Source organism: Pseudonocardia sp. CA-142604 (assembly GCF_050948475.1).
Taxonomy (GTDB): Bacteria; Actinomycetota; Actinomycetes; order Mycobacteriales; family Pseudonocardiaceae; genus Pseudonocardia; species Pseudonocardia alaniniphila.
Genome location: NZ_CP192045.1, coordinates 8,518,218 through 8,745,991, shown reverse-complemented (window position 1 = coordinate 8,745,991; position 227,774 = coordinate 8,518,218). Strand labels below are relative to the sequence as shown.

217 protein-coding genes and 2 pseudogenes (2 of these 219 cut by a window edge) are annotated in these 227,774 nt (G+C 71.0%); 124 read left to right on the top strand and 95 right to left on the bottom strand.

Annotated features, from left to right (window positions below):
* Positions 1–145, top strand: the final stretch of a protein-coding gene (locus ACQPZQ_RS39675) for a response regulator transcription factor (RefSeq protein ID WP_241039700.1). Its footprint begins 512 nt before the window's first position; only the last 145 of its 657 coding nucleotides appear in the window; the start codon falls outside the window, past its left edge; it ends in the stop codon at positions 143–145.
* A 12-nt stretch (positions 146–157) separates the two neighbouring features.
* The gene (locus ACQPZQ_RS39670; RefSeq protein ID WP_241039699.1) at positions 158–1,444 is read left to right on the top strand and encodes an ATP-binding protein; all 1,287 of its coding nucleotides are present in this window, start codon (positions 158–160) and stop codon (positions 1,442–1,444) included.
* A 24-nt stretch (positions 1,445–1,468) separates the two neighbouring features.
* On the opposite strand, the gene ACQPZQ_RS39665 is transcribed toward ACQPZQ_RS39670, so the two are convergent.
* Positions 1,469–1,978, bottom strand: a complete 510-nt coding sequence (locus tag ACQPZQ_RS39665; protein ID WP_433299601.1) for a GtrA family protein — start codon at positions 1,976–1,978, stop codon at positions 1,469–1,471.
* Between the two features lie 96 nt (positions 1,979–2,074).
* Between ACQPZQ_RS39665 and ACQPZQ_RS39660 the strand changes: the two genes are divergently transcribed.
* Together ACQPZQ_RS39660 and purE are read left to right on the top strand one after the other, a co-directional pair.
* A complete protein-coding gene (locus tag ACQPZQ_RS39660) occupies positions 2,075–3,256 on the top strand; it encodes a 5-(carboxyamino)imidazole ribonucleotide synthase (protein ID WP_433289644.1) in 1,182 nt (393 codons plus the stop codon).
* Positions 3,249–3,752 carry a 5-(carboxyamino)imidazole ribonucleotide mutase gene (purE, locus tag ACQPZQ_RS39655; RefSeq protein ID WP_433289643.1) on the top strand — a complete coding sequence of 168 codons (504 nt, stop codon included), beginning with the start codon at positions 3,249–3,251 and terminating at the stop codon, positions 3,750–3,752. The genes ACQPZQ_RS39660 and purE overlap by 8 nt, the downstream gene beginning before the upstream one ends.
* A gap of 303 nt (positions 3,753–4,055) precedes the next feature.
* Here purE and ACQPZQ_RS39650 read toward each other — a convergent pair whose 3' ends face one another.
* Positions 4,056–4,742: a TetR family transcriptional regulator gene (locus tag ACQPZQ_RS39650; RefSeq protein ID WP_433289642.1), complete on the bottom strand. Its 687-nt coding sequence runs from the start codon at positions 4,740–4,742 to the stop codon at positions 4,056–4,058.
* Between the two features lie 59 nt (positions 4,743–4,801).
* Here ACQPZQ_RS39650 and ACQPZQ_RS39645 point away from each other — a divergent pair, with 59 nt between their 5' ends.
* Positions 4,802–5,959, top strand: coding sequence for an acyl-CoA dehydrogenase family protein (locus ACQPZQ_RS39645; RefSeq protein WP_433289641.1), 1,158 nt, complete (start codon positions 4,802–4,804; stop codon positions 5,957–5,959).
* Between the two features lie 44 nt (positions 5,960–6,003).
* Here ACQPZQ_RS39645 and ACQPZQ_RS39640 read toward each other — a convergent pair whose 3' ends face one another.
* Positions 6,004–6,174 (bottom strand): hypothetical protein, encoded by a 171-nt coding sequence (locus ACQPZQ_RS39640; RefSeq protein WP_433289640.1) that lies wholly within the window; start codon positions 6,172–6,174, stop codon positions 6,004–6,006.
* Between the two features lie 105 nt (positions 6,175–6,279).
* Between ACQPZQ_RS39640 and ACQPZQ_RS39635 the strand changes: the two genes are divergently transcribed.
* Complete coding sequence (locus ACQPZQ_RS39635; protein WP_433289639.1) at positions 6,280–7,257, top strand: helix-turn-helix domain-containing protein; 978 nt, start codon at positions 6,280–6,282, stop codon at positions 7,255–7,257.
* Positions 7,258–7,584: 327 nt separating this feature from the next.
* Positions 7,585–8,367 (top strand): DUF899 family protein, encoded by a 783-nt coding sequence (locus tag ACQPZQ_RS39630; protein WP_433289638.1) that lies wholly within the window; start codon positions 7,585–7,587, stop codon positions 8,365–8,367.
* An 83-nt stretch (positions 8,368–8,450) separates the two neighbouring features.
* On the opposite strand, the gene ACQPZQ_RS39625 is transcribed toward ACQPZQ_RS39630, so the two are convergent.
* From ACQPZQ_RS39625 to ACQPZQ_RS39605, 5 genes are all read right to left on the bottom strand, one after another.
* Complete coding sequence (locus ACQPZQ_RS39625) at positions 8,451–9,479, bottom strand: hypothetical protein (RefSeq protein ID WP_433289637.1); 1,029 nt, start codon at positions 9,477–9,479, stop codon at positions 8,451–8,453.
* Positions 9,476–10,345 (bottom strand): ATP-binding cassette domain-containing protein, encoded by an 870-nt coding sequence (locus ACQPZQ_RS39620; protein ID WP_433289636.1) that lies wholly within the window; start codon positions 10,343–10,345, stop codon positions 9,476–9,478. The genes ACQPZQ_RS39625 and ACQPZQ_RS39620 overlap by 4 nt, the downstream gene beginning before the upstream one ends.
* A complete protein-coding gene (locus ACQPZQ_RS39615) occupies positions 10,338–10,727 on the bottom strand; it encodes a GntR family transcriptional regulator (RefSeq protein ID WP_433289635.1) in 390 nt (129 codons plus the stop codon). The genes ACQPZQ_RS39620 and ACQPZQ_RS39615 overlap by 8 nt, the downstream gene beginning before the upstream one ends.
* Positions 10,728–10,899: 172 nt before the next feature.
* Positions 10,900–11,622: a TIGR03089 family protein gene (locus ACQPZQ_RS39610; protein ID WP_433289634.1), complete on the bottom strand. Its 723-nt coding sequence runs from the start codon at positions 11,620–11,622 to the stop codon at positions 10,900–10,902.
* A 14-nt stretch (positions 11,623–11,636) separates the two neighbouring features.
* Positions 11,637–13,115, bottom strand: coding sequence for an LCP family protein (locus ACQPZQ_RS39605; protein WP_433289633.1), 1,479 nt, complete (start codon positions 13,113–13,115; stop codon positions 11,637–11,639).
* 436 nt (positions 13,116–13,551) lie between these two features.
* On the opposite strand from ACQPZQ_RS39605, the gene ACQPZQ_RS39600 reads away from it, so the two are divergent.
* The 9 genes from ACQPZQ_RS39600 to ACQPZQ_RS39560 all read left to right on the top strand — a co-directional run bounded on the left by ACQPZQ_RS39600 (position 13,552) and on the right by ACQPZQ_RS39560 (position 22,089).
* A complete protein-coding gene (locus tag ACQPZQ_RS39600) occupies positions 13,552–14,379 on the top strand; it encodes a glycosyltransferase (protein ID WP_433289632.1) in 828 nt (275 codons plus the stop codon).
* A gap of 51 nt (positions 14,380–14,430) precedes the next feature.
* Positions 14,431–15,276 carry a tetratricopeptide repeat protein gene (locus tag ACQPZQ_RS39595; protein ID WP_433289631.1) on the top strand — a complete coding sequence of 282 codons (846 nt, stop codon included), beginning with the start codon at positions 14,431–14,433 and terminating at the stop codon, positions 15,274–15,276.
* An 81-nt stretch (positions 15,277–15,357) separates the two neighbouring features.
* A complete protein-coding gene (locus tag ACQPZQ_RS39590; RefSeq protein ID WP_433289630.1) occupies positions 15,358–16,239 on the top strand; it encodes a glycosyltransferase family 2 protein in 882 nt (293 codons plus the stop codon).
* A 48-nt stretch (positions 16,240–16,287) separates the two neighbouring features.
* On the top strand, positions 16,288–17,358 hold the full coding sequence (locus tag ACQPZQ_RS39585) for an NDP-sugar synthase (RefSeq protein WP_344727691.1): 1,071 nt from the start codon (positions 16,288–16,290) through the stop codon (positions 17,356–17,358).
* The gene (locus tag ACQPZQ_RS39580) at positions 17,351–18,280 is read left to right on the top strand and encodes a DNA-3-methyladenine glycosylase family protein (protein WP_433289629.1); all 930 of its coding nucleotides are present in this window, start codon (positions 17,351–17,353) and stop codon (positions 18,278–18,280) included. Before ACQPZQ_RS39585 ends, ACQPZQ_RS39580 begins: the two co-directional genes overlap by 8 nt.
* 40 nt (positions 18,281–18,320) lie before the next feature.
* Positions 18,321–19,148 (top strand): NmrA family NAD(P)-binding protein, encoded by an 828-nt coding sequence (locus ACQPZQ_RS39575; RefSeq protein ID WP_433289628.1) that lies wholly within the window; start codon positions 18,321–18,323, stop codon positions 19,146–19,148.
* A gap of 58 nt (positions 19,149–19,206) precedes the next feature.
* A complete protein-coding gene (gene cofD, locus ACQPZQ_RS39570) occupies positions 19,207–20,199 on the top strand; it encodes a 2-phospho-L-lactate transferase (RefSeq protein WP_433289627.1) in 993 nt (330 codons plus the stop codon).
* Entirely contained in the window at positions 20,183–21,544 is a 1,362-nt protein-coding gene (locus ACQPZQ_RS39565; RefSeq protein ID WP_433289626.1) for a coenzyme F420-0:L-glutamate ligase, read from the top strand. Before cofD ends, ACQPZQ_RS39565 begins: the two co-directional genes overlap by 17 nt.
* Positions 21,538–22,089, top strand: coding sequence for an NUDIX hydrolase (locus ACQPZQ_RS39560; RefSeq protein WP_433289625.1), 552 nt, complete (start codon positions 21,538–21,540; stop codon positions 22,087–22,089). The genes ACQPZQ_RS39565 and ACQPZQ_RS39560 overlap by 7 nt, the downstream gene beginning before the upstream one ends.
* A 21-nt stretch (positions 22,090–22,110) precedes the next feature.
* Here ACQPZQ_RS39560 and ACQPZQ_RS39555 read toward each other — a convergent pair whose 3' ends face one another.
* On the bottom strand, positions 22,111–22,884 hold the full coding sequence (locus tag ACQPZQ_RS39555; protein WP_241039681.1) for a site-2 protease family protein: 774 nt from the start codon (positions 22,882–22,884) through the stop codon (positions 22,111–22,113).
* Between the two features lie 173 nt (positions 22,885–23,057).
* Here ACQPZQ_RS39555 and ACQPZQ_RS39550 point away from each other — a divergent pair, with 173 nt between their 5' ends.
* Complete coding sequence (locus ACQPZQ_RS39550; RefSeq protein WP_241039680.1) at positions 23,058–23,390, top strand: WhiB family transcriptional regulator; 333 nt, start codon at positions 23,058–23,060, stop codon at positions 23,388–23,390.
* 369 nt (positions 23,391–23,759) lie between these two features.
* On the opposite strand, the gene ACQPZQ_RS39545 is transcribed toward ACQPZQ_RS39550, so the two are convergent.
* The gene (locus ACQPZQ_RS39545) at positions 23,760–24,239 is read right to left on the bottom strand and encodes a metallopeptidase family protein (protein WP_344727150.1); all 480 of its coding nucleotides are present in this window, start codon (positions 24,237–24,239) and stop codon (positions 23,760–23,762) included.
* A gap of 101 nt (positions 24,240–24,340) precedes the next feature.
* Here ACQPZQ_RS39545 and ACQPZQ_RS39540 point away from each other — a divergent pair, with 101 nt between their 5' ends.
* The 5 genes from ACQPZQ_RS39540 to manA all read left to right on the top strand — a co-directional run bounded on the left by ACQPZQ_RS39540 (position 24,341) and on the right by manA (position 28,801).
* Positions 24,341–24,688 carry a DUF3499 domain-containing protein gene (locus ACQPZQ_RS39540; protein ID WP_433299599.1) on the top strand — a complete coding sequence of 116 codons (348 nt, stop codon included), beginning with the start codon at positions 24,341–24,343 and terminating at the stop codon, positions 24,686–24,688.
* Positions 24,689–24,744: 56 nt separating this feature from the next.
* Positions 24,745–26,106, top strand: a complete 1,362-nt coding sequence (locus ACQPZQ_RS39535) for a phosphomannomutase/phosphoglucomutase (protein WP_433289624.1) — start codon at positions 24,745–24,747, stop codon at positions 26,104–26,106.
* Between the two features lie 121 nt (positions 26,107–26,227).
* Positions 26,228–26,449, top strand: a complete 222-nt coding sequence (locus ACQPZQ_RS39530; RefSeq protein WP_241039677.1) for a Trm112 family protein — start codon at positions 26,228–26,230, stop codon at positions 26,447–26,449.
* On the top strand, positions 26,446–27,579 hold the full coding sequence (locus ACQPZQ_RS39525) for an SIS domain-containing protein (RefSeq protein WP_433289622.1): 1,134 nt from the start codon (positions 26,446–26,448) through the stop codon (positions 27,577–27,579). Before ACQPZQ_RS39530 ends, ACQPZQ_RS39525 begins: the two co-directional genes overlap by 4 nt.
* A gap of 7 nt (positions 27,580–27,586) precedes the next feature.
* Complete coding sequence (gene manA / locus ACQPZQ_RS39520) at positions 27,587–28,801, top strand: mannose-6-phosphate isomerase, class I (RefSeq protein WP_433299597.1); 1,215 nt, start codon at positions 27,587–27,589, stop codon at positions 28,799–28,801.
* Here manA and ACQPZQ_RS39515 read toward each other — a convergent pair.
* The gene (locus ACQPZQ_RS39515; protein WP_433289621.1) at positions 28,798–29,955 is read right to left on the bottom strand and encodes a DUF418 domain-containing protein; all 1,158 of its coding nucleotides are present in this window, start codon (positions 29,953–29,955) and stop codon (positions 28,798–28,800) included. The genes manA and ACQPZQ_RS39515 overlap by 4 nt on opposite strands.
* Before the next feature lie 96 nt (positions 29,956–30,051).
* Between ACQPZQ_RS39515 and ACQPZQ_RS39510 the strand changes: the two genes are divergently transcribed.
* On the top strand, positions 30,052–30,645 hold the full coding sequence (locus tag ACQPZQ_RS39510; RefSeq protein WP_433289619.1) for a TetR/AcrR family transcriptional regulator: 594 nt from the start codon (positions 30,052–30,054) through the stop codon (positions 30,643–30,645).
* Between the two features lie 39 nt (positions 30,646–30,684).
* On the top strand, positions 30,685–31,605 hold the full coding sequence (locus ACQPZQ_RS39505) for a cation diffusion facilitator family transporter (protein ID WP_433289618.1): 921 nt from the start codon (positions 30,685–30,687) through the stop codon (positions 31,603–31,605).
* Here ACQPZQ_RS39505 and ACQPZQ_RS39500 read toward each other — a convergent pair.
* Positions 31,563–32,903 (bottom strand): O-antigen ligase family protein, encoded by a 1,341-nt coding sequence (locus ACQPZQ_RS39500; RefSeq protein ID WP_433289617.1) that lies wholly within the window; start codon positions 32,901–32,903, stop codon positions 31,563–31,565. The genes ACQPZQ_RS39505 and ACQPZQ_RS39500 overlap by 43 nt on opposite strands.
* Before the next feature lie 136 nt (positions 32,904–33,039).
* Here ACQPZQ_RS39500 and ACQPZQ_RS39495 point away from each other — a divergent pair, with 136 nt between their 5' ends.
* The 7 genes from ACQPZQ_RS39495 to ACQPZQ_RS39465 all read left to right on the top strand — a co-directional run bounded on the left by ACQPZQ_RS39495 (position 33,040) and on the right by ACQPZQ_RS39465 (position 39,533).
* On the top strand, positions 33,040–34,587 hold the full coding sequence (locus tag ACQPZQ_RS39495) for an amino acid permease (RefSeq protein ID WP_433289616.1): 1,548 nt from the start codon (positions 33,040–33,042) through the stop codon (positions 34,585–34,587).
* Between the two features lie 57 nt (positions 34,588–34,644).
* On the top strand, positions 34,645–36,009 hold the full coding sequence (locus ACQPZQ_RS39490; protein ID WP_433289615.1) for an MSMEG_0569 family flavin-dependent oxidoreductase: 1,365 nt from the start codon (positions 34,645–34,647) through the stop codon (positions 36,007–36,009).
* Positions 36,010–36,059: 50 nt separating this feature from the next.
* A complete protein-coding gene (locus ACQPZQ_RS39485; RefSeq protein ID WP_169399708.1) occupies positions 36,060–36,572 on the top strand; it encodes an MSMEG_0572/Sll0783 family nitrogen starvation response protein in 513 nt (170 codons plus the stop codon).
* A 141-nt stretch (positions 36,573–36,713) separates the two neighbouring features.
* Positions 36,714–37,565, top strand: coding sequence for a carbon-nitrogen hydrolase family protein (locus ACQPZQ_RS39480; RefSeq protein ID WP_433289614.1), 852 nt, complete (start codon positions 36,714–36,716; stop codon positions 37,563–37,565).
* 12 nt (positions 37,566–37,577) lie between these two features.
* A complete protein-coding gene (locus ACQPZQ_RS39475) occupies positions 37,578–38,402 on the top strand; it encodes a carbon-nitrogen hydrolase family protein (RefSeq protein ID WP_433289613.1) in 825 nt (274 codons plus the stop codon).
* A gap of 37 nt (positions 38,403–38,439) precedes the next feature.
* Positions 38,440–38,757: an ArsR/SmtB family transcription factor gene (locus ACQPZQ_RS39470; protein WP_433299595.1), complete on the top strand. Its 318-nt coding sequence runs from the start codon at positions 38,440–38,442 to the stop codon at positions 38,755–38,757.
* A complete protein-coding gene (locus tag ACQPZQ_RS39465) occupies positions 38,754–39,533 on the top strand; it encodes an SRPBCC family protein (protein ID WP_433289612.1) in 780 nt (259 codons plus the stop codon). The genes ACQPZQ_RS39470 and ACQPZQ_RS39465 overlap by 4 nt, the downstream gene beginning before the upstream one ends.
* A 457-nt stretch (positions 39,534–39,990) precedes the next feature.
* Here the strand turns inward: ACQPZQ_RS39465 and ACQPZQ_RS39460 are convergent, their stop codons facing one another.
* Positions 39,991–40,548, bottom strand: a complete 558-nt coding sequence (locus ACQPZQ_RS39460; protein WP_433289611.1) for a uridine kinase — start codon at positions 40,546–40,548, stop codon at positions 39,991–39,993.
* Between the two features lie 44 nt (positions 40,549–40,592).
* Positions 40,593–42,221, bottom strand: coding sequence for a long-chain fatty acid--CoA ligase (locus ACQPZQ_RS39455; RefSeq protein WP_433289610.1), 1,629 nt, complete (start codon positions 42,219–42,221; stop codon positions 40,593–40,595).
* Positions 42,222–42,335: 114 nt separating this feature from the next.
* Here ACQPZQ_RS39455 and ACQPZQ_RS39450 point away from each other — a divergent pair, with 114 nt between their 5' ends.
* Complete coding sequence (locus ACQPZQ_RS39450) at positions 42,336–43,628, top strand: glutamate mutase L (protein WP_433289609.1); 1,293 nt, start codon at positions 42,336–42,338, stop codon at positions 43,626–43,628.
* 90 nt (positions 43,629–43,718) lie between these two features.
* Here the strand turns inward: ACQPZQ_RS39450 and ACQPZQ_RS39445 are convergent, their stop codons facing one another.
* From ACQPZQ_RS39445 to ACQPZQ_RS39420, 6 genes are read right to left on the bottom strand one after another with little or no spacing between them, the layout of a single operon-like run.
* The gene (locus ACQPZQ_RS39445; RefSeq protein WP_433289608.1) at positions 43,719–44,222 is read right to left on the bottom strand and encodes an SRPBCC domain-containing protein; all 504 of its coding nucleotides are present in this window, start codon (positions 44,220–44,222) and stop codon (positions 43,719–43,721) included.
* Positions 44,219–44,542 (bottom strand): ArsR/SmtB family transcription factor, encoded by a 324-nt coding sequence (locus ACQPZQ_RS39440; RefSeq protein WP_344727186.1) that lies wholly within the window; start codon positions 44,540–44,542, stop codon positions 44,219–44,221. The genes ACQPZQ_RS39445 and ACQPZQ_RS39440 overlap by 4 nt, the downstream gene beginning before the upstream one ends.
* Before the next feature lie 44 nt (positions 44,543–44,586).
* Positions 44,587–45,093, bottom strand: a complete 507-nt coding sequence (locus ACQPZQ_RS39435; protein WP_433289607.1) for a hypothetical protein — start codon at positions 45,091–45,093, stop codon at positions 44,587–44,589.
* Complete coding sequence (locus tag ACQPZQ_RS39430) at positions 45,090–45,614, bottom strand: RNA polymerase sigma factor (protein WP_433289606.1); 525 nt, start codon at positions 45,612–45,614, stop codon at positions 45,090–45,092. Before ACQPZQ_RS39430 ends, ACQPZQ_RS39435 begins: the two co-directional genes overlap by 4 nt.
* Positions 45,611–46,282 (bottom strand): class F sortase, encoded by a 672-nt coding sequence (locus ACQPZQ_RS39425; RefSeq protein WP_433289605.1) that lies wholly within the window; start codon positions 46,280–46,282, stop codon positions 45,611–45,613. The genes ACQPZQ_RS39430 and ACQPZQ_RS39425 overlap by 4 nt, the downstream gene beginning before the upstream one ends.
* Positions 46,283–46,284: 2 nt before the next feature.
* Positions 46,285–46,665 carry a hypothetical protein gene (locus ACQPZQ_RS39420; protein ID WP_433289604.1) on the bottom strand — a complete coding sequence of 127 codons (381 nt, stop codon included), beginning with the start codon at positions 46,663–46,665 and terminating at the stop codon, positions 46,285–46,287.
* Positions 46,666–47,213: 548 nt separating this feature from the next.
* On the opposite strand from ACQPZQ_RS39420, the gene ahcY reads away from it, so the two are divergent.
* From ahcY to secA, 9 genes are all read left to right on the top strand, one after another.
* On the top strand, positions 47,214–48,725 hold the full coding sequence (gene ahcY, locus ACQPZQ_RS39415) for an adenosylhomocysteinase (protein WP_433289603.1): 1,512 nt from the start codon (positions 47,214–47,216) through the stop codon (positions 48,723–48,725).
* Between the two features lie 104 nt (positions 48,726–48,829).
* Positions 48,830–49,282, top strand: a complete 453-nt coding sequence (locus tag ACQPZQ_RS39410) for an NUDIX domain-containing protein (protein WP_433289602.1) — start codon at positions 48,830–48,832, stop codon at positions 49,280–49,282.
* A gap of 54 nt (positions 49,283–49,336) precedes the next feature.
* On the top strand, positions 49,337–49,978 hold the full coding sequence (locus ACQPZQ_RS39405) for a dTMP kinase (RefSeq protein ID WP_433289601.1): 642 nt from the start codon (positions 49,337–49,339) through the stop codon (positions 49,976–49,978).
* Positions 49,979–50,075: 97 nt separating this feature from the next.
* Positions 50,076–50,753 carry an MtrAB system response regulator MtrA gene (mtrA, locus tag ACQPZQ_RS39400; protein ID WP_241039655.1) on the top strand — a complete coding sequence of 226 codons (678 nt, stop codon included), beginning with the start codon at positions 50,076–50,078 and terminating at the stop codon, positions 50,751–50,753.
* Positions 50,754–50,775: 22 nt separating this feature from the next.
* The gene (gene mtrB, locus ACQPZQ_RS39395; RefSeq protein WP_433289600.1) at positions 50,776–52,524 is read left to right on the top strand and encodes an MtrAB system histidine kinase MtrB; all 1,749 of its coding nucleotides are present in this window, start codon (positions 50,776–50,778) and stop codon (positions 52,522–52,524) included.
* The gene (locus ACQPZQ_RS39390) at positions 52,521–54,257 is read left to right on the top strand and encodes an LpqB family beta-propeller domain-containing protein (protein ID WP_433289599.1); all 1,737 of its coding nucleotides are present in this window, start codon (positions 52,521–52,523) and stop codon (positions 54,255–54,257) included. The genes mtrB and ACQPZQ_RS39390 overlap by 4 nt, the downstream gene beginning before the upstream one ends.
* 97 nt (positions 54,258–54,354) lie before the next feature.
* Entirely contained in the window at positions 54,355–55,050 is a 696-nt protein-coding gene (locus tag ACQPZQ_RS39385; protein ID WP_433289598.1) for a ComF family protein, read from the top strand.
* A 233-nt stretch (positions 55,051–55,283) separates the two neighbouring features.
* Positions 55,284–55,910: a ribosome hibernation-promoting factor, HPF/YfiA family gene (gene hpf, locus ACQPZQ_RS39380; protein ID WP_241039651.1), complete on the top strand. Its 627-nt coding sequence runs from the start codon at positions 55,284–55,286 to the stop codon at positions 55,908–55,910.
* Between the two features lie 179 nt (positions 55,911–56,089).
* On the top strand, positions 56,090–59,026 hold the full coding sequence (gene secA, locus ACQPZQ_RS39375) for a preprotein translocase subunit SecA (protein ID WP_433289594.1): 2,937 nt from the start codon (positions 56,090–56,092) through the stop codon (positions 59,024–59,026).
* 16 nt (positions 59,027–59,042) lie between these two features.
* On the opposite strand, the gene ACQPZQ_RS39370 is transcribed toward secA, so the two are convergent.
* Positions 59,043–59,543, bottom strand: coding sequence for an Rv3235 family protein (locus tag ACQPZQ_RS39370; RefSeq protein WP_433289592.1), 501 nt, complete (start codon positions 59,541–59,543; stop codon positions 59,043–59,045).
* A gap of 101 nt (positions 59,544–59,644) precedes the next feature.
* Here ACQPZQ_RS39370 and ACQPZQ_RS39365 point away from each other — a divergent pair, with 101 nt between their 5' ends.
* The 3 genes from ACQPZQ_RS39365 to ACQPZQ_RS39355 all read left to right on the top strand — a co-directional run bounded on the left by ACQPZQ_RS39365 (position 59,645) and on the right by ACQPZQ_RS39355 (position 63,676).
* Positions 59,645–60,097 carry a MarR family winged helix-turn-helix transcriptional regulator gene (locus ACQPZQ_RS39365; RefSeq protein WP_433289590.1) on the top strand — a complete coding sequence of 151 codons (453 nt, stop codon included), beginning with the start codon at positions 59,645–59,647 and terminating at the stop codon, positions 60,095–60,097.
* A 63-nt stretch (positions 60,098–60,160) separates the two neighbouring features.
* Complete coding sequence (locus ACQPZQ_RS39360; RefSeq protein WP_433289588.1) at positions 60,161–61,198, top strand: ABC transporter substrate-binding protein; 1,038 nt, start codon at positions 60,161–60,163, stop codon at positions 61,196–61,198.
* Between the two features lie 2,097 nt (positions 61,199–63,295).
* A complete protein-coding gene (locus tag ACQPZQ_RS39355; protein ID WP_433289586.1) occupies positions 63,296–63,676 on the top strand; it encodes an HAD-IA family hydrolase in 381 nt (126 codons plus the stop codon).
* A gap of 10 nt (positions 63,677–63,686) precedes the next feature.
* On the opposite strand, the gene ACQPZQ_RS39350 is transcribed toward ACQPZQ_RS39355, so the two are convergent.
* From ACQPZQ_RS39350 to ACQPZQ_RS39335, 4 genes are read right to left on the bottom strand one after another with little or no spacing between them, the layout of a single operon-like run.
* Positions 63,687–63,854 (bottom strand): hypothetical protein, encoded by a 168-nt coding sequence (locus ACQPZQ_RS39350; RefSeq protein WP_433289584.1) that lies wholly within the window; start codon positions 63,852–63,854, stop codon positions 63,687–63,689.
* A 50-nt stretch (positions 63,855–63,904) separates the two neighbouring features.
* Positions 63,905–64,156 (bottom strand): antitoxin, encoded by a 252-nt coding sequence (locus tag ACQPZQ_RS39345; protein WP_433289582.1) that lies wholly within the window; start codon positions 64,154–64,156, stop codon positions 63,905–63,907.
* 42 nt (positions 64,157–64,198) lie between these two features.
* Positions 64,199–65,419, bottom strand: a complete 1,221-nt coding sequence (locus ACQPZQ_RS39340) for an alpha-hydroxy acid oxidase (protein WP_433289580.1) — start codon at positions 65,417–65,419, stop codon at positions 64,199–64,201.
* 35 nt (positions 65,420–65,454) lie between these two features.
* Entirely contained in the window at positions 65,455–66,249 is a 795-nt protein-coding gene (locus tag ACQPZQ_RS39335) for a TrmH family RNA methyltransferase (protein ID WP_433289578.1), read from the bottom strand.
* Positions 66,250–66,280: 31 nt separating this feature from the next.
* On the opposite strand from ACQPZQ_RS39335, the gene ACQPZQ_RS39330 reads away from it, so the two are divergent.
* Together ACQPZQ_RS39330 and ACQPZQ_RS39325 are read left to right on the top strand one after the other, a co-directional pair.
* Positions 66,281–67,771: a WS/DGAT/MGAT family O-acyltransferase gene (locus ACQPZQ_RS39330; protein WP_433289576.1), complete on the top strand. Its 1,491-nt coding sequence runs from the start codon at positions 66,281–66,283 to the stop codon at positions 67,769–67,771.
* A 5-nt stretch (positions 67,772–67,776) separates the two neighbouring features.
* Positions 67,777–68,283, top strand: a complete 507-nt coding sequence (locus ACQPZQ_RS39325) for a DUF6912 family protein (protein WP_241039797.1) — start codon at positions 67,777–67,779, stop codon at positions 68,281–68,283.
* Between the two features lie 93 nt (positions 68,284–68,376).
* On the opposite strand, the gene ACQPZQ_RS39320 is transcribed toward ACQPZQ_RS39325, so the two are convergent.
* Genes ACQPZQ_RS39320 through ACQPZQ_RS39305 form a run of 4 tightly spaced genes read right to left on the bottom strand, consistent with a single transcriptional unit; the run spans position 68,377 to position 72,087 of the window.
* Entirely contained in the window at positions 68,377–68,808 is a 432-nt protein-coding gene (locus ACQPZQ_RS39320) for a DUF1707 SHOCT-like domain-containing protein (protein ID WP_433289574.1), read from the bottom strand.
* Positions 68,809–68,829: 21 nt separating this feature from the next.
* Positions 68,830–69,828, bottom strand: coding sequence for a ribosome small subunit-dependent GTPase A (gene rsgA / locus ACQPZQ_RS39315; RefSeq protein ID WP_433289573.1), 999 nt, complete (start codon positions 69,826–69,828; stop codon positions 68,830–68,832).
* A 27-nt stretch (positions 69,829–69,855) separates the two neighbouring features.
* Complete coding sequence (gene aroA, locus ACQPZQ_RS39310; RefSeq protein WP_433289571.1) at positions 69,856–71,154, bottom strand: 3-phosphoshikimate 1-carboxyvinyltransferase; 1,299 nt, start codon at positions 71,152–71,154, stop codon at positions 69,856–69,858.
* A 36-nt stretch (positions 71,155–71,190) separates the two neighbouring features.
* Positions 71,191–72,087, bottom strand: a complete 897-nt coding sequence (locus tag ACQPZQ_RS39305) for a LysR family transcriptional regulator (RefSeq protein ID WP_433289569.1) — start codon at positions 72,085–72,087, stop codon at positions 71,191–71,193.
* A gap of 60 nt (positions 72,088–72,147) precedes the next feature.
* Between ACQPZQ_RS39305 and ACQPZQ_RS39300 the strand changes: the two genes are divergently transcribed.
* From ACQPZQ_RS39300 to ACQPZQ_RS39290, 3 genes are all read left to right on the top strand, one after another.
* A complete protein-coding gene (locus ACQPZQ_RS39300; protein WP_433289567.1) occupies positions 72,148–73,059 on the top strand; it encodes a zinc-binding dehydrogenase in 912 nt (303 codons plus the stop codon).
* Between the two features lie 65 nt (positions 73,060–73,124).
* Complete coding sequence (locus tag ACQPZQ_RS39295; RefSeq protein ID WP_433289565.1) at positions 73,125–73,919, top strand: SOS response-associated peptidase; 795 nt, start codon at positions 73,125–73,127, stop codon at positions 73,917–73,919.
* Positions 73,916–74,569, top strand: coding sequence for an alpha/beta hydrolase family protein (locus tag ACQPZQ_RS39290; RefSeq protein ID WP_433289563.1), 654 nt, complete (start codon positions 73,916–73,918; stop codon positions 74,567–74,569). Before ACQPZQ_RS39295 ends, ACQPZQ_RS39290 begins: the two co-directional genes overlap by 4 nt.
* Here ACQPZQ_RS39290 and ybaK read toward each other — a convergent pair whose 3' ends face one another.
* Positions 74,570–75,046, bottom strand: coding sequence for a Cys-tRNA(Pro) deacylase (gene ybaK / locus ACQPZQ_RS39285; RefSeq protein WP_241039633.1), 477 nt, complete (start codon positions 75,044–75,046; stop codon positions 74,570–74,572). It abuts the gene before it with no gap.
* 70 nt (positions 75,047–75,116) lie between these two features.
* On the opposite strand from ybaK, the gene ACQPZQ_RS39280 reads away from it, so the two are divergent.
* Positions 75,117–75,929, top strand: a complete 813-nt coding sequence (locus ACQPZQ_RS39280) for a sigma-70 family RNA polymerase sigma factor (protein WP_433299593.1) — start codon at positions 75,117–75,119, stop codon at positions 75,927–75,929.
* Positions 75,926–76,270 carry a mycothiol system anti-sigma-R factor gene (gene rsrA / locus ACQPZQ_RS39275; RefSeq protein ID WP_433289561.1) on the top strand — a complete coding sequence of 115 codons (345 nt, stop codon included), beginning with the start codon at positions 75,926–75,928 and terminating at the stop codon, positions 76,268–76,270. Before ACQPZQ_RS39280 ends, rsrA begins: the two co-directional genes overlap by 4 nt.
* Before the next feature lie 77 nt (positions 76,271–76,347).
* Here rsrA and ACQPZQ_RS39270 read toward each other — a convergent pair whose 3' ends face one another.
* On the bottom strand, positions 76,348–76,422 hold the full coding sequence (locus ACQPZQ_RS39270; RefSeq protein WP_379659185.1) for a 50S ribosomal protein bL37: 75 nt from the start codon (positions 76,420–76,422) through the stop codon (positions 76,348–76,350).
* 124 nt (positions 76,423–76,546) lie between these two features.
* Between ACQPZQ_RS39270 and ACQPZQ_RS39265 the strand changes: the two genes are divergently transcribed.
* Positions 76,547–78,040 (top strand): sensor histidine kinase, encoded by a 1,494-nt coding sequence (locus ACQPZQ_RS39265; protein WP_433289559.1) that lies wholly within the window; start codon positions 76,547–76,549, stop codon positions 78,038–78,040.
* 165 nt (positions 78,041–78,205) lie between these two features.
* Here the strand turns inward: ACQPZQ_RS39265 and ACQPZQ_RS39260 are convergent, their stop codons facing one another.
* Positions 78,206–78,457, bottom strand: coding sequence for a WhiB family transcriptional regulator (locus ACQPZQ_RS39260; RefSeq protein ID WP_075950692.1), 252 nt, complete (start codon positions 78,455–78,457; stop codon positions 78,206–78,208).
* A gap of 625 nt (positions 78,458–79,082) precedes the next feature.
* Between ACQPZQ_RS39260 and ACQPZQ_RS39255 the strand changes: the two genes are divergently transcribed.
* Entirely contained in the window at positions 79,083–79,502 is a 420-nt protein-coding gene (locus ACQPZQ_RS39255) for a hypothetical protein (protein ID WP_433289557.1), read from the top strand.
* Here ACQPZQ_RS39255 and ACQPZQ_RS39250 read toward each other — a convergent pair.
* From ACQPZQ_RS39250 to ACQPZQ_RS39240, 3 genes are read right to left on the bottom strand one after another with little or no spacing between them, the layout of a single operon-like run.
* Entirely contained in the window at positions 79,441–80,028 is a 588-nt protein-coding gene (locus ACQPZQ_RS39250; RefSeq protein ID WP_433289555.1) for an N-acetyltransferase family protein, read from the bottom strand. The two genes, ACQPZQ_RS39255 and ACQPZQ_RS39250, sit on opposite strands and share 62 nt — an antisense overlap.
* Positions 80,025–80,618: an acid phosphatase gene (locus ACQPZQ_RS39245; RefSeq protein ID WP_433289553.1), complete on the bottom strand. Its 594-nt coding sequence runs from the start codon at positions 80,616–80,618 to the stop codon at positions 80,025–80,027. Before ACQPZQ_RS39245 ends, ACQPZQ_RS39250 begins: the two co-directional genes overlap by 4 nt.
* 10 nt (positions 80,619–80,628) lie before the next feature.
* The gene (locus ACQPZQ_RS39240; RefSeq protein ID WP_433289551.1) at positions 80,629–81,657 is read right to left on the bottom strand and encodes a cation diffusion facilitator family transporter; all 1,029 of its coding nucleotides are present in this window, start codon (positions 81,655–81,657) and stop codon (positions 80,629–80,631) included.
* Positions 81,658–81,677: 20 nt separating this feature from the next.
* On the opposite strand from ACQPZQ_RS39240, the gene ACQPZQ_RS39235 reads away from it, so the two are divergent.
* Positions 81,678–82,004, top strand: a complete 327-nt coding sequence (locus tag ACQPZQ_RS39235) for an ArsR/SmtB family transcription factor (RefSeq protein ID WP_433289550.1) — start codon at positions 81,678–81,680, stop codon at positions 82,002–82,004.
* A gap of 65 nt (positions 82,005–82,069) precedes the next feature.
* Here ACQPZQ_RS39235 and ACQPZQ_RS39230 read toward each other — a convergent pair whose 3' ends face one another.
* Complete coding sequence (locus ACQPZQ_RS39230; protein WP_433289548.1) at positions 82,070–82,594, bottom strand: hypothetical protein; 525 nt, start codon at positions 82,592–82,594, stop codon at positions 82,070–82,072.
* 191 nt (positions 82,595–82,785) lie between these two features.
* On the bottom strand, positions 82,786–83,202 hold the full coding sequence (gene sodN / locus ACQPZQ_RS39225; RefSeq protein WP_241039624.1) for a superoxide dismutase, Ni: 417 nt from the start codon (positions 83,200–83,202) through the stop codon (positions 82,786–82,788).
* Positions 83,203–83,286: 84 nt separating this feature from the next.
* On the opposite strand from sodN, the gene ACQPZQ_RS39220 reads away from it, so the two are divergent.
* The 8 genes from ACQPZQ_RS39220 (at position 83,287) to ACQPZQ_RS39185 (ending at position 92,478) form a co-directional block, all read left to right on the top strand.
* Positions 83,287–83,595 carry a S26 family signal peptidase gene (locus tag ACQPZQ_RS39220; RefSeq protein WP_433289545.1) on the top strand — a complete coding sequence of 103 codons (309 nt, stop codon included), beginning with the start codon at positions 83,287–83,289 and terminating at the stop codon, positions 83,593–83,595.
* Between the two features lie 248 nt (positions 83,596–83,843).
* Positions 83,844–85,043 carry an NAD(P)-dependent malic enzyme gene (locus ACQPZQ_RS39215; RefSeq protein WP_433289543.1) on the top strand — a complete coding sequence of 400 codons (1,200 nt, stop codon included), beginning with the start codon at positions 83,844–83,846 and terminating at the stop codon, positions 85,041–85,043.
* 319 nt (positions 85,044–85,362) lie between these two features.
* On the top strand, positions 85,363–87,999 hold the full coding sequence (locus ACQPZQ_RS39210) for a putative bifunctional diguanylate cyclase/phosphodiesterase (RefSeq protein WP_433289541.1): 2,637 nt from the start codon (positions 85,363–85,365) through the stop codon (positions 87,997–87,999).
* Between the two features lie 166 nt (positions 88,000–88,165).
* Positions 88,166–89,260, top strand: coding sequence for an ABC transporter ATP-binding protein (locus ACQPZQ_RS39205; protein ID WP_433299591.1), 1,095 nt, complete (start codon positions 88,166–88,168; stop codon positions 89,258–89,260).
* A 79-nt stretch (positions 89,261–89,339) separates the two neighbouring features.
* Positions 89,340–89,996 carry an ABC transporter permease gene (locus ACQPZQ_RS39200; protein ID WP_241039621.1) on the top strand — a complete coding sequence of 219 codons (657 nt, stop codon included), beginning with the start codon at positions 89,340–89,342 and terminating at the stop codon, positions 89,994–89,996.
* Positions 89,993–90,706 (top strand): ABC transporter permease, encoded by a 714-nt coding sequence (locus ACQPZQ_RS39195; protein ID WP_433289539.1) that lies wholly within the window; start codon positions 89,993–89,995, stop codon positions 90,704–90,706. Before ACQPZQ_RS39200 ends, ACQPZQ_RS39195 begins: the two co-directional genes overlap by 4 nt.
* Positions 90,707–90,730: 24 nt before the next feature.
* The gene (locus ACQPZQ_RS39190) at positions 90,731–91,654 is read left to right on the top strand and encodes an ABC transporter substrate-binding protein (RefSeq protein WP_433289537.1); all 924 of its coding nucleotides are present in this window, start codon (positions 90,731–90,733) and stop codon (positions 91,652–91,654) included.
* Entirely contained in the window at positions 91,651–92,478 is an 828-nt protein-coding gene (locus tag ACQPZQ_RS39185) for an MOSC domain-containing protein (RefSeq protein WP_433289535.1), read from the top strand. Before ACQPZQ_RS39190 ends, ACQPZQ_RS39185 begins: the two co-directional genes overlap by 4 nt.
* Before the next feature lie 25 nt (positions 92,479–92,503).
* Here ACQPZQ_RS39185 and ACQPZQ_RS39180 read toward each other — a convergent pair whose 3' ends face one another.
* Complete coding sequence (locus tag ACQPZQ_RS39180) at positions 92,504–93,424, bottom strand: SDR family oxidoreductase (protein WP_433289533.1); 921 nt, start codon at positions 93,422–93,424, stop codon at positions 92,504–92,506.
* A 69-nt stretch (positions 93,425–93,493) separates the two neighbouring features.
* Here ACQPZQ_RS39180 and vapC point away from each other — a divergent pair.
* Positions 93,494–93,880 (top strand): annotated as a pseudogene (gene vapC, locus ACQPZQ_RS39175) (type II toxin-antitoxin system VapC family toxin); the annotation flags it as partial.
* Positions 93,881–93,893: 13 nt separating this feature from the next.
* Here vapC and ACQPZQ_RS39170 read toward each other — a convergent pair.
* Positions 93,894–94,577 carry a permease prefix domain 1-containing protein gene (locus tag ACQPZQ_RS39170; protein ID WP_433289531.1) on the bottom strand — a complete coding sequence of 228 codons (684 nt, stop codon included), beginning with the start codon at positions 94,575–94,577 and terminating at the stop codon, positions 93,894–93,896.
* Entirely contained in the window at positions 94,574–94,921 is a 348-nt protein-coding gene (locus tag ACQPZQ_RS39165) for a PadR family transcriptional regulator (protein ID WP_433289529.1), read from the bottom strand. Before ACQPZQ_RS39165 ends, ACQPZQ_RS39170 begins: the two co-directional genes overlap by 4 nt.
* 98 nt (positions 94,922–95,019) lie before the next feature.
* Here ACQPZQ_RS39165 and ACQPZQ_RS39160 point away from each other — a divergent pair, with 98 nt between their 5' ends.
* The 5 genes from ACQPZQ_RS39160 to ACQPZQ_RS39140 all read left to right on the top strand — a co-directional run bounded on the left by ACQPZQ_RS39160 (position 95,020) and on the right by ACQPZQ_RS39140 (position 100,156).
* Positions 95,020–95,442: a hypothetical protein gene (locus tag ACQPZQ_RS39160; RefSeq protein WP_433289527.1), complete on the top strand. Its 423-nt coding sequence runs from the start codon at positions 95,020–95,022 to the stop codon at positions 95,440–95,442.
* Positions 95,403–97,004 (top strand): multicopper oxidase family protein, encoded by a 1,602-nt coding sequence (locus tag ACQPZQ_RS39155; protein ID WP_433289524.1) that lies wholly within the window; start codon positions 95,403–95,405, stop codon positions 97,002–97,004. The genes ACQPZQ_RS39160 and ACQPZQ_RS39155 overlap by 40 nt, the downstream gene beginning before the upstream one ends.
* Positions 97,005–97,222: 218 nt before the next feature.
* A complete protein-coding gene (locus ACQPZQ_RS39150; RefSeq protein WP_433289522.1) occupies positions 97,223–98,296 on the top strand; it encodes an AraC family transcriptional regulator in 1,074 nt (357 codons plus the stop codon).
* A gap of 182 nt (positions 98,297–98,478) precedes the next feature.
* Positions 98,479–99,693, top strand: coding sequence for a 4-hydroxybenzoate 3-monooxygenase (locus ACQPZQ_RS39145; protein ID WP_433289520.1), 1,215 nt, complete (start codon positions 98,479–98,481; stop codon positions 99,691–99,693).
* Between the two features lie 67 nt (positions 99,694–99,760).
* Entirely contained in the window at positions 99,761–100,156 is a 396-nt protein-coding gene (locus tag ACQPZQ_RS39140) for a carboxymuconolactone decarboxylase family protein (protein WP_241039608.1), read from the top strand.
* A 247-nt stretch (positions 100,157–100,403) separates the two neighbouring features.
* Here the strand turns inward: ACQPZQ_RS39140 and ACQPZQ_RS39135 are convergent, their stop codons facing one another.
* Positions 100,404–101,123: an SDR family oxidoreductase gene (locus ACQPZQ_RS39135; RefSeq protein WP_433289518.1), complete on the bottom strand. Its 720-nt coding sequence runs from the start codon at positions 101,121–101,123 to the stop codon at positions 100,404–100,406.
* A gap of 100 nt (positions 101,124–101,223) precedes the next feature.
* Here ACQPZQ_RS39135 and ACQPZQ_RS39130 point away from each other — a divergent pair, with 100 nt between their 5' ends.
* Positions 101,224–102,054: a helix-turn-helix domain-containing protein gene (locus tag ACQPZQ_RS39130; RefSeq protein ID WP_433289516.1), complete on the top strand. Its 831-nt coding sequence runs from the start codon at positions 101,224–101,226 to the stop codon at positions 102,052–102,054.
* Positions 102,055–102,115: 61 nt separating this feature from the next.
* Here ACQPZQ_RS39130 and ACQPZQ_RS39125 read toward each other — a convergent pair whose 3' ends face one another.
* The 4 genes from ACQPZQ_RS39125 to ACQPZQ_RS39110 are packed head-to-tail and all read right to left on the bottom strand — an operon-like array spanning position 102,116 to position 106,675.
* Positions 102,116–103,114, bottom strand: coding sequence for a TIGR03842 family LLM class F420-dependent oxidoreductase (locus ACQPZQ_RS39125; RefSeq protein WP_433299589.1), 999 nt, complete (start codon positions 103,112–103,114; stop codon positions 102,116–102,118).
* A 14-nt stretch (positions 103,115–103,128) separates the two neighbouring features.
* Positions 103,129–104,529, bottom strand: coding sequence for a dihydropyrimidinase (gene hydA, locus ACQPZQ_RS39120; RefSeq protein WP_433289513.1), 1,401 nt, complete (start codon positions 104,527–104,529; stop codon positions 103,129–103,131).
* Complete coding sequence (locus tag ACQPZQ_RS39115) at positions 104,526–105,830, bottom strand: aspartate aminotransferase family protein (protein ID WP_433289511.1); 1,305 nt, start codon at positions 105,828–105,830, stop codon at positions 104,526–104,528. Before ACQPZQ_RS39115 ends, hydA begins: the two co-directional genes overlap by 4 nt.
* Positions 105,827–106,675, bottom strand: coding sequence for a nitrilase-related carbon-nitrogen hydrolase (locus ACQPZQ_RS39110; protein WP_433289510.1), 849 nt, complete (start codon positions 106,673–106,675; stop codon positions 105,827–105,829). Before ACQPZQ_RS39110 ends, ACQPZQ_RS39115 begins: the two co-directional genes overlap by 4 nt.
* A gap of 211 nt (positions 106,676–106,886) precedes the next feature.
* Between ACQPZQ_RS39110 and ACQPZQ_RS39105 the strand changes: the two genes are divergently transcribed.
* Entirely contained in the window at positions 106,887–107,510 is a 624-nt protein-coding gene (locus ACQPZQ_RS39105; RefSeq protein WP_433289508.1) for a DUF5134 domain-containing protein, read from the top strand.
* 18 nt (positions 107,511–107,528) lie between these two features.
* On the opposite strand, the gene ACQPZQ_RS39100 is transcribed toward ACQPZQ_RS39105, so the two are convergent.
* The 5 genes from ACQPZQ_RS39100 to ACQPZQ_RS39080 all read right to left on the bottom strand — a co-directional run bounded on the left by ACQPZQ_RS39100 (position 107,529) and on the right by ACQPZQ_RS39080 (position 113,671).
* On the bottom strand, positions 107,529–107,816 hold the full coding sequence (locus ACQPZQ_RS39100) for a metalloregulator ArsR/SmtB family transcription factor (protein ID WP_433289506.1): 288 nt from the start codon (positions 107,814–107,816) through the stop codon (positions 107,529–107,531).
* A 124-nt stretch (positions 107,817–107,940) separates the two neighbouring features.
* Positions 107,941–109,527 carry a phospholipase C gene (locus ACQPZQ_RS39095; RefSeq protein ID WP_433299587.1) on the bottom strand — a complete coding sequence of 529 codons (1,587 nt, stop codon included), beginning with the start codon at positions 109,525–109,527 and terminating at the stop codon, positions 107,941–107,943.
* Positions 109,528–109,627: 100 nt separating this feature from the next.
* Entirely contained in the window at positions 109,628–110,851 is a 1,224-nt protein-coding gene (locus tag ACQPZQ_RS39090) for a Dyp-type peroxidase (RefSeq protein WP_433289504.1), read from the bottom strand.
* On the bottom strand, positions 110,848–112,038 hold the full coding sequence (locus ACQPZQ_RS39085; protein WP_433289503.1) for an EfeM/EfeO family lipoprotein: 1,191 nt from the start codon (positions 112,036–112,038) through the stop codon (positions 110,848–110,850). Before ACQPZQ_RS39085 ends, ACQPZQ_RS39090 begins: the two co-directional genes overlap by 4 nt.
* A gap of 304 nt (positions 112,039–112,342) precedes the next feature.
* Entirely contained in the window at positions 112,343–113,671 is a 1,329-nt protein-coding gene (locus tag ACQPZQ_RS39080; RefSeq protein ID WP_433289501.1) for an Nramp family divalent metal transporter, read from the bottom strand.
* A gap of 178 nt (positions 113,672–113,849) precedes the next feature.
* Here ACQPZQ_RS39080 and ACQPZQ_RS39075 point away from each other — a divergent pair, with 178 nt between their 5' ends.
* The 4 genes from ACQPZQ_RS39075 to ACQPZQ_RS39060 are packed head-to-tail and all read left to right on the top strand — an operon-like array spanning position 113,850 to position 117,557.
* Positions 113,850–114,110, top strand: coding sequence for a hypothetical protein (locus ACQPZQ_RS39075; RefSeq protein ID WP_241035757.1), 261 nt, complete (start codon positions 113,850–113,852; stop codon positions 114,108–114,110).
* A gap of 58 nt (positions 114,111–114,168) precedes the next feature.
* Positions 114,169–114,420, top strand: a complete 252-nt coding sequence (locus tag ACQPZQ_RS39070) for a hypothetical protein (protein ID WP_241035758.1) — start codon at positions 114,169–114,171, stop codon at positions 114,418–114,420.
* A 6-nt stretch (positions 114,421–114,426) separates the two neighbouring features.
* Entirely contained in the window at positions 114,427–117,198 is a 2,772-nt protein-coding gene (locus tag ACQPZQ_RS39065; RefSeq protein WP_433289499.1) for an FtsK/SpoIIIE domain-containing protein, read from the top strand.
* Entirely contained in the window at positions 117,195–117,557 is a 363-nt protein-coding gene (locus ACQPZQ_RS39060; RefSeq protein ID WP_433289497.1) for a hypothetical protein, read from the top strand. The genes ACQPZQ_RS39065 and ACQPZQ_RS39060 overlap by 4 nt, the downstream gene beginning before the upstream one ends.
* Positions 117,558–118,641: 1,084 nt before the next feature.
* Here ACQPZQ_RS39060 and ACQPZQ_RS39055 read toward each other — a convergent pair.
* Positions 118,642–119,019, bottom strand: a pseudogene (locus ACQPZQ_RS39055) (C40 family peptidase); the annotation flags it as partial.
* 497 nt (positions 119,020–119,516) lie between these two features.
* On the opposite strand from ACQPZQ_RS39055, the gene ACQPZQ_RS39050 reads away from it, so the two are divergent.
* Entirely contained in the window at positions 119,517–120,899 is a 1,383-nt protein-coding gene (locus tag ACQPZQ_RS39050; RefSeq protein ID WP_433299585.1) for an amidase, read from the top strand.
* Between the two features lie 107 nt (positions 120,900–121,006).
* Here the strand turns inward: ACQPZQ_RS39050 and ACQPZQ_RS39045 are convergent, their stop codons facing one another.
* Entirely contained in the window at positions 121,007–122,191 is a 1,185-nt protein-coding gene (locus tag ACQPZQ_RS39045; RefSeq protein WP_433289495.1) for an aminotransferase class V-fold PLP-dependent enzyme, read from the bottom strand.
* Between the two features lie 23 nt (positions 122,192–122,214).
* On the bottom strand, positions 122,215–123,513 hold the full coding sequence (locus ACQPZQ_RS39040; RefSeq protein ID WP_433289493.1) for an amidohydrolase family protein: 1,299 nt from the start codon (positions 123,511–123,513) through the stop codon (positions 122,215–122,217).
* Positions 123,514–123,644: 131 nt separating this feature from the next.
* Here ACQPZQ_RS39040 and ACQPZQ_RS39035 point away from each other — a divergent pair, with 131 nt between their 5' ends.
* The 3 genes from ACQPZQ_RS39035 to ACQPZQ_RS39025 are packed head-to-tail and all read left to right on the top strand — an operon-like array spanning position 123,645 to position 125,960.
* On the top strand, positions 123,645–123,902 hold the full coding sequence (locus ACQPZQ_RS39035; protein WP_433289491.1) for a DUF3311 domain-containing protein: 258 nt from the start codon (positions 123,645–123,647) through the stop codon (positions 123,900–123,902).
* Positions 123,903–123,910: 8 nt separating this feature from the next.
* Positions 123,911–125,422, top strand: a complete 1,512-nt coding sequence (locus ACQPZQ_RS39030) for a sodium:solute symporter family protein (protein ID WP_433289490.1) — start codon at positions 123,911–123,913, stop codon at positions 125,420–125,422.
* A 4-nt stretch (positions 125,423–125,426) separates the two neighbouring features.
* Complete coding sequence (locus ACQPZQ_RS39025) at positions 125,427–125,960, top strand: helix-turn-helix domain-containing protein (RefSeq protein ID WP_433289487.1); 534 nt, start codon at positions 125,427–125,429, stop codon at positions 125,958–125,960.
* Between the two features lie 56 nt (positions 125,961–126,016).
* Here the strand turns inward: ACQPZQ_RS39025 and ACQPZQ_RS39020 are convergent, their stop codons facing one another.
* From ACQPZQ_RS39020 to ACQPZQ_RS39000, 5 genes are all read right to left on the bottom strand, one after another.
* Positions 126,017–126,199 carry a DUF6104 family protein gene (locus ACQPZQ_RS39020; protein WP_241035766.1) on the bottom strand — a complete coding sequence of 61 codons (183 nt, stop codon included), beginning with the start codon at positions 126,197–126,199 and terminating at the stop codon, positions 126,017–126,019.
* Positions 126,200–126,219: 20 nt separating this feature from the next.
* Positions 126,220–130,026 (bottom strand): multifunctional oxoglutarate decarboxylase/oxoglutarate dehydrogenase thiamine pyrophosphate-binding subunit/dihydrolipoyllysine-residue succinyltransferase subunit, encoded by a 3,807-nt coding sequence (locus tag ACQPZQ_RS39015; RefSeq protein WP_433299583.1) that lies wholly within the window; start codon positions 130,024–130,026, stop codon positions 126,220–126,222.
* A 193-nt stretch (positions 130,027–130,219) separates the two neighbouring features.
* Complete coding sequence (locus tag ACQPZQ_RS39010) at positions 130,220–131,002, bottom strand: hypothetical protein (protein WP_433289485.1); 783 nt, start codon at positions 131,000–131,002, stop codon at positions 130,220–130,222.
* A gap of 81 nt (positions 131,003–131,083) precedes the next feature.
* Complete coding sequence (locus ACQPZQ_RS39005) at positions 131,084–132,115, bottom strand: LLM class F420-dependent oxidoreductase (protein WP_433289483.1); 1,032 nt, start codon at positions 132,113–132,115, stop codon at positions 131,084–131,086.
* A 543-nt stretch (positions 132,116–132,658) separates the two neighbouring features.
* Entirely contained in the window at positions 132,659–133,375 is a 717-nt protein-coding gene (locus ACQPZQ_RS39000; protein WP_433289482.1) for a dienelactone hydrolase family protein, read from the bottom strand.
* A gap of 93 nt (positions 133,376–133,468) precedes the next feature.
* On the opposite strand from ACQPZQ_RS39000, the gene ACQPZQ_RS38995 reads away from it, so the two are divergent.
* Positions 133,469–133,864 (top strand): NUDIX domain-containing protein, encoded by a 396-nt coding sequence (locus ACQPZQ_RS38995; RefSeq protein WP_433289480.1) that lies wholly within the window; start codon positions 133,469–133,471, stop codon positions 133,862–133,864.
* Positions 133,865–133,877: 13 nt separating this feature from the next.
* On the opposite strand, the gene ACQPZQ_RS38990 is transcribed toward ACQPZQ_RS38995, so the two are convergent.
* Positions 133,878–135,440, bottom strand: coding sequence for a long-chain-fatty-acid--CoA ligase (locus ACQPZQ_RS38990; RefSeq protein ID WP_433289478.1), 1,563 nt, complete (start codon positions 135,438–135,440; stop codon positions 133,878–133,880).
* A 214-nt stretch (positions 135,441–135,654) separates the two neighbouring features.
* On the opposite strand from ACQPZQ_RS38990, the gene ACQPZQ_RS38985 reads away from it, so the two are divergent.
* The 7 genes from ACQPZQ_RS38985 (at position 135,655) to glmS (ending at position 145,824) form a co-directional block, all read left to right on the top strand.
* Positions 135,655–136,407: an SGNH/GDSL hydrolase family protein gene (locus ACQPZQ_RS38985; protein ID WP_433289476.1), complete on the top strand. Its 753-nt coding sequence runs from the start codon at positions 135,655–135,657 to the stop codon at positions 136,405–136,407.
* A gap of 14 nt (positions 136,408–136,421) precedes the next feature.
* Positions 136,422–137,336 (top strand): ABC transporter ATP-binding protein, encoded by a 915-nt coding sequence (locus ACQPZQ_RS38980; protein ID WP_433289474.1) that lies wholly within the window; start codon positions 136,422–136,424, stop codon positions 137,334–137,336.
* Positions 137,321–138,154 (top strand): ABC transporter permease, encoded by an 834-nt coding sequence (locus ACQPZQ_RS38975; protein WP_433289472.1) that lies wholly within the window; start codon positions 137,321–137,323, stop codon positions 138,152–138,154. Before ACQPZQ_RS38980 ends, ACQPZQ_RS38975 begins: the two co-directional genes overlap by 16 nt.
* 51 nt (positions 138,155–138,205) lie before the next feature.
* Positions 138,206–142,045 (top strand): ABC transporter ATP-binding protein, encoded by a 3,840-nt coding sequence (locus ACQPZQ_RS38970; protein WP_433289470.1) that lies wholly within the window; start codon positions 138,206–138,208, stop codon positions 142,043–142,045.
* A gap of 235 nt (positions 142,046–142,280) precedes the next feature.
* On the top strand, positions 142,281–143,582 hold the full coding sequence (locus tag ACQPZQ_RS38965) for an amidase (RefSeq protein ID WP_433289467.1): 1,302 nt from the start codon (positions 142,281–142,283) through the stop codon (positions 143,580–143,582).
* Positions 143,583–143,712: 130 nt separating this feature from the next.
* The gene (locus ACQPZQ_RS38960) at positions 143,713–143,982 is read left to right on the top strand and encodes a hypothetical protein (protein ID WP_241035777.1); all 270 of its coding nucleotides are present in this window, start codon (positions 143,713–143,715) and stop codon (positions 143,980–143,982) included.
* A gap of 18 nt (positions 143,983–144,000) precedes the next feature.
* Positions 144,001–145,824 (top strand): glutamine--fructose-6-phosphate transaminase (isomerizing), encoded by a 1,824-nt coding sequence (gene glmS / locus ACQPZQ_RS38955; protein ID WP_433289465.1) that lies wholly within the window; start codon positions 144,001–144,003, stop codon positions 145,822–145,824.
* Here the strand turns inward: glmS and ACQPZQ_RS38950 are convergent.
* Together ACQPZQ_RS38950 and ACQPZQ_RS38945 are read right to left on the bottom strand one after the other, a co-directional pair.
* A complete protein-coding gene (locus ACQPZQ_RS38950; protein ID WP_433289463.1) occupies positions 145,811–146,359 on the bottom strand; it encodes an MSMEG_0567/Sll0786 family nitrogen starvation N-acetyltransferase in 549 nt (182 codons plus the stop codon). The genes glmS and ACQPZQ_RS38950 overlap by 14 nt on opposite strands.
* A gap of 67 nt (positions 146,360–146,426) precedes the next feature.
* On the bottom strand, positions 146,427–147,593 hold the full coding sequence (locus tag ACQPZQ_RS38945) for an MSMEG_0568 family radical SAM protein (RefSeq protein ID WP_433289462.1): 1,167 nt from the start codon (positions 147,591–147,593) through the stop codon (positions 146,427–146,429).
* A gap of 93 nt (positions 147,594–147,686) precedes the next feature.
* On the opposite strand from ACQPZQ_RS38945, the gene ACQPZQ_RS38940 reads away from it, so the two are divergent.
* Positions 147,687–148,862, top strand: a complete 1,176-nt coding sequence (locus ACQPZQ_RS38940; protein ID WP_433289460.1) for an MSMEG_0565 family glycosyltransferase — start codon at positions 147,687–147,689, stop codon at positions 148,860–148,862.
* An 86-nt stretch (positions 148,863–148,948) separates the two neighbouring features.
* On the top strand, positions 148,949–150,295 hold the full coding sequence (locus tag ACQPZQ_RS38935) for a serine hydrolase domain-containing protein (RefSeq protein WP_433289458.1): 1,347 nt from the start codon (positions 148,949–148,951) through the stop codon (positions 150,293–150,295).
* Here the strand turns inward: ACQPZQ_RS38935 and ACQPZQ_RS38930 are convergent.
* The 3 genes from ACQPZQ_RS38930 to ACQPZQ_RS38920 all read right to left on the bottom strand — a co-directional run bounded on the left by ACQPZQ_RS38930 (position 150,292) and on the right by ACQPZQ_RS38920 (position 153,784).
* A complete protein-coding gene (locus tag ACQPZQ_RS38930; RefSeq protein WP_433289456.1) occupies positions 150,292–151,524 on the bottom strand; it encodes an MFS transporter in 1,233 nt (410 codons plus the stop codon). The two genes, ACQPZQ_RS38935 and ACQPZQ_RS38930, sit on opposite strands and share 4 nt — an antisense overlap.
* Positions 151,521–152,213, bottom strand: coding sequence for a GntR family transcriptional regulator (locus ACQPZQ_RS38925; RefSeq protein ID WP_433289454.1), 693 nt, complete (start codon positions 152,211–152,213; stop codon positions 151,521–151,523). Before ACQPZQ_RS38925 ends, ACQPZQ_RS38930 begins: the two co-directional genes overlap by 4 nt.
* A 92-nt stretch (positions 152,214–152,305) precedes the next feature.
* The gene (locus ACQPZQ_RS38920; protein ID WP_433289452.1) at positions 152,306–153,784 is read right to left on the bottom strand and encodes a GAF domain-containing protein; all 1,479 of its coding nucleotides are present in this window, start codon (positions 153,782–153,784) and stop codon (positions 152,306–152,308) included.
* A gap of 152 nt (positions 153,785–153,936) precedes the next feature.
* Between ACQPZQ_RS38920 and ACQPZQ_RS38915 the strand changes: the two genes are divergently transcribed.
* From ACQPZQ_RS38915 to ACQPZQ_RS38905, 3 genes are all read left to right on the top strand, one after another.
* On the top strand, positions 153,937–154,665 hold the full coding sequence (locus ACQPZQ_RS38915; RefSeq protein WP_433289450.1) for a LuxR C-terminal-related transcriptional regulator: 729 nt from the start codon (positions 153,937–153,939) through the stop codon (positions 154,663–154,665).
* Between the two features lie 65 nt (positions 154,666–154,730).
* The gene (locus tag ACQPZQ_RS38910) at positions 154,731–155,327 is read left to right on the top strand and encodes a cupin domain-containing protein (RefSeq protein ID WP_433289448.1); all 597 of its coding nucleotides are present in this window, start codon (positions 154,731–154,733) and stop codon (positions 155,325–155,327) included.
* Complete coding sequence (locus ACQPZQ_RS38905; protein WP_433289446.1) at positions 155,324–156,304, top strand: AIR synthase related protein; 981 nt, start codon at positions 155,324–155,326, stop codon at positions 156,302–156,304. Before ACQPZQ_RS38910 ends, ACQPZQ_RS38905 begins: the two co-directional genes overlap by 4 nt.
* Here ACQPZQ_RS38905 and ACQPZQ_RS38900 read toward each other — a convergent pair.
* Positions 156,301–158,274, bottom strand: a complete 1,974-nt coding sequence (locus tag ACQPZQ_RS38900; RefSeq protein ID WP_433289443.1) for an AfsR/SARP family transcriptional regulator — start codon at positions 158,272–158,274, stop codon at positions 156,301–156,303. The two genes, ACQPZQ_RS38905 and ACQPZQ_RS38900, sit on opposite strands and share 4 nt — an antisense overlap.
* Positions 158,275–158,358: 84 nt before the next feature.
* On the opposite strand from ACQPZQ_RS38900, the gene ACQPZQ_RS38895 reads away from it, so the two are divergent.
* Both ACQPZQ_RS38895 and ACQPZQ_RS38890 read left to right on the top strand, forming a co-directional pair.
* A complete protein-coding gene (locus ACQPZQ_RS38895; protein ID WP_433299581.1) occupies positions 158,359–159,237 on the top strand; it encodes an alpha/beta fold hydrolase in 879 nt (292 codons plus the stop codon).
* Positions 159,238–159,353: 116 nt separating this feature from the next.
* The gene (locus tag ACQPZQ_RS38890) at positions 159,354–160,259 is read left to right on the top strand and encodes an IS5 family transposase (protein WP_433286883.1); all 906 of its coding nucleotides are present in this window, start codon (positions 159,354–159,356) and stop codon (positions 160,257–160,259) included.
* Between the two features lie 33 nt (positions 160,260–160,292).
* On the opposite strand, the gene ACQPZQ_RS38885 is transcribed toward ACQPZQ_RS38890, so the two are convergent.
* The 3 genes from ACQPZQ_RS38885 to ACQPZQ_RS38875 form a co-directional block, all read right to left on the bottom strand.
* The gene (locus ACQPZQ_RS38885) at positions 160,293–160,688 is read right to left on the bottom strand and encodes a hypothetical protein (RefSeq protein ID WP_433289441.1); all 396 of its coding nucleotides are present in this window, start codon (positions 160,686–160,688) and stop codon (positions 160,293–160,295) included.
* A 108-nt stretch (positions 160,689–160,796) separates the two neighbouring features.
* The gene (locus tag ACQPZQ_RS38880; RefSeq protein ID WP_433289438.1) at positions 160,797–161,822 is read right to left on the bottom strand and encodes a 6-phosphofructokinase; all 1,026 of its coding nucleotides are present in this window, start codon (positions 161,820–161,822) and stop codon (positions 160,797–160,799) included.
* 132 nt (positions 161,823–161,954) lie between these two features.
* Positions 161,955–162,665 (bottom strand): ClpP family protease, encoded by a 711-nt coding sequence (locus ACQPZQ_RS38875; RefSeq protein WP_433299579.1) that lies wholly within the window; start codon positions 162,663–162,665, stop codon positions 161,955–161,957.
* 105 nt (positions 162,666–162,770) lie between these two features.
* On the opposite strand from ACQPZQ_RS38875, the gene ACQPZQ_RS38870 reads away from it, so the two are divergent.
* Entirely contained in the window at positions 162,771–163,259 is a 489-nt protein-coding gene (locus tag ACQPZQ_RS38870; RefSeq protein ID WP_433289436.1) for a hypothetical protein, read from the top strand.
* 200 nt (positions 163,260–163,459) lie between these two features.
* Positions 163,460–165,523, top strand: a complete 2,064-nt coding sequence (locus tag ACQPZQ_RS38865) for a PhoX family protein (protein ID WP_433299577.1) — start codon at positions 163,460–163,462, stop codon at positions 165,521–165,523.
* Between the two features lie 23 nt (positions 165,524–165,546).
* Here the strand turns inward: ACQPZQ_RS38865 and ACQPZQ_RS38860 are convergent, their stop codons facing one another.
* The 5 genes from ACQPZQ_RS38860 to ACQPZQ_RS38840 all read right to left on the bottom strand — a co-directional run bounded on the left by ACQPZQ_RS38860 (position 165,547) and on the right by ACQPZQ_RS38840 (position 170,167).
* Positions 165,547–166,368, bottom strand: a complete 822-nt coding sequence (locus ACQPZQ_RS38860) for a hypothetical protein (protein ID WP_433289434.1) — start codon at positions 166,366–166,368, stop codon at positions 165,547–165,549.
* A gap of 202 nt (positions 166,369–166,570) precedes the next feature.
* Positions 166,571–167,335, bottom strand: a complete 765-nt coding sequence (locus tag ACQPZQ_RS38855; protein WP_433289432.1) for a hypothetical protein — start codon at positions 167,333–167,335, stop codon at positions 166,571–166,573.
* A 278-nt stretch (positions 167,336–167,613) separates the two neighbouring features.
* On the bottom strand, positions 167,614–168,288 hold the full coding sequence (locus tag ACQPZQ_RS38850) for a VOC family protein (protein WP_433289430.1): 675 nt from the start codon (positions 168,286–168,288) through the stop codon (positions 167,614–167,616).
* Positions 168,289–168,317: 29 nt separating this feature from the next.
* Positions 168,318–169,070 carry a carbonic anhydrase family protein gene (locus tag ACQPZQ_RS38845; protein ID WP_433289427.1) on the bottom strand — a complete coding sequence of 251 codons (753 nt, stop codon included), beginning with the start codon at positions 169,068–169,070 and terminating at the stop codon, positions 168,318–168,320.
* A 122-nt stretch (positions 169,071–169,192) separates the two neighbouring features.
* Entirely contained in the window at positions 169,193–170,167 is a 975-nt protein-coding gene (locus ACQPZQ_RS38840; protein ID WP_433289425.1) for an AraC family transcriptional regulator, read from the bottom strand.
* 144 nt (positions 170,168–170,311) lie between these two features.
* Between ACQPZQ_RS38840 and ACQPZQ_RS38835 the strand changes: the two genes are divergently transcribed.
* From ACQPZQ_RS38835 to ACQPZQ_RS38785, 11 genes are all read left to right on the top strand, one after another.
* Positions 170,312–171,196: an NAD(P)H-binding protein gene (locus ACQPZQ_RS38835; protein ID WP_433289423.1), complete on the top strand. Its 885-nt coding sequence runs from the start codon at positions 170,312–170,314 to the stop codon at positions 171,194–171,196.
* Complete coding sequence (locus ACQPZQ_RS38830) at positions 171,193–171,669, top strand: DUF1772 domain-containing protein (protein ID WP_433289421.1); 477 nt, start codon at positions 171,193–171,195, stop codon at positions 171,667–171,669. Before ACQPZQ_RS38835 ends, ACQPZQ_RS38830 begins: the two co-directional genes overlap by 4 nt.
* A gap of 156 nt (positions 171,670–171,825) precedes the next feature.
* On the top strand, positions 171,826–172,998 hold the full coding sequence (locus tag ACQPZQ_RS38825) for an acyl-CoA dehydrogenase family protein (RefSeq protein WP_433289420.1): 1,173 nt from the start codon (positions 171,826–171,828) through the stop codon (positions 172,996–172,998).
* A gap of 89 nt (positions 172,999–173,087) precedes the next feature.
* Complete coding sequence (locus tag ACQPZQ_RS38820; protein ID WP_433289418.1) at positions 173,088–173,864, top strand: S1 family peptidase; 777 nt, start codon at positions 173,088–173,090, stop codon at positions 173,862–173,864.
* Between the two features lie 602 nt (positions 173,865–174,466).
* Positions 174,467–175,000, top strand: a complete 534-nt coding sequence (locus ACQPZQ_RS38815) for a hypothetical protein (RefSeq protein ID WP_433289416.1) — start codon at positions 174,467–174,469, stop codon at positions 174,998–175,000.
* On the top strand, positions 174,997–175,506 hold the full coding sequence (locus ACQPZQ_RS38810; protein WP_433289414.1) for a hypothetical protein: 510 nt from the start codon (positions 174,997–174,999) through the stop codon (positions 175,504–175,506). The genes ACQPZQ_RS38815 and ACQPZQ_RS38810 overlap by 4 nt, the downstream gene beginning before the upstream one ends.
* A 76-nt stretch (positions 175,507–175,582) precedes the next feature.
* Positions 175,583–175,996, top strand: coding sequence for an MmcQ/YjbR family DNA-binding protein (locus ACQPZQ_RS38805; protein WP_433289412.1), 414 nt, complete (start codon positions 175,583–175,585; stop codon positions 175,994–175,996).
* Positions 175,997–176,077: 81 nt separating this feature from the next.
* The gene (locus ACQPZQ_RS38800) at positions 176,078–177,247 is read left to right on the top strand and encodes a sensor histidine kinase (RefSeq protein ID WP_433289410.1); all 1,170 of its coding nucleotides are present in this window, start codon (positions 176,078–176,080) and stop codon (positions 177,245–177,247) included.
* On the top strand, positions 177,244–177,921 hold the full coding sequence (locus ACQPZQ_RS38795; protein ID WP_433289408.1) for a response regulator: 678 nt from the start codon (positions 177,244–177,246) through the stop codon (positions 177,919–177,921). Before ACQPZQ_RS38800 ends, ACQPZQ_RS38795 begins: the two co-directional genes overlap by 4 nt.
* 56 nt (positions 177,922–177,977) lie before the next feature.
* Positions 177,978–178,850, top strand: coding sequence for an alpha/beta fold hydrolase (locus ACQPZQ_RS38790; RefSeq protein ID WP_433289407.1), 873 nt, complete (start codon positions 177,978–177,980; stop codon positions 178,848–178,850).
* 342 nt (positions 178,851–179,192) lie between these two features.
* On the top strand, positions 179,193–180,611 hold the full coding sequence (locus ACQPZQ_RS38785) for an MFS transporter (protein WP_433289405.1): 1,419 nt from the start codon (positions 179,193–179,195) through the stop codon (positions 180,609–180,611).
* Between the two features lie 16 nt (positions 180,612–180,627).
* Here the strand turns inward: ACQPZQ_RS38785 and ACQPZQ_RS38780 are convergent, their stop codons facing one another.
* The 3 genes from ACQPZQ_RS38780 to ACQPZQ_RS38770 form a co-directional block, all read right to left on the bottom strand.
* Complete coding sequence (locus ACQPZQ_RS38780; protein ID WP_433299575.1) at positions 180,628–181,671, bottom strand: HoxN/HupN/NixA family nickel/cobalt transporter; 1,044 nt, start codon at positions 181,669–181,671, stop codon at positions 180,628–180,630.
* A gap of 2,660 nt (positions 181,672–184,331) precedes the next feature.
* A complete protein-coding gene (locus ACQPZQ_RS38775; RefSeq protein ID WP_433289403.1) occupies positions 184,332–185,066 on the bottom strand; it encodes a CbtA family protein in 735 nt (244 codons plus the stop codon).
* A gap of 13 nt (positions 185,067–185,079) precedes the next feature.
* Positions 185,080–185,301: a CbtB domain-containing protein gene (locus tag ACQPZQ_RS38770; protein WP_433289401.1), complete on the bottom strand. Its 222-nt coding sequence runs from the start codon at positions 185,299–185,301 to the stop codon at positions 185,080–185,082.
* A 461-nt stretch (positions 185,302–185,762) separates the two neighbouring features.
* Here ACQPZQ_RS38770 and ACQPZQ_RS38765 point away from each other — a divergent pair, with 461 nt between their 5' ends.
* Positions 185,763–186,335, top strand: a complete 573-nt coding sequence (locus tag ACQPZQ_RS38765; protein WP_433289399.1) for a histidine phosphatase family protein — start codon at positions 185,763–185,765, stop codon at positions 186,333–186,335.
* Positions 186,336–186,539: 204 nt separating this feature from the next.
* Here ACQPZQ_RS38765 and ACQPZQ_RS38760 read toward each other — a convergent pair whose 3' ends face one another.
* Genes ACQPZQ_RS38760 through ACQPZQ_RS38750 form a run of 3 tightly spaced genes read right to left on the bottom strand, consistent with a single transcriptional unit; the run spans position 186,540 to position 188,628 of the window.
* Complete coding sequence (locus ACQPZQ_RS38760; protein ID WP_433289397.1) at positions 186,540–187,247, bottom strand: DsbA family protein; 708 nt, start codon at positions 187,245–187,247, stop codon at positions 186,540–186,542.
* Positions 187,247–187,768, bottom strand: a complete 522-nt coding sequence (locus ACQPZQ_RS38755) for a MauE/DoxX family redox-associated membrane protein (RefSeq protein WP_433289395.1) — start codon at positions 187,766–187,768, stop codon at positions 187,247–187,249. Before ACQPZQ_RS38755 ends, ACQPZQ_RS38760 begins: the two co-directional genes overlap by 1 nt.
* A 5-nt stretch (positions 187,769–187,773) precedes the next feature.
* Positions 187,774–188,628 (bottom strand): zf-HC2 domain-containing protein, encoded by an 855-nt coding sequence (locus ACQPZQ_RS38750; protein ID WP_433289393.1) that lies wholly within the window; start codon positions 188,626–188,628, stop codon positions 187,774–187,776.
* 65 nt (positions 188,629–188,693) lie between these two features.
* Between ACQPZQ_RS38750 and ACQPZQ_RS38745 the strand changes: the two genes are divergently transcribed.
* The gene (locus ACQPZQ_RS38745; RefSeq protein ID WP_433289391.1) at positions 188,694–189,260 is read left to right on the top strand and encodes a sigma-70 family RNA polymerase sigma factor; all 567 of its coding nucleotides are present in this window, start codon (positions 188,694–188,696) and stop codon (positions 189,258–189,260) included.
* Between the two features lie 49 nt (positions 189,261–189,309).
* Positions 189,310–190,266, top strand: a complete 957-nt coding sequence (locus ACQPZQ_RS38740) for a MerR family transcriptional regulator (RefSeq protein WP_433289388.1) — start codon at positions 189,310–189,312, stop codon at positions 190,264–190,266.
* A gap of 113 nt (positions 190,267–190,379) precedes the next feature.
* Here the strand turns inward: ACQPZQ_RS38740 and ACQPZQ_RS38735 are convergent, their stop codons facing one another.
* Complete coding sequence (locus ACQPZQ_RS38735) at positions 190,380–191,504, bottom strand: anion permease (RefSeq protein ID WP_433289386.1); 1,125 nt, start codon at positions 191,502–191,504, stop codon at positions 190,380–190,382.
* A 711-nt stretch (positions 191,505–192,215) separates the two neighbouring features.
* Between ACQPZQ_RS38735 and ACQPZQ_RS38730 the strand changes: the two genes are divergently transcribed.
* A complete protein-coding gene (locus ACQPZQ_RS38730) occupies positions 192,216–193,601 on the top strand; it encodes an MFS transporter (protein WP_433289384.1) in 1,386 nt (461 codons plus the stop codon).
* Between the two features lie 28 nt (positions 193,602–193,629).
* On the opposite strand, the gene ACQPZQ_RS38725 is transcribed toward ACQPZQ_RS38730, so the two are convergent.
* Positions 193,630–195,381, bottom strand: coding sequence for a sulfatase-like hydrolase/transferase (locus ACQPZQ_RS38725; RefSeq protein ID WP_433289382.1), 1,752 nt, complete (start codon positions 195,379–195,381; stop codon positions 193,630–193,632).
* A gap of 27 nt (positions 195,382–195,408) precedes the next feature.
* Positions 195,409–196,155 (bottom strand): CDP-alcohol phosphatidyltransferase family protein, encoded by a 747-nt coding sequence (locus tag ACQPZQ_RS38720; protein ID WP_433289380.1) that lies wholly within the window; start codon positions 196,153–196,155, stop codon positions 195,409–195,411.
* Between the two features lie 78 nt (positions 196,156–196,233).
* On the opposite strand from ACQPZQ_RS38720, the gene ACQPZQ_RS38715 reads away from it, so the two are divergent.
* Genes ACQPZQ_RS38715 through ACQPZQ_RS38695 form a run of 5 tightly spaced genes read left to right on the top strand, consistent with a single transcriptional unit; the run spans position 196,234 to position 201,207 of the window.
* Positions 196,234–197,205: a zinc-dependent alcohol dehydrogenase gene (locus ACQPZQ_RS38715; RefSeq protein WP_433299573.1), complete on the top strand. Its 972-nt coding sequence runs from the start codon at positions 196,234–196,236 to the stop codon at positions 197,203–197,205.
* Between the two features lie 21 nt (positions 197,206–197,226).
* Positions 197,227–197,625 carry a 6-pyruvoyl trahydropterin synthase family protein gene (locus ACQPZQ_RS38710; protein WP_433289378.1) on the top strand — a complete coding sequence of 133 codons (399 nt, stop codon included), beginning with the start codon at positions 197,227–197,229 and terminating at the stop codon, positions 197,623–197,625.
* Positions 197,626–197,645: 20 nt separating this feature from the next.
* Entirely contained in the window at positions 197,646–198,728 is a 1,083-nt protein-coding gene (locus tag ACQPZQ_RS38705; protein WP_433299571.1) for a glycosyltransferase family 4 protein, read from the top strand.
* Between the two features lie 17 nt (positions 198,729–198,745).
* Positions 198,746–199,582 (top strand): class I SAM-dependent methyltransferase, encoded by an 837-nt coding sequence (locus tag ACQPZQ_RS38700; protein WP_433289376.1) that lies wholly within the window; start codon positions 198,746–198,748, stop codon positions 199,580–199,582.
* Positions 199,582–201,207: a histidine phosphatase family protein gene (locus ACQPZQ_RS38695; protein ID WP_433289374.1), complete on the top strand. Its 1,626-nt coding sequence runs from the start codon at positions 199,582–199,584 to the stop codon at positions 201,205–201,207. Before ACQPZQ_RS38700 ends, ACQPZQ_RS38695 begins: the two co-directional genes overlap by 1 nt.
* A gap of 4 nt (positions 201,208–201,211) precedes the next feature.
* Here ACQPZQ_RS38695 and ACQPZQ_RS38690 read toward each other — a convergent pair whose 3' ends face one another.
* From ACQPZQ_RS38690 to ACQPZQ_RS38680, 3 genes are read right to left on the bottom strand one after another with little or no spacing between them, the layout of a single operon-like run.
* Positions 201,212–201,991 (bottom strand): FkbM family methyltransferase, encoded by a 780-nt coding sequence (locus ACQPZQ_RS38690; protein WP_433289372.1) that lies wholly within the window; start codon positions 201,989–201,991, stop codon positions 201,212–201,214.
* A 46-nt stretch (positions 201,992–202,037) separates the two neighbouring features.
* A complete protein-coding gene (locus ACQPZQ_RS38685; protein WP_433289370.1) occupies positions 202,038–202,496 on the bottom strand; it encodes a DUF2231 domain-containing protein in 459 nt (152 codons plus the stop codon).
* A gap of 44 nt (positions 202,497–202,540) precedes the next feature.
* Positions 202,541–203,515: an NAD(P)-dependent alcohol dehydrogenase gene (locus ACQPZQ_RS38680; RefSeq protein WP_433299569.1), complete on the bottom strand. Its 975-nt coding sequence runs from the start codon at positions 203,513–203,515 to the stop codon at positions 202,541–202,543.
* 141 nt (positions 203,516–203,656) lie between these two features.
* Here ACQPZQ_RS38680 and ACQPZQ_RS38675 point away from each other — a divergent pair, with 141 nt between their 5' ends.
* The gene (locus ACQPZQ_RS38675) at positions 203,657–204,313 is read left to right on the top strand and encodes a TetR/AcrR family transcriptional regulator C-terminal domain-containing protein (protein ID WP_433289368.1); all 657 of its coding nucleotides are present in this window, start codon (positions 203,657–203,659) and stop codon (positions 204,311–204,313) included.
* A 48-nt stretch (positions 204,314–204,361) separates the two neighbouring features.
* On the opposite strand, the gene ACQPZQ_RS38670 is transcribed toward ACQPZQ_RS38675, so the two are convergent.
* Complete coding sequence (locus ACQPZQ_RS38670) at positions 204,362–205,849, bottom strand: hypothetical protein (RefSeq protein WP_433289366.1); 1,488 nt, start codon at positions 205,847–205,849, stop codon at positions 204,362–204,364.
* A 411-nt stretch (positions 205,850–206,260) separates the two neighbouring features.
* Here ACQPZQ_RS38670 and ACQPZQ_RS38665 point away from each other — a divergent pair, with 411 nt between their 5' ends.
* The gene (locus tag ACQPZQ_RS38665) at positions 206,261–206,488 is read left to right on the top strand and encodes a hypothetical protein (RefSeq protein ID WP_433289364.1); all 228 of its coding nucleotides are present in this window, start codon (positions 206,261–206,263) and stop codon (positions 206,486–206,488) included.
* Between the two features lie 49 nt (positions 206,489–206,537).
* Here ACQPZQ_RS38665 and ACQPZQ_RS38660 read toward each other — a convergent pair whose 3' ends face one another.
* Positions 206,538–207,557, bottom strand: coding sequence for a hypothetical protein (locus tag ACQPZQ_RS38660; RefSeq protein ID WP_433289362.1), 1,020 nt, complete (start codon positions 207,555–207,557; stop codon positions 206,538–206,540).
* 31 nt (positions 207,558–207,588) lie between these two features.
* Positions 207,589–212,022 carry a CHAT domain-containing protein gene (locus tag ACQPZQ_RS38655; protein ID WP_433289360.1) on the bottom strand — a complete coding sequence of 1,478 codons (4,434 nt, stop codon included), beginning with the start codon at positions 212,020–212,022 and terminating at the stop codon, positions 207,589–207,591.
* Between the two features lie 27 nt (positions 212,023–212,049).
* On the opposite strand from ACQPZQ_RS38655, the gene ACQPZQ_RS38650 reads away from it, so the two are divergent.
* From ACQPZQ_RS38650 to ACQPZQ_RS38630, 5 genes are all read left to right on the top strand, one after another.
* Positions 212,050–212,388 carry a hypothetical protein gene (locus ACQPZQ_RS38650; protein ID WP_433289358.1) on the top strand — a complete coding sequence of 113 codons (339 nt, stop codon included), beginning with the start codon at positions 212,050–212,052 and terminating at the stop codon, positions 212,386–212,388.
* Positions 212,385–213,266: a hypothetical protein gene (locus ACQPZQ_RS38645; RefSeq protein ID WP_433289356.1), complete on the top strand. Its 882-nt coding sequence runs from the start codon at positions 212,385–212,387 to the stop codon at positions 213,264–213,266. The genes ACQPZQ_RS38650 and ACQPZQ_RS38645 overlap by 4 nt, the downstream gene beginning before the upstream one ends.
* A gap of 178 nt (positions 213,267–213,444) precedes the next feature.
* Positions 213,445–214,914, top strand: a complete 1,470-nt coding sequence (locus tag ACQPZQ_RS38640) for a leucine-rich repeat domain-containing protein (RefSeq protein ID WP_433289354.1) — start codon at positions 213,445–213,447, stop codon at positions 214,912–214,914.
* Positions 214,915–215,300: 386 nt separating this feature from the next.
* Entirely contained in the window at positions 215,301–216,374 is a 1,074-nt protein-coding gene (locus ACQPZQ_RS38635) for a hypothetical protein (protein ID WP_433289352.1), read from the top strand.
* Positions 216,371–216,934, top strand: a complete 564-nt coding sequence (locus ACQPZQ_RS38630; RefSeq protein WP_433289349.1) for a hypothetical protein — start codon at positions 216,371–216,373, stop codon at positions 216,932–216,934. Before ACQPZQ_RS38635 ends, ACQPZQ_RS38630 begins: the two co-directional genes overlap by 4 nt.
* Before the next feature lie 43 nt (positions 216,935–216,977).
* On the opposite strand, the gene rox is transcribed toward ACQPZQ_RS38630, so the two are convergent.
* The 3 genes from rox to ACQPZQ_RS38615 form a co-directional block, all read right to left on the bottom strand.
* Positions 216,978–218,405: a rifampin monooxygenase gene (gene rox, locus ACQPZQ_RS38625; RefSeq protein WP_433289347.1), complete on the bottom strand. Its 1,428-nt coding sequence runs from the start codon at positions 218,403–218,405 to the stop codon at positions 216,978–216,980.
* Between the two features lie 262 nt (positions 218,406–218,667).
* Positions 218,668–219,609 (bottom strand): LLM class F420-dependent oxidoreductase, encoded by a 942-nt coding sequence (locus tag ACQPZQ_RS38620; RefSeq protein WP_433289345.1) that lies wholly within the window; start codon positions 219,607–219,609, stop codon positions 218,668–218,670.
* Positions 219,610–219,837: 228 nt separating this feature from the next.
* Complete coding sequence (locus tag ACQPZQ_RS38615; RefSeq protein ID WP_433289343.1) at positions 219,838–220,272, bottom strand: nuclear transport factor 2 family protein; 435 nt, start codon at positions 220,270–220,272, stop codon at positions 219,838–219,840.
* Positions 220,273–220,640: 368 nt separating this feature from the next.
* On the opposite strand from ACQPZQ_RS38615, the gene ACQPZQ_RS38610 reads away from it, so the two are divergent.
* Together ACQPZQ_RS38610 and ACQPZQ_RS38605 are read left to right on the top strand one after the other, a co-directional pair.
* Positions 220,641–221,564: a universal stress protein gene (locus tag ACQPZQ_RS38610; protein WP_433289341.1), complete on the top strand. Its 924-nt coding sequence runs from the start codon at positions 220,641–220,643 to the stop codon at positions 221,562–221,564.
* A 133-nt stretch (positions 221,565–221,697) separates the two neighbouring features.
* Positions 221,698–222,537, top strand: coding sequence for an IclR family transcriptional regulator (locus ACQPZQ_RS38605; protein WP_433289339.1), 840 nt, complete (start codon positions 221,698–221,700; stop codon positions 222,535–222,537).
* A 509-nt stretch (positions 222,538–223,046) separates the two neighbouring features.
* Here ACQPZQ_RS38605 and ACQPZQ_RS38600 read toward each other — a convergent pair.
* The 4 genes from ACQPZQ_RS38600 to ACQPZQ_RS38585 form a co-directional block, all read right to left on the bottom strand.
* Positions 223,047–223,895 (bottom strand): CPBP family glutamic-type intramembrane protease, encoded by an 849-nt coding sequence (locus ACQPZQ_RS38600; RefSeq protein WP_433289337.1) that lies wholly within the window; start codon positions 223,893–223,895, stop codon positions 223,047–223,049.
* Positions 223,896–224,179: 284 nt separating this feature from the next.
* Positions 224,180–225,769: a GMC family oxidoreductase gene (locus ACQPZQ_RS38595; protein WP_433289335.1), complete on the bottom strand. Its 1,590-nt coding sequence runs from the start codon at positions 225,767–225,769 to the stop codon at positions 224,180–224,182.
* Between the two features lie 194 nt (positions 225,770–225,963).
* Positions 225,964–227,436, bottom strand: coding sequence for an aldehyde dehydrogenase (locus ACQPZQ_RS38590; protein ID WP_433289333.1), 1,473 nt, complete (start codon positions 227,434–227,436; stop codon positions 225,964–225,966).
* A gap of 179 nt (positions 227,437–227,615) precedes the next feature.
* A protein-coding gene (locus ACQPZQ_RS38585) for a hypothetical protein (RefSeq protein WP_433289331.1) crosses the window boundary here: on the bottom strand, positions 227,616–227,774 show its 3' portion. The gene runs 36 nt beyond the window's last position; only the last 159 of its 195 coding nucleotides appear in the window; its start codon lies off the right edge, out of view; its stop codon occupies positions 227,616–227,618.

Below are 227,774 nucleotides of genomic sequence, written 5' to 3'. Positions count from 1 at the left end.
GATTCTCCGCGAGGTATGGAACGACCCGGAGATGAAGACGTCGAAGACGCTCGACATGCACATGTCGTGGTTGCGCCGCAAGATCGGCGGTGAGCGCCGGATCGCAACTGTGCGCGGCGTCGGTTTCCGGTTCAACCACGACTGATCGGCTCGTTCGGTGCGCCGTCGCATCCTGCAGTCGACACTGCTCGTCGTCGCTATCACGGCACTCGTGCTCGGCGGGCCGCTGACGATCACCACCTGGCGGCTCGTCGAGGACTTCACCCGCGGTGAGCTCACGTCCAGCCTCGAACGGGTGGCCGGACGGCTGGACGCAACGATGTCCGGCGCGAACGGGGACCTCTCCGGCATCGACATGCGCGCACTCGAACTCGCGATCCCGGCGGGTGGCCGGCTCGTGCTGCAGCAGGCCGGGCAGCCGCCCCGGGTGATCGGGCCCGACCCCGGAGCGAACCCGGTGACGGAGACGATCCCCTTCGGACCGGGCGGGTCGATCACGCTCGAGGAGCCGCACCTCGTCCTACGGGCCGAGCAGGTTCAGGTCACGCTGGTCGTCGCGCTACTGGTGGTGCTGTCGGTGGCCACAGGGGCCGTGGTCGCCACCGTCACCGCCCGGCGGCTGGCGGAGCCGTTGCGCGGCGTCGCCGAACGGGCGGCGCGGCTCGGTGCCGGTGACTTCCGCTCGGCCCCTGAACGGCACGGCATCCCGGAGCTCGACGCGGTGTCCGACGTCCTCGACACCTCGGCCACGGCGCTGTCCGAACTGGTGCAGCGGGAGCGTGCGCTGGTCGGTGACGTGTCGCACCAGCTGCGCAGCCGGCTCACCGCGCTGCAGTTGCGGCTCGACGAGCTCGCCTCCCACCCCGACCCCAGCGCCCGCCGGGAGGCCCTCGCGGCCCTCGAGCAGGCCGAGCGGCTCTCCGGAGTGCTCGACGAGCTGCTGGAGGCCGCTCGTGCGGCCCGTGCGGCGGGAGCGCAGCTGCAGGACCTGCGGGAGGGCCTCAGCACCGTTGCCGACGAGTGGCGCCCCGCGCTGCGCGCCGCCGGGCGGTCGCTCAAGCTGAGGGTGCCTGCCGGGCTCCTGGCGAGGGTGACGCCGGCGCGGATCCGGGAGGCGGTCGGCGCGCTCGTCGAGAATGCGATCCAGCACGGCGCCGGCACCGTCACCCTCAGCGCCAGGGCGGCCGAGAACAGCCTGCTCATCGAGGTCAGCGACGCGGGTGCCGGCGTGCCGGAGGAACTGGTGCCCCACGTGTTCGACCGGGGCGTCTCGGTGGGGTCCTCCACAGGGCTGGGGCTCGCGCTCGCCCGTGCCCTCGTCGAAGCCGACGGGGGTCGACTCGAGCTGTCCCGGGCCCGTCCGCCGATGTTCACGATCTTCCTGCCGGTGGCGCGGGCCGACGACGTGGTCGGCGCTCCGCGCCCTGTGACCACCCCGCGCTGACCGCTTCGGGGAGCCCTCGGACGCTCAGGCTGCGGGCACCTTGCGGCGTGCGTTCTCGTCGGGGAAGACGTAGCGGCGGAAGGCCCACCAGCGGAACGCCATTCCCGCGAGTACGCCGATGATCTGGCCGCTCACGAAATCGGCGATCTCCTGGGTGACCAGGCTCACGCCGGGCACCTTGAGATCGAGTATGTACCGGGATATCGCCAGCGGGGCCGTGTAAACGGCGATACCGACACCGCTGATGATGAAGAAGAGCGCGGCCTCGTGATGACGGTCCCGCCCGCCGCGCGTGCGGAAAGACCACTCACGGTTCAGGACGTACGACACGATCGTCGCTACCAGCACCGAGATGACCTTGGCCGTGATCGGCTTGTCGGTGAGCACGGTGCTCTTGAGGAACAGGAAGATTGCTGTATCGATAACCCAGGTGCTGCCGCCGACCACCGCGAACTTCACGAGTTCGCGATGCTTCACAGCGGCGTCACGGTAGGGCTGCGGAATAGCGGCCAGCACCGACTCGACCAATGGCACCTGCTCGATCGTGCCAGATGCCAGTAGTCGGGCGCCCGCAGGTAGGCTTTCCGCATCGTGGACTCGCCCGACTTTCGCCCCCTTCCCGTCGTCGGCATGATCGGCGCCGGCCAACTGGCCCGTATGACGCACCAGGCCGCCATCGCCCTGGGCCAGTCGCTCCGTGTACTCGCGGAGCGCCCTGACGACCCCGCCGCACTGGTGTGTGCCGACGTGCGCGCCGGGGCTGCCACCGACCTGGCGGCCCTGCGCGAGTTCGCGCGCGGATGCGCAGCGGTCACCTTCGACCATGAGCAGGTGCCGCAGGAGAACCTGCGCGCGCTCGTCGATGCGGGGATCACCGTCCACCCGCACCCCGACGCGCTCCTGCACGCCCAGGACAAGCTGGTGATGCGACGCAGGCTCGAGGCGCTCGCCACCGTGCCGAGGTTCGCGGAGATCCGCGAGGCCGGCGACGTCGATCGGTTCGGCGCCGAGCACGGGTGGCCCGTGGTGCTCAAGGCCGTACGCGGCGGCTATGACGGGCGCGGAGTCTGGATGCTCGACGGTCCGGCGCCGGCCCAGGTCGACGAGCTGTTGGCCGCGGGCACGCCCTTGATGGCCGAGGAGGCCGTGCCGTTGCGCCGCGAGCTGGCCGCGCTGGTGGCGCGCTCGCCCTACGGGCAGGCAGCGGCATGGCCGGTGGTCGAGACGGTGCAGGAGGACGGCCAGTGCGTGCAGGTGCTGGCCCCGGCGCCGGGCCTGCCCGAGGACGTCGCCGTGGAGGCCCAGGAGCTCGCCCTGCGCATCGCGTCCGAGCTGGGCGTCACCGGCCTGCTGGCCGTCGAGCTGTTCGAGCGCACCGACGGTGTCCTGGTCGTCAACGAGCTGGCGATGCGGCCCCACAACTCGGGGCACTGGACGATCGAGGGCTCGCGCACGTCGCAGTTCGAGCAGCACGTTCGAGCGGTGCTCGACTATCCGCTCGGGGCCACCGCACCCACCGCTCCCGCGGTGGTGATGGCCAACGTTCTGGGTGCCGTGACGCCGCCCGCGATGAGCGTGGACGAGCGGCTGCACCACCTCCTCGCGCGGTTCCCCGACGTCAAGGTGCACCTGTACGGCAAGGCGGAGCGACCGGCACGCAAGGTCGGGCACGTCACGGCGCTGGGCACCGACATGGCGGAGGTGCGCCGCCGGGCCGGGCTCGCCGCGGCCTGGCTGTCCACGGCGGAGTGGCCCGACGGATGGTCGCCGCATGCCGGCGGCGCGATCGAACGAGAGGTGCAGCGTGTCTGAGCCGTTGGTCGGCGTGATCATGGGCAGCGACTCGGACTGGCCGGTGATGGAAGCCGCGGCCCTCGCCCTCGCCGAGTTCGAGGTGCCCTACGAGGTAGGCGTGTACTCCGCCCACCGCACTCCCCAGCGCATGCTCGACTACGCCGCGGCCGCGGCAGGCCGCGGGCTCCGGGTGGTGATCGCCGGGGCAGGCGGTGCCGCGCACCTGCCGGGGATGGTCGCGGCGGCCACCCCGCTGCCGGTGATCGGCGTGCCGGTGCCGCTCGCCCGGCTCGACGGACTCGACTCCCTGCTGTCGATTGTGCAGATGCCCGCCGGTGTTCCGGTGGCCACCGTGGCCGTCGGCGGCGCGCGCAACGCAGGCCTGCTGGCCGTGCGGATCCTTGCGGCGGGCGATCCCGCGCTGCTGGCCCGGATGGAGCGCTTCCAGGCCGAGCTGGCGGAGTCGGTGCTCGCGAAGGACACGGCTCTGCGCGCCTCCGTGGGGCATGGCTGACGCCACTCGAAATTGCGTGGCGAGCTGTTGCTCTTCACCCGTACTGTGGCGGTACACGTGAGAGGAGGTGGTCCAGCGTTGATTAGCTACAGGACTCGTGAGGTGGCTGTCCGCTAGCACCACAGGACACGTTCTCCGACGGCCAAGTGGAAGCCGGTGTGGTGCCGGCGAATTCCAGGCAGTCACCCGTGATCCCCGGGCCCGAGCTCGTCCAGCTCGGCTTGCGCACCCCCCTGGTGCGGCCCGGGGATCACGCATGTCCGGACCCCTCACGCTGCGCCTCGGCCGGCCCCGGCGAGCGGGTCATTCCGCCGGTGGTGTGGTCCGCTCCAGGCGCACCACCGCCTGCTCCAAGCGCTGAGTCACCTCGTGCAGGCCGTTCGATGGTTCTCCGGGGAGCATCTCGGCCACCTGGCGGAACCGGTGGAGGGAGGCCTCCATCCCGTCCTCCGGAGCCCCGTCGGCGAGCCAGGCCCGTAGCGCCAAATTGTGTGCCGCCACCACGGCCGCCCCGATGACCGCCGCGCGCAGGTCGCCGTCCGGGTCGCCGTCGAAGCGCAGGCGCAGGTAGCGCGTGAACATGCGGCGGTAGTGGTCGACGCTCGCCGACTCCCGGTCGCGCAGCACCGGGACGTCGTGGGTGAGCCGATAACGCTCCACCGACAGCTTCGGATCGTCAGCGTAGATGTCGAACACGGTCTCGCCTGCGCGCAGCGCGAGCGAGGTGGCGGGTTCGGTGGGGTGAGCCGTCTCGAAGATCTCCGCCACCCGGGCGAGCGCCGTCTCGTGATCGGGTGAGACCGCGTCCTCCTTGCTGCGGAAGTAGCGGAAGAACGTGCGCCGCCCTACTCCTGCTGCCGCGGCGATGTCGTCGACGGTCGTGTCCTCGTAGCCGCGCTCCCGGAACAGCTCGACGGCGGCCGCCACTAGGTCGCGGCGGACCTCGGCGCGTCCCTCGGGCGAGCGGCCCCGTCGGGTGGCGACAGTCATGGCACGCAGGGTAGCAATCGGGTTGATCGGTGGCACGCAGTGCCATTAGAATACCGCCCATGGACCCCCAGTTCGACACGTATCGGCTCAGCGATGAGCACGAGGCGCTCCGCGACGCCGTACGCGCGCTGGCGGAGAAGGAGATCGCCCCGTACGCCGCCGAGGTGGACGAGCAGGGCCGCTACCCGGTGGAAGCGCGCGCCGCGCTGGTCAAGGCCGGGTTCCAGGCCATCACGATCCCCGAGGAGTACGGCGGCCAGGGGGCCGACGAGCTCGCGGGCTGCATCGTGATCGAGGAGGTGGCCCGCGTCTGCGCGTCGTCGTCGCTGGTGCCTGCCGTCAACGGGCTGGGGCTCACCCCGATCCTGCTCTCGGCGTCCGACGAGCTGAAGAAGCAGGTGCTCCCGTCGATCGCCACCGGCGAGGCGATGATCAGCTACGCCCTCTCGGAGCGGGAGGCGGGCTCCGACGCCGCGTCGATGAAGACGCGCGCACGCCGCGACGGCGACTCGTGGGTGCTGAACGGCACCAAGGCCTGGATCACCAACGCGGGAGAGTCCACCTGGTACACGGTGATGGCGTCGACCGACCCGGAGCGCGGGGCCAACGGCATCTCGGCCTTCGTGGTGCACCGGGACGACCCGGGCTTCGAGGTGGGGCCCAAGGAGCGCAAGCTCGGCATCAGCGGCTCACCCACCCGGGAGATCTACTTCACCGACTGCCGGATCCCGGCCGACCGCATCATCGGCGCGGAGGGCACCGGTTTCAAGACGGCGCTGCGGACGCTGGACCACACCCGCCCCACGATCGGCGCGCAGGCCGTCGGCATCGCGCAGGGGGCGCTGGACGTCGCCATCGGGTACGTCAAGGAGCGCAAGCAGTTCGGCAGGCACCTCGCGGAGTTCCAGGGCCTCCAGTTCATGGTCGCCGACATGGCGATGAAGGTGGAGGCGGCCCGCCAGCTGGTCTACGTGGCGTCATCCCGAGCGGAGCGGGGCGAGGCGAACCTCGGCTTCATCTCGAGCGCGGCCAAGTGCCTGGCGTCCGACACCGCGATGAGCGTCACCACCGACGCCGTGCAACTGCTCGGCGGAGCCGGGTACACGAAGGACTTCCCCGTGGAACGCATGATGCGCGACGCGAAGATCACCCAGATCTACGAGGGCACCAACCAGATCCAGCGCCTGGTGATGGCCCGCGCCCTGCTCAAGGGGTAGATCGTCGATGTTGGCCGCGTAGCGCGGCTCGCCGGTTTCCATGATCAGGCCGCCGTCAGGCCGTCCGGGCTCTCACCGGTGGTCGGGGCGAAGACGCCGTCGATGGCCGTCCGGGCGGTTGGTAGCTGGACGGCACGGGGGCAGGCGGTCGAGCCCGCGCGAGTCACGTTCCCGAGCCGCTGGGGCATGTTCGCTGCCTGGGCCGGGCTGCTCATCCGTGGGCCGGTCGCTGTTCGTCACGACAATAGTCATAGAAGTGTTACTAACAGCACTCCTAGTGCTCCCACCTGGGCGGATGGCCCGGAGCTAGCGTCGGAGCCGTGCAGGTCCACGAGTACTCCGGTGAGGAGCTGGAAGACGTCGCCGGTGAACTCTTCATTCCGGTGATCGCCCGGGCTGGCCCCGACTATCGCGGGCGGGTGGCGGTGCACGAGCTGGGCGAGGCCCTGACCCTTACCCGTGTGCACTGGGGAGGGCCGCTGTCGACGGTCCGGACCGACCGGATGGCAGCGAGGGCGTCTGCGGACAACATGATGCTCTTCTCCGTACATCTGGCCGGCCGGGCCCGCTTCCACCAGAGTGACCGCTTCGCTGAGCCGACGATCGGTTCGGGGGTGCTGTCGGAGGCGCGCAGCCGGTGGGAATGGGCCACACCGACCGAGGGTCAGGGCCTGGCCTTGCGTTTCTCCCGCGAGCTGCTCCTGCTCCGCACCGCCGAGATCACCGAATGCTGTGCACGCGGCATGGACCCCGCAGCCGCGGCCATGCAGGTGCTGTCCGCCTACCTCATTCGGCTGCTCGACGTCGCCGACCGCCTCACCGGCCGGCAGCGACTCAATGCCGGGCGTTCCGCGGTCGATCTGCTCGCGATGGCGCTGTGGGACGTCACCCCCTCGGTGCCGGGCGGGGACGGCTCCGACGAGGTGTTGCTCGAGATGTTGCGGATGCACGTTCGAGAGCACCTGGCCGACCCGGACCTGCAGGTCGCGGAGCTGGCGCGGCGGCACCATGTGTCTGTGCGTCGGCTGTACACCTTGTTCGAGCGGATCGGGACCTCGCCCGGTGCGTACCTGCGCGAGCAGCGGCTGCTTGCGGCGCGGGCGATGTTGTCCGACCCGAGGTACGGCCGGTTCGGGGTATCGAGCATCGCGGCTGCCGTCGGGATCTTCGACCGCAGCACGTTCGAACGGGCGTTCCGGCGCCAGCACGGGACGTCGCCGGCCGGGTGGCGGCGTGAACACCTTCACGCCGGACCGATGCTGCAGGAAACGCATGGCGCCCCGCAGGAATCGCCGTAAGATCAGGCCGTCTCCAGGCCGGATGAGTGCAACCGGCAGCGCCCGACGATGACCAATGACAACCATGGTCGCCGCAGGTTAGAGCGCTTACAGCCATGATCGGCGCTGGTCGACCCAACCCCTGCTCAAGATCACCCAGATCTACGAGGGCACCAACCAGATCCAGCGCCTGGTGATGGCCCGAGCGCTGCTCAGGGACTAGACCACCGAACTCGTCGCCCGATCTCCGAGCGCGCCCCTGCCGCGATGAGTTCCGGCCGGGTCGCGGGTCTGTTCTGCGACCGTCGTAGTACGACGCTCCCCGGACGAGACACCACGGAGGACACCATGACGACCACGCCGGACGACCGAATCGTCGCGCTGCCCGGCCGGCCGCCCGTCGTCGACCTGGCCACCTGGCAGGCCGCCCGTGACGAGCTCTTGGTCCGCGAGAAGGCGTACACACGCGAGGGCGACGCACTCGCCGCGGCCCGCCGCAGGCTGCCGATGGTGGAGTTCGACGGGGCGGTCGAGGTCGTCGGCCCCGACGGCCCGGTGCCGTTCCTCGACCTGTTCCAGGGCCGCGACGAGCTCGTGGTCTACAACCACATGTGGTACGACGGCGCGCCGCACCAGGGTCAGTGCGAGGGCTGCACCACCACGGCATGGCACCTGAAGGACGCGGTCTACCTCAACGCACGTGGCGTCTCGTTCGCCGTCCTGACGACGGGTGCGTGGGGCGAGGTGGCCTCCTACGTCGAGTTCATGGGCTACAACGAGCCCTGGTACTCGGTGCGCGACGTGGACGCGCCCGTCGGCATCGACATGGGCCACATCGCCTGCTTCCTGCGCGACGGCGACCGCGTGTTCCTCACCTACTCCACGACGGGCCGTGGCAACGAGCGGGTCAACGGGTCCCTCGGCCTCCTCGACATGACGCCCTACGGCCGCGGCGAGGCGTGGGAGGACAACCCCGAGGGCTGGCCCGAGGGGCGGAACGCGTGCTGGTCCTGGCGCTCGGACGCCGACGGGAACTTCACCTGGGGCCCGACCAGCCGCCCCGTGCCGCAGTGGACCCGACCCGGCGCGACGCCCGTGGAGACCCTCGGCCGCAACGGCCACCACCACTGACGCGCCCGCCGCTACCTGCCCCGGACCCATTGGCAAAGCAGAGCGGTTCAACCACTTCGTGCTCGAGGAATGCCAGCTGGGCGCTACTGCTGGATCATCGATGCCGGCCCCGTAGTGCGCTTCGGGGCGGTGACTCGCCGGTCACGCCACCGCGCGGCGACCCGTGGATGGGTCGACGCGAGAACCACTGCCGACAGTGCCACGAGGATCGCGGTTTCGATCAGCTGGAACGCCCAGTACCGGAGGTCCGGTTGGGTGCGCACCGCGTAGCCGGTCACGCCCGCGTCGTGCAGACAGCGCAGGTACTCGTCGGCCTGGCCGCAGGCGGTGGTGTGGCGCTGGACGCCCTGGTCGTCGACCCAGTGGCGCTCGATCTGCCAGGTGCCTGCGACATCGGTGAGCCCGCCGTCCGGGCGGGTGGGATCGATCGACTGTCGCACGATCTCGGCGGGCAGGTAGTCCGGCCGGGCGATCGTCGCGAGCACGAACATCAGCACGGCGTAGCCGACGACCGCGACGATGGCCGCGGTCAGTCGACCGCCCGCGACGAGCCCGGTGCCGGCCGCGAGGGCGAAGGCCAGCAGCGCGTACGCGGCCGGGACGATCCCCGAGATCTCGAAGATCGGAGTCTCCAGCGGGCTGAACGAATAGGTGATCAGATCGAACGGGGCGTACGCCCACCCGGCCACGACGCCGAGCAGCACGGGGAGCACCGCGACGGGAACGCCGGTCACCAGCAGGTTGGTCGCCCACCACCGGGCGGGGGTGACGCCCTGGGTCAGGGCGAGGACGTAGGTCCTTTCGTCGATCTCGCGGTGGAACAACTCCACCCCGGCGAGCAGCCCGACCACAAGGGGTAGTGCCAGCAGTGCGAAGTGGCCCAGACTCCAGAACATGCCGTAGCCCGACGGCTGGTCCACGTCGAGCGCGGCCGCCGCGTCGCGCCGGCACGCCTCGGACAGCACGTCGAAGCACGTCTCGTCGACGCCGTGGGCGCGCATGTGGGCGAGGAAGGCGATCCGGCCGGCGACGAGCACGACGGCGACCACGGCCACCAGTCCGGCCACCGTCAGCAGGGCGGCGCGCTGGCGGCGCCAGACGAGCCAGATCATGCGGCACTCTCCGGTTCCCGCAGGTAGGCAAGGACGAGATCGTCGAGGGTCGGCCGCTCGGCACGGAACGCGGGTGGAGCCTCGGTACCGCAAACGAGCGCGGTGGTCTGCCGCCCCACCGTGGAAGCGTGGACGACTGCCGCGTCTGCGAGGTCGTCTCGGTTGGTGGCCGGTCCGGCCAGATGTCGGTGCCCGGCGAGAAGGTCGTCGATGGCACCGGAGAGGCGCACCCGGCCGTTGCGCAGGAGCACCAGATGGTCGCAGGAGTCCTCGAGGTCGGAGAGCACGTGCGAGGACATCAGCACGGTCATCCCGGTCTCGGTGGCCTCGGCGAGCAGGGCGCCCATCACCTGCCGGCGGGCCAGCGGGTCCAGCTCGGAGAGCGGCTCGTCCAGGAGCAGTAGCTCGGGCCGGCGGCCGAGCGCGACTGCGAGCGCGACCCGAGCCCGCTGTCCGGGGGAGAGCTCGCGGACGCGTTCTTCCGGGCCGATGCCTGCTTCGTCGATCAGGCGCACGGCGTACCCGGCGTCCCACCGGGCGCGGGAGTTGAGGGCTGCCGCCGCCCGCAGTACCTCGGCGACCCGGAACGTTCGGTACAGCGGCTTGTCCTGGGCCAGGAAGCTGGCCCCGGCGGGCATGCCGGTGCGTGCGGGGTCGGCGCCGAGGACGTCGATCGTGCCGGAGGTCGGGCGAAGCAGGCCGGTGGCGAGCATGAGCAGCGTCGTCTTGCCTGCGCCGTTCGGGCCGACCAGCGCCGACACGCGCCCGCGGGGCAGCTCGAGCGAGCAGTCGCGAAGTGCCCATCGACTGCGAAAACGCCTGCTCAACCCGTCGAGCCGCAGGGCGAAGCCCTCCGCCTCAGTCATCGGTCCTCTCCCTTCGGAAGTGTCGATCACGCACATCCGCGACCAGCGCGTCGATGTCCTCGCGGTCGAGGCCGGCCGCGGTGGCCCGCTCCATCCACTCCTCGAGGTCGCCCCGCAGCTGCTCGTGTGCTCCGGGCCTGGCGAGCGACCGCAGCACGAACGTGCCCGCGCCGGGGCGGGGTTCGACGAGCCCGTCACGTTCGAGCTCGCGGTAGGCCTTGAGGACGGTGTTCGGGTTCACCGCGGTCTGCGCCACGACGGCCTTGGCCGTCGGCAGCCGGTCGCCGGGCTGGAGCGTGCCGAGCCGCAGCGCCTGCTTCACCTGCGTGACGATCTGCAGGTACGTCGGCACTCCCGACCGCCGTTCGATCCGAAACTCCACCCGATCCACCCTCAAAGCACTAAGTAAGTAGTGGAATGATGGAGATCGTCGGGCGCCGAGTCAATCCCAGATGTAGTGGCGAACGGAGCAGCTGCTCGTCACGGTGGCGCGTCATGGACACAGGTCGCTGTTCGGGCACTGACAGAACAGCGACACGTGTCCATGTCGCCGGCTATGCCAGGCGCACCGTTGTGCGCTCCGTCGCCGCCCTGCGCTCCATCGCGTCCGCCGCCGGGTTCCTGACCTGAACCAGGGACGCCCCGGCCGCCAGCACCGCGAGCAGGCCGTTGCCCAGACCGTCGGTGGTCGACCACTCCAATGTGGACAGCACGCGGTCGGAGCCCGTGAGCCCGAGTGCTGCGGCGCGGGCGCGGGCGTCGGCGAGCACCTCCGCCACGGTGGCGCCGGCCAGGGCAGGGGTGTCGTCGGGGATCGGTTCCCACGAGACGAACTCGTCGCCGTGCAGCCGTACCTCGGTGGCGAAGTCGATCACGCCAGCCGGCAGCCCGGGAACACCCTTGCCGAAGGCGTCCAGCGAAAGCGCCACCACGCCGCCCGACGGGGCCGCGGCCAGCGCGAGATCGACGCGGTCGGCGTCGCACAGCACCCACTCCGCCTCGGTGGGCGCGTCGACGATCTCGGCACCGCACGACCACGCCCCCAGCAGCACCGCGGCCGTCTGCCAGTGCGCGGGGAGCAGGAGGGCCACCCGGGCGCCCGGCTCGACGTCGCACTCGTCATGGAGCAGGTTGGCCGTCTTTGCGGTCCAGTTGGCGGTGGTGGTGCCGGACAGCTCGATGCGCTCGCCCGTCGCGTCGTCGTAGAAGGTGATCAACGGCTGGGCGGCGGCCGCGCCGGAGCGCAGGGGGTCCAGCAGGGCTGCGGTGAGCGTCACGGGCACACCGTAGGTCAGTCGACGCAGGGCACGCCCGCTGCCGTGATCGGCGCGGCGGCACCCGAAGGAGCGGCGACCTGGCGGGCCTGGGCGTCGTCGGCCGCGGCAGGGAGCGTGGCCGGGTTGAAGTCGGCTCCGAGCAACACGGCCAGGTGGCCGGGCGTCACACCGCCCTCGCTCTGCACCGGGATGCCGCCCAGCTGGTCGGCCACCGCCTGCGCCGCCTCGCGGTCGGAGCCGGTGTAGCGGACCACGGAGGTGGGCGTCGGGCCGGTGTTGTCCACGGTGCCCGAGACGAAGCCGAGCTCGCGCATGCGGCGGGCGACCGCGGCGGCCATCCCCGTCAGACTCGAGCCGTTCTGCACGTCGACGACGTAGCGCGACGCGATCACGTCGACCCGGGCCGGTGGCAGGGGAGGCGCCTTCTGCTCCTCCTCGGCCGCGCGTTGTTGCTCCTCGATGCGCTGGTCGACGAACGTCTTCACCTCTGCCGGATTCACCAGCACGACGTCGCCACGTGAGTTCGACTCGGTTCCGGTGGTGGGGATGGTGAGGAACTCGATGTTCCCCGCTGCGATGTCGGACGCCTGCTGGGCGAAGCTGAGGAGATCCCAGCCGGAGTCGATGACCAGGGCCTGCTGGGCGGCGCTGATCAACGAGCTGAGCTTGCTCGGGTTGGCCAGCGTGCCGCTGGAGAGGATCTTGTCGGCGACCGCGGCGAGGAACACCTGCTGGCGGCGGATCCGCGACATGTCCCCTTCGGGCAGCCCGTGCCGTTGCCGGACGAACGCGAGCGCGGCGGCGCCGGAGATCGTCTGCGGCCCGGCCTGGAACCGGGCTCCGGAGAGCGGGTCGTTCACCGGCTCCTTGAGGCAGACGTCGACGCCGCCGATCGCCTCGGTGAGGTTGTAGAAGCCGAGCAGGTTGATCTCGGCGTAGTGGTCGACGTGCAGACCGGTGAGGTCCTCCACCGTCTGGATCAGCGTGCTGCGGCCCTTCTCGGACGACTGGGCGTCCACCTGCTTGGGGTCCTCGACTCCCTGGGCCACCAACTGCTGGGCCGCGAGCGCCTTCGTCGCCGGGTATGCGGCGTTGATCTTGTCCCGCTGGTAGCCCGGGATGTTGACGTAGCTGTCACGGGGAATGGAGAACGCCACCGCGGCGCCCCCGCCCTTCGGCACGTGCAGCAGGATGATCGTGTCGGAGTTGAGCACGCCGGAGTCGGGACCGCTGCTCAGAAGGCGCTGCAACGCAGGGGGCAGCGGGTTGCCCTGGGCGTCGGTGCGGCTGTCCACACCGACCAGCAGGATGTTGTCCGCGCCGTCGTCGTCGCCGCCCGCGATCACGTTGGTGGTGGTGATCCCGGCCGTGATGTCGCGGTAGAGGCCCCACGCGGTGCCGGTGAGCACCATGACCAGCACCGACGCCACGACGAGCACCAACTGGAGCCGCTGCTTCACCGTGCGCCGCGGCTTCGGGTCACGCGTGGCCACGGGCGGGCGCGTGCGCTTCGGGCGCGCGGTGCCCCAACCCGTCGCATCCGATCGGCTGGTAGGGCGTGCGGCGGAACCCCGGGGCGCGCCGCGTGTCCTGGCGGTCCCGGACGCCCCCGGCTCGGACGTCGTCCGACGCTCGGACGTCGCCCGGCGGCCGGACGCGTACCGCGCCGAGCGGTCCGAGCGGTCCCGGCGTGGTTCGTCCTGGCGGCGGACGGGGCGGTGCGGATTGCGGCGCGGACGGTCGTCGGAATTGCCCCGTCCTTGCACCTGTGCACCTCCGAAGGCCGCCACTGTCGGATCTCCTAGGGTGCAGCACGACGTGCGCTCGTCCGCTTCGGGCGGTGCGCGTGTCGCGGGTGAGCGTTATCGCGTCCACATTTGTCACGAAGGGTGGCCCCGGACGGCAGTCCGGGAGAAGAGGGGGCCCTCGTTGCCCGAACAGCTGTCGTTGTTGCTGCCCGTGTGGGCCGGTGACCAGCCCGACTTCCTCACCGAGGCGTTTCGCTCCTCAGTGGACGACCAGACCCGGCAGCCGGACGAGGTCGTGATCGTTCGTGACGGCCCCGTGCCCGCTGTGCTCGAGGAGCGGATCGCGAAGCTCGCCGTGACGAGTCCGGTGCCCGTGGAGGTGGTGGCGTTGGAGCGCAATGTCGGCCTCGGCCCCGCGCTCGACGCCGGCCTCGCGGCCTGCCGGTACCCGGTCGTCGCCCGGATGGACGCCGACGACATCTCCTTGCCGCACCGGTTCGCCGTGCAGATGCCGATCATCGAGGGCGGCGCGGACATCGTGGGCTCGGGCCTGCTGGAGTTCGGTGAGCACCCCGACGACGTCGTCGGCACCCGGACGCCTCCGACCGAGCCGAGGGACATCCGGACCCGTGCGCGGTTCGCCGTGCCGTTCAACCACCCCACTGTGGTCTACCGGCGTGCGCTGGTGCAGTCCGTCGGCGGTTACACCAACTTTCCGCTGATGGAGGACTACCTGCTCTGGGCGAAGATGATCGTCGCCGGAGCGCAGGTGGCCAACCTCGCGGAGCCCCTCGTGAAGTATCGCGTCGGGGCAGGCGCCTACGCACGGCGGGGCGGGCTGCGGCAGCTGCGCGTCGAGGTTGCCCTCCAGTGGCGGTTCCGCTCGATGGGGTTCACGACGGGGCGCCAGTTCGCGCGCAACCTCCTCGTGCGCGGGGGCTACCGGCTCGTCCCGGAGCGGGTTCGCCGGGTCGCCTATCGAAATGTGATCGCCACGTATCGAGGCTGATCATCGCCGGGTCGAAGTGGGATCATCGATCATTCGATCGAGGGGAGCCCGATGACCCAGTCGTCGTCGCCACCGTCCGAGCCCCTTTCCGCCGAAGGTTCCGCGCTGCTCGACGCGGGACGGCCGCTGGACGCCGTCGAGGTGCTGCGCCAGGGCGTGGCCGTCGGTGAGCCGTCCGCTCCCGACCTATTGGTCCGCGCCTACTTCGAGAGCGGCAGCTGGTACGCCGCCGCCGAGTGGCTGACCGTGGTGGTGGATCAGGGGGACGTGCGGTTCGCGGGCCGGCTCGGGGTGGCGCGGGCGGAGCTCGGTGATCGCGCAGGCGCGGAGAGCATGCTGCGGCTCGCAGTCGAGTCCGGCGAGGTCACCGCGGCCAACGATCTCGCGATCCTGCTCCGCGACGAGGGCAGGACCGGTGAGGCGGCGCAGGTGCTCGTCCAGGCCGCCGAGGCGGGGGACGAGCTGGCCTCGGCCAACCTCGTCGAGCTGCATCTCGAGGAAGAGGACCTGCCTGCGGCGCGGGAGGCCGCCGAGCGCTACGCCGACGAGACCCGCCCGGACACCCTCGTGGCGCTCGCCGACCTCCGGGCGCTGGAGGGCCGGACCGACGACGCCGACGGGTGGTACCGCAAGGCCGGGGAGCTCGGGGCGTTGCGTGCCCACATCGCGTACAGCCAGTTCCTCGTGGGGCAGGGCGATCCGGAGGGCGCCGAGCGGGAGCTGCGCGAGGCCGAGCAGCGCGAGGAGCCCGGCTGGGCCTACGCGCTCGGGCGATTCCTGCTGGACCAAGGCCGGCCGGACGAGGCGCGCGCCTACCTTCAGCTCGCGATCGACTCCGGTGACGCGGCGGCGCGGCAGGCGATGATCGAGCTCGACGGCGGCGACCAGGACGACTGAGGCGCACACCACCCGTTCCGGGCTTTGACCCGGCCGGTGGGGCGCGGCGGGCGCAGTGTCCGGCGCCACTAGGGTGCCGCCGTGGGCCGCGATCCGATCCGCGACGAGCCGAACCGTGGGGCGCTCGGCCGCTCCGGTCCGGGCGGCGACCCACAGCGGGCGTACGGCAACGGGCTGGCCGTGGTCACCGTCGCGCGCTCGATCTCTCCGGTCGTCGACGCCGGGACGCTCCGTGCGGCCACCGCCCGCCCGCTGCGCATCGTCGTGACCGTGGTGGGGGACGCGGCACCCGAGACCTCCGACGACGGGGTCGAGGTGCTGCGGCTCGCCGAGGACATCGGCCGGCCCGCCGCGATCAACCGCGCCGTCGCCGGGCTGGACGCCGCGATCGGCTGGGTCGTGATCAGCGACCCGGAGGTGCAGTGGGAGCCCGGCGCGCTGGACTCGTTGCTCGCGGCTGCCGCCCGGTATCCGCGAGCGGCGCTGCTCGGGCCGCGGCTCACCGACGCGACCGGCACCGTGGTGCCGTCGGCTGGCACGCTGCCCTCGGTCACGCAGGTGCTGCGCGACCGGATCCCGACCGCCGCGGGCTCCGGCAGGACGGGCTGGCTCTCCACGTCGTGCGTGCTGGTGCGCCGCTCCGCCTGGGATTCCGTGGACGGACTCGACGCCCGCTACCTCGGCGCCCCCGGGCCCGTCGACATGGCCGACGTCGACCTCGGCGACCGGCTGGGCCGCGCGGGCTGGCTGCTGGTGCACGTGCCCGGCGTCGTGATCACGGCAGGCGCCGGGATCCGCGGCGGGCACGACAATCTGGCGTCCCACGCTGACGGGCTGCACCGGTACGTGCACGAACGCGGCCCCGCCTCGGCCCGGCTGCTGCTGGCGCTCACCGATCGGGTGGTGGCGCTCACTGGCCGGGGCACATACCGAAACATCGCGAGTCGAATTCCCGAGAGCTGAAGACCGAGCTGTAACCGAGCTGTACGGAGCTGGAGGAGAGAACGCGTGCTGCAGGACGTCGAGGCCGTGGTGCTGGTCGGGGGCAAGGGAACACGGCTGCGGCCGCTAACGCTCTCAGCCCCCAAGCCCATGCTGCCAACGGCGGGCGTGCCGTTCCTGGCACACCTGCTGTCCCGGATCCGGGCCGCGGGTGTCGGGCGCGTCGTACTAGGCACCTCGTACCTCGCCGAGACGTTCTCCGAGCACTTCGGGGACGGGTCCGCACTCGGCCTCGAGATCGAGTACGTGGTGGAGAGCCACCCGCTGGGCACCGGTGGCGGCATCCGCAACGTCGCCAAGTACCTCACCACCGACAACGTCCTCGTCTTCAACGGTGACGTGCTCTGCGGCACCGACCTGCGCGCCGTCGTCAACACCCACCGTCGCAACGACGCCGACGTGACCCTGCACCTGGTGCGCGTGCAGGACCCCCGCGCCTACGGCTGCGTCCCCACCGACGAGTCGGGCTCGGTGCTGGACTTCCTCGAGAAGACCGAGGACCCGCCCACCGACCAGATCAACGCGGGCTGCTACGTCTTCCGCCGCTCGGTGATCGAGTCGATCCCCGAGGGACGCGCGGTGTCGGTGGAGCGCGAGACGTTCCCCGAGCTGCTCTCGGCGGGGGCGCAGGTCTTCGGGCACGTCGACAACGCCTACTGGCGGGACATGGGCACCCCGGCCGACCTGATCCACGGCTCGGCCGACTTGGTTCGCGGGGTCGCGCCCTCCGCAGCGTTGCCGGGGCCGACCGGCGAGTCGCTGGTGCTGGAGGGTGCCGAGGTCGATGACTCCGCGCTGGTCTTCGGCGGCACCACCGTCGGCCGGGGCGTCCGGATCGGGGCAGGTGCCCGCGTGGAAGGTGCCATGTTGTTCGATGGTGCTGTGGTGGGAGAAGGCGCGGTCGTCGAGCACGCCGTCATCGGCGCGGGTGCGCGGGTCGAGGAGGGCGCGCTGGTCAACGACACCGTCGTGGGGGACAGGGCGGTCGTCGGGGCCCATTGCGAGCTGCGCCGCGGCCTGCGGATCTGGCCGGACGTCGTGCTCCCACCGCATGGGTTGCGGTTCTCCCCGGATGTCTGATCACCCCGGGCCCGCAGGGGCCCGGGAGTGGCGCCCGGCCTACAGCCTCGACCTCTCGGGTGTGCTCGCCCCGCTCCGCCGCGGGCGGGGCGACCCCACCTGGCACTCGGTCGGCGAGGGTTCGGCGATCTGGCGCGCCTCCACCACTCCGGATGGACCGGCGACCATTCGTATGCATCGCCGCTCCGACGGCACCGTGGTGTGCGAGGCGTGGGGACCGGGTGCGCAGTGGTCGCTTGACGGTCTGCCCGCGCTGCTGGGCGTGCACGACAGACCGGAGGAGTTCGTCGCGCACCACCCGCTCGTCGCCGACGCCGCTCGGCGGATGCCGGGCCTGCGGTTCGGCGCGTCCATGCGGGTGTGGGACGTGCTCGTGCCCGCGGTGCTGGAACAGAAGGTGACGGGTGTGGAGGCGCGCCGGTCGTGGCGGGAGCTGTGCCGGCGCTTCGGCGACCCGGCTCCCGGCCCGGCCGCCGACGGGATGCGCGTGCCACCGACCCCGGCGCAGATCCGGGCGATCCCGGACTGGGAGTGGCATCGGGCGGGCGTCGACTCGGCGCGGCGGCGCGCCATCCTCGCGAGCGCGGCCGTCGCCCACCGCCTGGAGGCCGCGTGCGAGCTCGGCGGCGAGGCCGGCCGGGAGCTGTTGCGCAAGGTGCCGGGCATCGGGGTGTGGACGGCCGCCGAGGTGGCGCAGCGCGCCTGGGGCGACGCGGACGCCGTGAGCGTCGGGGATTTCCACATTCCCACGCTCGTCGGCTGGGCCCTCGTCGGGCGCCCGATCGACGACGCGGCGATGCTCGGCGTGCTCGCGCCCTACGCGCCGCAGCGCCAGCGGGCCGTGCGGTTCGTGGAGGTCTCGGGCTTCCGGCGACCGCGCTTCGGGCCGCGGTTCTCGCCGAAGGACTATCGCGCGATCTGAGCTTGACCTGGAGTCCGCTTTAACTCCTATCGTCCGAATCATGACGATTCTCGTGACCGGTGCCACCGGAAATGCAGGCCGCCACGTCGTCGCGCACCTGCTGCGTGCGGGGCAGCACGTGCGCGCTCTGACCAGGCACCCGCAAGACGCAGCGCTCCCCGCTGGGGTCGAGGTGGTGGGCGGTGACCTGACCGACCCCGACACCCTCGGCCCCGCCTTCGACGGCGTGACCGCTGTCCACCTGTTGACGGTCGGCGGTGACGACTACGCGACCCTGCGGACCGGTCCGGAGATCGCCGAGATCGCGCACAAGGCCGGCGTGCGCCGCGTCGCCCTGCTCTGGAACGGCGAGGACGGGCCCGTCGAGGAGGCCGTGGAGGCGAGCGGCCTGGAGTGGACGCGGCTGCAGCCCGTCGACTTCATGAGCAACGCACTCGGCTGGGCCACCTCGATCAGGGACGAGGGCGTGGTGCGGGAGCCGTTCGCGGCGGTGCCGCTCGCCGTGGTGCACGAGGCGGACGTTGGGGCGGTCGCGGCCACGGTGCTCGTCGATGACGGGCACGCCGGCCGGACGTACCGGATCACGGGTCCGGAGGCGCTCACCCCACCGCAGCGCGTGGCCGCCATCGCGCGGGCGATCGGTCGGCCGGTCGAGTTCGTCGAGCTGGCCGAGGCACAGGCTCGCGAGCGGTGGCGAGCTGCAGGCCACGCCGAGGAGCTGATCGAGCTCTTGGCAGCCTGGCAGTCGAACCCACCGGCGTCGGCCCGCGCGGCGACCGACACGGTGGAGCGCCTGACCGGCCGCCTGCCCCGGACGTTCACGGACTGGGCTGCCGAGCAAGCACCGGCGTTCGGGCGGTCCGTGTGAAGTCGTCCAGGCAGGACGCCGCGCCGGAGGGGCGATCTCCCCGCGTAGGCTCGTTCGGGTGAGAGTGACGGTGCTTGTCGGCGGCGTCGGCGGAGCCAGGTTCCTGCTCGGGGTGAAGGCGGCGCTGGGGTTGCCCGCGGTCGGCCCGGGAGAGTCGGAACACGAGATCACGGCTGTCGTGAACGTGGGCGACGACGTCTGGATGCACGGCCTGCGCATCTGTCCCGACCTGGACACATGCATGTACACGCTCGGTGGCGGCATCGACCCGGACCGCGGTTGGGGCCGCGCCGGGGAGACGTGGGCCGTGCGAGACGAGCTGGCCGCCTACGACGCGGATCCCTCGTGGTTCGGTCTGGGCGACCGCGACATCGCCACCCATTTGGTGCGCACCCGAATGCTGCGGGCAGGCTATTCGCTCTCGGACGTCGTTACGGCGCTGTGCCATCGCTGGCGGCCCGGCGTCACCCTGCTCCCGGCCACCGACGACCGCGTGGAGACGCACGTGGTGATCGACGACCCGGAGACGAGCCCCCAGGCCCGCAAGGCGATCCACTTCCAGGAGTGGTGGGTGCGCCACAAGGCCGAGCCGCACGCCCACGGCTTCGCATCGGTGGGTGCGGAGCAGGCGAGCGTGCTGCCCGCCGCCCGCGACGCGATCCTCGGTGCCGACGCCGTGCTGCTCGCGCCGTCGAACCCCGTGGTGAGCATCGGTGCCATGCTCGACGTACCCGGCGTCCGCGATGCGTTGCGCGACACGCAGGCGAAGATCGTCGGGCTCTCGCCGATCATCGGTGGCAGGCCGCTGCGCGGGATGGCCGATGCGTGCCTCACCGCGATCGGTGTGGAGACCACCGCGGATGCGGTCGGGCGCCACTACGGCGGTCGTGGCGAGGGCGGCCTGCTCGACGGCTGGCTCGTGCACACCGGCGACACCGCCGACGTGCCGGGTGCCGAGGTGCGATCGATCCCGCTGCTCATGACCGACGTCGACGCAACTGCGGAGATGGCGCGGCGCGCCCTGGAGCTGGCGGGTGCCGCAGTTGGCTGAGCTGCCGGTCGACCACGCCGCTCCCGACGCCATCACCATCCTGCCCGTCCGTGGGCTCCCGGAATTCCGGCCCGGCGACAACCTGGGTGCCGCCCTCGCGGCCGCGGCGCCCTGGATCGTCGACGGAGACGTCCTGGTGGTGACGTCGAAGGTCTTCTCCAAGGTCGAGGGCCGGCTCGTCCCCGCGCCCACCGACCCCGAGGCGCGCGACGCGCTGCGCCGGGAGCTCGTGGACGCCGAGACCGAGCGGGTGCTCGCGCGGCGCGGTCGCACCCTGATCGTCGCCGGCAAGCTCGGGATCGTGCAGGCCGCTGCCGGCATCGACGGTTCCAACGTGCGGCGCGACGAGCTCGCGCTCCTGCCGGCCGACCCCGACAGCAGCGCCGCCCAGCTGCGCGCCGAGCTGCGCCGGTTGCTCGGCGTCGACGTGGCGGTGGTGGTGACCGACACGATGGGCCGCAGCTGGCGGGTCGGGCAGACCGACGTCGCGATCGGCACCGCAGGTCTCGAGGCTGTGCACCGCTATGCGGGGGCCTCCGACTCCGAGGGCAACGAGCTGCTGGTCACCGAGGTCGCGATCGCCGACGAGGTGGCGGGGGCGGCCGACCTCGTGAAGGGCAAGCTGGGCGGCCTGCCGGTGGCCGTGGTGAGGGGGATGCGCCCGGTGGACGACGGATCCACCGCCCGTGACCTCGTCCGGCCACTCGACGAGGACATGTTCTACCTCGGCACCGAGGAAGCGATCGCCCAGGGCAGGCGCGAGGCGGTGTTGCTGCGTCGCAGCACCCGCGACTTCGCAGGCGGGCCCGTTGACGAGGCCGCGCTGCGGCGGGCCGTCGGCGCGGCCCTTACCGCCCCCGCGCCGCACCACAGCACCCCGTTCCGGTTCGCCTGGGTGCGCACACCCGCCCGGCGCGCCGCTCTGCTGGACGCGATGGCGGCGCGGTGGCATGAGCACCTGCACGCCGACGGGCGCCCGGCCGACGAGGTCGAGCGCCGGATGCGGCGCGGCGACCTGCTGCGCCGCGCGCCCGAACTCGTGCTGGCTTTCCGCACCGGCGAGGGCATGCACACCTACCCGGACGACGCCCGCCGCATCGGCGAACGCACGATGTTCACGGTGGCGGGAGGGGCGGCCGTGCAGTCGTTCCTGGTGGCGCTGGCCGCCGAAGGGCTGGCGTCGTGCTGGGTCGGATCCACGATCTTCGCTCCCGACGTCGTACGGGCCGCGCTGGATCTTCCGGCCGACTGGCAGCCCCTCGGTGCGGTCGCCGTCGGGATGCCGCTCGAGCCGTCGGCGCCCCGGCCGCCGCAGGATCCTGACGCCGGACTGGTCGAGTGGTAGCGGCGGCGACGGCCGCTGCTGAGCTACGCGCCTGGGCACCCGCGCAGGAGGGGCAGCGCGCGCTCCAGCACGCCCTGCTCGCGTTCCTCGCGGCACGACCCGACGACGCGTGCTCGCGCGCGTGCGTGCCGGGGCATCTGACGGCCTCGGCGCTGGTTCTGGACGCCGGCGGCGAGCGGACGCTGCTCACCCTGCACCCGCGGGTCGGGCGGTGGCTGCAGCTCGGCGGTCACTGCGAGGACGGCGACGTCTCGCTGCGGGACGCGGCGCTGCGCGAGGCGACGGAGGAGTCGGGCATCGAGGGGCTCCGCATCGACCAGGAGCCACTGCACGTGGACGTCCACCCGGTCACCTGCTCGCTCGGCGTGCCCACGCACCACCTCGACGTCCGGTACCTCGTGCGTGCGCCGGCGGGCGCGGTGGCGCGCGTCAGCGCCGAATCCGACGATCTGCGGTGGTGGCCGATCGATGCGCTGCCCGACGGCGCCGACACCGTGGCGACGATGGTCGCCCTCGCCCGCGAGCGTCGCACGGCGGTGGGCTGAGCGGGCCTGCTCCTGCCCTGGTCAGCGCCAGAAGAGCAGCTGGTCGTAGCCGTCGGCCGCGAGGCTGAAGTCGCCTCCGATCGCGGAGTAGACGGCACCGCCGACCTCGAAGAACAGCTGTGACACCCCGGGTACACCGATGATCAGAAGGAACAGCACGATCGGCGCCCATGGGCGAACCTGAGCCGCCAGCCGCCGCGCGGGCATGGACAGGAACGGTTCGAGCACCCCGAACCCGTCGAGACCGGGAATCGGGAGGATGTTCAGGACGAACGCGAGTACTTGGATCAAGGCGAGACAGGACAGGCCCACCGCGAGTCCGTAGCTCATCGGCGCGAGCGCGACAGCGGCGGTGAGTAACGCTCCGATCACGAGATTTATCGAGGGGCCCGCAAGTGACACCAAGCTCCGCATCGCGCGGGAGCGGATCGCGCCTTGCTCGATCCACACCGCGCCTCCCGGTAGCGGAATACCACCCAGCAGGAGGAAGACGATTGGGAGGACGAAGGACAGTCCGACATCCGTGTAGCGGCGGATGTCGAGCGTCAGATACCCCTTGTGGCGTACCGAGAGATCGCCGCCGCGGTAGGCGACGTACGCATGCCCGAACTCGTGCAGGCACAACGACACCGCCCAGCCACCCAGAACCAGAAGGACGACACCGGTGGTGAGCAGCACGGACGTGCCGGAGATCAGGATCTGCGGAGTACCGATCACAGTCAGTACAGCGCCCCCGATCGTCACGGCCAGGAGGAGTAGGAACCACGGGCTGACCGTCTTCGATACGTGGCGCACCGGACCATTGTGCTGATCGGACGACCGACCGGGTGGACTGCATCACCCGGACGGCAGCTTCAGCTTGCCAAGGCCGGACTAACAGCGCTGTACTTACATCGCTGTTATTCAGGGGTGGGGGACCGACGGATCCCCGCGGGCAGCCATTCGCCGGGGTGCGGGGAGGTAGGCGAGTGAACGTGATCACAGCCACGATGGAGCTGGTCGGGACTACGGCGGGTGTGCCGTTCCCGGCTCTCGATCCGTTCGGAGAGGCGGTTGTATCTCTCGGCGAGGAGGAGGCCGAGGAGCAGGATTGGCAAGAGCGCGCTCTCTGCGCGCAGACCGATCCGGAGGCGTTCTTCCCCGAGAAGGGCGGCTCCACACGAGAGGCCAAGCGGATCTGCTCGGGATGCGAGGTGCGGGCCGAGTGCCTGGAGTACGCACTCGCCCACGACGAGCGTTTCGGGATCTGGGGCGGTCTCTCCGAGCGTGAGCGGCGCAGGCTGCGCCGCGCCGCTGTCTGAGCCCCGCACGGTCCCCGGCCTCGTCGGACCGGAGAAGCCGCCCTCAGCACCCTGAACAGCATCGCCGGCGCGAGCAGCCGTCCGTGCGCCGGATCCGTCACCGAGGTGACGCGGAACCGGGTGGGGTAGTCGATCGGCCGGCAGCTCCGGGCGAGCGCCGGGCACCGTGTCGGACACCGGCGGGGTCGCTGCCCAGGGGGAGGGGCAGCGCCCGCCGGTTGAGTTTCGACGATCGATAAGAGCCGCGGGAAGTTCGGGGATGTTCCCGGAGCGGGCACCGCGAAGTCGTTTCTTGATCATTGTTTGTGGACCGGGGCCTGTGCGTTGTGCGGGCGTTCGCCCCGAAATGACGATCACGCGCTCCCGGCGCTACTCGGCGCCGCCGTCCACCGCGTCGGGCTCGATGTTCAGGTACTCCGCCACCTGCTCCACGAGCACCTCGTGCAGCAGATCGGCCAGGTCTGCTCCGCCACGGGCCCGCGCCTCCAGAGGGCGCCGGTAGAGCACGATCCGTGCGCGTGACGGGAGGCCCTCGGGGTCGACGCCCGCCGGCACCAGCTGGGCGAGCGGCACCCCGACGTCGGACAGCACGCCCTGCCCCCAGACCACTTCGTCGGGGGACGTCACGTCGACCTCCGGCACCTCGTCCACAGCGAGGTCGAGCTCGGCGAGCTCGGTGCCCCAGCGCAGCTCGATCGGTTCGAGCGCCTCCAGCACCAGTGCGTCGAACTTCTCGGCCCGGGTGCGTGAGGCCGGGGTGGTGGCCGGGTACATCAGCCCACGCAACCCGCGCCCGCGCCGGTCCCGCCGACGGGGTGAGCGGCGCAGCGTGCGTCGCGCTGTGGTCACCCGCGCGATCCTACGGCTCCGGGCGCCGGCCGCCAGCGACGTCCGCGCGTCGCGGTGGGATCAAGGACCGTCGAAGCGCTATCGTCAGAGGCGTGCTGAGTGTGCGGCGGTGTTCGCGGACCGGGTGCACCGAGCTCGCGGTGGCCACGCTCACCTACGTCTACGCCGACTCCACGGCGGTCGTGGGCCCGTTGGCCACCCAGGCCGAGCCACATTCATACGATTTGTGTACGAAGCACGCCCACCGCCTAACCGCGCCGCGCGGCTGGGAGGTCGTGCGATTCGAGGGCGAGTTCGCCCCGCCACAGCCCAGCAACGACGACCTCACGGCACTGGCCGAGGCCGTGCGGGAGGCCGGCCGGGTGGACCGTCCGGTCGACGCCGTCCCTACCACAGGCACCGGGCGGCGCGGCCATCTGCGCGTCCTCCCCGGACCGGTGGAGGACTGAACGCGCCCGGGCGACTGCCTGCGCCCCTCGCGCAGAGCCCGCTAGGGTCTCCCCCCGTGGCAGCTGACCTGTCGGCCATCGTGAAGGCCTACGACATCCGCGGCGTTGTCGGTGACCAGCTCGACGGCCCGACCGTCCGGGACATCGGCGCCGCCATGGCGTCCCTCATGCGTGCAGAAGGCGCGAGCGGTGTCGTGATCGGCCACGACATGCGTGCGAGCTCCCCCGAGCTGGCGGCCGCGTTCGCCGAGGGTGTGACGGCACAGGGTCTCGACGTCGTCTCCATCGGCCTGGCCAGCACCGACATGCTCTACTTCGCCTCCGGCACGCTCGACCTTCCGGGCGCGATGTTCACCGCGAGCCACAACCCGGCCAGATACAACGGCATCAAGCTGTGCCGCGCCGGTGCCGTGCCGATCGGCCAGGACACCGGGCTCGCCGCCATCCGGCAGGCCGTCGAGGCCGGGGTGCCGGCCGGCCCAGGGGGCGGCAGCATCACCGAGCGCGACGACCTGCTCGCCGGGTACGCCGAGTACCTGCGCGGGCTCGTCGATCTGTCGGGCAGCCGTCGGTTGCGGGTCGTGGTCGACGCCGGCAACGGAATGGGCGGCTTCACGGTGCCCGCCGTGCTGGCGCCGCTGCCGTTCGACGTGGTGCCGATGTACTTCGAGCTCGACGGCACGTTCCCGAACCACGAGGCCAACCCGCTCGACCCGGCCAACCTCGTGGACCTGCAGAAGCGGGTCGTGGAGGAGGGGGCCGACATCGGGCTCGCCTTCGACGGCGACGCCGACCGCTGCTTCGTGGTCGACGAGCTCGGCGATCCCGTCAGCCCGAGCGCCATCACGGGGCTGGTGGCCGTCCGCGAGCTCGCCAAGGCGCCGGGCTCCGCGGTGATCCACAACCTCATCACGTCCCGGGCCGTGCCCGAGCTCGTCGCCGAGCACGGGGGCCGGGCGGTCCGCACCCGCGTGGGCCATTCGTTCATCAAGCAGACGATGGCGGAGACCGGTGCGGTGTTCGGTGGGGAGCACTCGGCCCACTACTACTTCCGGGAGTTCTGGAACGCCGACTCCGGCATGCTCGCCGCACTGCACGTCCTGGCCGCGCTGGGCGAGGACGAGCGCCCGATCTCGCAGCTGATGTCCGCCTACGAGCGGTACGCCGCGTCCGGTGAGGTCAACTCCACGGTCGCCGACCAGGCCGCGAGCATCGCCGCCATCAAGCAGCGCTACTCCGATCGGGACGGCGTCGAGTTCGACGAGCTCGACGGGCTCACCGTCGCACTTCCCGACGGATCCTGGTTCAACGTGCGCGCTTCCAACACCGAGCCGTTGCTGCGGCTCAACGTCGAGGCGGCCGACGATGTCGCCGTCGCCGTCCTGCGTGACGAGGTCCTCTCGGTCATCCGCGCATAGCGAGCTCCTCCGGGGGCACAAAATGGCTGTCGGATGGACCCGGCGCTCCGCGCTTCGCCCTGGCAGCATCGCGGGGTACGGATCTGCCCGCGGAGCCGTCCCGCAGAGAAAGAGGAAGACCGTGGCCGTAGAGCTCGACCCCCAGCTGATGGACATCCTGGCCTGCCCGTCCGACGACCACGCGCCGTTGCGGGCAGGCACTCCCGGTGACCCCTCTGCCGACGTGCTCACCTGCACGTCATGCGGCCGGGGTTTCCCGGTGGTCGACGGCGTGCCGGTGCTGCTGCTCGACGAGGCGATCATGCCGGCCGACCCCCCTGATTCCGGCGTGGTCGGCGTGTGACGGTGCTCGACGACATCCTGCTCGCCGATCCGCGGGCGCTCACGGCTCTCGACACGGGAGGCGTGCTGCGTGGTGCCGCCACGGCGGGCGCACAGGTCCGATCAGCAGCGCAGGGCGCGGCCGACGCCAGGGTCGGCGACCTCGCAGGCGTGCGTCCGCGGGCGCTGGTGCTCGTGCGCAGGCCGGGTGCCTCCGGCCCGGCCGCGGGGCTGCTCACCGCCGTGCTCGGCCCGTCATCTCCGGTTCCGGTCGTCGTGGTGGACACCGTGCCGTCCTGGATCGGACCGCTCGACGTGGTGGTCGCCCACACGGCCGACGCCGACGACGTCGAGCTCGCCGACGGCGTGGCGTTCGCGGTGCGCCGGGGTGCGGAGGTCGTGCTCTCCGCGCCCACGGACGGCCCGGTCGCCTCGGCCGGAGCGGGTCGCGCCCGGCTGGTCGAGCAGCGCATCCCCGTTCCTCCGGGGCTCGACCTTCCGCGTGCGCTGGCCGTCGGGCTCGTGGTGGTGGGTTCCCTCGGACTGCTCTCCAGCCCGCTGGACCCAGGTCTCGACGCGCTGGCCGACCAGCTCGACACCGAGGCGGAACGCAACCAGCCGGCCCACGAGCCGTTCATGAACCCCGCGAAGTCACTCGCGCTGCGTCTCGCCGACCGCACTCCGCTGTTGTGGGGCACCGACCCACTCGGTGCGGCTGCTGCCGTCCACGCGGCCGGTGCGCTGGCCACGCACGCCGGTGTGGTGGCTCACGCCGACGAGGTCGGCCGGGCCGCCACCGCCACCGGCCTGCTCCGCGCGCTCGACCACGCGGCCAGGGAGTCGGATGTGTTCCACGACCCGTTCGACGACCCGGACGGTGGCGCGGAGGCACCCCCGCCGCGACTGGTTCTGCTCGCCACCGGCGAGGAGGACCCTGGTCAGGTGACGCTCCGCCGTGCCGGCCGCATGTGGCAGTCGGCCGACGTCGTGCACCCGGTGGACGAGATCGCCCGCGGCGTGCCGCACGCACCGTTGTTGAGGGCCGGCCTCCTCGCGTCGCGTTTCGACGTGGCAGCGGTGTACCTCGGGCTGGCCACCCGCTCGATCGATCCGGGGCACCTTTCCACCGGTGCCGGACGTGAGGAGAGCTGACGAGACCGTGGAGCTGCTGGACAACCCGGTACGGGCCTATGCGTGGGGCTCACGAACGGTGATCGCCGAGCTTCTTGGCCAGGAAGTGCCGTCTCCACATCCGCAGGCCGAGCTCTGGTTCGGCGCGCACCCGGCCGATCCGTCGCGACTGGTGCACGAGGACGGTTCGCACACGTCCCTCCTCGACGCCCTCCGCGCCGACCCGGAGCGCCTACTCGGCACGGACCGCAGCGGTCACTGGGACGCCACGCTGCCGTTCCTGCTCAAGGTGCTCGCGGCCGACGAACCGCTCTCCCTTCAGGCGCACCCGAGCATCGAGCAGGCGCGCACGGGCTTCGCGCACGAGGACGCCGCAGGCATCCCGCGCGACGCCGCCGACCGCAACTACCGGGACGCCAACCACAAGCCCGAGCTGATCTGCGCGCTCACCGAGTTCCACGCTCTCGTCGGGTTCCGCACGCCGGAGGCCACGGTGCGGCTGCTCCGCGAGCTCGAGGTTCCGGAGCTGGCGGGGCACGCCGAGCTGCTCGCCGCGCAGCCCGACCAGGACGGCCTCCGGGCGCTGTTCACCACGTGGATCACCCTGCCCCAGTCGATGCTCGACACGCTGGTCCCTGCGCTGCAGGACGGCTGTATCCGGCTGGCCGGCACCGGGGGCGAGTTCCACGCCGAGGCACGCACGGTGCTCGAGCTCTCGGAGCGCTACCCGGGGGATGCCGGTGTGCTGGCAGCGCTGCTGCTCAACCGCGTCACGCTGGCGCCGGGCGAGGCGCTGTACCTGCCCGCCGGGAACCTGCACGCCTACCTGTCGGGCGCCGGGATCGAGCTGATGGCCAACTCCGACAACGTCCTGCGCGGCGGCCTCACCCCCAAGCACGTGGACGTGCCCGAGCTGCTCCGGGTGCTCGACTTCGCGGCCGAGCCGCCGCCGGTGCTCACGGGCGAGCCCGACGGCGGATGGATCCGCTACGACACTCCCGCGAAGGAGTTCCTCCTGCGCCGCCTGGCCGACGGGGACGGCGGCGCGGTGGTGGCGGTGCCCGACGGCGGTCCGCGGATTCTGCTGTGCACGGCGGGTTCGGCCTGCGTGCGCGCGCCCGGCACCGAGCTGAAGATCACCCGTGGCGGGTCGCTGTGGCTCGCGGCCAACGAGACGGCGCTGTCCGTGCAGCCACTGGTGGAAGGCACCCAGCTCTTCCTCGCGAGCGACGGCCTGGGCTAGGAGCGCGCTGAACGCACGGCACTGCCGTAGGTGAGCCTGCGCAGCAGGGTCTCTGCGGGTCCGGGCCGGCCGAGGCGGTGCAGCAGGTCGGCGGCCACCACAGTGAGCGCCCACACCGCGAGCCCGACGGCGGCAGCGGCGGCCACCCCGAGCCGCCCACCGAGGTCGGCCAGGTACGGCTCGAACAGCACCAGCCAGGCGACGGACTGCGCCAGGTAGCAGCTCATCGAGCGTTGTCCACAGGCACGCAGAGCGGTGACGATGCGCCCATCGCGCCGGTGCTGCTGGGCCGTCCGGCCGAGCCGGGCGGCCACGACGCCGATCAGGGCGGCGTACCCCAGCCCGCCCGCGTACCCGGTGGCGGTGTGCAGCGCCCCGGCGGCGAGGAGGAGCCCGCCCACCGGCTGCCACTGTCCGGTCGTCACCAGCATCTGGGGTAGCGCACCGACGACCGCGACCGCGATGCCGACCGCGGCGATACGGCTCAGCAGCCGCCTGTGTCGCTCGGGCTCGTCGAGCAGGTGGCGCCGGGCGGCCCATACGCCGACGAGTACGGGGCCCGCCGCCATCACCGCGTTCAGCAGCGTGAGCACCGGGAACGACGCCACGCGGATGGCCGCGGAGAGCAACGGGTCAACAGGTGTTCCCGCTGAGTCCGGGAAGGGCACGGTCAGCACCGCGCCGTAGACCAGGGCACCCACCACGCCGGCTACGCACGCGACGGTCAGCAGCCGTGCGTCCCGCCACCGCAGGGCACCGACCAGGCAGACGGCGAGCAGTCCGTATGAGGCGAGGATGTCGCCGGGGAACAGCAGCAGGACGTGGGCGAACCCGAAGAGCACCAGCCAGCCGCCCCTGCGGCGGAGCACGCTGCGTGCCTGCTCCCACCCACCGTTTGCCGTCTGCCGGCGCAGGATGTGCACCATCCCGTAGCCGAACAGGGCGGCGAACATCGGGTAGCCCCTGCTGTCCACGAACAACGTCAGCGCCGTCTGTGCCGCCGCGTCCACGGCGTTCGTCAGCGGGCCACTGCCGCGGGCCAGCACCTGCGCGTGCGCCAGCGCGATCAACGCCAGCATCGCCCCGCGGCCGAGATCGGGGGCGAGGGCCCGAGCCCGAGCAGTGGGCGGTGGTAGCGATCCGGTCGTCGACATTCGAGCCCTCCCCCTCTTTAAGCTACGGATGCGTAGCTTATGGCGAGAAGATAAGCTACGGATCCGTAGCTGGGCAAGGGTGATCGTGAGGGGACGATGGGCGGGCGGACGCGCAGGCGGGGGGACGCGCTGCTCGCCGTCGTCCACCAGGCCGTGCTCGACGAGCTCGACGAGGTCGGCCTCGGCCGGTTGACCATGGAGGGGATCGCCCGTCGCGCCGAGACGGCGAAGACCTCGCTGTACCGGCGCTGGCCGAGCCCCGAGGAACTGTTGCTGGACGCGATCGCGGCCGCCTATCCGGTGGAGGTGCCCTCGCCCGCGGCCGACGATCTGCGCGGCGATCTGATCCGCGCCCTCGAGCTGATGATCGCGTGGTCACGCCATCCCACGGCGCGCGCTGTGCAGGCCGTCCTCGCCGAGCGCCACCGCCATCCCGCGCTCGTCGACGCCCTCTACTCCCGCGTGTTCGAACCGGCCGGTCGCCGATTCACCGCCACCGTGCTGCATCATTACGCCGAGGTCGGTCAGCTCGATCCCGGCCTGATCACGCCCGTGGTGGAGGACATCGGCGAGGCATTGGTGATGAAGCACGCGATCGACACCGGGGAAGAACCGACGTCCCAGCGCCTCGCCGAAATCGTCGATCAGGCGATCCTGCCCGCGGTTCATGGGTCCCCGACAAGACGCTAGGGTCCGGGCCGCATCGGGCCGTGGGTCGAGGAGAGTGCAGTGGCAGCGAGTGGTGGAACCCGGGCGATCGTGGCGGCGCTGCTCGCCAACGCGGGAATCGCGATCGCCAAGTTCATCGGCTTCCTGGTCACAGGGTCGTCCTCCATGCTGGCCGAGGCTGTGCACTCGGTCGCCGACACGTCCAACCAGGGGTTGCTGCTGCTAGGTGGCCGCACCGCGCGGCGCGCGGCCACCCCGGAGCATCCGTTCGGGTACGGCCGCGACCGGTACTTCTACTCGTTCGTCGTGGCGCTGCTGCTCTTCACGCTGGGCTCGGTGTTCGCCCTCTACGAGGGCATCCACAAGCTGGAGTCGCACGAGCCGCTCACGTCGCCGCTGGTCGCCGTCGTGATCCTGGTCGTCGCGATCGGTCTGGAGTCGTTCTCGTTCCGCACCGCGATCCATGAGTCCCGGCCCCTCAAGGGCTCGGGTACGTGGTGGCAGTTCATCCGTCAGTCGAAGGTGCCCGAGCTTCCTGTCGTGCTGCTCGAGGACCTCGGCGCGCTCGTCGGCCTGGTGCTCGCGCTCCTCGGTGTCGGACTCACCGTGCTCACGGGCGACTCGGTGTTCGACGCGCTCGGCACCATCTGCATCGGCGTGCTGCTCGGCGTCATCGCCATCATCTTGATCATCGAGATGAAGAGCCTGCTCGTCGGGGAGGGCGCCACCCCGCCGGTGCTCGCGAAGATCGTCTCGGCGCTCGAGGCCGGTGGTGTCGAGCGCGTCATCCACATCAAGACCCAGTACCTCGGGCCCGAGGAGCTGCTCGTCGCCGCGAAGATCGCGCTGCCCCCGGGCCTGCCCCTCGAGCAGGTCGCCCGCAGCATCGACGGGGCCGAGCAACGCATCCGGGAAGCGGTGCCGGAGGCCCGGGTCATCTACCTCGAACCGGACCTCGACCGCACCCCTGTGGCGGGCTGACCGGATCGGCGCCGAGCGAGCGTCCGCGGCGCCGATTCGGCCGCTACGAGCGCCAGCACGATCCACACGGCGATCGACACGCGTATCGCGTTCGCCGGGTGGTCGGCCAGGCTCATCACCGCGAACCCGGCCAGCCCCGCCCCGGCGGCAACGGCCGTGGCCGATCCCGCCAGGGCGGCCCGGCGGGTGACGATCGCTGTGCCCACGGTGATCGCCAGCACGGCCACGAGTCCGGGTACGCCGGCCTCGACCGCCCAGTTGAGCCAGAGGTTGTGGGCGTGCTGGAACGCCTCGTCACCGGCGATCGCCGCGTCGAGCAGCGCTCCCGCCCGGCCCGGCCCTACGCCCAGCGGGTGCTGTGCCACCAGTCCGACCGCGGCCGTCCAGACGTCGGCGCGCACCCCGACGGAGAGCGCGGGGGCCAGCAGGAGCAGACCGGCCGCGACCACGCCGCCCACCCCGAGGAGGACGACGACCGCCCGGCCCGGCCGCAGCCTCCCGCCGATCGGGAAAGCGCGACCGTGTCCGCGCCGGAGCACGACGAACACGGCGGCTCCGGCCACCGCGGCGACGATGCCGCCTCGGGAGGCCGTCAGCAGCACGGCCGCGTATCCGACCACGACGAGCGCCGTACCCACCAGCCGGGACGTCCGGTCGGCGAGCTGGGCCGCACCCGCCGCGGCCACGGGCAGGAGCAGCACGAGGAACGCCGCCAGCAGGTTCGGGTTGGAGAAGGTGCCGACCGCGCGGATCACGGCGTCCGGACCACAGACGTCGGCCGAGCCGTCGATGGCGCCACGGCAGAACCCGGTGGCGGTTCCGGCGGCCGCCTGCCTGGCTGCGACGGTTCCGGCCACGGCCACCCCGACGAGCGCCAGCAGGCCGAAGGCCGGGCCGGCGTCGGGAACGGACCGGCGAACGCCGACCACCAGGTAGTACGCCGCCACCGCAGTGAGCACCCCACGCCACGCGGCCCACGGCTGTCCGGCCAGCACGGTGCCCAGGGCAGCAGCCAGCAGAAGAGCGCCGATCGCGGGATCCAGCGGGGTTCGCCACTGTCCGGGACGCAATCCCGCGACCGCGGCGGCGACGAGCCCGGCGCCCAGTACCAGCCGGACGGGAGTCAGTACCCATACCACCGGCTCGTCGGGCAGCAGGTCCGCCGTGGCCTCCAGCAGCACGGCGGCCATGCACAGCACCGCGACCGTCCGACCTGCTGTGACCCGCCTCTCTCCGGGACGATCCACGCGAACCGTCATCAGCGGGGTGGTGCTCGGATCCGACACAGGTGCGCTCACGGTCCGGTTTCTCCCGCATGCGGATGTCGGTTCCGCTGCGGCAGCGTGGCGCCCACGAGTCGTTCTTGTGATCTCCTCGGCAGGGCGTGGCTGCCTGCAGTGTTTCGGGTCGACCTCCCTGGGCTACGTAGCGTCCATGGCCGTGCGGGACAGGCAACGCGGGATCATGCGGACCAAGTCCGTAGAACAGTCCATTGCCGACACTGACGAGCCCGGCAGCCGACTACGAAGAGACCTCGGCACCTGGGACCTGATCGTCTTCGGCGTGGCCGTGGTGGTCGGGGCGGGCATCTTCACCCTCTCCGCCAGTACCGCAGGGGACGTCGCGGGGCCCTCCGTGTCGCTGGCGTTCGTTCTCGCCGCGATCGCCTGCGGGCTCGCCGCCCTGTGCTACGCCGAGTTCGCCTCCACCGTGCCGGTGGCAGGCAGCGCCTACACCTTCTCGTACGCCACGTTCGGTGAGTTCATCGCCTGGATCATCGGCTGGGACCTGGTGCTCGAGTTCGCAGTCGGCTCCGCGGTCGTGGCCAAGGGCTGGTCGGAGTACCTGGCGAACGTGCTGGGGCTCCTGGGGGCCGACGTCAGTACCGAGATACACCTCGGCCCGGTCGCGCTGGACTGGGGCGCGCTGCTCCTCATCGGCGTGCTCACAGTGCTTCTCGCACTCGGCACCAAGCTCTCCAGCCGGGTCAGCCTCGTCTTCACCACGATCAAGGTCGCGATCGTGCTGCTGGTGATCCTCGTCGGCCTCTTCTACATCAACGCCGCGAACTACAGCCCGTTCATCCCGCCGGCTGCCGAGGGGGCGGCCGCGGACAGCGGCTTGCAGCAGTCGCTGCTGTCGATCTTCGGTGGCAGTGCCACCAGTACCTACGGGATCTACGGCCTGCTCGCCGCCGCCTCCCTGGTGTTCTTCGCCTTCATCGGCTTCGACGTCGTCGCCACCACGGCGGAGGAGACGCGCAACCCGCAGCGGTCGCTGCCGCGGGGCATCTTCGGGTCGCTCGCGATCGTCACCGTGCTGTACGTGGGCGTCGCGCTCGTGCTCACCGGCATGGTCAGCTACACGCAACTGCGCACGCAGCCCGACGGCACCCGCGCCACCCTGGCCACGGCGTTCGAGTCGCTCGGCGTGAACTGGGCAGCCACCATCATCGCCTTCGGCGCGCTGGCCGGGCTCACCACCGTGGTCATGGTGCTGATGCTCGGCCAGATCAGGGTGCTGTTCGCGATGTCGCGCGACGGGCTGTTGCCCCGCGGTCTCGCCCGCACGAGCCGGCAGCACGGCACGCCCGCCCGCGCCACGATCCTCGTCGGGATCGTGGTGGCGGCGGGCTCCACGTTCTTCCCGATCGGGGCACTCGAGGAAATGGTCAACATCGGCACGCTCTTCGCCTTCGTGCTGGTGTCGGTGGGTGTCGTGATACTGCGCCGGACGAGGCCGGACCTGCCCCGCGGGTTCCGCACCCCGCTGGTGCCGCTGGTGCCCGTGCTCTCGGTGCTCGCCTGCCTCTGGCTGATGATCAATCTGTCCGTCGAGACGTGGCTGCGGTTCGTGATCTGGATGCTGATCGGCATCGTCGTCTACGCGTTCTACGGGCGTACGCACTCGCGGCTCGGGCTGCGCGGGGGAGCGGACGCCGAGGGTGTGAGCGTTCGGAAAGAATCCGGCAACACGCCCTAACACCGGCGTGTTCCGGGGGAAACGCCCCGGTGATCAATGCTCGTTGTAATCGTCTGCGTGATCGAGAAGACGCGCAGCGACCTCGACGGGACCCACCGTTCGGTCGTCGTGGTGGGCGGCGGGCAGGCCGGCCTCTCGATGAGCTGGTGGCTCACCCGCCGCTCGATCGACCACGTCGTGCTGGAACGAGGCCGCGTCGGCGGTGAATGGCGAAACCGCCGCTGGGACAGCTTCTGCCTGGTCACCCCCAACTGGCAGTGCGACCTTCCTGGTCACCCGTACGCGGGTCTCGACGCCCACGGCTTCATGGTCCGCGACGACATCGTCGCCTATCTGGAGGCGTACGCGGCGTCGTTCGACGCGCCGATCGTCGAGGGCACCGCGGCCACCCGGCTACGGGCCCGCCGGGCCGGTGGCTTCGAGGTCCACACGGAGTCGTCCACCGGGGCGGGCACGCTCACCGCCGACCAAGTGGTCGTGGCGTCCGGTCCGTACCAGGTGCCGATACGCCCACGGATGGCCGAGCGGCTGCCCGCCGCCGTCCACCAGATCCACTCCTCGCAGTACCGCAACCCCGCCCAGCTCCCGCCGGGCGATGTGCTGGTGGTGGGCACCGGCCAGTCCGGGTGCCAGATCGCCGAGGACCTGCACCTCGCAGGCCGCCGGGTGCACCTCGCCACCGGCACCGCCCCGCGCGTGGCCCGCTTCTACCGCGGCCGGGACGTCGTGGCGTGGCTCTCCGACATGGGCTACTACAGCAAGGCCGTCACCGATTTCGACGACGCCGACGCCGTGCGGTTCCGGGTCAACCACTACGTCACCGGGCGCGACGGCGGCCGCGACATCGACCTGCGCGCCTTTGCGCGCGACGGCATGCGTCTCTACGGGCGCCTCTCGGGCATCGACGGCGGCCTTCTGCGGTTCGCGCCGGACCTGCGCAAGCACCTCGACGACGCGGATGCCGTCTCGGAGGGCATCAAGGACTCGATCGACGCCTTCATCGCCGCCCAGGGGATCGACGCCCCGATCGAGCCGCGCTACGTCGCCGTCTGGGCGCCGGCCGACGAACCGACCGAGCTCGACCTGGACGCGTCCGGCGTCACCACCGTTGTGTGGAGCACCGGGTTCGGCCGGGACAACAGATGGATCGAGCTGCCGATCTTCGACGGCCGCGGCTACCCCACCCACCAGCGCGGCGTCACGAGCTGTCCCGGCCTCTACTTCCTGGGGCTGCCGTGGCTGCACACCTGGGGGTCGGGCCGGTTCGCCGGGGTGGGCACCGACGCCGAGCACCTGGCCCGCGAGATCGTCGCCCACCAGCACCGCACCGTGCACACAGGCCTGCACTGGCTCGCCGGAACCCCGTACGAGACCTCGCCGATCGACGACGAGGACTGGATCGCCCCGCGCACCGTCGCCTAGACCCGTCGGCGTCGCCGGCCCGTCCGCACCACCCACCAGAAGGAGTATCGATGGCCGATCTGACCGATCTCGAGAAGCAGAGCCTCGAGGAGATCCAGCACCCGGCGCTGCCGGAGGGCTCGACGATCTACGGGGGCACCAAGGTCTTCCCCGACTACCAGGCCGAGAACGGCGAGACCTACTTCACCCTCGTGCACGGCATCGCGCACGAGTCGTCGGTGAGCTTCGTGGCGATCCTGCAGGCCACCCGGGCGCTGCGGAAGGGTTTCGAGTCGGCGATCTACTTCTACGGCCCCGGATCCCTCAACTGCCTGGCCACCCGCGGCTTCCCGACCACGGGCAACTCTGCCTTCCCGGGTGAGCACAACATCAACAACTCCCTCGGGACGTTCATCCAGGAGGGCGGCAAGGTCTACTGCTGCCGCTTCGGGCTCTCGCTGCACGGAGCTCGTGAGGAGGACCTGATCGAGGGCGTCATCCCGACGCATCCGCTCGACGTGCAGGACGCGTTGATCCACTACGCCCGTAAGGGAGCGATCATCAACTCCACCTACATGTTCTGAACGGTCGGTTTCGCGCTCGACGGGCGAGGGAGGGGCGGGAGTCGTCAGAGGGACGCGACTCCCGCCCCTTCGCCGCCATGCCGACGCCCACCACGCCACCACCACTGCGACCACCGACCACCACAGGACGGAGCACGAGAAATGGCGACGCTGCGCATGGCGGCTGTCGCGGCCCCCTTCGGTCGCGACCTCGAGGAGGACTTCGCGCGGATCTCCGCGGTGATGTCCGAGGCGCGCGCGTCGGGCGTCCGACTGCTCGCATTGCCCGAAGCCTGCCTCGGCGGCTACCTGACGAGCCTCGACAGTCCGGAGGATCTCCCGCCCGCCCTGCGCTCCGACGGGCCCGAGATCCGCAGGCTGGCGGCGTTGGCGCGCGAGATGGTGGTGGTGGCGGGCTACTGCGAGCTGGACGGTTCGGGCGTCCGCTACAACAGCGCGGTCTGCGTCACGGGTGACGGCGTGCTCGCGAACTACCGCAAGGTGCACCAGCCGCTGCGGGAGGACGCGAGCTACCGGGCGGGCGACCGGTTCGCCGCGTTCGACTCGCCGGTCGGCCGGCTGGGCCTGCAGATCTGCTACGACAAGGCGTTCCCCGAGGCGGCGCGCGCCCTCGCGCTCGACGGGGCCGAGATCGTCGTCTCGGTCTCGGCCTGGCCGCTGAGCGCCACCAACCCGCATCCCGATCCGGCCCAGGACCGGTGGTCGCGCCGCTTCGACCTCTTCGACCGTGCGCGAGCGCTGGAGAACCAGATCGTCTGGCTCGCTGCCAACCAGTCGGGCACGTTCGGCTCGCTGCGGTTCGCGGCGGGCGCCAAGATCGTCGATCCCGGGGGCGAGGTGCTCGCCACCACGGGCGTCACCGCAGGCACGGCGGTTGCCGAGCTGGACGTCGCGGCGGCGGTGGAGTCGGCCCGGCGGACGATGGGGTACCTGCGGGACCTGCGACCGGAGGCGTACGGCGCGGCGGCGGCCCCGAGCCCCGCGGCCGCCTGAACAATCCTTCGAATGGGTTCCATCCGCATCGGAGCCGTGGCGGCATCCTTCGGCAGGGACGTGGCATTCGATCTCGCGCGCGTCGCGACGTTGGTGGAGCACGCACGCCGCGACGGTGTGCGGCTGCTGGTGCTGCCTGACGCCGCACTCGGCGGCTATCTCGACGACATCGCCGATCCCGACCCGAGCGCCCTGCCGCCCGCGCTCGACCCGGACGGGCCCGAGGTGAAGGCGGTCGTGGAGCAGGCCGGGGACATGGTGGTGTGCGTCGGGTTCTGCGAGGCGGACGGCGACCTGCGCTACAACACGGCGGCGTGCGTCACCGGGGACGGCGTGCTGGGCCTGCACCGCAAGGTGCACCAGCCTCCCGGGGAGTCACGGGTCTACGCGGCGGGGTCGCAGTTCCGCGCGATCGACACACCGGTCGGGCGGATCGGCATGCTCGTCGACTACGACAAGACGTTCCCGGAGTCCGCTCGCAGCCTCGCGCTCGACGGGGCGCATGTGCTCGCCTGCCTCTCGGCCTGGCCGACGAGCATCACGAACCGGGCGCCACGGATGGCCGACGACCGGCAAGCCAAGCTCTTCGACCTCTACGACCGGTCGCGGGCGGCGGAGAACCAGGTGGTGCTCGTGTCGTCGAACCTGACCGGGGTGGCCGGCCGGATGCGCTTCCTGGGCCAGGCCAAGGTCGTCGGCCCGGACGGGGAGATCCTGGCGCGAACGTGGTCCAAGGCGGGCATCGCGGTGGCCGAGGTCGATGTCGAGGAGTCAGTGGCGGCGGCCCGCAGAGTCCTCGTGCATCTGCGGGAGCGACGGCCGGACGCCTACCTCTGAACATGCCCTTGCAGTTATATACCTCTCTCGGTATGTTCTGGCCGTGACGTTCGAGGTGCTCGCCGAGCCGACGCGCAGGCGCATCCTCGACCTGCTCCGGGATCGCCCCAGGCTGGTCGGGGAACTGTCTGCCGAGCTCGGCCTGAGCCAGCCCGGCACGTCGAAGCATCTGCGGGTGCTGCGCGACGCCGGCCTGGTGAAGGTGCGGGCCGAGGCGCAGCGGCGCTGGTACGAGCTCGATCCCGCGCCGCTCGCTGAGGTGGACGCGTGGCTGGCGCCGTACCGATGGATGTGGGCGGACCGGCTCGACGCCCTCGAACGCCACCTCGACGCCGACAGCCCGGAGGAACGATGACCGAGACCTTGGACACCGCCGACGGCCATTCCGTGCTCACCATGGAGCGCCGGCTGAAGCACCCGCCGGAGAAGGTCTGGCGGGCGATCACAGAACCCGAGCGGCTGGCCGACTGGTTCCCGTCCACGATGACGCCCGAGCTGCGTCCCGGTGGGACGGTCGACTTCGGGACCGAGGGCAGCGGCACGGTCACCGACCTCGACCCGCCGCGGCTGTTCGCCTACACCTGGGGCGACCACCACCTGCGCTGGGAGCTGCACCCGGACGGTCAGGGCACCCGTCTCGTCCTCGTGGCCACGTTCGACGACCGTGCCGGCGCCGCGAGCTTCGCCTCCGGCTGGCACATCTGCGTCGCCGCGATGGGCCTCGCCCTCGACGGGCGCCCGGGCGTCGACCCCGGCTACGACCACGTGGCGCTGCACGAGCAGTTCATCGCCCAGTTCGGGCTCGACGCGGGCACGGCCGAGACCACGGCCGACGGCTGGCGGGTCCGCTTCGAGCGCCAGCTCACTCGCCCTGCCGACGACGTGTGGGCGGTCCTGTCGGCCCAGGCCCCGCCGGACGCCGTCCGGAACGGCCAGGTGCTGGAGCACGATGCGGAGCCGGGCGGCCGCCTTCGCTGGGAGTTGGTCGAGGGCACGGGCCACGGTGCCCGCGTGGTGCTCACCCACACCGGCTCCGAGGGGGAGCCGGCCTCGGCGCTGTCGGCCGTCAATGCGCGCATGAAGCAACTCGTCGCCGACCTGAGCGACGCACGGGAGCCCGCCTCATCCTGAGGTCGCCGTCACGATGTGATCAGCAGTCCGGGCCCGGGAGCCGCGCCAGGCGCAGCCATGGGTCCCGAGCTGGTGATCTTCGGGCCGGAGGCCGGGTCGCACGCGGGTCCGTCGGGGCCGCGGCTGTTGCTGGTCATGATCAGCGAATTGGGCCCGGGAGCCGCGCCTGACGCAGGTATGGGCACCGAATCGGCCGGCGCACACGGCCGGTCCGCGGGGAGGGGCGCCGGGTCGGTGTTCATGATCGTGGTTCGGGCCCGGCGCCCGCGCTCGGTGCGGTTGTGCGTCACCAATCGATGATCACGGAGCCTGCCCGTGCCAGGCTCCCTCGAGTCCGGCGTTGATCATCAAACGGGTGCCGAGAACCGTGCTGGGCGCAGTTGTGCGTCCCCAACTGATGATCATCGAGCACTCGACGTGGCCGGGCCGCCGTGCCGGTGCCCAGCCGCGTCCGGTGTCAGGGGAGGAGAACCAGTTCTGTCTCCACGTCGTGCGGTACGGCGGGGGCACCGTCGACGCGGAGGCCGGCGCGGCTCCGGGTGGCCTCCGCCGCGAAGTGCGCCTGCTCCTGCCGGGCCCACCGCTCCCAGTGCGGGCGGTAGCTCTCGCCGTCGCGCTCGATGCCGCGGCGGAACCGCTCCTCCTGCGGCGCTTCCACCCAGATCAGCAGCGTCGTGTGGCAGGCGACGGCACGCGCCCCCGACGCCACGCCTTCCACCAGCACAAGGGGAGGCACCCCGAGGTCGTGCTCCTCGGCGTAGGCGCCGACGGCCCAGTCGTAGCGGCGGTACCGCGCGGGCATGCCGGCCGCGAGCGGGGCGACGATCAGGTCGCGCAGCAGCGGAACGGCCTCGTCGAGGCCGTCCCACCCCGGATAGAGGTCGTCCATCTGCACGAGCGGCGGGTCACCGAGCGGGCCGGCGAGCCGCCGCGCGAGCGAGCTCTTGCCCGACCCCGACGGTCCGTCGATGCAGACCAGGCGCGTCGCCCCGCACGTCGGCGGTGTGGCGAGCACCCGGCCGGCGACATCGGCGATCGGGAGTATCCGTGCTCCTGCGGTCAGGGGTTCTGCACCTGGTAGCCGCCGAACTTCTCCCGGAGCGTCTTCTTCGAGAACTTGCCGACGCTCGTCTTGGGCACCTCGTCGATGAACTCGACGGCGTCGGGCAGCCACCATTTCGCCACGCGGGGCTCCAGGTGGGCGATGACCTCCTCCGCCGTGAGCGTCTCACCGGCCTTCACGACGACGCACGCCATCGGCCGCTCCACCCACTTCGGATGCGGGATCGCGATCACGGCGGCCTCGGCGACCTTGGGGTGGGCCATGATCTCGTTCTCCAGCTCGACGGAGCCGATCCACTCGCCGCCGGACTTGATCAGGTCCTTCGTGCGGTCGACGAGCCGGACGGAGCCGTAGCGGTCGACCGTGGCGACGTCGCCCGTGCGTAGCCACCCGTCCTCGGTGAACTGTGCTCCCTCACCCTCACCGCGGAAGTACTCCGCCGCGATCCACGGTCCGGCCGCCTGGATCTCCCCGGAGGCGACGTCGTCCCACGGCTGGACCTCGCCCGTGGAGGGATCCACGAGCCGCAGGTCGACCAGGGGTGTGGCGTACCCCTGCCGGGAGCGGGCGTCGGCCAGGTCCGCCTCCGAGGCGCCGGCGTGGTGGCTGCGCAGACCGGAGATCGTGGCGATCGGGCTGGTCTCCGTCATGCCCCAGGCGTGCAGCATCGGCACGCCGATCGCCTTGCGGTAGTCCTCCGACAACGCCTTCGGCACCGCCGAGCCGCCGCAGAGGATCAACCTCAGCGCCGACAGATCGAGGTCGGGCAGGAGGGGAAGCATTCCCATCCAGATGGTCGGGACGCCACCGGTGACGGTGACCCGGTACTTCTCCAGCAACGCCGCGATCGCCTTGGGGGTCATGTTGGGACCGGGGAACACCATGTCGGAACCGGCGAGCAGACAGCCGTAGGGAAGCCCCCACGCGTTGGCGTGGAACATCGGGACCACGGGCAGCACGACGTCACGCTCGGACAGCGCGATCCCGTCGGCGACCAGGGAGATCAGCGAATGCAGGACCGCTGACCGGTGGCTGTAGCCCACGCCCTTGGGGTTGCCGGTGGTGCCGGACGTGTAGCACATCGCGGCGGCGGTGTTCTCGTCCTCGATCGTGAAAGTGCCGGCGAACGGCGTGGCCGCGGCGAGCAGCTCCTCGTAGTCGTGGACGCGAGGGTCGTCGGGAATCTCCGCGTCGGCACCGTCGTCGATCACCACGAAGTGGCGCACCGTCTCGAGCTTGTCGACGAGCGGCCAGAGCACCGGCAGGAGCGACCGGTCGACGAACACGACCTCGTCCGCCGCATGGTTGACGATGTAGGTGAGCTGCTCGGGGAAGAGCCGGATGTTGAGTGTGTGCAGCACGCGGCCGGTGCACGGTGCCGCCATGTAGAGCTCGAGGTGCCGAGCCGTGTTCCAGCAGAAGGTGCCGGCGCGGCCGTCGGCGCTCACATCGAGGGTGTCGAGCACGGTGGCGAGCCGCCGGACCCGCTGCGCCCAGTCGGCGATGCTCATGGTGCTCTCGCCGGCAGCCTCGGCCGTGACGAGCGTCTTGTGTCCGAAGTACTGCTCGGCGCGATGGAAGACGTGCGGTAGGGCGAGGGGACGCTGCTGCATCAGTCCGAGCATGGGGGCTCCTGTGCCTGTGTACTCAGTGATCTCGGAAAGTTACCGCCGGGCGACGTCGTTGACCATCGTGCCAACTGACGCCATCCGGACGCAGTGGCGTTAGGCTCACTCGCCGTGACACCCGTCGACGAGGGCCCTTCGGTCTGCCTCGATGTGGGTTCCACCTGGACGAAGGCCGCACTTGTACGTTCTGACGGGGCGCTGGCGGGATTCGCCGAGCACCCCACCACGGCAGGCGACGTGCTCGCGGGCATGGATGCGGCGGTTCGGGCGGTGTCGGCGGCGGGACCGTCCGGCACCGGCGTCGAGCCCGAATTGCTCGCCTGTTCATCGGCAGGCGGTGGCCTGCGGCTCGCAGTCATCGGTTCGGACCGGCTGACCACCACGGAGGCGGGCCATCGTGTGGCCTGCTCCGCCGGTGCCCACGTCGTGCACGTGCACGCGGGCCCGCTCGAACCCGCCGACGTCCGGATGCTGCGCAGCACGCGGCCCGGAGTGGTGCTGCTTCTCGGTGGCGCAGACGGCGACGACCCGGCAGGTCTGCTGCACAACGCGGGACGGCTGGCGCGCGCCCGCATCCGCACACCGATCGTGCTCGCCGGGAACGCCGCAGCCCAGGAGGACGCGCTGGCCCTGCTGCGGGCCACCGGGCGCACCGTCGTGCCCTGCGACAACGTGCTACCGCGCCGGGGTGAGCTCGCCCCGGAACCGGCGCGGGCAGCGCTGGCCGTGCTGTACCAGCGGCACGCGCTCGGTGGGCGGGGCCCGGCTGTCGCGCCCCGGTTCCGCAGGCTCGTGCGTGTGGCGACGCCGGACGCCGTCGGTCACGCGGCCTCCGCGCTCGCCCGGATCTGCGACGCCCGCGTGCTCCTCGTCGACGTCGGCTGTGCGACCACGGACGTGCACTCGGCGAGCCGGGCCGACGTCCGCCGCACGGTCGAGGGCGATCTCGGGGTGCGGGCGGCCGCGGGTGGGGTGCTCGTCGAGGGGCAGGCCGAGGGCGTGGTCGACCCGGTGGAGGCCGACCTGCTCGGTCCGACGGTTACCCGCATGGCGAGCGAGGTGGGCCTCGTCCCGCGTGATCCGGGCAGTGCCGCCGAGGACCGCAGGATCGCTGCCCTCGCCTCGGTGATCGCGGTGCGCAGGCACCTGCGGGTGCACCGCGACGCGGGACGGGACGTGGAGCTGGTGGTGCTGTCCGGCGGCGTCTTCCGGCAGCGGGACCGCTCGGGCGGCCTCGGTGCCGTGGTGGCGACGCTGCGCACCGATCCGGTCCTCGCACCCGCATTGCGTGACGCGCCGGTGGTGGTGGACGCCGACTTCGCCGTCGTCCCTGCCGGACTGCTCGCCGCCCGGGGCCGCACGACAGCGGCCGAGTCGCTGCTGCGCGACCACCTTCTCGGCTGAGTCCGCCTGCTCGGACAGACGTGCGACCTGGCGGGGCGGCTCGCGGGGTTCCGCGAGCCGCCCCGGCTCTTCCGGTGAATTGCTCGGCTTTCAGCGGTAGAGGGGTTGGCCGCTCTCCAGCAGGGTCTTGAGATCGCTGAGGATGACGCTCCAGCCGCCACCCGCGTCCGAGGGCGGTGCGCTGACCGAGGCCGCGGTGATCGGCGCGTTCGTGACGTCGTGCGTGACCGTCAGCATCGTGACCCCGCCCGTCTCCGGCTCGATCTCGTAGGTGAGCCGGGTGAAGCCCTCCGCCACGAGTTCGGGGGTGAAGAGCATGCGCCAGGTCTGCACCAGCCGGCGCGGCGGGTCGACCTCGAGGACCTCGCCGTCGATCACCGCGGCGTCCGCCGGCATCCCGTTCGCCACCATCTCCTCGCCCGGCAGGCTCCGGTACGCCCCTCCCGGCCGTAGGTCGTACTCAGCGGGGCTGTGGTAGCCGTACCGCTTGGTCCACTCGGGGCTGGTGATGGCCTCCCAGATCGCCTCAGGCGTGGCCCGGATGTGCACGCGGTGCACCTGGACGGTGGTGGTGGGGGCGGTGGTGCTGCTCATCGCTGGTTCTCCTCGAGCTCTGCCTTGAGGTCCACGAGCGCCGCGACCCGGTGCTCGGTGTACTTGTCGATCCACCGGTCGTGGATCAGCCGGATCGGCACGGGATTGAGGAAGTGGAGCTTCTCCCGGCCCGACCGGCGTGTGACGACGAGGTCGGCCGCCTCGAGCACGCCCAGGTGCTTGCTGACCGCCTGCCGCGACATCTCGAGGCCTGCAGTCAGCTCCCGCAGCGTCTGGCCGTCACGGGCATACAACCGGTCGAGCAGTTCACGCCTGCTCGCATCGGCGAGGGCGTGGAAGACGGCGTCGTCGTCCTGCACGTGAACCAGAATAGGCAACCTTTTAGTTGCCTGTCAACGGTGGATCAGCGGACCGGGGGCGGCGGGATCTCCCTGGTCGGTGGCTCCGGATTCGTCGTCGCAACGGCGGGTGGTCGACGTGGTCGGCCGGTGGGGTCGCTGATGCCGGGCTCGGCGGACGGCGCGGGCTGGACGGTCCGGCTCCGCAAGCCCGTGGGCGGTGAGCCGGGCACCGGGGGCGCGGACGTGAGCGGCGGCGTCGGGAGTGACGGCGCGGTGGACGGAGTCTGGATCGGGGTCACGGTGGGCGGTGCCGTCACCGGGCCCGGTGCGGGCACGGCAGGAGGTTGATGCGCCGGCGTCACCACCGGTCGGTGGGCGGTCGCCACCGCCGCCCCGCCGACGACGAGGACGGCCGCCAACGCCGCCATGGCCGTCTTCGCGTGCTGGCGGCGCCGGTGCAGCCGCTGCTGGCGGGCTTGCACCCCCGCGAGCAGTGCAGTGGCCGAGATGCCCTCGTCGAGGGCCGGGTCACGAAGGCCGGCCCGCAGTGTCTCCTCCGCGTCGGTCATCGCCGGGTCCCTTCCCTCGTGCGTGCGGCGGGGGAGCTGCGTAGAGCTGCCAGGGCCCGCCTGGCGTGCGAACGCACGGTGCCCTCCCGGCAGCCCAGCAGCGCGGCGATCTGCGCGTCGGGCTGGTCGTGGTAGTAGCGCAACACCAGAACGGCCCGCTGTACGGGCGAGAGCTGCGCGAGCACGGCCTGCAGCTCGTCGCGGCGCACGACGAGCTCCTCCACTCCCGGCTCCGCGGTCGACCGGTCGGCAGCGAGATCAGCCGTCGGGCGCTCGAAGGAGGACAGCCTGCGCCGCCACGACAGGAAGTCGTTGAGAACCGCCTTGAACACGTACGCCCGCGGGTCGTCGACGCGCGACACCCGTGACCAGGAAAGCCCGATGCGGGCCAGAACGTCCTGGACGATGTCCTCGGCCCGATGATGATCGAGCGTCAACCGGCGTGCGAACGCCACCAGCTCCGGGCCGTGCGTGAGCACGAACGCCTCGAACGACGGCGCATCCGCCTCGGCGGAGCTCACCCGGTCTGCCCAGCGGATAGCGCGGAAGCGTAGACGACGATGTTGTCCTCGTAGCTGCGGGCGGCCTTGTCGAACCGGCCGCCACAGGTGATCAGCCGCAGGCCCGCGTGGTCGATGTCGCCGTACACCGCCGCCGTGGGGAACACGTTCTTCGGGTACGTCGCCACCTGGTCGACGCGGAAGGCGACCGTGGTTCCGTCGGCACGGCCCACCGTGATCCCGTCGCCGGGCAGCATCGTGCGCAGGTCGTAGAAGACCCCAGGTCCGGTGCGCGCGGAGTCGACGTGGCCGAGGATCACCGCGGGCCCCTGCTCGCCCGGCGTGGGGGAGTTCTCGTACCAGCCCGCTTCCCGGGAGTCGAGCGGTGGCACCTCGACGGTGCCGTCGGGATTCAGGCCCAGCCGCAGCAGCGACGAGTGCACCCCGATCGCCGGGACGTCCAGCGACACCGGCGCCGACGGGCCGAGCGCGGTATCCGGTACCACCCCGCCGGCCGGTGCGGCAGGCGGGGCGATGACGGTGACGGCCCGGTGTGGTGTGCGCGGGCCGTCACCGATGGCGAGCGCGAGCGAACCCGCCGCGGCGAGAGCCAGCACCACGGCCAGTACCAGCAGCAACCTCCCGGTCCGGGAGCGGTGACCGCCGGCAGCGGCGGGTTCGTCGCGCACGTTCAGTCCTGCGTGACGGCCCGGCGGCGCCGGGTCACCAGCGCACCTGCCGCCCCGGCCGCCGCGAGCGCACCGAGTGCGAGCAACGCCCCGTCCGGAACGCCGGTGTCGTCCGCGGCGCTGCCCCCACCCGTCTCGGGCGCCCCTGCGGGCACCTGCCTGACCTGGGGCCGACGGCTCTCGGTCGGCGGAGCGGGCCGCGACAAGGGCGGCTCACCGGGGCGCGACGCCGACTCGGCCGGCGCAGTCGTCACGGGGGCGGTCGGCGGGGCGGGTGCGGGCGTGGGCGGGGCTGCGAACGCCTGGCCCGGAAGGGCACCGAGGAGCGCGGTCGCCACCACCAGCCCGCCCGCGAGACGACCTGCCCGTGCGCGAAAGTCCATGTCTGTTCCTGTCGTCGAGCCGATGTCGCCCCTGTGACGCGGCGGCACGCGCCCTGCGTTGCGGACGAGCAGCGTTGTGACGAGTGGCACACAGTGGGTCGCACGGCCGGGCCGGGTTGACAGGCCGGAGGCTCGCTCGGGATCCTTGAGGAGCAATCGTGTGTCGGGGTCGAGAGGCGCTGCGACGGACCGGACGGTCCGCCACGCTCGACCGCCAGGCCATTGCAGAAAGAAAGGGCGCCTTCCACATCTCATGTGAGGAGGCAGCTGTGTCGCCACCATCCACCTCTCCCACCCGAGCGGGTGCCCACCCAGAGGTGTCATCCGCCGCCGATCGGGCGGCTCCGACGTCGAACCCGGCCGGACCCGCACGTCCCGCCGGGAGTTCGGTCGACGTCGAGCCCGGCAGTGGCGAAGCGGCCCGAACCCCCACCACGAATCGCGTTCCGCCCAGGCCCGCACCTGCGGCGGAGCAATCAGCGGTCACGCACTCCCCCGGAGAGGGCGTGACCGGCCGGAAAGGCCCTACGAGGAGGCATCACCACCCCATGACCGCCAGTGCCGACATCACGACCGACCCGAGCCGTCTGCTGCAGAACCGGGGCGGCCTCGAATTCGCCGTCGCCGACCTGTCGGCGGCCGAGTTCGGCCGCAAGGAGATCCGGCTCGCCGAGCACGAGATGCCCGGCCTGATGGACCTGCGGCGCGAGTACGCGGAGGCCCGCCCGCTGCACGGCGCCCGCATCGCCGGCTCGCTGCACATGACGGTGCAGACGGCTGTGCTGATCGAGACGCTGGTCAGCCTCGGCGCTGACGTGCGCTGGGTCAGCTGCAACATCTTCTCCACGCAGGACCACGCGGCCGCCGCCGTGGTGGTCGGCCCGAACGGCACCCCCGAGGAGCCGAAGGGTGTGCCGGTGTTCGCCTGGAAGGGCGAGACGCTCGAGGAGTACTGGTGGTGCACCGAGCAGCTGTTCAAGTTCACCGACGAGCAGGGCAACGTCGTCGGCCCGAACATGATCCTCGACGACGGCGGTGACGCCACGCTGCTCGTGCACAAGGGCGTCGAGTTCGAGAAGACCGGGGTGGTGCCCACGGTCGACGACGAGGACCTGACCGTCTCCGACGAGTACCGGATCATCCTCGACACGCTGCGCCGTTCGCTGGCCGAGAACCCGAAGTACTGGACCACCGTGGCGTCCGACATCCGCGGCGTCACCGAGGAGACCACCACCGGTGTGCACCGGCTCTACCAGCTCGCCGAGCAGGGGCTGCTGCTCTTCCCGGCGATCAACGTCAACGACTCGGTCACGAAGAGCAAGTTCGACAACAAGTACGGCATCCGCCACTCGTTGATCGACGGCCTCAACCGCGCCACCGACGTGCTGATCGGCGGCAAGGTCGCCGTGGTCTGCGGTTACGGCGACACGGGCAAGGGATCCGTGCAGGCGCTGGCGAGCCAGGGCGCCCGCGTGATCGTCACCGAGGCGGACCCGATCTGCGCGTTGCAGGCGATGCTCGAGGGCTTCCAGGTCGCGCGCCTCGAGGACGTGATCGACAAGGCCGACATCATCGTCACCGCCACCGGCAACAAGGACATCGTGAGCGCCGAGCTCATGTCGCGCACGAAGCACCAGGCGATCGTCGCCAACGTCGGCCACTTCGACAACGAGATCGACATGGCCGGCCTGACCCGCTTCCCCGGGGTCCGCCGGATCAACATCAAGCCGCAGGTCGACGAGTGGGTCTTCCCGGACGGCCACTCGATCATCGTGCTGTCCGAGGGCCGCCTGATGAACCTGGGCAACGCCACCGGGCACCCGTCGTTCGTGATGTCCAACAGCTTCTCGAACCAGGTGATCGCTCAGGTCGAGCTGTTCACCAAGCACGAGGAGTACAACAAGGACGTCTACCGGCTGCCGAAGGTGCTGGACGAGAAGGTCGCCCGCATCCACGTGCAGGCGCTGGGCGGTGAGCTGACCAAGCTCACCAAGGACCAGGCCGAGTACATCGGCGTCGACGTCGAGGGTCCGTTCAAGCCGGAGCACTACCGCTACTGATCGGCGGCTCCGCCTCCGTCCGGATAACCACCTTCCTGTTCCACGGATCAGGAAGGTGGTTTCCACTCCCTTTGCCGGGCCCTTCCGGCGCCTACTCTGGAGAAGTGGTGCTCCCCCGCGGCAATGGCGACGGTTGGGTCCGCTGTGCACTCGGTCATCGGCACTGGGGCCTGTTCGGCGCGGCGGGGTTGCTGCTGCGTCATCAGGGCGAGGTCCTCCTGCAGCACCGTGCGCTCTGGAGCCACCACGGCGGCACCTGGGGCCTGCTCGGCGGAGCCCGCAACCGCGGGGAGACGGCCGAGCAGGCCGCCCAGCGCGAGGCGGCCGAGGAGGCCGGTCTGGCGCCCGACGCCTACACCGTCACCGGCTGCTACGTCGACGACCACGGCGGCTGGTCGTACACCACCGTGGTCGCCCACGCCCACGAGGCCGTGGACCTCACCGCTCAGACCGGCGAGACCATCGAGATGCGGTGGGTGCCTGCCGACCGGCTCCGGGAGCTTCCGCTGCATCCCGGCTTCGACGCCACATGGGACACCGTGCGGGCCATCGCCTGAGGTGTTCACCACCCGGCGGTCTCCCGCGGCGGGAGCCCGTTAGGGTCCCCGCCCGTGGGCCGCATGGTGGCGATCGAAGGAGTGGACGGCGCTGGCAAGCGCACGCTGACCGACGCGCTCTGCCGTGCGCTCGTCGGCAGGGGCGCCACTGTCGGCGGGTTCGCCTTTCCGCGCTACGACACCGACGTCCACGCCGAACTCGTACGCGACGCGCTCTACGGTCGCCTCGGCGACCTGATCGACTCGGTACACGGCATGGCGCTGATGTACGCGCTCGACCGCAGGGACGCGGCCGCCGAGCTGCGCGCAGCGCTGCGGTCCAACGACATCGTGCTCGTCGACCGGTACGTCGCCTCCAACGCCGCGTACGGTGCCGCGCGGCTGCGCCAGGAGGCCGGCGGGGAGTTCGTCGCCTGGGTCCGGGCTCTGGAGATCGAGCGGTTCCGGATCCCCGTGCCCGACCACCATGTGCTGCTGACGGTGCCCGACGCCGTGGCGGACGAGCGGGTGGCACACCGCGAGCGCACCGAGACCGGCCGGGAGCGGGACGCCTTCGAAGCCGATGCCGGGCTGCAGACCCGCACGTCAGAGGTGTACGGGCAGCTCGCAGTGGCATCGTGGCTGTCTCCGTGGACAGTGGTCGACGGCACCGCCCCGGTCGGCTCCGAAGAGCTGGCAGCGCGGCTCCTCGGGTAGCCCGAAGACGCTGTCGACGGCACGGGGACCGCATCCGGCACCCCGGTAACAACGGGTCCAAGGCGGCACCCGGCCCATGTGGTGGGATGCTGCGCACATGAAGTCGCGCGTTCTGGTGGTCGACGACGACCCGGCGTTGGCCGAGATGCTGACGATCGTGCTGCGGGGCGAGGGTTTCGACACCGCCGTCGTCGGCGATGGCACCCGTGCGTTGCCGGCCGTCCGGGAGCTACGACCTGACGTCGTGCTGCTGGACCTGATGCTCCCAGGCATGAACGGCATCGACGTCTGTCGTGCCATCCGGTCCGAGTCGGGCGTGCCGATCGTCATGCTCACGGCCAAGAGCGACACGGTCGACATCGTGCTCGGGCTGGAGTCCGGCGCCGACGACTACGTGGTCAAGCCGTTCAAGCCCAAGGAGCTCGTGGCCCGGATCCGCGCGAGGGTGCGGCGCACGGAGGCCGAGCCCGCCGAGCAGCTCTCGATCGGCGACGTCACGATCGACGTGCCGGCCCACCAGGTCGAGCGGGCCGGCGAGCAGATCGCGCTCACGCCGCTGGAGTTCGACCTGCTCGTCGCGCTGGCGCGCAAGCCGCGCCAGGTGTTCACCCGCGAGGTCCTGCTCGAGCAGGTGTGGGGCTACCGGCATGCGGCGGACACTCGGCTGGTGAACGTCCACGTGCAACGGCTCCGGTCGAAAGTGGAGCGCGACCCGGAGCACCCCGAGGTGGTGCTGACGGTCCGCGGCGTGGGATACAAGGCCGGCCCACCATGAGCGCCACGGCCGCCCGTCCGACATGACCGCGCTGCCGCTCGCGGACCGCGCCCGCCGCGCAGCCGCACAGGTTCGCCAGTTCGCGATGGAACTGGCGGACGCGTGGGGCGCGGTCTGGCGGCGGTCGCTGCAGCTGCGGGTCGTGGTCAGCACACTCGTCCTCTCCACGGCCGTCATCGTGGTGCTCGGTCTCGTCCTGCAGACCCAGATCGCGCTGCGGGTGCTGCAGGGCAAGGAGGCCGACACCCTCACACGCACCGAGGCGGGCGCGGTGCTCCTGGAACGCGATCTGTCCGGTGTCGACCCGAGCCGTGACGGCGCCCAGGGCGATCTGAACAACGCGCTGGACCGGCTCACCAACGCCAGCGTCGCCGACGAGCCGTCGTCCACCGGGGCCGGTGAGTTCCGGGCGGTCCTCAGCACGCCGCGCGGGGAGGGTGCCGGAATCGCCGCAGGCCCCGTGGAGGACGTCCCGGCCGACCTGCGCGACGCCGTCGCCGCGGGCACGCTGTCGAGCAAGTACGTGACGCTCAGCGAGCAGGGCGTGGAGATCCCGACACTGATCGTCGGGCAGCCCGTGCGCACGGCCAACGGCGACCTCGAGTTCTATCTGTTGTTCCCGCTGATCGCCGAGCAACGCACGCTCGGGCTGGTGCAGAGCACGCTGATCGTCGGCGGGCTCATCCTCCTGCTGTTGCTCGCAGGGATCGCGGGGCTGGTCACCCGGCAGGTCGTACGTCCGGTCCGGCAGGCCGCGGAGATCGCCGAACGGTTCGCCGACGGGCACCTGGACGAGCGGATGCCCGTGCAGGGCGAGGACGACGTCGCACGGCTGGGAGAGTCCTACAACGAGATGGCGAGCAGCATCCAGAGCCAGATCCGTCAGCTCGAGGAGTTCGGCGCGCTGCAGCGCCGGTTCACATCCGACGTCAGCCACGAGCTGCGCACGCCGCTGACCACCGTCCGGATGGCGGCTGACGTGCTCTATGCATCCCGGGAGCACCTGCTGCCCGCGTTGCGGCGCAGTTCGGAGCTGCTCGTCTGCGAGCTCGACCGGTTCGAGGCGCTGCTCGCCGACCTGCTGGAGATCAGCAGGCTCGACGCGGGCGTGGCCGAGCTGGGCGCCGAGCGGGTGGACATGCACGGGGTGGTGATGCGCGCCGTCGAGGCCGTGCGCGGATTCGCCGACGAGAGCGGCACCCCGCTCGATCTGCGGCTGCCCACCGGCGCGTACGCCGAGGTCGACCCGCGCCGGGTGGAACGGATCGTGCGCAACCTGGTGGCCAACGCGATCGACCACGGCGAGGGGCGGCCGGTGGCCATCACGATGGCCTACGACGAGCACGTCGTCGCGGTGCTGGTCCGCGACCACGGCGTGGGGCTGCGCCCGGGAGAGGCTGAGCTGGTGTTCAACCGGTTCTGGCGGGCGGAGGAGTCGCGGGCGCGGCGCAGCGGCGGCAGCGGACTCGGTCTCGCGATCGCCATCGAGGACGCGCGGCTGCACGGCGGGTGGCTGCAGGCATGGGGCGCGGTCGGCCAGGGCGCGGCGTTCCGGTTGACATTGCCGCGCACGCTCGACGAGCCCGTCGAGTCCAGCCCGTTGCCGCTCGGCCCCGACCCCGCACCCACCAGCGAGGTCGTGCCGTCCTCCGTGCCGTCGCCGTCGCCGCCCCCGGTGCCGACGCCTCCGCGCGGGCGCCCCGTCACGGTCGTGCCGTCGTGGTCCGACGACGCCGTCGACACTGCCGACCGGCACGCGGACCTTCCGTGATCCGTCGACGGTTCTGTTCAGCGCTCGCCCTGATCCTCGCGCTCGCGGGGCTGGCCGGCTGCGCGAGCGTGCCCGAGAGCTCGCCGGTGCAGGTGCTGCGGGAGGTGAGCGACGGGGAGGGCGGCACCCTGCCCGCAGGGCCCGTCGAGGGCAGCAACCCACTCGACCTGGTGCGCGACTTCGTGTTCGCCTCCGGCAGCAGCGCCGCCGAACACGGCTCGGCACGGCGCTTCCTCGCGCCTGACGCCGTGGAATGGGACGACGCCGCGAGCCTCACCGTCCTCGACGGGCAGTTCGACACCGTGCCGGCAGCCGGGGCGCAGGATCCGAACTCGGGAGTCACGACGATCCGGATCCGCGGCACGGCGGTCGGCCGCCTGTCGTCCTCGGGGGCGTTCGAACCGGAACAGGCCACGTTCCAGCAGGACGTCACCGTCGTGCGCCGCAACGGCCAATGGCGCATCTCCAACGTGCCGGCCGGCGTCGTCGTGCCGTTGTCGATCTTCCGGGACAACTACCGGCAGGTGCGCACCTGGTTCGTCGACCCGGTCCGCAGGCTCGCCGTGGCCGACCTGCGCTACGTGCCCAGCGTGCCGGCGAGGGCGCAGCCCGCCAGAGCACTCGAGCTCCTGCTCGCCGGGCCGTCCGAGGCGTTGCTGGACGCGGCCGTCTCGCAGTTCCCGCCGGGTGCGCAGCTGCGGTCCAACGCCGTCGTGGGTTCGGACGGTGCGCTGATCGTCGACCTCACCGGGATCGGCGACCTCGATGAGCCCGCGCAGCGGCTCCTGGCCGCCCAGGTGGTGCTGACGCTGTCCGAGGTCAACGTCTCGCGTGTGCGGCTGCTCGTGGACGGCGAACCGCTGCTGTCCGGCACGCCCGAGCTCACGCGCGAGGACGTCGCCGCGCTCTCCGCAGAGGTACAGCCCGGCGCCGACGTGCCCGGCGTGGTCGTTGCGGGTGGACGGGTCCGGCAGCTGGACGGTCCCCAGCCGAGCGCACCGCTGCCCGGCCCCGTCGGCAACGGCGCCTATGACGTGGAGTCCGCGGCGACCACGGGCGACGGTCAGCGGCTCGCCGCGGTCGTCCGGATGGGCGGACGGCGCGCGCTGCTGGTCGGCGGGGGACCTGGGGGAGCGGTGTCTCCGGTGTCGCTGGACGCCGCGACGATGACCCGTCCGTCCTGGACGCCAACAGGTGGCGAGGTGTGGACGGTCCTCGACGGGGCCGTCGTCGCGCGGGTGCTCGTCGACGGCACGGGGCCGGCGCGTACCGGCCAGGTCAACGCTGACCAGCTGACCGCGCTCGGCCCGATTCGCGACCTGCGGCTCTCCCGCGACGGGATGCGCGTGGTGGCGGTGGTCGGAGGGGCGCTCTACACCGCCGCTGTGGCTCGCAGGATCGACGGTGAGGTGGCCATCCGCAACATCCACCGCCTGCGTCCGGATGACCTGGGCGAGGTCGTGGCGGCCGATTGGCGCTCGGCGGAGTCGATCGTCGCGATCACGCGTGGCACCGACATGCTCGTCGCCCAGGTTTCGGTCGACGGCCTGAGCGTGCAGCAGGTGCTCGGCAACAACCTCACGCCGCCGCTCACGGCCATCGCGGCCGCCGCGAACCGCCCGCTGCTCGTCACCGACCAGACCGGCGTGTGGAGCTTCGCGGGCGGTGACCAGGCTGCTTGGCGTCAGGTCCTGGGCGGCGCCCCCGACGCGGTCCCCCTGTACCCCGGCTGACCCCGCCGCCGCCTCGCAAAGGGGGGCTGGGGGCGAGTTGTGGATAACTGGCCCGTTCGTCACTGTTCGTGACCGGGGTCGGGTGCACGCTTGGCGGGTGGGGATTCGGGAATTTCGGGCGGCCTTGCTCGATCTCGTGCTGCCCGGCGACTGCGCCGGGTGCGGTGATCCGGTGTCGCCGTGGTGTGTGCGATGCCGGGCCGGGCTGGGGCGGCCGTCGTGGCCGGTGCTGCCGGGCGGCCCGGCGGTGCTCGCGGTGGGGCGCTACCGCGGTCCGTTGCGAGCCGCGCTGCTCCGCTACAAGGAGCGGGGCCGTCGCGATCTTGCCGAGCCCCTTGCCGCGTTGCTCGCGGGGCCGCTCGACGAGATCATCCGGCCGCCCGCGATCACGTGGCTGGTGCCGGCGCCCTCCCGTCCGGCCGCCGCGCGCGCCCGCGGGGGCGATCACGTGGTGCGGCTCTGCCGGACGCTGGCCGCTGGGCGGCCCGGCGTGCAGGTGGCCCGGCCCTTGCGGCTCGCTCGCCGCGCCCGCGACTCCGTGGGACTCGACGCCGTGCAGCGCGCGCAGAACCTCTCCGGGCGCCTGCGCGTGCGGCCCGCGGCCCTGCCGCCGGCGGGAGCCACCGTGCTCCTCGTGGACGACGTGGTGACCACCGGGGCCACCCTCCGGGCCTGCCGAGCGGCCCTCGCGGAGGTGGGCGTGAGAGCCGAGGCGGCCCTCGTTCTGTGCGACGCGACGAAGCGTATGGGCGACGCCGAGTGCCTCGGCCGTATGAGCGCCCCGGCTCCCTGAACGGAGCATGGACTTTTACCGTCCGGCAGTCCTACCAAACGTGTCGAGCACCTATATCACCCATCCTGGGTCACTCTGACGCTCAGCCCTGTTGCCGAACCGTGATGCGCGTTACGGTGCTCCGCATCCGCCGAGGCCCCTATCAGGAGGATCTACCGATCGTGCGCCCGGGGATTCGGTTCCCGGCCGCAGTCTGCAACGCCAACCCGACGCTGAGAGCGAGGGAAGTCTGCGTGGAGATCGTTGTCACCGGCCGAAACGTCGAGGTTCCGGAGCATTTCCGGGTCCATGTCGCCGAGAAGGTCGCTCGCCTGGAACGCTACGACCACAAGATCGTGGGCTTGGAGGTGGAGCTCTTCCACGAGCCGAACCGGCGCCAGCTCAAGAGCTGTCAGCGGGTCGAGATCACGGGCAGAGGGTGTGGTCCTGTCGCAAGGGCAGAGGCATGCGCCCAAGATTTCTACGCCGCGCTGGACGCCGCTGTCGCAAAGCTAGAAGGACGGTTGCGCCGCTCGCACGACCGTCGCAAGGTCAACGGCAAGCGCACCCGGGTCATGGCGGGCCGCGGCGCCGCCACTGCGCTCCTCGACGAGCTCCCACCGGCCGACACGTCGGCCGAGGTCGAGGTACCCAGCCCCCGTGGCCATGACGAGCACCTGCCGCCCGACGATCAGCTTCCGGGCCGGATCGTCCGCAGCAAGGTCCACACCGCCGACCCGATGAGCGTGGACGACGCCCTGTCCCACATGGAGCTCGTCGGCCATGACTTCTACTTGTTCGCCGACGCCGACAGTGGTGAGCCCTGCGTTGTCTACCGCCGCAAGGGCTACGACTACGGCATGATCCGTCTCGTACGGTAGTCGCGCGTACGCCCAGGAGGGGCGGCATGCGTTCCCGACCGGAACGCGTGCCGCCCCTCCGGCGTTGTGCTAAGAGGTATCCGTAGCTTCGCTACCCTGGGCCCGGTGGTTCGCCGGGGCACGGCGGGCTACCGGACGAGAACCCGCGTACTGATCCGCGAAGGCGAATGAGGTCGACCGTGCCGCTTTTGAACCGTCTGCTCCGTGCCGGTGAGACGAAGCTGGTGAAGCGGCTGGCACGCTATGCCGACAGCATCGACAAGCTCGAGCCGGAGGTGCAAGCACTCTCCGACGCGCAGCTGCGCGCGAAGACCGACGAGTTCCGCGAGCGCTACGAGGCCGGCGAGTCGCTCGACGACCTGCTGTTCGAGGCCTTCGCCGTGGTGCGTGAGGCGGCGCTGCGCACGCTGGGCCAGCGGGCCTTCCCCGTGCAGCTCATGGGTGGTGCCGCGCTCCACCTGGGCAACATCGCCGAGATGAAGACCGGTGAGGGCAAGACGCTCACCTCCGTGTTCCCCGCGTACCTCAACGCGATCTCCGGCGACGGCGTCCACGTCGTCACCACCAACGACTACCTCGCCAAGCGCGACTCCGAGAACATGGGCCGCATCCACCGGTTCCTCGGGCTCAACGTCGGCGTGATCCTCTCCGAGATGCCGCCCGCCGTCCGCCGCGGGCAGTACGCCGCCGACATCACCTACGGCACCAACAACGAGTTCGGCTTCGACTACCTGCGCGACAACATGGCCTGGAAAGCGGCCGACATGGTGCAGCGCGGGCACAACTTCGCCATCGTCGACGAGGCCGACTCCATCCTCATCGACGAGGCGCGCACCCCGTTGATCATCTCCGGCCCTGCGGAGCAGAGCGCTCGCTGGTACCAGGAGTTCGCCCGCATGTCGCCGCTGCTCAAGCGCGACCTGCACTACGAGGTGGACGAGCGCAAGCGCACCGTCGGCGTCACGGAGGACGGCGTCGCGCTGGTGGAGGACCAGCTCGGCATCGACAACCTCTACGAGGCCGCCAACACCCCGCTGGTGGGGTACCTGAACAACGCTCTGAAGGCCAAGGAGCTGTTCAAGAAGGACAAGGACTACATCGTCCGCGACGGGCAGGTGCTCATCGTCGACGAGTTCACCGGTCGCGTGCTGGCCGGGCGCCGCTACAACGAGGGCATGCACCAGGCCATCGAGGCCAAGGAGGGGGTGGAGGTCCAGGCGGAGAACCAGACGCTCGCCACCATCACCCTGCAGAACTACTTCCGGCTCTACGAGACGCTCTCCGGGATGACCGGTACCGCCCAGACGGAGGCGGCGGAGCTGCACCAGATCTACAAGCTCGGCGTCGTGTCGATCCCCACCAACCGGCCGATGGTCCGCAAGGACCAGCCGGACCTGATCTACAAGACCGAGGAGGCGAAGTTCGCGGCGGTCGCAGCCGACATCGCCGAGAAGCATCGTGCCGGACAGCCCGTGCTGGTCGGCACCACGAGCGTCGAGAAGTCGGAGTACCTGTCGAAGCTGCTGGTGCGGCTCCAGGTACCGCACGAGGTGCTCAACGCGAAGCACCACGAGCGGGAGGCGGCGATCGTCGCCCAGGCCGGGCAGGCCGGGGCGGTCACCGTGGCCACCAACATGGCAGGCCGTGGTACCGACATCGTGCTGGGCGGCAACCCCGAGTTCCTCGCCGACATCGACCTGCGCGGTCGTGGGCTCGACCCGGTGAACTCCCGCGAGGAGTACGAGGCGTCCTGGGAGGACGTCGTGGCCGCGATGAAGGAGCAGGTCGCGGCCGAGGCCGAGGAGGTCAAGACCGCAGGCGGCCTGTACGTGCTGGGCACCGAGCGGCACGAGTCGCGGCGCATCGACAACCAGCTGCGCGGTCGTTCGGGACGTCAGGGTGACCAGGGCGAGTCGCGCTTCTACCTCTCACTCGGCGACGAGCTGATGCGCCGGTTCAACGGCCAGATGGTCGAGTCGATCATGAACCGGTTCAACCTGCCGGACGACGTCCCGATCGAGGCGGGCATGGTCACCAAGGCCATCCGCAGCGCGCAGACGCAGGTCGAGCAGCAGAACTTCGAGATCCGCAAGAATGTGCTCAAGTACGACGAGGTGCTGAACAAGCAGCGCACCGTCATCTACGACGAGCGCCGCAGGGTCCTCGCGGGCGAGGACATCAAGGAGCAGATCGAGCACATGCTCGAGGACGTCATCACGGCGTACATCGACGGGGCCACCGCCGAGGGCTACGCCGAGGACTGGGACTTCGAGAAGCTCTGGACCGCGCTACGCACGCTATACACCGTCGGCATCCGCTGGGAGGACCTCACCGACGGCCAGGACGACAACGGGATCGCCGATCCCGGTGACCTCACCAAGGAAGCGCTGGCCGAGGCCGTGCTCGCCGACGCGCGTGACGCGTACGCCCGGCGCGAGGCAGAGGTCGACGAGCTCATCGCCCCCCTCGGAGGCATGCGGGAGCTCGAGCGGCAGGTCCTGCTCACGGTGATCGACCGCAAGTGGCGCGAGCACCTCTACGAGATGGACTATCTCAAGGACGGGATCGGCCTGCGGGCGATGGCCCAGCGCGACCCGCTCATCGAGTACCAGCGCGAGGGCTACGACATGTTCTCCGCGATGCTCGAGGGCATCAAGGAGGAGACGGTCTCCTACCTGTTCAACGCCCAGGTGCAACCGGCCCAGCCTCCTGCCCAGGCGCAGCCGGCGCAGCAGGTTCCCGCACAACCGCAGCAGGCCGCGGTGCAGCAGGCTCCCGTGCAGCAGCCGCAGGTGCAGCAGGTTCCGGCTCCGGTCGACCGCCGGCCCGCGGCGGCGGCATCCGGCGGTGGCCGGCACTCGGCCGACCCGACGGCCACCACTAGCGTGCTGCCGCCGGCGTTCCGCGGTTCCCGTCCGGCGGATCTGCGCTACAGCGGCCCGGCGGAGGACGGATCGGCCACGCGTTCGCGCAGCGGCGATGGTGCGCGCGACGGCAGCCGGGGCGAGGCCACGGTGGCAGGCTCCGCCGAGCCGTCGCGCAATCGCCCGTGCCCGTGCGGCTCGGGTCGCAAGTACAAGCAGTGCCACGGATCGCCCACTGCGGCACGTCCCTGACCTGAGCAGTTCGGGTTCAGCCGAGTCGCAGCGCGGTGCACCGCCAGCCGGTGCCCGCGCTGTCGGCTCGCTCGAAGCGCGCTGCCACCGCGCGCACGCGTCCGTCCATGGCGCACGCCACGGCCACCTCCGCTACGCCTGGCTGCGGAAGGCACAGACGCATCCGGGCGAACCGGGCGGGTGAACGCACGGTGCGCTGCTGCGCGGCCGTGCGCCAGTAACGCAGCACGGATGCCGTGACGTGGTCGGCGAGCTGTGTGGACGGCCTGCGGTGGTCGAGTACCTCCAGCGCGAGCCGCAGGATCCGCGTGATGTTGCGATGCGCCTCGCCGAGCTCGGCCGCCGACGGCCCGGTCGGCGCGGGTTGCGGCGGGCGCGGCGCCGGGATGGTGGCGACGGCTGCGCTCGCCCCGGGGCCCGGTTCGTACGCCATCCGTCGAAGCCGGGGCCGAATGGCTGGGCAGGCGGCGTGCTGCGGCGCAGGTAGCGGGGGTGGCGAGGCCAGCGTGGTGGTCACGGCGCCAGAGTGCGGCCTGGTGCCGGTCCGCCGAGGTCCGTTGGGGTGATCAGGCGACGAACCGTACGGGCACTGATGATCCAGCTTCGTACGGTGTGCCGATGACCGGCGGTTTCTTCGAACCCGACCCGCAGCTGATGCCACTTCACCGGCTGCTGTCCCGGGCCGGGCAGGCCGTCTCCCGGTACTCCCGTGAGGTCGTCGCCGCACACGGGCTGACCGTCACCGCGATGGGCGTGCTCGGTGCGCTCGCCGACGGCGAGGCCGTGTCGCATCGCGAGCTCTCCGGGTACCTCGGCGTCGCCCCGGCCACGCTGACCCCGGTGGTCGACGCGCTGGAGGCTGCGGGAGCGTTGGCTCGCGAGCGCGACCCGGCAGACCGTCGGGTGGTGCGGCTGCGGATCACCGAGCACGGGCGGCTCCGGCTGGCGGGCGCGCACGGGGCCGTGGTGACGACGTTGCGGAGCGGCCTTCCCCAGCCGTCACCGCGGGACGCCGAGGTGATCCGCGCCTACCTGCTGGCGGTGCTGACGGCGGTCACGCGGGCGGAATGACGGCCCCGCCGGCTTTGCCGACCGGTGACCGAGCACTGAGATCGGTTAGGTTAGGGTCACCTCATGCGCTCTGGAAGGGTGGGCCGGCCGTCGCGCCGGTGGGTGTCTTGGGGGCTCGCGATGGCCCTCGCGGCGGTGCTGGCCACGGGCTGCGCCACACAGCAGCAGAGCTCGTCCGGCGGCACCGGGAACACGGATGTGGCCACCGGCGGCAAGCTGTTCTCCACCGCCGACGAGGCGACCGCGAAGCTGGGAGCCGACGTCGGCCCCGGCGTCTTCCCCCGGACGATCACCCACGCGCGGGGCACCACGCGGCTGGAGAAGAAGCCGGTCAGGGTGGTCACGATCGACAGCGGCGAGCTCGACGCCGTCCTCTCGCTCGGCGTCACGCCGGTCGGCATGGCGAACCCCAACGGGAAGGCGCCGTCCTATCTGGCCGACCGCGTCGCGGGCATCACGAGCGTCGGGGACACCAACAACCTCAACCTCGAGGCCATCGCGGCGCTGAAGCCCGACCTGATCCTCGGCAGCCAGCTGCGCGTCGACCAGCTCTACGAGCCGCTCAGCGCCATCGCGCCCACCGTGCTCAGCATCCGTCCGGGATTCCCGTGGAAGGAAGACTTCCTGCTGGCCGGCGCCGCGCTCGGCGAGGAGACCAAGGCCACCGAGGTGCTCAACGACTACCAGCGGCGGGCCGACGCGGTGAAGGCGTCGCTGGCCGGTGGCGCGCCCACGATCTCGCTCGTGCGGTTCATGCCGGGCCGGATCCGCCTCTACGGGAACCTGTCGTTCATCGGTGTGATCCTCAAGGACGTCGGGCTGCCCCGCGCGCCGGGTCAGGACTTCGACGAGCTGGCCCAGGAGGTCTCGCCGGAGGTGATCAACCGCGCCGAGGGCGACTGGATCTTCTACTCGAGCTACGGCCCGCCCGAGGCCACGGATCAGGGCGCCGTGGTGAACGGGGAGCTGTGGAGCCGGCTGAACGCGGTGCAGAAGGGGCACGCGCGACCCGTCGACGACGAGGTCTGGTTCCTGGGCCTGGGGCCCTCGGGCGCCATGATCGTGCTCGACGACCTGCAGAAGATCCTCGCCACGGCGTAGGACTCGGCAGCAAGCTCTCCGGTCGGCCGCGCCGCGGTCCGACCGGGGGCAAGATCGTCGGTTCGGGACGGGTAGCTGTGCTCGGCCCGGTTGGTGGCGGGTCGGGTGGCGGCGGGGAGGGGCTGGCGTCCGGTCTCGGTGTCGGCGGCTGGCTGGCCTGCATGATCGTCGTTTCGGTGCGCGCAACCGCGCCTGACACGGCTGCGGGGTCCGAATCACTGATCACGGAGGGCCTGGATTTTCAAGATCGTCGTTTGGGGCCGCGTAGCCGTGCCGGACGCGGTTGCCGGGCTCCGAACGTCGATCATGAACGTTGGCGCGGGCCGGCCGGTCGGCTGGACCTGCACCAAGATCATCGGTTCGGGGACGGGGAGCCGTGCTCGGCGCGGTTGGCGACGTCGGCGCTGCTCATGTGACCCGGAGGCCCCGACTGTCGATAATGGTCGCGCGGGCTCGGGCAGCCCACGCGCGCTGTCGCGCGTCCGGGTAGGCGCCGGCGTTCGGTCCGGTCTCGGCGGCGGCTGCGGGGCCTCCATGATCGTCGTTTAGGTGCGTACAACCGTGCCTGGGACGGCTGCCGGGTCCGAACCGCTGATCATGGGCTGCCTGGATTTCCAAGATCGTCGTTCGGGGCCGGGTAGCCGCGCTGGACGCGGTCGCCGGGTCCCGGACGTCGATCATGAAGGTTGGTGGGCGGTGGCGACCGGCCGGCCAGCTGTACCTGCACAGCGGTTGGCGGCGGCCCGAACTGTCGATCACGGGCGGCGGAGCCGGGTGGTGGTGGCGTAGGGGCTGGCGTCCGGCCTCGGGGTCGGCTGGCCTGCATGATCGTCGTTTCGGTGCGCACAACCGCGTCTGTGACGGCTGCGGGGTCCGAATCGCTGATCATGGATTTCCAAGATCGTCGTTTCGGGACCGGTAGCCGTGCTCAGCGCGGTTGGCGGGCCCGAACTGACGATCATGGGAGGCGGGCCTGGGGCGGCGCACCCGCGCTGTCGCGCGCCGGGGTAGGGGTCGGCGTCCGATTTGATGTCGGTGGCTGCTCGGCCTGCATGATCGCCGTTTCGGTGCGCACAACGGCGCCTGGGACGGCTGTCGGGTCCGAACCGCTGATCATGGCGGGCTCGGATTTCCAAGATCGTCGTTTGGGGCCGCGTAGCCGCGCTGGACGCGGTCGCCGGGCCTCGGACGTCGATCATGAAGGTTGGTGGGCGGTGGCGACCGGCCGGCCAGCTGTACCTGCACAGCGGTTGGCGGCGGCCCGAACTGTCGATCACGGGCGGCGGAGCCGGGGGGCGGCGGCGTAGGGGCTGGCGTCCGGCCTCGGGGTCGGCTGGCCTGCATGATCGCCGTTTCGGTGCGCACAACGGCGCCTGGGGCGGCTGTCGGGTCCGAACCGCTGATCATGGCGGGCTCGGATTTCCAAGATCGTCGTTTGAGGCCACGTAGTCGTGCCGGACGCGGTTGCCAGGCCCGGAACGTCGATCATGGAGGTTGGCGGGGGCCGGCCGGTCGGCTGGACCTGCACCAAGATCATCGGTTCGGGGACGGGGAGTGGTGCTCGGCACGGTTGGCGGGCCCGGGCTGTCGATCACGGGAGGCGGGTTCGGGTGACGCACCCGCGCTGTCGCGCGTCGAGGTAGGGGCCGGCGTCCGGTCCGGTGTCGGCGGCGGCTGCCTGGCCTGCATGATCGTCGTTTCGGTGCGCACAACGGTGCCTGACACGGCTGCGGGGTCACAACTGTTGATCATGTGTGGGCCGGATTCCCAAGATCGTCGTTTCGGGACCGGTGGCCGTGCTCAGCCCGGTTGCCGGGCCTCAAACGGCGATCATGAAGGTTTGGCGGGCAGCGGGGACCGGCCGCCGGCTGAACCTGCACCGTGGTTGGCGGGGCCGGACTGTCGGTCATGAGCAGCGGGGTCGGGCGGCGGCAAATCGAGGGTTGTCTACCCGGCCTCCATGATCGTCAGTTCGGGACGCGCAACCGTGTCCGGCCCGCCTCCCGGCACCCGAACGTCGATCATGAACCGCGGAAGGCGCAGCCGCCGTACCTGCTGACAAAGGCCTGGTCACCGATCACCGGTAATGTGCCTGCGGTGCCGCTGCGTGGCTTGCTGATGGATTACCAGGGAGTGCTCACCGACGGGGCGGCCGTGGTCGAGTTGGTCGGGCGGGCCCGGGCAGCGGGAGTGGCCACCGCCCTGGTCTCCGACGCACACGCCGTGCCCGACGAGTGCGCAGCGCAGTTCGACGCCGTGGTGCTGGGGCCTTCGCTCGGCGTGCGGAAGCCCGATCCTGAGGTGTACCGCCGGGTCGCGGAGATGCTCGGGCTCTCCGCCGCCCAGTGCCTCGTGGTGGACGATCAGGTGCGCAACCTGCGAGGCGCGCGTGAGGCGGGCGCGGTCGTCGTCCACCATCGGGACGCCGCTGCCACCACCGCCGAGGTCGAGATCCTGTTGGAGCTGCCGCCCACCTGAGCGGTGACGGTCACGCCTCGTCGGCGTCGGGTTCGTCCTGCTCGGTGGTGCCGTTCGAATCCGGCGGCTCGGCCGGGTCGTCTTTTTCGGTTCCTGTGATCGTCGACTGCCGCAACAGGTCAGCCAGGAAGCCGTCGCCGCCTGGGGTGGGTTGGTCGTCACGCTCGTCGTCCGGCATGTCGAACGAGTACTCCGATTCGGACCGGACCAAACGAGGGCGAGGTAGGCCTACCGTGGGGGCGGTGGCTCCTGGCCGCCGGCTCCCTGCGGCGGAGATCCAGGCGGTGATTCGCCGGGCGGCTTGGGCTCGGTCGTGTCGCCGTCGCCCGTCATCTGCTGCAGCTTGTCGACAGCCTGGTCGATCTGCTGGTCGTGGCCCTCCACCTTGGTCTTGGCCATCTCTCCGGCCTTCTCGATCCCCTGGTCGACCTTGTCGTCATGCTGATGCAGCAGCTCGCGAATTTTCTCCATGAGTCCCATTCGTGCACGATGGCCCTGCGGCGCCATCTCCGCAGCGTGGGTTCATGCATTCGGGCGAAGGCGGACGTGTTCGCGCCGCAGTTCGTCGACGCTGTTGACGCCGATGAGCTGCAGCGTGCGGACGATCTCGCCGGTCAGGATCGCCACGGCCTTCTCCACACCGAGGCGGCCACCGGCCATCAGCCCGTACAGGTAGGCGCGCCCGACGAGGGCGGCCCGGGCGCCGAGCGCGATCGCGGCCAGCACGTCGGCGCCGTGGGTGATCCCGGTGTCGACGAGCACCTCGGCGCGGTCCCCGACGGCCTGGACGGTGGGCTCGACCAGCTCCAGTGGCACCGGTGCGCGGTCGAGCTGACGGCCGCCGTGGTTGGACAGGAGTACGGCGTCGGCGCCTGCGTCGACCACACGGCGGGCGTCCTCGACGCTCTGGACGCCTTTGACCACGAGCTTTCCCGGCCAGGTGCCACGCAGCCACTCGACGTCGGCGATCGTGAGCGCCGGGTCGAAGACGCGTGCGATCAGGTCGGCGGGAGTGCCCTCGGTGGACGTGAGGCTCGCGAACTTCAGCGGCTCGGTGGTGAGCAGGTTGAACCACCAGTGCGGGTGCCGCGCGCCGTCGACGAACGTCCGCAGCGACAGGGCGGGCGGGATGGTGAGCCCGTTGTGGACGTCGCGGAGCCGGGCCCCGCCGACCGGGGTGTCGACTGTGAGCAGCAGGGTGTCGTAGCCCGCATCCGTGGCGCGCTGCACGAGCTCCTTGGCGGGAGCGCGGTCACGCCACAGGTAGAGCTGGAACCACTTGCGCGCACCGGGAGCGGCGGCTGCCACCTCCTCGATCGTGGTGGTGCCCAGCGTCGAGAGTGCGTACGGGATGCCCACCTCCTGGGCCACCGACGCGACGGCACGCTCGCCCTCGTGGTTCATCATCCGCGTGAAGCCGGTGGGAGCGAAGGCGAACGGCAGCGCGGAGCGCTTCCCCAGGATGTCGCGCCCGGTGTCCACGGACGACACGTCGCGCAGCACGGTGGGGCTGAACTCGACGCGGGCGTAGGCCTGGCGGGCGCGGAGCAACGAGTGCTCCCCGTCGGCTGCACCGTCCGTGTAGTCGAACACGGCCCGGGGGGTGCGGCGGCGCGCGATCTCCCGCAGGTCGGCGATGCTCGCGGCGCGCATCAGCCGTCGCTGCGCGGAGTCGCGCACGAACGGTGCCGGCCGCAGCAGCGGGCGGAGCTCGGAGGGACGAGGAAGCCTGCGCTGGACCATCCGGACAGACTAGATCTCTTCCGGCGCCGAAGCGCTCACCGAACGCGTCGTGCCAGCTCGAACGCCGCGACCGCCCCGGCGCTCGCCACGCCCAGCGACTCGACGCCACCGTGCATGGGGATCGCCAGCAGGCCGTCGAGCATCGCCCGCACCGATGACGAGAGCCCGTCGGTCTCGTTGCCCAGCACGAGCGCGACGCGCCCGGGGAGCTCGGCATCGAGCAACGATGAACCCCCTGCGTCGAGCCCGTACACGGCGAACCCGGCCGCGGCCAGCTCGGTGCATCCCTCCTCGACAGTGCCCGACCGCAGGACGGGCGCACGGAACGCGACGCCTGCAGAGGCCTTCACGACCAGCGGGTCGATCGCCGGTACGCCGCGGCGGGGGAGCAGCACCCCGTCGAGCCCGGCGGCGGTGGCGCTGCGCAGGATCATCCCGACGTTGGCCGGGTTGGTGAGCCGGTCGAGTACGAGCACCGACGCGGGGGCGCCGGGAGCGAGCGCAGCCGCGAACTCGCCGACCGGCGCCATCCGTGGTGCGACGACGTCGGCGAGTACGCCCTGGTCGTGGCGTCCGTTGCCGGCCAGCACCTTCACCCGGTGCGCCGACGCCCACTGCACCGGCACCCCGCGTTGGCGTGCGGCACTGGTGATCGCCCGCACCGGCTCGCCCCGCTGTCCCTCGGCCAGGATGACCTTGTCCACCCGCAGTTGCGCGTCGGTCAGGGCCTCCAGCACCGGCTTGCGTCCGTAAACGGTGATGAAGGTGTCCTTTGGAGAACGGGCTCCCGGCTCCCCCGTGAAACCCTGCGCTCCGCTGCTGCTCCGCACGGGTGTCAGGGTGCCACCTAGGATCTGGTCCATGCCGCCCCGGCTCTCCGCGCTCGACGCCTCGTTCCTGTACCTGGAGCAGCCGACGACGCCCATGCACGTGGGCGGGGTGTCGATCTTCCGGCGGCCGAGGCCGCCCGGCCCGTCCGGGGGGTTCGACTACGAGCGGCTCGTCGAGCTGATCGAGCAGCGGATCGCGCTGGTACCGCGCTACCGGCAGAAGGTTCGCTACGTGCCGGGCAACCTCGCCCGGCCCGTGTGGGTCGACGACCCGGACTTCGACATCGCCTATCACGTTCGTCGATCCGCGCTGCCGAAACCCGGCTCGGACGAGCAGCTCACCGAACTCGTCGCGCGGCTGATGTCGCGCCCGCTCGACCACACGCGCCCGCTCTGGGAGATGTACCTGGTGGAGGGGCTGGCCAGGGGACGCACGGCCGTGCTCACCAAGACTCACCAGGCGATGGTCGACGGCGTGAGCGCGTTCGACATCGGCCAGGTCATCCTGGACGTGTCGGCCACTCCGAGCACGGCACCGCTCGACGGGGAGGCAGGCGACGCGCCGCTTCCGGGGCGGGGCAGGCGCGGACGCGCCATGGTGGAGGAGTTCTGGATGCCGCGGCCGGAGCCGAGCGACACCCAGCTGATCCTCGGGGCGGTGGCCGAGGCAGTGGCGCGCCCGGCCGAGATCGTCGACAACGTCCGCGTTGCGGCCGGCGATGCGTTGGCCACCGTCGGCAAGATCGCCGGCACGGCCGGCAGCCTGTTCTCGATGGCGCGGGCCGCGAGCAGGCGGGCCCCGGGCACCCCGCTCAACGTCCCGATCTCCACCCAGCGTCGGTTCGCGGTGGCACGTACTCGGCTCGAGTCGTACCGGAAGGTGCGGGCCGCGCACGGGTGCACCGTCAACGACGTGGTGCTCAGCGTGGTCTCGGGCGCGCTGCGCAACTGGCTGCTCTCGCGCGGTGAGCCGGTCAGCCCGTCGTCGACGCTGCGGGCGATGGTGCCGCTGTCGGTGCGGGGCGAGGCCGATGTCCCCAGCTCGGCCACGGCCGGCTCACTCGGCAACCGCGTGTCGTCGTTCATCGTGGATCTGCCGGTCGGCGAGCAGAGCCCGGTGGTGCGACTACACCATGTGACCCACGCGATGCGTGAACACACGTCCACGGGGCAGTCTGTCGGTGCCGACACCCTGGTCCGGATCGGTGGTTTCGCCCCGCCTACGCTGCACGCCCTGGGGGCGCGCGCCGCGAGCGGGTTCTCGAAGCGGATCTTCAACTTGGTGGTGACGAACGTGCCGGGACCACAGTTCCCGCTGTACGCCGCAGGTGCCCGGATGCTCGAGATGTTCCCGGTGGTGCCGCTGGCCAAGGGCCAGGCGCTCTCGATCGGGCTCACCTCGTACGACGGCGGCGTCTTCTACGGCTTCAACGGCGACCGCGACGCGATGTCCGATGTCGACGTGCTCGCCGGCCTGGTCGACGAAGCGCTCGACGAGCTCCTGTCGACCGTGGGGTCGTGAGCGAGATGCGCATCTACGTGCCGGCCACCTGGCCGATGCTGCGGACGCTGGTCAAGAACGGCACCGTGGACCCGATCGGCGGCACCGCGTTCGCCCTCACCCCGCGGTTGCGCGAGTCCTACACCAGCGGCGACGACGAAGAGCTCGAGTACGCCGCGCTCACCGAGGCCGCCCGGGCGTCACTGCGGCTGCTCGCCGTGGAGCTCGGGGTGGGTGAGGACACCACGCCGGCCCGGCGTGTGGTCATCGCCGCCGACCTCGACGATGTCACCCTGCGACCCGACCTGGACGACGGCGCCGTCCGAATCGCGGGCACGGTGCCGTTCGAGACCATCGCCGCCGTCCACGTCGACAACGACGAGGCGGAGTACGCGGTGCGCCAGGCCGCCGGTGCCGTCGACGCCGCCGACATGGGCGACCTCGACGCGGAGTTCCTCGTCGGTGAGGCGGAGGACCACGAGCTGGCCTGGTACGACCCGTCCGAGGTGGCGTTCCTGGTGGAGCTGGGCTGACGCCCGGCGGGCTCGCTCTGAGGGCTCGGTCCGACGGCTCGGTCCGACGGCCTCGTCCCCGACGCTCCGGACGCCGTGGCGACCGGCCGCTCGTCAGCGGCGGTCGCGACGCCTGCCGTTGCCCTTGCCGACTCCGCCGCCGTAGACCAGCGCGCCCATCAGGGGAATGAGCAGGAAGAAGTACCACTGCTTGGTGATGAAGAACAGCAACAGCGCCACGACCGGAGTGATCGTGAGCAGCAGGTAGCCGTCCTTCTTCGGGGCCACCTCTCCGGCGGCGGGGGCCACGGGGAGCGGCGCGGTCAACGGAGCCTTACCGGGGAGCTGTGGGTGTGGCTCCGGCAGGTCGGTGAACAGCTCGGCGATCTCGGAGGCGACGACGGCGTTGGCCGCCTTGGCCGTGCGCTCGCCGTACTCCTCGACTCCGAGCCTGCCTGCCGACAGGTGCTCGTCGAGTGCCTTCATAGCCGCGGTGCGTTCAGCAGTGCCGATCCGCAGGGGCGAGGATTCTTCCCCGGACGTCATGCGCAGAGCGTGCCAAACCCGTCATCTCAGTGCTACCAGTACCCGGCGCAGCGCGGCGAGCCTGCCGGGCTGCAGCAGTCCCTTCTCCGCCAGGGCATCCAGCGCGCACTCCGGATCAGCGGGCGGCCCGAGGTGACCGCAGCCGCGTGGGCAGTCCTCGATCGCCGCGGCGAGGTCGTCGAAAGCGGCCAGGACGTCGTCGGGCGTGACGTGGGCGAGACCGAAGGACCGGACGCCGGGCGTGTCGACCACCCAGCCTCCGCCGCGCTCTTCGGGCAGCGGCAGGGCGAGTGCGGCGACGGTGGTGTGGCGCCCCTTCCCGACGGCCGACACGAGGCCGACCGCCCGTGCGGCGTCCGGAATCACGGCGTTGACCAGCGTCGACTTGCCCACGCCCGAATGTCCGACCAGTGCCGACACCCGGCCCGCGAGCACCGCGGCGAGCTCGGCAGGCTCCTGCTCGCGACGCGTGACGATCACGGGTAGGTCGAGGTCGCGGTACTGCGCGGCGAAGGGCTCGGGGTCGCCGAGGTCCGCCTTCGTCAGGCACAGGATGGGGGCCAGGCCGCCTGCATAGGCGGCCACCAGGCAGCGGTCCACGAAGCCGGTGCGGGGCTCCGGGTCGGCCACCGCGGTGACGATGACGAGCTGCTCGGCGTTGGCCACGATGACCCGCTCGAAAGGGTCGGTGTCGTCAGCGGTGCGGCGCAGCAGGGTGCGGCGCTCCTCGACGCGCACGATGCGGGCGATCGTGTCGGGGGCACCGGACAGGTCCCCGACGAGCCCGACCCTGTCGCCCACGACGATCGGAGTGCGGCCGAGCTCGCGGGCCCGCATCGCGGTGACCGCAGGCCGCGTGCTGTCGGCGCCGGGGACGCACGTCCAGCGGCCCCGGTCCACGGTGGTGACCATCGCCTCAGCGGCGTCGGCGTGCTCGGGGCGGCGCTTGGTGCGCGGCCGTGACCCCCGGCGCCCGGGTCGGACCCGGACGTCGGACTCGTCGTACTCGCGGCGCTTCACCTCAGCGCGGCGCCGACGTCATCCCGGTCACCGGACCGCCTCGACGAGGGCGGCCCAGCGGGCGGGGAAGTCGGGGATGGTCTTGTCGGTGCAGGCCACGTCGTCGATCGTGACGCCGGGAACGACGAGCCCGATGAGCGCGCCTGCCGTGGCCATCCGGTGGTCGGCGTAGGCGCCCCACGGCCGGTCGGTGGGGGCGGTCAGCGGCGCCGGGCGGATCTCGAGCCCGTCCGGCATCTCGGTGACGTCTCCACCGAGGGCGTTGATCTCGGTGGCGAGTGCCGCCAGCCGGTCGGTCTCGTGCCCGCGGATGTGGGCGACCCCGCGGATCCAGGACGGTCCCGTGGCCAGCGCGGCGACGGCGGCGACCGTGGGCGTCAGTTCGCTGGCGTCGTGCAGGTCGACGTCGACGCCTGCCAGGGCGTCCGGCCCGCGCACCGTCATCCCGTCCGGACCTGGTTCGACGGTGCAACCGGCCTGGGTGAGCACGGAGAGGATCTCGGCGCCGGGCTGGGTGGAGTCGGTGGGCCAGCCCAGCACGGTCACCTCGCCACCGGTGATGGCGGCGGCGGCGAGGAACACCGCGGCGTTCGACAGATCCGGCTCCACCGTCCAGTCGCGGGCCGCGATCGGCCCGGGGGCGACCCGCCAGGTGTCGGGCTCGCCGCGGCCCGTTCCGTCCGCGCTGTCGTCGACCTCGACGCCGGCCGCGCGCAGCATGTCGACGGTCATCTCGATGTGCGGCAGCGACGGCACGGGCTTCCCGCTGTGGTGCACGGTGACGCCCTTGTCGTAGCGGGCGCCGGACAGCAGGAGCCCGGACACGAACTGGGACGACGCCGAGGCGTCGATCACCACATCGCCGCCGGGCAGTCCACCGGTGCCGTGCACGGTGAACGGCAGCCGGTCCCCGTCCACCCGCGCCCCCAGCGCCCGCAGCGCGTCGAGCACCGTGGCCATCGGCCGCTTACGGGCCTGTGGGTCGCCGTCGAACGCGACCGGGCCGTCGGCCAGCGCCGCCGCGGGGGGCACGAACCGCATCACGGTGCCGGCGAGCCCGCAGTCCACCGTGCCACCGCCGCGCAGTCCGTCGTGGGGGGAGAACGTGACCCGCTCGCCGTCGACCTCGATCGGGACGCCGAGCGCGCGCAGGGCGCCGACCATCAATGCCGTGTCGCGAGTGGCGGGCGCGCCCGTCACGACGGCGGCACCGCCGGAGAGGGCGGCGAGCAGCAACGCGCGGTTGGTCACGGACTTGGACCCGGGCGCGGCCACCCGGCCGCGGACGGGCCCGTGGGCGAGCGGTGCGGGCCATGGGCTGGTCACCCCCGCAATGATTCCGCATCCCGCCCACGGCGCCGGTCAGGAGGCCGCCGTCGTGGCGCATCGGAAGCAGGTGTCGACGACAGCGCGTACCGCCGAGCGCCGGTCGCCGGTACGCCAGATGACCGCCAGCTCGCTCGGCGGAAGGTCGACGACCGGGCGGTGCACGACGTCGTCGCGCCGATAGATCTCCGCGTTGCCCGCCGCGAGCAGCACCACTCCGACGCCGGCCGCGACGGCCTCGAACGACTCGTCCGCGGTGGTCGCCTCCGCGGCGATGCGCGGCGGGGTCGTGCGCTGGTCGGTGGCGAGCCAGAAGTCGCGCATCGGGCCGGCCGACGCCGGCAGCGCCACGAAGGGTTCGTCGTGCAGGTCGGCGAACCGCACTGCGGGACGGCCGGCGAGGCGGTGCCCGACAGGAAGCGCCACCCAACGGTCCTCCGTGGCGATCGTGCGGGTCGACAGGCCTGCTCCGGACGGCACCGGCAGCCACGCGACGGCGACGTCGACACCGCCGCCGGCCAGCCCGACCGCCGGGTCGTCCCAGCCGACCTGGCGGAAGAGCAGGCGCCAGCCCGGGATCCGTTCGTGCAGGCTGGCTGTGATCGCGGGGACGAGCCCGCGCGCCATGCGGGTGTGGAAGCCGACCGCCAGGGTGCGCCGCTCCGTCGCGGCTGCGGACCGCACCTCCGCGAGCGTGGTGTCCCACTCCGCGAGCATCCGGCGGGCAGCAGGGAGAAGCGCCTCACCCGCCGCCGTGAGCGTGACACCGCGGTGGCCGCGGACGAACAGCTCGGCCCGGAGGCTGCCCTCCAGCTGCCGGATCTGCTTGCTCAGCGCCGGCTGGGAGACGAACAACCGCGCGGCCGCCCGCGTGAAGCCGAGCTCCTCGGCGACCGCGACGAAGTAGCGGAGGTCCCGCAGGTGGACGTCCACAACCAGAGGTTATGGCAGCGGGTCTTGGACTGCCAGATCGCTACGACCGACGCTGAGTCCGTGAAGGCACTCGTCCACGACCCGACCGCCACTGCCGGTCTGCGGCACGCCGACGTTCCCGACCCCGTTCCCGGTCCGGGCCAGGTGCTGATGGAGGTGCGGGCCACCTCGCTGAATTTCCTCGATGCGGCCTACCGCGACGAGCGTCTCGCGGTGGGTGCGGTACCCGGTGTGGACGCGGCAGGGGTGGTGGTGGCGCCCGCGGGCGACGGGTCCGGACCCGCCGCGGGAGCGCGTGTGGTCGCGTTCGGCCAGGGGGCGTGGGCGCAGCGCCTCGCGGTCGACACCGCGGATGTCGCCGTTCTCCCGGACGGCGTGGACCTTGCCGTCGCGGCCGCACTGCCCGGAGCCGGGGTCACCGCGCTGCGGGCCGTGCGCCGGCTGGGCTCGGTGCTCGGCCGACGGGTACTGGTGACCGGAGCCTCAGGCGGTGTCGGTCGCTACGCCGTGCAGTTGGCTGCCTTGGCCGGGTCGGACGTCGTCGCCGCCGTCGGGAGCCGGGAACGCGGGGCAGGGCTGGCTGGGCTCGGGGCTCGGGACGTGGTCGTCGGGCTCGACGAGGTGGCAGGTTCGGTGCACAGCGTGCTGGACACCGTCGGCGGACCGCTGCTCGCGGAGGCCTTCGCGCTGCTCGCCGAGAGCGGTCTCGCCCTGAGCATCGGGCAGGCGTCCCGCCGGCCCACCACGATCGATTTCGAGCAGGAGCGCAGGCGAAGCGGTGGCAGGCGGCTGGAGCCGTTCGTCATCGGCTCCGGGGTCGGTGTGGACCTGCAGGTGCTGCTCGACCTCGTCCGGCGCGGGCGGCTGGACCCGCAGATCGGTTGGCGCGGCTCCTGGCTGGACGCGGCCGACGCGGCCCGGGCGCTGCTCGACAGGGAGGTGCCGGGCAAAGCGGTTCTCGAGGTCGCGTGACGGCGCCGGTGGGCCGTGGAACGCCGGTACGGACCCGCGGCGGGCAACGGTGGGACGATGGGGACATGTGCGGTCGTTACGCATCGATCAAGGCCCCCGCCGACCTCGCCGACGAGTTCCGTGCCGTCGACGCCACCGACGGAGCGGCGAAGGTGGACTACAACGTGGCGCCCACCAAGCAGATCATCACGGTGGTGGAGCGGCACCCGCGTGACGAGGAGGGCACGCCCGACCCCGACACCACCGAGCGCACGCTGCGCATGCTGCGCTGGGGGCTCGTGCCGTCCTGGTCCAAGGACCCGAAGTCCGGCGCTCGCATGATCAACGCGCGGTCGGAGTCGGCGGCCACGAAGCCCGCGTTCCGCCGGGCGCTCAACTCGCGGCGTTGCCTGATCCCGGCCGACGGCTGGTTCGAGTGGCAGCGCGGGCCGGAGCACAAGCAGCCCTACTACACCCACTACTCCGACGGGAGCTCGCTCGCGATGGCCGGGCTCTGGGAGTACTGGAAGCCGAAGGACGACCCCGAGAACGAGTACCCGAACGGGCTGGTCACGGCCGCGGTCCTCACCACCGACGCGGTCGGCCCGCTCACGCAGGTGCACGACCGGATGCCACTGGTGCTCCCGCGGTCGGCGTGGGACGCCTGGCTCGACCCGGACGCCGGTGCCGACGACGAGAGGGTGGCTGCCCTGCTCGCTCCGCCGTCACCGGAGCTCGTGGCAGCACTCGAACTTCGCCCGGTGTCCCCGCGGGTCAACAGCGTGCGCAACAACGGGCCGGAGCTGCTGGACCCACTCGCCGCCGAGGACGTCCGCGAGCCGCTGCAGCTCGACCTGCTGGCCGGGCCGAACCCGAAGTGACCGCTGCGGAACGAGCCGGGCCAACGGGCGCGATCGCCGAGATCGCCACGCCCCACGGTCCGGCCCGGATCACCCGCCACGACGCCGACGGCGAGGCGCGGGGCGTGCTGCTGCTCGGACACGGCGCGGGTGGCGGGGTGGGCGCGCCCGACCTGGTCGCCGCGGCGGGCGTCGCCGTCGCGGCCGGGCTGCACGTCGTGCTGGTGGAGCAGCCCTACCGTGTTGCCGGACGCCGGGCGCCCGCTCCCGCGGCCCAGCTCGACACGGCCTGGCTGGCCGTGGTGGAGCAGGTCAGGGCCGGCTCCGATCCACAGCTGCCGCTGCTGTTCGGGGGCCGTAGCTCCGGGGCCCGCGTGGCGTGCCGTACGGCCACGGAAGGCGCTGCTGCCGGTGTGCTGTGCCTCGCTTTTCCCGTCCATCCGCCGGGAAAGCCGGAGAAGGACCGGCTCCACGAGCTGGCTGCGCCGACCGTCCCGGTGCTGGTGGTGCAGGGAGAGAGCGACCCGTTCGGCCGTCCCGACCCTGCTCCCGGACGCGAGGTGGTGATGCTGCGCGGCAACCACAGCCTGCGCAGCGACATGCCCGGCCTGCGGGCGGCTGTGGCGGGCTGGCTCGCGCAGCGGTTCGGTGCCGTGCCGGTGGCCGGGTAGCTAGGAAGCCGCGATCGGTGCGAAGCGAGCGCCGGTGAGCCGCGCGAGGTCGCCTGGTGCGAGCTCCACCTCCAGCCCGCGGCGCCCGGCGCTGCAGAAGAGCGTCTCCAGCTCCTCCGCGGACGAGTCCAGCACGGTCGGCAGGCGCTTGCGCTGGCCCAGCGGGGAGATCCCGCCTGCCACGTACCCGGTGGCCCGCTCGGCGAGGGCGACGTCGGCCATCTTCGCCCTCTTGCCGCCCACCGCGGCCGCGAGCGCCTTGAGATCGAGCGTCGTCAGCACGGGGACGATTCCGACGGTCAGCGCGCCGTCCACGTCGGCGACCAGAGTCTTGAACACCCTCGCTGGGTCCAGCCCCAGCATCTCCGCGGCCTCCGGCCCGTAAGCCTGACCGCTTCCGTGGGTGTAGCTGTGCAGCTGATGCGAGACGGCCTGCTTCGTGAGCAACGCGGTCGCCTGCGTTCCCCTACCTGCCACCCCCGCACGATAGCGAGAGGGGAATCGCGCGGCGGAGACGGATGTTGACAAGGGGGTGAATCAGGCAGTGATGGACGCGCCGAGAATCGCGCCGCGACGCGACGGCCGGGTGCGTCCGGCCTTCGAGGTGGCGCTCGGCGGCGTAAGCTCGATCCGTCAGCAGGGCGGCCAAGTGGTGGCCGGCCTGGAGGTCGCAGATCGTGCGACCCGGCGGGAGAGGAGCAGGGTGCCACGCACCGAACAGGCGGCCGAAGCGGAGATCACCGCAGGTCAAGACGTCGAGCACGAGCAGGAGGAGTCCGCCGAGGAGCGGGCTGCTCGCTTCGAGCGAGATGCAATGCCCCTGATCGACCAGCTTTACGGCGCCGCCCTACGGATGACGCGTAACCCGGCCGACGCCGAGGATCTGGTGCAGGAGACCTACCTCAAGGCCTACTCCGCATTCCGGACATTCAGGGCCGGAACGAATCTCAAGGCCTGGTTGTACCGGATCCTCACCAACACCTACATCAACGGGTACCGCAAGCGGCAGCGCCAGCCCGTGCAGTCGGCCACCGACGAGATCAGCGACTGGCAGATCGCGCAGGCCGGGGAGCACACGTCCCAGGGCCTGCCCTCGGCCGAGATGGAAGCGCTGGACCGGCTCCCCGACAACGACGTCAAGGTGGCTCTGCAGCAGTTGCCGGACGACTTCCGAATGGCGGTGTACCTCGCCGACGTCGAGGGCTTCGCATACAAGGAGATCGCTGACATCATGGGCACCCCGATCGGTACCGTGATGTCCCGGTTGCACCGGGGCAGGCGCCAGCTTCGCGACATGCTCACCGACACCGCCCGCGACCGCGGGTTCCTGCGGGGACAGCCGGAGGAGGTCTCCAAATGAGCTGCGGGAACCACCATGACACCGACTGCTCCGAGGTACTCGCCGAGGTCTGGCTGTTCCTCGACCACGAGTGCGACCAGGCGCGCAGAGCGTTGCTCGCGCAGCATCTGGACGAATGCGGGCCGTGTCTTGCCGAGTACGGCATCGACGACAAGCTGAAGAAGCTGCTCGCCACGAAATGCGGGGGTGAGCACGCCCCCGACGAACTGAAGAACCGGTTGCGACGCCAGATCAGGGTGGCGGTGCTCGAGCAGGCGGACATCACCGTGGAGGCGGGGCCGGACGGCGCCACCACGACCACCGTCGAGGTGCGTGCCACCCGCATCGAACAGCGTGGTTGAACGAATAGGGCGGTAGCGCGCGGAGGCGCCGGGGCCAGTGGCCACCGGCGCCTTCTGCACGATCACCTGCAGATGGATCAGGTGTTGGGCCGCTTGCCGTGGCTGGCCGCGCTCTTCTTGCGGTCGCGACGCTTGCGTGCGCGCTTCGACATGTTCCCTCCCCCTGACTCGTTCTTCGCGATCGGTTCGTCGTACCGAAGGTCCCCCGAGTCTTCCACGTGCTTGACTGGAACGAAGTCCGTGGGGCGTGGCGCCCTGACCGGGAGGGGTCTCTAGTTGTCCACCCTCAGCGAGCTGCTCGCGGAGCACACCCAGCTGGCCGGCGATGCCGTCGACCATCTGCAGCGCGTGGTCGCCGAATGGCAACTGCTCGCAGACATGTCATTCGCCGACTTCCTGCTCTGGGTCCCGCTCAACGGTGAGGAAGAGCACCTCGGTCCGAGCGAGTTCCTCTGCGTGGCCCAGGCCCGGCCCACCACCGCGCCCACCGCGCATCCCGAGGACGTGGTCGCCGCGCGCGTCCGGTCCGCCGACAACCCGCAGCTGCGGCGGGCCGTCGTCGAGGGCCGGATCTGCCGGGAGGAGAACCCGCGCTGGCACCTGGAGGTGCCCGTGCGCCGCGAGACCATTCCGGTCCGGCACGCAGGCTCGGTGGTCGCCGTGCTGTCCCGCGACACGAACCTCGCCATGCCCCGGGTGCCCAGCCCGCTGGAGATCGCTTACCTGGGCAGCGCCTCGGATCTGTGCCAGATGGTCGCCGACGGCACCTTCCCGCCGCGAGCGGCCGTCGCAGGCGCCGATACGAGCCCGCGGGCGGGCGACGGCCTGATCCGCCTCGACGCGCACGGCCTCGTGGCCTACGCGAGCCCCAACGCGCTCTCGGCCTACCACCGCATGGGCCACGCCAGCGACCTCGTCGGGCTGTCGCTCACCCAGGCCACGCGGGAGCTCGTGCACGACCCGTTCGACGCCGCCGAGGTGGCCGCCCGCATCGGAGCGGCGCTCGACGGGCGCCATTCGCTGCGGATGGAGGTGTACGCCCGCGGCGCCGTGATGCTCGTGCGCGCACTCCCGCTGCGCCCACGGGGCGACGCGGCGGGCGCTCTGGTGCTCGTGCGCGACGTCACCGACCTGCGTCGCCGGGACATGGCGTTGCTCAGCAAGGACGCCACCATCCGCGAGATCCACCACCGGGTGAAGAACAACCTCCAGACAGTGGCGGCGCTGCTGCGGCTGCAGGCCCGCCGCACGGCGATTCCGGAGGCCCGCCGGGCGCTCGTGGAAAGTGTTCGGCGTGTCAATTCCATCGCGCTGGTACACGAGTCGCTCTCGGTCTCGGTGGCCGAGCGGGTGGACCTCGACGAGCTGGTCGACAAGGTCCTGCCCGCCATCGGTGACGGCGCAACCGCGGAGTTCCGGGCCAAGGTGCGGCGGGACGGCAGCTTCGGCACGTTGCCCGCCGCGCTGGCCACACCCCTCGTGCTGGTGCTCACCGAGCTCGTCCACAACGCGCTGGCCCACGCCTTCGAGCCCGGCCGGGCCGGGGAGGTCGTGGTGTCGGCCCATCGGTCGGCCGGCGGGCTCGACGTGGTGGTGGCCGACGACGGCCGAGGCATTCCACCGGGGTTCGACCCGGACTCGTCAAAGGGGCTTGGCCTGCAGATCGTGCGGACTCTGCTCGACTCCGAACTCGACTCGGCGCTACAGGTTCGGCCCCGTGCCGGGGGCGGAACCGAGGCCGTCATCAGGCTCTCGTTGCGGGGGCGTTAGCCTTCAGGTCGTGGTCGAGGATTCCGGTTGTGCGGTCGCCGCCCGGGCCGTCGATCCCCCTCCGGAGCTGCTCTTGCGTGCGCCCGGTGAAACGACCGCGGGCCCGGAGCCGGGTGCAGTCCGGCCTCGGGCCCGCGGTGGGGGAGGTTTGCGTATTGCGGTGTATCAGGCGGTGCGTGCGCGCGTACGCGCGTTGCGGCGCTTCAGGGCGCGCCGCTCGTCCTCGCTCATGCCGCCCCAGACGCCTGCGTCCTGGCCGCTCTCCAGCGCCCACGTAAGGCACTCGGTGACGACCGGGCAGCGCCGGCAGACGGTCTTGGCCTCGGCGATCTGCAGCAACGCAGGCCCGCTCGTCCCCACGGGGAAGAACAGCTCGGGGTCCTCGTCGCGGCAGATAGCGCGGTGACGCCAATCCATGGTCTCTCGGCTCCTTGTACTTGCGCGATCGGGGTCGCGCCGATCGTCTGTCACGGTGTTTCCGCGCTTGTGAATCGTTTCACGAGCGCGCTCGGTGTTCAAGGTCCGAGGTCCACCCAGGTGAGCACTCTCACCCACTCATAGCAACGAGGTGCGCCACGATCGGTTACTTGTTGCGTACCGCGTTCGTGACTCGTCGCCTTGAGCTATGGACTTCGTCCCGCCCACCGGAACCGGGTTACCCCCGGTCCCGAAGGACCATGCGAGAAGGATCCTCGCGATCACTCGCTTGTCCCTGGACAACCTTGGGGCAACGTTTGCCCAGGTGCGAGCCCTTATCGGCTCGACGGTCCACAGGCATCGGTGAGTGGACGAGAATCCTCACCCTCGTGAGTGACGGAGTACGCCCGGCTGCGACGAGCTGCGCATCTCACACGATGACCCGTAGCGCCGCGAACACGGTGCGAAATCACTCTTTGGGCGTGCGGGACGATCCGGACGGCGTACCGCCGGGGCCCGGGTTCACCCCACACAGACCAGGGACAACGGCGGCCGGGGTGGGGAAATTCCCAACCGGACGCCGGGGCCGGACGTGACACGGGTCGCGACGCCTATCCTCGAGTTCGTGAAGGCGGAGCGACCGGCGGTAGGGCCGCCGCGGCAGGTGCGCCTGGCCGGAGTCCTGGTCGGGGTGCAAGGACTGGTCGCCGTCGGCTTCGCGGTGGCGCTGGGCGTGCGATCGCTCGCCCCCGGGGTCGGTGTCGGCAGCGTGCTCGGTGAGGCCGGCTACTTCGTTCTCATCGGCGTCGCGCTGGTGGCCGTCGGCGTCGGCCTCGTGAGGGGGCGCCGGTGGGCGCGCACGCCTGCCATCGTCACCCAGCTGCTGCTGCTCCCGGTGGTCTACTCGCTGATCGGGCCGTCGCGTCAGCTCGTGCTGGGAATCGTCTGCGGCGTGTTCGTCGTCGCCACGTTCATGCTGCTCATCAGTGAGCGGTCGCGTGAGTGGTCGATGGGCCTGGATCTGCCGGACGCGAAGCAGCGCTAGGGGCGGCGTCCGCCGTTGCGGCCAGGGCGCTCAGCGCGTCGCCCTGGAGCCGGAACGTGGTCCACTCGTCCATCGCCACCGCCCCGAGGCTGCGGTAGAAGCCGATCGAGGGCTCGTTCCAGTCGAGCACCGACCACTCGAACCGCGCGTAGCCCCGTTCGGCGCAGACGGCGGCCAGCGTGGCCAGCAGAGCCCTGCCGAGGCCACCGCCGCGGTGAGCGGGCCGCACGAAGAGGTCCTCCAGGTAGAGGCCGTGCACGCCGCGCCAGGTGGAGAAGTTGACGAACCAGAGGGCGAAGCCCACCACCTCCGCGGGCCCCGTGCCGTCATCGCCGGCCGGAACCTCGGCGACGTGCCCGAACAGTGCGGGCGCCGGGCCGAACAAGGCGGTGGCGAGCTGCTCCTCGGTCAGCGTGCAGGACTGCGGCTCACGTTCGTACTCGGCGAGCTCGTGCACGAGGGCGACCACGGCCGTCAGATCGCCAGGGCGTACTTCCCGGATCGCCGCTGTGGAGGCAGGGCTCACGTGAGCGGTCGCAGGTTCACGCCGTCGAGACGCGGGACGCCTCGCTCGTCGCCCAGCACGGCCAGCGAGGGCGCCGACATCTCGAACCGGACGCCCTGGGTGGCAGGAAGCTCGATCCAGCGGCTGGTGAGGACCCGGCTGAAGTGGCCGTGCCCCGCGAGAACGACGTCACCGGCGTCCAGCTTCTCCCGGGCGTCGGCGAGTACGGAGTCGGCCCGGCGGGCGACCTGTTCGGCCGTCTCGCCGCCGGGGCAAGGGTGGGTCCAGACCGTCCAGCCCGGCACGGTCTCGCGGATCTCCTCGGTGGTGAGACCCTCGTACTCGCCGTAGTCCCACTCGGCGAGCCGCTCGTCGACGCCGTCGGAGCGCAGACCGGCCAGCTCGGCCGTGTCGCGTGCGCGGGCGCGAGGGCTGGTCAGGACGAGAGCGGGCGGCTCATCGCCGCGCAGCTTCGCCAGTAGCTCGCCCGCTGCCTTCGCCAGGCCCCGCCCGCGCTCGGTCAGCGGGATGTCGGTGCGGCCCGTGTGACGGCCGGACAGCGACCACTCCGTCTCTCCATGACGCAACAGGAACACCCGACCGCTGCTCACTGCATCGACACTAGTGTGCGGCCGGGCTTCGCGCGGGGTGTGCGTGCACGGTGGCGGCGGTGAGCCGGGGTACGGCGTGTGTGAGTTCGTGCTCGGCGGCGTGCGCGATGGTGTGGGCACGCTCGATGCTGACGCCCGGGGAGACCGACAGGTCCACCTCGGCGCGCAGGGCGTGCCCGATCCAGCGCAGCCGCACGCGGTCGACGCCGACCACCCCTGCCACGCCCTGCAGCGCCGCGACGGCCCGCTCGACCAGCGACGGGTCGACGGCGTCCATCAGGCGGGCGAGCACCTGCTTGGCGGCGCCCCAGGTGACGGTGACGATCGCGGCCGTGATGGCCAGGCCCACCACCGGGTCGGCCCACCTCCAGCCCAGCGCCGCCCCGCCAGCGGACAGCAGCACGGCGAGCGAGGTCAGCGCGTCGGTACGGGCATGCAGGCCGTCGGCGACGAGCGCAGCGGACCCGATCCGCCGTCCGGTGCGGATGCGCACCTGGGCGGCGATCTCGTTGCCAGCGGCGCCGATCAGACCGGCGATGGCGACCGCTCCGAGGAACCGGACGTCGGTGGGCTCCGCGAGCCTGCGCACCGACTCGTAGCCGGCGAAGACGGCGGAGCCGAGGATCACCAGCACCACGACGATGCCTGCGACGTCCTCCGCGCGTCCGTAGCCGTAGGTGAACCGGCGCGTCGGCGGGCGCCTGGCGAGCAGGAAGGCGATCCCGATGGGCACGGCGGTCGCGGCGTCGGCGACGTTGTGCATGGTGTCCGACAGCAGCGCCGCGGAACCTGAGGCCACCACCACGACGGCTTGGAACGCCGCCGTGGCGCCGAGCACGGCGAGGGAGACCCACAGGGCCCGCATCCCGGCCCTGGAGGCCGCCATGGCCTGATCGACGCGGTCGGCCGCGTCGTGGCTGTGCGGGACGACGAGGTGGCGGACGGCGTCCCAGACCCGTCGCACGCCGCGGGCGTGGCCGTGCCCTCCGTGGCCGTGTCCATGGCCGTGCCCGTGGCCGGTTTGCGGCGCGGTCTGCATCTCGGGCACTATACGTGCTCATGTACGCACGCGACTACGATGCAGGTGCCGACCAGTGGCAACGGCTGCCACCGGGCGACCGCGTGGATGTCGCAGTTGAGTCGTTCCGGATGCTCGCCGACCCCACCCGCCTGCGGTTGCTCTGGCTCCTCTGCGGCGGTGAGTACGACGTGACGGCCCTCGCGGCGGCGAGTGGTGCCGCGCGACCCGCGGTGTCCCAGCACCTCGCGAAGCTGCGGATGACCGGCCTTGTCGCCACCAGGCGCGACGGAAGGCGCGTGCTCTACCGCGCGCGTGGGGAGCACGTGCGGCGGCTGCTGGCTGAGGCCGTGACCGTGCCCGACTGAGCGTTCACAGGGCGGTGGCGCCGCGTACCGACATCACCTCATACGTGCCGGTAGAACGGGTCAGCTCAGAGAGGGACTGGTGCCGGGCCGATCTCGATGGCCACGACCTCCGGCGCGATTGTTCGGGCGAACGCCAGCGTGTGCGGCAGTCGCGGGTCCTGGGCTGCCTCGCTCGGTGCGTCGTACTCGCCGGTGACGAGCAGGCCGTCCCGGGTGGCGTTCGTCCCGGAGATCAAAGTGATACCGAAGCCGCTCCACTCCGCGCGACCCGCACTCGCGAAAAGCCGATTGGCTGCGTCGCGGAGTTGGGCGGTTGAGTAACGCACCAGGCGGATGGTGAGTGCGATACCTCGACGCGCCGCTTCCGCACGGGCGACGTCGTGGAAATTCGACTCGCCGGCCCAGAGCAGGGTCGTTGCCTTGCCTTCAGCGTCGTTGACGCTGCAGACGTAACCAGCATCGTGGATCCCCGGAAGTTCGACCAACCACGTCGTGAAGCTGCTCAGCTCCATCCGATCGGCCAGCACAACCGGATCGACAGATGCCAGGTACTCGTCCGTCGAGCCCGGCACGGGGTGCTGCTTCGACACCTGCCGATCGTGCCATTTGCGCCGTGACATCACGCTGTCCCCGCAACATGGACACGTGTCGCTGTTCTGGGGGCGTACGAACAGCGACACGTGTCCATGTCGCCGAGGGCGGCGCGCTTGGGCGGACAACAAAAACGGCGCTGACCACGGGAGGGTGCTCCCGCTGGTCAGCGCCGCGTTCAGCGCCTGTATCAGGCAGCCGACTTGGTCTCCCAGAAGATCTTGTCGATCTGGGCGATGAGGTCGAGCAGCTCCTGGCCCGTGGCAGGGTCCATCGAGGACTTGGCGCCGTCGGGGCCGCCGCCTGCCTTCTTGGTGGCCTTGTTGAACAGCTCGTGCAGCTCCGGGTACTTCTCGAAGTGCGGCGGCTTGAAGTAGTCGGTCCACAGCACCCACAGGTGGTGCTTGACCAGGTCGGAGCGCTGCTCCTTGATCAGGACAGCACGCGTGCGGAACTCGGGGTCCTCGTTGCTCTGGTACTTCTCCTGGATGGCCTTGACCGACTCGGCCTCGATCCGCGCCTGTGCCGGGTCGTACACGCCGCAGGGGAGGTCGCAGTGAGCGGTGGCCTCCAGCCGCGGGCGGAGAATGCGGGACAGCAGCCGCATGGGTCCTCCCTGGTTGGTGATCGTTCTGGCGCGCCCGACACTACTCTGGGACTCCGGCCGCAGCAGGGTGGCGAGGGGGTACGGGTGCGCTGGCGGAGGGTGGCGGTCCGCGGTCCGTCGATGTCGCCGACGCTGCGTGACGCCGACGTGGTGCTCGCCAGGTTCGGCGCAGCGGCGCGCAGCGGCGACGTCGTGCTGGTGCGGTGGGCCACCCGTCCGGGCCAGCTGTCGGTGAAGCGCGCCGTGCGGCACACGGAGGACGGCTGGTGGGTGCTCGGCGACAACCCCTACGGGTCCACCGACTCGCGCACGCTCGGAGCTGCCGAGGTGATCGCCGTGGTGGCCTGGCGGTTGTGGCCGAGGCCGTGCCGGCTGCGGCCCACCGTGGAGTGATTCGGCGGCCGATACTGGGCCGAACGGTCGGCGCGAGTGACCGGGGGTCGGAGACCGGCCGCTAGGGTCGTGCGCGTACCCAGCCAGCCGACCCTGCCGATCCGCGCCGCGTCATCCTGCGGCCGTTCCGCGAGAGGCCCCGGCACCGGGAGACCGGGTCGACAACCGCGGCCCCTCCGGTGCACGGCGAGTGAGCGCCCCAGCATTCCGGGCGCCCCCAACAGCACCGTACGAGGAAGTGGACTCCGTTGACGATCGTTCCTGACCGCACCCTGCCCACCCCGGGCCCGACCCGCGAGGAGATCTTCGCCGCCCACGAAGGCGGGAAGCTCTCCATCGAGCCGACCGCGCCGTTGGCGAACGCGCGGGACCTGGCCATCGCGTACACCCCCGGTGTGGCCGAGGTGAGCCGTGCCATCGCCGACGACGCCGCACTGGCGGCCCGCTACACCTGGACCAACCGCCTGGTCGCCGTGGTCAGCGACGGCACCGCGGTGCTCGGGCTCGGCGACATCGGTCCGCGAGCCGCGCTGCCGGTCATGGAGGGCAAGTCGGCGCTGTTCAAAGCCTTCGCCGGGCTGAACTCGATCCCGATCGTGCTCGACACCGTCGACGTCGACGAGATCGTCGAGACGCTCGTGCGGCTACGTCCGAGCTTCGGCGCGGTGAACCTGGAGGACGTCTCGGCGCCACGTTGCTTCGAGCTGGAGCGCAGGCTCGTCGAGGCGCTCGACTGCCCCGTCATGCACGACGACCAGCACGGCACCGCGATCGTGCTGCTCGCCGCACTGCGCGGGGCCTGCGCGGTGCAGGTGCGTCCGCTCGCGGACCTGCGTGTCGTCATCTCGGGCGCGGGAGCCGCGGGCATCGCCTGTGCGCGCATCCTGCTCGCCGCCGGCACGCGGGACGTCACCGTCCTCGACTCCCGCGGCATTCTCGTCCCGGGCCGTGCCGGGATGACGGAGGAGAAGGCGCGGCTCGCCGACCTGACCAACCCGCGCGGCACGAGCGGCGGCGTGGCGGAGGCGCTCGACGGCGCGGACGTCTTCGTGGGGCTGTCGAGCACGTCGCTGCCCGAGGAGCTCCTGACCCGGATGGCTCCCGAGGCGATCGTGTTCGCCCTCTCCAACCCCGACCCCGAGGTGCACCCGGACGTCGCCGCGCGGCACGTCGCCATCGTGGCCACCGGACGCAGTGACTTCCCGAACCAGATCAACAACGTTCTCGCGTTCCCCGGCGTCTTCCGCGGCGCGCTCGACGCGGGGGCGAAGCGGATCACCGAGTCGATGAAGCTCGCGGCCGCCGATGCCATCCTCGCGGTGGCTCGTGACGATCTTGCCGTCGACCGGATCGTGCCCAGCCCGTTCGATCCGCGGGTGGCGCCGGCGGTGGCCGCGGCGGTGGCGTCCGCCGCGCGTTCGGTTCCGGACAGTCCTGACGAGCAGTAGCGGGCGGGTAACCCGTCCTAACCTCTCCACCCCCACATGGATGCACCGGTGACGCAGGGTGCTGACCAGCGCGTTCTCGTCCTCAACGTTAGGTAGGCCGTTTGGGCGGTCGTCCAGATCGAGCGCCATTCGGCGTCGTTGACCCGGTGAGATAGACGCCATGACCGCTGGGGGCCACGTGGAAGAGCTCGGACACCGTTCTGGTGAGGGTTCGGCCGGTGGGTCGGCGCCCGAGTCGAAGGACTCAGACGGACTGATCACCGACGCCGTCGCGCGGGCGGATCTGCTCCGCTCACGGCAGGCTGTTTTCGGTCGCGAGATGCCTCCTCGGACGGCGAAGTTCCTCGCCCGCGCCGCGAAGGCGGCGGAGGGCGAGCGCGCCGCCGAGGGTGGGCAGGCGGAGGGCGCGGCGGAAGCCGCCGCCGAGCCGCGTGCCGTACAGCTCGCCGAGCTCGACGGCCCCGGCGGCGAGAGGCGGGGCCTGCCGGAGCTGCGGGACGCGGTCTTCGGCAGCTCCCTCACCGGAGCGGGGCCGGAGATCGTCCCGCTGCCGGCGGCTCCCGCGCTCGTCTGCGACTCCGCCGAGCGCATCCTGCGGGTCAACGCCGCGCTGCTCCGCCTCGCCGGCCGGGGCACGGACGGCGCGGTGGCCCATCCCGCCGACGCAGGCCGCAGCGCGCTGTTCGGGATGAGCCTGTCGCAGCTCGTCATCGGTCCGGATGCCGATGCCCGGCTGATCCGGCCCGATGGCAGCCCCCTGCGCGTCCGGGTGGTGCGCTGGGACCTCCCGGGAGCCGGGCTGTCGGCTGTGGTGCTGGTGGAGCTGAACGACTGCGTCGACCTCGAGAGCCGTGTGGTGGATCCGGGCTGGACGGCTGAGCTGGAGAGGTTGGCGCGGGTGGGCACGTGGACCTTCGAGCTGGCCACGTCGACGCTGCACCGGAGCGAGACGCTGCAGGAGCTCTACCGCTCCCTCGGCGTCGACCCCGACGGGGCGGGCACGGCGCCGGTCGAGGGCCCGCAGGTGGCCATGCTCTGCCAGGGCCTGCGTTCGGGGTCACGCACCACCGACCACCACATCGACATGCCGCTGCCCGGCAACCGGATGCTCAGCTGCCGGGCCGAGGTGGAACGAGCCGAGGACGGCACACCGCTGCGGCTGGTCGGGGTGGTCCACGACGTCAGCGCGGAGCGGCTGGCTCGCCGCCAGGTCGAGCTGTCGGGCCAGCGCTTCGACGACCTGATGGCGATCGTGCCGGGCGGGGTCGCGCTGGTGGACCCGACGGGCCGGATCATCGACGCCAACAAGGGTCTCTGCCGGCTCCTCGACACGTCGCTGGAGCGCCTGCGCGGCGCCATGGCCGCGTCCCTCTCGGTCGACGAGCTGCTCGACCCGGAAGCCCATCTGCTCGAGACCGCCGACGGGTGCCCGGCGCTGCCGAGCTGGCTGCGCCCGGTGCCGCCCGGAGCCCGGCACGCCTACCGGGTGGGTGCGGTGCCGCTGCGCCGTGGCGACGACACCACCGTCTGGTGCGAGATCTCGGTGTCCGTCACGGCCGCCGACGACGACGGCTGGCTCTGGCTGGTCGCCTGCACCGACATCTCCGACCGCCGGCGCGCGGCCGAGGTGCTGCGCAGCGCGGGCACAGTGGACGAGCTGACCCGGCTGCCCAACCGGGCAGCCTGCGTGGAGCTGGTGGATCGGCTGCTCTCGGGGGCGTCGCGCTTCCGCGTGGCGGTCGTGTGCGGCGATCTCGACGACTTCGCCAGGGTGAACTCCTCGCTCGGCCACGAAGCGGGCGACGACCTCCTGCTCACCCTGGCCGGGCGGCTGCAGCGGGAGCTGCCGGTGGGATGCACGGCCGGCAGGCTCTCCGGCGACGAGTTCGTGGTGATCTGCTCCGACCACACCGAGGTCGGCGGGCCCGAGCTGCTCGCCAAGGTGGTCGCCGACCTGCTGAGCACCACGATCACGGTGCACGGCAGGCCGGTGCAGCTGACGGCGTCGGTGGGGCTGGCCACGTCCGTGCCGACGGGCGAGGTGCGGGCAGCGGATCTGCTCCGGTTCGCCGAGGCAGCGATGCACGACGCGAAGCGCAGGCAGGCCAGGGGCGCGATCGGGATGGCCACCGACGGCATCGTGAGCTCGGCCACGCAGGCTCTGGAACTCGAGGCCGAACTGCGTGAGGCGATCGCGGGCGACTCGCTGGTGCTCGAGTACCAGCCGGTCGTCGGCCCGGACGGCACGGTGCTCTCGGCCGAGGCGCTGGTCCGCTGGCCACACCCGGACCGGGGACTCATCTCGCCCGCCGACTTCCTGCCGGTAGCGCAGCGCACGGGTCTGCTGCGTGAGCTCGACCTCTGGGTGCTGCGCACGGGTGCGCGCGAGGCGGCGGGCTGGCCCGAGCACCGGGGTCGCAAGCCGGCCATCGCGATCAACCTGGCCGGGCTGCTGCCCGGGGAGACCGACTTCCTGACCGTGGTGAGCGACACCATCGCCGAGACCGGGCTGGCCTGGGACCGGTTGGTGCTGGAGCTGGTGGAGACGAGCCTCGTGGCGCTCCCGCCGCACGCGCTGGCCGCGATGGCCGAGCTCGTGGAGCGGGGCCTTCGGTTCGCTGTCGACGACTTCGGCACCGGGTACTCCTCCCTCGCCAGGCTGAAGGAGCTCCCGGCGCAGACGGTCAAGGTGGACCGGGCGTTCGTCACAGGAATCGCGGACGACCCCGCCGACTTCGCGGTGGCGCGCGCGGTGGTCGACATGGCCAGGGCGATGGGCCGCACCACGGTGGCCGAGGGCGTCGAGACCGCCGACCAGTTCCACGTGTTGCGCGGCATCGGAGTGGACGCCTACCAGGGATGGCTCTTCTCCCGGCCGCTCTCCTCGCTCCGGCTGCGCGACGTGCTCCAGCGCGGCAGGATCCCCACGCCGGCCTCGGCCCCAACCACTCCGTAGGAGGGCGCTGAACGGCCCCGTCCTCGTCGGGACGGGCCGTTCAGCATCGCCGCGGCCGATCTCGGTCCGAGCACAATCGGTCGCGACTGTCAGTGGACAGGGCTAGCCTCGCAGCGTTGCGACGACCGGCAAGAGGTCGTCGGTGAGCACAGCGGAGGTCTCCCGGATGATCGAGTTCCGGGGAGTGACCAAGCGCTTCCCCGACGGCACGGTCGCGGTCGACCACCTGGATCTCACGGTGGACGCAGGCCGGATCACGGTTTTCGTCGGCCCGTCCGGGTGTGGCAAGACCACGTCGTTGCGGATGGTCAACCGCATGATCGAGGCCACCGAGGGCACGATCACGATCGACGGGCGCGATGTCATGGCCGTCGACGCCGCCGAGCTGCGCCGCGGCATCGGCTACGTCATCCAGCAGGCCGGGCTCTTCCCGCACCGCACGATCCTCGACAACATCGCCACCGTCCCGCTGCTGCTGGGGTGGCGCAAGGCCAAGGCCCGCGAGCGTGCAGCGGAGCTGATGGAGGTGGTGGGGCTGGCTCCCGAGCTGGCCCGGCGCTACCCCTCCCAGCTGTCCGGAGGGCAGCAACAACGCGTCGGCGTGGCCAGGGCGCTCGCGGCCGACCCCCCGATCCTGCTGATGGACGAGCCGTTCAGCGCTGTCGACCCGGTGGTGCGGGAGAGCCTGCAGGACGAGCTCCTCCGGCTGCAGGCGGAGCTGGGCAAGACCATCGTCTTCGTCACACACGACATCGACGAAGCCGTCAAGCTCGGCGACAAGGTCGCGGTGTTCCGCACGGGCGGGGTGCTCGCCCAGTACGACGAACCCGGCAGGCTGCTCGCCCGCCCGGCCGACGACTTCGTCGACGCTTTCGTCGGGCGCGACCGCGGCTACCGCGGGCTGGGCTTCCTGTCGTCCGACGCCCTGCCGCTGGGCGAGCTGCCCACGGTGGCGCTCGGCGCCACCGTTCCCGAGGACGCGGGGTGGGTGCTGGTCGTCGACCAGACCAGGCAGCCGCTGGGATGGATCCACGGCTCCGGCACCGGCACGGTCACGGCCGTGCAGGAGTCCCTCGTCCCCGGGGGTTCTTTGTACGAGGTGGAGTCGGGTTCGCTGCGCAGCGCGCTCGACGCCGCACTGTCCTCGCCGTCCGGTCAGGGCGTGGCGATCGACGGCGACGGAGGCGTCGCCGGTTCGGTCAGCGCCGACGACGTGCTGCGCGTGCTCGAGCACACGCGCCGTGACCCGGCGGCGGCGTGAGGCACGCGGCCACGAGGCGGGGTACCGCCATGACCTGCGCATTTCGTGACGTCGGGGCCACGATGACGCCGGTGCTGCCATGACGTGGGTGCTCGCCAACCTGGAGATGATCTGGGGGCTGACCGTCGAGCACGTCGTGTTCGCGCTCGTACCCGTGGTGCTCGGGATCGTGCTGGCGGTTCCGCTGGGCTGGCTGGCCAACCGCACGGGCTTCGGGCGCACGCTCACGATCAACGTGGCCGGGCTCCTCTACACGGTGCCATCGCTCGCGCTGTTCGTGATCCTCCCGCCGCTGCTCGGCACGCAGATCCTCGATCCGATCAACGTCATCGTGGCGCTCACGGTCTACACCGTCGCCTTGCTGGTGCGCACGGTCGCCGACGCGCTCTCGGCGGTGCCGTCCGTCGTCGTGAACGCGGCCACGGCCATGGGGTACCGGCCGGTGCGTCGCTTCATCGCGGTCGAACTGCCCTTGTCGGTGCCGGTGGTGGTGGCAGGAGTTCGCGTCGCGGCCGTGTCCTCGATCAGCCTCGTCACCGTCGGGTCGGTGATCGGCTTCGGTGGTCTCGGCAGGATGTTCACCGACGGCTTCCAGCGCGACATCCCCCAGGAGATCATCGCGGGCATCGTGCTGGTGCTGCTGATGGCGCTCGTCGTCGACGGCGCCCTGGTGGTGCTCGGCCGCCTGCTCACCCCGTGGAGCCGCACCGTCACCACGGCGAGGAGCCCCGCATGAACTACTTCGGATGGCTGTTCGACGCAGCCAACTGGACGGGCCAGGGCGGGGTGTTCCAGCGGCTGCTGGAGCACATCGGCTACACGGCCCTCACCATGGCCATCGCGATGGTGCTGGCGATCCCGCTCGGAGCCTGGATCGGCCACACCGGACGCGGCGGGTTCCTGGTGGTGGGGCTGGCCAACGGGCTGCGTGCGCTGCCCACGCTCGGCCTGCTCGTGCTGCTGGTCGGGGCGATCGGGATCGGCCTGATCGGGCCCCTGATCGCGCTGGTCATCCTCGCGGTCCCGCCGATCCTCGCCGGCACCTACGCGGGTGTGCGCAACGTCGACAGCGCGGTGGTCGACGCGGCGCGGGGCATGGGCATGCGGGGGCGTGATGTGCTGTTCCGTGTCGAGCTTCCCAATGCGCTGCCGCTCGTAGTGGGCGGTATCCGCAGCTCCACGCTCCAGGTGATCTCCACGGCCACGATCGCCGCGTACGTCGCGCTCGGCGGTCTCGGCCGCTTCATCGTCGACGGTCTCGCCATCCGCGACTTCCCGGAGATGATCGCGGGCTCGATCCTCGTCGCCGCACTCGCGATCGCCGCCGACCTGCTTCTCGCCGCCCTGCAGAAGACGCTCGTGTCACCCGGTCTCCAGACGGCCCCGGGCCGTAGCCGCAGGTTGCGAGCCGTTCCCGACCCCCGACCCGCCTCACAGGCGGCCTGAACCCGTTCCAGCGGAGGATCACCGATGAGACGCTCCCTGATCGCTCGTGCGGCGGCCGTTGCCGCAATCGCCGTCCTATCCCTTGCGGCGTGCGGCGGCGGGTCCGACCCGCTGTCATCGGGTGGTAGCCCGGCGCCCGCGTCCGACACGATCATCATCGGCTCGGCCAACTTCACCGAGAACCAGATCCTCGCCGAGATCTACGCCCAGGCGTTGCAGGCCAAGGGCGTCAACGTGGAGAAGAAGCTCAACATCGGCAGCCGGGAGACCTACTTCCCCGGCCTGCAGGACGGGTCGATCGACCTGATCCCGGAGTACACCGGGGTGCTGCTGCAGTTCGTCAACAAGCAGGCTCCCGAGACCGAGTCGAACGCCGTGTACACCGCACTGGAGGCGGCGCTCCCTGGCACCCTCACGGTGCTCGACAGGTCCGAGGCCGAGGACAAGGACGCCGTGGTCGTCACCCGGGAGACCGCCACGCGGCTGAACGCCACGAGCCTCGCCGATCTCGCCCCGCACTGCGGAGAGCTGGTCTTCGGTGGGCCGCCCGAGTTCCAGACCCGTCCCGACGGCATCCCCGGCATCGCCGAGACGTACGGATGCACGTTCAAGGAGTACCGCTCGCTCGACGCCGGTGGCCCGCTCACCGTCTCCGCGTTGAAGAACGGCGACGTGCAGGCGGCCGACATCTTCACCACCGATGCCTCGATCCCGGCCAACGACTTCGTGGTGCTCACCGACCCGAAGAACAACTTCGCCGCGCAGAACGTGGTGCCGCTGATCAACAAGGCGAAGGTGAACGACACCGTCCGCCAGGTGCTCAACGACATCTCGGCCAAGCTCACCACCGAAGGGCTCACCGCGCTCAACGCCGAGGCCGCGAGCGACGCGAAGCCGTCGGCCGAGAGCGTCGCGAAGAATTGGCTCGATCAGAACGGGTTGGGATGACGACGTCGAGCGCCACAGGCGCGATCGGGCAGGTCGGGGCCCTGCGCCGCTACCCGGTCAAGTCGATGCTGGGTGAGGCGCTCCACGAGGCCGTCGTGGCGGAGGGTGGCGTCGAGGGCGACCGCACGCTTGCCCTCCTCGACACGGCCACCGGCCGGGTTGCCACGGCCAAGCACCCCCGGCTCTGGCGGGCGTTGCTCAGGTTCACGGCCACTCGCGAGAGCGCCGGGGTACGCATCACCCTTCCCGACGGGCGCTCGGTCGGGGCCGCCGACGAGGGCATCGACGAGCTGTTGTCGGAGACGCTCGGGCGCACCGTCGCGTTGTCGGCCACCCGGCCGGCCGGCGCCACCGTGGAGCGGCCCGATCCCGAGGACGTGCTGGCTGACGGGGTGGAGGCCGAGGTGCCCTACGAGACGCTGGAGATCGCGCAGGGCACCACCGCCGGCAATTTCGTCGACTACGCCCCGGTGCACCTGATCACCACCTCCACGCTCGACCGGATCGGCACGGAGGCGGTCCGCTACCGGCCCAACGTGGTCGTCGACACCCCGTCCGGCACCCCGTACGCGGAGAACGACTGGGTCGGGCGGGAGATCAGGATCGGCGAGGTGCGGCTGCGCGGCATCCTGCCCACCCCGCGCTGCTCGGTGCCGACGCTGGAGCACGGCTCACTGCCGCGTGCCACCCACGCCGTGCGCGTTCCGCTCGCCGAGAACCGCGTGGAGGTGCCGGGCTTCGGTGTGCTGCCGTGCGCCGGGGTCTACGCCGAGGTGATCCAGGGTGGCGTGGTGCGTGAGGGCGACGCGGTCGTGCTGAGCTGATCCGGGCCGCGATCAGCAGCTCAGGTCAGCGGTACCCGGTGGTGTCGGCAGGCTTCCCCGCGTCCTGCACCTCCACGACGTAGCGCCACGCGTCGGGGGCCGAGCCGTCCAGGTCGGTGAAGCCGTACTCGCGCGCGAGGCCGCCGGACGAGAGCGAGGCGCCCTGCCGGCGTGCCCGCTGCGGGTCGGCGGCCAGTGCGGCCACCGCGCGTCCGACGAAGCGGGGTGACTCGGAGATGGCGAAGTGCGGTTCCTTGGCGCACGCGTCGCGCCAGTTCGCCTCGGCCACGCCGTACATGTCGAGCATCAGCTCCGAGCGCAGCCAGCCCGGCGTGATCGCCACGGCCGTGGCGCCGTACTCGCGCAGCTCGTGGGCCCAGCTGTGGGTCAGCCGGATCGGCGCGAGCTTCGCGAGGTCGTAGTACACGTTGAGCCGGTAGTGGTCGGCGTTGTACTCGGCCGTGCCGTCGGTGACCTCGACGACGAGCCCGCCGGGGTTGCGGATCAGCACAGGGAACGCATAGCGGGCGGTGATCAGGTGGGTGTCGATGGCGAGCCGGAGCAACCGCAGCCCGTCGTCGAGGGAGTGCTCCCACACCGGCGTGTCCCACGCGGCCAGGAAGTCGCCGCCGAAGATGTCGTTCACGAGAACGTCGATGCGGCCGTGCTCGGCGTCGATGCGCGCGACGAGGGCCTCGACCTGCTCGGGCACGAGGTGATCGGTGGGTACGGCGATCCCGGTGCCCCCGGCTGCGGTGACCAGCTCGGCGGTCTCCTCGATCGTCTCGGGCCGGTTGTATTCGCTGCGCTTGGCGGTGGTCGATCTGCCGGTGACATACACGGTGGCCCCGGCCGCGCCGAGCTCCACTGCGATGCCCCGGCCCGCCCCTCGTGTCGCACCTGTGACCAGGGCGACGCGATCGGCGAGCGGTTTGTCCGTTGTCATGGCGATGAGGCTGGCAGCAATCCCTGTCAGCTTCTGTCGGTGTAACAAGGTGTATCGCTCGACTCATCTGCGTGGATCGAGTTCCTTCGCGCCACCGGGTCACCGGCGAACCTTGCGGTCCGTGAGCTGGTGCGGGAGCGACCGCACGAGATCGCCCTCACCGAGCCCGTCGTCATGGAGTTGCTCGCCGGGGCCGCTGACGAGCGGGCGTTCGCGCAGATCGAGAAGCTGACCAGCGGGCTGCCGCTGCTGTCGGTGGATGTCGTCGTCGACTATCGCGCCGCAGCCCTGGCATATCGCTCCGTCAGGGCCAGGGGCGGCGCGGTGCGGAAGCTGCTCGACTGCCTCATCGCGGTTGTCGCGATACGGACCGGGGCCGTCCTCGTGCACCGAGACCGGGACTTCGACGTGCTCGCCGCGGCTCTTCCCGATCTGCAGGTCCGGTCGTTGATCTGAACCGAGCGCCGTGTCAGATCACGACCGGGGCGCATGCCACGCGCAGCGTCCGCACCGCTGATCGCACTACGAGGGCGCAGACCAGCGCGCTCACCCCGAATGCCGGAAGGGCGAACGGGTTCGTCGCGATGAGATCGCCGGCGCCGGGACCGACGGCCACGTTCATCACCACGCCGATACCGGCGCAGAACAGAGCGCCGACAACCCCGGTATGACCCACCAGTACAGCGATTCGCCGAGCCGACGCCGCACGGTGGAATGTGGCGGCCAGCAGGACCACGGCGATCACCGAGACCAACAGGGCCGCGGTGTCCTGCGCCCGCGCCAGCCCCACGACCACGTCCGATACCGGATGCGCCGGAGTCGTGTGCCACGCCACGCCACCGCTTCGCCACAGCAGGTCCCATCCCAGAGTCATTCCGGGGAACGCCACCAGGAGCAGCAGCGCCGCCCACCGGCCCTGGCGCGCGACGAGCTCGGTCTGGAACGCCCGTGCCACCTCGGGGACGGGGCCGAAATCGTGCACGGCTCGCACTGCCGCTTGCTGCGGGTCGAGGCCGCAGCAGCGGTGGGCGGCGGCCGCGTCGCGCAGTCCGTCGCGCACCTCCCTGAGCATGCTCCGGCGCGTGCGGGCAGGGCCCCGCAGCGCGCGGGCGAGTTCGGCGACGTGCTGGTCGACCACATCGGGTGCGCTCACGAGATCCCTCCGGCGGGTCGTCCGGCCGCAGGGCGCAGCACGGCGTCCACCACGGCGCTGAACTCGTTCCACTCGGCGCGCTGGCCGGCGAGGGCGTGCCGCCCCGCGCGGGTGAGCGTGTATGTACGTCGTTCCCGCCCGCCGACGGTGCTCCACGCGCCCGAGAGCAGGGCCGCCCGCTCGAGTCGCCGGAGCGCGGGATAGACGGTGCCGGTCGGTAGCTCCAGTGCGCCGCCGCTGCGGGTCTGCAGCGCCTCGATGATCGAGTAGCCGTGCCGGGGCCCGTCCTCGAGCACCGCCAGGATCAGGCCGTCGAGGTGGCCGCGCACGGCGTCTGGCTTCACAGGTAGGGATTCTACGTACTTCAGCCGGGAGCACATCGGGAGAGGATCAGGGACATCCCGGATGTATATGTAGGCGGTCTACTTATAGCTTTCTAGGTGTGGAAACTCTTGCTCCTGCGCGGCCCGTCACGCGCAGGCCTCGGATCTCGTTGTGGGCCCTCCGGGTGGTGATCACGGTGAACCTGCTGGCCGTGCTCGCGCAGCCGGTGCTGGCCGGGCTCTTCCTCACCGGTGACGTCGACGCGATCGGCGTGCACGGCGTCATCGGATCGCTGCTGGCAGTGATCGAGCTCGTGGTGATCGTGATCGCGTTCGCCTACGTGCTCGGAGGTCGGGGTCGCCTGTGGGTGCTGCCGGTGGCGGTGCTGCTGTTCCTCGCCGTGGGCTTCCAGATCGCCGCGGGATACGCCCGTGAGCTGGAGCTGCACGTGCCGCTCGGCGTCACGATCGTCGTCGCGTCGGTGCTGCTGGCCGGATGGGCATGGACCCCGTCGGCCGCCCGGCCGCGGACGCCACGATGACCGGGTTGTCGCGCCGCGGTTTCCTCGGCCTGCTGGGGGCGGCCGGAGCCGGCGTCGCGCTGGCCGGCTGCGGGATCGGCTCGGCCCCCGGTCAGACGGGGGAGCAGCTCGCCAGCGCGCTACCGCTGCCCGATGCGTTCCGGGTACCGCTGCCCGTGCCGCCCGTGGCCCGGCCGGTGGGCACCGATCCGTCCGGTGCCGACCTCTACCGCGTGACGCAGCGGGTGGCCGACCTGGAGATCCTGCCCGGAGTACGCACGCCCGTGCTCGGCTACGACGGGATCTTCCCCGGCCCCACCTTCGACACCCGGCGCGGCCGGCCGGTGGTGGTGCTGCACCGCAACGAGCTTCCGGTGCCCACCGTCGTGCATCTGCACGGCGGGCACACTCCCGCGGAGAGCGACGGCTGGCCGCTGGATCTGCTGCTCCCGGTGGGCAATACCGCGGTCTGGGCGTCGCACCACGGGATGGTCGGTGATCTCGCCGCGGGGGAGCGGTCGTACCGCTACCCGACCGACCAGCGTGCCGCGACGCTCTGGTACCACGACCACCGCATGGACTTCACCGGTCCGTCGGTCTACCGGGGGCTCGCCGGGTTCCATCTGGTGCGTGACGACGTCGAGGACGCGCTGCCCCTCCCACGCGGGGAGCGTGAGCTGCCACTGATGATCTGCGACCGGGCGTTCGCCGCGGACGGTTCGTTCGCCTACCCGGGTCTGGACCAGGGAATGCGCTCGGTTCCCGGAGTCGAGGACGACTGGATGGAGGGAGTGCTCGGCGACGTCGTGCTGGTCAACGGGGCACCGTGGCCGGTGCACGAGGTCGACGCCGCACGCTACCGGCTCCGGCTGCTCAACGCCTCGAACGCCCGCCGGTACCGGCTCCTGCTCCAGGTGCCGGGAGCATCGGACCTGCCGTTCGTCCAGATCGGGTCGGACAACGGGCTGCTCGCGGCGCCGGTGACCCACCAGGTGCTGGAGATCGCCCCCGGTGAACGCTTCGACGTGGTCGTGGACTTCGGGGCGTTGCCCATCGGCACCGAGGTCACGATGGTCAATCCACTGGGCACCGGCCGCACCGCCGACGTCATGCGCTTCCGGGTGGTACGCACAGCGAAGGACGACAGCCGGGTGCCCGATCGGCTCGCGGACGTGGAGCCGCTCGTGCCGGCTCCCGGCGCTACGCGGCGGACCTTCCGGTTCACGCGTGGTCCGGTCGGCGACCACCGCGGCTGGACGATCAACGGCACGTCCTTCGACCCGCAGCAGTCGCTGGCCGACATCCCGCTGGGCGAGATCGAGGTGTGGCGGTTCGTCAGCGACGTCCATCACCCGGTGCACGTGCACCTCGACGGGTTCCAGGTGCTGCGCCGTGGCGTCGCCGTCCCCGGCCCGTACGACGTGGGGTGGAAGGACACGGTCGACATCCGGCCTGCGGAGATCGTCGAGGTCGCGGTCCGGTTCACCGACCACGCGGGCCGTTTCGTCTTTCACTGCCACAACCTGGAGCACGAGGACATGGCGATGATGGCGACGATCCGGACGGTGGAAAGTGCTCTTTAGCTGCTACGTGCTCGATACTGTTGTCGAGTAACCCACTTGATTCCAGCTCTTGTCGGTATTCGAAGTCGCGTACCTTTTCGCCGTGTCCCGGAGTCTGCTATCCGCTTTCCGAACTCTGTTTCTGGCAAAACGGGCGTGGTACCCCGGCATCGTTGCAGGCCTCCGTCGTGGCGCTCACACTGGTTGTGAGACCGTGTCGGCACGGAAGGGGCAGTCAGTTGCAGGAGTCACTCCTGAAATCGGGGCAGGCGGACCGCCTCCCCCGATTCGGAGACCGGTGCGCCTCGCTGCTCGCCCAACGTGAGATTTGCAGGTCCACTCCGCTGGACGTGTTTCAATCCGCTCTCAACGGCTTCTTCTATCCCGGGGGGCGGATCGAAACATCCGCATTCAGGCCCGCGCCCGTCGATTCGCTGCTCAGAGCCGGCCGGCTGAACCAGGTGACGGTCGCCTTGGTGCGGTACGGCACCGAGGCCATGGTCGATGGCGGCGAGCTCGGGGCATACCATGTGAATGTTCCGATTTCCGGCGCCGTTGCGTCGGCGTGCGGACCGCGGGAGACCGTCGCGATCCCGACACGGGCGACGGTTTTCACGCCTCATGAACACTCTGTGCTGCCCTTGTGGAGTGAGGATGCGTCCCAGGTCTGGGTCAAGATTGAGAAGTCGGCGCTCGAGACGGAAATAGAGGCGTTGTTGGGCCGTCCGATCGCTGGTGACGTCCAGTTCGAGCGGGCCATGGACCTCACCACTCCGCGCGCCCGGAGCTGGCTGCGCGTTCTGCGATTGATCCTGATGGAGCTCGACCGTCCGGGAGGTGCGCTCGAACGCTCACCGACCTACGGCAACCAGCTGGAGAGACTCTTGATCTCCGGCTTGGTCCGGACGCAAGCACACGACCACCTCGGCGGGCTGTGTGGTGCGTTCCGGCCGGCGAGGCCGCGGACGGTGAAGCGGGTGGTCGATCTGATCGAGGCTGGTCCGGAGATCAACTACACCTTGTCCGATTTGGCTCGACATGCCGGAGTCGGCGCCCGCCGTCTGGAGATCGCCTTCCAGGAGTCGCTCAACACCTCGCCGATGGGCTACTTGCGCAAGGTCAGGCTCGGCCGCACCCGTGCAGACCTCCTGGCAGGCGCGGAACCTGACATGTCGGTCGCCTACCGCTGGGGCTTCAACTACCTCGGCCGCTTCGCTGCGACCTACCGCAGGACGTACGGTGAGTTACCGTCAGAAACGGTGCGTGGCAAGCGGGGCGTGTGGGTGTTCCCATCACCTCCGGCTGTCGGTTGATCCGTTGATTTCTCGCGGACCCAGGTCTTCGTACTCGGCACCGCAGTTCACAAAGGCCGTCTACCAACCAAAGATCTGAGCGGAGATGTTCGCGGGGCGAATGAGACACGGCGCGATGTGGAAAGGGCGACAGTTCGCTCGACGCTACTGAAGGGCCGCTTCCGAACAGGCAGGGTGTGGCTATGGGCCGATATCCCGACGCCGGGCGAGCCGTCGACACCTCCGTCGCCATCGTCGGCGCCGGGGTGGCAGGACTGACGATCGGCAGGTTGCTGCGCACCGCCGGGGTGGACTGTGTCGTTCTGGAGACAGAGAGCAGAGAGTTCATCGAGCAGCGGCCGAGAGCAGGATTCATCGAGGAATGGGTGGTGCGGGCGCTGGAGCGGCACGGTCTCGCCGACGGCCTGCTCGCCCATTCCAAGCCGCAGAGCGAGTGCGAGTTCCGACTGGACGGCGTCCGACACGTCTTCCGATACGCCGAGCTGAGCGGACAGCACCACTACGTCTATCCGCAGCAGCTTTTGGTCACCGACCTGGTGCGGGCCTACGCGGACGATGCGGGCGGCTCCATCCGCTTCGGCGTCACGGACGTCGCATTGCACGGACTCGACACCGAGCGGCCCGCCGTCTCCTACACGGCCGCGGAGACCGGGGCACGACACGTCATCAACTGTGACTTCGTCGCCGGTTGCGACGGCGCGCGCGGCGTGTCACGACAGGCTGTTCCCGAGGACGCGATGCAGGTCATCCGCCACGACTTGGGCATAGCCTGGATGGCAATCCTCGCGCAGGCGCCGCCGTCGAGCGCGCACGCCGTCTTCGGTCTGCACCGCAACGGGTTGGGGGCGTTCATGCACCGCAGCCCGGAGATCAGCCGGTACTACCTGGAGGTTCCGCCGGGCGACAGCCCGGACAACTGGCCGCACGAACGGGTCTGGCGCGAGCTTCGGGAGCGGCTCGAGGTGCCCGACGCACGTCCGCTCGTCGAGGGCGAGCTGCTGGAGAAGCGTGTGCTCGACATGCACAACTACGTCGTCGAACCGTTGTCCTACGGGCGCCTCCACCTGGCCGGAGACTCTGCCCACCTGCTGGCGCCGATCGGAGCCAAGGGGATGAACTCCGCGCTGCACGATGCGTTCCTGCTGACCGACGCGCTGCGGGCGCACTACGAGCATGGTGACGACAGCCGCCTGGCCGGCTACTCCGAGGACGCCCTGCGGCGCATCTGGCAGTACCAGGAGTTCAACCAGTGGCTGTCGGAGGTCATGCACGGCCCGTCGTCGGACGACCCGTTCCGCGCTCGGGTCGCGGCGGCCCGGCTGCGCCGGATGGTGGGCTCGGAGATCAGCGGCACGTCACTCGCCGGGCTCTACATCGGGGCGGACGCGGATCACTGAACGACCCGGGCCGGACAGACCGGCAAAGCGGACGAAGCGATCGACCACAGTCAGGAGAGAACCCGGAATGCCCTCAGCGGAAGCGTACGAGCGTGGCCTGCGCAACCTGCGCGAAACCAACGGCGAGAACGGTCTGAAGGTCATCGACATCCTGGCCGACGTCTCCCCCGAACTCGGTCAGCAGGTCGTCGGCTGGGCCTTCGGGGAGATTTCCGCCCGCCCGAACCTGTCGCGCCGCGACCGGCAGCTCCTCAACCTCGGGATGCTCACAGCACTCGGCACCGAACCCCAACTCGAGCTCAACATCAACTCCGCGCTGAACATCGGCCTCACCCCGGAGGAGATCGTCGAGGCCTTTCTGCACGCGCTCATCTACTGCGGACTGCCGCGAGCTCTCAACGCCACCCTCGCAGCCAAGAAGGTCTTCGCCGAACGCGGGCTGCTGCCCGTCACGCCCAGCTAGAGCACCCTTCCAGCCGGACCGCCGCCGACCACGACGCACGGCCGGCAAATCAACGTTTGCGCAGACGGCCTGATACCCCGAGATCTCGATTCGATTCAGCAACGCAACGAAACCGGGGCGACGATGGCGATGGTGCCGTCCGCAGCAAACGATCCAGGTGGGTGGTTGGGGGACCGCGTCGGTCACGGTGGCTGCACTGCAGGAACTCGGCCTGCGGATCGAGCATGACCCTGCGGGTGGGCGAGCGTCACCGCTGCCGGGACGGCCGCACGATGATCTCGTTGACGTCGACGTCCAGTGACTCGCCGATCGCGTACGACACCGCGCGTGCGATGGCGTCCGGCGGGATCGACTCGGCGCGATAGTCCTTCATCGCCACGGCAGCCAGCGGGTCGGAGATGGAGTCGGCGAGCTCCGACTCGACCACGCCCGGCGACACCGTCGTCACACGGATGCTGGGCTCCACCTCCAACCGCAGGCCCTCTGTGATCGCCCACGCGGCGAACTTGGTCCCGGAGTACACCGCCGCCGTGGGCACCACCTCGTGCGCGCCTATCGAGGCGACCGTCACGAAGTGTCCGCCGCCCTGGCGCTGGAACACCGGCAACGCAGCGGCGATGCCGTGGAGCAGGCCGCGGATGTTGACGTCGATCATGCGGTCCCACTCCTCGATGAGGACCGCGTCCAGCCGCGAGAGCGGCATGACCCCGGCGTTGTTGACCACGACGTCGATGCGGCCGTGCATGGTCACGGCATCCTCGACGAACGCAGCGACGTCGGCGCGGTCGGTCACGTCCAGCCTCCGGGCGCTGATCCGGCCTGCACCCTGTTCCACGAGCGCGTCGAGCCGATCCTCGCGGCGGGCGCCGGCGAGCACGTGGTGGCCCTCGCCGGCGAGCCGGGTGGCGACCGCCGCGCCGATACCGCTGGACGCGCCGGTGACCAGAACGATCTTCGAATTCGTCATGCGCCCAGGCTGGCTGCCCCGGCAGCCCATGATCAGGGTCTGTACCTCCTGGGTGTGCTGCACCCAGGCACGGTGGGCGCCCTCGACGTACTGTCGCCGCATGACTGCGACCGAGCTGGGCGACTACCTGCGCAGCAGGCGGGCGCTCGTCCGGCCCGATACGGCGGGTCTGATCAGCACGGGCACCCGGCGGGTTCCCGGCCTGCGCCGTGAGGAAGTCGCCCTACTCGCCGGGCTGAGCGCCGACTACTACATCCGCCTGGAACAGGGCCGCGAACGGTCGCCGTCGGCGCAGGTGCTCAACGCGCTGGGAGCGGCACTGCGGCTCGACGACGACGGCCGAGCCCACCTGTTCCGGCTGGCCGGGCTTGCGCCGCGACCCGCGCGCCCCGCCGTCGCCGAGCGGGTGGACCCCGGTCTGCTCCGGCTCATGGAGGCCTGGCCGACCCACCCTGCGCTGGTCTACAACCGTGCCTACGACGTGCTGGCGGCCAACTCGATAGCCCGGGCCTTGTTCGACGGGTTCACGTTCTCGGGCAACCTGATGCTGCTGCTCTTCCTCGACCCACGGGCGCGCGACTTCTACGTCGAATGGCCGACCGTCGCGGCGAACTCCGTGGCCGGCTTCCGGCTCGGGCACGGCGCGGCCCCCGACGACCCCCGAGTGCGCGCCGTGCTGACCGAACTACTCGAGCACAGCCCCGAGTTCCGGGACCTGTGGTCCAGCCACGATGCACGCGGTAAGACGCTCGACACCAAGGTCCTTCATCACGCCGACGTCGGCGTGATGAAGCTGAGCATGAAGACGTTCGACGTGCGCGCGGCGCCGGGCCAGGAACTGGTCGTCTACGACGCCGAGCCCGGGTCCCGCAGCGCCGAGGGCCTTCTGCTGCTGGGCACGATCGCGGCCACAGCCGCGCGCAACGCGTGACGGCCTTCGTCCCGGGATCGCGGCTCGTCACGTACGTCGACGACGGTGTCGGGTGGGCGGGTCACAGCTGTGGGATCACTGACTGTCCGTAGGCTTCGATCGTGTCCTCGCGTGCGTCGTGCATGGCGTAGATGGCGAATTGGTTGACTCCGAGTTCGCGTAGTTGGGCGAGTTTGTCGAGTTGGGCGGTGGGTGGTCCGAGCAGGCAGAAGCGGTCGATCACTTCGTCGGGGACGAAGTCGGTGGTGTGGTTGCCGGCGCGGCCGTGGTGGCTGTAGTCGTAGCCGTGGCGGTTTTTGATGTAGGCGGTGAGTTCGGTGGGGATGGCTCCTGAGGTTTCGCCGTAGCGGGTGACGAGGTCGGCGACGTGGTTGCCGACCATGCCGCCGAACCATCGGCATTGGTCGCGGGCGTGGTCGAGGTCGGGGCTGGCGTAGGCGGGGGCGGCGACGCAGATGGTGATCGCTGAGGGGTCGCGGCCCGCGGCCTCCGCCGCGGCCCGGACCGTTTTGACGGTCCATTCGACGAGGTAGGGGTCGGCGAGTTGCAGGATGAACCCGTCGGCGGCGCGTCCGACGAGGTCGAGTGCTTTGGGGCCGTAGCCGGCCATCCATATCGGCAGCGAGGCCCCCTGAGGGACCCAGGGCAGTTGCACCGTGGTGCCGTCGAGGTCGGCGGCGCGGCCCTCGGCCAGTTCCCGGATCACGTGGATCGACGCCTCGAGTCGGGCCAGTGTGGTTGGTGGGCGGCCCTGCACGCGTACGGCGGAGTCGCCGCGGCCGATGCCGCAGATCGTGCGGTTGCCGAACATCTCGTTCAGCGTGGCGTGCATGGAGGCGATGACTGTCCAGTCGCGGGTGCTGGGGTTGGTCACCATCGGTCCGACGGTCAGGCGTGTGGTTCGTTCCAGGATGCGCGGGTAGATGACGTAGGGCTCCTGCCAGAGCACCTGGGAGTCGAACGTCCAGCCGTGGCTGAACCCCAGCTCATCCGCGCGTGCCATCAGGTCGACGACGGTGTGTGCCGGTGGGTCGGTCTGCAGGACGAGCCCGATGTCCAACGGGGGGCTGCCTTTCATCGCAGGTACTGGCAGGTGTCGCGGGTGAGGAAACGGCCGTGGCCCGCGCTGCCGAGGTACTGCCCGTCCTCGACGACGACCCGGCCGCGGGAGAGCACCGTGTGGACCTTGCCGGTGGTTTCGCGGCCCTCGTAGCAGGAGTAGTCGACGGCCATGTGGTGGGTCGCCGCGGAGTGCACTTGGGTGGTGTTCGGGTCGTAGACCACGATGTCGGCGTCCGCGCCGGGCGCGATGGTGCCTTTGCGGGGGTAGAGCCCGAACATCCGGGCCGGGGTGGCGCAGGCGATCTCGATCCAGCGCTTGCGGGTGATGTGGCCCTCGACCACGCCCTGGTGGAGCAGGTCCATCCGGGTTTCGACGCCGGGTAGGCCGTTGGGGATCTTGGAGAAGTCGCCGATCCCCAGCTCTTTTTGTCCTTTGAAGCAGAACGGGCAGTGGTCGGTGGAGACGACCGACAGGTCGTCGGTGCGTAGCCCGCGCCACAGCGCGGCCTGGTGCTCGGCCGGGCGCAGTGGGGTGGAGCAGACGTATTTGGCGCCTTCGAAGCCGGGTTTGCCCAGGTCGTCGGTGGAGAGGAACAGGTATTGCGGGCAGGTTTCGGCGAAGGCGTTGTAGCCCTCGTCGCGTGCCGCGCTGACCTGGGCGAGGGCTTGGGCTGCGGAGAGGTGCACGATGTAGATCGGGGCGCCGGCCACCTGGGCCAGCTTGATCGCCCGGTGGGTGGCTTCGGCCTCGAGCAGGGCGTGGCGGACCTGGCCGTGGTAGCGGGGGTCGGTGTGGCCGTTGGCCAGTGCCTGTTCCACGAGTACGTCGATGGCGATGCCGTTCTCGGCGTGCATCATCACCAGCCCGCCGGTCTCGGCGCCCTTCTGCAGCGTGCGCAGGATCTTTCCGTCGTCGCTGTAGAAGACACCGGGGTAGGCCATGAACAGTTTGAAGCTGGTGACCCCTTCGCCGACGAGGGCTTCCATTTCTTTGAGGGAGCCCTCGTTGACGTCGGCCATGATCATGTGGAAGCCGTAGTCGATGGCGCAGTTGCCGGCGGCCTTGGCGTGCCAGGTGTCGAGGCCCTGCCGTAGTGAGGCGCCCACGGACTGGATGGCGAAGTCGATGATCGTCGTGGTGCCGCCCCACGCGGCCGCGCGGGTGCCGGTCTCGAACGTGTCGGCCGACTGCGTGCCCCCGAAGGGCATCTCCATATGGGTGTGCGCATCCACCCCGCCCGGCACGACGTACATCCCCGACGCGTCGATGATGGTGGCGGCGTTCCAGCCCTGCGCAACCGTGGAACCGGTCGCGGCCAGGGCCACCACCTGCTCGCCGTCCACCAAAACGTCCGCCGCGATCTCGTCGGCGGCGGTGATGACCAAACCGTTGCGGATCACCGTGGTCGTCATGGGGTGACCTCCTCGATCGATGCCACGAGTGCCGTGAGGCCTTCAGTTGCCTCGTCCGCGGTGAGCGTGAGCGGCGGGGCGATGCGCAGCACGTTGCCGTGCAGCCCGCCCTTCCCGACGAGCAGACCGTGCCTCTTGGCGGCCTCCAGCACGGCGCTCGCGAGCTCCGGGGCGGGGTCGCCCGGCGTGCCGGTGCCAGGGCGCACGACCTCCACACCGATCATCAGCCCCTTGCCACGGACGTCCCCGACGATCGGGCTCTGCACGGCGCGCAGGCCTTCGAGCAGGGTCGGGCCGTGCCGGGCGGCATTGCGCTGGAGGTCGTGTTCGAGCAGGTACCGGAGGTTGGCGAGTGCGCCTGCGGAGGTGAGCGGCGAGCCGCCGAACGTCGAGATCGAGTTGGCGCCGAGGCTGTCCATCACCTCGGCGCGGGCGATCACGCCGCCCATCGACAACCCGTTCCCGATGCCCTTGGCGAACGTGACGATGTCGGGTGTGGCGGCACCGTGTGCCTGCCAGCCCCAGAAGTGCTCGCCGGTGCGTCCCCAGCCGGTCTGCACCTCGTCGGAGATCCACAGGATTCCCCGCTCGCGCAGCACCTCCGCGAAGGCGCCCAGCAGCCCGTCAGGTCCCGAGGTGAAGCCGCCGACGCCCTGGATCGGTTCGGCGATGAACGCGGCGATGTCACCGCCGGACTGGTCGAGCACGTCCTTCAGGTCGGCCACGCACGCCGCGATGTACTCGCCGTCGGACAACCCCGCGTACGGCGATCGGTACTGCTGGCCGCCGTGCACGTAGTAGACCTGGAACGGCGAGAGCGACGTGGGCGACCAGGACCGGTTGCCCGTGATCGCGACCGTGGAGAACGACCGGCCGTGGTAGCTGTTGCGCAGCGCGAGAATCTGGTTCGACCGCCGCAGCGAGCTGGCGAGCAGCAGCGCCGCGTCGTTGGCCTCGGTGCCGCTGGGGGTGAGGAAGACCTTGGCGTCGGGGATGGCCGACACCGCCGCGATCTGCTCGGCCAACTCCACCATCGGGCGGTTGAGGTACAGCGTGGAGCTGTGGATGATCCGCCCGGCCTGCTCACTGACGGCCTTGGTCACCTCGGGCAGCGCATGCGCCGTCATCGTGGTGAGGATGCCGCCGAAGAAGTCCAGGTAGCGGTTGCCGTCGGAGTCCCAGACGTGCCGGCCCTCGCCACGCTCGATCTCGATCGGCTCGTCGTAGTAGATCGAGAGCCACGACGGGAGGACGGCGCGCGTGCGCGCGAGCAGATCGCGACCGCGGGCGCCGGTGCTCACTGCTCCACCAACGGGCCGTAGGCCTCGGGGCGGCGATCGCGGTAGAACGCCCACTGCTGACGCACCTCGTCGATCATCGCGAGGTCGAGGTCGCGCACCACGAGCTCCTCGTCGCTGTCCGACGCCGGATCCCCGACGAACTGTCCGCGCGGGTCGACGAAGTAACTGCTGCCGTAGAAGTCGTTGTCGCCGTACTCCTCCACACCGACACGGTTGATCGCGGCGATGAAGTACTCGTTCGCCACCGCCGCCGCGGGCTGCTCGAGCTTCCACAGATACGCCGACAGGCCCCGGCTCGTGGCGCTCGGGTTGTAGACGATCTGGGCTCCGGCCAGACCCAGCGCACGCCAGCCCTCGGGGAAGTGCCGGTCGTAGCAGATGTAGACCCCCACCCTGCCGACCGCGGTGTCGAACACCGGCCAGCCGAGGTTGCCAGGCCGGAAGTAGAACTTCTCCCAGAACCCCTTCACCTGGGGAATGTGATGCTTGCGGTACTTCCCCAGGAACGTCCCGTCGGCATCGATGACAGCAGCGGTGTTGTAGTAGAAGCCCGAATCCTCCACCTCGAAGACCGGCACCACGAGCACCATGCCGGTCTCACGGGCCAGCGCCTGCATCCGTTGCACGGTCGGGCCGTCGGGCACCGGCTCCGCCCAGCGGTAGTGCTCCGACTCCTGCACCTGGCAGAAATACGGAGCGTTGAACACCTCCTGAAAGCCCATCACCTTCGCGCCCTGCTCCGCAGCAGCGCGCGCATAGGACTCGTGAACCTCGATCATCGATGCTGTGTCGCCGGTCCACTTCGCCTGCACCAGCGCCGCGCGGACCACACGGGAGTCCGTCATCGCCCAACCTCCGCCGTACTCGCCCATGAGGGGAAGTGGACACCTTCGAACGCCGAAGGGGCCTGTCGCAAGACCCGTTCCGGGTCCGTCACCACCTCGTCGCAGCCCGTTTCCGGGTGCCCCCTACCCCTGGACGGTATAGATCGGCGGCCCGTTCCTCACCTAACGTCATCCCTCGATCGGGTGCGCTTCCGGCGGCAGGAGAACGCGCATGGTGTGGGGTTCCGGAGTGCTGGCGATGGCCTGCCTCGCTGTCGGTGTGCTGCACGCCGTGCGGCTTGCCGTGGTGCGGCGCGACGTCGTCGGCGAGGCCTCGCACGTGGCGATGGCGTTGGGCATGGCGGCCATGGCGTCGCCGTTCGGCAACCCGGTGCCGGAACCGGTCTGGACCATGGTGTTCGTGGTCATCGCCACCTGGTTCGCCCTGCTCGTGGTGCGTTCCGGCGGCCTCGGCGGCGAGCGCGGGCACCATGTCGTGGGCAGCGTGGCGATGCTGTTCATGCTCGCTGTCGAGCACGGGAGCACGTCCTCGGCAGGAGGGCACATGGCGGGCATGGGAGGCGCATCCCACGGCTCGGGCTCCGTGGTCGTCATCGCTTCGGCGGTCGCCATCGCATTGGCCGGGTATTTCGGCTGGCACACGCTCCGATGTGCCGATCGGTGCCGCCGGACGGAGTGCGCCGACCAGCCGCCGTCCGTCACGATCGGGAACGCGACATCCGGCGCATCCGTCGCCGTGCGCCCTGTCTGGTCGCTCCGCACTCCGCAGACCGCCGCTGCGGGGCACCTGGTGCTGGCCGTGTCGATGTCGGCCATGCTCCTGACGATGGTGTGAGCCCTGCTCGTCGAGGAGTCACTCGACGGCGTCGAGGCGGTCGGACCAGTTGCTGCGGGTGCGCTCGATCCACGCGCCCGCCTCGGCCAGCGGTGTGACGTCGAGCCGGTACAGCCGCCGCTGGGCCTCGCCGCGCCAGACGACGAGCCCCGCATCCCGCAACACCCGAAGGTGGCGGGACACCGCGGGCCGCGACGTCGAGAACTCGGCGGCCAGTTCGCCTGCCGTGCGCTCGCGGGAGGCGACCAACTCGAGGATGCGCCGCCGGGTGGGGTCGGCGAGCGCCTCGAAAACGGCGTTCGACATGAGAATTTGTAACTACTCCCGTACGTAACCGTCAACTGACGAAGGCGGACCAGCCCGGGCGCGAGGGGGGTACGCCCGGGCCGGTCCTGGACGGGCGGCGCGGTGGCCGCCCTGGTCGGATGGGTCAGCCCCCGCTGCCCGTGCCCTGCTTGTCGGCCACCACCGCGCCGGTAGCCGCGTCGAGCGTCAACGGGTGTGCCTTCTCCTGGCCCGTGAAGTCGAACATGTTCGACAGGTCACCCGCGCGGTCGTCGTACGAGGAGTCACCGATCCGGCCCGTCGACCAGTTGTCCTCGATGAACTTCAGGATCGAGGTCTGGTCGGTGCGGGTGTGGTCGACGAAGTTCACCTTGCTGAAGGGCGAGATCACCTCGAGCGGGAGCCGCGGGCCGTAACCACAGCGGTCGGCGTACCCACCGGGCGCCGCCTCCGCCCCGGTGCAGATGTCCGAGTCCTGCGCCGGGTCGTTCGAGCCGCTGACGACGGCGTGGGCGTGGTCGTACCAACCGTCGGAGTCGTCGTAGGCCAGCACGATGGCCGTCGAGGCCCACTCGGGCGACTGCTGGATCTTGTTGACCTCTTCCACGACGAACCGCTGCTCGTCGATCGGGTCGGAGTTGGCAGCATGCCCGTCCTCGTAGGCCGGGGCCTTCAGGAAGCTGACCGCCGGCATGCTGCCTGCCTTCAGCGCGTCGTCGAAGTCGGCCGTGTCGTACTGGTGGTTGGCCTGGTCGGTCCGCCCGATCGCATCCACGGAGGACGGCGGGAGGTGCTTCGGGTTGGCCGTCGACTGGTAGTACTGGAACGGCTCGTGGTGCGGGCTGTAGTCGGTGACGCTGACGCCCCCGACGTTCTGGTGCGACTGTCCGCAGACCGCGAACCCGTTGGCGTTGCCGGTGGGGCGGAAGCCGCCCTGGAACCAGCCCCAGGTGACGCCCTTGTCGTTCAGCAGGTCACCGATGTTCTTGCCGTCCTGGAACGCGAGGTTGTCGGTGGCCGTGTGGTTCTTGTCGGAGCAGTCGTCGTATGCCGGGTCGGGATCGGTGGTCACGGTGCCGACCCCCTTCTCGTCCGGGGAATTGACGAAGGGGTCCGATGTCGCGTCGTGCGTCACCGACGTGACCGCGTGCGTCCCGTGCGTCTGGCCGGAGATGAGGTTGATCGCCCCGGGCGTGGACGGACCGAATGTGGTGTTGTACGAGTTGTCGCTCATCGCGTAGTGCTGCGCGTAGTTCCACATCGCGGTGACGGTGTTGCCGTCGTAGTAGTCCATCACCAGGCCCGGTTGTCCGAACAGGATCGGCTGGCCCGTGCACTTGTCGGCCTCGGTCTTCTGGACGAACTGGTCCATCTTCCCGCCGTTGAACGCCGCCTGCTCGGCGTCGTACCCGTGGTTCTGGTCGCAGGTCAGCGCCTGCGACGGCGAGAGGCGCTGCGGGTTGTACGCGTTGGGGTTGTGCTCCAGGAGGTCGGGTGTGAGCCCGTCGACCTTCGGGGTTTTCTCGTCGGCCGTGAACGGAGTGCCGTCGGTGTTGGTGGCGTTGGGGTAGGTGCCGAAGTAGTGGTCGAACGAGATGTTCTCGCCGAAGATCACCACGAGGTGCTTGATCGGGGTGGCTGTGTCGTGCTGATCGCCGTGGTCGCCGGCCGGTGGTGGCGTGTTATTGGCGTTCGCCGTGGTCCCACCGCACGCGGCGAGCACGGCGACCATGGCCAGCGCGCACGCAGCGAGCAGTGAACGCTGTAGGCGCCACCTACTGGCTCTGCTTCCCACTTGTCCTCCTGTTTCGAGAATTCTCCTGAGGGGAGAATCAGGCGAGCAATGCACGGCCGTAGTGATCCGTCGGGCCGGTCACGCCGGGCAATGCGAAGAAGTAGCCACCGCCGAACGGTGAGATGTAGTCGACGAGGGGCTCGTCGGCCAGCCTTTCCTGCACGGCCTGGAACTGGCGCCGGAGATCCTGCTGGTAGCAGGTGAAGACCAGGCCCATGTCGAGGTTCCCGTTGCTGTCGATTCCGCGGTCGTAGTTCGTCGCGCGGCGCAGTATTCGGCTCGCATCGGTTTCCTGCGTGCGTGGGTTCGCCCGGCGGATATGGCTCGTCAACGGGATCACGGTGCCCACCGGATCGTCCGCGTACTTGGGGATGTCGGTCTCCGCCGCGCCGTCGAGCGGGGCGCCGGTGTCGCGACGGCGGCCGAACATGTTCTCCTGCTCGCTGAGCGACACGCGATCCCAGAACTCCACGAGCATGCGGATCACCCGGACCACCTGATAGCTGCCGCCCGCGGTCCAGGCGGGCTCGTATGGTTGCTCACTGCCCACCCACACCAGCCGGTCCATCTCGGCCGCGTCCTCCACGTCGGGGTTCGCGATGCCGTCCTTGAAGCCCATGAGGTTGCGGGGGGTGCCGGTCGGGCGGGGCGGCGAGGTGAACCCGTCGACGCGCCAGCGCAGTTGCATGCCCCCGCGGGTGGCGCGGGCGATGTCACGCAGGGCGTGCGCCACCGTGTCGCGCGACGACGCCGAGAGCGTCAAGCTCAGGTCGCCGTGGCACTGGGCCTGGTCGAGCGCGTCGTTGGGGAACATCGGCATTGTCGTCAGCCGCGCCGGCTTGCCGGCGGCGAGCCCGAAGCGGTCGTCGAAGAGCGACGCCCCGACGCCGACGATCACGGCCAGGTCGCCGGGTGGCACCACCGGTCCGAGCACGCCGGAGTCCGGCGGGGGCGCCGTGATGCCCAGCGCAGGCGGCTCGCCGCCCGCGGTGAGGAACCGGGCCCGATCGGTGACGGCGCGCAGCAGGTCGGTCAGCTCGGCCCGGTTCGCGGCGATGACGTCGAACGCCGCGACGGTGCCCTCGTCGGCAGGCGGACGCAGGATCGCCGCCTGACGAGGGCCGTGGAACGGCACCGCCGGGACCCCGCTGTCGCCATCGGCGGCCGCGGCCACTCCGCCGCCGGCCATGGCGGCAGCCGTGAACCCGGCTCCGACCAGCGCCCGGCGCAGAAACGAGCGGCGCGGCAACCTCGCGCTCACGAGACTCGCCTCGGCGCGACGATGCCGGCGATCGGTGCGAGCTGTTCGGTCAGCTCCGCGATCGTGCCGTCGATCTTCTCGCGCTCGCCGCGGTCGAGCGCGCCGACCGGCGTCCAGGTCCCGTCGGGGCGGCGGGCGGCCTGCACGGCCGCGGTGGCGCGGTCGAGCCACGAGTCCACTGTGGGGAGCTCGGGCATCCGCGACTGGAGCACGGGCCGCAGCACGTCCAGCACGGTCCGGGTGCCCTCGATGTTGGCGAGGGTGGTGGCGAGGGTGGTGCCGCTGCCGTAGTCGGTGCGGCCGCTGACCTCGAACTGGAGCGCGTCCTCCATGATCTCGTGGGCGCGCAGCGCCATGTCGTTCGGATCGATCTGCGCGGCAGGGAAGGTCTGCCGGAGGTCACGTACGTCGGCGTCGAGCCGGTCGGCCACCGTGGCCAACGCGCCCATCGGTTCGTCGTGCCAGAGCCCGAACTCGAGGCGGTGGAAGCCGGTGAACCCGGGATCCGCCGTGCCGCCCGCGAGACCGGCGGTGGTGCCGTCGATCGCGGTGGCGGCGTCGTCGAAGGCGCCGTAGGCCGCACCGAGACGCTCATAGGACAGGTGGGCCGTCAGCCAGGCCGTCTCGCTCGCGCCGCGATCCCCGCGGCGGACGGCTTCGGTGAGCCGGCCGGAGTCGCGGACGAGCGCGTCGATCCCGGTGAGAACCCGCGCCTCGTAGGCCTTCGTAGGGCCGTAGAGGTCCTCTTGCGTCACCGGCACGACGGCGGGGTTCGACGGCAGGCCGCTCCCGCTGATCCGGACCGTCGGTCCCACCACGGCGTCGGCCTCGTCCGGGATGCAGCGGAAGGCGAATTCGCCGTCGCCGAGGCTCACCGGCAGGGCCCGGGTGGTGCCGGAACCGACCCCCTCGACCTCACCGACGACCGCGCCTGTGGCCGGTTCGATCAGATCGACGGTGGTCGTGACCGCGCCGGTGTTGTGCACCTGGAAGGTCTGCGGCCCCGGCCGCGGACGGGTCCAGTCCTGGCCGCACGACGACCGCGACACGGAGACCACCGGATCGGACGTCGGGGGCGGGGCGGGCGAGGCCGAGGGTGCGGGCCACAGCGTGGCTGCCCCGGTCACGACGAGTGCGATCACTGCGAGCCCGGCGAGTGGCCAGTGGGCCTCTCGTAAGGCAGGCACCGTCTCTGCCCTGCTACTCGTTCGGTCCGGCGAGAGCGCTAGGGAACGGAAGAGCGCGCGAAGCGAACCCGCCGAGTGTCCAGCGGGCCTCTCGTGAGGCGGGCACGGTCGTTCTCCTGCTACTCGTTCGGTCCGACGAGAGCAGTATGGAACGGAAAAGAGCGGGAAAACGGAGAATAAGACGCTTTCCCTGCGAGTTCATCAATCATTCGACTGCATGTCGACGCGGGTTGGCAATCTGCGGCACAGTTGCCTGCAATATATCATTTCGTCCGTATCGGGTATTTACTCCGCTTTCCTGCCATCATCCGAAGCGGTTCATCAGGTCCATCACCAGAAGCACGAAGAACAGTGCCGACGCTGCGGTGAGCATGATGTTCGACAGCCATCCGGAGCGGCCCTCAGGGGCGACGAGCTTCGAGTTGAGCAGCAGGAGCAGGGTGACGCCGAGGAACGGCATGAAGGCGGCCCCCATCACGCCGTAGACCAGCGTCAGGGTGAAGGGCCGGTCGAAGAACAGCAGCGCCATCGGCGGCAGGGTGAGCCAGAGCAGGTACGCGCGGAACGGGAGGCTCTTCTCGGCCGCGGCGGCCTGGTAGCCCGTGGAGGTGACATCGGCGGCGGCAGCGCCGGGAGAGTCCGCGCTCGCGCCGATCCGGGCCTTCGCCCCGTGCGGCAGTCGGATCGTGCGCGTCCAGTCGGTGAACAGCAGGCTGACCCCGTTCCACGTGCCCAGCAGCGACGTGCTTGTGACGGCCAGGAAGCCGACGAGGAACAGGATCCGCGCCCACTCGCCGTACCGGGCGCCGAGTTCCGTGCCGAGGGTGAGCAGCCCCGTGTCGCTCTCGGTGAGATCCTGGCCGAGCAGGATCTCCGCACCCACGATGAGCATGGCGATCACGAAGATCGCGGTCATGATGTAGCCGATCGCGTTGTCCAGCCGCATCGTCGCGAGCCAGCCGGTGCCCTTCCAGCCCTTCGCGATCATCCAGTAGCCGTAGGCCGCCATCGTGATCGTGCCGCCGACCCCGCCGATGAGGCCGAGCACGTAGATCAGCGAGCCCTCGGGGAGGCGCGGGACCAGCCCGTTCGCGAGCTCGCCCAGGTTGGGTGAGACGAGGAAGGCGATCGCCACCACGGAGACGAACTTGATCAGGACGAGCACGGTCATGAACTTCTCGAAGACGTGGTAGCGCTGGGCCCACACGAGAACGAGGCCGACGACACCGGCGATCATCGCCCAGTACCGCACCGACAACCCGCCGAACAGGGCGTTGAGCGGCAGGCCGACCGCGGACATCGCCGTGGCGCCGTAGACGAAGCCCCAGATGACGATGTAGATGCCGAAGAAGACGGTGGCCCAGTACCCGAGGCGCCGCCAGCCGTCGAGCAGGGTCGCTCCCGAGGCGAGGTTCCAGCGGCCCACACCCTCCCCGAGTGCCAGCTTCAGCGCCGCTCCCAGGACGGCGGCCCAGAGCAGCACCGTGCCGAAGCGGGCGCCTGCCACCATCGTGGCCACCAGGTCACCAGCACCGACACCTGTGGCCGCTGCGAGCAGACCCGGTCCGACCTGTTTGACCCTGGCCCCGAATCCCGTAGGCGGCGTCGTCGTTGTGGCGATGTCGGATGCCATGCGCGTCTCGCCCTCTCCATGCCGGAACTGCTCGTCAGGAGGTTTTGGGACGACCGTACGGGTCCGAAGCGATCGCGACCAGGGCCGAGACCGGTCACAGCCCGCACGCGCCCGGTAGCGGCCGCGCGACTAGATTTCTCGGTGTACAAGCAGTACAGGCACGACGGGGAGTGCGGTCATGGCGAGCATCGAAGAGGTCCGAGCCGGTATTGCGCTGGCCAACGACAAGGCCTCGGAGAGTCTCGGTGCACTGCAACAGGCGCATTCCTCGCTAGAACAGGCACAAGGCGCGCTGCTGCGGGTTACCGAGGGCAGCGCGCAGGCCGATGTGTCGGAGGCGAACGGGCTGCTGGCCCAGGCCGTCGGCAGTATCAGCGACGTGCAGCAAGCAGTTCATGCGGCAATCCAGGCCTCCGAGGGCGTTGCGAACCGTCTGTGACGATGCCGTGAGTAGAACGCCGTGAACGACATGACGCACGACATCGGGGCCGATCGCGATGAGTGAGCTCGGCGAGATCCGTGCCGCCCTGGCAGGCGTGGCCGCGCAGATGACGAGCGCCTACGAGCAGGCCGGCATCGCACGCACCCGGATCGCCGACGCCGTCGCTGTGCTCTCGGAACTCGGTGAGCAGCACTCCGAGCCGTTGGTCCCCGACGAGCTCCGGCGCGCCGCCGACGAGCTGGAGCGCGGGCTCGGGCTGATCTCCACGGGTGCTGCGGTCGTCGCCGACATCGACGCGCGGCTGTAGGCCGGCGTGGCACGTGGGCTGAACCGGCGTCAGCAGCGGATCACCGAGGCCTTCGACGCGCTGTGCGAGGCGGTGGCGGCTGCACTTGGCGCGGCCGAGGGCCGCCGTGACTCCACCATCCGGGCGCACGCCGAGTCCATGGTGGAGATGTGGCTGCGCACCGACGGCCTCGACGCGGTGCAGGCCGACGCCAGCATGCGGCCGCTGCTCACCAACCCCGCGTTGGCCGGGCCCCTCGAACGCGTCCGGGCCGACCGCAGGGAGGCGTTCGCCGGGTGGCTCGAGGACGGGCCGCGGCAGCTCGCCGACATCCTCGAGGAGGCCGCGCCCGGTGCGGCAGGCCTCGCGCCCGAGCACTGGCTCGCTCGGGTCGGTGCGGTGGACGGCTCGGGACCGGTGCCCTCCCTGTGGTCGATCGGCAACGGCCGGATCGAGGACGCGGCGCCCGTCGACTTCCCCGTGGCGGTTCCGCTGCTCGACGAGTCGCACCTTCAGGTCAGCTCCGGCCATGAGGGCCGTGCGCGAGCGGAAGCGCTGGTCGAGGGCCTGCTGCTGCGTGTCATGAGCTACTTCCGGCCCGGGATCGTTCAGCTGCACGTGTGGGACGTCGGCCAGTTCACCGGCGCCCTGCCGGGGCTGTACCCGCTGACCCGCACCGGACTGCTCACGGTGCACGACCCGGCCATGCTGCCGCAGCTGCTCGACGAGCTCTCCGACCGCATCCGGCGGGTGCACACCCGCCTGCTCGTCGACGGTCATCCCTCGCTGCGGGCCCTTGCCGAGTCGACGGGCGCGCGCAACGAGCCCTGGATCGTCGCGGTGCTCGTCGGCAACCGGGCACCGCTGAAGGACGACGAGCACCGCCAGCTGCAGCGTGTGGCCCGTGGCGGGCTCGCCTGCGGAGTGCAGCTGGTGCTGCTCGACGTGCCGATGACGATCAACGCGCCCGTCGAGAGCGTGCGCGTGGACGACGCAGGCACGGCGGTGTCGTCGATGACCGGGCCGCACGTCGCTGTGGAGCTGGAGCCGCCGCTGCCGCCTGCCGAGGTCACGCGGGCGAGCCACGCCATCGCCGACGCGTACGAGAGCTGGCGCAGCCGGATCGGCACCTTCGCCGACGTGCTCCCGCCGCCCGCGCAGTGGGGGAAGGCCCGCTCGGTGTCGAGCCTGCACGCGCCGGTCGGGTTCGCCGACGGGCTGCCTGTGGAGATCGCGCTGGCCGACGCCTCGCCGCACGCGCTGATCGGCGGTCCGAGCGGCTCGGGCAAGACGAACCTGCTGCTCACGATGATCAGCGCGCTCGCCACCCGGTACGACCCTGACGAGCTGGAGTTCTACCTGCTCGACTTCAAGGAGGGCGTGTCCTTCGCGCAGTTCGCGCCCGGTCGCCGCGACCGCACCTGGCTGCCGCACGCCCGGCTCGTCGGCGTCAACATCAACACCGACCGCGAGTTCGGCCTGGCGTTGCTGCAGTTCCTCGCCGACGAGATGCGCCGCCGCGCCGAAGCCGCGAAGGCGTACGAGGTGACCAAGCTGGAGGAGCTGCGCGCCGCCGATCCCGAGGGACGCTGGCCGCGGATCGTCGCCGTGATCGACGAGTTCCAGTACCTGTTCGCCGAGCGCGACGCCGTGACGCGGGCGGCGACGCTCCTGCTCGAGGACGTCGCCCGGCGTGGGCGATCCCAGGGGATCCATCTGGTACTGGCGAGCCAGGACGTGTCGGGCATCGAGGCGTTCTGGGGTCGGCCGGCGATCTTCGAGCAGTTCGTGTTGCGGATCGCCCTGCCGCGGGCCCGCCGGGTGCTCGCCGAGCTCAACGACGCCAGTCTCGACCTGCCGCGCTGGCACGCGGTGATCAACCACGAGTCCGGGATCAAGCACGGCAACGAGGTCGTCCGGCTCCCGGACGCCTCCGGGCAGGGTGCTTCGGGCGACGAGGCCGCCACGTCGAGCGTCGGCGCGGTGCAGCGCGTGCTGCACGAGAGGTACGCCGAGGGCCGCCCGCAGCCGCGTCTGTTCGACGGGAGCAGCTCGCCGCGGTTCAGCGACCTCGCGGCCGGGCTCCCGCGCGACGGCGTTCCCCGCGCGCTCGTCGGGCAGAACATCGACGTCGCCGGGAGCGCGGCCGCCGTCGGTCTGCCGGACGCGCCGGGCCGCAACCTGGGCGTACTCGCGGCCGTCGGACGCGAGGCGGTGCGGGTGCTCGGCGCGGCGGCGGCCTCGCTGGCAGGGCAGTACCCGGCGGACGGGGTGGACGTCGTGGTGGCCCCGCTGGTCGCGGAGGCGGCGGAACCGGCAGCCCGGTTGGCCGACCGGATCGCCGCGACCGGCACGCCCGTCGAGATCGTCGGTCTCGACGGCGTGCGCGCCCGGGTCGAGGAGCTCGCGAAAGACGTCACCGACCGGCTGAGCGGCCCGGCGCCCGGCCGGCCCGTCGTGCTCGTGCTCTACGCCGCCGACGCGGCCGACACCGTGCTGGAACGGGAGGGCACCGAGGCGATGCGCAAGCTGATGCGCTTCGGGCCGGAGACCGGTGTGCACGTGCTGGGCTGGTGGCGCAGCGTGCAGCGGTTGCGGGCGCTGCTGATGATGAGCGCGTCCGTCGACGACCTCGGGGCGTGGGTGGCGCTGGACGTGCAGGGTTCCGAGGTGCAGGCCCTCGTCCCGGGGATGCTGGTCAACTGGTCACCCCGGCCCGGCCGTGGCCTGTTCTTCGACCGCGCCCAGCACGCGGCGCCCGAGGTGGTCATCGTCCCGTCCCTTCCGGAGGCCGAGTGAGCGCCGCTCGCGAGTACAAGGAGGTCGTCGCCGGGATCACCGCCGCCGCGGCGGCCCTGCACGAGCGGGACCGGGGGCGCGCAACGGATCTGGCCCGGGAACGCATCCGCCTCCACGCCGAGATGCTGGGGGCGGGGGAGCGTGCCGCGCTGACCAGGTTCGCGGTGGAGCTGCACTGGGAGGCGGCGCTCGAGGCGCTGTGGATGGAGTCGTGGATGAAGCTGCGGCCACGCCCGGGCCCCGACCCGGACGCCGACCCGGCCGATCTCGACCGGTTCGACGCCGAACTCGAGCGGCGTTCCGCCGACCTGCTCGACGCGGTCCGGCGCCGCCGCTTCGGCCTACCTCCCCTGCGCTGAGCTCTCAGCTCGCGAGGATCACCAGCACTTCGCCGTCGTCGAGGGCTTGCAGCAGCACGAGGCGGTTGTCGCCCGAGGCGACGAGCTTGGCGGCGGTGTCGGCGTCGACCGTCCGCTTTCCCTGGACCTCGAACTCTGAGGGGTCACCCGAGGCGTCGGTCAGCCGGATCGTGCCGCCGCGGGAAAGGCCGACCGTGCCCGCGGCCTGAGGCAGCGTGATCACGGTGGTGCCGCCGGTGCGCGTCACCGACGCCGTCCCTGCCCTCGTCGGCGCGGCCACCGGCCCTCCTGCCTTCGCGGCGACGAGATCCAGCGTCGCGCCGTCCGGCAGGCCGACGGTGTTGGGCGGCAGAGTGCCGGCGGCCTCGGCGCTGTCGTCGTCACCGGGCGGCGTGGTGGCCTGCGCCGGTGTGCTGATGGGTGGCGGGGTGGCGGTGCGGTCCGCGGTCTCCCGCGGCCGGGTGGTCGAGGCGTCGGCACGCGGTGTGCGCGCCGGCGGTGCGGTCGTGGCCTGCGCCGGTGCGCTGCTCGCCGGTGGCGTGGTGGCTCGGGCGCCCGACTCCTCGGGCACGGCGGCGCTCGGGCTGCTCGCAGGTGGTGTGGTGGTGGCCTGCGCCGGTGCGCTGCCGGCGAGGTCGCCGGTTGTCGGCGCCGTGGATTCCGGCGGCGTGGTCGTCCTACCGGCCGTTTGCGGGCCGGTGGCCGGTCCGGCCGTGGTCGGCGCATCGCCTGCCGACGGGCCGGCGGCTGGGGCGGCACTTCCGGACGTCGTGGTGGCGCCGGCCGTGCCCTGCTCCGGCGGCGTCTGCGCAACGGAACTGCCGGCGGTCGAACCGGTCGGCGGCGCCTGCGACACGGAACGGTCTGGGGCAGCAGCGGAGGTCGGTGCGTCCGGGGCCGGGGCGGCGACGACGGCCGAAGGAGCGGGCGGCTGTGTGCCGGGCGCGGGAGTGACCGGGACATCGTCCGGTGCGGGCGGGGCGGGGAACTCGGCGGGGCCGGGTGGCGCGTCCGGTGCGGGCTCGGGTGGGACGTCGAACGGGAGGTCCGGCGCCTCCAACAGCCCCGGCGCGTCACGGCCCGCGGCGGGACGGGTGGCGCCGAGGTAGTCGTCCCCCGGATAGCGCACGAAGGCCGTGCGGACCGGCTTGCCGAAGGTCGGTGCGTTGATCATCCGGCCGTTGCCGAGGTAGAGCCCGACGTGGTGCACGCGCTCCGGCACTCCGTAGAACACCAGGTCACCCGGCTCCAGCGGCGCGTCCGCCGGCACGTGCGGACCGGCGTAGTACTGCGTGTGGGCGGTGCGGGGCAGGGAGATGCCTGCCCAGTCGTAGGCGGCGGTGGTGAGGCCCGAACAGTCGAAACCCGCCTCGCCGGAGAGCGGTCCGTCCCCGCCCCATACGTACGGCAGACCGCGCTGCACCAGCGCGAACGCGATCGCGACCGCAGCCGCAGTGCCGGGCTTGGCCGTGGTGGTGATCCTCGGTACGTCAGGGATGCGGGCCGGGGGCGGCAGTGCTGCCGTGGGCACGGCGACGGTCGCCGGATCGCCCAGATCGGCGATCGTGAGACCGAGAACGATCGGGCCCGTGCGGCCGGGGTTGGCCCCGCCGAGCTTCCGGCCGAAGGACGCGGGCCGCACCGGTGCGGTGACCTGTGTCGGCACGGCCTCCTCGGCTGCTGCCGGCGCTGCGTCGACGTCCTGAGCCGGGAGAGTCACCAGGACGACACCGACCAGCGCGAGGACCGCGACTGCGACGGCGGGCCACCGGGGAATGCGGCGGCGATCGTTCGTCACATCGTTCCCTCCTTGCCCGCTACGTAGCCCGATCGTGCCTCTCGCCGCATCCGGACGCCAGATAAGCGGGACGAACCACCCGGGCTTTCGCCCGGCCGTCACCAGCGCGAAAGGAGGACCATGGAGCCGTGATCTTCACCGACGCGCGCGAAATCGCCAGGATGCTGAGGGCCAAGGAAGTGTCTGCCCGTGAGGTGCTCGCGGCGCACCTTGCACAGATCGAGCGCTGCAACCCCGAGGTCAACGCGGTCGTCACGCTCGTCGCCGACCGCGCGGCCGAGGCGGCGGCGGCCGCTGACGAGCGACTGGTCCACGGCGAGGAGATCGGGCCGCTCCACGGCCTGCCCATCGCGCACAAGGACACCCACGACACCGCCGGGATCCGCACCACGTACGGGTCACCTCTGCTGGCCGACAACGTGCCCGCGCGCGACGCCCTGGTGGTGGAGCGGATCCGGTCGGCGGGTGCGATCACGATCGGCAAGACCAACGTGCCGGAGTTCGCTGCCGGAAGCCACACCGTCAACCCCGTCTTCGGAGCGACGCACAATCCGTATGACCTGGGGCGATCAGCCGGTGGGAGCAGCGGTGGCGCCGCGGCGGCGCTCGCCTGCGGGATGCATGTGCTCGCCGACGGCAGCGACATGGGTGGGTCGTTGCGCAATCCCGCCTCGTTCTGCAACGTGGTCGGGCTGCGCCCCTCACCCGGACGTGTGCCGGTGTGGCCGACCTCGGCGCCGTGGTCGGGCCTCTCGGTCACGGGGCCGATGGCCCGCACGGTCTCCGACGTGGGGCTCCTGCTCAGCGTGCTGGCCGGACCGGATCCGCGCGACCGCTCGGCCCTCGACACCCCCGGATCGGAGTTCGCCGCCGAGCCACCCACCGACATCCGGGGGCTGCGCGTGGCCCTGGCGCCCGACCTCGGTGGCAGGGTGCCGGTGGATCCGGACGTGCGTGCGGTGATCGACAGGACCGCGAGCGTGTTCGAGGGGCTCGGCTGCGCGGTCGAACCCGCCTGCCCCGACCTCGCCGGCGCCGACGAGGCGTTCCGGACGTTGCGAGCGTGGTTGTTCGAGCTCAGCCACTCGGCGTTGCTCGACGAGCATCCCGACGCCCTCAAGGCGACACTTCGCGAGAACATCCTCGCCGGTCGGGGGCTCACCGGTCCGGACGTCAGCCGTGCCCACGCCCGCCAGGCGGCGCTCCACGAGCGCATGCGGGAGTTCTTCGACCGCTACGACGTGCTGCTCGCACCGGTGAGCCAGGTGCCGCCGTTCCCGGTGGAGTCGGAGTACCCCACGGAGGTGGCAGGCGTGCCGATGCGCGACTACATCGAGTGGATGGGCTCGGCCTACCTGATCTCGGTGACGGGCTGCCCGGCGCTGTCCGTGCCTGCGGGCTTCACGCCGGGCGGCCTGCCCGTCGGCGTGCAGATGGTCGGCCCCTACCGGGGGGAGGCAGGGCTGCTGCGGATCGGGCGGGCGTTCGAGCAGGCCACGGGTCACGGGCTGGTCCGGCCCGCGGTCGCCGTGCCCGCCGTCTGACCCGCTGCTACCGGGTCGCGGAACCGCGCGTCACGGTTCCGCGACCCGGAGGGGTCGGGGAGCGGACATCTCAGGCCGAGAAACGGCGTCGTCGAGGCGGTGCGCACTCACGCCGGGCGACTCGCGGGGGTCGGGCATAGCAGGTCGCGGTGGGAGTGCAGAGCGGCCAGCAGCTTCTCCACGTCCTCGGCCGTGTTGTAGCAATGCGGCGAGACCCGTAGGTTGCCGGCGCGCGACGAGGTGACGATGCCGTCGTTCTCCAGGCGCTGCACGAGCTGCTCGACATCCGTGGACGCAATCGCAACCAGGGGGCCGCGGCGGGCCGGGTCCTTCGGCGTGGCGACCACACCGCCCATGGCGACGACCTCGTCGATCAGCCGGTCGTTGAGCCCGCAGACGTGCGCGGCGGTCGCTTCGATGCCGATCTCCAGCATCAGCTCGGCTCCCGCGATCGCCGCGTACACCGCGGGGATCGGCGGCGTGCCCGCCTCGAACCGCCGTGCGTTCGCCGCCGGGCGGTAGCGGTCGACGCGCATCGCGAAGATGTCCTCGTCCGCGAACCACCCCGTCGAGGTCGGTACGACGTCAGCGGTGGTCGCGGGGTTCGCGTAGAAGAACCCGATGCCGGGCGAGCCGAGCAGGTACTTCAGCGCGCCCCCGGTCACGAAGTCGACGCCCAGTGCGCCGACGTCGATCGGTACCGCGCCCACGGACTGGTACGTGTCGAGCAGGACGAGCGCGCCGCGCTCGTGGGCGAGCCGGGTGATCGCCTCGACGTCGAGCAGGCTCCCGTTGAGATAGCAGACGTGCGTGATCGACACGATCGCCGTGTGCTCGTCGATCGCCTCCGCGAGCCGGTCGAGCGAGAGCGTGTTGTCGTCCTCCGCGGGAACGTGCACCACCCGCGCGCCCCGTCGCTCCTGGGCGTGCCAGATCTGCCCGATCGTCGGGAACTCCAGCTCGGTGGTGACCACGGTGTTGCGCTCGCCGAAATCGAGCGCCGAAGCCAACGCGCTGACGCCTGCCGAGGCCGAGGTGGTGACCGCAATGCTGCTCGGGGCGGCGTGCAGCACCCGGGCGAACGCGCTGCGCGCCTGCTCGCTGCGCTCGACCCAGTGGCTCCACAGTGAGCCCTCGGCTTCGAGCCCAGCCAGGTAGTCGTCGTATGCGGCGCGTACCGCATCCGAGAGGGCTCCCTGCGAGCAGCTGTTGAGATAGACCCGGTTCTCGAAGATCGGGAACCGGTGCCGGATCGTCTCGGCGAGGGTTCCCCCGCTGGTCACGCTGCTCATCTCGTGCCTTTCCACTGCCGACCTCAGCCGATCCGCCCCGAGCCGACCACCAGCTGCCTGCGCACCGAGAGCGCTGCCTCCCGGTGTCCCTCGCGTTCTTTCTCCGGGGTGCGCTCCGGGCACCAGTGCAACCGGCCCGCGGCGAGCGTGCAGGCGGGCCGGTGCAGGACGTCGATGCGCTCGGTGGGGTCGCCGGGGACCGCGACGACGTCGGCCGCCAGGCCGGTGGCGAGCTGCCCGGTCACTTCGCCGAGTCCGCACGCCGCCGCCGCTCGGTGCGTGGCCGCTGCGATGATCTCGCGGGTGGACATCCCGGCGTCGGCAAGCACGTCGAGCCCGTCGGCGTAGTTCTCGAACGGGACGAGGCCGATGCCCGCGTCCGTGCCGGCAACCAGCTCGACGCCCGCCTCCCGCATCGCACGCAGGTTCGCGATCAGGGCCTCGCGCTCGTCCCACGGGCAGAAGTAGGGGTCGGGCAGGCATGCGGTGTTCATCGTGGGACAGACGACGATCCCGCGCTCGGCGATCCGCCGCGCGATCTCCGGGTCGAACCGGGTGCCGCTCTCGGTGACCCAGCCGCAGTGCTCGATCATGTCGACCCCGGCTTCCACGGCGCGGCGGATGCCTTCCACCCCGAGCGCGTGCGTGGTGACCGGCATGCCGAGCCGATGCGCCTCCTCGACGCACGCCTGCAGCTCCTCGACGGTGTAGCGGGCGTGCCACGGGCGGCTGCCTGCGGTCATGAACCCGCCGGTGGACATGATCTTGACGACGTCGCTGCGCTGCTTTGCCCGGATCCGGACCTCCCGCACCACCTCGAGCGCGTTGTCGGCCTCCCCACCCATCGCCCACGCGTGCCCGCCGGTGACGGTGATCGGTGCGTTGGCCACCTGCAGCCGCGGGCCGGGGACGAGGCCGTCACGCACGGCGTCGCGGATCGTGGTGGCCACGGCGCCGCGGCAGCCCAGGTCGCGCGCAGTGGTGACTCCGGCGTCCAGCAGCCGGCGGGCGCTGTTGACCATCCGGCACGCCAGCTCGGCGTCGGTGGCGGTCAGCTCGCTGACCGTGGACGTCTCGCTGCCGTCCATCGCGAGGTGGACGTGGCAGTCGATCAGGCCTGGCATCAGTGTGCGGTCGCCCAGCTCAACCAGGCGGACGTCCGGCGCGGCGTGGAGGGAGACCTCGGCCCACGGGCCGACCGCGGCGATCCGGCCGTCCACGGCCAGCACCGCACCGTCCTCGAGAACGGGGGCGTCCGCATGCGGCAACAACCGGTCCGCTCGTAGGAGGACAGGCTCGGGTCCGCTCCCAAAGTTGCTCATCGAGGGTCGACGGTAGATCTGGATTTAACCTCAGTCAACGATGTTCAAGCACATTGACAAGCCAGGATCTTGGTTGCAGTGTTCACGATCACCGCAATTGGCGTGCCAACGCGTGACCGAGGGAGACCACCGTGGCCAGTAGGTCGGACGAGCCGCCACCCACGGTCGGCACGGTGCCGAGACCGGGCCGCCGCTGGTACCGCCTGCTTCTCGTGCTGCCGTTCCTATGGTGCATCGCCGCGGTGCCGTGGGCAGGGCACGTGCCCTATGCGTTCGGGCATGTGCCGTTCCTGCTGGTGTGGATGGTGGCGGGCGTGTTGATCGGGAGCGCCGCGATCGGCGTCGTCTACCTGTTGGACGCTCGCCACGGCTGCCTCGACGAGGCATAGGAGCACGCATGACGTACCTCATCGCGCTGCTGGTGGGCGTCGGATCGATCGTGGTCGGAGCCGTGCTCGCCGCCCGCGGCAAGCAGCTCGACATCGCCGAGTGGGCGGTCGGTGGCCGCAGCTTCGGCAGCTTCCTCTTCTGGTTCATCCTGGCCGGGGAAACGTTCACGACCTTCGCGCTGCTGGGTGCGTCCCAGAGCGTCTACGCCGACGGGGCGGCCGGCTACTACGTGCTGGGCACCGTTGTGCTGACCTCCGCGATCGGCTACTGGGTGGTGCCCAAGATCTGGCGGGCCGGCAAGACCCACGGCCTGATGACCGAAGGCGACTACTTCACCGCACGGTTCGACGCGCCCTGGCTCGGCGCGGTCCTGGCGCTGTTCGGCATCGTCGGGCTGCTGCTCTACTCCGAGGTACAGCTGACCGGGCTCTCACTGGTGCTCCAGACCCTCTTCGGCCAGGGCCTCTCGGCCACCTGGTACGTCGTGATCGCCGGGCTCGCCGTCGTCGTGTTCATCTTCACGGGCGGAATGCGCAGCGCCGCGTTCGGCGCCGTGGTCAAGGACATCCTGCTGCTGGTGGTCCTCCTCGCCATCGCGTTCACCGCTGCCGAGGCGGCCGGCGTGAACGGCTGGGGCGGGATCTTCGACGCCGTCGCTCGCGAGCACCCGGCAGCGGCCACGCTGCCCGGGATGATGACGGGCACGGCGAGCAACGACTGGTGGTGGATGAGCTTCCTGCTGCTCACGCCCATCGGGGCCTTCGTACTGCCGCACTCGTTCCAGGTCTCCTTCAGCGCGCGGAACGTGGCGACGGTGCGGCGCAACCAGATCGTCCAGCCGCTGTACTCGCTGTTCTACATCCTGATCATCGTGATCGCGCTGGCCGCGCTGCTGACGCACCCCGGGCTGAAGGGGTCGCAGGCCAACGGCTCGCTCCTGATCTTCGTCCGGGAGCATTCCCCCGACTGGCTCGTCGGCCTGCTCGCAGGCGCCGGCATCCTCGTGGCGCTCGTACCCACCGCGGTGCTGCTCCTGACGTGCAGCACCCTGTTCACCCGCAACGTCTACGCGCTGGCCCGGCGAACCGCGACCGACCGGGAGCAGCTGCGGGTCAGCCGGATCGGCGTGGTCGTGCTCGCTGCTGTCGCCGTCGCCGTCACCACGACGCAGAACACCGCGCTGGTCAACATCATGGTGAACGTCTACAACGCGATCGGGCAGCTCGCCCCGGCCCTGTTCCTCTCGCTGCTGTGGCGGCGGGTCACGGCGGTCGGCGCGCTGTGCGGCGTGGTCGTCGGCGCGGCCGGCATCGTGTTCCCACCGCTCAACGCCGCCCTCCTGGCACTGTGCCCGGCGGGCACCGTGATCGGACTGCCGGCTCTCGTCCTCAACATCGTGGTGACCGTGCTGGTGAGCCTCGTGACCCGGCCACCGGGTGAGGCGGCGATCGCCGTCGGCATGCCGGAGGCGGTGCCGGCGGCCGACGTGCCGGTCGGCAGCAGCCCGCTGCGAGGATGAGACGGTGATAGGCACCCGGATCCGTGCGCTGCGCACCGCACGCGGTATCACCGTCACCGAGCTCGCGCGCCGTGCCGAGGTGTCCACCGCGCTGATCAGCCAGGTCGAGCGGGAGCTCGCCGACCCCAGCCTCGTCACCGTGCGCAAGATCGCCCGTGCTCTCGACGTGCCGCTGTTCAGCCTCTTCGAGGAGTCCGAACCCGACGACGTCGCCGTGGTGAGGCGCGAGAGCCGGATGCAGGTGCAGTCGCCCGGCGGCGTCGCCTACTCCCGCATCTCCCCGGGACGGGGCCGACTCGAGATGATGCAGGGCGTGCTCTCACCAGGAGGCGCGTCGTCGGCGGAACCGTGGTCGCATCCCAGCGAGGAATGCGCGCTCGTCACGGCCGGCAGGCTGGTGGTCGAAGTGGCCGGCACCGAGTACGCACTCAGCGAGGGCGACAGCTGCTACTTCGACTCCCGGCTCCCGCACCGCTACGTCAACCCCTACGACGAGCCCGCCGAGTTCGTCATCTCGGTCACTCCACCGGGCTACTGAACTCGCCACACGGGCCGCGGATCACACGTGGTGCGATCCGCGGCCCGGACGGCGGTTCAGTCGTCGAGATCGTCGGCGTCGTCGCGGGCGAGGAAGCTCGCCAGCCGCTCCACGGCGTCCTCGAACGCCGGGTTCTGGTCGACGAACGCCCGTAGCCGGTCGGCCAGCCACTCGACGCTGATCTGCTCCTCGCCCCGGCGCTCGGAGAGCTCCTCGATGCCCCGGTCGGTGAAGTACACGCTCGGTCCTGTTCCGGTGCTCAGTCGGTGAGGGCCTCGTTGATCAGGGCCGTCTGCTCCACCTCGTGCACCTTCGACGACCCGGCCGCGGGGGCGGCCATCCGGCGCCGCGACACCCGCTTGAACCCGACGAGCCGCGGCAGCATCTCCGGCAGCACCAGGCCGAAGAACGGCCAGGCACCCTGGTTGGCCGGCTCTTCCTGCACCCACCGGATGTCCTCGGCATTGGGGTAGCGATCCAGCACCGCGGCGAGCTGACGGTCGGGCACCGGGTAGAGCTGCTCGATGCGCACGATCGCGGTGTCGTCGATCTCCCGCTTGTCGCGCGCGGCCGCGAGCTCGTAGTAGATCTTGCCGCTGCACATGAGCACCTTGCGGACGCCGGCGGCGGGCCCGTCGGTCTCGCGGTAGCGCGGGTCGTCGATCACGGAGCGGAACCGGCCGCCGGTGAAGTCGGACAGCGGGCTCACCACGGCGCGGTTGCGCAGCATCGACTTCGGCGTGAAGACGATCAGCGGGCGGCGCACCCCGTCCATCGCGTGCCGGCGCAGCAGGTGGAAGTAGTTGGCGGGCTCCGAGGGGAGCGCCACCGTCATCGAGCCCTCGGCGCACAGCTGCAGGAAGCGCTCGATGCGCCCGGAGGAGTGGTCAGGTCCTTGGCCCTCCAGACCGTGCGGAAGCAGCAGCGCGATGTCGGCGGTCTGACCCCACTTGGCCTCACCCGACGAGATGAACTCGTCGATGATCGACTGTGCGCCGTTGACGAAGTCGCCGAACTGCGCCTCCCATGCCACGAACGCGTTGGGGTTGGCCACCGAGTAGCCGTACTCGAAGCCGACGGCCGCGAACTCCGAGAGCGCCGAGTCGTAGGGCAGGAACCGATCCTGGTCCTCGGCGAGGTTGCGCAGCGGGTAGTACTCCTCACCCGTCTTGCGGTCGATCACGACGGAGTGCCGCTGAACGAACGTGCCACGGCGGGTGTCCTGGCCGGAGAGCCGCACCAGCTTGCCGTCCATCGCGAGCGAGCCCAGCGCGATCAGCTCGCCGAACGCCCAGTCGATGTTGCCCTCGCGCGACATCTGGTAGCGCCGCTGCAGCACCGGCTTGACCCGCTGGTGCACGGTGAAGCCCTCGGGGAGCTCGACGTGCACGTCGCCGAGGCGGTGGACCACCTCGAGCGACACCGAGGTGTCGAGGTCGACGGGAACGGACTGTTCCTGCTCGACCGAAGGACTCGGCGCGGCCGGCGTCTTCTCCAGCTCCCTGACCTCGTTGAAAACGTGCTCGAGCTGGTTGGAGAAGTCGCGCAGCGCGTGCTCGGCCTCCTCCATCGAGATGTCGCCACGGCCGATCAGCGACTCGGTGTAGATCTTGCGGACGCTGCGCTTGGCGTCGATCACGTCGTACATCGCCGGCTGCGTCATCGAGGGGTCGTCGCCCTCGTTGTGGCCGCGCCTGCGGTAGCAGATCATGTCGATCACGACGTCGTTGTTCCACCGCTCGCGGTAGTCGACGGCCAGCTTGGCCACCCACACACACGCCTCGGGGTCGTCGCCGTTCACGTGGAAGACCGGCGCGTCGATCATCTTCGCCACGTCGGTGGAGTACTGCGACGAGCGCGAGTGCTCCGGGGCGGTGGTGAAGCCGACCTGGTTGTTGATCACGACGTGGACCGTGCCGCCGGTGCGGTAGCCACGCAGCTTCGCGAGGTTCAGCGTCTCGGCCACCACGCCCTGCCCGGCGAACGCGGCGTCGCCGTGGAGCATCAGCGGGAGCACGGTGAACCCGCCCTCGCCCTTGTCGAGCAGGTCCTGCTTGGCGCGGACGATGCCTTCGAGCACGGGGTCGACGGCCTCGAGGTGCGAGGGGTTGGACGCCAGCGAGACGACGGTCTCGCCGTCGCCGAACATGCGGAAGTACTTGCCCTCGGCGCCCAGGTGGTACTTGACGTCGCCGGAGCCGTGGGCCTGGCCGGGGTCGAGGTTGCCCTCGAACTCGCGGAAGATCTGGCTGATCGGCTTGCCGACGATGTTGGCCAGCACGTTGAGCCTGCCGCGGTGCGGCATGCCGATGACGACCTCGTCGAGCTCGTGTTCGGCGGCCTTGTCCAGCACGGCGTCCAGCAGCGGGATGACGGTCTCGCCGCCCTCCAGGGAGAACCGCTTCTGCCCGACGTACTTGGTCTGCAGGAACGTCTCGAACGCCTCGGCCGCGTTGAGCTTGCTCAGCACGTACTTCTGCTCGGCGGGGTTCGGCTTCTGGTGCGGGACCTCGATGCGCTCCTGCAGCCAGGCGCGCTGTTCGGGGTCGGCGATGTGCATGTACTCGGTGCCGATCGTGCGGCAGTAGGCGTCGCGCAGGACGCCGAGCACGTCGCGCAGCTTCATCCGCTCCGAGCCCGCGAAGCCCCCGACGGCGAACTCGCGGTCGAGGTCCCACAGCGTGAGGCCGTGCGAGAGCACGTCGAGGTCGGGGTGGCGGCGCTGGCGGTAGTTCAGCGGGTCGGTGTCGGCCATCAGGTGGCCGCGCGTGCGGTAGGCGTCGATCAGCTCGATCACCCGGGCCGTCTTGTCGACGGCGCCGTCGGGGATGTCCTGCACCCAGCGGACGGGCTCGTACGGCACCCGCAGCGAGCGGAAGATGTCGTCGTAGAAGGCGTCCTCGCCCAGGAGCAGCGCGTGCACCCGGCGCAGGAAGTCGCCGGACTCCGCGCCCTGGATGATGCGGTGGTCGTAGGTGGAGGTCAGCGTGATGATCTTGCTGACGCCGATCTCGGCGAGCCGCTCCGCGCTGGCGCCCTGGAACTCGGCCGGGTACTCCATGGCCCCGACGCCGATGATCGCGCCCTGGCCCTGCATGAGCCGCGGCACCGAGTGGTTGGTGCCCAGGGTGCCGGGGTTGGTGAGGGTGATCGTGGTGCCGCCGAAGTCCTCGGCCTGCAGGTTGCCACCCCGCGCCTTGCGGACCATGTCCTCGTAGGCCGACCAGAACTGGGCGAAGTTCATCGCCTCGCAGCCCTTGATCGAGACGACCACGAGCGACCGCTGCCCGTTCTTGCCGGCCAGGTCGATCGCGAGCCCGAGGTTGACGTGGTCGGGCTGGACGACGGTGGGCTTGCCGTCCTCCTCGAGGAAGTGCCGGTTCATGACCGGGAAGTCGGCGATCGCCTTCACCAGGGCGTACCCGATGAGGTGGGTGAAGGAGATCTTCCCGCCCCGGGTGCGCTGGAGCTGGTTGTTGATCACCACGCGGTTGTCGGCGAGCAGCTTCGCCGGCACCGCACGCACGCTCGTGGCCGTGGGGACCGTGAGCGAGGCGTTCATGTTCTTGACCACAGCGCCGGCGGCACCGCGCAGCGGTGAGATGCTGCCCTCGCCGCCCGTCGGGCTGGGCTTCGCGGCCTGGGAGGTGGTGCCGGCCGCAGGCTTGTCGCCACCCGTGGTCGCGGCCGAGCTCGTGGCAGGGGTCCTCTCGGCGGAGGTCCCGCCGGCCTTCGTCGGAGCCGTGGCCTTCGTGGGCGGGGTGCTCTTGGTGGGGCTGCTCGTGGCGGCCGGACCCTTGGTGGCAACGCCGTTGGGGGAGCTCTTCGCGGGGGCGGGTGGGGTCATCGCCTTGCGGTCGCCGAGACGACCGCGCTCGCTCGGCTCGGCGGGCTCGGCACTGGGAGCGGGCGCGGGGGCGACGGTGGTGGCCGATCGCGCGGCGGGGCGGGCCTGCGCGCCGTTGCCACCGGGGCTGGTCTTCCCGTCACTGGGACGGTAGTCCGCGAAGAACTCGTGCCACGCGGAGTCCACCGAGCTGGGGTCGTCGAGGAAGCGCTGGTACATCTCCTCGACGAGCCATTCGTTGGGCCCGAACTGGCCTGCTGTATTCGAGGTACTACTGCTGGACACGCTGAAGACCGCCTTGATCGGATCGCTTCGTCATCGCCGAGGACTGCACCCCAGGTTAGTCCTCTTGGATGAGGACCGGGTACCGCGCGCCCGGGGGAGGCGGCGTTCGAGTCGCCACTGCCCGTGATCAGCCGCGGGGGATGTCGCCAGGCGCGTCGACCAGGGCTGTGCGCACGGCGGTGGTGCTGATGACGGTGCCCTCGCGCAGTCCGCAGCGCGAGTCGGTGCGGACGGTGTCGCGTTCGCCTGCGAACTGGCCGTCGGCCGGGTCGATCAACAGCTCGGTGCGGGTCCGGCCCGCGTCATGGACGATGGCGAAGCACTGCACGCCGTCCACGTTCAGCACGTGCTCCTGCAGTGTGACCTCGGGTAGGCCCGTGAGGGCGCGGTAGAACGCGGCCCGCAGCTCGGCAGGCACCAGCGCCGTGCGCAGTGTCGTGACGGCCGCAGCGAACGGTCCGAACCAGCTCCCGGGGTTGTCCTCCTGCAGGCGCGCGAGCAGGGCAGCCGGGTCGGTCGGGAGTCCGAGGATGAACTGCGGTGTGGGGGACTGCCAGCTGCCCCGCCGCGGCGTGACCGGGCCGCAGAACTGGTCGAACTCCGCGGGCTCGTCGGTGCGGAACTCGCCGTAGCGCGCACGGAACCGGCCGACGGGTGCGACGTCCCGCAGATCGAAGCCGTCCTCCGCGGCCTCCTGGGCGGAGCCCATCAGCCAGGTCTGCGCGCCGGTGAGCTCGCGGTCGAGCACCCACTCGCGCTCCGGACGGGCCGGCACCCACTGCCGGATCCGGTGCTCGGTGAGGTGCTGGTGCAGGCCGAACGTTCCGAGCCACCATGCGTGCGTCTCGACATACCTGTACTGGTCAGGTGCCATCGAGTGGTCGGACACGGCGATGGCTAGGTCGAGCACGCGCGCTCCTGCGGTCGTTAGGGGTTGTCGACACAGAGTGTGGCTTGGTGACGGTCCGTGGAACGAATCGGCCCCCCTGGCTCAGGAGATCCACTCCTTGACCTGGGCGAGCAGCTTGAGCGGTTCGGTACCGACCGGATTCACGTGCAGGTGCGTGACGCCGGCCTCGCCCAGGGCGGCGATCCGCTCCCGCACGTGCGACGGCGATCCGATGAGCGTGACCTTGTCGACGAACTCGTCCGGCAGTGCCGCGGCGGCCTCTTCCTTGTGGCCGTCGAGGTAGAGGTCCTGCACGAGCTTCGCCTCGTCGGCGAAGCCCTGGCGGCGGAAGACCGTGTTGTAGAAGTTGCGGCTGCGCGCGCCCATCCCGCCGATGTAGAGGGCGAGCACCCCGCGGGCGAGCCGGCGCGCGGGCTCGAACATCTCCTCCTCGAGGGCCAGGATCCCGCCCCCGGTGATCTGCAGCGGGCCCAGCTCGGGAGCGCGCTTGGCAAACCCGGCGTCCAGCGCAGGCCCGAAGACCTCACGCAGCTTCTCCGGCATCAGCACGGTCGGCAGCCAGCCGTTCGCGAGCTCGGCCGTCATCTCGACGTTCTTGTCGCCCAGCGAGGCGACCCAGACGGGGATGTCGGCCCGGCGTGGGTGGTTGATCAGCTTGAGCGGCTTGCCCAGCCCGGTGCCCTGCTCCTCCGGCAGCGGGATCGGGTACAGGCCCTCGTTGGTGAGCCGCTCCCGGCGCCACACCTTCCGGCAGATCTCGATGATCTCCCGCGTGCGGGCGACGGGCTTGTCGTACGGAACGCCGTGGAAGCCCTCGATCACCTGCGGCCCCGACGCGCCGAGGCCCAGGATCATGCGCCCACCCGACAGCGCGTCCAGACCGGCTGCGGTCATCGCCGTCAGTGTGGGGGTGCGGCTGTAGATGGGAAGGATCCCGGAGCCGATCTGCACCCGCTCCGTCTTGGCCGCGAGGTACCCCATGAGCGACACAGCGTCGAAGCTGTAGGCCTCTGCGACCCAGACGACGTCGAGACCCACCTGCTCCATCGCGACCACGGACTCCGCGTTGCGGATCGGATCGTCGCCGTACTGGAGTTGAGTCGACAGCAGCATAGGAGTACCCAACACAGGGGTTACTGGTCAGTCAAGAAGCCCGTTCCGATCGCACTCTCCGAACTGTCCGTGATGGGGCAATCGACGCACGGCAACGCGCCCACCCTGCGAGTCGCCCCTTCCCCGCCCGCGAGATGCCGACCACCCATCGGCGAGATGCCGGTTGGTCGCTGGTTGTGGACCGGGGACCGGGCCAGACGCGGTTGTGGGGCCCGAAGCGCTGATCATGGACGCCGGTGGGTCGGGTGCCGGCCCGGCTCCTCGGGCTCGTGTTCCGGCTTTCGGGTCCTGATCGTTGGTTGGGGGCCGGGGGCTGCACCAGGCGCGGCGCAGGGCTCGAGGCGGTGATCATGGCCGCGGGCGGCGGGTGCTGGTCGGCGTCCGCACGCGGGTAGCCCCGGTTTTCGGATCGTGATCGCTGATCGGGGACCCGGGACGGCGCCAGGTGGCGCTGGGCGTCCCGAACCGTTGATCACTTCCTGTCCGAGCTGCCCGGCGCAGATGCCGGGCAGCCGGGCCCGGCCGCGTGATGAAAGGCCGTGATCAGGCGCGCAGGTGGTCGTCCAGGAACTGGATGGTGCGGTCCCAGGCGACCCGGGCCGAGGCCTCGTCGTACATCGACGGGGCGTCCCAGTTGGAGAAGGCGTGGCCCGCGTCGTAGCGGTACACGGTGGCGTCCGGTCGCCCGGCCATCGCCTGCTCCACGGCCTCGATGTCCTCGGCCGGGATGAACGGGTCACGGTCGCCGTAGTGGAAGAGGATGGGGCACTCGATCTTGTCCGCCATGTCGAGCATTCCGCGGATGGCGGAGCCGTAGTAGGACACCACTGCGTCCGGCCCGTGGCCGTCCACACGGGAGTTGGCGGCGAATAGATAGGCGAGCGCGCCGCCGAGGCAGAAGCCCACGCCGCCGACCTTGCCGTTGCAGGCGGGCATTGCGCGCATGTGGGCGAGCGTGGCGGTGATGTCGGAGCCGGCCAGCGGGAAGTCGAGCTGCTGGACGAGCTCGATGCCCTCGGCCATGCCCGACTCGTCCTTGCGCTCGAACCTGGGCTCGATCCGCCAGAACATGTCGGGAGCGAGTACCAGATAGCCGGCGGCAGCGAGCCGTTCCGCGAGCCCGCGGATGTTGTCGTTGATGCCGAAGATCTCCTGGAAGATCAGCACGCCCGGTGCTGAGTCGGAATCCGGGACGGCGCAGAACGCGTCGAAGACCCCTCCGTCGGCCGCGGTGATCTTCTCGTAATGGGTGCTGACCATGGATGGGAGCGTAACTAGGCTCTGGATGTGAGGTTCCGAGTCGTCCCGGCTGCGTACGTCCTACCCCTGCGTCGGGTCGGTCAGATTGACGAAGTGCTCCTGCAGTTGCGCCGCGGCACGGGTTATATGGACGGGCACTGGGCCGCTGCCGCCGCCGGTCATGTGGAGGTCGACGAGTCCGTGCAAGCGGCCGCGTGCCGTGAGGTTGCGGAGGAGCTCGGCATCGCCGTCGAGCCCACCGACCTCGTGCCGCTCACCACGATGCACAGGACGCAGGGCAACCACAACGAGATCGACGAGCGGGTCGACTTCTTCTTCGCCTGCCGGAGCTGGACGGGCGAGCCGCGCCTGATGGAGGAGGCGAAGGCCGCGGACCTGCGCTGGTACAGCCTCGACGACCTGCCCGAACCGCTCGTGCCGCACGAGCGGTTCGTGCTGGCCGGGATGCGGGGAGCGGACCTCCCCGCGATCGTCAGCTACGGCTTCTGACGGCCCGCCCGCCCTAGACGAGCCTGCGCTCCCGCCCCTCCCAGTACGGCTTGCGCAGCTCCTTCTTGAGCACCTTGCCGGTGAGATTGCGCGGCAACTCCTCGCGGATCTCCACGGACTTCGGGCACTTGAAACCGGCGAGCCGCTCACGGCAGTACTCGAGCAGCGCCTCGCCGTTGATCTCCATGCCCGGCGCCGCGACCACGATCGCCTTCGGGACCTCGCCCCACCGGTCGTCGGGCACGCCGATCACCGCGACGTCGGCGATGTCCGGATGCTCGGCCAGCACCCGCTCGATCTCGGCGGGGTAGATGTTCTCCCCGCCGCTGATGATCATGTCCTTGATCCGGTCGGTGACGTAGACGTAGCCGTCGGCGTCGATGTGACCGCCGTCGCCCGACCGCAGCCAGCCGTCGGACGTGATGGCGGCCGCGCTCTCGTCCGGCTTGCCCCAGTACCCGCTCATCAACTGTTCGGTGCGCACCCAGATCTCGCCCGGCTCGCCCGTGGGCACGGGCTCGCCCGTGGCGGGGTCGCGGATCTCGATCTCGACGCCATGGATCGGCGTGCCGGCCGAGACGAGCCGGTGCGCCGCGGTCGGATCATCGTGGTCCTCCGGGCCCAGCGAGCTCACCACCCCGCACGCCTCGGTCATTCCGTAGACCTGGTGCATCACACCCGGAAAGAGCTTCAGGCAGGCGCGCATCACCGGCAGCGGCATCGGGGACGCGCCGTAGGACAGGGCGGCGAGCGAGGAGAAGTCGCGGTCGGCCACTCCCGGCACCTGGCTGATCGCAGCCAGCAGCGCGGGCACGAGGAACGTGTGCGTGATCCGCTCGGACTCGAGCATCTCCACCACGGCGCCCGGATCGGGCAGCCGCAACATCATGATCTGCGCCCCGGCGAGGATCGCAAGCAACGAGTAGCTGGTGCCGCCGACGTGGAACAACGGCATGGCGACCTGCACCCGCGCATCGATGCCGATCTCGAAGTCGACGGCGACGTTGCGGGCATGGGCGAGCATGCCGCGGTGGGTGAGCATCGCGCCCTTCGGGAACCCGGTGGTGCCCGACGTGTAGAGCTGTACGAAGCAGTCCTCCGGGTTGGAGGGGTGTACCTCCGCGTCGGGCTGCTGGGCAGCCAGCCAGGCTTCGTACTCGTCGTCGGGCCCACCCACCCGGATCACGCGCTCGACGGTCGGCAGCCGGTCGCGCACCTGCTCGACGGCCGCGGCGAACTCGGGCCCGACGAACAGGATCCGGGCCGCCGCGTCGTTGACGACGTAGACGATCTCCGGCGGCGCCAGACGGAAGTTGACCACGGCGTTGGCCGTGCCGATCTGCGCGCAGGCCAGTGTGAGCTCGATGCAGGACGGGTGGTTCAGGTCGAGGACCGCCACCCGGTCGCCCGGTAGAAGCCCCTCGGCGCGCTGTGCCGCCGCGTTCTGCCGGACCCGCCGCGCGAGCTCCGACCAGGTTCGGGCGACGCTGGTGCCGAAGCGGATCGCGACAGCGTCCGGACGCTCCGTCTCCCAACGCGCGAGCGTCGAGGTGACATCGGTGAGCTGGCTGGTCATGCGGCCTCCCGGCGACGGCGACGCGGAGCGGGGCTGGGGATAGCGGAGAACAATCACAGCGGAGAGCCGCATGCTAGCCAGGAGTGAGCGCCGCGAGAACCCGATCGCAGGGAAGCAGGGGGCCAGTCGGTGAGTGATAGCCCCTGCTGACTACGGTGACGACAATCGCCCCCCGTGTCGCCCCCAGCAGGCGCCGACCGCTCGGAGTCCCGGCATGAGTTCTCCACTGCAGGTCCCACGCATGCGTGCCACCGCGCGTCGGGTCAAAGCGGGAGGTGAACGGTTCCTCGGCGGCGTGTTGCCCGGGTCGTCGTCCCGGAGACTGAGGGAGGCCGCGTTCGCCGATGACTGGGCCGCCGCCAACATGGAGGCCCGGGCCGCCACCGGGCCGCTGTGGGTCGTGCTCGGCGACTCGGTGAGCCAGGGGATCGGCGCCACCACCCGCGAGGTGGGCTATGTCGGCGTCGTGCACGAGTTGCTGCGCCGTCGTGACGCCTGGCGCGTGGTGAACCTGTCGCGCGCGGGCGCCGGCGTGGCGGACGTTCTCGGCCGCCAGCTCCCCGAGCTGGCCGCGCTCACCGCCGAGCAGCCGGCCGCGCTCGTGAGCTGCATCATCGGCATCGAGGACGTCGCGCGCCGCACGCCGGGCCTGGACACCTCGCTGCGGCAGGTGATCGCCGCGCTGCCCACGGGCTCCGTCGTCGGCACCATTCCGCGCATCGGAAGCGGTCGGCCGAACCCGGCACTCGACTCCGTGATCCGCGAGGAGGCGGCGCGCCACCAGCTGCGCATCGCCGAGCTGCCCTCCAACCCCGGCCGGGGTCGCGACCACTCGATCCTCGGCGACGTCGGGCACTCCGCATGGGCCAAGGCCGTGATCGCCGCGATCGACGGGCCACCCGCCGAGATCGCCTCGACCACCGACCCCGCCATCCCTGTGGTGCCCGCTGTGCCCGACCCCAGCTAGCCCGCTCCGGTCGCATGAACGATCGGAGCGGCCGCATCACCGTCCATGAGCTGAGCAAGCAGTTCGGGTCGGTCGTCGCGGTGGACGGCGTGAGTTTCTCCGTGGAGCCCGGGGCGGTCACCGGCTTCCTCGGCCCCAACGGCTCCGGCAAGACCACGACCCTGCGGATGATCCTCGGCCTCGTCACGCCCACCGCGGGCGGCGCGCAGGTCAACGGCGGGCCGTACGCGGAGCTGCCCGAGCCGGCCCGGGTTGTCGGCGCGGTGCTGGAGGCGCAGGGATTCCACCCGGCCCGCACCGCGCGCAAACACCTGTTGGCGTGCGCGGCCGCCATCGGGGTGCCGGACGAGGCCGTCGACCACGTGCTCGCGTCCGTCGGTCTCGGCCAGGACGCCGATCGCGCCGTCCGCGGCTACTCCTTGGGGATGCGGCAGCGGCTCGCCCTGGCCGTGGCGCTTCTCGGTGACCCGCAGATCCTGATCCTCGACGAGCCGGGCAACGGTCTCGACCCCGAGGGCATCGCGTGGCTGCGGGCGTTCCTGCGGGGCTTCGCAGGCCAGGGCCGCACGGTGCTCGTGTCGAGCCACGTGCTCGCCGAGGTCGAGCAGACCGCTGACCACCTCGTGGTGATCAGCAGGGGGCGCTGCGTGTTCCAGGGGCCGCTCGCGCAGCTGCGCGGTTCGCGCCGCGCGCGCGTCCTGGTGTGGTGCTCGTCGCCCGTGCAGCTCGCGGAGGCGCTGGCCCGCACCGGGATCCTGGAGATCGACACCCTCCCTGACGGGCGGCTCGGGGTGGCGGGAGCCGACCCTGTGCACATCGGGAACGTGGCGCTGGGCGCCGGCGTGGCGATCTACGGGATGGTGGAGGAGAAGATCGACCTGGAGCAGCTGTTCTTCCAGCTCACCGCCGCCCCGTGGGGAGCGGGCTGATGGTCCGGCTGCTGCGCGCCGAACTGCGCAAGGTGCTCTCCACGAAGCTGTGGTGGGCGCTGCTCGTGCCCGCGGTGCTGCTGTCGATCATCATCAACGTGTTCGGCGGGTTGTTCACCGCTGCGATCCCCGCCGAGGACGGCAGGCTGCCGCTCCTGCTCGGGTCGCTCGCCTACGCGCTGGGCCTGACGGGCGTGTTCGCGGCCTGCTACGGCGTCGTCGCCACGGCGGGGGAGTTCCGCCACCGGACGATCACCACCACCTACCTGCTCGGTCCGCGGCGCGGGCAGGTGCAGCTGGCCACGATGGCCTCCTGCGCCGCCGTCGGGGCCGTCTACGGGGCGGTCGTGGCGGTGTTCGGTGTGCTGGCCGGGCTCGCGGGTGATGCGGGGACAGCGTTTCCCGGCGGGGTCGAACTGCTCGCGGTCAGCCTCATCGGCATGGCGGTGGCCGCACTCTGGGCGGCGCTGGGCTCCGCTCTGGGTGTGCTGATCGGCAACCAGGTGGGCGGGCTCGTCGGGATTCTCGTGTACCTGCTGCTCGGGGAACTGCTGATCTCCGGCCTGCTCAACAACTCCGACTCCGACACGCTCCCGCGGCTCACGCCCTACCTGCCGGGCAACGCCGGTGACGTCGCCATCTACGACATCCCCGCTCACGTGCTCGGGGGCAACGAGATCGCCGACACCGTGGTCGAGGGGCTCGCCGGTGTCACAGACCCACCGCCGTGGTGGGGCGCTCTGCTCGTGCTCGTGGTGTGGACGGCCGCGGTGGCGGCGACGGGATGGGTGGTAGGCGGCCGTCGCGATGTGACGTGATCTTCCGGGCGTTGACGCGAGAGTGTCGGCGACGCGTCATACGGTGTGTTCGTGCTCGACACTGCTTCCCCCGGCTGGATCCGCCGGCTTGTCCGAGCCTCCTTCCGCCACCGCGGCATCGCGATCGGCGCATTGGTCGCATCGGTGTTCGGCGTCAGCCTGGACGCCATCGGGCCACTGCTCACCCGTGTGGCCGTCGACGACGCGGTGGTCGGGTCCACCGCCGTGCTCGGTGCGGTGGTGGCGGCGTACCTGGTGCTGGCCGCCTTCCGCTTCGGCGCGGCGTTCCTGCGCCGCTATCTCGGAGGCAGGCTCGCCCTCGACGTGCAGCACGACCTGCGCCGGCAGGTCTTCGACGCCGTGCAGCGCCTCGACGGGGAGCGCCAGGACGCCTTGCGCACCGGCCAGGTCGTCTCCCGGGCCATCACCGACCTGCAGCTCGTGCAGTCGCTGCTGTCGATCGTGCCGCTCTCGATCGGCAGCGTCGTGCTGGTGGTGGTGTCGATCGGCGCGATGTTGTGGCTCTCGCCGCTGCTCACGGTGGTGGCGCTCGTGATGCTGCCCGCCGCCTCGTGGATCGCGCTGCGCAGCCGCACGAAGCTGTTCCCGGCCACCTGGTCGGCGCAGCAACGTGCCGCCGACATCGCGCAGCACGTCGAGGAGACGGTCACCGGCGTCCGTGTCGTCAAGGGCTTCGGGCAGGAGGGCCGCGAGGTCCGCGCGCTGGAGCGTGCCGCGGTCCGGCTCTTCGGCGAACGCATGCGGGCCGCGCGGCTCACCGCCCGGCTCAACCCCACGCTGCTCGCGCTGCCCACGCTCGGCCAGGTCGGGGTGATCGGCTTCGGTGGCTGGCTCGCCTTGAACGGATCGATCAGCCTCGGCACCTTCCTCGCCTTCACCACCTACGTCGCGCAGCTCGTCGCGCCCGCGCGCACCCTCGCGGCGCTCGTGGTGAGCGCGCAGCTCGCGCGCGCCGGGGTCGAGCGCGTGTACGAGCTGGTCGACTCCCGCCCCGACGTCGTCGACCCGCCGGACCCCCGGTCGCTGCCCGACGGACCGCTGGCCGTCGAGCTCGATCGCGTCCGATTCGGCTACGGCAGGCGCGAGCCCGTGCTGAACGGCGTCTCGCTGCGCGTCGAGCCGGGCGAGACCTTGGCACTGGTGGGCCCCGCGGGATCGGGAAAGTCCACAGTGGCGCTGTTGCTACCACGCTTCTACGACCCCCAGGAGGGCGAGCTGCGGTTGGGCGGGGTGCCGCTGCCCCAGCTGCGGCGGGGCGACCTGCGGCGTGAGCTCGGCGTGGTGTTCGAAGAGGCGTTCCTGTTCTCCGACACCATCAGGGCCAACATCGCGTACGGCCGTCCCGAGGCGAGCGACGAGGAGGTGCAGGCGGCGGCCCGGGCGGCGCAGGTCGAGTCGTTCGTGGAGGCGTTGCCCGACGGCTACGACACCCTCGTCGGCGAGCGTGGGCTGACGTTGTCGGGTGGGCAGCGCCAGCGCATCGCGCTCGCCAGAGCCATGCTCACCGAACCGCGCGTACTCGTGCTCGACGACGCCACCTCCGCCGTCGACACCGCCACCGAGGCGGCCATCCACGAGACACTGCGCACCCTCACCGCCGAGCGCACCACGTTGCTGGTGGCCCACCGCCGTTCCACGCTCGCCCTGGCCGACCGGATCGCCGTGCTCGACGGCGGCCACGTGGTCGACGTGGGCACGGAGGCCGAGCTGCTGCAGCGGTGCGCGCTGTTCCGGGAGCTCCTCGCCGTGGGTGGGCAATCGCTGGACGAGACGGCCGCCACCGCCGCCACCGCGGCCGCGGCGAGCGCGCCCCCTGCGCCCTGCCTGCCACGGCACGTGGGTGCCACGCCGGAGCTCTGGCCCGAACCCGACGCCACCGCTTCGACCGCCGCTGCGTCAGGAGCGGCTCTCCGCGCGGCTGCCGCGGCGGCCGGTGTCCCGGGGGGCGGTATGCGTGCAGGAGGTGGCGCGGGGCGCGGCGGTGCAGGCCGGGGCGGTGGCATGGGAGGCGGCGGGTCGGCCGCGATGGCGGGCGCCGTGCCCGCCACACCGGAGCTGCTGGCCGCGGTACAGGCGCTGCCGCCCGCCACCGAACAGCCCCGCCTCGGCGACCTCGACCCCGCCGCGCCCGACCCTGGCTTCCGGCTGGCCCGGCTGCTGCGCCCGGTGCGCTCGCTGCTCGTCGTCGCGATCGTGCTCGTGGCGCTCGACGCCCTCAACGCGCTCATGTTCCCGAGCGTCGCGCGCCTCGCCGTCGACGGCGGGATCTCCGCACACTCGCCGCGCGTGCTGCTCACGGCCACGCTGGTGGGAATCGGGCTGGTGGCGATCGGGTGGTTCGTGGTGGCCGCGCAGACCGTGGTGGCCTCGCGGGCCGGCGAGAGCCTGCTCTACCTACTGCGGGTGCGCAGCTACGCCCACCTGCAGCGGCTCGGGCTCGACTACTACGAGCGCGAGCTGTCCGGCCGGATCATGACCAGGATGACCACCGACGTCGACGCGCTCTCGACGTTCCTGCAGACCGGGCTGGCGCAGGCGGTGGTCAGCCTGCTCACGATCGTCGGGGTGGCCGTGGCGCTCCTCGTCACCGATGCGGAGCTGGCGCTCGTGGCGCTCGCCGCGCTGCCCGTGCTGGTGATCGCCACCGTGGTGTTTCGCAGGCTGTCGTCGGTGGCCTACGCCGATGCCCGCGAGAAGGTCAGCATCGTCAACGCCGACTTTCAGGAGAACGTCTCGGGTGTGCGTGTCGCGCAGGCCTACGTCCGTGAGGAACACAGCGCCATCACCTTCGGCGAGCGCAGCCTGGCGTACCGCCACTCACGGCTGCGCGCGCAGCGCTACATCGCCATCTTCTTTCCCTTCGTGGCGTTCCTTTCCGACGTCGCGCAGGCGGTGGTGCTCGGCGTCGGGGCGGTCCGCGTCGCGTCCGGTGAGCTCACCCCGGGCGTTCTCACGGCGTTCCTGCTCTACCTGGGGCTGTTCTTCGCTCCCGTGCAGCAGCTCTCGCAGGTCTTCGACGGCTACCAGCAGGCCCGCATCGGGCTCACCCGCATCTCGGGCCTGCTGCGCACGCCCTCTTCGGTGCCGCCGGAGCCCGTGGGTCGACCGGTGCCGGTGCCCCCGCGCCTGCGCGGTGAGGTGGAGCTGCGCGACCTCGGGTTCTCCTACGCCGGGGCCGACCGGCCCGCACTCGAACACGTGTCCCTGCGGGTGGCGCCCGGCGAGACGATCGCGCTGGTCGGAGCCACCGGTGCGGGCAAGTCCACAGTGGTCAAGCTGCTCGCGCGGTTCTACGAAGCCGGCACGGGCGCGGTGCTCGTCGACGGGGTGGACGTGCGGAGCTACCCGCTGGGCGAGTATCGGCGCAGGCTCGGCATCGTCCCGCAGGAGCCGCACCTGTTCACCGGTGACGTCGCCGCCAACATCGCCTACGCCCGCCCGGACGCCACCCCTGCCGAGATCGAGGCCGCGGCCCGCGCGGTCGGAGCGCTGGACCTGGTGCGCAGCCTGCCCGCCGGGTTCCGGCAGGTGGTCGGGGAGCGCGGGCAGGGGTTGTCGGCCGGGCAGCGACAACTGGTGGCGCTCGCCCGTGCGGAGCTGGCCAACCCCGACCTGCTGCTGTTCGACGAGGCCACTGCCGCACTCGACCCTGCCACCGAGGCCGCCGTGCTCGCCGCGAGCGACCGCGTGACGTCCCGGCGCACCGCGTTCGTGGTCGCACACCGGCTGGCCACGGCCGCACGGGCCGACCGGATCGTGGTGCTCGACGGCGGTCGCATCGTCGAGACGGGAACACATGCCGAACTGCTTGCCACGGGCGGCTACTACGCCCGGCTGTGGCAGGCGGGAGAGCTGGAGCCCGCGGCATAGACCCCGAGCGGCAACCGCGGCCCGTCCGGAAACAGAATCGGTGGGTGGCGGCCGGCCGATGGGAAACTTCGATTTCACAAAAGTGCCCAGCGGAAAATGCTCGAACGCGCTCGTCCGTGATTTCCGAGTGCATGGGCTGATCCGGCCATGGCTGATGGCTACCCTCGGGGCAGTCGAATTCAGTGGGGGCGTCCGACCAACGGCGGCCGGGGCACGTTGGAAGGAACCTGGCGCGATGGTGGAGCACGGCGATCCTGTGGCCCTGACTGCTACGGAAGCCGCCCGGCGCATCCGTGCCCGGAGCCTGACATCAGTGCAGCTGGTCACGGCCTGTCTGGAGCGGATTCAGGAGCGCGACCCCGAACTCGCGGCCTGGGTCGAAGTGGATGCGGAGTCTGCGCTGGCCGAGGCCGCGGTGCGTGATGCCACCACGCCGCAGGGCGCGCTGCACGGCGTTCCGGTCGGCATCAAGGACAACGCCGACGCCGTGCCCTTCTTCACCCGTTTCGGTTCACCGATCTACCGGAACAACAAGCCCTGCCAGGATGCCGCACATGTGGCGACGCTGCGTGCCGCGGGCGCGGTGATTCTGGGGAAAACGGTCACCACGGAATTCGCCACCATGTCGCCCGGCCCCACGCGCAACCCGCGGGCACCTGGCCGCACGCCGGGCGGTTCCTCGTCCGGCTCGGCGGCGGCGCTGGCCGATCATCATGTGCCGCTCGCTACCGGAAGCCAGACCGTGAGCTCGCTCGTTCGCCCTGCTGCCTTCTGCGGCGTGTACGGCTGGAAGGCGAGCTTCGGTCGTCTGCCGCTGGAGGGCATGCTCGCCACTTCCACCACGCTGGACACGTTGGGCTTCCTGGCGCGCTCGGTTGACGACTTCCTGTTGCTGCACGAGATCTTCCTCGGCGAACTGCCTCAGGCGCCCGCCCCCACGAGCCTGCGCATCGGGCTGCATGCCGGTCCGACCTCGAACGAATGGCACCCGGAAATGCAGGGGCTGCTGGCCCGGGCCGGCGAGAAACTGCGACAGGCGGGACTGTCGGTGGTCGACGTCGATCCCATGCCCTTCTCGGTGGACGCGGGCATCGAGCGTCACTGGCAGATCATGTCGCACGAGATCGCGGCGCTGCTCGCACCGCGCATCCGAGGTGAGGAGTCGCAGGTCACCGCCGTCCTGCTCGACCTGCTGGAGGAAGGCCGTCGCGTCAGCCGGAAGACTTTCGTCCAGGCCGTGGAAGGTCGAGAAGCCGACCGGGCGGCCCTCGCCGGGCTGTGGGCCGACTGCGATCTGCTGCTCACCCCGGCGGCACTGGGCCCTGCCACGCCCGGCCTGGCGAGCACGGGCAACGGTCTGTGCGGCAGGTTGTGGAGCTACCTGGCCGTGCCCAGCATCGCCTGCCCGATGGGGGCCACCGAGGCCGAGCACCTTCCGCTGGGCCTGCAGACGATCGGCCCGGAGGGCCAGGATGGCGCCACGATGCTGGCCACGAAGATCATCGCCGACATCGTCGGTTCGCCCTACGTGCCCTGACCTCACGAGCCGAACGGCCCCCGTCGGCGAGCCGTATCGGGGCCCTGGGTCCCTCGAAACGGTCGAATCCTGCCCGATGTCGGGCAGGAAAGTTGGGTTTCCACGCCTCCGCAGGGCACTATCTCCTCTCGTGCCCGCCGGACCATACGACGACCTGATCGCCCACCTGGTTCGTAGCACCCCGCTCAATGCGAGCGAGGCGGCGCGGGTGGTGGCTGAGGTGGTCGGTTACTTCGCCGAGCAGCTGCCGGATTTCGTCCGGCGGCGGCACGCGGAGCTGAAGAACCGCGGGCTCACGAACGACCAGATCTTCGCAGTGCTCGGAGCCGAGCTGGCGTCACGGCGGGTCGCGCCGCCGCCGCAGTCGGCCCGCCAACTGCGGCGGATGGTCTACGGCTAGTCGACCGGGAGGAACTGTATGTGCGGCATCGTCGGTTACGTGGGGCCCCAGGACGCTGCTCCGATCCTGCTGGAGGGGCTGGGGCGGCTGGAGTACCGCGGCTACGACAGCGCCGGGCTCGCACTGAGTGCCAAGGGCGGGCTGAAAGTACGCAAGGTGAGCGGCCGGGTCGCCGACCTCGCGGCCGACCTACCGGCCCGGTTCAAAGGGGCGCCCGGCATCGGGCATACGCGCTGGGCCACGCACGGCGAGCCGAGCGAGGCCAACGCCCACCCGCAGCTCGACACCGCCGGCCGGATCGCCGTGGTCCACAACGGGATCATCGAGAACGCTGACGAGCTGCGTGCCAAGCTCACCGCCGACGGCGTCGAGTTCGCCTCACAGACCGACACCGAGGTCGTGGCGCACCTGGTGGCGGCGGCGTTCGCGGCGGGGGCGGGCGACCTGGAGCAGGCCGTGCGGCAGGCGCTGCGCCAGGTGGTCGGGGCCTACGGGCTCGCGGTGCTGGACGCTGAGCACCCGGACCGGATCGTCGTCGCCCGCAACGGCAGCCCGGTGCTGCTGGGCGTCGGCGAGAAGGAGATGTTCGTGGCGTCCGACGTCGCCGCGCTGATCGGGTACACCCGCCAGGTCGTCTACCTCGACGACGGTGAGCTCGCCACGATCACGGCGGGTGGCTACCGCACCTACACCCTCGACGACCGGTCCACGGCGAAGAGCCCGTCCACGATCGACTGGGACGTGGTCGGGGCCGAGATCGGCGACCACGCGCACTACCTGATCAAGGAGATCCAGGAGCAGCCGAGGACGATCGAGCGGGCGCTGAAGGGCCGTATCGACGAGCGGTTCGCCACCGCTCACCTCGGTGGCCTCAACCTCACCGTGCGCGAGGCCCGGGAGATCCGCCGCGTGAAGATCCTCGGCTGCGGCACGGCCTGCTACGCGGGTGAGCTCGGCGCGCAGCTGATCGAGGACCTGGCCCGCGTGCCGGCCACGGCGGAGGCGGCGTCGGAGTTCCGCTACCGCAACCCGGTGGTGGAGCCCGACACGCTCTACGTCGCCGTCAGCCAGTCAGGCGAGACGATCGACACGCTCGCCGCGGTGCAGGAGCTGCAGCGCAAGGGCGGCCGCGTGATCGGGATCGTCAACGTCGTCGGCTCGACGATCGCCCGCCAGGTGGACGGCGGCATCTACCTGCACGCCGGCCCGGAGATGTCGGTGGCCGCGACGAAGTCGTTCACCTCCACGGTGGCCGCGTTCGCGCTGCTCGCGCTGCACCTCGGGCGGATCCGGGACCTCTCGCCCGAGCAGGGACGCCGGATCATCGCCGGGCTGCTCGCGCTGCCCGGCCAGGTCGCTCAGATCCTCGAGCAGGAGGACGCGATCGCCGAGGTGGCCCGGGAGATCGCCACGAGCAACAGCATGCTGTTCGTCGGCCGCAGGCGGGGCTGGCCGGTGGCTCGCGAGGGCGCGCAGAAGCTCAAGGAGATCTCCTACGTGCACGCCGAGGCCTACCCCTCGGCCGAGCTCAAGCACGGCCCACTCGCGCTGGTGAGCCCGGAGATGCCGACGGTCGCGATCGTCCCCGACGACGACCTGCTCGACAAGAACACCTCGACGCTGTCGGAGATCAAGGCGCGCAAGGGACCGGTGATCGCGATCGCGCACCGGGAGCTGCCCGACCTCGCCGACCGCACCCTGGTGATCCCGAGGAGCGAGCCCGAGCTCGATCCGATCCTGCTCTCGATCCCGCTCCAGATCCTCGCCTATCACGCCGCAGTGGCGCTGGGACGCGACGTCGACAAGCCCCGCAACCTCGCCAAGAGCGTCACCGTGGAGTAGCTCCAGCCAGCCAGGGACAGAGGGCGGCAGGCTCGATGCACATGGGCACGTGCGGGTGGCCGACGTAGGTCTCCACCGGCCCGTCGGTGCGCCAGCCCAGGCGGTGGAAGAACCGTTCGTTGGCCACCTGCACGTGCGCTCGCATCAGCCGCGCGCCGCGAGCGCCCGCCGCGGCCACAGCGCACCGCACCAGCGGGGCGCCGATGTTCGCCGCCCGGAACTCCGGCAGCACCGCGAGCCGGTCGCCCAGCCACTCATCCGGCCCCGTCGGATAGAGCCGGACCGCGCCCGCCGGACGTCCCGCGTGCAGCGCGAGCACGTGGATCACGTCGGTGCGTGCGTCGTGGGCGTCGACGTCGGAGCCGGTGAACAGGCCCTGCTCCGCCACGAACACGGCGTGCCGGATGCGGTGGTGCGCATCGAGACCGGCGGCGTCGTGGGACGGGCGGCAGTGCACGGGGTCGATGCCGACCAGCACGTTCACCGGCGGGCGCGGGCGTATCCGCGGCACGCGCGGTAGCGCCGGCGCGCTCATGGTCGGTCCTCGCCGCGCAAGGAGCGCCGCTCGCCCAGGCGGTCCGCCGATGCGCTCGCACGTTCGCTCACGCCGGGCGCCTGCCGATCTGCAGCAACGGGGCCGCACCCGGCGTACCGCTCCCGGGCCCGCACGGTGCGGGCGCGCCTGCGTGCTGCACGAGGTTCAGCGACGAGCAGGCCTGGCACCGGGCGCAACCGGCGACGGCCGTGTCGGCACCGAGCCCGCGCTCGGCGAGGAAACCGGCGACCTTGCGGTAGATCGGCTCGGTGTACTCGCGCGACGGCGCGGGCACGTCCTGCATGAGCGAGCCGGACACGGGCCGCAGCGGCACCACGAACGGGTAGACGCCGATATCGACGGCGCGCTTGCACATCTCCACCGTCAGATCGGGGTCCTCGCCCATGCCGAGGATGACGTAGGTGGAGACCCGGCCCTCGCCGAACAGCGCGACCGCGTGCTCCCACGTGCGGAAGTACGTCTCGATGCCGGTGCGGAACTTGCCGGGGGCGACGCGGGCGAGCACCGCCGGGTCGAACGACTCGACGTGGATGCCGAGCGCGTCCACGCCCATGTCGTGCACCTGGTCGATGGTCGTGAGATCGCGCGGCGGCTCGAACTGCACCTCCACCGGCAGCCCGGCGGCCTCCTTCACCGCCTGCCCGCACCGGGCGACGTAGAGCGCTCCCCGGTCCGGTGCGACCGACGAGCCGGTGGTGAGGGTGGCGTCGACCGCGCCGTCCAGTTCCTTGGCGGCGACGGCCACCTCGGCGAGCATCTCCGGTGTCTTCTTCGCGATCGTGCGGCCCGCGGCGAGGGAGAGCCCGATTCCGCAGAAACCGCACTGGTCGGAGTTGCCCCAGTAGTTGCACGCCTGCACGACGGTGGACGCGAGCGAGTCCAGGTGCAGCAGCGCGATCTGGTGGTACGGGATGCCGTCGGCGGTGGTGAGGTCGTAGAACCGCGGTCTGGCCGTGCCCGAGACGGAGGCGAGCTTGATCCCGTCGCGGTAGATGCCCTGGCCGTCGTCCTCGGCCCGCAGCGAGTAGGGCGATGACTCGCTGGGCGGCACGGTGACGGGCACGCCCTCGATCCACAGCATGCCCGAGTCCGACGGGCCTGCCCCGCCCTGGCGGGACGTCTCCAGCCGGGTCTCCAGCCGAAGCCCCAGGCTCTGCAGTTCCATGATCAACCCGGCTACCCCGAGAGTGGTGCCGTCGTCCACCGCGGTCATGCGGCCCCCTGACGTTTACTAGAGTGGGTGATCGTGTCCTATAGGAGACCGACGGCCCGTGCCGTGTCAAGCGAAGGTGGCGCAGCGCCACGGGTGGCGCTCGTCAGCCACTCGACGACCCCACGCGGTGGGCACGTCCACACGCTGGGGCTCGCGGAGGCGCTGCACCGGGCGGGTCGTCACCCTGTGCACCTCGTGGCGCTCGGTGACCCGGGCGCCGGGTTGTACCGGTCGACGGTCGCGCCGCACACGGTGCTTCAAGGGCCGTCCCGTGCGGGGACCACGCTGGAGGAACGCGTGCTCGCCGCCATCGACCTGCTCGCGGCGGGGCTGGCCGGGCGCATCGACGAGTTCGACGTCCTGCACGCCCAGGACTGCATCGCCGCCCGCGCAGCGCTTCGAGCCCGCGAGGCGACGGGCGCGGCCGTCCGCGTCCTGCGGACCGCGCACCATGTCGACGACTTCACCACGCCCGTGTTGATCGACTGTCAGCGCCGGGCGATCACCGAGCCGGATCGGGTGCTGGTGGTCAGTGAGCAATGGCGGACGATCCTGCGGGCGGAGTTCGGCGTGGCAGCCACCGTGGTGCCGAACGGCGTCGACGCCGCCCGGTTCCCCGCGGTCCCGGTGGTCGACCGGGCGGCGTTGCGCGAGCGGGTGGGCGCCCGCGGTCCGTTGCTGCTCGCCGTGGGCGGCATCGAGCCACGCAAGGGGAGCGTCGTCGCGTTCCGGGCGCTCGCGCGGCTCGCCGCCGCAGCCGACGCCGATCGCTCGCCGCGCCCGTTATTTGCCGTGGTCGGTGGCCACTCGTTCCAGGACTTCGCCCCGTACCGCGAGGCCGCGCTCGCCGAGCTGCCCGCACTCGGGCTGCAGGCCGGCCGGGACGTCGTGGAGCTCGGCACCGTGAGCGATGCGGATCTCGGCGCCTGGTACGCCGCAGCCGACGTGCTCGCGTACCCGTCGCTGAAGGAGGGGTTCGGGCTGGTCACGATCGAGGCGATGAGCCAAGGCCTCCCGGTCGTCGCGAGCGACGTTCCGGTGTTCGGCGAGTACCTGACCGACGGCGTGGACGCCTTGCTTCCGGCCGCCGGCGATCCTGCCGCGCTGGCCGCAGCCCTGCACGCCGTGCTGACCGACGACGGTCTGCGTGAGCGGTTGCGCGTGGCCGGTGCGGCGGTGGCAGCGCGCTTCACCTGGGACGCCGCGGCGGCGCGGCACTCCGACATCTACACCGAGCTCGCCGCAGGCACCCCTCCGATCCCGGTGTGACCATCGCCGCACGCAACCGGGCCATGCGGCGCGTCGCCTCCGCAACCTCGCAGGCCGGTAGGTGCCCGCCACTACCGTGTTCCCCCATGCTGTCTCTGCTCCCCAGCACAGCTCGGACCCTGCTTGCCCGCACCGCTCGCGCCCAACGCGACGGCCGCGTTCCGTCCCTGGTCGCCGGTGTCGTCCGCGGGCGAGATCTCGTGTGGTCAACCGGACGCGGCGAGATCAGCGAGCCGCACGACGACGTCCAGTTCCGGCTCGGTTCGATCAGCAAGGTCGTCACCGCCATCACCGTGCTACGCCTGCGTGACGAGGGCCGGCTCAGCCTCGACGACCCGCTCGACCAGCACCTGCCCGGCACGCCGCTGGGCGGCCGGACCGTGGGTCAGCTCCTCTCGCATCTCGCCGGGGCGGGCTCGGAGAGTCCCGGGAAGTGGTGGGAGCGCACGCCGGGCACCACGTTGAAGGGCCTCGGGCTCTCTGACGCCGATGTGGTGCTGCCCGCGGCGCGCCGATTCCACTACTCGAACCTCGGGTTCGGCCTGCTCGGTGCGCTCGTCGCCGAGGTGCGCGAACGCGCGTGGGAGGAGGTGGCCCGCGACGAGGTGCTGATCCCGCTGGGCATGAGGCGCACCACACCTCGGCCGTGCGGGCGGGCCGCACAGGGCTATGCCGTGCACCCGTGGGCCGACGTGATGCAGATCGAACCCGAGCACGACGCGGGGGTGATGGCACCCGCAGGCCAGCTGTGGTCCACCGCCGCCGATCTCGCCCGGCTGGGTTCGTTCCTGCTCGGTGACACGCGCGGTGTGCTCTCGCCGGACACCGTCGAGGAGATGACCGTTCCGGCGGGAGTCGACTCGTCGGCCCTGACCTGGTCTGCCTACGGGCTCGGCGTGCAGGTCCAGCGGGTCGGCACCGACCCCGCCCGGCCGGGCCCGGTCCTGGTCGGCCACGGCGGTTCGATGCCGGGCTTCCTCGCAGGCCTCTGGGTGGACCGCGAGGAGTGCTCCGGGGCGCTCGCGCTGGCCAACACGACCGCGGGCATGGACAGCGGGCTGACGATCGGGCTGCTCGCCGACCTGCGTGCCGCCGAGCCCCGGATCGTCGAACCGTGGAAGCCGGACAGCTCGCCGGTGCCGCTGGACATGCTCGGGCCCTGGTTCTGGGGCCCGATGCCCTACGTGCTGCGGGCCATACCGGGTGGTCTGCTGCACCTGGGTGGCCTCGGCAGGCCGGGTCGCAGCAGCCGGTTCCGCCCCCGCCCCGACGGCACGTGGGTAGGACTCGACGGCTACTTCGCAGGCGAGACCTTGCGGCTCGACCCGGAGTCGCTCAACCTCGCGACGTTCGTCTTCACCCGCACGCCCTACGACCCGGCCGCGCCGGTGCCGGGTGGCGTCGACGAGGCCGGGTGGGGTGTGCACCGCTAGGTCGCCACCTCGGATCGATCAGGGGCGTTCAGGGCGATCGGCAGGTGGGCGCGGGTCGACACCGCGATCAGCGTGGTGCCGGCCAGGGCGATGACGACGAGGCAGCCCAGCAGCACCGGGTAACCCGCCACGCCGGAGAGCGCGGCGAGCACGGTGGGCAGCAGAAACCCGATGTAGGCCACCGCGTAGTAGACGCCGGTGATCCCGGCGAGCTCCGAGGGCGGCACGAGCCGCTGGATCTCCAGCAGCCCGGAGACCACGGCGATGCCGTAAGCCACGCCGAGGACCACCGCGGCGAGGAGCGCCAGCAACGGCGAGTGCAGCTGCGCACCGAGCACGCTGACCCCGAGGCCGCAGCACATGATCGCCATGGCGACCACGATGGCGCGCGCGTCGGTCAGCCGGTCGAGGCGCCTCGCGATCGGCTGCACCGCCGCCCCGGCGCCGAGCGTGCAGACGGTGAGCAGCGTGGAGTAGGCCAGATCCCAATGGCCGAGCCGGCCGCCCACGACCTGCGGCATCGTCGCGTAGGCCACCCCGGCGGCCCCGAAGACCCAGGGCGTCATCGGCAGGACGACGCGCAGGAACCGGGGATGGCGCACGGCAGGCACCTTGAACCCGGCCCGCCGGACGTCGGGGTCCGCAGGGGCGGCGTGGCGGTGACGGGTCTCGGGGCTGCGTAGCAGCAGCGGAAGCACCGCGGTCGTCAGCGCGAGGTGCACCACATAGGGCGTGACCATCGGCCATGGCCCCCACTGGGCGAGCACACCGCCGACTCCCGCGCCGAGGCCGAAGCCGAGCGTCAGCGAGAGGGCCGCCCGGCGTGCACCCGTGCCGGGATCGGCGGACGGGTCGTAGGGAGCCTCGGACAGCTCCTTGGTCCACGTCGTGCCGACGGCCATCGCGATGGCGACCGCCACACCGGACACGAACCGGCCGAGGAAGATCAGCAGCGGGCCGGTCACGCCGAATGCCAGCAGCGCGCTCGCCAGCACGGAGCACAGGACGCCCGCAATGAGCAGCGGCCGGCGGCCGAACCTGTTCGAGAGCCCGCCGACGATCAGCAGCGCCGGCGCCAGGCCGACGACGTAGGCGCCCAGGAACTCGTCGACCGTGAGCACCGAGTACCCGGCCGTCTCCCGGTACATCACCAGGAGTGGGGTGAACTGGTTGCCACCCCACCCGCAGCAGAACATCGCCGCGGCAACCGCGATCCACGAGCGTTTCATCGCGACGACCCCCACCACGCGCCGCTCGGGCGCATGCGCTCGGGGCGGTGAGTGCCGTCGAGGTGGGAGCGCAGCAGCTCCGCGAAGTACTCCGCGTCCCCGTCGGCGACGGCGTCGGCGAGCGCTTCGTGCTCGCGCAGCACGATCGCGACGTGCTGGAGGTTCGGGCCGAGGGCGTGGATGTTCATCCGGCGCTGGCGGTCGGCGAGCGTCGCGTAGAAGCGGGTGGTGATCGCGTTGCCCCCGTCGGTCACGATGGCGCGGTGGAAGGCCTCGTCGGCCTCGGCGAAGGCGACGAGGTCGCCGGCGTCGGCGAGCTCGTGCTGCCGCTTCAGGATCGCGCGCAGCCCGGCGGCGGCCTCGGTCAGGCTTGCGGCGGTACCGACCCCACGCACCAGCCGGCGCACGGCGGCGGTCTCGAGCGCCTCCCGCGCGTCGAGCACGTCGTCGGCTTCGCCGGGCGGAACCGGTGCCACGACGGCACCGCGCTTGGGGATCAGCTGCAGCAGCTCCTCGGCCTGGAGACGCAGGAAGGCCTCCCGCACGGGGGTGCGGCTCATCCCGAGTCGCTCCGCGATGTCGCCCTCGCTGAGCAGGTGCCCGGCCGGGAGCTCCCCGGAGAGCACAAGTTCCTTGGTGGCGAGGTAGGCCCGGACGGCTGCAGGAGGGTCCTTCGGGATCGGCGACATGCCCCGACAGTAGGCGTGAGATACAAGCTTGTATCTATGATGTAGGTCTATGACCTGGATCTCGGGGCACGGCTCATCCCGTCGAGGTCAGGTCAGAAGTCGGCCAGCAGCCGGTCGCGGCGCGACTCGATCCCCGGGAGGCGGGCGTCACCCGGCGCCAGACGGTCCACGAGCCGGTCGTGCACCTCGATGTCGCTGCGGCCCAGCGGGTGTGCTGCGAACTCCGCGAGCAGCTCGACGTCGTCGGCGTCGAGCACCGCGCGGCGCATGGACACCTCGAGCTCGTCGCGCAGATCCCGGATCTCCGGGGCGTCCGACCGCGGCAGCAGCGGTCCGGGGCACGACCGGAGGGCCTCGGTGGCCCGGCCTGCGCGCAGCGCGCGTCGTACCGCTGCGAAGTCGGCGTCGACGATGGCGTCGAGCCGGTAGGGCCGGGTGCGCAGGACGTCGGAGCCGATGAGCGTGCGCAGCCGAAGGATCTCCCCGCGGACAGTGGTGGGGTTGCCGTCGTCGCCGTAGAGCAGCAGTGCGAGCCGCTCGGCGGTGAGCCCGTCGGGATACAGGGTGAGCGCGGTGAGCAGCTCGGCCGGCCGCAGCGTGAGCGGGATCGGTTTCCCGTTCAGCAGCATGCGGGGCGACCCGTGTCCCAGGAAGCGCAGTGAGAGTGCGCTGCGGCTCGCCCGAGCGGCCGTCGGACGTGGAGCGCGTAGGAGGTAGCCCTCGGCGAGCGGCTCGACCATCATCTCGCGGCCGTCGTCGAGCAGGATCCGGTCGGCGCCCGGCGGGAGCGCGACGCGCTCGGGCCACATGCCGTACGGTTCGCCCGCCACGATCCGGCCGGTCGAGGTGACCAGAGCGCCGGCACCGCCGCGCAGGCTCGTCAGGTGAGGCATGTTGCGCACGCGCAGCCGTTCGTCGGCGATGGCCAGGCGCACGCGCAGCTGGTTCTCGGCGAGCTGGGCGGTGGCCGACACGAGCTGGACCATGGCCGGGTGCACGGTGTGCAGGGGGCCACTGATGTCGATCGCACCGAGGATGTCGCCGGTGTCAGGATCGTGCACGGGGGCCGCGGCGCAGGTCCAGGTGTGATAGGCGCGGACGAGGTGCTCCGCCGAGTGGATCTGCACCGGCGCGTCGACGGCGAGCGTGGTGCCCATCGCGTTGGTGCCGATCGCGTCCTCGGTCCAGCGCGTGCCGGGTGTGAGACCCACCTCGTCGGCCGAGTGCAACAGCCTGGCCGCACCCTCCCGCCACAGGATGGTGCCCTCGGCGTCGGTGACGAGCATGACGTGCATGGCCTCGTCGGCGATGCTCACGAGGGTGCTGTGCAGCAGCGGCATGACCTCGCCCAGCGGATGCGCCGCGCGTAGATCGGGCAGGTCGGCATCGCCGACCACCACGGGAGGCGTGCGGCGGTCGGGGTCGACCTGCGCGGCCAGGCTACGTCGCCATGACTCCGACACGAGCGAGCGCGCGGGAACCGGACCGGACCCGCCCGCCAGCACGGCATCGAAGACCTTGTGAAGCAGGCGGGCGTGCTCGGCGGCGTCATGCACATCATGAGTCGTCATCAGCACTCCGAGCATCATCGCCCCAGGACAGGCTCATCATCACGCAGTGATCCGGATGGAGCAACACAGGCCCGTTGCGCGTGCAACGTCCAGGCAACGTGTGCGCTCATAACGTCGCATGACCATCGACGACGAGGGCAGAGAGGTATCCCGTGACGACGGACGCCGTACTCGACATCCGCCCCGCCGTGCTCGAACCCGCGGCGGGACGCGCACCCGCGCCACGGCGGACGGCGCGCATTCTCGTCGTGGACGGCGAGGGGATCGTGCGGTTCGGCCTGCGCCAGCTGTTCGCCTCCGACCCGCACCTCGCGGTGATCGGTGAGGCCGCCACACCGCGCGACGCGCTCGTGGTCGCCGACCGCTGCCCACCCGACCTCGTGATCCTCGACGTCGACCTCGGCCGGGGCGGCGCTGCGGGCGTGGAGCTCGCCCGGATGCTGCTCGAACGCCACCGGGGTGTGCGGATCCTGGTGCTGACCGGCTGCCGTGATCGCGAGATCATGCTGAGCGCCGTACGGCTCGGGGTGCACGGGTACGTGCGCAAGGGCGCCGACACCAACGACATCCTCCGCGCCGTGCACACGTTGCTGCGCGGCGAGAGCGTGTTCGACTCCGGTGGTCACAGCGCACCGGTCTCCCCGGACGTCCCGCGTGACGACCGCCCGCCCGCCCGCGCATTCGGCAGCGCGATGCTGACCGAGCGCGAGAACCAGGTGCTCCGGCTGCTGGCGATGGGCATGTCCAACCGTGAGATCGGGCGCACGCTGGTGATCAGCGAGGCCACGGTCAAGTTCCACGTGCGGAACCTGCGCGACAAGCTCGACGTGCGCCGCCGCACGGAGATCGTCTACACGGCCACCCGCCAGGGCATGGTGTAGCGCTCGGCGAGACGGGCGCCCGCCATCTTGTCCACCATGGGCCGTGTCCGTTTACGATGCTGTACGTGGACGCAGCCGAGCGGGGTTCGTGGGAGCCGATCGTCGGTGCGATCGGTCCCAAGCTCCGTGAAGCCCGTCAGCAGCTCGGCCTGTCGCTGCAGCAGCTCGCGGCGCGGTCCGAGGTGTCGGCCGCAGCCATCCACAAGGTCGAGCGCGGCGACATGGTGCCCACGATCACCACGCTGCTCAAGCTCGCCGGTGCAGTCGGGCGGCCCATCGGGCACTTCGTCGACGACGGTGCACCGCCTGCCCCGGTCGCCACGCTGATCAGGGCCGACGAGCGCCCGGCGGCTCCGCCCGAGTGGGCGCCCGCGGCTGACGGCGTCGACGCCACAGCCATCGCCCTGCCGACGGCTCGCCTGCCGGCGAGTGGGGTGATCGCCGAGGTCGATCCCGGGGGCGGCAGCGGCGACACCAGGCCGCAGCGCCCGGGGGAGGAGGTGCTGTTCGTGCTCGACGGCACGTTGCAGGTCGAGGTGGCGGGCGAGCGGTATCGGCTGCGCGCCGGCGACGCGCTGCACTACCCCACCGACCGCCCGCACCGTTGGCACAACGCCGAGGCGCTCCCCGCCCGTGCCGTCTGGTTCTCGGTGCGGTCGTGACGAGCGCACCGGAGACCGCATCCCTCGCCGAGATCGTCGACGCGGTGCTCAGCCACCCGGGGCTGCGGGCGAAGGCCGAGATCGGGCTCGTTGCCGAGGCCCTCGGCGCGGAGGTGACGGGCGAGGCCGACTGGCTGGGCGGCCCCGGCGACGACGGCGCGGTGGTCGAGGCCGGCGGCTCTCGCGTTGTGGCGTGCGGCGAGGCGATCTTCCCCCCGTTCGTCGCCGCGGACCCGCACGGTGCCGGGTTCGCCGCGGTGCTCACCAACGTCAACGACCTCGCCGCGATGGGGGCCGAGCCGCTCGGCATCGTCGACACGGTGGCGGCGACGGAACCGGTGGCACGCGCGGTGCTGGCCGGGATGCGGGAGGCCGCCCTGCTCTACCGCGTGCCGATCATCGGCGGCCATCTCACACTCCACGACGGACCGCCCGCGGTGTCGGCATTCGGAGTCGGGCACGCGCCCGTCCCGCTGTCGGTCACGCGCGCCGAGCCGGGCCAGTCGCTCGTGGTGGCGGCCGCGCTCGACGGCGAGATGCGCGCCGACTTCCCGTTCTTCCCCGCATTCCGCAACCGGGGTGAACGCTGCGCGGGGGACGTGCGGCTGCTCGCCGACCTCGCCGAGGCAGGCACGTGCGTGGCGGCGAAGGACATCAGCATGGCCGGGCTGATCGGGTCGCTCGCGATGCTGCTGGAATGCGATGGGCTGGGCGTACTGGTCGACCTCGACGCCGTGCCCGCCCCGGCCGGTGTGCCGCTGACCCGTTGGCTGAACTGCTTCCCGAGCTTCGGCTTCCTGCTGTGCGTGCCGCGTGGCCGCGAGGACGAGTGCCTTGCCGCGTTCGCCCGGCGGGACCTCGCCGCCGCCGTGGTCGGAGTTCTGGACGACACCGGCGAGCTCGCGATCGGCTCGGGCGATGAGCGGGCCACGGTGCTGCGGCTCGACGAGTTCCGGGTGACCGGCCTGCCCCGCTAGCTCGCTCGGCCCATTGCCTGCGTGAGCTCGTCGAGGAAGGCGGCCACCGGCCCCAGTGTCAACAGGCCGCTCCCCGCGCCGGCGAGTTCCGCGGCGGCAGGGGCGAGCGCGTCGAGCGCACGATGCATCGTGCCGCGATCGTCCAGCGCGAGGGCGGCTCGGGCGATCACGCACCACAGAGCTTCCTGCAGGTGGTCCCGCGGTGGGTCGGGCAGCGTGCGCAGTGCGGTCGTCGCGTCGTCGAGGTGGCCCTGGGCGATCAACGTGAGCGGCCGGACCCAGGGCGTGTAGGGACCCCAGTCGATGTCGTCGTCGGCAGGCGCTGGCAGGCGGAGCCGGACGCGGACGGCGAGGAGGGCGAGGGGAAGCAGCCCCCGTTCCAGGCCGGGCATCCCGGCTCCGTCCAGGGCACGCGCTGCGCTGCGGTAGGTGGCCGCCGCCGACGCGAAGTCGTCGGCGTCAGCGGCAACCTGGAGCGCGCGGTGCCAGGTGGTGAAGACAGCGATCAGTGGTGATCCGTAGCGTTCCGCGAGACGGTCGGCCGCGAGCGCGTGGACGTCGGCACCTGCGAGATCACCGAGACCGCTGAGTGCCTGCATGCGGATCAGCCGGCCCAGCAGCTCGTAGGTCTCCAGTCCGTGCATGGTCGAGAGCTCGATCAGCTCGGCGCCGATCGCGTCCCGCTGCGTGGCGAGCCCCGTGCGATGAAAGGTCTGCATGAACAGGCCGTTCAGGGCGAAGGCGAGCAACGCGGGGTCGCCGGCGCGGCGGGCTCTCGTCACGGCCTGCTCGGCGGCGAGCCGACCTCGGAGGTCCGTCACGCCGCGCGATTCGAGGGCGATCGTGGCCAGCAGTCTCGTCCGCTCCGGTCCGGGTGCGTCAGCTGGAAGCGCGGCGAGTGCGCGTTCGGCCGCGGCCACGACCGCCGCCGCCTGTTCCGGGTCGTCGGAGCGGCTCCAGATCGCCGGGACGTCGTAGGCGCCGATGACGCGAGCGGTCAGATCGGGGTCTCCCAGCTCCTCGGCGGCGAGGATGCTCGCCATCCGCTGGTGGCGTGCGGCCACGAGCCCGCTGCCGCCGGTCACCGCGAGGCTGCGCAGGAGGTCGACGGTGGACCGGAGGCGAGCACGGGAGTCGACGGTGACCGGCCGGCTGTAGGCCGCGATGGTCTCGGACCAGACCTGGCCGGCCGCAGTGCCCACGACGGGCGGGGCGTCGAGGTGGGCGGCCTGCCGGAGGATGTCGGTCTCCGTTTGGCGCAGCCGGGGGCCGGGGGCGATACCGAGGTCCTCGCCCAGCCGCGAGCGCGCGCGACGGACGACCTCGAGCGCGTCCTTCTGCCGCCCGGCCCGGTACAGGGCGATCGCCAGGAGGCGCCATCCCTCCTCGCGCCACGGGTGCTCGGCCGTGTGAGCGTCCAGGTCGGGTACGGCGGCATCGACGTTGCCGACGTCGAGCAGCGCGCGGGCGCGGAGCTCGACGGCGCCCAACCGCAGCTCGGCGAGCCGGGACCGCTCGGCCCGTGCCCAGAGATCGTCCGGAAAATCGGTGTAGGCCGGTCCACGCCACCAGGTGAACGCATCGTCGAGCACCTGCACGGCACGGCTCGGAGGAAGGACACGGGCGGCGGCGACCGCGTCCTCGAAGCGTCGGGCGTCGACCGAATCCGGCGTCGCACGCACTGCGTACCCGGAGCCCTCGGTGACGAGGAGCCGGGCGGGCGCGCGCGGAAGGCGATCGGGTTCCAGCACCCGGCGCAGCGCGCTGACGAACGTCTGGATCACACCCGGGGCGTCCGCGGGGGGATCGCTCCAGAGATCGTCGATCAACGTCGCGAGGGGAACGATGCGCCCGCGCGCCACGATCAGCCGGGCGAGGACGGCTCGGTGACGGGGGCCCTTCAGCGGGATCGTCGCTCCCGCGTCGTTCCACGCGGTCACCGGCCCGAGGACACCGAACCGGACCCGCACCCCGCCTCCGTCCCGTGCTGACCGGTTGCTCAGTCGTCCGGCCCAGGCTGGTGCCATCTCATCAGACGAGGAAAGGACGTGACGATGGCTCCGGTCATCCCCGGATTCACCCGCCGGCGTGTGGACGTGGCCGACGGGGTCGCGCTCTCCGTGGCGGTCGGCGGCACCGGCAGTCCCGTCGTGCTGCTCCACGGCTTCCCACAGACCCACCTGATGTGGCGCCACGTCGCCACCGACCTGGCGGCCGACCACACGGTCATCTGCCCTGACCTGCGCGGTTACGGCGACAGCGACAAGCCCGCCGAGACCGATCCCGGCGTCTACTCGAAGCGGACCATGGCTGCCGACGTGGTTGCGCTCGCCGCCGCACTCGGACACGACCGCTTCGCCCTCGCCGGACACGACCGCGGCGCCCTCGTCGCTGTTCGCGCCGGGCTCGACCACCCCGACGTCATCACCCACCTGGCCGCTCTCGACGTCCTACCGACCCTGGACACCTGGGACGTCCTGCACGGCACCTCGGCCGCGGTTGCGTTCCACCTGTACCTGATGGCCCAGCCGCCCGGGCTGCCCGAGGCCATGATCGCGGCGTCGCCGGATGCTTTCTTCGGGCATTTCCTCGACATCTGGACCCAGGACCCCGCCGCCATTCCCGGCGACGTCCGCGAGGCCTACCTCGCAGCCTCCCGCAACGCCGTTCCCTCCATCGTGGCCGACTACCGGGCGTCGGCAGGGATCGACGTCGACCACGACACGGCCGACCGGCGCTGCGGCAACACCCTCCGGATGCCCGTGGCGGTGCTCCAGCAGGACTGGGGCGCGGCTCTGGCCTATGACGCGGCAGGCCGGTGGAAAGCGTGGGCGTCGGACCTGCAGCACACCACCGTCACGTGTGGCCACTTCATGGCAGAGGAGGCGCCCTCGACCGTCAGCGCGATGCTCCGCGCGCTACTGAGCCGCTAGCGCCTGTTTAGAAAGTGGATCTTCGTCGCGTGTCTGTGCGTGTCGGTCCGTGGAGATGAGTGAGGTCTCCGGTAGATGGATCAACGACCAAGAAGACCATCACCACCGGAGACCTCGTGGGCACCGTACCCGCGGGTGCCCGTCATGACCTCACCGACGCGCAGTGGCAGCTACTTGAGCCGCTGCTACCTGCGGATACTGGACGTGGGCGGCCCCGAAAGTGGAGCAGGCGACAGCTGATCGACGGGATCCGGTGGCGGACCCGCGCCGGCACGCCATGGCGTGACGTACCCGAGCGGTACGGCTCGTGGCAGTCGGTCTATGGCTTGTTCCGATGTTGGCAGCGTGAGGGCGTATGGACCCGGATCTTGCAGTGCCTGCTGCAACTCGGTGATGAGGCAGGCCTGATCTGCTGGGACGTGTCGGTGGACTCCACGATCGTGCGGGCACACCAGCACGCCGCGGGTGCCCGCCGCGACCCGGCCGGCCAAGTCGAACCACCTGGTGCCGAACCGGCCGACCACGCGCTGGGCCGGTCTCGTGGTGGGTGGACCACCAAGCTGCACCTGGCCTCTGAACAGGGACGGACACCGTTGTCGACGGTGATCACCGCCGGGCATCGGGGAGACAGCCCTCAGTTCGTGCCGGTCCTGGACGGCATCCGGGTCCTGCGGTCCGGGCGGGGCCGGCCCCGGACCCGCCCGGACCGGGTCCTGGCCGACAAGGCGTACTCATCACGGGCCAACCGCGCTTACCTGCGCCGTCGCGGTATCCGGGCGACGATCCCGATCAAGCGGGACCAGCAGGCCCACCGGCGCAAGCGAGGGTCACATGGCGGGCGGCCTCCACGGTTCGACCCCGACACCTACCGCCAGCGCCACGCTGTCGAGTGCAGCATCAACCTGCACAAACACCACCGGGGGTTCGCCACCCGCTACGACAAGCTCGCCCTGCGCTTCGAAGTCACCACCCAGATCGCTGGGATCAACATCTGGCTCCGCCGATTAGTAAACAGGCGCTAGCTCGCCGTCGGCAGGGCGAGGGCAGGCGGTCGGTCAGGCGCCGGCGACCCGCAGGTGCCGCCGCGGCTCCACCGGATCGAGCGTCGGGCAGATCCCGGAGCCGGCGGCGAGCCCCAGCGCGGCGGGCTCGCGATCGGCCGTGGGCGAGCCGCGCAGGGCCATGTCGGTGGCGAGCCCGAAGATCCACAGCATCCGGTCGGCGTCGTGCCAGCGGTGGCGCTCGGCGAAGTCGATCCATTCGTGCGGCGGGATCGTCGTCTGCGGGGAGTACTCCAGCTCCGCCCAGGTGACGGCCGTCTCGAACAGGTCGACCATGGCGTCCGGGTCGGACTCCACCTGAAGGAGTCTGTCGTGGTGGGCCCGGCGTTCCGGATCGGGCCGACACTGGCCGTGGCAGGCGAGCCGGGCGAGCCGCTCGGAAGGGTGCATCAGCGACACGGTGGCCTCCGCAGGAGAAATGGAGACCCCGATGCTGACCCTTCCGCGATCCCGGCCGGTTGCCGACATGTTTCGCAATGGTGAAAATCCGCGCGGGTCTCAGCCGAAGAAGACCTCGGCCTCGGCGTAGAGGGTGGGATCCACCAGTTTCAGCTCCTTCGTCGCTTCCGACAGCGGGACGAGATCGATGTCGGTGCCGTGCAGGGCGGTCATCATGCCCCACTTGCCCGCGTGGACGGCGTCGATGGCGTGCAGGCCGAAACGGGTGGCGAGCCAGCGGTCGCGGGCGGTGGGCGTGCCACCGCGCTGGACGTGCCCGAGCACGGTGGTGCGGGCCTCCTTACCGGTGCGCGCCTCGATCTCGCGGGCCAGGAAGTCTCCGATGCCGCCCAGCCGGACGTGCCCGAACGCGTCCTTCTCGCCGGTGCGCAGCACCTCGTCGCCGTCCTTCGGCTTCGCGCCCTCGGACACCACGATGATCGGCGCGTAGTCGAGTTGGAACCGCGACTCCACCCACTTGCAGACCTGGTCGATATCGAACCGCACCTCGGGGATGAGGATCGCGTTGGCGCCGCCCGCCATTCCGGAGTGCAGCGCGATCCAGCCCGCGTGGCGACCCATCACCTCGACGATGAGCGCGCGGTGGTGCGACTCGGCCGTGGTGTGCAGCCGGTCGATGGCCTCGGTGGCGATGTTGACCGCCGTGTCGAAGCCGAACGTGAAGTCGGTGCCCGCGAGGTCGTTGTCGATCGTCTTCGGGACGCCGACGACGTTGACCCCGATCTCGTGCAGCTTGGTGGCGACGCCGAGCGTGTCCTCGCCGCCGATCGCGATGAGGGCGTCGACGCCGAGGTTCTGCAGGTTGCGCCGGATCTTCTCGACGCCGCCCTCGATGGCGAAGGGATTGGTGCGCGACGACCCGAGGATCGTGCCGCCGCGCGGTAGGAGGCCTCTCACGGCGGGGATGTCCAGGGGCTTGGTCAGTGCCTCGAGCGGGCCTCGCCAGCCGTCCCGGAAGCCCAGGAAGGTGTAGCCGTACTCCGGGACGCCCTTGCGGACGACTGCTCGGATGACCGCGTTCAGTCCGGGGCAGTCGCCGCCACCGGTGAGTACGCCGACGCGCATCAGCAGCTCTCCATCGATGCAGAAGCTCAGGGACGGCTCACGCTAGTGCCATCCAGCCGCGTTGTCGCGCCGCCACCCGGTCGGCCTGCCGAAGCCTGCCGACGTGGGTGATCAGCTCGTCCGGGAACGGGGTCAGGTTCCCGCGACGTGGTCGACGATCCCGTAGTCACGTGCCTCCTGGGCGGTGAACCAGCGGTCGCGGTCGGCGTCGGCAGTGATCGTCTCGACCGACTGCCCCGTGTGCCGGGCGGTGAGCTCGGCGATCTCGCGCTTCATCTGACCGAACACGCCTGCCCGGATGGCGACGTCGGTGGCGTTGCCCCCCACTCCGGCCGAGGGCTGGTGCATGAGGATCCGCGCGTGCGGCAGCGCGAACCGCTTGCCCGGCGTACCGGCCGAGAGCAGGAACTGGCCCATCGACGCCGCGAACCCGACGGCCCAGGTGGCGACGTCCGGCGTGATCAGCTGCATCGTGTCGTAGATCGCCATCCCGGCGGTGACCGAGCCACCGGGAGAGTTGATGTACAACGTGATGTCGCGGTCCGGGTCCTGGGCCGAGAGCAGCAGCAACTGGGCGCTGATCCGGTTGGCGACCTCGTCGTCGACCTCGCGGCCGAGGAAGACGATGCGTTCCTCGAGAAGGCGGTCGAGCACGGGATCGAGGCCGCTGGGGACCGCTGGGGCCGCGCGTAACACGGGGCCGTGCAGCGCCGGCGGCAACGGTTGGGGTGGCGGCGGCGCGGGCCGGTGCGGCCGTTCGGGCTCGGGCGGTGGTTGTGGAGCCGGAGGCCGCGGCTTCTGTCCCGCTCGGTGCTCCAGGGACGGGATCGACGGTGACGACATCAACATGAAGGGCTCCTCTCGCAGCTGGCTGCCGCATCCGACGGTAGGGCGGTGCAGCGTCATTTCGGCCCGTGTTCGCTCGTGGCGGGATGTTCGCTGGGAGCGATGGCGTTTGACCGCTTCCGACGCGGGGTAGAGGGCCGCGTGCAGAACGACCCACGGTCCGTCGACGCCGAGCACCAGCGTCCGCCCGGCGCGAGCGACGAGCTGGTCGCGGCGGTGGGCAGGCTCAGCGAGGCATTCGAGTACATCGAGCGCGTGCGAGGGCACCTCTATACCCTCCACCAGCTCGTCGGCCACGCCGACAAGCTGCTCGACGACGTCGTCGACGGGCTGCGAGCGGCCGGGCAGGACCACCTGGCCAAGCAGGTGCAGGACGAGCTCATCGGCGCCAACGTGCTCGCAGGCCGATGGACGTTCCAGGTCGTCGAGGAGTTCGACGACGGCTACTACGCCACCTTCAAGTCGGTCGAGAAGCGGATCCGGGACGAGACGATGCAGGGCCGCAGGCACGTGTTCGAGGCGGAACTGAAGGAGCGGCGACGTACGCACGGCCGTCCGGGACACGAGGCCACCCCCGACGAGGCTCGCTAACGGCGCCCACTCTTTGGAGTTGATTCACGGGGCGCATTAACCGGGCCTACCCGCGGCGGCCCCGACAGGTTCATCCTGTGGTCATCTTCGTGCTTCCTCTCCTGAGTTCGATCACTTAAGTTCGTCGCGTTTGTCCGATATCAGGAGGATGACCTGTGGCTCAGCCCTGCCCGGAGCGACCTGGCCCCGTCGCGCTGCCGATGCTCACCGAGCGGCACACGCGCAGGCAGGGCCTGACCTGCCTCTACCGGTGCGGGAACGCCTGCGCGCATGACGAGCCGAACCGGTCGGGCAACGAGTACTTCGGCGACGTCCTCGCCCGGGCAGTGAGCCGGCGCGGCGTGCTGCGGGCCGGCGCGGTGCTCACCCTCGCCGCCGGTGCCGGCACCGCGTTCGCCGGCAGCGCCGCGGCTGCCACGGGGGCGGGGTCGCCGGCGGACCCCGACGATCTCCCGCGGGGGCTCTCGTACAAGCCGGTGACGCCGGGCACTGCCGACGCCGTCACGGTGCCGGCGGGCTATCGGAGCGAGGTGGTGATCCGCTGGGGTGATCCCGTCGTGCCCGGCGCCCCCGCGTTCGACTTCGAGAAGCAGACCGCGGACGCCCAGGCCGGCCAGTTCGGCTACAACAACGACTTCTGCGGGCTCGTCCCCCTCCGCCGCGGTGGTGGCGAGAGCTACCTGATGTTCAACAACCACGAGTACACGATCGAGCCGTTGATGTTCCGGGGGTACGACCCGGACAACCCGACCGAGGAGCAGGCGCGAGTCGGGATCCAGGCGCACGGACTCTCGATCCTCGTGGTGGAGCGCGACCGGCGCACCGGGCGCATCACGCCCGTGCTCGACGAGACCTACAACCGCCGCTACACGGGCACCGCGGAGTTCGTGCTCGACGGCCCGGCGGCCGGCTCCGATCTGGTTAAGACCTCGGCCGACGACTCCGGCACCCGCGTGCTCGGCACGTTCAACAACTGCGCAGGCGGCGTCACGCCGTGGGGCACGTTCCTCACCGGCGAGGAGAACGTGAACCAGTACTTCGCGAACGCCGACGCCGTCGGTGACCGCGTCGCGAGGGAACGCCTCGCGCGGTACGGCTTCCCGGAGGGCGAGTCGGAGCGCAAGTGGGAGCGCTTCGACCCGCGGTTCGACCTGGCGAAGGAGCCCAACGAGGCGAACCGGTTCGGGTGGATCGTCGAGGTCGACCCCTACGACCCGCAGGCGCCGCCGGTCAAGCACACCGCGCTCGGCCGGTTCAAGCACGAGGGCGCCACGATCCGGCTCACCCCGGACGGGCACGCCGTGGCCTACATGGGCGACGACGAGCGCTTCGAGTACGTCTACAAGTTCGTCTCCGACGGGGTCATGAAGGGCGGCAACAGCCGCCGCGCCCGCGAGCACAACCGGCGCCTGCTCGCCTCGGGCACGCTCTACGTCGCGAGGTTCACGGGGAACAGCCCTGCTGCCGAGATCGACGGCAGCGGCAGGCTCCCGGACGACCGTGCATTCGACGGCCGCGGCGAGTGGATCAAGCTCGCCGCCGGGGACGAGTCGTTCGTCGACGGGATGACGGCCGAGGAGGTGTACGTCTTCACGCGCCTGGCCGCCGACAGGGTGGGCGCCACCAAAATGGACCGGCCCGAGGACGTCGAACCCCACCCGCACACCGGCAAGGTCTACCTCGCGCTCACCAACAACACCGACCGCGGCAAGTCAGGCGCATCGCGCACCGCCCCTGCCGACGAGCCCAACCCCCGCAACAGCAACGCGCACGGCCACGTGATCGAGCTGGTCGAGGCGGAGAACGACGCCAGGGCGGAGCGGTTCGGCTGGTCGATCCTGCTGCTCTGTGGCGACCCGAACGACCCGAGCACCTACTTCGGGGGCTTCGACAAGAGCCAGGTCAGCCCGATCACCTCGCCGGACAACCTCGCGTTCGACGGCCACGGCAACCTCTGGATCGCCACCGACTCCGGTCAGGCGCTGTCGATCAACGACGGTCTCTACGGGGTGTCGCTGGAGGGCTCGACCCGCGGCCGCACCACCCTGTTCGCGAGCGTCCCGGTCGGCGGCGAGTGCTGCGGCCCGGTCATCTACGACGAGTTCGTGCTGATCTCCGTGCAGCACCCGGGCGATCTCGACGACGCGAGCCCGGAGTCGCCCAAGTCGGTGTTCCCGGACGGTCCTGGCACCCAGCCGCGCCCGTCCGTGGTGAACATCTGGAAGGTGGGCGAGGAGGGCGGGCCCGGCCGCATCGGGCAGTAGCGGCGGGCTCGCTGCGGGCGGTCCTAGCTGCAGCGCTCGGCCACCGGGTCGCCGTCCGGCGCGCCCTTCTCGAACGAGATGTGCACGTGGTCGAGGTGGTTCTCGGTGGCGCTGCCCCGGTCGGACATGTGCTCCCAGCCGTCGCCGTAGTTCACCCGCTGCTCCCAGATCACGTAGCTGATCCCCAGCTCTTCCTGGTTGCTGAGTGCGCAGGCGGCGATCCGGTCGCCGCGCTCGCCGCGGACCATCAGGTCGAGGGCGAGGCCACGCGGGTGGTCCGAGACGCGGCCGCGCTGTCCCACACCGATGAGGCGTGGCTCGTCGTAGAGGCAGCTGAGGAACGCGGCGGCGTCGCGCACCCACGGCTTCACCCGGCCCAGGCCGTCGAGGTCGGCGGCGCACTTGGCCCTGGCAGCTCGTTCCTCATCGGCCCGGCGCGCCACGTCGGCGAGACCCGCGGCCTTGATGAGCTCGGAGACGTCGACCTGGGAGGGCTCGGGTTCGTCGGGCTCGCTCGTCACCGGGATGACGGCGCTGCGTGCGCGACTGATCGTGGTGCTGGGCTCGTCGCCCTGATCCCCGTCGGCGGCGAGGAACATCACGGCCGACTCGTCGGCGGCTGCCGGGGCGGGGCCGGTGGTGATCGCGGCGGTCGGCACCACGACGGCGAGGGCGCCGCCCGCGGCAGCGGCGGCGGTCATGCCGTTGCGCACGGCGGCCTGGGTGGCTGCACGGTGCCGCGCGCCGGAGCGGCGGGGCGATCCGGTCAGCGCACCGGGGAACGCGACCGCGGGTTCGGGTCGCGGGTGCGCGTACCGGCGACCGGGGGAGCGGTGCCGAGACACGACCTGCCTTTCGGGATCGTGCGACCCGGGCGGCGTCCGGCTGGGGATCCGGTGGATCGGGGAATCCATGTCCGCTGGGGAGCCAGGTCACTGCTGATCCGCGAACGACAGTAGCGAGTGATCACGCTCCGAAACGAACCTCTCACTGAGCGTGAGACGGACGTCGCGGGGGATGCGACGAGCGGGCGTGTCGGCGCGACGGTCAGCAGCCGCGGAGCCGACCGCCTCCGCCGGATCCGAACGAGATGTGCACGTGGTCGAAGTGGTTGGCGGTGACGCCGCCGCGGTCCTCCATCGGCTGCCAGCCGCTGCCGAAGTTGATCCGTTGCTCCCAGATCACGTACGAGATGCCGAGCTCGTCCTTGTTCTTCAGGGCGCAGGAGGCCAGCGCGTCGCCCGTGGCGCGGTCGACCATGAAGTCCACCGCCTTCCCGCCCGGATGGTCGGACGTGCCGGCCCGGCCGGCCACGCCGTACATGGTCGGCTCGCCGAACCGGCAGCCCAGGGTCTCGGCCGCGAAACGGACGAAGGACTTCACCGCGCCGAGCCCGGAGGTGTCCATGCCGCAGTCCGGCGAACCCGACGCGGCGGCAGCGGCCTTCTCCGCGGCCGCCTGCTTCTCCCGGGCAGCGCGCTCCTCGGCGGCCGCCTGTTCGGCCGCCCGGTTGGCGAGCTGCTGCTCGATGAGCTGCACGGCCTTGACGAGCTCTTTCGCGTCGACCACGTCAGGGTCCGGTGGGACCGGCTCCATGGAGGAGCGCAACACCACGTCCTCCCCTGTCTCGACGGGAACGGACAGCGCCACGGGGGCCGCGGTGGTGTCGACCACGACCGGAATCATGGACGCGGCCCCCACGAGGGAGAACGCGCCACCCGTGACGGCGACGACGGCGGTACCCCGCCGCAGCGGGGTGGAGACGGGGCCTTGCGCGGCGTGTGCCGGCGCCTGACGGCCGAGGACCGTCAAGTGCGGGCTCTGGTGCGCGCGTCGGCTCCGGGGGGAGCGATGCCGAGCCACGACTTGCCTCCGGATCGACGGCTCCGGGTGGACGTCCGGTCGGGGGGTCCGGCGGGTGGGGAGTCCCGTGTCCTGTTTGTGACCGTGCCGTCATCGATCCGAGAGGCAACGTAAGCAACCCGAGACGGACTTGGGCGTCGGCTCGCGGACGGATGGGTCGAATGTGCCCTCAGCAGCGACGAATGGTGCGAAACGCCGCTTGTGGGGGACCTGGGCCGTTCGTCGCGTCAGGGGGTGAACACGCAGAACTCGTTGCCCTCGGGGTCGGCGAGGACGTGCCAGCCGATGTCGCCGTCGCGCGGGCGCAGGAGGCGTGCACCGTCGGCGAGAAGTGCCTCAAGATCGTCGCAGGTCACGTCGATGTGCACGCGGTTCTTCGCAGTCTTCGGGGCGGAGCTCGGGTTGACCACGAACCACTCGAAGGGTGCTCCGGGGATCTCGGTCAACGCCCAGCTGCTCCCGTCGTCGGAGGTGAGCCTGCCGCCGAGCAGCCGCGCCCACCACGTCGCCACGGCGCGCGGGTCGTTCGCGTCGAGGACCAGCTCGTAGAGCCGCTGGTCGGGTGGTTCGGCCCGGACGAACGCGCAGAACTCTCCGCCGTCCGGGTCGGCCATCACGGTCCACGGCAGCGTGTCGTCGAGCACCGAGGCGCCGAGCTCCACGAGCTCGGCGACGGATCCGGTGTGAATGTCCAGGTGGAGCCGGTTCTTCGCCGTCTTCGGTTCGGGAACCGCGCTGATCCACACCGTCTGCTGTGGGTCCGCGCCCTCGAGGCGCACCACCGAATCGTGGTGCGGGTGGCTCTCGAGTCGCAGGACCGCCGACCAGAACCGGCCCGCTCGCCCGAGATCCCCGGCGTCGAGGCAGAGATCCTTGTACACGGCGAGCGGACCGGTGGTCATCGTCGAACGATAAAGGTTTTGACCGGAGGTCAGCGCTGCTTGCGGTAATGCACGGTCCGGTCGTTCAGCGGCTGCAGCTCGCGCGCGTTGCCCTTCGGGAACAGCTCCTCGAGGCCCTCGACGGACGAGTCCGTGACCGCACGGTGCTGCCGCAGCACCAGCCAGGACACGCCCTCGGTGTAGGGAGCGGTGGTCAGGGAGCCGTCGTAGCGGAACGTCGAGAGGTCGTCGGGGAACGCACCGCTGAGATCGACGCTGACCTCAACCTCCTTGCCGCACTCTTCGGGGAGTGTGTGCAGCACGGCGTCCTGCAGAGTGCCGCCGCGTCCGCCGCCGGTGAGGAACAGGCCGACGACCAGCGTCTCCCCCTTGGGTCCACGGTGGACGAAGTGCTGCTCGATGGGGAAGTGGTGCTCGTCCAGTACGTGCTCGGAGGGCGTGTGGAAGTGGAACTGCAGCAGTTCGTAGCGCACGCCGTCGAGGTGCACCGCCGCGGCACCGGCCGGCACCTCCGCCTCCACCGTCTCCTCCGGACCGCGGGTGGTGCAGCCTGCCGGGTCGTCGGCGTCGCGGCTGATGTAGTGGACGCGCAGGTCGACGTGATCCGGGTAGTCGACGACGAGCTCGGGAAGCTCGGGGGCGTCGACGGCGGAGCGGGATCGGATGGCGATCGGGGTCTGGTGGGGCTGGCCTGCCAGCGCTGCGGATGTGGACGAGGCGATCATCGCCGCCGCGGCGACACCGGGCACGCCGATCAGGAACGACCGTCGGGAGTGGGTCACGTTTCTGTTCCTCCAGATAGGTGAGGTTCGCCCTTGTTCGCCCGTTTGGAGGATACCCAGTGTGCGGCGTGCGACATCGATCTTCCACCGGTTGGGGGAATTGTCCCCTTCCGGCGTGTGGGTCAGCTGACGGGACCTGTGGCGCTCACCGGAGCGCGACCCCGTGCCGACGCGCTGGGTGGAACGCCGATGACCCGCTTGTACGCGCGGCTGAACGCGGCCTCGGACCGGTAGCCCAACCGTCCGGCGACCTCGGCGACGGTGGCGCCGTCCTCGGTGAGGAGGGTGCGAGCGGTCTGCATCCGCCACCGCGTGAGGTACCGCATCGCGGGCTCGTCGACGAGCTCGGTGAAGCGTGCCGCGAAGGCCGAGCGCGACATGGCCAGCTCGTTCGCCAGTGACGCCACGGTCCAGTCGCGGGCAGGATCACGGTGGATCAGTGAGATCGCCCGCCCGATCTGCCGGTCGCGCAGCGCTCCGAGCCAGCCGCGCTGGGCCGCGGGATCGGTCTCGATCCAGCTGCGCAGGGCCTGGATGACGAGGACGTCCGACAGCCGCGTGATGATCGCCTCTCCGCCCGGCCGCATCTCGGCGGCCTCCACCGCGACCAGCCGCAGGGTGCTCTGCATCCACTCCGCCTGCGGCGAGGCCGACGGACCCAGGTGGATCACCACGGGCAGCACGGGGAGGATGTGGTGCGCGGCCGGATGATCGAGCCGCACGGCCCCGCACACCAGCGTGGTCGCGGCGCCTCCGCCACCGTGGCGCAGGATCGCGTACCGGTTCTGGAACTCGTGTTCCAAGCCCGTCACGTCCGGAGTGATGACGCCCGGTCCGCTGCGCAACACGTGCCCTCGCCCGTTCGGCACGAGGGCCAGGTCGCCCTGCTGCAGCCAGCGCGGCTCGGCTCCCTCGACGTCCAGCCGGCAGCGGCCGGCGGTGACGACGTGGAACCACATGCAGTCGGCCCACGCGGGCATGGTGAGGCCCCAGGGCTCGGTGAGCTCCGAGCGGCAGTAGAAGCTCCCGGTGACGCGCAGGAAGTGCAGCGCCTCCCCGAGCGGGTCCTCGGCGTGGAGACGGTCATCGAACGGCACGGGCCGAGTGTGCGGCGCCCCACGTCCCATCGTCCAGACGAGCTGGACGAACGAGCACGGATCGGCGACTCATGAGCATGGAAGGTCCTGCAGCCCTCCCCGAGAGTGGACGAACAAGCACAACGGACCAGGCGGAGGGCAATCATGATCACGGTGATGGGGGCGACCGGGCAGGTCGGCCGGCAGATCACGCAGCGACTGCTGGAGGCGGGCGAACAGGTCCGCGCCATCGGCCGCAACCCCGGTGCGCTGGCAGCGCTCGCCGCGGCCGGCGCCGAGACGTGGGCGGGAGACGCGGCCGACGCCGAGTTCCTGGCGCGTGCGTTCCGCGGCGCCGAGGCCGTGCACACGCTGCTTCCCTACGACCCGACCTCGGCGGACTTCCGGGCGGAGCAGCAGCGACTGGGTGAAGCGATCGTCGCGGCGGTGCAGGGGGCAGGGGTCCGGCGTGTCGTGGCGCTGAGCAGCATCGGTGCCGACGTCCCGACGGGCACGGGGTTCATCGCGAGCCTGCACGACCAGGAGCAGCGGCTGCGCAAGCTCACCGGGATCGATCTGCTCTTCCTGCGGCCCGGCGTGTTCTTCGAGAGCATCACGGCTGCCGTGGACATGGCCCGGGCCCTCGGCGTCAACGCGGACGCTGTGGCGCCCGAGGTGCCGGTGCCGATGATCGCGACCCGGGACGTCGGGGCGGCAGCGGCCGCGGCGCTCGTGGCCCGGGACTGGAGCGGAGTGCAGGTGCGTGAGCTGCACGGCCCGTGCGACCTCACCTATGCCGAGGCAACGAGCATCCTCGGCGCAGCGATCGGTCTCCCCGACCTGCAGTACGTCCGGTTGCCGGACGCGGAGATGGCGGACGCGCTCGTGCAGGCCGGCTTCTCGCGGGACTGTGCCGAGCTGCACGTGCAGATGGGGCGGGCCCTGTCCGACGGGACCATCGCACCGCTCGCGCCCCGCACGGCGGAAGCCACCACCCTCACCCGATTCGAGGCAATTGTCGGGGATCTGGTCCAGGATCGGGCGGCATGATGATCGACTCAGTGCTCCCCGGTGCCACCGTGGTCGCCGCCGTCGGGTCCGGTCTGATGGCCGGCCTCTTCTTCGCCTTCTCCGCCGCGGTCATGCCCGGGCTGCGCAGGTTGCGGCCCGAGGTCGGTGCCGCTGCCATGCAGGCGATCAACAGGGCGATCCTCAACCCGGTGTTCGGCGTGGTCTTCGGCGGAACACCGCTGTTGTGCCTCCTGATGGCGGTGGCCGCGCCGTTCTCGTCCTGGACCGGCGCCGGGTGGATCGTGGCGGGTGCCGTGCTCCACGTCGTCGGTTCCTTCGGGCTGACCATGGTGGCGAACGTCCCCCTCAACAACCGGCTCGACGCGGCCGACCCGGACAGCCCGGCAGGTGTCGCGGTCTGGGCCGACTACCTCGTGCGCTGGACCGCCTGGAACCACGTCCGCACGGCTCTGTGTGCAGCGGCCACGGCGGCGCTCGCACTCGCGGTGTAAATTGTCCAATCCGCTGCGCCCCCGGCGTATTGCGACAATAGGTGGCAGAATTGCGCCGCCGATCTCCTGTTAGTCTGCTGATAGGAGATCGGCGCGCGACGATTTTGTGAGGGATGGGCCGGTTGATATGGTGTGCCGGAAACAGCGGAGTCGTCGATGAGTGACCGTTCCGGACTCGTGTCCTGCGCGGAAGCTCTCCGACCGCTGCTTTCGAGCAACGCCGCGCAGGGAGCAGCCGAACGTCGCATCACCGATGCCGGCATCAGCGCTCTCGCGGAAGCCGGCCTGTTCAAGGTGACGTTGCCCGAGCGGTACGGGGGTCACGAGGCCGGTATTCGCACGCTGCTCGAGGTGGCTGCGGCGGTGGCGCACGGCGACGGCGCGGCGGGCTGGGTGGTGTCACTGGCCAATGTCTGCGGCTGGATCGTGGCCCTGTGTCCCGGCCGCACGCAGGACGAAGTGTTCGGGGCCGACCCGGAGGCACGCATCTGCGGCTCCGTCGCGCCGGCCGGCAGCGGCGTCGCCGCGGAGGGCGGAGTGCGGCTGTCCGGGCGCTGGTCCTACGTCTCCGGCTCGCTCCACGCGCAGTGGGCGCTGCTGGGTTTCAATCTCGTCGACGAGAAGGGCGAGATCGTCGAGGGCCGGATCGCCCTCGTCCCCGCGAAGGACTACTCGGTCTCGGACACGTGGTTCATGGCCGGGATGCGGGCCACGGGAAGCAACACCGTCACCGCAGAGGACGTGTTCGTGCCGGCGCACCGCGTGCTGTCGCGGGCGAGATTGGCCGAGGGCGACTACCCCACCGAATACGAGGACGAGGTGCCCTACCGCTCGTCCTGGTCCCCGATGCTCAGGATGGCGCTTCTCGGCCCGGTTCTGGGGATGGGGCGTGCGGCACTCGATCACGTGCGGGACGCCGCGGGCACGAAGGGAATGTTCGGCACCGTGTTCACCCGGCAGGCCGAATCCGCCGGGTTCCAGATGCAGCTCGCCGAAGCCGCGCTACGGATCGACACCGCGCACCTGCACGCGCGGCGAGCGGCCGACGACATCGAGGAATACGCCGCACGCGGGGAGCAGCCCGCGTTCCCGGCGCGGGCGCGGATGCGGGCTGACATGAGCCTGGCAGCGAGCCAGGTGGTCGAGGCGATCAACATGCTGCTCAACGTGCACGGTTCCGGCGGCTTCGCCGACGCCAGCGCGCTGCAGCGGATCTGGCAGGACGCGAACGTCGCCGCGCGGCACGCGTCGCTCCTGCCCGGCATCAGCTACGAGGTCTACGGCAAGGCACTCCTGGGCGTCACGAACGACGTCGCAACCACCGTCTAGGCCCGCGGCTCGCCTCTCCGAACCGCTGACCTGCTCCCCTTCCCGGCGATACGTGAGGAACGATCATGTGGTTGAGCTCGCGTGCCTCCATGGCACGCACCATCGGACTGGCACTGCTCGCGTCGGCCGTCGGTGCGGTGACCATGGCGGGCCCGGCGGACGCGATTTCCCACGGGGAGGAGGTGCCGAACGGGGCCTACCCGTTCTCGGTCTCGCTGTCGATGCCGAAGATCGTGCAATCCAACGGCACCTCGTACGCCAGCGCTTGTTCGGGTGCCCTGATCGCTCCACAGTGGATAATCACGGCGGGCCACTGCTTCCACGACGGTGATCGCAACCGTGTCAGCGGACCACCCCGCTACTCCGTGGCAGCCACGGTGGGACAGGACACCTTGTCAGGCGACAACGGAACCACGCTCGATGTCGTCGACGTCGTGCAGAACGAGCACGCCGACGTCGCGCTCGCCCGGCTCGCGAAGCGGGTACAGAACGTGGAGCCCCTCCAGATCAGCGGGAGCGCACCGGCCCCCGGCGACATCGTCCGGCTGGTCGGATGGGGAGCGACCGACGCCGACGGCGACGTGACGACCCGGCCCGACTACAAGCAGACCGGCGTGTTCACCGTGTCCCGGGTGTCCGACACCGAGGTGTTCATGAAGGGGAGCAGCCCCAGCCCGTTGACCACCGCGTGCTCCTACGACTCCGGTGCGCCCTACTTCAGCGAGGGCAAAGGCGGGTCGTACCAACTGGTGGCCACCGAGATCGGCGGACCCCCGTGCCCCCACGAGTCCGATGAGACCACGGCCCGTTCCGACGTACTCCAGAGCTGGATCCAGGACGAGATCGCCGCAGACCGAACGCAGTAGCAACCCCGCGAGTCGGAGAGGCGCACAACTCAGCGCCGAACCGCTCGACCTCGGCCGCCGAGGTGAGGGGGCTCCAGGAACGCCTCGCCCGTTCCGGCGCGTGAGTCGCCCAGCCCAGGGCGCAAGTCGTCGGCCGGGATTGCGCGAGGCGCCCAATTCCTGCGCGCGAATCGCCTTATTTCAGTGCGCGAGTCGCCCGGTCGAGGGAGGCGACTTGCTCGGCCGGGTTGCGCGAGTCGCCCTGTTTCGGTGCGCGAGTCGCCCTTTTCGAGTGCGTGAGCCGCCCGGTCCTGGCGTGCGAGTTGCCCGGCTGAGTTGCGCGGGTCGCCCTGTCTTGGTGCGCGAGTTGCCCGGCTGAGTTGCGCGGGTCGCCCTGTTTCGGTGCGCGAACTGCCCGACCTGGCTGCGCGACCCGCCCGATGTCAGTGAGCGAATTGGTGCACCGGGCTGCATGAGTTGCCCGATCCCGGTGCACGCCCAGGTCGGTACCGGCGGCTGACCCACGGGAGTACGCGCGGGCGGCCCGACTACTCCCTCGGGCGCAGCCGCATCGCCGACCAGGACGGGACGACTGCGGGCGTCCGGAACCGCACGATGCCTCCATGGCCGCACCGACCATCACTCCCGCGGGGCGGGCGCCGGTCTCCCGCGCTCGCGTCCGTCTGACCGGACGGCGTCGCCGGGTGCTGCGCGCCGCGCACGTGGCCGTCGGCGTCGGCTGGCTCGGGCTGGCCTGCGCGATGCTGACCCTCGGCCTCAGCGCCGCGCTCACCCGGGAGCCCGGCCTCGCCGGCGCCGCATACACGCTGATGGGCTACGTCGGCACGCGCACCATCGCGGGAATGGCGATCGCGACTCTGATCTCCGGCCTGGTGCTCTCCCTCGTCACTCCGTGGGGGCTGGTCCGGCACTGGTGGGTCGTCGTGAAGACCGTGCTCACGCTGGTCGTGATCGTGTCCGCCGTCGGGATCACGAACGGGTGGGTCGAGCGCGCCGCGGCGGCAGCCGACGACCCGGGTGGGCCCACGGCATGGCTGGTGGTCACCGGTTCGGCGGGGCACCTGCTGCTGCTCGCCGCGGCCACCCTGATCTCGGTCGACAAGCCGTGGGGGCGGACGCGGAAGGAGCGGCGGTGACGACAGCGACGAGGACCCGTCCACGGGCGCGGGTCGGCCGTGGGACGCGGCGCGCGCTGCTGGTGGCGCACATCGTGGCCTCGGGGGCATGGATCGGGATCGACGTCGTTCTCGGCGTACTGGTGTTCACCGCGCTGTCGGCCGACCCGGCCGCAGCGGCGCTGTGCCTGCAGGTGCTGCCGCTGCTGTTCTGGCCGGTGCTCATCGCCGGCCTGGTCAGCCTCCTCACCGGGATCGCGCTGGGGCTGGGCACCCACTACGGGCTGCTGCGGTACTGGTGGGTCGCGGTCAAGCTGGTGATCAATCTGGTCCTCGTGGTGCTCGTCGCGCTCGTCCTGCGCGGTGGACTCGACGAGGCGGCCGCCCGCGGTGCCACTGGTGGCCCGGACGCCGTGGAGGGCCTGGACACGCTGGTCTTCCCGCCGGCCGTGTCGATCACCCTGCTCGTCACGGCCACGGTGCTCGCCGTCGCCAAGCCGTGGGGCCGGATTCGCCGATCCGTCTGACGTGCCGGCGGCGCCGGGCCCATGACGACATCCCGGAGGCCCTGGCAGGGTGGGGCGGCCTGACGAAGGGGGACTCGTGAACGCAGGCGCGGACGTCCCGTCCGAGATCCTCACGCGGCTGCGGGCTGTCTGCCTCGCCCTGCCGGAGACCAGCGAAGAGGCGGCGTGGGCCGGTGTGCGCTGGCGGGTCCGCCGGCAGACCTTCGCCCACGTGGTCACGATCGAGGCGGGATGGCCACCGGCCTACGCCCGCGCGGCGGGGACCGACGGTCCGAGCACCGTGCTCACCTTCTGGTCCGGCGGGCCCGAGCTCGAGGTGCTGCGTCGCACGGGCCATCCGTTCTTCGGTCCGCCGTGGGGGCCGGACGTCGTCGGCATGGTGCTCGACGAGAGCCCCGACTGGGACGAGATCGCGGAACTGCTCACGGAGAGCTTCTGCACACGCGCACCCACGACGCTGGCCCGAACCGTGGTGCGCCCCGAGCCCTGAGCTCCGGTACCGCAGCGGGAGTACGGGAACGTCGTCTCGACGAAGGACGCCGTGGTGGGTCCCGATGGCTACGTTTGCCCGGTGTCGTTCACGTCGAGGCCGTGGCACTGGTCCGCCACGGTGTGGGTGCCGGCCTCCGCCGCGCTGATCCTGGTGATCACCCTCATCGGCACCCGGTTCGCGGCGCTGGGCCAGTCCACCGCACGCCCGCTCGACGCGCTCGGCGTCGCGCTGCTGGTGGCCGGTCCGGTGGCGCTCGTGGCGCGCAGGCGGTTCCCGCCCGCGGTGCTGATCGCGACCGTCGTGGTGGTCACCGCGTACCTGGCCGCCGGTTTCCCGTTCGGCCCGGTGTTCCTGGCCCCGCTGGTTGCCCTCTGCTCCGCGGTGCTCGCCGGGCACCGGTGGGTGGCCTACCTGACGACCGCGGCGGCGGTGCTGGTGCTCGTCGCGGTGCACATGCTGCGCAACCCGGGTGCGCTCCCGCTCGCCGGCGCGGCGGCATGGGTCGCGGTGCTGGCCGCGGTGATCGCAGCCTGCGAGGGGTTACGGGCCCGGCGGGAACGGCTCGTGCAGGCAGCGGCAGCTCAGGAGCAGGCCGCACTGCGCAGGCGCAGTGACGAGCGGCTCCGCATCGCGCAGGAACTGCACGACGTGCTCGGTCACCACGTGTCGCTGATCAACGTGCAGGCCGGGGTCGCCCTCTACCTGATGGACGACGACCCCGAGCAGGCCCGCTCGGCCTTGACGGCGATCAAGCAGTCCAGCCGCGACCTCCTGCGCGAGATGCGGGCAACCCTCGGCGTGCTCCGCGGCGTCGACACCGAACCTCCGCACCACCCGGTGCCGGGGATCGCGGATCTCGACGCGCTCGTGGCGGACGTCCGTAGCGCGGGCCTGCCCGTGGAGATGCGGGTGCAGGGCGACGTGGTCGATCTTCCGCCCGCGGTGGACCGTGCCGCCTACCGGATCGTGCAGGAAGCACTGACCAACACCCGCCGCCACGCCGGCCCGGCCACCGCGACCGTGCTGCTGCGGTACGCCGCCGACGGGCTGACCGTGCAGGTCGAGGACGACGGGTCCGGGCAGACGTGGGTGGGCGAGGACGGCGGCGGCAACGGAGTGGCCGGGATGCGGGAGCGTGCGCAGGCACTGGGCGGGTCGAGCGAGATCGGGCCCCGCCCGGAGGGTGGGTTCCGGGTGCGGGCGCACCTGCCGGCGCCGGCGGGGCGGGACACGGGGGTGGGACGATGATCAGGGTGCTGCTGGCCGACGACCAGGCACTGGTGCGTTCGGGCTTCCGCGCGTTGCTGGATGCGCAACGTGACGTCGAGGTGGTCGGCGAAGCCGAGGACGGCGCGGTGGCCGTCGCGCAGGCGCGCAAGCTGCGTCCCGACGTCGTGCTGATGGACATCCGGATGCCCGGCCACGACGGCCTGACCGCCACCCGGGAGATCACGGGCGACCCGGGGCTCGGAGCAACCAGGGTGATCGTGCTGACCACCTTCACCGACGACTCCTACGTGTTCGACGCGATCCGCTTCGGCGCCAGCGGCTTCCTCGTGAAGGACAGCGAGCCCGCGGAGCTGGTGCAGGCGATCCGGGTCGTGCACGGCGGGGAGGCGCTGCTCGCGCCGGCCGTCACCCGCACACTGATCGCGGAGTTCGCTGCACGCGCCCGTCCCACGCGCACCGATCGCAGGCTGGCCGCGCTCATCGCGAGCCTCACGCAGCGGGAGCGCGAGGTCGTCACACACGTCGCCGCAGGGCGCACCAACGACGAGATCGCCGAGGTCCTGTTCCTCAGCCCGACCACGGCGAAGACCCACGTCAGCCGGGCCATGACCAAGCTCGGGGCACGCGATCGCGCCCAGGTCGTCGTCATGGCCTACGAGAGCGGTCTGGTCCGGCCCGGTTGGGACGGGTGATCGCGTGGGGCGGTGACGGCTCCGTGAGGCGTCGCGCGGTGGTAGTGCTGTAGATCATGACCTCACTCGATCTGGCCGACGGCCGGAGCCTGGAGTACGTCGTCACGGGGCCTGAGGACGGCACGCCGTTGGTGCTGCACCACGGCACACCCTCGGCGGCCCTGGTCTTCGGGCCGTGGCGGGAGTCGTCGGCGAAGCACGGGCTCCGAATGGTGATGTACTCCCGCCCCGGGTACGCGGGGTCGAGCCCGCGGCCGGGGCGCACGGTGGCCGACGCCGCCGGTGACGTCGCTGCGCTGCTGGACGCACTGGGCGCCGAGCGCTTCCTGACGGTGGGCTGGTCGGGTGGCGGCCCGCACGCACTGGCCTGCGCGAAGTTGTTGCCGGACCGGTGCGGTGCGGCAGCCCTGATCGGCGGAGTCGCGCCCTACGGGGCCGACGGCCTGGATTTCATGAGCGGCATGGGCGTCGAGAACCTCGAGGAGTTCGGCGCGGCGCTCGAGGGCAAGGCGGCGCTCACGAGCTATCTCGACACGCAGAGCGCCGCTCTGGCCAACGTGCAGGCAGGCGACATGGCTGCCGCCTTCGGCGACCTGGTCTCCGACGTCGACCGGGCCCAGCTCACGGGCGAGTTCGCCGACTACCTGGCGGAGTCGTTCCGGACGGCGCTGCAAACCGGTACGGCGGGCTGGCGCGACGACGATCTCGCCTTCGTGACGGACTGGGGCTTCCGGCTCGACGACGGCCAGGTGCCGGTCGCGGTGTGGCAGGGCGGTCAGGACCGGATGGTGCCCTACGCCCACGGCGAGTGGCTTGCCGAGCACGTGGCCGGCGCCGAGCCGCACCTGCTTCCGGACGAGGGGCACCTGTCCCTTGCGGTCGGCGCCGTCGAGGAGATCATCGCCGATCTCGTCCGACTCTCCCGCTGACGCTCCGGAGGGCCCGTCCGCTGCGGGTCTCCCGAATGTGGTGTCCGTCCAATCGGCGGATCCGAGGTCCCGTCAGCGCCGTTCCCGGCGCAGAGTTGGGGGGCCGGCGCTGTCAGCCGGACCTAGTGTCGCGGAAGCGAGGTTCCTTGCCCGGATCCGGTGACCCAGGTGCAGTGTCCCTGCGGGACACCCGCACCCGGGGTATCGCAACGCGGAGGAGGCGCCGATACCGCTGTTGTATCGGGGCCGACGGCAACGCCGCGAGGCGCGGTCTGGGCTGCGTTGTCGCCGGAGGCGGGTAAGACGACCTCGTTTCCTCGGCACCAGCAACGGGAGTACGGCATGCGCAACTGGTGGCCTCTGACCGCGGTCGGTCTCGGCGCGTTCATGCTGCTGATCGACGTCACGATCGTGAATGTCGCGTTGCCGGACATGACGGCGGACCTCGGTGCGTCGTTCGGCGAGCTGCAGTGGGTCGTGGACATCTACGCACTGACCCTGGCCGCGTGTCTGCTCGGCATCGGCGCGCTCGGCGACCGGCTGGGGCATCGCCGCGTGTACATCGCCGGGCTCACGATATTCGGGCTGGCGTCGCTGGGCTGTGCCCTGGCGCCCTCGACGGCGTTGCTGATCACGGGCAGGGCTGTACAGGGTGTCGGGGCGGCGGCGATGTTCGCGGCCAACCTCGCCCTGCTCAGCACCGCCTACCAGGGCCGGGACCGCGCAGTCGCGTTCGGCGTCTGGGGTGCCGTCAACGGAGCGGCCGCGGCGGCGGGCCCGATCATCGGCGGGTTGCTGACCCAACACTTCGGCTGGGAATGGATCTTCGCGGTCAACGTGCCGGTCGCCGTCGTGGCCATCGTGATCACCTGGCGCACCATCGCCCAGGACCACGGCTCGCGCTACCGCCGGCTCGATCTGCCGGGCCTCGCCGCATTCACGGTGACGGCAGCGGGGCTGACCTACGGTCTGATCCGCAGCAGCGAGGTGTCCTGGGCCGATCCGCAGGTCTGGGCGCCACTGGTGCTCGCCGCGGTGGCGTTGGGGGCCTTCATCGCAGTCGAGCACCGCGTGGCCGCGCCGATGCTGGACCTCGCCCTGTTCCGCAACCGGACGTTCGTCGGCCTGGTCACCGGCGCGGCCCTGCTGTCGGCCGGGGCGTGGGCGATGTTTCCGTACGTGTCCCTGTGGATGCAGAGCAGTTTGGGCCTCGGCCCGGTCGCGACCGGCCTCGTGTTCATGCCGATGAGCCTCGTGTCCTTCGTGGTGCCCCTCCTCATGGGGAAGTTCGGACACGCGATCGCACCGCGCTACTCGGTGTCGCTGGGTCTGCTGTTCATCGCCGTGGGCGCCTTCCTGCAGGCGCGGGTGCATCCCGATTCCACGGCAACCGTGCTGATCCCCGGGATGGTGTGCATCGGACTGGGCGCGGGCCTGTCGCTGCCGCCGCTGTCGTCGGCGGTGATGGGAGCGGTGCCGCACGAGCGGGCCGGTATGGCGGGCGGTGCCCTGAACTCGGCCCGCCAACTCGGCCTTGCGATCGGGGTTGCGCTTCTCGGGGCCGTGTTCTCGGCGCTGGCGCCCGGCGGCATCACCGGCCCGAGCCCGTCGGTCGCGGCCGCATTGAACACGAGCTACGCGGTGGCGGGAGTCGTCGCCTTCGTGGGCGCGGCCGTGGTGTTCACGCTCGTCCGCACGCCGCGACCGCGAACCGAGGAGCAACGGTCCGCGGCCGGCGAGCGGGCGGCCCGGTCGCGCTAGGCGTATCGACGTTCGCTCACGCGGCGTCGCGAAGGTGGGTGGACCACTTCTCCTCGACCCGGCCGAGCCGCCACACCGCCAGCGCCACCAGCCACGAGATGAAGAACAGCGCGACGATGCCGTAGCCGGCGTAGTCGAGGGGAATGGATGCGATCGCGGCGAGCGGACCGGAGCTGATTCCAGCCTGGTCCACGATTACCGACACCAGCTCGATCGTTCCGATGATGAGCGCGACCGCCACCGAGATCGCGGTGATCGTGATGTTGTAGAACACCTTGCGGACCGGTTTGGCGAACGCCCAGCCGTAGGCGAAGTTCATGAAGATGCCGTCCACGGTGTCCATCAGGCACATTCCCCCGGCGAACAGGATCGGCAGCACCAGAATCGCGTAGAAGGGCAAGTTGAACGCCGCAGCCCCACCGGCCAGCACCAGCAGGCCGACTTCGGTCGCGGTGTCGAATCCGAGCCCGAACAGCACGCCCACGGGATAGATCTGCCACGGCTTGGTGATCGACCTGGTCAGGCCCCCGAGGAACCGGTTCATGAGGCCACGGTTGTTGAGCTGCTCCTCGAGCTCACGCTCGTCGAAGTCGCCGCGGCGCATCCGCCGGAAGATCGCGACGATGCCGGCGAGGACGACGAGGTTGATGACGCCGATGACCCACAGGAACACTCCGGAGACGGAGGCGCCGATGATCCCGGTGATCGAATGCAGCTCGGAGGAGTCGTCCTCCACCTGCCCGGCGAGCGCCCTGACGCCGACCGAGAGGAGGAACGTCAGGAGGAACACGATCGTGGAGTGGCCGAGGGAGAACCAGAAACCGACGGAGAGCGGGTGGCGCTCCCCGTCCACTCGATCCGTCAGCAGCTTGCGGGTGGTGTTGTCGACGGCCGCGATGTGGTCGGCGTCGAAGGCGTGCCGGAGGCCGAAGGTGTAGGCCAGGACGCCGATGCCGACCGTGTAGATCCCCGACTCGCCCAGATCGAAGCGGGCGGGAACCACGAATGCGAACAGCACCCCGAAGCCGATGACGTGCAGCAGTACGATGAAACCGCCCATTCCCAGCACGGAGCGGCGATCTTGACGATTCAGTGCGCCGCTGATGCGTGACCAGCGCGACGTCGCGGGGGAGACGCCTTCAATTGTCATGCCGGCCTTTCCGGACACGGGGGCGTGGGGAGTCACGAGCGCGGTTCCAGGATGGACCGTGCTCGTCGGGGCCGAAGTTACGACCAGCCTCCACACTTCTGCAAGTAGTTGGTGATTGCAATCCCACTGCGGATGGCTGATGAATTTGGGCGGTCTTCGACTTGATACACAGTATTTCTGGTTCATCCGAAAGGTCCCGTCCGCGCTCGCCGACCCCATCGCCACCGCTACGTAGTTGCCAGTAACTTGCAACACGGGCGGGTTGGTGGGAGCATCGACTGCACTCCGGTGATCGTTCTGGCAGCTCGACATCGGATCGGGTGCGGGGCTCGTCGCATGGCGGCGGGCTCCGCGCGCTCTGCGGTGGGTGCGAGGACCGAGGACAGGTGCCTTCCGACGCGAGCCGGCGCGGGGAGCGTCGAGTTCTGTGCTTGTCGGTTGACGGCTGGGTTGGTCCAGGCTGCTGGAGACTCGGAGGCCGTCGAGATGGCCGGTCCCGACCGTGGCCCAGGAGGGTGGGTCCCTACGGGTCTTGATCGTCGTTCAGGTGTGTGCAGCCGCTGATCGTGGGGTTGTAGGTCCCCAAGTGACGATCATGAGGTGATCGGGCCGCCAGGGTGAGTGACCGGCTTACCGGAAGCGACGCCGGATCCCAAGGCGTGGTCGCAGGGTGGCCGGCGAGCTGCGTGGGTCATGATCATCGTTTCGGGGTCGGGAGCCGTTGCCGGCGCGGTTGGGCGTCCCCAACCGGTGATCATGAGGGCTGGCCCGCCCGGGTGGGCGATCCATGTGTGGGCCGGGTAGTCAGGGGTCGGATTCGCAGGTGGGCGTCGGCGCGGCGCAACTGGCTCCACGCGCGGGCACCCGGGGTGGCCCCCCGGGGTGGCGGTCGCGGCCTCGAGCCCGCTCGTGCTCGGGCGCGCGTGGTGCAGTCGTGATCACCGTTTCGGCACCTGCGGCCGTTGCAGGCACGGCTGCGCGTTCCCAACCGGTGATCATGAGGTTGTCGGGCTACTGGGGGCGTGCCCTTGGCTTGCCGGATGCGGCGCCAGGCCCCCGAGCGTGGTCGCGGGATGGGCAACCGGACGGTACGGGTTATGATCATCTTTTCGGCGCCTGCAGCTGCGGGTACGGCTGAGCGTCCCCTAATCGATGATCACGAGGTAATCGGGCTACCGGGGGCGTGCCCTTGGTGTGCCGGAATCGGCACCGGGCCCCGGAGCGTGGTCGCGAGGTGGGCCACGCGGGTCATGATCATTGTTTCGGGGTCGGGAGCCGTTGCTGGCGCGGTTGGGCGTCCCCAACCGGTGATCATGAGGGCTGGCCCGCCCGGGTGGGCGATCCCATGTGTGGACGTGTAGTCGGGGGGTCGGATCCGCAGGTGGGTGCGGGCGCGGCGCAACTGGCTCCACGCGTGGGGCACGTGGTGGCGGTGGTCGCCGCCGCGCGGGGTCAGACCTCCTTCGGAGGCGGCGCGGTGCAGTCATGATCACTGTTTCGGGACCTGCGGCCGTTGCTGGCGCGGTGGGCGTTCCCAACTGGTGATCATGAGGCTGTCGGGCTACTGGGGGCGTGCCCTTGGCTTGCTGGAAGCGGCGCCGAACCCCGGAGCGTGGTCGCGGGGTGGGCCTGCGAGCGGCGCGAGTCGTGATCACCGTTTCGGGGTCGGGAGCCGCTGCTGGTAGGGCTGAGCGTCCCCAAATGGTGATCATGAGTCGCCGGGGCGGGCGATCCGTGTGGACGTGTAGCCGGGGGTGTGGGATCCGCAGGTGGGAGCGGGCGCGGCGTGACTGGATCCACTCGTGGGGCACCTGGCGGCAGCGGCGGTGGTTGCGTCGCCGCCGAGCGGTCCGGCCTCCTTCGGAGGCGGCGTGGTGCGTCCATGATCATTGTTTCGGGGTCGGGAGCCGCTGCTGGTACGGCTGAGCGTCCCCAAATGGTGATCATGAGTCGCCGGGGCGGGCGATCCGTGTGGACGTGTAGCCGGGGGTGTGGGATCCGCAGGTGGGAGCGGGCGCGGCGTGACTGGATCCACTCGTGGGGCACCCGGTGGCACCGGCGGCGGTGGTCGCCGCCGCGCGGTCCGGCCTCCTTCGGAGGCGGCGTGGTGCGTCCACGATCATTGTTTGGGGTCGGGAGCCGCTGCTGGTACGGCTGAGCGTCCCCGATCGGTGATCATGAGTCGCCGGGGCGGGCGATCCGCGTGGACGTGTAGTCGGGATCCGCAGGTGGGAGCGGGCGCGGCGTGACTGGATCCACTCGTGGGGCTCCCGGTGGCATCGGCGGTGGTTGCGTCGCCGCCGCGGGGTCCGGCCTCCTTCGGAGGCGGCGTGGTGCGTCCATGATCATCGTTTCGGGGTCGGGAGCCGCCGTTGGCACGGCTGAGCGTCCCCAACCGGTGATCATGAAGGGTCGCGGGCGGCGCCGGGTGTGTGGCCGGGAGGTGTGCCGGTCTCGACCGGAGGCCTGGAGTTCCGCCTCAGGTCGTGATCACCGTTTCGGGACCCACAGCCGCTGCCGGTGCGGCTGGGTGCCCCGAAGCGATGATCGTGAGGGCCCGCGCCCCCGGCTCAGTGGATTGCCGACGCCGCGCGGGTGGCCGGTTGTGTGGCGCGGTGGACCAGTTCTGCGAACACGAGTGCCAATGCCGTCCAGAGCACGACGTGCCCGCCCAGCGAGGCGACGCGGAACCCGTAGAGCGCGGTGGCGGGGAAGTCCGGCGGGGTTTCGACGAAGGTCGGCATCAGGGAGGCGACCACGCCCACCAACACCACGTACGCGCCTGCTGCGACGAGCACGGCGTTCCACCAGCCGAGGGTGGGGGCGAGTCGGCGAGCCAGTGCCACCGCGGCTGCTGCGAGGGCCACCGACACCACGAGCAGGACGACGAAGAGTCCGGTGCGCACGCCGATGGTTTCCGGGAGCGTGGAGGCGGGCGGGTTGAACGGGTACTTGAGGAACGGCACCAGCACCGCGGAGACGAACCCGACGAGCGCCACGACCACAGCCGTGCCGCGTGCGCCCAGCAGGCCGAGCCGGCCCTGGGCGGTGGCGTAGACCAGCGCGAGGATGCCGCCGACGGCGACGCCGTAGATCAGGTAGGCCACCGCGAGTCCGATGTTGCTCTGCACACCCCGGCTTACCAGTTCCTCGCCGCCGTGCTCGCCCGCCGCGTGGGCGGCGCTCTCCTCGAACGCGAGGCCGCCCTCGAGAGCCGGCTCGCCGAACACCCGGGCGAAGAAGAACGCGATCAGTCCGGCGACCAGGCCGGCCAGCATCCCGCGGACCAGCAGTGACCTCACCATTGCCGCCTGCCGATCAGTGGCAGGGGAAGCCGAGCAGATGCCGGCCGTCGTGGACGAACTCGTGCAGCATCTCGCCGGGGAACACCGACGTCGCTCCCTGGTCGAGGCCGACGAGGTAGAGCAGGGCCAAGAGGATCACCCCACCGAACAGCGCCCACGGGGCGATCTCGCGCAGCGGGATCGGCGCGGGGACGACACCGGTGATCGACGGGCGTTCGGCGGCGGCCTGCGTCATGGGTGCTCCTCCTTGGCGATCATTTGCACATCTGATGAACTGATCAGGTGAGTGTTCTGCCGTCGTTGCGAGGTGTCAAGACGTGGAGGCCATGAGTGAGTGTGCGAGCGGGTCGTGGATGCAGGGCCTCTGCGAAGTGCCGGTCGAGCGCGGCGAGGGTGTGCGGTGAGTGAGTGTGCGAGCGGGTCGTGGATGCAGCGCCTCCGCGAAGTGCCGGTCGAGCGCGGCGAGGGTGTGCGGTGAGTGAGTGTGCGAGCGAGTCATGGATACAGCGCCTCTGCGAAGTGCCGGCCGAGCGCGGCGAGGGTGTGCGGTGAGTGAGCGTGCGAGCGAGTCATGGATACAGCGCCTCTGCGAAGTGCCGGTCGAGCGCGGCGAGGGTGTGCGGTGAGTGAGCGTGCGAGCGAGTCATGGATACAGCGCCTCCGCGAAGCGCCGGCCGAGCGCAGCGAGGGCGTGCGTTGAGCCGGCGTGCCACGTTCGTCACCTCGGCCCCCACCACCGCCACGGCGGCTGCCGCGTTCCCCGGCGACGAGCCGCTCGACGGGCGCGGCGTGGTCTGGGCCGAGGCGGGGCGGGGGCACTTGCCACGCTCCGACCGGGTGTGCCACGGGCCGGAACGGGCCTGCGGTGAGACCTGTTCCATCCTCGGTCTCGACGGCTCGGTGGATCCGCTGCTACGTGACTGGGACCTGGCGTCGTGGTCCGGCCGCACGCTCGACGACGTGGCCGCGAAGCGCCCCGACGACGTCGCCGCGTGGCTGGCGGACCCGGACGCCGCGCCGCACGGAGGAGAGGCGCTGACGGCGCTCCTGGCCCGCGTCCAGCAGTGGATGGCGGGCCTGCCGTCGGGGCACACGCTCGCCGTGTGCGCGCCTGCCGTGGTGCGGGCCGCGGTCGTCACGGTGCTGGGCGCTCCGGCCGCGGCGTTCTGGCGGATCGACCTGGGGCCGATGACGCTCACCGACATCCGTGGTGGCGGCGATCGGTGGACGGTGCGCGCCACGGCCGTCCCGCTGGGCCGAGCGCCCTGAGCGCCGGGGGACGCGGCTCCGGCGGAATCCCGGGTCGCGCGAGCGGCAGCACAGCCCGCCAGCCGACCAGTCAGGGGCGCCTCGGCGAACCCGAATCCATGTCACCGCGGCGCTCCTCACCGACAGCGGGTTGTTCGGCTTGTTCACGGGGGGCCGGTTCTGCATGACACGGATGCGGTGCTCGCGTGACCTGCCCGGTTCAGCTCAGCGCTGAGCCGCCGCCACCGCAGCCGTTAGCGCGTCGGTGCTCATGCCCACGTCCGTGCCGTTGACCTTGATGGTCGGCGTGCCGTTGACCCCGGCTCTGGAGGCGTCGTCGGTGACCGACTTCGTCCAGTTCGCGTAGTGGTTGTCCTGCACGCACTGCGCGAAGTCGCCTCCCGCCCCTGCCTGCTGCCCGAGCGAGACCAGTTGGCTCTCGGGAAGGCCGTTGCCGTTCTCGGGTGGCTGGTTGGCGTAGAGGAGCGTGAGGTACTGCGGGAACACCTTCGCGTCGGCCGCGCAGGCGGACGCCGCGGACGAGCGACTCGAGTACTGGGTGGAGGAGAAGCGGTCCAGGAAGGCCACGGGGTGGTAGACCACCTTGGCCTGCCCCGCTGCGACGAGTTTGTCGATCGTGGGGCCGGTCTGGGTCTCGTACTGCTTGCAGACCGGGCACTGGAAGTCGAGGTAGATGTCGATCGTCGCGGGAGCGCTCGCCTGCCCGACGGTGAGGCTGGTGCTCGTCCCGCCTGCCGGGACCGGGACGTCGCCGGAGCCGCGCTGGGTGCGGTAGATGCCGAACCCGACGGCGCCCGCGAACAGGACGAGCACGACGACGGCGATGATGATTCCGGTGGACGGCCCGCGGCGTGCGGCAGCCACGCTCCCGCGCGCCGGGCGGTTGCGCCGGCTCGCGCTGCCCGATGGCATCAGGCGGTCTCCTTCCGGGCCGTGAGCAGCCCGTCGAGGGCGATCCGGCTCCGTGGCCGGATCACGAGCAAGAGCGAGACGAGCAGGAGCGCGCCGTCGCGTGCGAGTTCCCAGCCGTAGGTGGGGTCTGCGCCGGCGGCGAGCTCGCCGCCCGAACCGAAGCATCCGCAGTCGATCCGGAGCCCCCGCGCCCATGCGGAGGCGATCCCGACGACGAACGCCGCCATCAGTACCGACGATACGACTGCCGACGCCCGGATGCCGACGCCCACGACGAGCAGGACGCCGAGCAGGATCTCCACGAGCGGGAGACCCGCGCCGATCACCTGCGCGGCGATCTCGGGCAGCAGCCGATACGCGCGCACAGCCCGTACCGAAGCGTCCAGGTCCGTCACCTTTGCCACACCTGCGGCTATCCACACGCCGCCGACGACGAGGCGACCCACGGTGAGCAACCAACCGACAACGGGCTCGCCGGACGACCAGAGGGAGCGGTCGGGCCGCTCAGTGGGATTCGACACGTCTGTCATGCCGCGCGCCGACCCGTCGGTTCCAGGCCTTGCCCGCCGCGACCGCCGGGCCCGCGAACGGGGATGAACGATCCGAAGAGGTGGCCGGGGGCGGCGGCGCGATCTGCTTCGCCGCCTGCGCCGGTGGTTCTGCCGCCGTCGTCGCGGTGGAGGACCTTGAACACGAGCAGCAGCACCAGCCCGATCACGACGACGCCGTGCCCGACCAGCCGGCTCGGGTCCACGCGGCCGGCGACGAGGTCCGGAACGCTCAACGCGGTGAGTACGCCGACGAACGCGGCGATCATGGGAACGAGCCCCGCGCTGGGCCGGAACCGGCCCAGCGCCACCCAGCCGAACGCGACACCGAGTGCGAGGTTCCAGGCCGCGCTCTCGTGGGAGAAGTGGGCTGCGCTGGCGCCGCTCAGTCCCATGCCGGGCATCGCGACGTGGGTCTCGTCACTCCCGGTGGCGACGATGCTCGCCCCGGCGAGGCTGAGCTGCCCGAGGGCGACCAGACCCAGCCCGGCGCGGACACCGTCGATGGCCCGTCGTCGTCTGCGGGCATGGCGTCTGCGCTCCGCGGCCGCTTGCTCCCGCAGGGGCGCCACGTCCGTCCACGCGTCGAGCAGCGCGGGTGTGAGGTCGACGACCTCCTCCACCGGCCGGGTGCGCGCCAGCCGCGTGATGTGTGCGGCATCGTCGACGAACGTGCGGCACGCAGCGCAGGTCGCCAGGTGCGCTTCCGCTCGCTCGGCTCCGGCGGCGCCGTCGGGCGGATCCTCCCCGTCGAGCCGGGCCGAGACCACCTCGCGGCACTGCCGGCAATCGAGGTCGGATTCCTGGCCGCCCGATCGCCAATCCGTTCCCATGCAGTCAATGGTCGCTGCCGAGGGCCGCGTGGTTCCCGTGAGACTCGCCATCTACGGTGCGAGGCGTGGCGGATCGGGCGGACGACAGCGAGATCACCGCGTGGGCGCTGGCGGCCGGACAGGGCGACGCCGACGCACTCGCGGCGTTCATCCGTGCCACCCAGCGGGACGTACATCGCTTCCTGAGCCATCTGAGTGGCCCGGCCGATGCCGAGGACCTGCGTCAGGAGACGTACCTGCGAGCGCTCGGATCGCTGCACCGCTTCGCCGGAGAGGCGCCTGCCCGCGCCTGGCTCCTGTCGATCGCCCGCAGGGCCGCAGCCGACGCGGTGCGCCGCGCGCGGCGCCGCCCGCGGACCGACGGGATCGAGATGTGGGAGGCGCTGGGCGACAACCCGATGGTGGTGCGTGGCCCCGCCGAGGGCGAGATCCTGCTCCGCATCCTGGTGGCCGCGCTGGATCCCGACCGCCGGGAGGCCTTCGTGCTGACCCAGGTGCTCGATCTGAGCTATGCCGAGGCCGCGGAGGTGTGCGGCTGCCCGATCGGCACGATCCGGTCGCGCGTCGCGCGGGCCCGTGAGGACTTGGTCGCGGCCCTGCAGACGCATCCACGCAGGCGCAGCGGCAGCTGAACCGGAGCTTGACCCTCCCACCGTGTGAGGCCCTCTACTCGGAGCCGTCATGTTCACCATCGGAGACTTCGCCGAGCACGGCCGGGTGTCGGTCCGCATGTTGCGTCACTACGACGCCATCGGGTTGCTGCGTCCCGCGTACGTCGATCCGGCCAGCAGCTACCGCTACTACCAGGCCGCACAGCTCACGCAGCTCAACCGCATCGTCGCGCTGAAGGAGCTCGGCTTCGGGCTCCACCAGATCGGATCGATCGTGCACGACGCCCTGAGCGCGGAGGAGCTGCGCGGGATGCTGCGGCTGCGACGGGCGGAGCTCGAGACGGCCGTGGCCGAGGCGGCTGCCCGGCTGGCCATGGTCGAGGCGAGGCTCCGGACGATCGAGAGTGAGAACCTCGTGCCCACCGACGCCGTCGTCGTCAAAAGCCTTCCTGCCCTGCGTGTGGCGGAGCTGACCGGTGCCAGCGGGAGCTTCGACCCGCGGGAGCTCCGGCCGGTCGTCGATGCCCTCTACGAGGAACTGCGCAGCTGCCTGGACGCCGCCGGTGTGGTGACGGCCGGGCCGGCCGTCACCCGGTACGAGGACGTGCCGGGAAGCGGCGCGGTCGTGGTGCACGCGGGGCTGCCGGTCGCGGCGGACGTCGACCGTGCCGGAGCCGCGAGCCTGGTCGACCTGGCCGGGGTCGCCCGCGCCGCCACCATCGTGCACTGCGGCTCCCCGGACGACGTCCTGCCCACCGTGCAGGCGCTGGCCCGATGGCTGGACGCCAACGGTCACCGCATGACGTCGCAGCACGCGCGTGAGCTCGCGCTCGCCTGCCCGCCCGACCGCGCCGAGTGGGTGACCGAACTGCAGGTCCCCATCGGGCCGTCAGGCAGCCACGATGAGGTAGAGCCCGTACAGGACGATCGCCGAAGCGGCGGTGAGGCAGATTCCGGCGACGGCCGTGCTGCCGCCTACGCCGATCCGGGTCGAGGCCTCTCCGGCGCCTGCCCTCTCGCGGGCTGACAGCGCGATCAGCGCGAAGGACACCAGCACCACGACCGCGACCGCGGCGGCGAAGGACACGACGAAGACGATCAGTATGGAATCCCAGGCGATGTGCATGGTGGCTCCTCCGGCTATGCGGCGGTGGCGGCGGCGGGCTGCGGTGCCGGGACGTCGTTGACGTTGTGGGCGTTGACGGGACGCAGGCGGGACGCGGCGTAGATACCGGCGGAGATGGCAATTCCGACAACGGCGACGACGATCGTGCCCAACGTGCCGCTGCCTGCCACCCATGCGGCGACGGCCCCCATGATCGCGGCCGCGGGCAGTGTCATCACCCAGGCCGTCACCATCCGCCCGGCCACGCTCCACTGCACCGATGCCAGCTTCCGGCCCGCGCCCGCACCGAAGATCGAGCCGGTGCAGACCTGCGTGGTGGAGAGCGCGAATCCCAGATGCGCCGAGGTGAGGATGACGGCTGCGCTCGAGGTCTCGGCCGTGAACCCCTGTGGGCTCTGGATCTCGCTGATCCGCTTGCCCATGGTCTGGATGATGCGCCACCCACCGAGCGCGGTGCCCACGGCGATCGCGACGGCACACGAGAAGATCACCCAGAACGGCGGGCCCGAGTTGGACGGCAACAATCCGGCGGTGATCAGGGTGAGCGTGATGACCCCCATCGTCTTCTGAGCGTCGTTGGTGCCGTGGGCGAGTGCGACCATCGAGGCCGAGACGATCTGCGAGACCCGGAATCCACGTTTGACGGTGCTCTCCTTGGCGCGGCGGGTGATCCGGTAGGCGAAATAGGTGCCGGCCAGGGCGATGACACCGGCGATGATCGGCGAGAGGACGAGGGGGAGCAGAACCTTGCTGATCACGTTCGCAAACTGAATGGCATTTGATCCGGCCGCCACCCAGGTGGCTCCGATCAGGCCGCCGAACAGGGCGTGAGACGAGCTGGACGGCAGGCCGAGCAGCCAGGTCAGCAGATTCCACAAGATGGCGCCGACCAGGCCGCCGAAGATCACGACCGGTGTGATCTGGGTGTCGTCGACGAGTCCGCTGGAGATCGTCTTGGCGACCTCCACCGACAGGAATGCGCCGATGAAGTTGAGCACGCCGGCGAGGATCACTGCGACCTTGGGGCGCAGGGCCTCTGTCGCGATCGAGGTCGCCATCGCATTAGCGGTGTCGTGGAAGCCGTTCGTGAAATCGAACATCAGTGCGGTTATCACGACTGCGATGACGATTGTCGACATGGCGCGTCCTTCGTGGATCAATACCGCGGCCGAGGTTTGGCGAACGGTACGACGAGCAGGTTAACGGGACGTGAACAAAAGGCGAACGAACGTGGCTGTGGTGCTGCTAGAGGGGACATTCCCTCGTTTGTCGAAAGGTGCTGCGTTCAACGACACCGAAAATGGATCACGGGTCGAGGTGACGAGATGATCCGCCATCGTGTTGGCAATCACTGTGGCGCCGCCCACTGCACGAGACTGCGCTGTCCCTACCCCTCTGTCGTCACGGCCTGCAGGCATCCGCTCTACCGGTTGGCAGGAACCCCCCGCTGGGTGCCAGCCCGGACCCGAGTGGTCGTGCGTCCTGACGTGTCCTGGAGTCTCGATCCTGGTCCAGGACCTCCGCGGTCGAGGGATCGTGATCGCACTGATGTACGGACGCGCGGAAGATTTCCCGCTGTGCGCCGCAGGCTCTACTGACGGGTGTTCCGCCGAAATTCCCTGATCGGTGAAGGGTTTTGCTGGGTGTGGTCTTATACTCCGTTCATCGTTCGACGGCTTTCGGTAAGAATTGCCGGAAATCGTTGAACTGGGGAGGAAGGGGGTCCTGGACGGTAACCGGACAATTGGCGGATCGGGCCATGATGCATTTGCGGTCTTAAAGTTACTCAGTACGCTGAGCAGCTGAGCACGGGGGATCACTCACACCGATCGATCGCGGAGGGGGCTGTCATGGCCGATGCAGTCGAGGGGGCCGGCCGGGCGCAGGCACCAGGACGTCGGAAACCGCTCGGCTCCGGAGAATCGGCACGTCCATCGCCTCAGGCACGGCGGGCCGCAGCCGCGAGCCTCATCGGCACGGCCATCGAGTACTACGACTTCTTCCTCTACGGGCTGGCCGCGAGCGTGGTGTTCGGCCCGCAGTACTTCCCGTCGTTCTCGCCGGTCGCAGGCACCCTGGCTGCGCTCGGCACATTTCTCGCGGGATTCCTGGTCCGTCCGATCGGCGCGCTGGTGTTCGGCCACTTCGGCGACCGGATCGGCCGCAAACGCCTGCTCGTGATCTCCCTGCTCACCGCGGGCGGCGCCACCTTCGTGATCGGATTGCTGCCCACCTACGCCACTATCGGCGTCGCCGCCCCGATCCTGCTCGTGGCGTGCCGAGTCGTACAGGGATTCGGCTTCGGTGGGGAATGGGGCGGCGCGGTTCTCATGGCCGTCGAGAACGCTCCGTCCCGGCGCCGCATCGTCTACGGCTCGCTCCCACAGATGGGAAACCCCGCCGGACTCATCCTGGCCACCGCCATCCTGCTCGCCTTCACCACGCTGCTGCCCACCGACCAGTTCCAGGCCTGGGGCTGGCGCATCCCGTTCCTGCTCTCGGCCGCCCTGATCGTCACCGGGCTGATCATCCGCGTCCGGCTGCGGGAGAGTCCCGCATTCACCCACGCCCGCGAAACCCGCACCCTCGCCCGGTTTCCGCTCGGTGAACTCCTGCGTGCCCACCCCCGCGAACTCGTGCTCGGCACGTTGGTCGTCACCGCCTCACCGTCGGTGGGGCTGTTGCTCTACGTCTATCTCATCCCCTACGGCCAACAGGTCCTGCGCCTGCCGGTCACCACCATGCTCATCCTCGCCGGCATCTCCGGAATCGGGCTGATCCTCGGCATCCGCATGTCCGCCGTCGCTGCCGAACACCTCGGAGTCCGCCGCCTGAGCGTCTGCGGTCTGCTGGCCATGGCGGCCTGGGCGATCCCGTTCTTCCTGCTCTTCGACACCGGCTCGCTGCCCGCCGCAGTGATCGCCTTCGCCCTGTTCGGCCTCGCCGTCGGCGTGGCCAACGGGCCCCAGGCCACGTTGCTCGCCGAGCTCTACCCGATTCAGGTCCGCTACAGCGGCGCATCCCTGGCCCTGCAACTGGCCGGCGTGCTCGGCGGCGTCATCGCCCCCCTCGCTTCCACGGCTCTGCTCGCCGCCACCGGCAACGGCCTCTACATCGGGATCTGGGTCATCGGCATCTCGCTGATCAGCCTTGTCTCGCTGGTCTACCTCCACACCGGAGCCGGTGTCGACGCGAGCGAGAGTGAGCAGGGCGCCGCACTGACCGGTGCCCCGTAGCAGCGGCGGCCAGTGCGGCGGGGCTCCGTCAGTGAATGCGCGCTTCCTGCGGTCCGAAGGCGGTGAGGAACCGGTCGCGGAAGGAGTCCATGCGCCAGACCGGAGCCTGTGGGCCTGGCTTCAGGCCGTCCTGCCAGCCCCATCCGGAGATCCGGTCCATCACGGTCTTGTCCCGGGCGACGATCGTGATCGGGACGTCGTGGCTCGCACCCTCCCCGGTGACGAGCGAGAGGGGCTGATGGTCGCCGAGGAAGACGAGCACCGTGTTGTCGTCCCCGTACTTCTCCAGGTAGGAGACGAGGGTGTTGATCGAGTACTCGATCGACTGCCGGTACGCGGCGCGCACGGCGTCGGTGCCCTTCGCCCACACGGCGTCGCGTGGTCCGGCGCCCGCGGCCAGCGCCGTGTAGACCGAGCCGTCGCCTACCTTGTCCCAGTCGATCACCGGCGGGATGAACGGCCAGGGTGCGTGGCTGGAGACGGTGGCGATCTCCGCCATCACCGGCGGGTGGCCCGGCTTCGCGAGCTCCGAGCGTTGCAGTGCCGCGAGGGTGTACTGGTCGGGCACGGTGGCCCAGCCGAGGTCGGGGCCGTGGTAGGCGAGCTTCGGGAAGTCGTACACCTCTTCGTGGCCGTAGAACTTCCCCTCCGGCCAGTCACCGGTGGTGCCCGGCATGACGGCGACGGTGCGCCAGTTCGCGCGCTGGAAGGCACTGGTGAGGGTCAGGCGGTCGCTCGAGATGAGGGTGTCGTAGCGCTGCTGGTTGTCCACCCACAGGCCGGACAGGAACGTGGCGTGGGCGAGCCAGCTGGATCCGCCCGACGTCGACGAGGTGAGGAAGGCGCTGCGGGCGCTGAACCCGGCCGCCGCGAGCCTGCGGGTGCCGTCGTCGAGCACGGCGTCGACCTGCGGCGCGAGAGCAGGGTCCTCCACGGCGCTGCGCCCGTAGCTCTCGACGAAGGCGAACAGCACGTTCTTGCCGCGCAGCGCCGTCAGAAGCTGGTCGGGCGGGGTGTTCCGGAAGGGGTCGGCGGCCACCTGCTCGGCGAACGCCTGCTGGTCGAGCAGGCCCGCCCGCACCTCGACGGCATGGTCGTAGGCGAGGGCCGTGGCGCTCGTGCCGGCGAGCGGTACGCCCGGGACGATCTGCGTGCCGAGCAGGGCGCAAGTGATCCACGCTGCGGCGAACACCGTGACGGTGCGGGCTGCGATGATCTTGCGCCGCGCCACGAGCCCGGACAGGCGCAGCACGGCCGTCGTCATGAGGACGAGCAGGGCGACCGCGAGAACAACGGCTGCCGCCACGGTGCCGACCGCGCCGATCTCACCGAGCGAGCCCTTGACGAAGTCGAGCCCCGCGCCGACCAGTGGCCAGTCGATCACGGGGTTGAACGGCCGGGCGAGCACCGCGTTGAACCCCATGTCGATGATCTTCAGGATGGTCAGCAGGCCGAGGGCGACGCCGGCGAGCGCTGCTATCGGCCGCCGAACCCGCGCCGGCAGGACGAGGAGAAGAGCGACACCGACGAGTGCCTCCACCGGGATGCGCACGAACGAGCCGGGTGTGAGGCCACCGAGCTGGTTCGGGACGACGAGGGCGGCGAACACGAGCACGGCGGCCAGGCCGGTGAGTGCTCCCGCCACCGCCCGGCGGCCACCGCCGCGACGCCCGGCTGCTGGTGCCGCTTCCCCCTGGCGACTGCCGGCCTCGTCCGCTCCGCCGTCGTCGCGTACAGGAGACCCTGCGGGGTCGTCATCCGATGTCAGGTCGTCGGGCAATGAACTTTCCTTCTGTACACGTGTGGGTCAGACCGATTCGCGTCGCGGCTCCGGTACCTGGGGGACGTCGGCGTGACGCCACAGCCACACCACGTCCCGCCCGAAGGACCAGACCAGCGACGCCAGCGCAGACGCCACCACCACGATGGCGAGCGGGAGCAGCAGGACCTGGCTCGCGGCCACGACGAGGGCGATTCCCTGCCACGCGGCCACGGTCTTGGCGGAGTACCTCGTGGGCAGAGCCGACCGCATCCACGGCGCCATCCAGCTCGCCGCGACGAATGCATAGCGCATGACGCCGATGGCGAGCACCCACGGCCCCATGAGCGTGGCGACGTACACGCTCAGCACGAGGACGAGGAATGCATCGACCTCCATGTCGAAGCGGGCGCCCAGCGCGGAGACCGTACCGCTGCGCCGGGCGACCTGGCCGTCGACCGCGTCGAGAGCCAGTGCGACGGCAGCCAGGACGACGAGGAGCGCCACAGGCGTGTGGCTGCTCCGGAACAACGCATCCGCGACGATCGCGGTGACGGCCCCGACGAGCACCGCCCTCGTCAGTGTGACGAGATCGGCCGGACCGAGCCTGGTGGCCTCGGCCCGGCGAACTGCGCCGGTCAGGAGCCCGCATAGCCCCACGATGTACGCGAAACCGGCGGCCAGACCGGTCGGGCCGAGGCCGACGCACGCCGACAACGTGACGAGTAGAACGACATGCGCGCCTGCCGCCACGGCCTGCTGCTGGGTGGTCTGCGGCCGGGCTACGGTCGTCATCGAGCCTGTGTACACACCTCTCAGCACGGATCCCACGCGGTGGGGGTTCATCACCAATTGGAGGGATGCGTGGATCGCATAGCGCGCGCCTTTTGGCTTCGCGCCCCGGGCGAGGGTGAGATTCGCTCGATCGAGGTGCCCCCGCCCGGACCCGACGACGTGGAGGTCCGCACGTTGTACTCGGGGGTGAGTCGCGGCACCGAGACACTCGTGTTCCGCGGTGGTGTGCCGGAGAGCCAGTTCGCGGCGATGCGGGCCCCCTTCCAGGACGGTGAGTTCCCCGCGCCGGTCAAGTACGGCTATCTGAACGTGGGGATGGTCGAGCACGGGCCACCTGCACTGCTGGGTCGCACGGTGTTCTGTCTCTATCCCCATCAGACCCGATATGTGGTGCCCGCCGCCTCCGTGACCGCTGTACCCGACGACGTTCCACCCAAACGGGCAGTGCTCGCCGGCACGCTCGAGACCGCGGTGAACGCGCTGTGGGATGCGGCTCCTCTCGTCGGCGACCGGATCGCCGTCGTCGGGGCCGGGATGGTCGGCTGCAGCGTGGCCACGCTGCTCGGGCGCTTCCCGGGCGTCAGGGTCGAACTGGTCGACGTCGACCCCGCGCGTGCCGCCGTCGCCGAGGCACTCGGGGTCGGGTTCGCCACACCGGAGAAGGCTGCGGGGGACTGCGACCTGGTGGTGCACGCCAGCGCCACGGAGGCCGGGCTCACGCGGTCACTCGAACTGCTCGCCGACGAGGGCGAGGTCATCGAGATGAGCTGGTACGGCGACCGGCCGGTGCGCGTGCCGCTCGGTGAGTTCTTCCACCCACGCCGGCTGGTGATACGCAGCAGCCAGGTGGGGGCGGTCGCGCCCGCACGGCGTGCGCGCCGCAGCTTCGGAGACCGGCTCGAGCTGGCACTGCGCCTGCTCGCGGACCCGGTGTTCGACACGCTCGTCACGGACGAGAGGCCCTTCGAGGATCTGCCCCGGCTGATGTCCGGTCTTGCCGGCGGTGAACTCCCCGGGCTCTGCGTCCGTGTCGTCTATGAGCACGACTAGGCATTTCTGGGAGGTTCGGTCTTGTTCGGCATCACCGTTCGCGATCACGTCATGATCGCTCACAGCTTCCAGGGCGAGGTCTTCGGCCCTGCACAGCGCCTGCACGGCGCGACGTACGTGGTGGACGCAACCTTCCGCCGGCGCGATCTCGACGACGACAACATCGTCGTCGACATCGGGCTGGCCACCAACGAGCTCGGCGCGGTCCTGGCCGACCTGAACTACCGCAACCTCGACGACGAGCCCGCGTTCGCCGGCGTCAACACGTCCACGGAGTTCCTCGCCAAGGTCATCGCCGATCGGCTGGCCGAGCGGGTGCACGACGGCGCTCTGGGGGAGGGTGCCCGCGGCCTCGCCGGGATCAGCGTGGTGCTGCACGAGTCGCACGTCGCCTGGGCGAGCTACGAGCGATCGCTGTGACGACCGGGGGCCGCACGGCCCTGCGCCCCGTGCACGTCGTCGTTCCGAGTGACATCGACGACGTCGCCGTGCCGAGCGGTGGCAACGCCTACGACCGCCGCGTCTGCGGCGGCCTGCCGGCCGCGGGCTGGCAGGTGCAGGAGGTTGCCGTCGCCGGCGGGTGGCCCCGGCCCGACGATGCTGCGCGGGCGGCGCTGGCCCGCACTCTCTCCGCGGTGCCCGACGGCGCAGTCGTGCTCATCGACGGGCTCGTGGCCTGCGGCGTCCCGGACGTCGTCGTCCCGCAGGCCCGGCGGCTGGCGCTCGTCGTCCTGGTGCACCTGCCTCTCGGCGACGAGGTCGGGGCGGAACCCGCGTCGGCGGCGGAACTGGCTGCCCTCGAGCGGGAGACCCTGCACGCCGCGAGCGCCGTTGTCGCCACCAGCCCGTGGGCGGCCCGCCGGATCGTCGCGCAGCACGAGCTCCCCGCGGATCGGGTGCACGTGGCCGCCCCGGGCACGGATCCCGCGCCGCTCGCCCCGGGCACGGACAGCGCGAGCCGCCTGCTCTGCGTCGGGTCGGTCACGCCGACCAAGGGCCAGGACGTGCTCGTCGACGCCCTCGCCTCCGTCGCCGACCTGTCGTGGAGCTGCGACCTGGCCGGGCCGCTGCGCCGCGACCCGGCGTTCGTCGCTGCACTCCGCGGCGCCATCGACGGTCACGGGCTCGGTGAGCGGGTCCGGCTCACCGGCCCGCGCACCGGCACGGAGATCGCCACCGACTACGCCCGCGCCGACCTCCTGGTGCTGCCGTCCCGCGTCGAGTCCTACGGGATGGTCGTGACCGAGGCGCTCGCCCGGGGGATTCCCGTGCTCGCGGCGTCCACCGGAGGAGTGCCCGAGACCCTCGGCTGCGCCCCGGACGCATCAGTGCCGGGAATCCTGGTTACCCCCGACGACGTCCCGGCGCTCGCCGGTGCGCTGCGGCGATGGTTCGGCGAGCCGGCGCTGCGGGATGCATTACGCCGCTCCGCTCGTGAACGGCGAAGCACGCTCGACGGATGGGAGGTGACGTCACGATGTCTGGCCGTAGTGCTGGAGCAGCTGAGTGGGACGCGCGGCTGAGCGTTCCCGGATCACCCGTGTGCGCCCCCGACTGGCTGACGTTGCGCGAAGGCGCCGACGCCGACGCCCGTTCGTCCGAGCTGGTCGAGCGGCTCCGCTCCCACTTGGAGACCACCGTCGCGGCGGGTGGCGAGGCGATCATCACCGACCTCGGGTGTGGCACCGGCTCGATGGGCCGTTGGCTCGCTGGGCGCCTACCCGGTCCGCAGCTGTGGGTCCTGCGCGACCGCGACCCCGTGCTGCTCGCCCGCGCAGCCGCGGACATGCCGAGCGGGGCCGCAGACGGCGCTCCGGTCAGGGTGCGGACGCAGCAGGGCGACTTCACCGGCCTGCGGGCCGCGGAGCTCGCGGGGACGTCGCTCGTCACCACGTCCGCCGTGCTGGACCTGCTCACGTCCGAGGAGATGGACGCGCTCGCCGCCACGTGTGTCGAGGCCGGATGCCCCGCGCTGCTGACGCTCACTGTCATGGGGCGGGTCGAGTTCGTTCCGTCCGATCCGCTCGACGCCGAGTTCGCGGCTGCCTTCGACGCCCACCAACGGCGCTCGGAGGGCGGTAGGCGCCTGCTGGGGCCGGACGCGGGTCAGGCCGCCGTCGATGCCTTCGAGAAGCGGGGCGCCACCGTTGCGAGCCGGCTCAGCCCGTGGCGTCTGGGTGCCGGCCGAGCCGGTGGCGCCGAGCTGCTGGAGGAGTGGCTGCGGGGGTGGATCAGCGCTGCCTGCGAGCAGGAGCAGGGCCTCGTGCAGCACGCTGCGGCCTACCTGCGTCGCAGGCTCGACTCCTGCGCATCCGGTGAGCTGAGCGTCGAGGTCGGCCACGTCGACGTGCTCGCGATCCCGTCAGGCAGGTCGTGATGCACAAGCTCTGGCGATATCTGCGGGTGCTCGTCGGCGTCGGCATCCTGGCCGCTCTCGTCGTGCGCCTCGGCACCGCCTCCGTCCTCGACGGGCTGCGGTCGATCGGGCCCGGTGCGGTGCTCGCCGCGCTCGGGATCGGCCTGCTGACCACGGTGTTCAGCGCGTGGCGCTGGTGTCTGGTGGTGCGTGGTCTCGGCATGCGGCTGCCCTTGGCCACGGCGGTCGCGGACTGCTATCGGGCCGTGTTCCTCAACTCGGTGCTCCCCGCGGGTGTGCTCGGTGACGTCCACCGCGCGGTGAGCCACGGCCGCCAGTCGGGCGACGTCGGGCGTGGTGTCCGTGCGGTGGTGCTGGAACGGTCGGCCGGTCAGGTGGTTCTGCTCGTCGTCGGCGCCGGTGTGCTGCTCGCCCAGCCGACCCTGCTCGCGGCCGTGGTCGAACGCATGGCCCCTGGGTTCGGGCTCGTCGCGGGGCTGCTCGCTGCCCTCGCCGTCGTCGTCGTGCTCGGGATCTGCGCGGCGCGTGTGCCGCGAATCCGCGCAGCACTGCGCACAGCCCGCGCGGACACCCGCGCCGGACTGCTCTCCCGGGGCACCTTGCCCGGGGTGCTCCTGCTCTCGGCGGCGGCGCTGGTCGGCTACCTCGTGCTCTTCGTGGTCGCGGCCCGGGTTGCGGGATCCGAGGCCACGATCGGCCAGCTGCTTCCCCTGCTGATGGTGGCGCTGCTCGCCATGGCCCTGCCGCTCAACATCGGCGGCTGGGGGCCGCGGGAGGCCGTCAGCGCGGTCGCCTTCGGGGCAGTGGGGTTCACCGCCGCGCAAGGGCTCACCGTCGCGGTCGTGTACGGGGTGCTCAGCCTGATCGCGTGCCTTCCGGGCGTCGGAGTGCTGCTGCTGCGCGACCCGATCAGCAGGCGGCTCCGCCGGCGTGCGGAGGTGACTCCTGCCGCACCCGCAGGTGACACCTGTGCCGAAAAGGACGCCCAGCCGACTAATGTGGCGGGCGTGCTGATCCTTGTCCGGCACGGACAGACGGAGGCCAACGCTCGTGGGCTGCTCCTCGGCCGGGCCGATCCGCCGCTGAACGAATCCGGGTATCGCCAGGCGCAGGCACTGGCCGAGGCACTTCCCCGGGCCAGTCGCATCGTCTCCAGCCCGCTCCGGCGTGCGCGTGACACCGCCGCCGTGCTCGCAGGCACCGCGCCCGGCGCCACGGACGCCGGGGACGTGGAGGTCGACGCGCGGTGGATCGAGATGGACTACGGCGACCTGGACGGCCGGCCCGCCACTGCGCTCGACGAGCGGTCGTGGTGGACGTGGCGGCAGGACCCCGACTTCGTGCCTGCCGGTGGCGAGTCCCTCGCGGACGTCTGCACCCGGGTGCACGAGGCCTGCGCCGAACTGGCCGACGACGCCGCGAGCGGTGACGTGGTGGTGGTCAGCCACGTCTCCCCGATCAAGGCGGCCGTCACCTGGGCGCTGGGGGTGGGCGACGAGGTGGGCTGGCGGATGTTCCTCGGTGACGCCGCGATCTGCCGGATCGACACCAGCGGCCGGGTGCCGCTGCTGCTGGCCTTCAACGACCCGTGTCCCCTCGACAAGGGCGTGCGGGCCGAAAGCTGACGACTCAGCCCGCCGCTGTCCCGGCCTCGCGGGGCCGGGTCAGGCGGGCGTAGACGTCGCCGGAGCGGCCCAGCGGCCGGTAGCGCTCCAGCAGTTGCACCAGCCCGGCTGCGTCGAGCCAGCTGTCGCCTGCGAACCGCATGGTCTCGATCGGCGAGTAGTTGTACTCGTAGCCGCCTGCCGGTGCACCGAGCCGTTCGACGAGGTCCAGAGCGGTGAGGGCGGCGTCGTGCGCGGGCGGCAGGTACTCGAAGGACAGCGCGCGCAGCGGCCGCGTGAGGCCCGCCAGCACCTCCACCTCGAAGCCCTCGACATCGATCTTGCAGAAGGCCGGCTCGCCGTGCGCCGCGATGAGGTCGTCGAGGGTGGCGACGTCCACCTCGACGGAGCGGTCCCACTTCACCCAGGAGAAGCTCTGGTCGGCGGTGACCGACTCGATCCAGTCCGGTGACATCGACGAGACCGTCGGGGTGGCGGTGGAGATGCCCAGCCGTGCCCGTCCGGCCCGCGCGCCGACAGCCTCCGGCAGGATGGTGACCCTTCGGTCGCGGCCGAAGAAGAGACGCAGGACGCGCAGGCAGTCGGGCTGCGGCTCCACGGCGATCACCCGCGCTCCGAGCTTCCGCCACGCGCGCACCCGGCTCCCCACGTGGGCGCCGATGTCGAATCCGACGTCCCCCGGTCCGAGGAACTCGCTGTAGAACTGCACCATCCGTCGGTGCCTGCCCGGCACTCCGTGGTACATGGCCAGGGATCGCACGATCCCCCGAGCGCGGCGGAGCATGCGGTGACCCTACTCGGGGCCTGTTCGTCCAACGATCCAGAACCGCCTACCCCGCGACATATCCCCACACGGCGTCCGAGCCCGAGTGCCCGGCGAGAACCGTGAAGGTGATCGCGACCAGGCCCGAGACCGCGGACAGTGCCCCGACGAGCCGGATGCCCGAGCCACTCGGCCGGCGGCTGAGCGCGGCCACCACGATCGCGAGCACCGCGAACGGCCACGCCGCCACCATCGTGAACAGACCGAACTGCCCATGCTGTGCGATCACCGGCGCGAACTCCGCGGTGACGTCGATCGCTGCCTCGAGCTGGTCGCCGGCAAGCTTCGCCAACGTCGCCGCCACGGCTCCCGCCAGCGCTCCGGCTGCGACGAGCAGCCCGTACGGCCGGATCCACGCGGGTCGCACCGCGAGGCAGACGGCGCCGAGCGCGGCGAGCGGGATGAGGACCACCACGGCGTGGACGAGGAGCGGATGCGCGGGGACGCCTGCGATGGTGATGAGCACGGCAGCATGGTGGACCATCGCGGCCGATCAGGGGAGGCGACGCGTCAGATCGTGACGACGACCTTTCCGCGGGCGCGACCATCGGTCATGTACCGGATGGCTGCGGCGGTCTCGTGGAGCGGGTACGTCCTGTCCACAACTGGTGTCACCGCCCCGGACTCGATGAGCTCGGTGAGAACGATCAGGTCCTTCGCGTTCTCCGCAGCCATGAAGGTGCCGAGCTTCTGACCGACGAACGGCGACAGCAGGAGGGCTCGGAGCTGACGGTCGGTGCCTCCGAGCCACCGGCCGCCCGTCTCGGACCCGACGATCACGAGCGTCCCCCGATGGGTGAGGGCATGCCGGAGATGCGAGAGCGACCGGTGCCCTCCGGTGTCGAGGATGACGTCGTAGCGCTGCCCGTCGTCCGCGATGTCGGCTCGGGTGTAGTCGATGACGTGGTCCGCGCCGATGGACTGCACCATGTCGGTCTTCGCCGTGCTGCACACGCCGGTGACCTCCGCCCCGAAGGCCTTGGCGAGCTGCACGGCGAACGACCCGACACCTCCGGACGCGCCGATGACCAGCACCTTCTGTCCGGGCTGGGCCCGTCCGTGGTCGCGCAGACCCTGTAGGGCGGTGAGGGCCGAGACGGGGACGGCAGCCGCCTGCGCGAAGGTGAGGTTCGTCGGCTTGGGTGCGAGCAGGTCCTGCCTGGCCGAGGCGTATTCGGCGAACGTGCCGTTGCCGATGCCGAACACCTCGTCGCCCGGCCGCAGCCCGGTCACACGCTCGCCGACCGCTTCGACGCGGCCCGCGACCTCCCGCCCACGCACGCGGGTTCTCGGTGTCCGGACTCCGTATCCCGCGAAGCGCACCGGGTAGGGCAGGCCGGTCGTGAGGTGCCAGACGCCCCGGTCCACACCTGCGGCGTGCACGCGGAGCAGAACCTCGTCGTCCCCGATCTCCGGCCGGTCGATCTCCTCGAGCCGCAGGACGTCCTCGGCCTCGCCGTACGTGTCCTGAACCATCGCCCGCATCGCGCTCGCCCTGGCCGTCACGTCCCGGGGCGGCGTCGGTGAGCCGGCCGGTTCGGTTGCCATCACATACCCCCTCGGTCTCGACTTACGGCGTAAGTATTACACTTACGTCGTAAGTCTGGTCAAGACGAAAGGTGCGAAGTGGGCGAACCGTCATCCAGGGCCTCCTTGGACCGGGCCCGGGTGGTGCAGGCCGCCATCGCCTTCGCCGACGAGAACGGGCTCACGTCACTCACCATGCGAAAGCTCGGTGTGAAGCTCGGGGTCGAGGCGATGTCGCTGTACAACCACGTGGCCAACAAGGACGACCTGCTCGACGGCATGGTCGACAGCGTCTTCGGCGAGATCGAGCTGCCGTCCGGCACCGAATGGCGCACGGCCATGCGCATGCGGGCGATCTCGGCCAGAGAGGTCTTGTCGCGGCACCCGTGGGCGACCGGGTTGATGGCGTCGCGAAAGTCGCCCGGTCCGGCCACGCTGAGCCACCACGACGCGGTGATCGGCACGTTGCGCCGGGCCGGCTTCTCGATCGTGATGGCCGCCCACACGTTCTCCGCCCTGGACAGCTACATCTACGGCTTCGCCCTGCAGGAGACGAGCCTGCCGTTCGACACGGCGGAGGAGACGACGGATGTCGCGCAGCTGATCCTCGCGCGTCTCTCCGCCGAGGAGCATCCCCACCTCACGGAGATGACCGTCGAGCACGTCCTTCGGCCCGGCTACGACTACGGCGACGAGTTCGAGTTCGGGCTCGACCTTCTCCTCGACGCCCTGGACCGGGCTCGGCGCCCGACCTGACCTCCGGACTGCCGCCGGTCCGGTGCCCACCGCGACCAGGGCGAGTGGTCAGTCCCGGGCCGGTGGCTCACCTGCGCGTTCGAGCCCGGCGGGCCGCCGGTTCCGCATCGCGCGGTTGCCCTCCTGACGGGCGGACGGCCGTCGTCCGGGCCGGCCTGCGGGCTCGGAGCCCATCTCGCCCCGCTCCCGTGCGATCTCCTGCCGCAGCGCGGTAAGGATCCGCTCGACACTGCCGCCGTCGCCGAACAGCTTGTGCATGTTGTCCCGCTGACGGAACCGCAGAGGGTCGGGCGTGCCGCCGACGAACTTCTCGGCCAGCTCGCGCACCTCCTCCACGGTGTGCGCCCTGTGCACGCCCCTGACGACCTGCTTGCCGATGGCGTTGAAGGGACGGTGCCCCTCGCGCTCGAAGAAGATCACCGGCTTGTCGAAGAGCTGATACTCCACCAGCATCGACAACCCGTCGGTCACCATGACGTCGGAAGCGGCGAGGGTCGGGGCGTAGTCCGCCTCGGACAGCACCGCGGTGTTGGGCAGTGCGGTCCACTCCCGCATCCAGGCGTCGAACTCGGAGCGGCTGACGGGGGAGGCGTCCGAGTCGAAGAACGGCAGCAGCGCCGGGTGTGGCATGAACACGAACTGCGTGTCGGCGCAGTGCTTGGCCCACGCGAGCATGTCGTCGCGCATGAGGTGGAAAGCGCCGAAATCCGTCCAGCCCTGCGCGATGGTGTGGTGCGCGGACCAGACGATGCGGCCGGGCCGAGCGACGCCGCCCGCCGTGCCGTACACGGGCCAGTCCGGCGGTGCTGTCCGCAGGTGGTCGGCCTTGGGGTGGCCGACCACGCGGAACTGCGCCCCGCCGCGCGCCCCGTCGCGGACGGCCGTCTCGAGCATCATCTCGTTGGTGCAGAAGACCAGCCAGGCCGCGCGGTGGTACCCGCTGTCGACGGCGGTGTTGGATTCCCGGTGGTCCGGGACGTTGACGACGATGTTCATCGTCTCGTAGGGGACGAGGCAGGTGCGAGCGAAGCCGAGCCGCTCGGTGCCCAGCTCGTCGGGGATGTCGGCGTCCCACTGGGACTGCCGGAAGATCACGTCGGGGTCGATCGCCTTGATCAGCCGGAGGACGTCACGAGGGGCGCCGTCGGCGAAGCGGAGATGAGGCACGCCCCGAGAGGTGAGGCCGCGGTGCACGTCCTCCTCGCCCACCAGTCCGTCCGATCCGGCGAACCGGCGGGGGATGGACGCGACGATCGGCTCGAAGTCCTTGCTGGCGGCCATCGCTTCGACGAGCGCGTGGTAGGAGTCCCAGGCGCCGAAGACGTGCACGAGGAACAGCACGCGGGTGGGCCTGCGCCGGAAGGCGGTGCGGCGGGCGGCGACGTCGACGGAGTCGCGCAGCTCGACGACCCCTTCCCGGGACTCGCCGACCGCCGCGAGCACCTGCGCGAGCCGGGACTGCACATCCCCGGTGTCGTTGCGGTGGGCGTGCAGCTCGGCGTCGATGGCCCCGAGGTGCCGTTCGAGCGCATCCATCCGGGGTGGCAGGTCCTTCGCCCAGCGTAGGAGGGCGCGGGCCGTAGCGATCCTGGCCCGGAGGACTTCGCTCCGCTTCCGTACGCCCATCGTCGCCCCTGTTCGCGTTCGGCGTTCGCCGTCGTCGTGCGGGGCCGTCCTGTCCGTACGTCCGGCGAGGCGAGAGGCCATCACCGGGCATTCGGACGATGAACGGCAAGAGCCCGTCTCCTGGCCCACAGGTGACGAGCACGTGAAACCGTGTCACTACGGTACGGGGGACGTGATGCACGCATCGGACGGGACGGCCCATACGGATCGACCCGGATGCGCCACCGGGGCCCCGCATCGCCGCACTCGATCACCCGGCGGCGGTCGTCGAGCCGTCAAGCAGCCTCGTGACCTGCGGAAACCCTTCGGGCATCGCCCTGCATGCCGTCACCGGTCTCGACCGCCGTTCCGGCGCTCGACGCGTTCGACCGGCTTGCCCTCCTGCGCGGGCTGAAGATCGTCTTGAGCGCGCGCACGGGCAGTGGCCCCGCGAGCCAGGCGCGTGATGTCGGATGCGTGTTCGGTCAGGAGAGCGTGCGGCACCGGAGTGGGCGGCTCTGCGCAGCGACCGACTACGACCTGCTCACCAGCACCGTCGTCGGGCGTTGACCATCCACCCGAAGGTGTGGTCGGCCTTGCGGTCCGGCGGCCGGGCGAGTCAGGCGCGCGGGCGCCAGCGCCACCGCCCGCCCTCGTCGTGGGCCTCCCAGGCGACCGGTTCCCCGGCCGGGGCGAGGAGGTCGGTGAGCCAGAACGTGGCGTCGGGGTCCCAACCGGCGACGACCGTCGCGCCGCCCTCGACCTCCAGGGCCCGCCCGGGCGTGACGAGGTAGGCCGCGACGCTCAGGTGAACCGCATCGTGGTCGGCGGCGACGGCCTGCCAATCGGGAACGAACCACCGGACCGCCCGTCCGGTGGTGTGCCACCAGTCGTGGCGGCGCGACCGGGACACCTCCAGCGGATACCGGTTGACCAGGTCCACCCAGGCCTGCGGCCCGGACACCTCGTACACCCGTGGGGTGCGGACGGGCCGCAGCGGCCGTACGAGAGCCTGCGACCACCCCATCTCGTCCTCGACCAGCATCAGCTGCGTGGCGCCGAGGTCGGGCAGGGCGCGTGAGGTCGCAACGACACGCCCTTCCGCCGGTGTGGACCACCACGGCCCGCTGGCGGACGCCGCCGGGTCGGCGGGCCACTCCTGCGCTCTGCGCTCGGCCTCCATCGTCTCCCGCCGCCATTCCCGAAGACCCTCGGCTGCGCCGGTGATCCGCGGCGGGTTCGTCGCGTACTGGCCCGTCCACTGGACGTGCGCCTGAGCGTTCTCGGCGAGAGGCGATGCCCACCACCGCCACGTCGGCGACTCGACCACCGCCTGGGCCACCGGACGCAGTGCGGCGACGACGACCGGGTCGGCGAGCAGGACGTCCGCCTCGTCGGGTGGCTGCCAGTACCGGGCGTGAGCCACCGCGTCGGCGAGGCACGTGAGCAGGGTGTGCTCGTCGAGGTCCGTCACCGCCGTGTCCGCCACGGCGTCGACCAGCCGCCGCCGGGCCTCGTCGGAGGGGAACCAGGCGGCCTCGTGGTACAGCCGCCGCAGGCCGTCGTGGTTCGCGCACGCCACCTCGGCGCAGAACCGGCGACCGCGCGGCCCCGACAGCACGGCTTCCACGTCGTCCACCCGGCGAGGGTAGTGATGCCGCCGCGGCGTCTCAGGGACCGGCATGGATGTGGGCTGCCCACACCGACGGCGCCAGGGGCTGGGCCGCTCGCAGCTCGCGCACCACGGCGTGCAGTGCCTCTGCCGGGGATTCGCCTCGGTGGTGCCGGTCGTAGAAGCCGTGCGTGAGCCGGGCGGCCGTGGCGTCGAGCACGGGCCAGAGCGTGCCGACGACGTGGCGGTAGCCGGCCAGCTGGAACGCGGAGGCGATGTGGATGGCCTCGTCGGCCAGCTGCGCGCTCCCGCGTGCGGTGGAGCATGCCGACAGGAAGGCCAGCTCGGCGTCCTGCAGCCGGAGCTTGCTGATGTCACGTACGGCGAGGGAGCGGTCGTACAGCAACAGCCGGCTGTCGGACGGGCTGAGCGGATCGCTGACCGCGTGGCAGGCGAAATGGGCCCATCCGCAGTCGGCCAGGGCGGAGAGCACCGCGTCGTACCGGGCTTCGGCGTCCACGAGGTGGACGGCTCGCCCCGGCTCGCGCACCAGGGAACCGGCCTCGGAGACGGTGGCGGGTAACGACTGCTGGTCCGGGGTCTCGGCCAGGGCGACCGCGAGAAGCGCGGGATCGGTCGCCGCGGGCCGGGAGCGGGCGTGCAGCAGCGCCCGCAGGGTCGGCGTGTAGGACGACACCACCCGGTCCAGCACGGCGCGCCCGTGGCCGTCGTGGTGGCCTGCCGCATGCAGCGGCAGGAAGTTCAGCATCCCCGTCGGGGACCACCAGACACGTGGCCACGGCGCACCCGCCCGAGGGCTGCCGGTGCACCCGAGCGCGTCGAGCACCGGTCCCGCGATGACGTCCCACAGCCACGCGAGCGTCTCGCGCACGACCGCCTGTCCCTCCATCCGCTGGACGAGGTCACCGGTCTCCACCAGTTCCAACGCCTGCAGGAAGGCGCCCGCCCTGTCTGCGACGTCCGATGCGCTGAGCGAAGGCAGTGCAACCACCCGCACCCCGCCGGGCGTCGCCACGAGGGCGTCGCACCGGAACTCGCTGACGTTCACCGTGATCACTGGGCCGAGCCGCGCGGCCGGAAGAAGGCCGCCGATCGAGGGTGGCGCGCCGAACAGCTCGAAGCCCGGGACAGCGCGGACCCGGCGCAGCGTGGCGTCCCACCGCCCGGACAACGCGTGCCGGGTGTCGAGCACGGCGGCCGGGTCCTCCTCGGCCGACAGCGGCTGGCCCACCGCATCCAGCTCCTGGATGAGCTGCTGTACCTCGACTGCCAGCTCGGGCGCGGTGGCGTGCAGGTCCGTGAGCTCCGTGCGGGACTCGAGGGCGTAGGTCAACAGCACGCCACGTCCCTGCTCGAGAGCGGTCATCGCGCCCGCGGCGTCGCCCGCCTGCACCGCACACGCCGCCGCGTCGACGTGCACGCCGTCGATCCCGGCGAGCTGGTGCTCGGCGTCGGCGCGCGTCAGGTTCCGGGGCGCCACGCGGGGGAGAAGACGGACGCCCTCGGTGAACGCCGCGGCGGCATCGTCCCAGTGCGACAGCGCGGCGGCGATCCGACCCCAGACGCGGCAGGCGCGGAGCCGGTTCGATGGCGAGCTCGTGGGCAGACGGGCAGCGATCTCCGCGACCCGGCTCGCCTCCCGCAGCCGTGACCTGCTCGGTCTGCCGACCGCCGCCAGCGCGATGGCCAGGTTGAGCAGCCGGGGACCGCGTCCAGGATGGTCGTCGGGAGTGGCGGCGACGGCCTCACGCGCGGCCCGAACCGCGTCTCGTCCCGCACGCCGGCTCCCGGAGACCTCGACGAGCTTGAAGAGCGATGCGGCGAGATTGCTCAGCCGCATGCCCCGGTGCGAGTGGCCGGGTGGTGCGAGCTCGACGGCCCTGCGCTCCAGGGCGATGGCCTCGTCGAGGGCCGATCGCTCGCCGGTGCGCTCGAACTCGCGGGCGAACGCCATGGCGAGGTTCGCCAGCCGGATCCCGAGCGCGGGGTGGTCGGGCGCCGTGGCCGCGACGACCGTGCGACCGGTCTCGATCGCCTCGTCGAGGCTCCCCACTTCGCGGGTTCGGTTGTAGTGCTCCACGAGCTGCACGAGGAGGTTGCCGCGCAGCCCGAGCACGGCCTGGTGATCGGCCGGAAGCGCGAGCAGCGCCTCCCGGCCCGCCGCGATCGCCGCCTCCAACGTGTCGAGGTCGGCGGAATGGGAGTACCGGGCCCGCAACGCGGCGGCCAGATTCATGAGGCGCATGCCCCGGGAGACCGGAGCGTCGGCCACGCGCACGGCGGCGCGCAGGGTGGCGATCGACTCGTCCAGCTCGGAGGTGCCGCCGAACCGGTTGTGGTGCATGCGCAGGACCTCGCCCAGCGCGCCGACCATGCGCGCGTGTTCGTCCGGGTAGTCCGCGAGCGCCCGTCGGGCGAGGGGCAGCGCTTCGTCGAACTGCTCGTCGAGACCGAGCAGCTGGGCCAGGTGGGCCAATCGCTCGCCCTGTCCGTCGGGCGTGCTGTGCCCGGCGGCGACTGCCCGGCGGGCGGCGTCGATCGCGTCGGACAGGCCGATTCCGGTGCGTTCGTAGCGCAGCCGCCGGGCGGCCGCAAGGTTGTTCCAGCTCGACGGTATGGCCTCCGGAGGCTCCCCGGCGTCGATCACGGCGCGGGCCGCTGCCTCCGCGCGCTCCGCAGTACCGGGCTCTGCGTCGGCCGCCGCCAGGTGCAGCATGGAGAGGCTGTACAGGTAGCGGGTGTGTGCGCGGGCCGAAGGGGCGAGCTCGGCATCCTGCAGCGCGTTCTGCAGGATCTTCGCCGCCTCCGCCAGCGGCTTTCGCTCGCCGGTGATCGAGGATCGCGTCCCGAGAAGGGACGCCAGGTCGACGGAGCGGTCATGGCGGTCGGGAGAGGGCTCGGTCACCGCGAGCAGACGCCGATGGACGTCGATGGCCTCGTCGACGATGCCGAGTTCGGGTCGCCAGTCGCACCACTGCCGGAGCATCCGGGCCAGATCGGCCAGCCACATGGGCAGCAGCGCTCGGTTGACCGGTTCGGCCGCGATCGACCCGCGCAACGCGGTCATCGCGCGGTCGAGCATCTCCCGGTTCTCGGCCCGGTCCAAGGGGTGCTCGGTGTCGTCGGGTCCGGGCTCGTCGGCGACCGGGGGCTCGAACAGAGCCATGCCGTCCAGGATTCGAGATCTCTCCGCCGCAGACGGAGCCGCCGCTGCCAGCTCTCCGGTCGCTTCGACGAGCCGGGCGCGGACTCCGTCGTCGCTGCCTCTCGCCCACTGACGGAGGAGGGCGGCGGCGCGCATCGCGAGACACATGTAGTGGTCGGGATCATCCGGGCCCGACGCGGCGGCCGTCTCCTCCGCCACGGCGGAGGCGAGGTCGAAATCCTCGTCGTCGAGCGGGGCGACGGCGTCGAGCAGCAGTGTGTTGCGCAGCGTCGACAGCGCGGTCTGGCGCGCGTGCTCGGCCGGGGGCAGCCCGCGGATGGCGTCGCAGAGGAGCCGGACGGCCTCGCTGGTCGCCGCGGGGTCGCCACCGAGGGCGAGCGCCAGCCCCAGGTGGGCCGTCCGCACCAGGTGGCGGGGATCGTCAGGCGTGCTGGCGAGAAGCGCCTCGCGGGCCGTTGCCACCACCTCGGCGGCGAAGCCGGCATCCGCGCCGCGATCGGACTGCAGGAGCCCGGCTCCCACGACAAGGAGGCCGACGGCGACGTCCATCACCTCGTCCCGGTCCGCGGGTTCGGCGTCACGGAGAGCCGGCTGGAGCACGTCCACCGCCTCGAGCAGGGGAGCCGGGTCCTCGCTCCGCTCCGCCGTCAGCACCAGGCCCCGCGCCAGCAGGACTAGCTGCGGCACGAGGTCCGGGCCGGTCGCGGGGAAGAGGCGGCACGCCTCTCGCGAGGCCTCGACCGCGCGCTCCAGATCGCCGCTGTCGCCTCCGGCCTCGTGGCGGCGGTAGAGGACCTCGCCCAGCAGCGACAGGTAGGCAAACCGCTGCGGGTCGTCGCCGGAGCTCGCCATGACTGCGGCGTCCAGGATCTGCACCGCCGGGTCGTAGAACACGGGCCGGTTGAGCTCGGCCGCGAGCGAGGCGAGCGCGAAACCGCAGTCGAAACAGCGCCCGGCCTCGCCCGTCTCCGGGCTCCGGTGGATGTCGATCTGTTCGGTCAGCTGGGCGGGAAGTAGCGACCGGTCCACGAAGTACAGCGGCGTCAGCAACAGCTCGGCGATCTCGCCTGACCGGCGGCCCGGCTCGCCCATCGCCGACCAGCGGTTCCAGTGCACCATTCCGGCGAGGTACTGCAGGTGCATGTCGGGACCACCCGGGGTCCCGATGAGGTCCAGCAGCCGGTCGGCATCCGCGAGCGCCTCGGGGTCGGTCACAGCCGTGGCGTCACCGGCCGCCGAGGCGTTGACCCGGGCGGTCGCGCGCCGCATGACGTCGTCGCGAGCGACCGCGTCCTCGTGATCCACAGCGCCGATGCTGCCAGGATGATCCGGATGAATGCGGACGATCACCTCGCGGCCTTCTGCAGGACGCTGCCTCAGCTACGGGCAGCGGCCGGTCGGCAGGGTCTCTCCGACGAGCTCGCCGCCGTCCTCGCCGACGTGCGGACGGGTTCGCCCATCGCGGATCTGCTGCCACGCCTCGGGATCCCGGCCGACGCCCTGCGCGGGGGCTACCAGTCGGTGCCCGGGCTCCGCGGGCGGCCGACCGGCGAGGTCTACGCCTGCCCATGGGACGCGTGCGACCGGGCTGTGCGGCGGCAACCGGGAGGACCCGTCCCGGACGAACGGTGCTGGGTGCTCGACGAACCCCTGCGCCCGGGTCGCGCATGACGTCCTTCTTCGGGGAGCTGGGCAAAAAGCTCGCCGAGAAGTGGATCTCGCTGCTGCTGTTGCCCAGCCTCCTGCTGGCCGCGGTCGCCGGCGTTGCCGCTGCGCTGGGCCAGTCGTCGGCGCTGGACGCCCGCCTGCTCGCCACCACTGTGGACACCTGGTTGCGGGCTCTCGGCGCGCTCCCCGTGGCGTCCCAGGTTCTCCTCCTGGGCGTGCTGCTTCTCGTGTGCAGCGGAATCGGGCTGACCGTCCGTGCGCTCTCGGGCCTGACCCAACGGCTGTGGCTGGGCGCGTGGGGACGCCCGGCGCGGCTCGTGAGCGATCGGCTCGTGGAACGGCGCCGGAGGCGATGGGACTCCGCTGACGCCGCCGCGTGGACAGCGGATCAGGAGGCCGCCGTCGAGCAGTTCCACAGCAGCGCGGCCCGTCGCAACGCGATCTCCTTGTCCCGGCCCTCCCGCCCCACGTGGATGGGCGACCAGCTCGCCGCTGTCGAGGCCCGTGTGCATCACCAGTACGGCGCCGACCTCGAATCGTGGTGGCCGCGGCTCTGGCTCGTCGTCGACGACTCGACGAGGAGCGAGCTGAGGGCGGCGCGGTCGGTGTTCGACGCCGCCGCTCTGCACGCCAGCTGGGCCGTGGGCTACCTCGTCGTCGCCGCCTTCTGGTGGCCGTCGGCCGTGATCGCGGTCGGCGTGTGGACCACGGGCTGGTTCCGCGGCCGCGCTGCCGTGCAGACCTACGCCACGCTGATCGAATCCGCCGTCGACGTGAACAAGAGTGCCCTCGCCCGTCGCCTCGAGCTGCTGGCGGACGAGGAGAGCTTCGGCAGCCCAGTGGGGCACCGGGTCACCGACGTCTTCCGGAAGGCGACCTGACCCACCGTGCCGCCCGGCCGTCGTGGTGCTGCGCGGTGTTCATTTGACGGACCGTGATCTTTCCGCAAGGGTCCTGCCGCACCCTGCGTCCGCTGGGCGATGGTCCGATGCCTGGAGGTCCGCGGTTCCCCGCAGTCTGATCGTCGCGTCATGGGTCGTCGGCATCGCCGGGATCGCGGTGGCCGTGGCGCTCGCCCCGTACGACCTGTCGAGCAGAGCGCTCGTGGTCGCCATGGCCTGCTCCCCGCTGATGACCACCCTCGCCGCGTCCGTCCGGAGCACCCGAGCGGGCGGCGTCGCGATCGTCGTCGCAGGCATCGTCATCGTCGGCGTGGGCGTCGCGACCACGGTCAGCACCGACGCGCTGCACCTGTTCCGCCTGGACTTCCCGTTCACACAGGTGGCCATGAACGCGGCGACGGTGCTGGCCCCCCTCGGGCTGGTGGTGGTCGGCGGCGTCCTGGTCGTGGCCGGGCTGGCTGCTCTGCTCCGGGACCGGTTGCTCGGCGCCATAGCCGCGGCGATCACGGTCGTCACTGCCCTGCTGTACGCGATCGCGCTGCTCGGACTCGCCGTCCAGCCCCTGGCGTACCGCGGCGGAAGCGTCCAGAACGCCCCTATCGTGGCGGCGGCCGTCGTCGGCGTGGCCGCATTGCTGCTGGTGGTCGTCGCCACCCGGTGGTGGTCTCTCCCGGCCCGCACGAACGGTCCGCGCCCGGCAGCGCCCGCACTGGCGTCCGCCTCCGGCCGGCGAGTGGCCCGGTGGATCCTCGTAGGTGCGATCGTCCTGGTGGGGGCGGGTGCCGGCTGGGCCGGGTACTCGCAGTTGGGCGACCGCCTGGAGCTCGCGGAGCTGTTCCCCGACCCGGCGCTCGCCGCCTGCGTCCGCTCAGCAGTCGACGATATGGGCAGCGATCGCGTGTCGGAGCGCGAGCTGAACAGCGTCTTCCACCTGGCGTGCAACGGCGACCTTCCACGGGGCGGGCGGATAACGACCCTGGACGGGCTCGCCCACCTGCCGAACCTGGTGGACCTTGACCTGTCGGGCAACGACGTCGGCGAGCTGTCCGGCCTGGCGCAGGCGCCACAGCTGACGCGTCTGACACTGACGAACAACGCCGTTCGCGACCTGGGCCCACTGGCCGGCCTGACCTCGCTGCAGGACCTGGGCCTGTCCGGCAACGAGGTGACCGACCTCGCCCCGCTCGCAGGACTGACCCAGCTCCGGTTTCTCGGGCTGTCGCGAAACGCCGTCACCGACCTCGGGCCGCTGGCGCCACTGGCCGCCCTCACCGAACTCGACGTCAGCAACAACCAGGTCGCCGACGTCACCCCGCTCGCAGCGTTGTCCCAGCTCGACAAGCTGAGGTTGGGGCGCGACCTCATCACCGATCCGAGCGCGCTTCAGGCGCTGCCGGCCCTCACCACATTGGACGTGTCCGGCAACCGGATCCGTGACGCGGCCACGCTGGCCGGATGCCGAGCCGTCGAGGAGCTGTCGATCGGTGGCAACCCCCTGACCGACGTCGGCCCACTCCGGGACATGCCAGCGCTGAAGGGTGTCGACCTGTCGGAGAGCGATTCCACCCGGCTCGCAGGAATCGAGGCCCTGCGCGCGAAGGGGATATTCGTCGGCGGCCTCGCGTGACAGCTCGAGGGCATCGCGTATCGCTGACCTATGGAATTTCGAAAATGCTCTGGAAAAGGGCGGGTCGGTACGGTCACAGCGCCAACACACAGCGCTGCAATCCAGGATAGCTGTGATCCGGATCATGGCATGCGGTGGCAAGTCGTCTGGCAGGGTGGCCGGGTGCCGCCCGCCGGAGCAGGTATCGCGCAGCGATCACTCGCTGAACACGCCACGATACGCAATGGCAGCGGCCACGGTGATTGTCGACTGCCGCTCCTATCCCGGCGGGAGCGAGCGCTGGACATGAGGAAGGGCCCCGCGTGAGCTCGCAGCGCATTCACAAGGGCGAGCCGCAGCGCCCGGTCGCCCCGGCTCCGGCACTACGGCGGACAGGACCTGGCGGGTTGGCGAGTCTCGTGTTGCACCTGCAACGCACCGCCGGTAACGCCGCTGTCACCAGCTCATTGTCGGGCGGCGGAACGCTGACCCCGTCGAATCCGGCCGTGGCGGCAGCAGGAGAGGCTGCGCGGGGCCGCCGCCGGCGGCCTCAGGCGGAGACTGCGGGGCAGGCGGCGCAAGATCGGCGCCGATCGCCTCAGGAGAAGTTCACCGGCGCGATAGGTGCGCAGGACTGGGCGGAGGTCGCGCAACTGCTCTCCGACATCGCACCGGTTGAAGGTGACGCCTCGTCCTGGCTGCTGGGGCATCCGTGGATGTTCGATGCGCTCGATGCGCTCACGGCCGACCAACTGCGCTACGTCGACGACGCGACCCGCCGGCTGGACCTCGACGTGTCCCTCCCGCGTGAGGCGATCACGGTGGTGCTGATGGGGAAGGGCGTGTTCGACGAACAGGCCGAGCCCGGCAGGGGCTACGGCGAGGTTTCGGTGCAGCGGGAAGGACTGGTCCAGGACGGCAGGAGAGCGAGGGACGGTCGCTACAGGTACGGGTTCCAAGTCGCCTTCCAGCCGAGCGACGCGGTGGACGCCGAGGAGATCGCCTTCATCCAGACCGTCCAGGTGATCGACTCCGATACAAAGGCCAACCTGAGCCCGAACAGCGAGACGCGGATGATCCGGGATCGCACCAAGATCGACCGCTTGAATGGCAAGGAGCAGGGCTGGTACGGCATGAAGGACGACGAGAGCGGCCAGGCCAACTTCACCCCGTGGGTGCGCGGCAGCACGGCGCCGGCTTCGATGTACGACTATCCGTCGTGGACTCAGCCCAGCTGTGAATGGTCGTTCGAGACGTCAGTGGTCTGCCGTAAAGGCGCTGATGCAGGGAAGGTCTATGCGGTGATCCATTGGGGCTTCACCGTGGCCGCTGACCTCAAGATCACCCCCAAGCCGCATCAGATCTTCAACAAGCCCAGCAGAGCGTTCGGCTCGGCCATCAACGCCTGGAACAGCCAGATCAAATTGTCAGCGGGAAGCCGCAACGCACCTGGTCAGAAACCGCTGCCGGAGCTGCGATGAACCAACTCGAGCGGCTGCTCGCCGACGCTCGAGTCGGCGTACTCGCCGGAGAGTCCTCTGCCTTCCACGAGGCGCGCTTCGACAGCGCGCAAGATCGTGAGACGGCCACTGGACTGCTTGCGGCCAGTCCAGGTCCGACCGCGCTGTTGCTGCTGCTCGCGCTGCGCCGCGAGGCACCGGAGGCCTACGCGGCCGTGCCGGCGTCGGCCCGTGCCGAGACGCTCGCGTCGGCGCTGCGCGAGTATGCCGTGCTCAACGACTTCGGCTACCTCGACGAGGACGGCAACAGCTTCGATCGGGAGGCCGCCCGAGCGCTCCTCGAACTCGGCACCGACGCCGTCCCGGCGCTGCGGCCGTTGCTGGACGACCTTCAACCCGGCCCTCTCGCCGGGTCCGAGGAGTCGACCATCGCCTACGTACTCGGGCTGCGCCGCGCCGACTTCGCCTACAACTATCTCGCCCGAATCCTCGGCTGCCGGCCCGAATTCGACCCCGATCCGGTGATCCGCGACGACCATCTGACCGCGATGCGCTCCCACCTCGACGCGGAGCGCCGCTGAGTCCGGCACGCATGCGGGCGGACCGACGAGCCGCAACCGCGTGTCAGCTGACGGGCGCGCCGAACCACGTGGGCAGATGGCTGTGCAGATCCTGCTGGTCCTCACCGACCCACGCCACGTGGCCGTCCGGCCGCAACAGCGCCGCGGGCACGTCCAGCTCCTCGCTGAGGTCGACGACGTGGTCGACTCGATCTGCCCACCCCGCCACAGACAGCCGCCCGGTCTGGTCGAGCAGCAGTCCGCGGCCACCGTGCGTCAGCTCGTAGAGGCGCCCCCGCTTCAGCCCCACGTCCCGCATGCGCCGGCCGAGCAGGTGGTGACCCTCGCCGAAGTCGTAGCGGACCCCGATCGCGGTGAGCTTCTCGATCAGGTGCCGGTTCACCTGTTCGAAGTCCATCAGTTCCGACAACAGCCTGCGCACCGCCTGCGGACCCGGCTCTGGGGACAGCAGCTCCATCTGCGCGCGGGTGTTGTTCAGTACGTCGGCGGCCACTGGATGCCGTTCGGTGTGGTAGCTGTCCAGCAGCCCCTCCGGCGCCCAGCCGCCGACCTCGGCGGCCAGTTTCCAGCCGAGGTTGAACGCGTCCTGGATGCCGAGGTTGAGGCCCTGGCCGCCGGTCGGCGGATGGGTGTGCGCCGCGTCGCCGGCCAGCAGCACCCGGCCGACCCGGTAGCGCTCGGCTTGCCGGGTGGCGTCGCCGAAGCGGGAGAGCCAGCGCGGCGAGTGCACGCCGAAGTCGGTGCCGGCGAACACCCGCAGCTGATGCTTGAACTCCTCGAGGGTCGGCGTGACCGAGCGGTCCTCGGCCACCCCCTCGGCGGGCACGACGACGCGATACACCCCGTCCCCGGACGTCCCGAGGCCGAACCGCTTGTGGGTCTTGCGGACCTCGGTCACCACAGCGGCCACCTCCTCCGCCGGAACGCCGACTTCCATCTCGCCCAGCAGCGTCTCCACCGTGGAGGGCTCGCCGGGGAAGCCAACGCCGAGCAGCCTGCGCACCGTGCTGCGGCCGCCATCGCAGCCGGCGAGGTAACCGGAGCGCAGCCGCGTGCCGTCGGCCAGATCAGCGGTCACCCCGTGGCCGTCCTGGCTCAGCCCGACCACCTCGCAGCCACGCCGGATCTCGGCGCCGAGCTCGGTGGCACGCTCTGCCAGCAGACGTTCGGTGATGGGCTGCGGGATGCCGAGGACATACCCGTGCGCGGTGTCCAGCCGCTCGGGCGACGGCTTGTCGATGCCGGCGAAGAAGCCACCGACCGGGAACTGCCGGCCCTGCGCGAGGAACCGCTCCAGCAGCCCGCGCTGATCCATCACCTCGATGCTGCGCACGTGCAGGCCGAGCGCGCGGACATGCTTGGTGGGCTCTGGCTCCTTCTCCAGCACGACCACGTCCACGCCGTGCAGCCGCAACTCGCAGGCCAGCATCAATCCGGTCGGTCCACCGCCGGCAACGATCACGTCAACCATGAAGCCCCCCATTCGACACACTTTGTTCCCGGCCGGTTCTCCGTGCGGTCCGGTGAACACCCGTACTTCCCGAATCCCTGATATCCGCAGGTCTTGGCTTCGGCCGGAGATTCTGCGGCACGACCCGGGTCTTGCCGCAAGGCCCCCAGCGCGCTATACGTTGAGAGTGGCGGGGAGCGGAAACTCCTCGCCTTTGCCTTGTGCTCGACCGCAGACCACGAGTCTCGTCGATCCGCTGTGGCGAGGTGTTCGCGTGAGTGGGTCAGGTGAGCTGTGGCAGGACCTGGCAGGCGAAGAACTCCCAGTGGTCCACGTCGTACTGCTGCGGCGTCTGGAGGTAGATGCGGGTGAGGCCGGCTTCCGCGAACAGCCCTATGCGGTCGACCACCTGCCCTGGAGAGCCGACCAGTCCGTGCTTCAGCATGGAGGACAGGTAGGACGGGTTGGCTCCGGCGTCGGAGCGACGGGTGACTTCAGCGTCATCGCGGCCGCAGACCAGCAGCAGGATCGCGGATCGGCGCAGGGTCGAGGGATCGCGGTCGATCGTCTCGCAGGCGGCATCCAAGCGGGCAGTCTGCGGCGGTATTTCCTCGAGTGCAGGGAAGTCGAAGTTGTACTCGTCGGCGTACTGCGCGGCCAGCCGGGGCGTCTTCTTCGGTCCACGTCCGCCGATGATGATCGGTGGCCTCGGGCTCTGCACCGGCTTGGGCAACGCGGGCGAGTCGATCAACTCGTAGAACCTGCCCCGGTAGGTGAACGTCTCGCCCTCGGCGGTCTCCCACAGGCCGGTGATCACCGCGAGCTGTTCCTCGAACCGGTCGAAGCGTTCGCCCAGGTCGGGGAACGGCATGCCGTAGGCGCGATGCTCGGGCTCGTACCACCCGGCACCGAAGCCGAAGTCCACACGCCCATCGCTCATCTGGTCGACCTGCGCGACCGTGATGGCCAGCGGGCCGGGGTACCGGAACGTCGCGGCGGTCACCAGGGTGCCGAGCCGGATGTGCCGCGTTTCCCCGGCCAACGCACCCAGCGTCACCCAGGCGTCACTGGATCCGGGCAGCAACCCGGCGACGTCCCCCACCGCCCGATAATGATCAGAGCGGAAGAAACCGGCCAGTCCACAATCCTCAGCAATCATCGCGGTCGTGACGAGATCTTTGTGGGTCGACCCTTGCTGAGGATTGGTGAAAACATGGCATTCCATGCAGAGAACACCTCTCGGGGGTTGTATATCGACGAGCGCATGTCAGGCGTTGAGTTGCATCCTCGCGCTCCGACAGTAACAGTCCCGGGGTGCTCTATCGACGGTCAGTGACTATTCGAGGCCTGGCGGCCCCGCACTGAACGTTCGCGCTGTGAGCGGAGCTGCCAGAACGTATCTGTTGGTTTTTCTGCCGGTACTACCGGAACCAGGCCTGCGGAAGAATGGCGGTTACGCTGGTGCGGGCCGATCATCGGTAGCGAACGCTCTGACCACGGCGAGGCTGTCCTCGTAGACGTGGTGACGCGTGATCAGTCCGCGCTCGACCGTCAGGTGCAAGGCGAAGGCTGCGACGTAGCGGCGGCCGGTCGGTTTCGCGGTGTTGTGGAACCTGCCCAGCACCATCGCGTCGGTCCCGTCGACGAGCACGGTGCCGACCGTCGCGGAGCTCTCGTCCGGAACGTGGTGCTCGGCGATGAGACGGAAGTGGTCGGCTACTCCCGCCCGGGTGGAGCGGTGCCGGATCCAGGGCACGGTCTGCGAGTAGTCGTCATCGGGCCAGTCGAGCATCCAGTCCACGTCATGGGCGTAGAGCTCTGCGATCTTCTCGGGGTCGCCTGCCGCAACGCGGCGGAGCAGCTCGTCGACCGTCTCCCGGGTGTCCATGTGAACAGCTTCGCCGGGTAGCGGCGGCGGGTCGATGACCTCCCGGGTAATGCCGGACCGGCACAGGTGTGCCGATCACATGATCGAAGGAATGCCGGCAATTGCCCGGTCGATCCCTTATGTGCCCTTGTGTATTGGACTGCGGAGATTGTCGTGGAGCCTGTAAGCATTCCGTCAGAAAGCGTGGATGAATCGTCCCTCGTTGTAGCACGCAGGTATGGTGCGATGTATCACATCGGACACCATCTTGCGTTGATATTGCATATCGAGCCACGTGACCAATCGGGTCGCGACATCCCCATCTCGGCTGGGTGGATTCGCGCAGCCGTTTTGCGGTTGCGTCAGGGTGCAGAAACGGAGAACGGCTCATGGAAGTAGGTAACGACACCTCGTGCAACGTGACCGGCGCCCGGGGGCAGGCAAGCCGCAACAGCATGAATTACGTGGTTGCGTACTCGCCGGGCAACGGTGGCAGGGCGGCGCTCGCTGCGGCCCGCCTCTTCTCCTCTGCGGACGTGTCACTGACCGTCTGCACGATCATCCCGGAGGTGGGAGGCCACCCGAACACTTCCCTGTGGAAGTCCGCGGCGACGGGGCTCGACGAGGCCAAAGCGTTCCTCGGGGACGAGGTGAATGCCGTGTACATCACCCGCACCGCGAGCTCACCGGCCGAGGGGATTCTCGCGCTGGTTGCCGAACTCGACGCCGGCATGGTGATCCTCGGCGCGGGCTCGGGTGGATCGTTTCGCCGGTTCTCCACCGGGAGTGTCACCGGCGACCTACTACGTGCCACGCAGGTGCCGACGGTGCTCGCCCCGTGCGGCTACCACTCGGAGCACCAGGTGCGGTTGCGGCAGATCGTCTATGCGTACGACGAGCCGAGGCCGTCACAGCCGGTGGTCGCCGCGGCGGCTCAACTCGCGGTGCGTCACGGGCTGACCCAGCCGATTCTGGTCACCGCCGTCGACGGGGACCGTCTCGGGACGATGCACTGGGAGCAGGGAGAGGTACAGCTCATCGGTTCCACCCCTCGGACCGACGCGATGAAGATCATGTGCAACGTGCCGGTGCCGACTGTCGTGGTACCCGTTCGCGACCACGCTTCGAGCGAGCAGAGGTTGTCGGCATACCACTGCCTCACGTGCGAAATAGAGGGCCGCGACCTCGATCCCGAGCCGGCCTGCTGGAGTTGTGGGGGCCCGACCATCGTCACGAGTCGGCCGCTCCTGCACACCTCCGGCCCGTTGCCGGACAAGTCGGCTGTGACCCCGCGCAGTGAGCGACGGCTGTGAAGGTCGCCATGACGACCGCGAGGTGACCGCCGCTAGCAGCACGTCCTCGGTTCGCGGGCAAGTCGGTAACCTCGGATTGCGGTGCTGGCAACGTTGCGTTCTCGATGCGGAGTGTGTACGGGAGGTGGTGGGTATGGCGGCGCGCTCCGGTGGGCGGTCGGCGTTGGCGAGGGTCGTCTCCGTGCTGGAGGCCTTCGACGCGGATAACCCCTCGCTGACCGTCAACCATCTCGCGCGGCGCTCGGGCCTCCCGGTGCCGACTGCGCATCGGATCGTCGGGGAGATGCTGAAGCTCGGCTTGCTGGAACGCGGCGCCGACCGCAAGCTCCGAGTCGGGCTGCGGTTGTGGGAGATGGCGTCGGTGGCGCCGCAGGCACGTGAGCTGCGCGAGGCCGCTGTGCCGGTCATGGAGAACCTCCTGACGGCCAACCAGCAGCAGACTCACCTGAGCGTCTTGGAGGGGAGCGAGGCGCTGGTGATCGAGCGGCTGTGGGGACGCAATATGGTGGTGAATTTCACCCGAGCTGGTGGGCGTCATCCGTTGCATGCCACCACGGGTGGACTCGTGCTCCTCTCGCACGCCGATGCCGAGCTGCAGAACTCCTTCCTCTCCTCGAAGCCGCGTGCCTATACGCGCTACACGCCGACCGATCCCTCGCGGCTTCGCCGGATTCTGGCCGGCGTCCGAGACCAGGGCTACGTCGTATGCGACGGATACCTTTCGTTGGAGACCGTGGGAATCGGCGTGCCTGTTCGGTCGGCCACCGGTGAGGTGATCGCGGCGCTCTCGGTCGTGCTGCTTCGGCGTGAGGCGCGGCCGATGATGCACGTGCCCGCGGTCATGACGGCTGCCCGCAACATCACGCGCGCACTGGTTCAGGGACCAGCGCGCCAACGACCACCCTGGTTCTTCCCGGTGGCGGAGATCGTGGCCGGCGCGCCGGGGCAACCGGCTGCAAGAGTGCAGGCTTGAGCGAACCATTGCGGGTCGAGATCGCGATGGAATCGTCGGTCCCAGTTGCTCCGGCCAGGTCGGCCACCGGCTACGTACGGGGCGAACATGCCCGCGGTCGACGTGTTGCTGAGATCCACGGTGTACGCCACCTGTATCGATGGGCTCGACGTCATCCGAACAGACGGCCGACGCGTGCCGGATACGACCCAACACGACAAGATCGGCCCCTCACCCTGTTCGTGCAGCTGAGGGGCCGATCTGATGGTGATCCGGATGGGTTCATCCGTGCACCCAACTTGACATTGTGCGAACCCAAACGTGCAGGTAGACGGCCTACCGTTCGCGGTCGAGCCAGCCCACAGCAAGCTGCGGCGTGACGGGTACCGGAAGTGGACGACGTAGCCTGTCGCCTCGCTCCGGCGTCGACGGCTTGCACGAGCTGGATCTCTGTCGCAGATTCACCCACGGGCGGCGCAACACTGTGGATGGGAACCGACGTGACCAGCTGGTTGGCGCGGGACTGCGCGTTAGCGCGGGTCGGTCAGGAAGACGTCCGCCACGGCGGGGTTGTAGGCGTGCACGAGGATGCCGAAGATGATGGCGTCGAAGGTGAGATGGACGGTGACCACGTAGGTCAATGATCGGGTGCGCTGGAAGATGTAGCCCTGCAGCAGGGCGAAAGGCACCGTGAGCAGCGGACCCCAGCCGCGGTAGCCCAGCTCCCAGAGGAACGAGACGAACACCACGGATTGCAGCAGGTTCGCCTGCCAGAACGGGAAGTGGTGGCGGAGCAGGGCGAAGACGATGCAGATGAAGAACAGCTCGTCCCACAGCCCGACGGCGTTCACCCCGATGAACAGTCGGATGATCTCGTTGGCGCCGGCGACGTCAGGCCAGTTCCGGTAGGCGCCCGAGCCCAGGAAGTACACCGGCAGGATCAGGTAGCCCCCGACAACTACGAGCGCCAGGTATCCGAACTCGAACCGGCTCCACCGGTTCCCGGTTCCGACCGGGAACGTGATGATGTCCTCCCGGTACCACCACCGGGAGAGGGCGTATGGCAGGGCGACCGCCGCCGACAGGGTGATCGCGAACCGGACCATCGCGGCGTTGCTCAGGTCCGCCTTCAGCGACATCGTGCTGATGACGACCAGGCCGGCGGCGATGAGGATCAGGTGCCGCAACAGCACGCGGTCCACCACCGCCGCGACGACCAGACCGGCGACGATCAGCGCGTACCCGACCAGCCGCTCCTGCAGGCCGAACAGCGCGACCGCAGACACCACCACCAGTGTCGCGGCCAGCAGATGGTTCCACGGGGGCCGGGCGATGGACCGGCCCTCGTGGCTGTCGGGAGTCGTCGCACCGAGGCTCACGTCGCCAGCATGGCCGGACCGTGCTGGTGCGACAAACTTCGCCACCGTGCGATCCGGGATCCGCAGTCACTGCCGACCAAGGAAATCGGCACCTGAGGCGCCAACCGTCCCGGACATCCTCGAGGGGTGGACCTCAAGCCCTGGGCGCTCCCTTGACCAACAGCTCGTGGCGAGCGTCAGGCGTAGCGGGTGGCGGCCTGCAGTGAGCCCTTTCCGGCACTTCCCGGATCCGGAGTCGTCACTCGATCATGGTTCCTGCGCTGATCAGGGTGCCCATGGAGGGTTCATCTGTGCCGCGGAGGAGTCGGATCGGTCCGCGCCTCACGCAGCAGTCCGACGCCACGTTCGCCGATCATCACCGACGGGGCGTGAGTGAAGGCGCGGGGCAGATCCGGCATCACGGACGAATCAATGACGTGCAGGTTCGCCACCCCGTGCACCCTGAGGGTGGGATCGACGACGGATTCCGCGTCCCGTCCCGCTCGGCAGGTGCCCACGGGGTGGTTCATCGAGGCGATCAGCTCACGCGCGGAGTCGAGCAGGGCGGCGTCGTCGGTCGCGGCGGGTACCCCTAGCGGGCCCACCGAGGCTCCGAGAGTCGGGCTGGCGAAGATTTCCAGCGCGTGGCGCGTCCCGGCCACCATGGTCCGGCGATCGCGCGCGGTCTGCAGGTAGCACGGATCCAGAAGCGGCGCTTCCCGCGGGTCCGCCGATGCCAGCCGCACGGTGCCGCGGCTCTGCGGGTTCAGCAGGGTGACCAGGCAGGTCACGCCAGGGTCCTGGCCGCCGGTCATGTCGAACAGCATCGGGGTCGCCAGGATGTCGGGTGCGGGCGCGTCCTCCGTGCAACGGATGAATGCCGCGGCCTGGACCAGCGCCGCCAGCGGACCGCGGCGTTCCCGCGCGTAAAGCGCTTTGGCCTCGTCCGATTCGAGGTGTTCCAGCAAGGTGGTGCCCCGCTTCAGCGGCCAAGAGGCCATGTTCATCGGGTGGTCCTGAAAGTTGCCGCCCACGCCGGGCAGATCGAGCGCGACCTCGATGCCATGCTCGCGCAGGTGGTCAGCGGGACCGATTCCGGACAGCATGAGCAGCTGCGGCGTCCGGATGGCTCCGGCGGAGAGCACCACGGCGCCTGCCCGGTAGCTGACGTCCCGCCCTTGGCTGTCGCGCCCGGTGATACCCCGTGCCGCACCGTTTTCCACGAGCACTCGCTCGACCAGGAAGCCGGTGTAGAGCGTCAGGTTCGGCCGCGCCAACGCGGGGCGCAGATACTCCCGGGCCCCGCTACTTCGCTCGCCGTCGCGCACGTTGCTGTAGAGCAGGCCCACGCCGTCCAGTTCGGCGCCGTTGAAGTCACGATTCAGCGGCAGACCGTGCTCGACCCCGGCCGTGATGAACGCCAGCGACAGTGGATCAACGTCCTTCGGTGTGGTCACGGCGATCGGGCCACCGATTCCGTGCAGCGCCGAAGCGCCCAGCTCGTTGTCCTCAGTGCGGCGGAAATAGGGCAAAACGTCATCCCACGCCCAGCCCTCCATGCCGCGCGCGGCCCAACCGTCGTAGTCGGCACGGTGCCCGCGGCACCAGGCCGTGTAGTTGATCGTGCCTCCGCCGCCGAGCACGCGGCCGGCCGAGATGTCGATTCGACGCCCACCCAGCTGTGGCTGCGGCACCGTGGAATCGCACCAGTCAGCCGACCCACGCCAGGTGCTCAACGCTCCGGTGGGCACCGCCATGATCGGATCGTCGTCCGGCCCGCCCGCTTCCAACAGCAGCACCCGCACGGCCAGGTCCTCGGTAAGCCTGGCCGCGACCACACAACCGGCTGCCCCCGCACCAACGACGATGTAGTCGAACTCTTCTGACGAGATCACGGGATGAACTCCTTGCGATTGACGGATTTCACCAAAATGCCAACGCGCCTGCGGCGTCGCCGTCCGCCGTGTATGAGCGGCCTCGGCCGCTATGTCAGGTCGCTCGCCGGTACCACGAGCCGCAGGTCGAGCAGCCGACGCGGTAGTGCAGTCAGCGTGATCTCCACCTCGACGCGGGCGAGCGTTGCTCCCGCTCAGCCCAAGATGAAGGGGTCCCGCGTGCCGCCGGTCAGTTCCACCCAGACAGCCTTGGTCTCCAGATAGGCGGCAACGGCCTCGGCACCGTTCTCGCGTCCGATTCCGGACTGCTTGTACCCACCGAACGGCACGCTGGGCGCCACGACCCGGTAGGCATTGATCCACACCGAACCGGCCCGCACCCGGGCCGCGACCCGGTGAGCACGGTGCACGTCCTTGGTCCAGACCGCTCCGGCGAGGCCGTACGGAGTGTCGTTGGCCAGCTTGATCGCCTCGTCCTCGTCGGTGAAGGTCACCGCGGACAGGACCGGGCCGAAGATCTCTTCGCGGAACACGGTGCTGGCGGGCGTCACGGACAACACCGTCGGCGAGACGAAGTAGCCACCGAGCCGGTCATCCGCGGCACCGCCATAGGCAACCGTGGCGCCCTCGTCGCGAGCGGCCTCCAGATATCCGACCACCTTCTCGAACTGGGGCCGGTTGGCGACGGGACCCATCTCGGTGTGCTCGTCGAACGGGTCGCCGAGCCGGATCGTGGCGGCCCGCTCGGCCACTCGCCGGACCAGCTCGTCATGTACGTCGACGTGGCAGATCAGCCGGGAACCGGCCATGCAGCTCTGCCCGGTCGCCGCGAAGACGCCCGCGACGAGGCCGTTGGCGGCGGCGTCCAGGTCCGCGTCCGGGAATACGATCTGCGGCGACTTGCCACCGAGCTCCAACGTGGCCGGGATGAGCCGGTCGGCGGCGGCACGGGCGACCGCTCGGCCGGTGGCGGTCGATCCGGTGAACGCGACCTTGTCGACCCCCTCGTGGGCGACCAAGTGCTCGCCGACTTTCCGGGACAGGCCGGTGACGACGTTGACCACGCCAGCGGGGAAGCCGGCCTGGCCGATCAGCTCGGCAAAACCGAGCGTCGACACCGGGGAGTGCTCGGACGGCTTGACCACGACCGTGCAGCCCGCGGCCAGCGCGGGCGCAAGCTTCCAGGTCATCAGCAGCAACGGCGAGTTCCAGGGCGTGATCGCCGCGACCACGCCGACCGGCTCACGCCGCGTGTAGACGAGGTAATCGGGGTTGGGAGAGGGGATCTGCCGACCCTCCAGTCCCTGCGCGACACCGGCGAAGTAGTGGAACCAGCCGCCGATCGCCCGGAGCTGCCCGAGCATCTCGCGGTAGAGCTTGCCCGAGTCCTGCACCTCCAGCCGGGCAAGCCTGTCGGCGTCGTCGGTGACCAGGTCACCGAGGCGGCGCAGGCAAGCCGCCCGGGCAAACCCCGTCATGCGGCCCCACTCGCCGTCCAGCGCAGCCCGGGCCGCGGAGACAGCCGCGTCGACGTCCTCCGCCGACCCGTCCGGGACGTCCGCCCACGGCTGCCGGGTGTAGGGGTTCTCGCTCTGGAAGGTGACGCCGGAAGCAGCCTCAGCCGGCTGCCCTCCGATCAGCATGGGAAAGTGCACAAGTTCGGTCATGGTCGCCTTACTTTCGATTCGGTAGGAGTAGAAATCGGCCGCATTGGCGAAGCAGGTGCCCTGAGCGCTGGGCCTTCGCCGCCAGAAACAGGTGCTTTCGGGATGTGACTCGGGAATCAGCGCAACCCGCTCGACCACCCGCGTCTCGAGGGCGCACGACACGCAACGCCGTCACGGCCTCAGTCAATAGTTCCCGGCGAACGGCACGGGTGAGCGCCCGATGTCGCCGAGACCTCCGCGCCGAGCACGCTGACCGCGTCACGGTGCGGCACCGCGAAGTTGTACTCGTGACTCAACGCAGCAGGGTCCGCGTGATCTGCCAGGTCGAACACGGTGGG

Bases quoted from the DNA above. Each gene is read 5' to 3' on its own strand.
- ACQPZQ_RS39045 (WP_433289495.1), bottom strand. From the start codon at position 122,191: ATGAGCAGCGTGACCAGCGGGGGAACCCTCGCCGAGACGATCCGGCAC.
- ACQPZQ_RS38770 (WP_433289401.1), bottom strand. From the start codon at position 185,301: ATGACGCAGGCCGCCGCCGAACGCCCGTCGATCACCGGTGTCGTCCCC.
- ACQPZQ_RS38730 (WP_433289384.1), top strand. From the start codon at position 192,216: ATGGCCGATGCAGTCGAGGGGGCCGGCCGGGCGCAGGCACCAGGACGT.
- ACQPZQ_RS38880 (WP_433289438.1), bottom strand. From the start codon at position 161,822: ATGCGCGTCGGCGTACTCACCGGTGGCGGCGACTGCCCCGGACTGAAC.
- ACQPZQ_RS38850 (WP_433289430.1), bottom strand. From the start codon at position 168,288: ATGACCACCGGTCCGCTCGCCGTGTACAAGGATCTCTGCCTCGACGCC.
- ACQPZQ_RS38650 (WP_433289358.1), top strand. From the start codon at position 212,050: ATGAATGCGGACGATCACCTCGCGGCCTTCTGCAGGACGCTGCCTCAG.
- ACQPZQ_RS38950 (WP_433289463.1), bottom strand. From the start codon at position 146,359: ATGAGCGCGCCGGCGCTACCGCGCGTGCCGCGGATACGCCCGCGCCCG.
- ACQPZQ_RS39515 (WP_433289621.1), bottom strand. From the start codon at position 29,955: ATGTCGACGACCGGATCGCTACCACCGCCCACTGCTCGGGCTCGGGCC.
- ACQPZQ_RS39350 (WP_433289584.1), bottom strand. From the start codon at position 63,854: ATGCCGGACGACGAGCGTGACGACCAACCCACCCCAGGCGGCGACGGC.
- ACQPZQ_RS39365 (WP_433289590.1), top strand. From the start codon at position 59,645: ATGACCGGCGGTTTCTTCGAACCCGACCCGCAGCTGATGCCACTTCAC.
- ACQPZQ_RS39455 (WP_433289610.1), bottom strand. From the start codon at position 42,221: ATGCTCGGACTGATGCAGCAGCGTCCCCTCGCCCTACCGCACGTCTTC.
- ACQPZQ_RS39185 (WP_433289535.1), top strand. From the start codon at position 91,651: ATGACGACGTCGAGCGCCACAGGCGCGATCGGGCAGGTCGGGGCCCTG.
- ACQPZQ_RS39070 (WP_241035758.1), top strand. From the start codon at position 114,169: ATGAGTGAGCTCGGCGAGATCCGTGCCGCCCTGGCAGGCGTGGCCGCG.
- ACQPZQ_RS39475 (WP_433289613.1), top strand. From the start codon at position 37,578: ATGGGTTCCATCCGCATCGGAGCCGTGGCGGCATCCTTCGGCAGGGAC.
- ACQPZQ_RS38790 (WP_433289407.1), top strand. From the start codon at position 177,978: ATGACCTCACTCGATCTGGCCGACGGCCGGAGCCTGGAGTACGTCGTC.
- ACQPZQ_RS39040 (WP_433289493.1), bottom strand. From the start codon at position 123,513: ATGAGCAACTTTGGGAGCGGACCCGAGCCTGTCCTCCTACGAGCGGAC.
- ACQPZQ_RS39140 (WP_241039608.1), top strand. From the start codon at position 99,761: ATGCCCTCAGCGGAAGCGTACGAGCGTGGCCTGCGCAACCTGCGCGAA.
- ACQPZQ_RS39280 (WP_433299593.1), top strand. From the start codon at position 75,117: ATGGACGCGCCGAGAATCGCGCCGCGACGCGACGGCCGGGTGCGTCCG.
- ACQPZQ_RS38665 (WP_433289364.1), top strand. From the start codon at position 206,261: ATGCCGTCACCGGTCTCGACCGCCGTTCCGGCGCTCGACGCGTTCGAC.
- ACQPZQ_RS39135 (WP_433289518.1), bottom strand. From the start codon at position 101,123: ATGACGAATTCGAAGATCGTTCTGGTCACCGGCGCGTCCAGCGGTATC.
- ACQPZQ_RS38935 (WP_433289458.1), top strand. From the start codon at position 148,949: ATGCTGTCTCTGCTCCCCAGCACAGCTCGGACCCTGCTTGCCCGCACC.
- ACQPZQ_RS39100 (WP_433289506.1), bottom strand. From the start codon at position 107,816: ATGTCGAACGCCGTTTTCGAGGCGCTCGCCGACCCCACCCGGCGGCGC.
- ACQPZQ_RS39030 (WP_433289490.1), top strand. From the start codon at position 123,911: ATGACGTACCTCATCGCGCTGCTGGTGGGCGTCGGATCGATCGTGGTC.
- ACQPZQ_RS39495 (WP_433289616.1), top strand. From the start codon at position 33,040: ATGGCCGTGCGGGACAGGCAACGCGGGATCATGCGGACCAAGTCCGTA.
- ACQPZQ_RS39145 (WP_433289520.1), top strand. From the start codon at position 98,479: ATGGGCCGATATCCCGACGCCGGGCGAGCCGTCGACACCTCCGTCGCC.
- ACQPZQ_RS38740 (WP_433289388.1), top strand. From the start codon at position 189,310: ATGTTCACCATCGGAGACTTCGCCGAGCACGGCCGGGTGTCGGTCCGC.
- ACQPZQ_RS38875 (WP_433299579.1), bottom strand. From the start codon at position 162,665: ATGTCGTCACCGTCGATCCCGTCCCTGGAGCACCGAGCGGGACAGAAG.
- ACQPZQ_RS38925 (WP_433289454.1), bottom strand. From the start codon at position 152,213: ATGTCGCCGATCCCGAAGGACCCTCCTGCAGCCGTCCGGGCCTACCTC.
- mtrA (WP_241039655.1), top strand. From the start codon at position 50,076: ATGAAGTCGCGCGTTCTGGTGGTCGACGACGACCCGGCGTTGGCCGAG.
- ACQPZQ_RS39645 (WP_433289641.1), top strand. From the start codon at position 4,802: ATGGACCCCCAGTTCGACACGTATCGGCTCAGCGATGAGCACGAGGCG.
- ACQPZQ_RS39205 (WP_433299591.1), top strand. From the start codon at position 88,166: ATGATCGAGTTCCGGGGAGTGACCAAGCGCTTCCCCGACGGCACGGTC.
- ACQPZQ_RS38885 (WP_433289441.1), bottom strand. From the start codon at position 160,688: ATGCACCCTTCCGAGCGGCTCGCCCGGCTCGCCTGCCACGGCCAGTGT.
- ACQPZQ_RS39595 (WP_433289631.1), top strand. From the start codon at position 14,431: ATGACCCAGTCGTCGTCGCCACCGTCCGAGCCCCTTTCCGCCGAAGGT.
- ACQPZQ_RS39050 (WP_433299585.1), top strand. From the start codon at position 119,517: ATGCTGAGGGCCAAGGAAGTGTCTGCCCGTGAGGTGCTCGCGGCGCAC.
- ACQPZQ_RS39095 (WP_433299587.1), bottom strand. From the start codon at position 109,527: ATGGTCGCCGTGCTCGCCGCGTGCGGTGGGACCACGGCGAACGCCAAT.
- ACQPZQ_RS39360 (WP_433289588.1), top strand. From the start codon at position 60,161: ATGCGCTCTGGAAGGGTGGGCCGGCCGTCGCGCCGGTGGGTGTCTTGG.
- ACQPZQ_RS39330 (WP_433289576.1), top strand. From the start codon at position 66,281: ATGCCGCCCCGGCTCTCCGCGCTCGACGCCTCGTTCCTGTACCTGGAG.
- ACQPZQ_RS39180 (WP_433289533.1), bottom strand. From the start codon at position 93,424: ATGACAACGGACAAACCGCTCGCCGATCGCGTCGCCCTGGTCACAGGT.
- ACQPZQ_RS38690 (WP_433289372.1), bottom strand. From the start codon at position 201,991: ATGCTCCGCCGCGCTCGGGGGATCGTGCGATCCCTGGCCATGTACCAC.
- ACQPZQ_RS39510 (WP_433289619.1), top strand. From the start codon at position 30,052: ATGGGCGGGCGGACGCGCAGGCGGGGGGACGCGCTGCTCGCCGTCGTC.
- ACQPZQ_RS38610 (WP_433289341.1), top strand. From the start codon at position 220,641: ATGGAAGTAGGTAACGACACCTCGTGCAACGTGACCGGCGCCCGGGGG.
- ACQPZQ_RS39195 (WP_433289539.1), top strand. From the start codon at position 89,993: ATGAACTACTTCGGATGGCTGTTCGACGCAGCCAACTGGACGGGCCAG.
- ACQPZQ_RS39075 (WP_241035757.1), top strand. From the start codon at position 113,850: ATGGCGAGCATCGAAGAGGTCCGAGCCGGTATTGCGCTGGCCAACGAC.
- ACQPZQ_RS39190 (WP_433289537.1), top strand. From the start codon at position 90,731: ATGAGACGCTCCCTGATCGCTCGTGCGGCGGCCGTTGCCGCAATCGCC.
- ACQPZQ_RS38775 (WP_433289403.1), bottom strand. From the start codon at position 185,066: ATGGTGAGGTCACTGCTGGTCCGCGGGATGCTGGCCGGCCTGGTCGCC.
- ACQPZQ_RS39260 (WP_075950692.1), bottom strand. From the start codon at position 78,457: ATGGATTGGCGTCACCGCGCTATCTGCCGCGACGAGGACCCCGAGCTG.
- ACQPZQ_RS39650 (WP_433289642.1), bottom strand. From the start codon at position 4,742: ATGACTGTCGCCACCCGACGGGGCCGCTCGCCCGAGGGACGCGCCGAG.
- ACQPZQ_RS38980 (WP_433289474.1), top strand. From the start codon at position 136,422: ATGAACGATCGGAGCGGCCGCATCACCGTCCATGAGCTGAGCAAGCAG.
- ACQPZQ_RS38930 (WP_433289456.1), bottom strand. From the start codon at position 151,524: ATGAAACGCTCGTGGATCGCGGTTGCCGCGGCGATGTTCTGCTGCGGG.
- ACQPZQ_RS38670 (WP_433289366.1), bottom strand. From the start codon at position 205,849: ATGGATGCGCTCGAACGGCACCTCGGGGCCATCGACGCCGAGCTGCAC.
- ACQPZQ_RS39630 (WP_433289638.1), top strand. From the start codon at position 7,585: ATGACGACCACGCCGGACGACCGAATCGTCGCGCTGCCCGGCCGGCCG.
- ACQPZQ_RS39575 (WP_433289628.1), top strand. From the start codon at position 18,321: ATGACGATTCTCGTGACCGGTGCCACCGGAAATGCAGGCCGCCACGTC.
- ACQPZQ_RS39110 (WP_433289510.1), bottom strand. From the start codon at position 106,675: ATGACGGACTCCCGTGTGGTCCGCGCGGCGCTGGTGCAGGCGAAGTGG.
- ACQPZQ_RS39420 (WP_433289604.1), bottom strand. From the start codon at position 46,665: ATGGACTTTCGCGCACGGGCAGGTCGTCTCGCGGGCGGGCTGGTGGTG.
- ACQPZQ_RS38895 (WP_433299581.1), top strand. From the start codon at position 158,359: ATGGCTCCGGTCATCCCCGGATTCACCCGCCGGCGTGTGGACGTGGCC.
- ACQPZQ_RS38735 (WP_433289386.1), bottom strand. From the start codon at position 191,504: ATGTCGACAATCGTCATCGCAGTCGTGATAACCGCACTGATGTTCGAT.
- ACQPZQ_RS38605 (WP_433289339.1), top strand. From the start codon at position 221,698: ATGGCGGCGCGCTCCGGTGGGCGGTCGGCGTTGGCGAGGGTCGTCTCC.
- ACQPZQ_RS39005 (WP_433289483.1), bottom strand. From the start codon at position 132,115: ATGCTGCTGTCGACTCAACTCCAGTACGGCGACGATCCGATCCGCAAC.
- ACQPZQ_RS39345 (WP_433289582.1), bottom strand. From the start codon at position 64,156: ATGGGACTCATGGAGAAAATTCGCGAGCTGCTGCATCAGCATGACGAC.
- ACQPZQ_RS39155 (WP_433289524.1), top strand. From the start codon at position 95,403: ATGGACCCCGTCGGCCGCCCGGCCGCGGACGCCACGATGACCGGGTTG.
- ACQPZQ_RS39485 (WP_169399708.1), top strand. From the start codon at position 36,060: ATGGCCGATCTGACCGATCTCGAGAAGCAGAGCCTCGAGGAGATCCAG.
- ACQPZQ_RS39240 (WP_433289551.1), bottom strand. From the start codon at position 81,657: ATGCAGACCGCGCCGCAAACCGGCCACGGGCACGGCCATGGACACGGC.
- ACQPZQ_RS38825 (WP_433289420.1), top strand. From the start codon at position 171,826: ATGAGTGACCGTTCCGGACTCGTGTCCTGCGCGGAAGCTCTCCGACCG.
- ACQPZQ_RS38990 (WP_433289478.1), bottom strand. From the start codon at position 135,440: ATGACCAGCCAGCTCACCGATGTCACCTCGACGCTCGCGCGTTGGGAG.
- mtrB (WP_433289600.1), top strand. From the start codon at position 50,776: ATGACCGCGCTGCCGCTCGCGGACCGCGCCCGCCGCGCAGCCGCACAG.
- ACQPZQ_RS39105 (WP_433289508.1), top strand. From the start codon at position 106,887: ATGGTGTGGGGTTCCGGAGTGCTGGCGATGGCCTGCCTCGCTGTCGGT.
- ACQPZQ_RS38615 (WP_433289343.1), bottom strand. From the start codon at position 220,272: ATGGACACCCGGGAGACGGTCGACGAGCTGCTCCGCCGCGTTGCGGCA.
- ahcY (WP_433289603.1), top strand. From the start codon at position 47,214: ATGACCGCCAGTGCCGACATCACGACCGACCCGAGCCGTCTGCTGCAG.
- ACQPZQ_RS38785 (WP_433289405.1), top strand. From the start codon at position 179,193: ATGCGCAACTGGTGGCCTCTGACCGCGGTCGGTCTCGGCGCGTTCATG.
- rsrA (WP_433289561.1), top strand. From the start codon at position 75,926: ATGAGCTGCGGGAACCACCATGACACCGACTGCTCCGAGGTACTCGCC.
- ACQPZQ_RS39340 (WP_433289580.1), bottom strand. From the start codon at position 65,419: ATGGTCCAGCGCAGGCTTCCTCGTCCCTCCGAGCTCCGCCCGCTGCTG.
- ACQPZQ_RS38865 (WP_433299577.1), top strand. From the start codon at position 163,460: ATGCTCACCGAGCGGCACACGCGCAGGCAGGGCCTGACCTGCCTCTAC.
- ACQPZQ_RS39325 (WP_241039797.1), top strand. From the start codon at position 67,777: ATGCGCATCTACGTGCCGGCCACCTGGCCGATGCTGCGGACGCTGGTC.
- ACQPZQ_RS39640 (WP_433289640.1), bottom strand. From the start codon at position 6,174: ATGAGCAGCCCGGCCCAGGCAGCGAACATGCCCCAGCGGCTCGGGAAC.
- ACQPZQ_RS38835 (WP_433289423.1), top strand. From the start codon at position 170,312: ATGATCACGGTGATGGGGGCGACCGGGCAGGTCGGCCGGCAGATCACG.
- ACQPZQ_RS39080 (WP_433289501.1), bottom strand. From the start codon at position 113,671: ATGGCATCCGACATCGCCACAACGACGACGCCGCCTACGGGATTCGGG.
- ACQPZQ_RS39435 (WP_433289607.1), bottom strand. From the start codon at position 45,093: ATGACCGACGCGGAGGAGACACTGCGGGCCGGCCTTCGTGACCCGGCC.
- ACQPZQ_RS39000 (WP_433289482.1), bottom strand. From the start codon at position 133,375: ATGGTCAGCACCCATTACGAGAAGATCACCGCGGCCGACGGAGGGGTC.
- ACQPZQ_RS38780 (WP_433299575.1), bottom strand. From the start codon at position 181,671: ATGGGCGGTTTCATCGTACTGCTGCACGTCATCGGCTTCGGGGTGCTG.
- ACQPZQ_RS39660 (WP_433289644.1), top strand. From the start codon at position 2,075: ATGATCGGCGCCGGCCAACTGGCCCGTATGACGCACCAGGCCGCCATC.
- ACQPZQ_RS38830 (WP_433289421.1), top strand. From the start codon at position 171,193: ATGATGATCGACTCAGTGCTCCCCGGTGCCACCGTGGTCGCCGCCGTC.
- ACQPZQ_RS39200 (WP_241039621.1), top strand. From the start codon at position 89,340: ATGACGTGGGTGCTCGCCAACCTGGAGATGATCTGGGGGCTGACCGTC.
- ACQPZQ_RS38820 (WP_433289418.1), top strand. From the start codon at position 173,088: ATGGCACGCACCATCGGACTGGCACTGCTCGCGTCGGCCGTCGGTGCG.
- rox (WP_433289347.1), bottom strand. From the start codon at position 218,405: ATGGTTGACGTGATCGTTGCCGGCGGTGGACCGACCGGATTGATGCTG.
- ACQPZQ_RS38630 (WP_433289349.1), top strand. From the start codon at position 216,371: ATGAACCAACTCGAGCGGCTGCTCGCCGACGCTCGAGTCGGCGTACTC.
- ACQPZQ_RS38945 (WP_433289462.1), bottom strand. From the start codon at position 147,593: ATGACCGCGGTGGACGACGGCACCACTCTCGGGGTAGCCGGGTTGATC.
- ACQPZQ_RS38760 (WP_433289397.1), bottom strand. From the start codon at position 187,247: ATGCCATCGGGCAGCGCGAGCCGGCGCAACCGCCCGGCGCGCGGGAGC.
- ACQPZQ_RS38870 (WP_433289436.1), top strand. From the start codon at position 162,771: ATGGCGTTTGACCGCTTCCGACGCGGGGTAGAGGGCCGCGTGCAGAAC.
- ACQPZQ_RS39580 (WP_433289629.1), top strand. From the start codon at position 17,351: ATGTCTGATCACCCCGGGCCCGCAGGGGCCCGGGAGTGGCGCCCGGCC.
- hydA (WP_433289513.1), bottom strand. From the start codon at position 104,529: ATGACGACCACGGTGATCCGCAACGGTTTGGTCATCACCGCCGCCGAC.
- ACQPZQ_RS38590 (WP_433289333.1), bottom strand. From the start codon at position 227,436: ATGACCGAACTTGTGCACTTTCCCATGCTGATCGGAGGGCAGCCGGCT.
- ACQPZQ_RS38965 (WP_433289467.1), top strand. From the start codon at position 142,281: ATGGTGGAGCACGGCGATCCTGTGGCCCTGACTGCTACGGAAGCCGCC.
- ACQPZQ_RS38750 (WP_433289393.1), bottom strand. From the start codon at position 188,628: ATGGGAACGGATTGGCGATCGGGCGGCCAGGAATCCGACCTCGATTGC.
- ACQPZQ_RS38645 (WP_433289356.1), top strand. From the start codon at position 212,385: ATGACGTCCTTCTTCGGGGAGCTGGGCAAAAAGCTCGCCGAGAAGTGG.
- ACQPZQ_RS39210 (WP_433289541.1), top strand. From the start codon at position 85,363: ATGCCTCCTCGGACGGCGAAGTTCCTCGCCCGCGCCGCGAAGGCGGCG.
- glmS (WP_433289465.1), top strand. From the start codon at position 144,001: ATGTGCGGCATCGTCGGTTACGTGGGGCCCCAGGACGCTGCTCCGATC.
- ACQPZQ_RS39465 (WP_433289612.1), top strand. From the start codon at position 38,754: ATGACCGAGACCTTGGACACCGCCGACGGCCATTCCGTGCTCACCATG.
- ACQPZQ_RS39445 (WP_433289608.1), bottom strand. From the start codon at position 44,222: ATGAGCAGCACCACCGCCCCCACCACCACCGTCCAGGTGCACCGCGTG.
- ACQPZQ_RS38695 (WP_433289374.1), top strand. From the start codon at position 199,582: ATGCACAAGCTCTGGCGATATCTGCGGGTGCTCGTCGGCGTCGGCATC.
- ACQPZQ_RS38720 (WP_433289380.1), bottom strand. From the start codon at position 196,155: ATGACGACCGTAGCCCGGCCGCAGACCACCCAGCAGCAGGCCGTGGCG.
- ACQPZQ_RS39015 (WP_433299583.1), bottom strand. From the start codon at position 130,026: ATGTACCAGCGCTTCCTCGACGACCCCAGCTCGGTGGACTCCGCGTGG.
- ACQPZQ_RS39620 (WP_433289636.1), bottom strand. From the start codon at position 10,345: ATGACTGAGGCGGAGGGCTTCGCCCTGCGGCTCGACGGGTTGAGCAGG.
- ACQPZQ_RS39320 (WP_433289574.1), bottom strand. From the start codon at position 68,808: ATGACGTCCGGGGAAGAATCCTCGCCCCTGCGGATCGGCACTGCTGAA.
- ACQPZQ_RS39130 (WP_433289516.1), top strand. From the start codon at position 101,224: ATGACTGCGACCGAGCTGGGCGACTACCTGCGCAGCAGGCGGGCGCTC.
- ACQPZQ_RS39480 (WP_433289614.1), top strand. From the start codon at position 36,714: ATGGCGACGCTGCGCATGGCGGCTGTCGCGGCCCCCTTCGGTCGCGAC.
- ACQPZQ_RS39625 (WP_433289637.1), bottom strand. From the start codon at position 9,479: ATGATCTGGCTCGTCTGGCGCCGCCAGCGCGCCGCCCTGCTGACGGTG.
- ACQPZQ_RS38620 (WP_433289345.1), bottom strand. From the start codon at position 219,609: ATGGAATGCCATGTTTTCACCAATCCTCAGCAAGGGTCGACCCACAAA.
- ACQPZQ_RS38680 (WP_433299569.1), bottom strand. From the start codon at position 203,515: ATGCGGGCGATGGTTCAGGACACGTACGGCGAGGCCGAGGACGTCCTG.
- ACQPZQ_RS39295 (WP_433289565.1), top strand. From the start codon at position 73,125: ATGTGCGGTCGTTACGCATCGATCAAGGCCCCCGCCGACCTCGCCGAC.
- ACQPZQ_RS38815 (WP_433289416.1), top strand. From the start codon at position 174,467: ATGGCCGCACCGACCATCACTCCCGCGGGGCGGGCGCCGGTCTCCCGC.
- ACQPZQ_RS38795 (WP_433289408.1), top strand. From the start codon at position 177,244: ATGATCAGGGTGCTGCTGGCCGACGACCAGGCACTGGTGCGTTCGGGC.
- ACQPZQ_RS38985 (WP_433289476.1), top strand. From the start codon at position 135,655: ATGAGTTCTCCACTGCAGGTCCCACGCATGCGTGCCACCGCGCGTCGG.
- ACQPZQ_RS39235 (WP_433289550.1), top strand. From the start codon at position 81,678: ATGTACGCACGCGACTACGATGCAGGTGCCGACCAGTGGCAACGGCTG.
- ACQPZQ_RS38920 (WP_433289452.1), bottom strand. From the start codon at position 153,784: ATGACGACTCATGATGTGCATGACGCCGCCGAGCACGCCCGCCTGCTT.
- sodN (WP_241039624.1), bottom strand. From the start codon at position 83,202: ATGCGGCTGCTGTCCCGCATTCTCCGCCCGCGGCTGGAGGCCACCGCT.